Origin of the sequence: Flavobacterium sp. LHD-80 (genome assembly GCF_030929605.1) — a bacterium.
Lineage (GTDB): Bacteria > Bacteroidota > Bacteroidia > Flavobacteriales > Flavobacteriaceae > Flavobacterium.
On record NZ_JAVFVS010000001.1, the window covers coordinates 461,371 to 686,638 of the forward strand.

Genomic DNA, 225,268 nt, shown 5'->3' on the forward strand with positions numbered 1-225,268 from the left:
GTCTGAAACCGTCAGTATTTGGTGTTCCATGCAAAAAGTCTCCTTTTGCATTGGTATTAAAAACACCATAAGTAACAGAACCTGAAAGTTCTTTTACATTATCATTCGTTATAATATTAATAACTCCGGCAATCGCATCAGAACCATATTGAGCTGCCGCGCCATCACGTAAAATTTCAATTCTTTTGATCGAAGCAGCTGGAATTGCATTTAAATCTGTTCCTGTATTTCCGCGTCCTCTAGTTCCAAATAAATTGATAAGAGACGATTGGTGTCTTCTTTTTCCATTAATCAAAACTAAAGTCTGGTCAGGTCCCATACCTCTTAAAGAAGCAGGATCAACGTGGTCAGCTCCATCTGAACCAGATTGTTTATTGGCATTAAATGAAGGAGCCACATATTGAAGCAACTGATTGATTTCGATTTTACCACTCTGCGTAGTAACATCTTTTACGTTGATTACATCAATAGGAACAGCTGAATTTACAACAGTTCTTTTAGTGCTTCGGGAACCTACAACAACGACGTCATTTAGCACCTGACCGCCGCTTTCGTCCAAACTAATTTCCATTTTATCTAATGCTGTTTTTTCGACAGTTGTAAATCCAACATAAGTAAAAAGTAATTTAGCACCTTCTTTTACTTTTATTTTAAAACCGCCATCAACATCGGTAGAAACACCATTTGTAGTTCCTTTTTCGACAATATTTACACCTGGTAGTGGTGTACCTGTTTTGTCTTTGACGACTCCCGAGATTTCTTTTTGAGCGAAAAGAAATACTGTATTTAAAAGAAATACGAGTAATGCAATTTTTTTCATGGTAGGTTGGTTTTTTGGTTTGTTTTTATTGGTTACGGTTATAAAATTAGTTTTTTTTAACAAAAACTTAATAAAAAGTTTAAAAATTTTTAAGAATAAGCGATAAATTATATTATTACACATTTTTACTTCGCTCTCGAGGTATTAAATCTTATATTTGCAAAATTTTAAAGCCAAAAAATAGCATTTTGGCAGAAAATCAAAAAAGTACACGTAAAACATAAACCATTACGACAGAAGTGTTAATGGTCTGGCCTGAAAAAATCAGTGTCATAAAATAAATAGAAACAACAGATGAAAGCAGGAATTGTAGGATTACCAAATGTTGGAAAATCAACATTATTTAATTGTTTATCTAATGCAAAAGCGCAAAGTGCAAACTTTCCGTTTTGTACAATCGAACCTAATATTGGCGTTGTAAACGTTCCGGATCCAAGAATCAACAAGTTGGAAGAATTGGTAAAACCAGAGCGCGTGCAAATGGCAACAGTTGATATTGTTGATATCGCAGGTTTGGTAAAAGGAGCAAGTAAAGGTGAAGGTCTTGGAAACCAGTTTTTAGGAAACATTAGAGAGTGTAATGCAATCATTCACGTTTTACGTTGTTTTGACAATGATAATATCGTTCACGTTGACGGAAATGTTAACCCAATTCGTGATAAAGAAACTATCGATATCGAATTGCAGTTAAAAGATTTAGAAACAATCGAAAAACGTTTAGAAAAAGTAAAACGTGCTGCGAAAACTGGAAATAAAGAAGCTCAAACTGAAGAAGCTTTATTAAACAGAATTAGAGAAGCTCTTTTACAAGCAAAATCAGCTAGAACAATTATTCCTCAAAGTAATGATGAAGAAGTTTTGATGGAAGGTTTTCAATTGATTACTGCAAAACCAGTTTTATACGTTTGTAATGTTGATGAAGGTTCTGCTGTAAACGGCAACAAATATGTTGATCAAGTTCGTGAATTAGTAAAAGATGAAGATGCTGAAGTAATTATTCTTTCAGTAGGAGCAGAGGCTGATATTACTGAATTAGAAAGCTACGAAGAGCGTCAGGTTTTCCTTGAAGATATGGGATTAACTGAGCCGGGAGCTTCTGTTTTAATTCGTGCAGCTTATAAATTATTAAAACAACAAACTTACTTTACCGCTGGTGTAAAAGAGGTTCGTGCTTGGACAATCAACATTGGAGCTACAGCACCACAAGCAGCTGGAGTTATCCACACTGATTTTGAAAAAGGTTTCATCCGTGCTGAAGTTATTTCATATGAAGATTACGTTCAATACGGTTCTGAGGCTAAAGCAAAAGAAGCAGGAAAATTCAAAGTAGAAGGAAAAGAATATATTGTTAAAGATGGTGATGTAATGCATTTCCGTTTTAACGTTTAATTTTTTTCTTTACGATAATAGAAGAAAGAACAAAGAATAAAGACTTGAACTGCTGGAGAAATTCAGCAGTTTTTTTATGCTCAAAACATTAGGTTTCGTATTGTCAGGCTGAGCGGAGTCGAAGCTCCACAAAGATTGGCGATTTAGATTGTATTGCTACCTGCGTGTCCTTCGACTCCGCTCAGGATGACAAAAAAATGAGAGTAAATCTGCTTGATCTGTAAAATCTGCGAGAGATAAATTTCAGCATTAAAATTTTTGGCTCAAAAATTGGTTACAGAAAAATTAACCAATTACTAATCTAAAAATCAACCAATCAAAATGCTTAAAAAATCTTTCAAATTTCTCGGCTGGACACTATTCGGATTTTTCACTTTCCTTGCGTTGTATATTTCATCAGTCCTTATTATTTCAAAAATCACAGTGAATTCAGATATTGCAAAAGTCGAAGAACAAAATGCAATTCCTATTTATATTCTTTCGAACGGAGTTCATACTGATATTGTAGTTCCTGTAAAAAACGAAATTAAAGACTGGCGAAATGAAATTCAGTTCAGTCAAACTCAATCAAAAGACTCTTTAATGAATTTTATCGCTTTCGGCTGGGGCGATAAAGGTTTTTATCTCGATACGCCAGAATGGTCAGACTTAAAAGCGAGTACAGCTTTTAAAGCGGCTTTTGGCGTAAGTTCTTCTGCAATGCACACGACATTTTTCAAACAATTAAGAGAAGGCGACGATTGCAAACGCATTTTGGTTTCAAAAGAAAACTATCAAAATTTAGTCGATTATATCACTAACAGTTTCAGCGATCCAGTTCACCCACAATGGATTGAAGGTCACAGCTACGGGAGAAAAGATGCTTTTTATGAAGCAAAAGGAAGTTACAGTCTTTTTAATACTTGCAACACTTGGGCAAATAGTGCTTTAAAAGCTGCCAACCAAAAAGCGAGTTTATGGACTGTTTACGATAAAGGGATTTTTTGTCATTATAAATAAACTTTTAGTGTAGTCCCTACGGGACAATTATTACGAGCAGATTTTTAGGGTTGCCAATATTTAATCTCTACGAGATTATTCCGTTAGGAATTCAATATTCGTAGCTTTAAAATTATAATCTCCCTCGACAGATTATTCCGTTAGGAATTTCATATTGGTAGACATGGAAAAAATATAAAATTCGCCTAAAAATCAAGAAGAAGGAACTTTTCATTATTGCGTAAATTTGAGAGAATATCAAAAAAGCAGCAAATGAAAATTAAAAATATATTCTCCAAAACCTGGTTTCTTTTAAAGAATACTTTTTTAGAATTTAATGATGATAATGCCATTAAACTGAGTGCTGCACTCGCATATTATACCATTTTTGCGTTGCCACCTTTATTGATTATCATCATCACAATTTGTGGTGTCTTTTTTGGAGAAGAAGCAGTGACAGGCGAATTATACGGACAAATAAACGGTTTGGTAGGTAACGGCGCGGCGAGTCAAATTCAGGAAGCTATTAAAAATGTACAATTATCTGGCGATAATGTATTTGCAACCGTGTTTGGAGTTGTAATGTTGTTAATTGGGGCGTCGGGAGTTTTTGCAGAGATACAAAGTTCTATAAATTTTATTTGGGGATTGCGTGCGAAACCGGATAAAGGAGTTAAAAAATTCATTCAAAACCGCTTAATGTCATTCTCAATGATCGTTTCTGTGGGTTTTTTAATGTTGGTCAGTCTTTTTATAAGTACCACTTTAGATTTGCTTAGCACACGTTTAAAAGTCTATTTTCCGGAGAGCACAGTTTATTTATTTTATGTAATTAATATCATTATTGTGCTGGCGAGTATTAGCACTCTTTTTGCGATTATTTTTAGAACATTGCCAGACGGAAAAATAAGATGGAAAGATGCTTTTATAGGATCAGGAGTTACTGCAGTCCTATTTATGATTGGTAAATTTGCAATTGGACTTTATTTAGGTAATTCTACTGTTGCTTCGGTTTATGGCGCGGCAGGTTCTGTAATAATAATTCTGGTTTGGGTTTATTATTCGGCAATAATTCTGTATTTTGGGGCTGAATTTACGAAAGTCTATGCTAAATCATATGGAGGAAAAATTTATCCAAATGAGTACTCTGTAGAAATAGCAAAAGAGATTTACGAAATCGACGGACCAAAAAAAGAACCAATAGAAGAAACATTACAAAAAGAGAAACCATGAAAATAGTAGCCTTTGGAGGAAGTAACAGCAAGCAATCCATTAATAAACATTTAGCAACTTATGCATCTAGTTTGTTTGAAAATGCTGATGTTGAAGTTTTAGATTTAAACGATTTTGCAATGCCTGTTTTTAGTGTTGATCTTGAAAAAGAAGTGGGTCAGCATTCATTGGCACAAGCCTTTCTAAACAAACTCAAAGAGGCTGATATTTTAGTAGTTTCAATGGCAGAAAATAACGGAAATTATTCTGTCGCTTTCAAAAATGTTTTTGATTGGAGTTCTAGAATCGAGAAAGATGTTTTTCAACATAAACCAATGTTGTTATTGGCAACTTCGCCAGGCGGAAGAGGAGGAGCATCAGTTTTAGGAATTGCTCAAAATCTTTTTCCTCGTTATGGCGCTGAAATTAAAGGAAGTTTCTCATTACCAGCCTTTGGCTCGAATTTTGATTTAAAAGAAAATAAAATTTCTAATCCTGAGTTAGATAAAGAACTCAAAGATATTATTAAATCAAATTTCTAAATGCCACAAAAAAAGATTGCTCTTATATTCCTTTTGCTGAATAGTATTTTTTTGAATTATACTTTTGCGCAAAAAATTAATGAAGTCGATAAAATCGTTGCAAAGTACCCAAAAAGCTTTGCAACAACAGAAAAATTAGCGGAAAGAATCGAAAAAGATTTCGATTCTGATTATGACAAAGCACGAGCTATTTACAGCTGGATGGCTTTTAATATAAAATATGATTTCAATGCATTTTTGAATCCGCCTAGATCGCAAGGTTTCAGTTATTCTACTGAAGCAGAAAAACAAAGAAAAATTAAACAGATTAATGATAATCTAATTCAGAAATCTTTTAAATCTCAAAAAGCCGTCTGTGAAGGTTTTACTGCGTTATATCAGCATTTGGCTTCTTTAATGGAAATCAAATGTGAAATCATTCGAGGAGATTCGAAAATTTCAGTACGAGATATTGGCCGGAAAACAACTTCATCAAACCATGCCTGGAATATGGTTCTGATTGATAAAAAATGGATTTTGGTTGATGTGACTTGGGGACAAGGTTATTATGACAGCAGTAAAGGCCGAATGGTTGCTGATTTTTCACCCATTTATTTTGATACAGATCCTGATTATTTCTTCGCTAAACATTTTCCGGATTCAGGTTCTTATTTAGGGAATAGATTAAGTAAAGAAGATTTCCTGAATGGACCTTTGATTTACAATAAAACGATCGAATTCGATTATAAAATCAAATCACCAGAATCGGGTTTAATTGAAGTTAAGAGGGGCGATAAAATTACTTTTGAAATCAAAAACGTTTCAAAATCAAATCAGGTTTTTTATCTAAATAAATACAACAAGCCTGTTAAAGTTCAAAATCCAAAGGAAAAACGCGGAGGTTTAGAATTTCAAATTCTTTATGATAATAATGTAGGAGAGTATATTACTATTTTTGTGGATACAAACAGCATTGTATCATTTAAAATTATATAAGATAAACGATTTACTGAATTTCATTTTTAAACTTTAAGACTATAATGCCATTAAAAAAGATCGTTTTTGTACTCCTCTTGAATATTGTTTTTACTGCATCTTCTTATTCACAAAAATATAACGCGATTGACAGCATCGTTTTAAAGTATCCAAATTTTGGAAGTACTGAGAAATTGGCCGAAAGAATTCAGACAGACTTTGCATCAGAACATGATCGTGCAAGAGCAATTTATAGCTGGATTGCATTAAATTTAGATTACGATTTAAAGACCTATTTAGATCCTCCACCACAAAAAGTATACAAATCTAAAAATGAATTTGATGCTAAAAAACAAAGACAATTAGATCAAGCAAGTACAACTCAAAAAGCTTTTCGATCTAGAAAAGCAGTATGCGAGGGATTTTCTTTATTGTATGCAAATTTGGCAATGAAGACTGGACTAAAATGTCAGGTAGTAACAGGTGATTCTAAAAGATTGTTGAGTGATATTGGGCGAAGACGATTAGGATCAAATCATGCTTGGAATACAGTTCAAATTGACGGAAAATGGATATTGGTCGATGCTACTTGGGGGCAAGGTTTTTATGATGAAAACCGAAAAGTTGTGGTAAAGGAATTTACAGCCATTTATTTTGACACGGATCCTAAATATTTTTATGCCACACATTTTCCAGATGCTTCGATGTATGCAGGAAACACTGGAAACAAACAGGGATTCTTGGAAGGTCCGCTTATTTATGATCAATTTATAAGAGAACAATGCGAAATCGTTTGGCCTTTTTCTGGTATTATTCAGGCAAATGATGGAGATAAAATTACTTTCAAAATAAAAAATGTCTCAAGGTTGGATGATTTGTATTATATAGATAAAAAGGAGGAACATGTTAAGATTGAAAACCCGCAAGTAAAAGACGGAATACTTGAATTTCAGCTCACTTATAATAGAAAATTAGGACGATTTATTTCCTTTTATGTCAATGGAAGATCTTTAGTGGATTTTAAAGTCATGCCCAAACAAAAAACTTGATAACTGTTACTGCTGAAATTTCCTTCTTTTATTGAATTGGCGTATCTTAGCAATTCAAGATTTGAACTAATATGCCATGGAAACAACTTTTTTGAAGTCGATCTTAGACAATGATTTCTATAAATTCACAATGCAACATGCTGTAATCCGACTTTTTCCAAAGGCAAAAGTTCGATACGGATTTATAAATCGTGGAAAACATATTTTTCCGGATGGTTTTGCAGAGTTGCTTCGAAAATCTGTTGATGCAATGGCTGATCTTCGTTTAACCAAAGAAGAAAAAAATTATCTGTCGCATTACTGCCCTTATCTTGATCCCACTTATTTAGATTTTCTGCAAGGATATAGTTATGATCCGTCTGAAGTTCAGATTTCTCAGGAAGGTTCAGAAATAAAAGTTACCGTTGAAGGATTTTGGTACAGAACCATTTTATGGGAAGTTCCGCTAATGGCTTTGATTTCGGAGCTTTTTTATAAATCCAATCATTTGATTCGACTAAATGATGAAGCTATTAAAAAGCTGACCAAAGATAAAATCGACAATTACAATAAATTAGGAGTTTCGATTTTAGAATTTGGAACAAGACGCCGTCATTCTTATGATGTGCATGTTTTGGTCAATGAAACTTTGCAAGAAAATGGCGGACAGAGCTTCATTGGAACTAGCAATGTACATTTTGCAATGGTTAACAATAGAAGACCTTTAGGTACACATGCGCACGAATGGTTTATGTTTCATGCGGCGCAATATGGTTTTCAGGTAGCGAATTTTATAAGTCTCGAAAATTGGACAAATGTCTATGGCGGAGATCTCGGGATCGCTTTAACGGATACTTATACTACAGAAATATTTTTCAATCAATTTGATAAAAAATATTCCAAACTTTTTGATGGCGTTCGACATGATAGCGGTGATCCAATTGAGTTTGCAAAAAAAGTGATTTCGCATTATACCAAAATGGGAATAGATCCAAAATCAAAAGTCATCGTTTTCTCAGATTCGCTCAATTATGACAAAGTAAAAACGATTGTAGATTTTTGTCATGACAAAATAAAAATGTCTTTCGGAATCGGAACAAATTTCACCAATGATGTTGGGCTTCCGGCAATGAATATGGTGATCAAATTAACCGATACAAAACCCGATAATACACATTGGCAAGGTGTTGTAAAACTTTCTGACGAAAAAAATAAAAATACGGGAACGCCCGAAATGATTGCTTTGGCTAAAGAAGTGCTCGGAATCAAATAATAAGTGAAATAATTTTAACACATAGAAACATAGATTTTGTAAACTTGTAAGAGGCGTTTCACTTGCATAAATAAACATAGCTATGTGTTAAGAAACTAGTTTCTTTTTTATATACTTTTTTAAAACATAAAAATCTATGTTTCTATGTGTTAAAATATTCTTTCCCAGAATACGCCAACAGGTTTAAAAAAGTATTTTTTGTTTCATAGCTGATTTTTTATATTTTTAACGGTCGTATTTTTTTAAAATCAATTTAAATAGATTGAAAAGCTGTTATTATTCGTAACAAAAGAAAAAATACGCTTTCATTTTTTGCCGATAAATGGTACATTAGCCAAAAATCCAATTCACCTTATGCTAGAGCAAAATCAATATACCGAAGATAATATCCGATCACTCGACTGGAAAGAGCATATCCGTATGCGTCCGGGAATGTACATCGGAAAATTAGGAGATGGATCTTCTCCAGATGATGGTATTTACATTCTTTTAAAGGAGGTTTTAGATAACTGTATTGACGAGTTCGTAATGGGCTCTGGAAAAACTATTGAAGTGACTATCAAAGACAAAACGGTTTCTGTTCGTGATTACGGGCGTGGAATTCCGTTAGGAAAAGTAGTCGATGTAGTTTCGAAAATGAATACAGGTGGAAAATACGATTCTAAAGCTTTCCAGAAATCAGTAGGTTTGAACGGTGTCGGAACAAAAGCGGTAAATGCACTTTCGAATTATTTCCGTGTAGAATCGGTTCGTGATGACAAACAAAAAGGAGCAGAGTTTTCTGCCGGAAATTTGGTTTTAGAAGAAGATATTGTTGATACAACAAAGCGTAAAGGAACAAAAGTAACTTTTACGCCAGATGAAACGATTTTCAAAAACTATAAATTCCGTTTAGAATATGTAATCAAAATGGTTAAAAACTATTGTTATTTGAACAATGGTTTGACGATTATTTTCAACGGAGAAAAATATTATTCTGAAAACGGACTTCGTGATTTATTAGAAGAAACAATCAGTGAAGAAGATTTAGAATATTCAATTATCCATTTAAAAGATCATGATATCGAGGTTGCGTTAACACACAGTAAAACGCAATATAGCGAAGAGTATCACTCTTTTGTGAATGGTCAGAATACAACACAAGGAGGAACGCACTTAGCTGCGTATCGTGAAGCGGTTGTAAAAACAATTCGTGAGTTTTATAATAAGAATTTCGAAGCCTCAGATGTTCGTAAATCGATTGTAAGTGCGATTAGTATTAAAGTAATGGAACCGGTTTTTGAGTCTCAGACGAAAACAAAATTAGGTTCTACAGATATGGGTTCTGATGATGGAACACCAGCAGTTTCTGTTCGTACTTTCGTAAACGATTTTATCAAAACCAAGTTAGATAATTACCTGCATAAAAATCCAACAACTGCGGAAGCGTTACTACGTAAAATTCTTCAGGCAGAACGTGAGCGTAAAGAATTATCAGGAATTAGAAAGCTGGCGACAGATCGTGCTAAAAAAGCGAATCTTCACAATAAAAAATTAAGAGATTGTAGAGCGCATCTTCCAGATACCAAAAACCCTAGAAACTTAGAAAGTACTCTTTTTATTACCGAGGGAGATTCGGCATCCGGATCGATTACAAAGTCGCGTGATGTAAATACACAAGCGGTTTTCAGTTTGCGTGGTAAGCCTTTGAATTCATACGGAATGACAAAGAAAATTGTGTATGAAAACGAAGAATTCAATTTATTGCAAGCAGCATTAGATATTGAAGACGGATTAGAAAAATTACGTTACAACAACATCGTAATCGCAACCGACGCCGATGTTGATGGAATGCACATTCGTTTGCTTCTAATTACGTTCTTTTTGCAGTTTTTCCCTGAATTAATTAAAGAAGGCCATTTGTATATTTTACAAACACCACTTTTCAGGGTTCGAAACAAAAAAGAAACGATTTATTGTTATTCTGAGGATGAAAGAAAAGACGCGATCGAAAAACTAAAACCAAAACCAGAAATCACCCGATTTAAAGGTTTAGGAGAGATTTCGCCAGATGAGTTCAAAAACTTTATTGGAGATACTATTAGACTTGATCCGGTTATGATGGATAAACATACTTCGATTGAGCAGTTGTTATCTTTCTATATGGGGAAAAATACTCCAGACAGACAGGAGTTTATTATCAAGAACCTGAAGGTGGAGATTGATGAGCTTGAGGAGGTTTAAGATTTCTCAAAATTTCAGTTTAATGAAGAAACTTCTAGTTTTGATGATTATTTCAGCCTTAATTTCATGTAATAGGAATAAAGGTTTTGAAGATGAAATTAAAGGCGAAAAAGAATTAGATTATTCAGATGCTTTTCAATTTAAATTGGAAGCGATTAAAAAGATTGAAATATTTTCTTATCCAGATCGGTTAGTTTGGGACACATTAAGACATGGGGAAGAAATTATTAGAAATAATAAGATTGATTTCAATACTTCAATGATCAATGAAAAAGTTACATTATTGAAAGAAACTCAAATAAAAGAATTATTTGATTTGATTGAAGTTCATTGTAAGGTTGAAGGCGATGTTGCTCCTTACTCAAGCTGCTATATGCCAAGAAATTTAATTCTCTTTTACAATGATAAAAATAGAATTATAGGACATATTGAACTTTGCTTTGAATGTGGAACTTCTGAATCTTCTAATAATCTTAAGGAAAATTGGGATTATTGTAAAGATGATTTAAAATATTTTTTCAAAAAAGCAGGAATCAAATATTTTGTTGATTCAGAAGAAAAAGAAGAAAAAGAAAGATTGTTTTTAGATAGTTTGAAAACAGCAAAAATAGTTAACAACAAAGTTTTAAAATACTGAAATAAATTCAGCATATAAAATGAAAGACGAAGAAGACGATAACATAATTCCAAACGACGACGAGAATAATCAAGATGAGAATCAATTTGATGAAAATCAAGAGGATTCAGATGAGATTATAAATGTAGATGCAAAGCATTTCGAAGGACAGCATTTTTACGAAAATCAAGAAGAAGAAGGCGAAGACGTTATTACGAAAGTAACCGGAATGTACAAAGACTGGTTTTTGGATTATGCTTCGTATGTAATTCTGGAACGTGCTGTTCCTGCTATCGAAGACGGATTTAAGCCTGTTCAGCGTCGTATTATGCACTCTTTGAAAGAGTTGGATGATGGTCGTTATAATAAAGTTGCCAATGTTGTTGGTCACACCATGCAGTATCACCCACACGGAGATGCGAGTATTGGTGACGCCATGGTGCAAATTGGTCAAAAAGATTTATTGATTGATTGCCAAGGAAACTGGGGGAATATTTTAACGGGCGATGGAGCAGCAGCTTCGCGTTATATTGAGGCACGTTTATCTAAATTTGCTTTGGAGGTTTTGTATTCTCCAAAAATTACAGATTGGGGTGTTTCGTATGATGGTCGTCGTGCAGAACCAAACAATCTTCCAGTAAAATTCCCATTGCTTTTGGCTCAGGGAGCAGAAGGTATTGCGGTTGGACTTTCAACAAAAGTTTTACCTCATAACTTTAATGAGTTAATTGATGCTTCGATCAAGATTTTAAAAGGAAAACCTTTTACATTATATCCTGATTTCATGACGCAAGGTATCGCCGATGTGTCAAATTATAATGATGGACTTCGTGGCGGACGCGTGCGTGTACGTGCTAAAATTTCGCAATTAGACAAGAATACATTGGTGATTACGCAAATTCCGTTTTCTACCAATACATCGACTCTAATTGACAGTATTTTGAAAGCCAATGATAAAGGTAAAATCAAAATCAAGAAAATTGAAGACAATACCGCTGCTGATGTTGAGATTTTAATTCATCTTTTCCCTGGCGTTTCACCAGATAAAACTATTGATGCTTTATTTGCTTTTACAGCTTGCGAAACTTCTGTAGCGCCTCTAGGTTGTGTTATTGAAGACAACAAACCATTATTTATCGGAGTTTCTGAAATGTTGAAAATTTCAACGCACAGAACGGTTGATTTGCTTCGTCAGGAATTAGAAATTCAGTTAGAAGAATTAAAAAACAAGTGGCATTTTTCTACTTTGGAAAAGATCTTCATTCGAGAAGAAATGTATATTGACTTCAAATTATACGGAGATAGAGAATCACTTTACAAATATTTATACGATCGTTTTGAGCCTTTCAAAAAATCATTCGTCAGAGAAATTACCGACGAAGATTTACAGCGTTTGACTCAAATCCCGATGATTCGTATTACGCGTTTCGATTCTGATAAAGCCGATGAATTGATTTCTAGGTTAGAAGAAGAAATGAAAGAAGTAGAGCATAATCTGGAACATTTAACAGATTTTGCGATTGCTTATTTTACCAAATTAAAAGAGAAATACGGAAAAGGTCGTGAACGTCAGACAGAACTTCGTGTTTTTGATAACGTTGAAGCTACGAAAGTAGTTTTAAGAAATACAAAACTATATGTAAATCGCGAAGAAGGTTTCGTTGGAACCAGTTTAAAGAAAGATGAATACGTGGGGGATTGTTCTGATATTGATGATGTTATCGTGTTTTTACGTGACGGAACATTGATGATTACAAAAGTCGATGCCAAGACTTTTATTGGGAAAGATATTATACACGTTGCTGTTTTTGATAAAAACGATAAACGTACCATTTATAACATGATGTATCGTGATGGTAAATCAGGACCATCCTATATAAAACGTTTTAATGTTACCGGAGTTACACGTGATAAAGCTTATGATTTAACGAATGGGACAAATGGTTCGCAAGTAGTTTATTTTTCACATAACCCAAATGGAGAAGCTGAGGTTGTGACTATTTTATTACGTCAAGTTGGAACGATTAAGAAATTGAAATTCGATATTGATTTTGCCAAATTAGCAATCAAAGGACGTGCTTCAAAAGGAAATTTGGTTACGAAATATCCAATCAAAAAAATCGAATTAAAAGAGAAAGGAATTTCGACTTTACTACCAAGAAAAGTTTGGTTTGATGATACCGTAAAACGTTTAAATGTTGATGCGAGAGGGGAATTGCTAGGGGAATTTAAACCAAGTGATAAAATCTTAGTAATCAGTCAAAGTGGTAAATTAAAAGTAATTATTCCGGAATTGTCGACTCACTTTGAGGAAGATATGATTGTTTTGGAAAAATGGAAACCTAAAAAACCTATTTCTGCAATTTACTATGATGGAGAAAAAGAGCGTTATTTCTTGAAACGTTTCCTTATAGAAAATGAAGGAAAAGAAGAAAGCTTTATTACAGATCACCCTAATTCGCAACTAGAAATTGTTTCAACTGATTATCGTCCGGTGGCGCAATTGGTTTTTGCAAAAGTAAAAGGTGTTCAAAAAGAAGATTTACATATTGACGTAGAAGACTTTATAGCCGTAAAAGGTTTTAAAGCTTTAGGGAATCAATTAACGACTGATAAATTAAAACAGGTAAACTTGCTAGATCCGCTTCCTTATGAAGAACCGGTTGAAGAAGTTCCTGAAAAACCTGAATTGCCAGAAGATGATGATTCTGTAGAAACCGAATTAGACGATGATGGTCAGATAGGTTTGGTTTTGGAATAAATAGAAACGCTAAGATTGAGTTCTTAGCGTTTTTTTTTTATGAAATTATGAATTTAATTTTCAATAGATGCGAGTGCTTCCTTTTTAACCCATTTGACTTCATTATTTTCAATATGGACCGAAATAGTGTCTCCGTCTTGTACTTCTCCAGAAATTATTTTTTTTGCTAGAGGTCTTCTTAAATGTGTTCTAATTATGCTTTTAATTGGTCTTGCGCCATATTTGGCATTGTAACCATTTTCGGCAAGATAAACTTTTGCTTCCATAGGAATTTCAACTTGAATGTTGATGTTTTTCAATAAATCTATGAACTCATTTTTAAGATGGATCTCGAAGATCTTCAACGCATTTTCTTTACTTATAGGCGCAAAGGGTACAATTTCAGTTAAACGTCCTAGAAATTCAGGTCGGAAATAATTTCCCATAATTTCCCATAATTTCCATTAAAGAATTTGAAGTCGGAATTTCGCCGTTATTGAAAGTATTCACAATATGATCTGCACCAATATTTGAAGTAAAAAGTATGATTGCATTAGAGAAATCGCCTTCTTTTCCTAAACGATCATGCAGTTTTCCTTCATCCATAATCTGCAAGAAAACATCAAAAACGGAAGGATGCGCTTTTTCAATTTCATCAAATAAAACAATAGAGTAGGGCTTTTGTCTAATTTTGTTTACTAGCAATCCACCTTCTTCATAACCGACATACCCCGCCGGAGCTCCAAGGAGAGATGCAACTGAATGTTCTTCTTTAAATTCAGACATATCAAAACGGATAATGGCATTTTCATCCTGAAATAGAAATTCGGCTAAAGATTTTGCTAATTCTGTTTTACCTGTTCCTGTTGGTCCTAGGAAAAAAAACGAAGCAATCGGTTGGCCTGCTTTGCTTAATCCTGATCTTGATTCTAAAATTGATTCCGCGACGGTTGCAATACAATGATCTTGACCAATAACTCTTTGGTTTAAAACTTCTTCAATATTGCTTAGTTTTTGCTTTTCTTCTTCATTTAGCTTTCCCGCAGGAATTCCGGTGGATTTAACCATTTTAAAAATTCAATTGAAGATATCAGAATTGATAAAGGAACACGAAAAGAAATTTCTGTAAAAGCTGGTTTCAGCCGAACGGTCGATATTTTTATTAAATCAAACGCAGAGGAAAAAACGCATTTATCGAACTCAGAGTGGGACTATCTATGTGATAGTTTCATGAAGAATTTAAAGAATAGATCTTCAAATGTCTTTCCGTATCGCTTATTTATTGATAATTAAAAATTAGGAAAGCTTGACTTTTAATAGTCAAGTTTTTTTATTTAAACAGATAATTCAAATTAATTTCTTTTTTCTCTTTCAGTTTTTTTACAATTTTCAAAAAGGCAATTGCTGTTATGTATGCATCGCCCAAAGCGGTGTGGCGGTCTTTTTTAGAAATATCAAATTTATCTGCAAGATCGTCTAAAGTATAATGATCTTTTCTTTCGAATAAATGAGACTTGATCAAAGTCTTTTTATATAAATAGGCTGTATCTAACCGTTTGTTGGTGAGTTCTGGCAAACCGTTTCTTTCGAGAGCTTTATTAATTATTGTAACATCAAAAATAGTATGATGTGCAATAATTATAGAATCGCCCAAAAAAGCCAAAAACTGTTGTAAAGCCTCTAATTCACTAGGTCGATGAACCACAAATGCTTTTAAAATGCCATGAATCTGTGCTGTTGATTTGTCATAATGATCTTGTTCAATGTACATTTCAAAACTATTTTGAACAGAAATAATTCCGTTTTGAAGAACCAATGCGCCTATGCATAATATTCGGTCATTTTCATAGTCAAATCCAGTGGTTTCTGTATCTAAAACTACAAATCGAGTGTTTTCGATAGTGACGCTTTCATCAAAAAGATTTTCTTCTTTCTTGAAAAAATTGAATAAACTCATGATTATACCAGATTTGAGATATTGAAACGTACTGAGATAAGTTCCTGCAATTCTTTTATGGTTTTAAAAGTGCGTTTCAACTTAATTTTTTCCATTTTTGATAGTGACTCCAAAGCAATAAACTGCCCAGAATCATGATGTAAAAGACCTTGCTTGGTTCTAAATTTCAATAAAGCTTTAAACGAATACGAACACGATAAATACAATTCACGATTTTTTGGTTCTAATTCGGCCAATTTCTCAAATCGTTCGGCTGTATTACTGATAGATTTGACCGAATGTGACAAAATTAAAACACGCGCTGCATCGGTTAAAGGCATTAATGCTCTTCTTTTAATATCAAAAGTATCTTTATTGGCACCGTCTTGTTCTACCAAAAATTGTCTAAAGAATCCAGTAGGAGATGGACTTTGCAATGCGCCACTTACCAAATGCATATAAAAAATAGGATTTGCTTTTACATTTTCAAAAATCGAATCTGATAATTGATTTACAATTTCAGCATCGCCATAAGTCATGCTATAATCAAAGAAAATAAACGAAAGTAAAACTTCATTTTTTCCAGGGTTGGTAATCCAATGATGAACCTGACTTTTCCACTCATCCAGACTCATACACCATTTTGGACTGGATGCCATCATATCGGCGGGGCAATAATCATAACCAATATCAAAAAGTCCTTTGTTAACAAGAGAAGCAAATTTCAAAAAGTAAATTCTTGTTTCGTCTCTAAAAACTTCCGAAACATTCTCATAAATAATCGCATTATCTTGATCGGTATGAAGCATTTGTTCACCTCTTCCTTGGCTTCCAAGCGCCAACCAAGCGAATTTTACCGGTGGCGGACTGCTCATTTTTTCTAAACAAATTTCAATAACACGAGTTGTACAAGCTTCATTAAGTTCTGTTATGATTTTCGTAATCAATGTCATCGGAATATTTTGATCCAGATAACCTTGAAGTAATTGCATTATTCTGGTACGAATTGGCTTTATTTCCTTGATTTTTTTGGTTCGTTTTAAAGCCTTTATCAAAACTGCGGGGTTGTTTCCCAGTGCTACCATAACATCATGTTTCGATAAAATCCCAACAGCTTTGGTATTCACAGTTCCATCTTTTGTTAAGCATAAATGACTGATATTACTTTTCATCATCGCCATTTGGGCCTCTGTAACCGTCATCTTTTTAGAGTATGTGATCACAGGTTTCGTCATTATTGTTTCTGCAGTTGTAGTTATTGGAAAATCTCCTGTAACAATTTTATTTCGAAGATCTTTATCTGTCAAAATACCAATCGGAAGCATTTCATCAACGATTAAAATGGCTCCAACTTTCTTTTTATTCATAATTTTAGCTACTTCCTTAACGGTTGTTGACGGACTGCAGGTAACTATTTTTTTAGAATATTTTATTGGAGCTAAATCAAATGAATGATTACTTGAATGAAGATTTTCATGAAGCACATCATCGCCATACAATTTATCTTTGTGAATATCGGAGTAAGGATTTCGAGTATTAGAGGCATAACTTTCAATCAGGAAATTACCAACATTTCTGTTTTCAAGCGCATACGGTTTAAAAACAGCAATAGGAATGGCATATAAAATCGTTTCTTCATGCGCTACAGCTTCCATAATATAATTTTCCTGTGCTAAAAGCGGACGCAGTCCAAAAATATCACCTTCATCGCACATGTCTAAAACCGTATTTTTTGTGCTTTTTTTCAAAGCAACTGCTCCCTTATGAACTACATAAAAAGAATCATGCGTTTTGTCATTTTCGGCAAAAATTACGGCATCTTTTTCTTTGTAAACAATAGAAATTTGCTCCGAAAGTTTTTCGAGATCCATTGCATGTAGGAAATTAAACGGCGGATAATTCTTTAAAAAGTCGGCAACTCTCTGCGAAATGGTATTTTTCATTTGATTCGATTAAAGTCCTAAAATACTATTTAAAAATATAAACGTAAAATAAACACGTTTCTTTTTTAGGGACAAAGGAACAAAGGTGCAAAGTGACAAAGTTTTTTGCGTAATGGTATAAAATCTTTGTGACTTTGTGTCTTAGTGGCATATCATAAAAAAAAGCCCCAAATTGGGACTTTGACTTTTACTCAACTTTAAAAACTTTACCGCGTTGTTTCTCTTCAGAACCAACTAAACCAAATTCAAAAGTATAGGAATCTTTCGAAGTCGTTAAAATTTTCATGCTGATTGCTTTTTCTTCAGCCATGTTTTTTGGATGTTTTTTCTGTAAAACATATTCACAGTCACTTACCCAACGTACCGTTGCTGTATCTGTTTTCCCTTCAAAAGTTTCAATTTCAATGCTGTCTTTTCGCTCAAAAAAAGTTGTTTTTTTTACGCCGTTTACTTCGGTTTCAAACTTGAATTTTCCGTTTTTAAAATCTTTGCAGTTATGTTCGGCATTATAACACGATGCTAATGCAATTAACGGAAGAAGGAATAGTATTTTTTTCATTTTTTTATGCTTTAAGCTTTAGGCATTATGCTTTAAGCTTTAATTAATAAGTAGTTTTGCTTATTGCGTATAGCTTAAGGCTTACAGCTTTTTATCATTTCAATCAGGGCTAGGGCTTTAGTTTCCAAAAGTTCTTTTTTAATTAAAGAACAAAAAGAAAATTACAAGAGTTATAAAAATTAAAAAGAGCAAATTCCGTTTTTTGTTTTTAGAACTCTGCTCTTCAGTTAAATTTGTTTTACAGAATTTAATTAAGATCCACCAACATGTCCCGCCAAAATTCGCATAATATTCTATCATTTCAATCTCTTTAATTCGTCGTCAGTAAAGTTCTTAATTTCTTTTTCTTTGGCAAACTTTTCGGCATTGTAATTTCCGGATTTATTCTTTGGAATCGATAAACTTTCCCAGGAGCTATTTTTTAATTGTTTGGCATAAAAAACAATCTGACCAACATGATAAGGATAATGTGCCAATTGTCTGTTTATAGCTTCAATAACTGTGTGGCCTTCATTTCTGATATAAATAATTTCCGAAAGCTGTTCTGGTTTTAAACTATTTAATGTGTCAAGAAAAACATTCCAGCCTTTGTTCCAAACTTCGAGAACTTCATCTTTAGATTTTAAATCATTTTCAAATTCGGCATCACGATTTCGCCATTCTTTTTCTCCGTCAGAAGTTAAAAAGTCTGTCCAGCGCGAAAGCATATTTCCTGAAATATGTTTTACAATTGTAGCAATACTGTTTGTATCGTCATTAAAAGAGATAAAAAGCTGATCCGGTTCTAGTTGGTCAATCGCTTTTTCGCCCAGCATTTTATAGTATAAAAATTGCTTTTTAATGCTTTCTAAATATGATTCAGTTGCTTCCATAATTAAACAATTTTAATGTCATACTTATCTAAAAGCCCAACAATTCCTTCGTTAGAAAATTGTGCTTTTCGCATCGGATTAAATTCGGGATCAATTTTATAATTGTAGGCTGTTTTAAAGTTGACTCCAGCCAATTGGGTTTCATTAAAAATAGCACCTTCAAGATTGCAATTATCAAAAACAGAGCTTGTTAAATTAGTTCCAACAAAAGTTACTTCGCGAACAGATGAATCAATAAACTTGGTTTTTGGCATTTTTTTGTTCGAAAAGATGGCGTAATCTAAAACGCTTTCTTCAAAATGAACCTGAAATAAAAAATCATCACATTCATTAAAAGCAATTCCGAGAAGCTTGCAGTTCCTAAAAGTGACATTTTTCAAACTTGTTCCCGCTAAACTTGTCATTGATAAGTTGCAGTCGATAAACTCACAATCTAAAAAGCTATTCGAACTAAAATTACTATTCGAAAAATCACAGTTTTTAAAAACACAATCTTCAAACTCCCGATTGTTTATTTTTTTATCGATGTAAACAACTTTCTCGAATGTTTTTTGAATGTGGATTATGTCTTCCATTTTATTTTTTGCTAAAAAAATTGAATTGTAGATTCTCATTAAACCCGATAGGTTTTTAAAACCTGTCAGGGTTTGCCTAATGAGTTATTTTAGTCATTAAACAAGCCTTTCATTATGATTTTCAATCCGTAAAAAATTAAAAACATTGAGCTTAAACAAGCTACAATCCCAATTCCTAAAACAAGGTAATGCCAGTTTGTATGTTGATTCATAAAAGCATTATAAATTAACGATGGCCCAATAAACATAAGAGGCAATGCACCTGTTAGATATTTAATTCCTTTTCCTAGTAATTCTTTATTTGTTGCCATGTTTTAAAATTTGTTTCAGGTTTCAAGTTTTTTTAGTTTCAAGTTTCTCGAAATGACAAACTGTATAAAAACCTTTTACTTATTATAGTTGTCAACAGCATTTCTTACGCTGCCGTATTTTTGTAACAATTCTGAAGCTTCATCATATGAAACTGGAATTTCGTCCATAATCATTTTTACGCCGCGATCAACCAGTTTTACATTGCTCAACTGCATATCGACCATTTTATTTCCTCTAACTTTTCCAAGCTGAATCATTGCTGCGGTTGAAATCATGTTTAGAACCAGTTTTTGAGCCGTTCCGGCTTTCATTCTAGAACTTCCTGTAATAAATTCTGGACCAACTACAACTTCAATAGGAAATTGAGCCGTTAATGCCAGCGGACTTCCAGCATTACAAGTAATACATCCGGTAACAATATTATTTTGATTGCAAGTTTCTAAACCGCTGATAACATATGGAGTCGTTCCAGATGCCGCAATACCAATTACAACATCATTAGCGTCAATATTATACTTTTGAAGATCAATCCAAGCATTTGTTGTACTGTCTTCAGCATTTTCTACAGCACGTCTTATGGCTGTATCCCCGCCCGCAATAATTCCGTTTACTAAATCAAAAGGAACACCGAATGTTGGCGGACACTCCGAAGCATCAACAACGCCAAGTCTTCCTGAAGTTCCTGCTCCAATATAAAACAGCCTGCCTCCTAATTTTAATTTAGCGACTATTTGCGGAATTAAAGCTTCTATTTGAGGTAAAGCTTTTTCTACCGCATAAGGAACGGTTTTATCTTCTTGATTAATATTGGTTAACAATTCATGAACAGACATTTTTTCTAAATGCTCATACTTTGATGCTAGCTCAGTCGTTTTGGTAAATGTCATTTTCATCAGTTATTTAGACTCGGCAAAAATAATCTTTTTTCTCTCAATCGCGAAATTTACTAAACAAACTCACAAAGTTTTAAGTTTTGTTTAGTATCATGCGAATCCTTTGTTACATCTTTGTTAAAAGAACTAAAATATTATATTTGTTTAAATATTAAAAAGATAAATGGATAAGTTAGTTTTTTTGGATGGCGTTGCTCGTATTGCTGTTTTTATTTCGTTACTGCTTGCACTTTTTTTACTTACCGTAAAAACAGAAAACAAATTAGCAAATCGATTATTTGCTTGTTTTATAACTTTTTCAGCAATTGATTTTAGCGGGCTTCTTGAGTTTTCATTTCCAGATGAATACGTGTATTTAACAATTTTGAGAAGCACATTTTGTTTGCTAGAAATGCCTTTAATTTATCTGTACGTTTTAGCAGTCTGTTATTCTGATTTTCGATTGAAATGGAAACATTTAGTATATACGCTTCCTTTTATAGTAATGAATTTAGTTTTAATGCCCCGATTTTATTTAAAATCAGGTTTTGAGAAACTACAATTTTTAGCGAATTTCAGTAATACGCCTGAAGTTTATTTTTTTCAGATTTTAATCGAATGCCAATATTGGTTTTATATTGTCAGTATATTTTTGATTTTAAGAAAATACAAGAAAATCTATCTCGAAAATTATACTAATCCTAGTACTTCGACCTACAAATGGCTTTTTCAAATGAATTGTGTTTTTATAGTAATGCATTCTATTACAGCTTCAAAGAATTTATTGCGTTATACTGCTTCAAGAGATACTTTCCTTTGGGGAAATGTTTTAATGGTAATTATGGCTTTAAGCGTAATATGCTGGTTTGTAATGAAAGCATTAAATCACCCAGAGCTTTTTCGAGGAATTAATTCCGGATTGACTTTAACTAAAGACTTTCTTCCAAAGGAAAATAAAGAAAATAATGATATAGTTGAAACAGTAAATGATCAAGATGAAGCTGTTCTTACTCAAATTTCAGAGCTAAAAAATTATATGATACAGAAGGAACCTTATCTCGATCCTTCGCTTACGATTCAGGAATTGGCCAATCAAATTGAAATTCCAGTTCGGGATTTATCTGTTTTGATTAATCATAAAATGGATCAGCATTTTTTTGATTTTGTGAATGAATATCGCATTCAAAAAGCTATGCATATTTTAAAAGATCAGTCAAAAAGTGATCTTACGGTTCTAGAAATTTTATACGAAGTTGGTTTTAATTCAAAATCTTCGTTTAATGCTTCTTTTAAAAAATATACTAATCTAACGCCTACAGCTTACCGAAATGCTTCGTAATAAATGCATTGTACTAAAGAACTAAAATATTATATTTAAATAACCAAAAAAATAATGGATATAGCCAGTCTTTTAAGTATTTTGAGCGGGATGTCAGTTTTTGTTTCCTTATTGCTGGCATTTTTTCTATTCACAGTAAAAACCGAGAATAAATTAGCAAATCGTCTGTTTGCGTGCTATTTGATATTTTTTGCAATTGATAATACTGGAATTTTTATTAACGAAGATTTTATCAGACGTCATTTTAATTTTGAATTTTTCAGATGGAGTACGTGCGCTTTGATCATTCCTACTTTCTATCTGTATATTTTATCCGTTTGTTTTACTGATTTTCGACTGAAGCCTCAACATTTGCTTCATGCTCTTCCATTTTTAATTACAAATGCAGTTTATCTGCTCAGATTATACTTTTTAAATGATGCAGAAAAAATACAATTCTATGATCACCGCAGTCAAATGCCCGAATTGTATTGTTTCCAGCTCATGTTGGGTTTTCAAATTGTGGTTTATAGCAATGCTGTGTTTTCAGTTTTAAAAAAATATAAAGCGCTTTATCAGGAAAATTACGCCAATCCTAAAACTTCTATTTTTAAATGGTTATTTCAAATAGCAACGGTACTTTTTGTGCTGTATTATTTATCAATAGCCAAGAATGCTTTACGATTTATTGACCTTGAAGTATTATGGATTTGGGCAAATATAATAATGCAGGTTTTCGTTTTAACAATAACCTGTTGGTTTGTTTTAAAAGCGCTGAATCATCCTGAACTTTTTAGAGGAATTGATTCAAAACTGCAATTAGCAAGAGATATTATTCATGAACATAATGAAAGTATTGTTGAAGTAGAAGAAAATCAAAACGAAGAAGTTATAACTAAAATCGCTGTTTTGAAACAATACATGATCGAAAAAGAACCTTTTCTAGATCCGTCACTTACCATTCAGGAACTTTCTAACCAAATAAATATTCCTGTTCGGGATTTGTCAATTTTGATTAACCATCATATCGATCAGCATTTTTTTGATTTTGTGAATGAATATCGCATTCAAAAAGCCATGAGTATTTTAAAAAATCCCTTAAAAAGTGATTTGACCGTTTTAGAAATACTATATGAAGTGGGTTTTAATTCAAAATCATCATTTAATACTTATTTTAAAAAGTATACTAATTTGACACCAACAGCGTACCGAAACGCTTCATAATAAAGGCTTTGTAAAAAGTCGTACTTGAAACCTGATAAAGTCGAACCAATTTCTTTTGTAGAAAATGGTTCGACTTTTTTTGTCGGTCGCACAGGAAGATTTTCTAAGGCAACTTTGCTTCAAATTAATCGAACAAGTTAAAATTAGAAATCATGAAAAAAGCAAACCTCCTTATCTTTTTAGTATTACCATTATTTTGTTTAGCACAATCATTTCAATTAAAAGGAAAAATTTCAAGTGAAAAATCACCATTAGAATGGGCAGATATTTCAATTTCAAATTCAGAAGGAAAAATAATTGATGGGACAACAAGCAAACAAGATGGTAGTTTTGAAATCAATCTTAAGAAAGGAAATTATAAAATTGGAATAACTCTTTTAGGATTTGCAGATTTCGAAAAAGAAATCTCAGTAGAAAAAGATACTGATTTAGGAATTATCATTTTGAAAGAAAGTGAAACACATTTGGTAGAAGTTGTTGTTCAATCAAAAAAGAAAACAATCGAACAGAAACCAGATCGTTTGGTTTACAATCTTGAAAATAATGTTACAAATGTTGGTAGCGATGCTTTGAGCGCCATAAATACGGCTCCTGGTGTTGTGGTTCAAAATAATGCGATCAATATTTTAGGAAAAGGAACGTCTCGTGTTATGATAGATGGCAGAATGATTGAATTAACGGGTGAAGAATTGAATAATTTCTTGAAATCTATTTCGGCAAGTGATATTAAAAACATCGAAATTATAAGCAATCCGCCAGCAAAATATGAAGCTGACGGAACTGGTGGACTAATAAATATTGTGATGAAAAAAGGTGCTCGTGACTCTTGGAAAAATACAACCACAGCGTCTTATGATCAAAATAAATATGGGATTTTTGCTTTACGAAATAACTTCTTTTATAATAAAAACAAGTTTAGGTTTTCGGCTAGTATTAATGGAAAAACGGGTTATAGAAATATTGAAGAAAATCTGGATATGTATTTCGTTGAAGGTCCTTCAAAAATGAAGGCAGTAACAAAATTAGATGAAGATAATGTATCGGGAAAAATAGCCTTAGATTATGATTTTTCAGATAAAATGACCATCGGGTTTCAATTTTTAAAAGATAAAAGTAATCCTGATTTTAACACCGATATTAGAATTGATAATTATAATGCGCAAAATGAATTAAATAATTATATCCTTAATGAAAGTTTCTTGGATAGAGAATCGGGCAATGAAACCTATAATTTGCATTTGATTACTAAACTTGATCCATTAAACCGTAAATTATCTTTTGATGTCGATTTCTTTAATTACAATTCAAAATTTGACAGGGAATTTGTTGCGAACAATTATGCACCTGATGGAAGTTTTATTGATGTCAATCAATCAGGACGCAATATTTCGAATCAGGATATTGATAATTTTAGTTTTAAGGCTGATATGGAGCATCCGCTTCAAGCGTTGAATTTATCTTACGGCGCAAAAGCGAGTTTTACAAACAGTAAAAGCGATGCCCTTTTTTATAATACTATTACTGGAACTCCAATATTAGACACAAATCAGTCAAATCAATTTACATACACTGAAAATAATCAGGCGATTTATATTAGCGGAGATAAAAAAATCAATGAAAAATGGAATCTTCAATTGGGATTACGATTGGAAAACACACAGACAAACGGTTTTTCTAAAACTTTAAATCAGGAAACCATAAATAACTATTTTAAATTGTTTCCAACTGTTTTTGCTTCTTATCAAAGAAATGAAAACAATAGTTTTAGTTTAAATTACGGAAAGAGAATTCGCAGGCCAAGTTTTTCTTTACTAAATCCGTTTCGAGTTTATATTAGTAGCAATAGTTATTCAGAAGGGAATCCGTTTTTAAAACCTTCTTTTAGTGACAATTTTGAATTTGCATATTCGTATAAAAAGATATTACGAACCAGTGTTTTTGCAAATTATATTACAGATGGTTATGGCGTAATATTTACTTCGAATCCGGAAACATTGACACAGATTGTAACGCGAGAAAATTATTTTAAAGGTCTAAATTATGGAATTGGAGAGATTTATTCTGCGAGTTTTGCAGATTGGTGGCAGAGTGAGAATTCAGTGTATGTTTCAGGCTCTGATATTAAATTCATAAAAGATATTAATGCAACGCCTGTAAATGGTCTTCAATTTGATTTTTCGACAAATAATACATTTTCGTTGGGCAAGTCAAGTAAATTGCAAGTTGATTTTAATTACACAGCTCCTTATAAAAGTGGTTTGTATGAAACAGGATATACGTCTAGTTTAAACCTTGGTTTTAAACAAGATTTTTTAAATAAAGCCATGCAGATTAGCTTTTTGATCAATGATATTTTTAATACATCGTATTTAAAAAATGATGTGTCGGTTGTAAATGGTGTAAAACAAGTCTACAGTCAAAACGAAAGCAACCGTTTTGCTCGATTGACAGTGGTTTATAATTTTGGAAACAACAAAATCAACGTGAAGGAACGTGCTTTTGGAAATCAGGACGAGAAGAAGAGAGCGGGGAATTGATAATTGTGAATTGTTAATTATTAATTGTAAAACCTGAAACGTTTTTTGCGTGAGGGATAGGAGTAAGCTACCGAAGTAGCGCGGATAGCCCGGCAGTATTTAAGAAAAGGCCCAATGAACGCAAAGTTGATTGGGCCTTTTCTTAAATACTGACACGCCCTAATTATAAAAAGAAAGCTAATAAAATTCCGAGAACGATCATCGAAACTTTGGCGATATTGAATTTATGTCCTTCACTGCTTTCAAAAATAATTGTTGAGGAAATATGGAATAGAATTCCAATTACGATTGCCGTTATTTCTGTGTAATATTCGTTTAAAATGGGTAAATATTCTGATGCGATTGTGCCTAACGGCGTCATGATTGCGAAAGTTAGCATGAAGGCAAAAATGGCTTTTTTATTTAAGTCGGCATTGATGAAGAATGTCGTTAAAATCACAGCAATTGGCAAATGATGAATGGCAATTCCAACCGCTAAATCATGATGATGACTTACCGGAAAACCTTCTAAAAAGGCATGAATACACAAACTGATAAATAAAAGCCACGGAATTTGAGACATTTTTGCGTGCCCATGAACGTGTCCATGTTCGGCTCCTTTTGAGAAAAATTCCAATACAATTTGGAACAAAATCCCGACCATTATAAACAAACCAATATTATGATTGTGCGATTCGTAAACTTCTGGCAAAAGATGCATTACGGTTAATGAAAGTAAAAATGAACCGCTAAAAGCAAGTAATAACTTTAAATTGGTTTTGTTTTTTGGTTTTAAAAACAAAGCCACGCCATATCCTAAAAGTACAGAAAATAAGGGTAGTAGATAATTCATCTTTTTGTTTAATCGTTTTTTGTTGTTTAATCGTTTAATCGTTGTATTTGTTTAATCGGTTTAACGGTTAAACAAATAAACGGTTTACCAATTAAACCTATTTAAAAATCATGATTAATCGTTCGCTTTCGGTTTTATGGAATTTTTTGAGTTTGTAATCTCCAAAAATATCTAAAAGATAAATTCCTGCTTCATCCATTAAATCCTGAAAATCTTTTAAAGTTAAGGCTTTTACTTTTTCAGTGAAATGATATTGATGTCCTTGATCTTCAAAATCAATTTCTTTGAAAATATGTCCATCTTCAACGTATCGTTTAATTTTAAAATCGATTCCGTCAACGGTTTTAACTTCTTCGGGAACTAAAGTTTCGATTACCTGAGTCACATTCATGAAATCAATTACGGCAAAACCATATTCAGATAAACTTTCTTTGATTGCTTTTAAAGTCGTAAGATTGTCATCGTCACTTTCGAAATAGCCAAAACTGGTAAACAAATTAAAAATAGCGTCGTACTTTTCTTCAAAAGGTTCGCGCATGTCGTGTACTTTAAAATGTAGCGAATCGTTGCTGTTTTTGCTGGCTTCAGCAATGCTGTTTTCAGACAAATCGGCGCCTAAAACATCAAAACCAAGTTGGTTTAGATAAATAGAATGACGGCCTTTTCCGCAGGCAAGATCAAGTACTTTTGCTTTTTCGGGAAGATTTAGATAATGAGTAAGATTATCCATAAAAATCTGAGCTTCTCTGTAATTTCGGTCTTTATAAAGAATGTGATAATACGGAGTATCAAACCATGAAGTGAACCAGTTTTCGGTGTTACGCTCCTGATTTGGTGTTGATGAGTTTGGTGCTTCAGACATTTATTCTATTTCAATTAATTCAAAGTACCGCAAATTTAGTGTATTTTTGCCGAAAAATAACTATTTCGCGACGATACGTAATGAAACGTTTGGATACATCTGTGATTGGGGTTGTTTTTTAATACAAAAATAAAGATGGAAGAAAATTTTAGAATGATAGCCAAATGTTTTTTTGGTTTCGAAGAAATATTAGAGAAAGAATTGCGTGCTCTTGGTGCTCAGGATGTTGAAAAAGGAGTGAGAATGGTGAGCTTCAAAGGTGATAAAGGTTTTATGTATAAGGCCAATTTATCGCTTAGAACTGCACTTAAGGTTCTAAAACCAATTTATTCATTTAGAGCTAACAATGAACAAGCATTGTACAAAGGAATTTCGGGCATAAACTGGTCGAAATTGCTAAATGCGAATCAAACTTTTGTGATTGATGCAACAGTACATTCGACGTATTTTAATCATTCTGAGTTTGTTTCTCAAAAATGTAAAGATGCTATCGTAGACCAATTTAGAGAAAGAACTGGCCAGCGTCCAAGCATTGATAAACAATATCCGGATTTAAGAATCAATGTTCATATCGATAAAGATCAGGTTTCGGTTGCTTTAGATACTTCTGGAAATTCACTGCATCAGCGTGGTTATAGAACAGCTACAAATATTGCTCCTATAAATGAAGTTTTAGCCGCTGGAATTTTATTATTATCAGGCTGGGACGGACAAAGCCATTTTCTAGATCCAATGTGCGGATCTGGAACTTTCTTGGCCGAAGCAGCAATGATTGCTTGCAATATTCCGGCGAATATCAACAGAAAAGAATTTGCTTTTGAAAAATGGAAAGACTGGGACAATGATTTGTTTGACACCATTATTGAAAGTTTGATGAAAAAAACTCGCGAGTTTCATTATACTATAAAAGGTTTTGATAAAGCGCCAAGTGCGGTAAGCAAAGCAAAAGACAATATTAGAAATGCTAATCTTGAAGATTATGTAACGGTTTCTGAAGATAACTTTTTTGATACTGAAAAAGCAGTTGAAGGAAAATTGCATATTGTTTTTAATCCGCCATACGATGAGCGTTTGGATATTCATATGGAGAAATTCTACGCGAATATTGGTGACACTTTAAAGAAAAATTATCCAGGAACAAACGCATGGTTCATAACCGCAAATCTGGAAGCTTTGAAATTTGTGGGCTTAAAACCGTCAAGAAAAATCAAACTTTTCAACGGAAGCCTTGAAGCACGTTTGGTTAAATACGAAATGTACGAAGGAAGCAAGAGAACGAAATTTCAGGTTTCTGAGTAAGTAACAAAGAGACAAAGGTTCAAAGGAACAGAGGTTTTACAGCTTTGTCCGTTTTGAATAAAAAAATATTAAACGATAAGTCAATTAAATAATATAAAGTTGCAAATCTTCAAAGTTGCAAAGAAAAAAACTTTGCCCCTTTGTCACTTTGCAACTTTGAACCTAAAAAAAAAAATGACAAAACTACAAGTAAGAGCTTTTTTATACCAATTAGGAACATTTGCGATTCTATTTATTGCAGGAAGGTTTATTATTGCGCAATACACAGGGTTAACAGGAATTTGGATTCCATTGACATCTTTTGTGATCGCAACTCTTATTGGACCTAAATTCCAGGCAGTAAAAACTAAAGATGGTGAAAAGCTTTTTATGAAATGGATTTTCGTAAAAGGAATTAAAGAAATCGGATAAATTCTTAATCGGTGTTATGAGGAAAATTGGACTTATTGGCGGTATCAGCTGGGTTTCAACTGCTGATTATTATAAGCTTATTAATGAGGGAATAAATGAAAAAATGGGAGGTTTGAACTTCTCTGAATGTTTGGTTTATTCGTTCAATTATTCCGACATCAAAAAAAATAACGATAACAATGATTGGGATTCGACGTTTAAAATGCTTTTTAAAGGCTGTGAATTTTTAAAATCGGGCGGGGCAGAAGCGATTGTTTTGTGCGCCAATACAATGCACCTTATTGCTGATAAACTTCAAGAAGCTATAGACTTGCCTCTAATTCATATTGCAACTGAAACAGCTATTGAAATTCAGAAACAAGAGATTAAAAAAGTGGGTTTGTTAGGAACCAAGTTTACAATGGAATTGGATTTCTTTAAAGATAAACTAAAAGCAAAAGGAATTGAAGCAATTATTCCGATTGATGAAAGTGATAAAGATTTTATTCATTATACCATTTTTGAAGAGTTAGGAAGAGGAATTGTAAGCGACGAAACTAAAAAGCGCTATCTTGAAATTTCAAACGAATTAATTAAAAATGGCGCCGAAGGAATTATTTTAGGATGTACCGAAATTCCTTTAGTAATAAAACCAGAAGACATTTCAGTTCCGGTTTTTGATACAACATTGATACATTCAAAAGCGGCAGTAAATTTTCAGCTGTCTTGATTTAGAAATAAAAAAAAACACGAATTCAAAATTATGAGTTCGTGTTTTTTTATTTTTTGGTATTTCCTTATTTTTTAGGTGCTTTCTTATCTGGAACAGGAATAACCGTTTTTTTCTTGTAAATAGGGATGAAGTACGAAACAGTGTAGTTAAAACCAATTCCGAAACTTCCGTCATACGTTCTGTTAAAACCTGGAATGTATAGATTATCAAAACCATCTGGTTTTGCATTTGCAACCAGCATTTTCAATTGTACACCAAACCCAACAAATACATTATTAAATACTTTTGCTTTTAATCCCATTGCAACTTCAATCCAACCAGCTGTAAGTCCGTTGTATTTTTGATGTTCTGTAATTGCGGGTTGTTCACCCCAATACGGATTTGGATTGTATATTTTATAGCTATTTAATTCTTGGCTGAAAGTACTAAAACCACCACGAAGACCAATAGTGATTAAGTTTCCCATATCAAGCCAGTTTTGGTACAAATTGTAATCAAAACCTCCTTTAATATATGTTCCTGTCGCTGTTGAGTTTAATCTGTCGTCGTCTGTTGTTTTGTCTTCAAAACCAAGTTCGGCTGCTAACCAGTATTTTTTTGTCAAACGCCAGTCACCAACAAATTCGATTCCTTTGTAATCTTTATCATAAAGACCACGAGTCAGTTTGTACAAATCAACTCCCACACGAAGTCCGTAACGGTCTGTTTTTATACTATCGGCTTTTACTTCCTGTAATGCAGGTTTCGTTACAGTTTCTGTTTTTGGTTTTTCAGGAACAATTTCTTTGGTTATTGTAGTTGTCGGCGTTTCTTGAGCATGAGCCAAAAACATTGAAAACAATAAGCAAAAACTAGAAAAATACTTGAATGTGTGTTTCATTTTCTGTTTCAATGTTATAATTTTTTACATAGATCTGACTCATCCAGAAACCTTTAGAATCTGGATCTGTTTTTATAAATGGCGCTGTTGGCGGAAGTCCGTCTGAAAGCGGATCAAGATCAAAAATGGTTTTAAAACCGCAAGCTCTTGAAACATATACATTTTGGTGCGAATAATTAAATAGCACTTCGTCTGTATTTATTGCAGCGGGATTATCATTGCCTGAGTCTAAAATAAAAGTATAAGATGTTGAATTTTCATTAGTTTTCAACGGAATCGCAATTTTACTGCCATTTGCAAGATATTTTGCTTCGCCAGTTGCATTTTCATTAAAAACAATTCCTTCGGTCATGCCTTTTCCAATTACTTTTAGATTAGTAACTTCTTTTACAACTGAAGGATTGTCAGCGTTAAAAAATTCAATAACTAATCGTGGTGTTGTTGGAGTATCTGGATCGCAGATATCATCTTTTTCACAACTTGACAAGCCAAAAGTAAAAAGCAGTAAAACTGAAATTATTTTTCTCATTTATATTTTATTAGCGAAGTTCTAAAAGTACAACATTTTCGACATGATGCGTCTGTGGAAACATATCAACCGGACGTACACGAGTAACTTTGTATTTTTCATCCATCAAAGCCAAATCACGTGCTTGTGTAGCCGAGTTACAGCTTACATAAACTACTTTTTTAGGCGCAATTTTTAAAATCTGATCGATTACTAATGCGTGCATTCCATCTCTTGGCGGATCTGTAATGATAACATCTGGTTTGCCATGCTGTGCAATGAAACTTTCGTTGAAAACCACTTTCATGTCTCCAACAAAAAACTCGCAATTGGTAATATTATTGCGTTCGGCATTTGCTTTAGCATCTAAAATGGCTTCAGGAACACTTTCTACACCAATTACTTTTTTTGCTTTTTTAGAAACAAACTGAGCAATAGTTCCAGTTCCTGTATATAAATCATAAACCGTTTCGTTTCCTGTCAGTCCAGCAAAATCACGTGTAATTTTGTACAATTCGTAAGCTTGATCTGAGTTTGTCTGGTAAAATGATTTAGCATTGATGCTGAATTTTAAACCTTCCATTTCTTCTAAGATATAATCTCTTCCTTTGTAAAGTTTGATATCCTGATCGTAAATAGTATCGTTTTGTTTTGCATTTACAACATATTGCAATGAAGTGATTTGCGGAAATTTCTCATATAAATGATCTAAAACCAATTCGCGATTTGCTTTGTCATCTTCAAAAAACTGAATCAAAACCATGATTTCGCCCGTTGAAGCAGTGCGAATCATTAAGGTTCTCAATAATCCAGAATGTTCTCTCGGATTAAAGAAAGCCAAGTTATGTTCATTAGCAAAATCTCTAATTTCGTTTCTGATTGCGTTTGAAGGGTCTTCCTGCAAATGACATTTTTGAATGTCTAAAATTTTATCCCACATTTTAGGAATATGAAATCCTAATGCGTTTCTGTTTCCTAAATCTTCTGTGCTTCCAATTTCTTTTTCAGTTAACCAACGGCTGTTTGAAAAAGAAAATTCCATTTTATTTCTGTAGAAAAACTGTTTTTCAGAACCTAAAATATCTTCAAATTCTGGAAGTTCAACTTTTCCAATTCGTTGTAAATGATTTTTTACTTCGTTTTGTTTGTAATACAGCTGTTGGCTGTATTTCATATTTTGCCATTTACATCCGCCACAAACACCAAAATGATCACATATTGGTTCAATACGATGTTTAGATAATTCGTGAAATTTCACGGCTTTTCCTTCGTAGTATGCTTTTCTTTTTTTGAATGTCTGTACATCCACAACATCGCCGGGCACAACATTTGGAATAAAGATTACTTTTCCATCAGGAGCTTTTGCTACTGATACTCCTTTTGCTCCTGCGTCTAAAACTTCAATTTGATGAAAGACAACTTTGTCTGTATTTTTTCTTCCCATAGCGCAAAAATAAGGGTTTGTAAACTTTTATAAATTTAATTTTCAAAATATTTTATCAAATTGTGTAATTTAACAGATTAATTGAGTTTAAAAGTTAACTTTGTTTTTTAACAATTGTCCCAAGTGCTACGTTTTTAATCTATAGTATTGTTATTTTTTTATGAAGTTATATCATAATCTGTCACAAATAAGTTTTCTAAAAAAAAGTTATGCTTTTAAATTTTTATTTGTTGCATTCATAGGAATCCATATCCCATTAATTGGTATTCTGCTTTTTGTACTCTTTTCATCGTACAATATTTCTGTTGCCTCTGTTATTATTTTTGCAATAATCATGACATTATTGGCTACCGCAGTGACATTGCTGGTTTTAAATCAATTGATTATGCCAATATCTATTGCTTCAAAATCGCTGGATGATTATAGAAATAATCGAAAACTTTCGGTTTTGCCTACAGAATATACTGATGAAGCAGGATTATTGATGTGCAATATTCAGGAATCAATATATGAGTCTGAAAGTTTTATAAATGAAAAACAGGATTTGATTTATATGCTTTCGCATGATTTAAAAAATTTCGCAGGAAATCCGCAGGGACTGGCAAAATTGATTTTAAGCGAAAATCCATCAGAATCGGTTAAACATTTGGCTGAATTAATTTGCGAATCGACTAATTTGCAATTTCGCTACATTGAAAACTTTATTAAATTGCTGAAAGAACAGGATCAGGTTGTGAAACTTAATCCAGAAGCTAAAACGATCGCTTTTACCAATATTGTGCCTTTTATCAACGAACAGGTTGAGCAGCGATTAATAGATAAAAATATTACCTTAAATATAAGTTTAGATGCATCTGAAGCAAAACTGCGAATCGACGAAGGTTTGCTGGTTCAGGTTTTGGTAAACTTAATAAGCAACGCAATAAAATTCTCTTATTTTGACAGCGAAGTCAAAGTCCAAATTTACAGTGAAGATTCGAAATTAAAGATTATCGTTGCTGATAAAGGTATTGGGTTTGATAAAAACCAAATTGAAGAATTATTTAAAAAATTCACCAAAATGAGCCGATTAGGCACTGCAAATGAATTGTCTACCGGAATTGGTCTTTATTTATGCAAAAAAATAATCGAACGTCATAAAGGTACTTTGAACGCTGAAAGTGAAGGCAAGAACAAAGGAGCCGAGTTCAAGATTGAATTTGATCTTTAGTTTTTTTTTTTAGGTTCTAAGATTCTAAGGTTCTGAGGTGCTAAGATTAAAAAAAAACTTAGAATCTTAGAACCTTAGCATCTTAGTATCTCAGAAACTGAGCGTCTCATAAAGCTACATTCCACAGTAATACTGGTTTTCCTTCAGCACAACCAACTCCAGCTGGAGGTATGGCAACATCACAGGGTGACATAATATTCCATTTTACATTAAATGCTGCTCTTGCCTCGGTATAGGTTTTTACTTTGGCCAGAAATTCGGCTGTGTTTATTTTTTTAGAATAAGCAATATATTTTTCTGGTCCGCCACAAGCTTTTGCACCAATTGCAGTGAAATCCCAATCTTTAGAATCAGTACAAGCCTCCGAATTTACCTTCGAAAGCGTTACAATTTCCTGATACATTCTTTCTAATTCTTGAGCGTTTTTTTCTTGAGCTTCATTTTCATCGCTACTACAAGAAGTTATTATTAGACAAAGAATAGCGAATATAAAACTTAATTTTTTCATGGTTAATGATTGAAGGTTAGTCTTATATATAGATGTGTGAATTCAAAAAAGGTTGCGTAAAAAAAAAGATTCTAAGATTCTAAGGTACTGAGATGCTAAGAAAAAAAACTTAGAACCTTAGAATCTCAGAAGCTTAGTATCTCAGAAAGCTACCATAAGTGATGAACAGATGGTTTTATGTATTTTTCATAAATCGCATTCATTGCAGCAATTTTTTCTGGACTTATTTTAGGAAGATCATAAACAGATAAATTAGATAAAACATGATCTGCTTTTGAAGCGCCTGGAATAATACAGCTAATTTCTTCAAAATTCAAAATCCACTGCAACGCAATAGGAGCAAGATTTGGATTTTCTGGAAATAAAGCTTTTAGTTCTTCAACAGCTTTTAGACCTAATTCATAATCAATTCCTGAGAAGGTTTCGCCTTTGTCAAAAGCATCTCCGTTACGATTAAAATTACGATGATCTTGAGGTTCAAAAGTAGTTTTTGAATCAAATTTACCTGTTAAAAGTCCGCTTGCTAAAGGAACACGTGCAATGATTCCGATATCTTTTTTCTTTGCTTCAGAGAAAAACAATTGCGAAGGACGCTGACGAAACAAATTAAAAATAATCTGAACTGTAGTAACATTTGAATATTCGATGGCTTTTAAAGCTTCTTCTACTTTTTCAACGCTTACGCCAAGATTTAAGATTTTCCCTTGATCTTTTAGACGATCAAATAATTCAAAAATTTCTGGACGATAATAAACTTCAGTAGGAGGGCAGTGCAACTGAATCAAATCAAGAGCTTCCAGTCCAGTTCTTTTTAAACTGTCTTCAACAAATTTCTGAAGCACTTTTGGCTGATAACCTTCATTCACATGCGGATTAATAAATCGCCCACATTTTGTAGCGACATAAATTCGTTCTGATCTTGAGCGTACTACACGTCCAACCGCAGTTTCGCTTAAACCGTTTTCATAGACATCGGCAGTATCAATAAAATTAACACCATTGTCGATTGCTGTGTTTATAAGAGCATCGGCTGTTTTGTCATCAAATCCTGATCCCCATTTTCCTCCAACTTGCCAAGTTCCAAGTGAGATTTCTGAGATATTAAAGTTTGTTTTTCCTAGTTTTCTGTAGAGCATTTTTTTTGAGGTTCTAAGGTTCTGAAATGCTAAGATTCTAAGTTTTTTTTAAATTGCTAAGGTTCTAAGAAACTATTTTTTTGAAATCTTAGCATATTAGTGGCTTAGAACCTTAGCATCTTTTTTATCAATCAAATAAATCTGAAGACAAATAACGATCGCCACGATCACAAATCACTGCAACCACAACTCCCGATTCTAATTGTTCGGCGATTTTTAGGGCAACGGCAACAGAACCGCCACTACTCATTCCGGCAAAAACACCTTCTTCAAGCGCTAAACGTTTTGTCATTGCTCGAGCTTCTTCTTCACTAACATCGATAACGGTGTCAACTTTTGAAGCGTCAAATATTTTTGGCAAATATTCCTGTGGCCATTTGCGAATTCCCGGAATCTGAGATCCATCACTTGGCTGTGCGCCGATGATTTGTATCGCTGGATTTTTTTCTTTTAAATAAGTCGAAGTTCCAATGATTGTTCCTGTAGTTCCCATTGCCGAAACAAAGTGCGTTACAGTTCCTTCGGTATCATTCCAGATTTCTGGGCCAGTTGTTTTATAATGTGCTTTCCAATTGTCATCATTGGCAAATTGATTTAGCATGATGTAACCACCTTCTGCTACTTTTTTATCGGCATAATCTCTAGAACCAATAATTCCCTCTTCGGCAGGCGTTAAAATCACTGTAGCGCCATATGCACGCATGGTTTGAGTTCGTTCTTTTGTTGAATCTTCAGGTAAAACCAATTCAATTTCAATTTGAAACAATTGCGCAATCATCGCCAGAGCAATTCCGGTATTGCCGCTGGTTGCTTCAATCAGTTTGTCACCTTTTTTAATTTCGCCTCTTTCTAAAGCGGATGCAATCATATTATATGCCGCTCTGTCTTTTACACTTCCGCCAGGATTATTTCCTTCAAGTTTCAGTAAAAGTTTTACGTTTTTATTTTTAACCAAATTGACAGTTTCCATCAATGGAGTATTTCCAATTAGGTTAAGCAATTTCTGTGGACTCATTTTATTTTTTTTCTTTTATTTTAACTTCTGTTGTAGTGGTATTCAGAACGATAGAATCTGCAGGAACCGATTTTGTAATCCAAGCATTTCCGCCCACAATACTATTTTTTCCAATAATAGTTTCTCCGCCCAAAATGGTTGCATTAGCATAAATACAGACATTTTTTTCTACAGTTGGATGACGTTTTGCGTTTTTCATTTCTTTGCTTACGCTCAAAGCGCCAAGTGTAACGCCCTGATATATTTTTACATGCTTTTCAATAACTGTAGTTTCGCCAATAACGATACCCGTTGCGTGATCAATAAAAAATGGCGATGCAATTTTAGCTCCAGCATGAATATCTGTTCCCGTAATTCGGTGCGCGTATTCACTCATCAATCTAGAAAACAGCAATAAATCAAGCAAATATAATTCGTGGCTTAATCGATAAATAGCAATAGCGTAAAAACCCGGATAAGCCAAATAAACTTCATCAATACTGTTTGATGCTGGGTCATTTTCTAAAATATAAGCGGCGTCTTCATTTAATTTTTCTAAAACGCCCGGAAGTTTTTCTAGAAATCTGTCCCAAATCGATTCGCATAAGTTTTCTGGTTTTTGACAAGCCAAAACTGCAATCTCTTTAAAACGAATTTCGAGATCGTCAATGCTTTTGTCTAAAGCGGCATTCGAATCAAAAAGAGTATAAAAAAGCTTCTCGGTAAAATCTTCTGTTTTAGTTTTGATTCCGTAATTTATGTTTGAATGGCTTTTTAAAGCTTTGATATTTTGTATGATAGTGTCTTTTGTCACAATGGTAAAATTGATTGGATATTTTGAAACGTTAAAAGTAAGGCGTTTTTTGTAAATAAGGGCAGGAATTAACTAAAGAAATTTTGCATTGCTAATCCTATTTGTGATAATTAAATGATTGATAAATACAGCTCAATCCATTGGGGTATTTGGTTTTGTTAAACACATAGAAACATAGATTTTATTTGTAGAAAAGAGTGTAAAAAGAAACCAGTTTCTAACACATAGCCAAACTATGTTTATTAAAAACAAGTGAAACGCCTTTTTTGCGCCTCCTAAACCTATGTTTCTATGTGTTTGAATTAATTGGACTCAACGGTTAAATACAGTTATTTTGTATGTCTCTTAAAAACTTAAATGCGTAAATTAGCCTGTAAAATTTTTAAAAATGAAAAATATTTCAACTTTCAAAAGTGCTATTTCTGGTCTTGAATTGCCAGACAGTGAGAAAATCTGCGGAAAATCAATTCATGATCCTATTCTTGGCCTAATTATCAAAGATTATCCTTCGTTTTGTGACGATGATTGTATTTCGGTTCAGGAATTAAATGATTATCGTCAAAAATATATTTCGAATTATTTATCTAGTGAAATCGGAATGCTTTCAGATCTTGAAAAAAGTGTTATTTCATCTTTAAAAGAAGACAAATCTATAGTAAGTATTGTTGAAGATGAAGACGAAACAAGAAACTTTGGCCAAAAAATAGCTGACAAAGTAGCTGATTTTGGCGGAAGCTGGACTTTTATTATTTCGTTTGTACTTTTTATTGTCATCTGGATTAGTGCAAATGTTTTGGTTTTGGTGAATAAAGGCTTCGATCCGTATCCATTTATTTTGCTTAATTTGATTTTATCGTGCATCGCTGCATTGCAGGCGCCAGTAATTATGATGAGCCAAAATCGTCAGGAAGAAAAAGACAGAAACCGTGCTAAAAAAGATTTTATGATCAACCTAAAATCAGAATTAGAGATCAGAATGATTCATGATAAAATCGATCATTTGATCATGCATCAGCAACAAGAATTGATCGAAATTCAAAAAGTTCAAATCGAAATGATGAACGATATTTTGAATCAGATCAAAAAATAATCCCGAGGCTTCGGGACAAAAATTAAAAGTAAAAGTGTTTGAGGTAATAACCAAAAACAACAAAAAATAGATTCAAAAAAGCTAAATTCCAAATGAGCTTTTTGTATTTTTTTGATTTGTCGAAAAAGTAAAAAACACAAAACCCGAAAAAAAATAGAGTAGAATAAAGCGCCGGATACATTTTAAAAGCGGCTAAAAATTCGCCTTGAAAAAGTAAGAATAAAGAGCGCTGAAAACCACAGCCAAGACAGTCAAATCCGAAGAGGTATTTGAACAGGCAAGGGATCATGTAATGGTCTAAATTCAAGGAGATGGTTTTTGCAATTTTACGAAAAAATATTCGATCGCAATTTAAAAGAAACGAACTACTATTTTAAAGTTTTATACTTTTGAAATCTTATACCGAAATAAAAATGAAAGCTTTTAAAATTTTAATAATGATTCTTGCCATTGGAGTAGCGCTTTATGAGCAAGTTTCTGAAGATAAAAATATCTATATCATGATTGCTGCAATTGTAGTTTTCATGTACGGAATGATGCAGCTAAGTGCAAAAACGCCAAGTAAAAATCAAGATAAAGACGAAGACGATGTTGAGTAAAGGAGATAAGGTTTCGGTTTTAGACGAAGCTATAAACGGAACGGTAGTTCAAGTGAAAAACAACGAAGTTTTGATCGAAACTGAGGATGGTTTTACGATGACATTTTTTGTCAATGAATTAATTAAAATTCAGGAAACCAGTAATTTAATGAATTCTATTAAAAGAATTGATTTAGATAAAATTTCGAAAGAGAAAACAGAGCCAAAACCGAGAAGTTTTGTAAAAGAAAAGAAAGATAAGCGCGAAATTTCGGCGCCTGAATTTGATTTGCATATCGAAAAATTAGTTCCAAATAAACGCGGAATGTCGAATTATGATATTTTGACTTTGCAAACTGAAACAGCAAAAAGACATATTGAATTTGCAATTAAAAACAGAATTCCAAAAATTGTTTTTATTCACGGTGTCGGCGAAGGAATTTTAAAAGCCGAACTTGATTTTCTTTTAGGCCGTTATGATGGATTAGATTTCCAAGATGCCAATTATCAAAAATATGGTCTTGGTGCAACCGAAGTTTATTTTAGGCAAAACAATAAATAAATTATTTTTCAGGCTTTAAAATTGTCGTTTTTAAAGCATAAAAAAACATCCGTTTTTCGCTCTGATTCTGTTAAGAATTCAGCTTGAAAAACGGATGTTTTTTTGTAAGAATTTAAAAGTGCTTTTTTAAGCAAATTATTATGTTGTATTTATGGAGCTATTGTTGTTACTTCTCCTAAATAAAAATCGGTAGCCAGTTTAAAAGTACTGTTTCCTTTTTTCATTGTTGCATTTTTGATATATACTTTATGTTTATAAACTTTAAGAGTATGGGTTGTAGTGATTTCTATAATTCCACTTACATTTGCAACACCTGCCACGCCTACCCAAGTATCTTTTACCGCTGGAGTGGTTGGAGTTGCATCTACACAGAAATATTTTTCTTTAGGTAATTCAGGTAAATTACCAGAATATATTCTGTAATATAAATTATTTGATGTAACAGCCGGATCTTTTGTAGGTAAACTAATTAAGCTTTTTCTTGGTTGTCCTGTTGGAGTATCTTCATCTACAATTAATGATTTGTCTAAATTTTCTATAACAAGTGCGTTTGATAAATTATTGTTATAAACTTTAAACTGAACGTTGCAGTATTTTGCAACTTCATCTGTAAAAGCTACAACAACAGGTTCAGCAGTTGTTTTGAAATCTCCAAAAACATATTCATCATTAACTAGTACTGGGCCTGGTTTTGAAAAAGTCGCATTTACTAAAGTAATATTGTGATTATATCCAACAATTTCTGTATGTCCATCAGCTGGAGCTGGAGTTTTGTTTATTTGTTCAGTTACAATTTGTAACTTACCAGAAAGTGCACGCCATTCCTGATTAACGTTTGGTGTCGCTGGAGGAATTGCATCACAAACATTTGATACTGAAACTGCGCCGTCATATGCTCTGTAAAAAAAGCGAAAGGTTTTGTCATCAATATCATAAACTAATGGTTTACCATCTACTGTAGCATCATTTATAAGTTTGCCTTCAGGCATCTGCAATAGCAACGTTTCCTGAGGTTTAAGTTTGTAGATCAGGGTATTAGTTGTAGGGTCACAGGTTGTAGCAGCCACATCTTTAAAATCAAGGGTTTCTACAGTTAAATCACCATCATCGCAGCCGTTTAATAAAAGCGCAAATAACAGAAGGCTTGCATATTTTTTCATCGTAATTTTATTTGGGTCAAAAATAGTGAAAAATTTGGCAAATGATATTGAAGATTGGACAATTGATATTTTATAACTTTGCAGTAATGAAAAAAGTATATCTCGATAACGCCTCTACGAGCGCCATGCGTCCTGAAGTGATTCAGGAAATGACAAAAGTAATGACAGAAGATTTTGGTAATCCGTCTTCTACGCATAGTTTTGGACGAAATGGCAAAACTATTTTAGAACTTTCCAGAAAAAGCATTGCCAAACATTTAAACTGTTCAGCACAGGAAATTATTTTTACTTCTGGCGGAACTGAAGCGGATAATTGGATTTTGCGCTCTGCGGTTGAAGATCTTGGCGTAAAACGAATTATTACTTCTAGAATTGAGCATCACGCTGTTTTATATACTGTTTTGGCTTTAGAATCTGATTATGCTATTCAAGTCGATTATGTCAATGTAAATTCAGATGGAAGTATCGATTTAACGCATTTGTCTAATTTATTATCAGAAGATAAAAAGACAATTGTAAGCTTAATGCATGTAAACAACGAAACAGGGACAATTTTAGATCTTGAGCGAGTTGGTGTGATTTGCAAACAATACAGTGCTTTATTTCATTCTGATACTGTGCAGTCGGTTGGGAAAACAGAAATCGATCTACAAAAAATACCAGTTGATTTTATCGTGGCAAGCGCACATAAATTCCATGGTCCAAAGGGAGTCGGATTTGCGTTTGTTCGAAAAAATTCAGGATTGCAACCTTTGATTTTTGGCGGTGAACAGGAAAAAGGCCTTCGCGCTGGTACCGAAGCTGTTCATCAAATTGCTGGAATGGCGAAAGCTTTGGCTGTTTCGTATGAAAATTTGAATGAAGAAAGAATTTATATTTCGGGCTTAAAAAACTATCTTATTGAACAGCTCGAAATTCATTTTCCAGGTTTTAGAATTAACGGAAAAAAAGACGATTTCTATAATATCATCAATATAATTTTGCCTTTTTCTTCAGATAAAACTTCAATGTTGTTGTTTAGTCTGGATATGAAAGGAATTGCAGTTTCCCGCGGAAGCGCATGTCAATCAGGAAGCATAAAACCGTCACATGTTTTAAAAGAAATGCTTTCAGAAACCGATTTAAAATTACCAAATCTCCGAATTTCATTCAGCCATTACAATACTAAAGAAGATATCGATTGGCTTATTGAGAGTTTGAAAACGGTTTAAAGTTTCAGGTTTCAAGTTTCAGGTTTCACGTTCTGCTTGTAACTTGAAACCTGAAACTTGAAACAAAAAAAACTATTTACGTATCACTTTTACCTGTGAATCGTTTGTCAATTTTATAATTGTCGATGGTTTTCCGCCAACTTTATCGCGATATAAGTTTACAACATAATCAACTCCATTAATAATTTCAGGGCTAATTTCTTTAAACGACATTGGCGTTGGCTGTCCTGAGATATTGGCAGAAGTCGAAACTAATGGTTTTTTCATTCTTTCCATCAACTTAAAGCAAAAAGGCTCTTTTACTAATCTAATTCCAAGTGATTTGTCAGCTGAAATAACATTGTGAGCCACATTTCTGGCATCGTCAAGAATTAAAGTAGTTGGTTTTTCAGATAAATCTAAAATTTGCCAAGCTACTTCTGGAATATTTTTAAATACATTGTACATCATTTTTTCCCCGTTCATCAACACAATCATGCTTTGTGTTTCGGCGCGTTGTTTCAATTTGTAGATTTTGGCAACAGCTTCAGGATTAGTAGCGTCGCAACCAATTCCCCAAACAGTATCAGTTGGATAAAGAATAATTCCTCCTTCTTTAATGACTTCGTAAGCTTTAATTATTTCTTCGTTCATTGTAAAATTTTAATGCTATTTGAAATGCAAAGATAATGATTCCGATTTGCAGAGTTTCTTAATTGATCTTTTATCTGTATTTTTATAATTACAACCTTATATTTGCATACCTAAAGAAATATTATAAAATATGAAAATACTGCACATTTCTGGAGCGAAAGCCTGGGGAGGAAACGAACAGCAATTGGTTTATTGTATTCCTGAATTGAATAAATTAGAAGTTGAAAATGTTGTTTTTGGAATAAAAGATACAGTGCTCGAAAAGCTTTCTTTAGAGAATAATATCTCTTTCATCCCAGCTCAAGACAGAAAATTGGTGAAGTTTTCAAATTATAAGCAATTTAAAGAAGTTGTAAAAGCAGTCCAGCCAGATTTGATTCATCTTCACACCAGCAATTCATTGACATTTTACGTTTTAAGCAATTTGTTTTTAAAATTGAATGCGAAAGTTGTTTTTTCAAAAAAAGCGATCAGTGCAAGCAGCAGTTTTGTCAGTAAGTTTAAATACAATTCAAAAGCGATTGATGCTGTTTTTTGTGTTTCAAATGCCGTTAAAAACAATTTTGCAGAAGTTCTTTCAGTTTTAAATAAACCTAAATTGACGGTTGTTCCAGATTGTGTTCCGTTGGAGATTTTAAAGAAAAATCCAAGTGTTAATTTGAGAGAGAAATATAATATTGCTGAGGACAAATTTATAATTGGAAACATTGCTAATCATACAGATGCAAAAGATATAGTAACATTAATAAATACAGCTGATTATCTAGTAAATGTGCTGAACAGAAAAGACCTTGTATTTTTTCAAATTGGCAACTTTTCAAAACGTACTGACGAATATCTAAAACTTGCGGCACAAAAAAATCTGACGGATAATGTTATTTTTACAAATACAATTGAGGACGCATCTGGGTTGAACAAACAGTTTGATGTTTTTTTAATGACTTCACAAAGAGAAGGCGGTCCGACTTCAGTTTTAGAAGCGATGTTGATTGGTGCTCCAGTGGTTTCAACTAAAGTTGGTATTGTTCCCGAAGTGATTACTGACGGCATAAACGGTTTTATTTCTCCAATTAAAGATTTTAAAAGTTTAGGTGATAATATAGATAAACTTTTGAATGATAATGAGTTGAGAGCAAGTTTTATCGAAAAAGGCAAAATAGCCATTAATGAAGGTTTTATAGCTCCAGTAATTGCTAAGAAAACAGCTGAAGCGTATAAAAAAGTAATAAATTCATAACTATTGTATGACTGCGAAATTTAAATTTTCTGGAGCCGTAAAAAGCTCAAAAGATATTCTTTCTCTTATTCAAAATTTTCATACTTCGGGCGAACTTTTTGGAAATGGAGACCGAAATAAAATTAAATTGTTTGAATTGAATGGAAAAACGATTAACATCAAATCATTCAAAATTCCGAATATCGTAAATAAGATTGCGTACAAATATTTCAGAAAATCAAAAGCCAGACGTTCATTTGAATATGCTACTATTTTATTAGAAAAGAATATTGGAACTCCTGAACCAATTGCATTTCTTGAAAATTTTAATTTTTTAGGTTTAAAAGACAGTTATTACGCAAGTGAACATTTAGTAACCGAATTGACTTATAGAGAATTAGTTGAAAATCCAGAATATCCAGATAATGACAATATTCTGAGACAGTTTACCAAATTTACTTTTGATCTTCACGAAAAAGGAGTTGAGTTTTTGGATCATTCGCCAGGAAATACTTTGATTAAAAAAACTTCAGAAGGTTTATACGATTTCTTTTTGGTCGATTTAAACCGAATGAATTTTCATGAAAATATGAGTTTTGAACAACGCATGAACAACTTTAGCCGCTTAACGCCAAAGAAGGAAATGATTGCGGTGATGAGCAATGAGTATGCAAAGTTTTATACTGAAAAAACAGAGGTCGAAATTTTTGAAAAAATGTGGCAAGCAACTTCTGATTTTCAAGAAGAATTTGCGAGAAAGAAAAGGCTGAAAAAGAAACTTAAATTCTGGAAAGCCTAGTTTTCAGATTGAAGTTTTTTTAGTTTCTGAAAGCGCACAGAGACACTCAGCGCGTTTAAATAGCAAATAATTATGCCTTTTTTACCGTCTAGAAATCCGAGTCTTAATAAATATTGGTTTGCGAACTGATAAACGGGACGGATATAAAAATGAAAAAAGTTGGGCTGCGTATTTTTTAAAAACTCCTCTTGCGCTTTTAGTTGTCCGTAAAAAATCATTTTTTGCTTGTAATCTTCAAAATTTGAATACGAATAATGAGTAAGCTTGTTTTTTAATTTTTGCGTTTTTCCAGATACAACAAGCTTTTCGTGAACAATTTTTTCATGATTGTAAAATGCATTTTCTTTTTTGAAAAGACGAATGATTTTGTCAGTTTGCCAACCGCTGAAACGCAATTTTTTGCCTTCAAACATAAAATTTCTCCTTACAAAATAAGCTGAGGCACTATTTTTTTGTTGGATTACAAAACTTATCTCGTTTTGAAGTTCTGGTGTCAATCTTTCGTCTGCATCCACAAAAAGGATCCAGGAATGCGATGCATGGCTCAATGCATAATTTCGTTGTGAGGCAAAATTGTCAAAAATACGCTGTACAATTTTAACGCGCGGTATGCTTGAAGCGATTTCAAAAGTTTTGTCTGTACTGAAAGAATCGACCACGATAATTTCATCGGCGAAAGCCAAATGATCAAGAACCGATTTTATATTCTGTTCTTCATTGTAGGTAATGACCAAAGCCGTTAAAAGTTGTTTTTCCGGCAAAATCATTTTGTAGAAACGCTTAGATTTTGATTCAAAAACAATTCAATTTTATCCTTAAAAAATTCAGGTTTGAATTCCTGATATAAAGACAACGCTTCTTTTTTGAGCATTTTTTCAGTTTTTTCCTCAAATAAATCAGGTCTGTAATCTTTTAAATGAACGGAAAGATGATGAACGCCATCTTCAAAAGTAGCCCAGATTTTCTTTTCGATCCAAGGAGAAAAAATAATAAAAGAAGGTTTTTCTAAAGCTTTTGCCATATTTATTGCACCGCCGTCGTTTCCAACAATCAAATCGCATTGATTAACTAGACCAATAAATGAACGAAGATCTCCACCTAATAAATCAAAATAAATTTTTTCTTGTGTAGAAGATTTGCAAGCATTAAAAACGATTTTTGCTTCTTCAATCTGCTTCGGAAAATAATTAAAAAGAATATTTACATCTGCATGATCAGCAACATAATCAACCACTTTAGACATAAATTCTAAAGGATAAGTTTTTAAAGTTTCACTACCCAATAAACTGATCATTACGGTTTTTCTATCTTTTTGAACTTGATGTTTTTCAAAAAGAGCAATTGCTTCCTGATTTTCTCTTTCAGAAACAAACAATTTCGGAATTGGATCAATTTTAATTTTTAAATCCAAAGGTTCTAATAAGGACAAACGTCTTTCGATTGCTAATCCCAAATTTGTTTTAGGGAAAGGTTCAAAAGGGACATTGTCGGTATACAAAAAGTTTCTGCCTGGTTTTTTATAGGAAATTTTTCTTTTCGCATTACTCAATAAAACCAGGATCCAGCTTTCTAATTTTGAATAAGCATCAATTAAAAGATCATATTTTTCGTTTCGAATTTGTAAACCAAGTTTCAAAAGTTCTTTTTTGTTTTTACGGTGTTTTTCTTCAAACAAAATAATGTTGTCGATACTTGAGTTTCCTTCTAAAACTGGAGTTGTAGAAGCATAAACGAGATAATCTATTTGAGCGTCGGGATAAGCAGTACGCAGATTGTTGCATATAATGCTGCTGACCAAAACGTCCCCAATCATTTTTTGCTGAATTACAAGTATCTTCATATAGAAAAAATAGAATCTTTTTTTTGTTGGTTACAAATTGAAGCAAAAAAAATCCAAATTCCAATTATAAGGTTGGAATTTGGATTTTTTAATTCGGATTTTCTAAAAATTATACTGCAACGTCGTATTCGCGAAGCGCATTATTTAATGAAGTCTTTAAATCTGTAGATGGTTTACGAGTACCAATAATCAATGCGCATGGAACTTGGAATTCTCCAGCAGCAAATTTCTTAGTGTAGCTTCCTGGAATTACAACAGAACGTGCAGGAACAAAACCTTTCATTTCAACCGGTTCATCACCAGTAACATCGATAATTTTTGTTGAAGCAGTTAAACATACGTTAGCACCAAGAACAGCTTCTTTTCCAACGTGAACACCTTCTACAATAATACAACGAGAACCAATAAAAGCACCATCTTCAATAATTACCGGAGCTGCTTGTAATGGCTCTAAAACGCCACCAATTCCAACACCACCGCTCAAGTGTACGTTTTTACCAATTTGTGCACAGCTACCAACAGTTGCCCAAGTGTCAACCATAGTTCCTTCGTCAACATAAGCACCAATATTTACATAACTAGGCATCAAAATAACACCGCTAGAAATATAAGCTCCGTAACGTGCAACTGCGTTTGGCACTACACGAATTCCTTTTTCAGCATAATTTCTTTTTAGTAACATTTTGTCGTGGTATTCAAAAATACCAGATTCCCATGTTTCCATTTTTTGAATTGGGAAATACATTACAACTGCTTTCTTAACCCATTCGTTTACTTGCCAGCCTTCACCTACAGGTTCAGCAACACGTAATTTTCCTGCGTCTACTAGTTCGATAACTTCTCTGATAGCATCAGTTGTAGCAGTTTCTTGTAATAAAGCTCTGTTTTCCCAAGCTTGTTCAATTATAGTCTGTAAAGAATTCATAAGTTTTAATTTTTGGCAAAGATAACGTATTTGTGGAAAAGCGGAAAAGTAAAACCTTTTTGAAAATGTTATATATGTAACATTTTGTTTTTAATTTGATAAATAAGAAATCTGAATGTATTTATTAATTAAATTAAAAGCCATCAAAAGTTTTTTTTATATCAAAATATGACAAAAATCAGATTTTGCCTTTTTTCTTCCAACTACTTTCGCAGCATTAATTCTGAAAAAGCGGAAATAGAATTAATTAAAACCATTCCAAAACAAATTTTATAAGCAGTATAGTATGAATCAAGAAAATCAACTCCAGAACAGAATTGCAGTAATTGATAAAGAAGTTACTTGGGATAAAACGCAAGTCATTATGAGTAAAACAAATGCCTTTGGTATTATAGAATATGCCAATGAAGTGTTTGTTGATGTTTCGGGATATGAAGATTATGAATTGATGGGACAGCCACATAATATTATAAGGCATCCAGATATGCCAAAGGTTATTTTTAAAGTGCTTTGGGAAAATTTGAAGCAAGGAAAAAATTTTCATGCCATTGTAAAAAATTTAGCAAAATCTGGCCGATATTATTGGGTGATTACTGATTTTGAAATAGCAAAAGATGAAAATGGAGTGATTGTAAATTATTTTGGACGAAGACAATCTGTCCCGCACGAAGTAGTTTCGCTACACATTGAACCTTTGTACAAAAAGCTTTTGCAGATTGAAGCGGCTAGCGGTGTAGAGTTTAGTGAAAAGTATTTAATTGGTTTTCTGGAAGAGAAAAAGAGATCGTATGTTGAATATATTAAGGAGTTGATTCTTGAACATGAAAAATCACAATCTAAGTTTTTGCAGTATGAACAACAGCTTGAAGAGGAAGAAGAGGAGGAAAGAGGTTTTTTTAGAAGACTATTTAATAGGTAATTGAATTTTTTAGGGTTTTGAATATTTTGGGTGAATCCGCTTTGAAGTTTTTTAAAGCGGATTTTTTTTGGTTTTTAGAATATTGGATTATTGAAATCAAAAAATTAAAATAGTTATCTTTGATAAAAATTTTAAAATGCCAAGAATACTTTCCATAGACTACGGACAAAAGCGCACCGGAATTGCTGTTACCGATGAAATGCAGATTATTGCATCAGGCTTAACTACAATCCCGACCAATACTTTAATCGATTTTTTAAAAGATTATTTTGCCAAAGAAAAAGTCGAAGCGGTTTTAATTGGCGAGCCAAAACAAATGAACGGACTTCCTTCAGAAAGTGCTTCAATAATAAAAGGTTTTGTGACTCATTTTTCAAATATTTTTCCCGACATGAAAGTGGTTCGTGTTGACGAGCGTTTTACCTCAAAAATGGCTTTTCAAACCATGATCGACAGCGGACTGAGCAAAAAACAGCGTCAAAACAAAGGATTGATCGATGAAATTTCTGCAACGATTATGCTTCAAGACTATCTTTCTTCTAACCGTTTTTAAGTTTCGGGCTTAAAAATTTCACTTTATTTAGAAAAAAATATGATTTCCTAACTTTTATCATGCAAATTTTAGTTTTTTTTTGCGATTGAAAAAAGTACCTTTGCATTTTTAAAAACAAATACTGTTATGCCTGACAATACAATACGTTCTAATAGTGAAGTAGTGCTTATTGGAGCTGGAATTATGAGTGCAACTCTTGGATTAATTTTGAAAGAGCTGCAACCGGATATTAAAATTGAAATTTACGAAAGACTGGATGTTGCCGCAGCAGAAAGTTCTGATGCATGGAATAATGCAGGAACAGGGCACTCTGCTTTTTGTGAATTAAATTATACACCAGAAAAGGCTGATGGAAGTATTGATCCTAAAAAGGCAATCAGCATAGCAGAATCTTTTGAAATTTCACGCCAATTTTGGTCTTATTTGGTACAAGAAAAGAAAGTGCCTTCTCCCGAAAATTTCATAAAAAGCGTTCCTCACATGAGTTTTGTATGGGGTGATAAAAACGTAAAATACCTAAAAACAAGATTTGAGGCATTGCAAAGCAATCCAATATTTTCTGAAATGGAATTCAGTACTGATTTCGAGCAATTGAAAAAATGGATGCCACTAGTAATGGAAGGCAGAGAGAATAACGAAGCATTAGCGGCGACGCATATGGAAATTGGTACCGATGTCAACTTTGGTGCTTTGACCAGAAGCATGTTTAATTATCTTGAAAAATTGGATGGTGTAAGTTTGTTTTTTAATCATGAGGTTAAGAAATTAAAACAACGTGAAGACAAATCATGGAGAATTAAAATCACTGATCTTTCAACTGGACAAAAACGAAAAGCCTATACTAGTTTTGTATTTATTGGAGCTGGTGGAGGTTCATTGCCTTTATTAGAAAAAGCAAATGTTCCTGAAGGGAAAGGCTACGGAGGATTTCCAGTAAGCGGTCAATGGCTAAAATGTACAAATCCAGAAGTTATTGCAAAACATCAGGCTAAAGTTTATGGTAAAGCAAGTGTTGGCGCACCTCCAATGTCTGTACCTCATATTGATACTCGTGTAATTGATGGTGAAAAAGCGTTGCTTTTTGGGCCATTTGCAGGTTTTTCAACTCGTTTCTTGAAAAATGGTTCCTATTTAGATTTACCATTATCTATAAAATCAAACAATTTAATTCCGATGTTAGCTGCCGGATATCACAATATTCCGTTGACAAAATATTTAATCGAGCAAGTACGTCAGTCTCCAAAAGACCGAATGAAAGCACTTCGCGAATATTTGCCTTCTGCACGTTCAAAAGATTGGAAATTAGAAAAAGCTGGACAACGTGTTCAGGTTATCAAGAAAGATGAAAAAGAAGGTGGAGTTTTAGAATTTGGAACTGAAGTAATCAATACGCATGACGGAACTTTAGCAGTGTTATTAGGGGCTTCTCCAGGTGCATCAACTGCTGTAGCGATTATGGTTGACCTTGTAAGCAGATGTTTTACAAATCAAATCAAAACACCAGAATGGGAAGCAAAATTGAAAAAAATGATTCCTTCTTACGGACAAACATTAAATGACAAACCTGAGCTTTTAGCTAAACTCAGAAAAGAGACTTCTGAAGTTTTGAAATTAAACTAAAATCCAAGTTTTTATATATAGAAAAGCAGCAAATCCAGATTGATTAATCTGGATTTGCTGCTTTTAATTCCTTTGTTATTTTTAAAATCTTTTCGGCAAGATTGCTCATCCAGATCAATTGTTCAATTACTAATTGAGCTTCTTGCATTTTGGCTTGACGTGTTTCTTTGTCAAGTTCGTCATCTTCGGCCAGACGCGTAAAGTTTTTTCGTTTCAGTTCTTCAAACTGCAGGGTTACATCTTCTTTATCAAAAAAAGTATCATTTATAATCGTTTCATTTTTCAAAATAGAAATGGAATGGTCTAAATTTGATAAAATCGTTTTGATTATATAATTAAATGAATCTGATGCCGATGTTGTCTGATGCGACTGAATATAAGTTGATAATGAAGCCAAAGCTGATAAAATAGAGTGATTTAGTACTACTAATTTATTTACCAAAGGCAATGTTTTTTGTTTTGATTTTGGTTCCTGCATCATACGCTGAAACGAAGTCATCAAATTTCCAATTTCAACAAAAGCATGTTTTCTGGCTAAGCGGTACGAAGTTGGAATTTCACCTTTTTTATTATAAAAATCAGCGATTTCTTTAAGATAATTTCGGTTGGACCGAATCGAATTTTCAATATGAATCGGTGTATTTATAAACTCCCAAGCCGGCCACAAAAACTGATTTGCTAAAAAGGCCAAAATAGCTCCAGCAAGCGAATCTAAAATCCTGAACTGAATTACTTCGACAACATTTGGCGTTAAAATTCCGTAGATAAAAACAACATACATCGTCACGAAAGTGGCGCTTATCTTGTAATTTATCTGAGTGAAAGAAATTCCCAAAAGCATACAGACAATTGAAAAGATGCTCAATGCAATATGATTTTGAACAACCGATACGATTCCGAAAGCAAATAATCCTCCTAAGATAGTTCCGAAAATTCTATTGTACGAGCGCTCTTTTGTCAGTCCATAACCCGGACGCATAATAACCACAATGGTCAATAAGATCCAATAGACATTTTGAAAAGGAAGGATTTTTCCAATCAAAAAACCAATCAGAATTGTAATCGTCAATCGCAAAGAATGTCTGAAAATAGAAGATGAAAAGCTTAAATTTTCAGTCAAAGTTCTTAAAGGATAATATTGTGGTGTTAGGAATTTTTCAAGTTCCTTATCTTTATCTTTTAGCTTGTAAGACTGCATTGCAAGCGAGAAAGCACGCTGAATAATTTTGATTTTTCCAACTTGATTTCTAGCATATTTCAGCATATTTGTCAGCATCAAAACGCCTTCTGAAGCTTCTTCTTTGCCTAAACTTTTTTCATAATCAAAAATGGCAAATTCAAGAGCGTCCAATTCGTTTTTTAAATCATTTTTATCGACATAGACGGCAATGTGATGTACATTTTTAGAAAGTTTTTTTAAGGTCGAAGCTAACTTATATGCTACATTTTGATACGTTCTAAGTACTTCTGGATGTTTGGCAAATTTTTCATGAAGTTTGCTGTGATCAAATGAAGTATATAAAGCAAGTTCCTGAATTTCGACCAAAGTAATAAAGACTAATAACATCTTTCGATTTTGAGCCGTTGCTGCCGAAGTATTTTGATTACCAATAAGCATTTTTCGTAAATCTTCATGAATCAAATTCAATTCAACTTGAACCGCTAATTGTTTTTCCGTAATAGCATCTCTATTTGCTTCTGGATTCCACAAATCACCTCTTAATTTGAGGTATTTAGCGGTAAGTTTTATTCCTTCTGCAATTTCCAGTTCAACATATTTGTAAGGTTGTATAAAGTGGAAGACAAGCGATACGATTAAGTACAAAATGCCTCCAATAAATATAAATCCAGCATATTCAAACGCTTCCCAACCTTGATGTAAATGACCAAATGATAATGAAATCGAAAGTAAAGCAGAAAAAGATACTAATGTTGCGCGTTGTCCATAAACCGAAATCATAGAACACAAAAACAATAAAAACCCTAAGAAAGGATAAAACAAAACCGGATAAGGGTAGGTAAAGTTTACCAACAAATTAACTCCCGAAACAATAAAAGAAGCTACAATAAGTCCTTTTATTTTATGGCTCAACGAACTTGGAATATCACTTGGATACGTATAAAATGCTCCAAGCGCAATGGTAAATCCAATTTCAAAATGTCCTAAGAAGTTTAAAATCAAGACAGGAACTACAGAAGCAATGGTTACTTTTGAGGCATTTAAAAAAGAAGTACTGTTCGTGAATTTCGAGATGCGATCAAACATATATAGAGGTTTACTAACAAAGGTAAGAATTGTACGAATTAATTTGGCATAATTATGGATGAGATTTTAACATTCGGGCAAAAAATGCGATATAATATATTGTTTAGAATTATTAGTAGACTATTTTTTACTATTTTTGCCAGCTGAATTATGGGAAACTAAAATTCAGTTTTACAGTAGATAATGCAATAAATTAATACAAATGATTTTACCAATTGTAGGATATGGAGATCCTGTTTTAAGAAAAGTAGGTGTGGCAATTACGCCAGAATATCCAAACCTAAAAGAAACGATAGCAAACATGTATGAAACCATGTACAATGCTTACGGTGTTGGGCTTGCTGCTCCTCAGGTAGGTATGGCAATTCGTTTGTTTGTTATTGATACAACTCCTTTTAGTGAAGATGATGATTTAGGATCTGATGAGGCTAAAGAATTAAAAGGATTCAAAAAAACTTTTATCAATGCTAAAATCGTTAAGGAAGAAGGAGAAGAGTGGAGCTTTAATGAAGGCTGTTTAAGTATTCCTGATGTACGTGAAGATGTTTACAGAAAACCAACCGTTACGATTGAATACTGTGAAGAAGATTTTGTCATGAAAACAGAGGTTTTTGACGGATTAATTGCAAGAGTTATTCAGCATGAATACGATCATATTGAAGGAGTTTTGTTTACAGACAAAATATCTTCATTGAAAAAACGTTTGATTCAAAAGAAATTAAAAAATATTACAGAAGGCAAGACTTTTCAAGAATACAGAATGAAATTTGCTGCCGCTAAAAAAGGAAGATAATTGTTCTTTACAAGAGCAAAAAAAATACAATAAAATTCTTAATACTAATATTAATACAACATGAATTTAGACAAAATTTTAGCCATTTCAGGGAAACCAGGTTTATATGTACTAAAAGTGCAAACTCGTACAGGTTTTGTGGCAGAATCATTAACAGACGGAAAAAAAATCACAGTAAACTTGAAAAGTAATGTAAGTTTATTGTCAGAAATCTCAATTTATACATACGAAGGCGAAAAACCATTAACTGAAGTAATGCAAAAAATTGCTGCTAAAGAAAATAAAGGTCAAGCGATTTCGCATAAAGAAGATAATGCTAAGTTAAGTGCATACTTTAAAGAAATTTTGCCAGAATATGATGAGGAAAGAGTTTATCCATCTGATATTAAAAAAGTATTAAACTGGTACAACACACTTCAGGCTAAAGGTTTAGTAACTGATTTAGCTCCATCACCAGCAGAAACAGCTGAAGAAGCTCCTGCAGCTGAAGAAAAAGCACCAGCTAAAAAAGCGCCGGCTAAAAAAGCAAAAGCAAAAAAAGAAGAATAGTAATTCCTTCTTTCAAATATATTAATCCTGTTGAGATGTTTTCTTGACAGGATTTTTTACTTTTACAGTACTTCATTACAATTCAAAAAAAATCAAAAATGAGCAAAGAACTTCAGCTAAAAGCCTTCGAAAGATTATTAATAATCATGGATGAACTTCGCGAGCAATGTCCGTGGGATAAAAAACAAACGCTTCAAACTTTGCGCCATTTGACAATCGAAGAAACCTATGAACTTGGAGATGCTATTTTAGACAATGATTTAAATGAAGTAAAAAAAGAACTTGGAGATTTGCTGTTGCATATAGTTTTTTATGCCAAAATTGGCTCAGAAACCGATGATTTTGACATGGCCGATGTCTGTAATGAAATCTGTGATAAATTGATCCATCGTCATCCACATATTTATAGCGATACTGTTGTAAAAGATGAAGAAGAAGTAAAACAGAATTGGGAAAAATTGAAATTAAAAGAAGGCAAAAAATCTGTTTTAGAAGGTGTACCAAGAAGTCTTCCTGCGTTAGTAAAAGCAAGCCGAATTCAGGATAAAGTAAAAGGTGTTGGTTTTGATTGGGAAGAACCGCATCAAGTTTGGGACAAAGTACAAGAAGAACTAAAAGAACTTCAAGTGGAAGTAAAAACAGGAGATCAGGATAAAATTGAAGCCGAATTTGGTGATGTTTTATTCTCGATGATCAATTACGCCCGATTCTTAAATGTAAATCCAGAAGATGCATTAGAACGCACTAATAAAAAATTCATTAAACGTTTTCAGTATTTAGAAAGCAAAGCTGGTGAATTAGGAAAACCTTTATCTGATATGACCTTGGCAGAAATGGATGTATTTTGGAACGAAGCTAAAAAGCTGTAGTTATTCAGCCATTTTTTTTAATGCTCGCACATCTTTCAGCATAATTTTTTTTCCAACAAGTTCAATAAGTTCTAATTTATTAAAATCAGATAAAAGACGAATACAGCTTTCAGTTGCGGTTCCAATAATTCCTGCAAGTTCTTCTCTTGTAAGTTGTACTTTTAAGGTTTTATCTGGATTTTCGCCAAACTCATCATGCAAGTGTAATAATGTTTCGGCTAAACGTTGTTTTACGGTTTTTTGAACTAATGCAATTTTATCGTTTTCAGATTCTTTCAAATCTTCACAAATTGACTGCATTAAATTAAGTGAAAATTGATTGTTGTTATTAAAGAAATGGATGATTTCAGATTTTGGAATAAAACAAACTTCCATATCGGCGATTGCTTTTGCAGATAAATTAGCAGGTTCATTACTGATCATAGAACGCTGTCCTAATAATTCGCCAGATTTGACCAATTTTACAATTTGATCTTTTCCATTAGCACTTAATTTTGATAATTTGCCAACTCCATCTTTTATACAAAATACACCGTTGGTAACTTCTCCTTCTTCAAAAATAGAATCTCCTTTTTTAATCGAGTAACTGGTTTTGCTATTGGCTAATTTTACAACCTCCTCTTTATTAAGGGCTTTTAAAGACGACAACTGGCGTACAATACATTGATCACATTTATTCATCGCAAAATAATTTAGTGCAAAATTAACCATTATTCGCGTTTTAAAGCCCTGTTTTTTCTTAAAATATGCAGAAAAATTTTACGAACGTAATTTGCCTATTTTATTTCATTAAATTAGAATTGGATTTCATTTTCATATGATAATTGTCATATTTATACTTAAATCTTATTCGAAATATTTGTTACATTAAAAAAGAAACAAATTTATGACTGAGCAGAGTTGTTTTCATTGCGGGATTGACATTCCTAAAAATGAAGAAATCGATTTTGATGAAAAAAAGTTTTGTTGTGCTGGCTGTAAGACGGTTTATGAAATTTTTAGCCTTCATGATTTGACCTGTTATTATGATTTTGAAAAATCGCCAGGCGCTACTCCTCAGGACATTCAAGGGAAATATGACTTTTTAGACAATGATGCGATCTCAACTAAAATAATCGATTTTCAAGAAGGCAATACTGCAATTGTTTCTTTAAATATTCCGCACATACATTGCAGCTCTTGTATTTGGATTCTGGAAAATTTAAACAGAATTCAATCCGGAATCAGCATTTCTCAAGTTAATTTCCCAGAAAAAAAAGTCCGAATTACTTTCAACTCAGATTCGGTTTCTCTCAAATCAATAGCTAATTTATTAAGTTCAATAGGATATGAGCCTTATATAAGTCTAGAAAACTACGAAACTGGTAAGAATAATATTGATAGAAGTCTGACTTATAAACTTGGTGTTGCTTTCTTTTGTTTTGGCAATATTATGTTGCTTTCATTTCCAGAATATTTCGAAATCAAAGAATTTTGGCTGGATAATTACAAGCCGTTTTTCAGGATTTTGATTTTTTTATTGGCTTTGCCAAGTTTTCTATATTCTGCAAGTGGCTATTATGTATCGGCTTATAAAAGCATCAAATCAAAAATGTTGAACATTGATATTCCTATTGCTTTAGGAATTATTGTAATGTTTATCAGAAGTACTTTTGATATTGTTATGAATTACGGAGGCGGTTTTTTTGACAGTCTTACGGGGCTGGTATTTTTTATGCTTTTGGGGAAAATGTTCCAAATTAAAACCTATAGTTTTTTGAGTTTTGAAAGAGATTTTAAATCCTATTTTCCAATAGCAGTTACCAGAATTAATCAAGATGTCTCTGAAGAAAGTGTGCCAATTTATGATGTTTTAAAAGGAAACAGATTATTAATCAGAAACCAAGAGTTGATTCCGGTTGATGGTATTTTAATCAGTGAAAAAGCCGAAATTGATTATAGTTTTGTTACTGGAGAAGCAGTTCCAATAACAAAAAAATCAGGTGATAAAGTTTTTGCCGGTGGAAAACAAATTGGAAAAGTAATTGAAATGGAAGTTTTACATTCAGTTTCACAAAGTTATTTGACGCAATTATGGAGCAATGAAATTTTCCAGAAAAAGGTAGTTCAAAAACATAAAACAATTACAGACAAAATCAGTCGTTATTTTACTCCTATATTATTATTGATTGCTTTTACAGGATTTGGATATTGGATATTTATTGATGCAAATACGGCATTCAACGTTTTTACTGCAGTATTAATTGTGGCTTGCCCTTGCGCATTGGCTCTTACAGCTCCGTTTACTTTTGGAAATATTCTCCGAATTATGGGCAAACAAAAAATGTATCTTAAAAATGCCTTGGTAATTGAACAATTAGCAAAAGTAGATACCATTGTTTTTGATAAAACTGGAACAATCACAACAAATAAAAAATCAAATATTGTCTACGAAGGAATCGCGATTTCTGATGAAAATACGATTTTATTAAAAAATGTACTTCGCGCTTCAAATCACCCTTTAAGCCGAATGTTGTATGATTTTTTACCTGAAACAAAACGGATTAAAATTGATGAGTTTGAAGAAATAACTGGAAAAGGAATTTTGGCTTTCGCCGAAAATAAAGCAGTTAAAATTGGCTCGGCTGCATTTGTTGAAAGTCCTGATTTGAATACTTCAGAAATTGAAAAAACAGCGCTTCATATTAAAATAGGAGATGTTTATTATGGACGATTTAATTTCCAAAATCAGTATAGAGATGGTCTTGAAACGTTATTTTTAAATTTAAGCAAAAACTACAAGTTAAAAGTGCTTTCAGGTGATAACGACGGAGAGAGAGAAAATCTTGAAAAGATCTTGCCTCATGGGACTGAACTAATATTTAATCAAAAGCCGGAACAAAAACTTGACTTCATCAAAAAGCTTCAGGATAAAGGCTTGAATGTTATGATGGTAGGTGATGGTTTAAATGACGCTGGAGCTCTGGCACAAAGCAATGTTGGGGTTTCAATTTCTGAAAATGTCAATGTGTTTTCACCTGCTTGTGATGCGATTCTAGATGCCAATGAATTTTCCCGATTGAATTACTTTTTAAAACTTTCTCAAAAATCGATTTTGATTATCAAAATGAGTTTTGTTTTATCGCTTCTTTATAATGTTGTAGGGCTTGGTTTTGCAATTACAGGCAACTTACTTCCACTAGTGGCGGCTATTATTATGCCGTTGAGTACAATTACGATTGTAAGTTTTGTGACTATTATGTCTAACTACTTCAGTTCTAGTAATTTAAAATGATTATAAATAATTCCGAAGTATATTTTTACTAAATTTAGCATAAGCCATTTGACTATGATAATTATCATATTTTTTGCAATACTAACCAGTTAATTTTGTTAACATAATTTTAATGGTATGAGTGTAATTTATCTATTAATCTCAGTAAGTATTTTCGTCGCAGTAGGCTTCTTCATTGCTTTTATTATCGCTGTCAAATCTGGACAGTATGATGATGACTATACGCCCTCAGTCAGAATGCTTTTTGATGATGAGACAAAAAATATTCCCCAGAAAAATAATTCACCAACCGAAGAAAAACAAGTTTAATTATGGAAATGGAACAGTTTTATTACGACAACAAAATTGTAAAAAAATTCATTTACGCCACTATTCTCTTTGGAGTAGTAGGTATGTTAGTGGGACTGACCTTAGCGGTTATGTACCTTTTTCCCAACATGACAGATGGGATTTCGTGGCTTAGCTACGGCCGATTAAGACCTTTGCATACAAATGCAGTTATTTTTGCCTTTGTCGGAAATGCTTTTTTTGCGGGGTTATACTACTCGTTGCAGCGTTTGCTGAAAGCAAGAATGTTCAGTGATTTTTTAAGTAATCTGCATTTTTGGGGCTGGCAGTTAATTATTGTTGCAGCTGCCATTACATTACCATTAGGTTATACCTCATCAAAAGAGTATGCCGAACTGGAGTGGCCTATTGATATTGCAATTGCATTAATTTGGGTTGTAATGGGAATCAATATGATTGGTACCATGCTTCGCAGAAGAGAAAGGCATTTATATGTTGCTATTTGGTTCTACTTAGCCACTTTTGTGACAGTTGCTGTTTTGCATATCTTTAATAATATTGAATTACCAGTTTCTGCGTTAAAAAGTTATTCTGTTTACGCAGGTGTTCAAGATGCGCTGGTACAGTGGTGGTATGGGCATAATGCAGTTGCATTTTTCTTGACAACACCATTTTTAGGATTGATGTATTATTTTATTCCTAAAGTAGCAAACCGACCTATTTATTCTTATAGATTATCTATTATTCACTTTTGGTCTTTAATCTTTATTTACATTTGGGCTGGACCTCACCACTTATTATATTCAGCTTTGCCTAACTGGGCGCAGAATTTAGGAGTTGTATTTTCAGTAATGCTTATTGCTCCATCTTGGGGAGGTATGATCAACGGACTTTTAACGTTGAGAGGTGCTTGGGATAAAGTTCGTGAAGAACCAGTTTTAAAATTCTTTGTTGTAGCTATTACAGGATACGGAATGGCAACTTTTGAAGGTCCAATGCTTTCTTTTAAAAATGTAAATGCTATTGCGCACTATACAGACTGGATTATTGCACACGTACACGTTGGAGCTTTAGCATGGAACGGTTTTATGTCATTTGGTATTATCTATTGGTTGATTCCTCGAATGACAAAAAGCACCTTATTTTCTAAAAAACTAGCTAATTTCCATTTCTGGATCGGAACTTTAGGAATTATATTATACGCATTGCCAATGTATGTGGCAGGTTTCCAGCAAGCTTCTATGTGGAAACAATTTAATCCAGACGGAACTTTAACGTACGGAAACTTCCTTGAAACCGTTACTGCAATTATGCCTTTATATTGGATGAGAGCAATTGGTGGTACGCTTTATCTAGTGGGGATGATAACATTGGTTTACAATATTATAATGACCGTAAAAGCTGGAGATACTATTGAAGATGAATTAGCTCAGGCTCCTGCATTGCAAACAATTAGTAGTAATAGGCTTAGAGGAGAAAAATTCCATACTTGGTTAGAAAGAAAACCAATTCAATTGACCATTTTAGCTACGATTGCGATTTTAATTGGAGGTATTATTCAAATTGTACCAACAATTATGGTTAAATCAAATATTCCAACAATTTCAAGCGTAAAACCTTACACACCTTTAGAATTAGAGGGACGTGATTTATATATCAGAGAAGGATGTGTAGGTTGTCACTCACAATCAGTTCGACCATTTAGAAGTGAAGTTGAAAGGTACGGTCCACAAGCAAAAGCAGGAGAATTTGTTTATGATCATCCATTTTTATGGGGATCAAAACGAACTGGGCCAGATTTATTAAGAGTAGGAGGTAAGTACAATGACAACTGGCATTTTAACCATATGTGGAATCCACAAAGTACATCTGCAGGTTCAATTATGCCGGGCTACAAATGGCTATTCGACAATAAACCTTTGGATATTTCTTTGACGCAAAAGAAAATGCAAGCAATGGTTTCACTTGGTGTTCCATATTCAGAAACTGAAATTGCAAACGCTCAGAAAACATTGAGAGATCAAGCTGTTAAAATTGAAAAAAGCTTAGAAAACGATCCTGATTTTGTGAAAAGTTATGAGGATAGCAAAAAGAAAGCTGCTGCCAAAGGAGAACAATTTGTTCCAATGAATGAAAGAGAAATTGTTGCTTTGATAGCTTATATACAAAGACTTGGTACTGATATTAAAGTAAAAGATACTGCTAAAAAATAAGGCTATGTTTGAACAGATAAAACACAATATGGAGACAATATCGGGTATAGAAATTTACCCGATTCTATCTCTCTTGATCTTCTTTTTATTTTTTGTTGGATTAGCCTTTTGGGTATTTTCATATAAAAAAGAAAAGATTAAAGAAATGAGTGAAATTCCTTTAAATGAGGACTTGGTATAATTTCAAAAGATAAATAAAATGAAAAAGTTTTTCCCAGTATATGTAAGAGTACCACTTATTTTCTTCATCGGTTTTGCTTTGATGGAGTATTTTATTGATTCAGGTGATAAACCGGCTTTTATAAAATTCCCAATGGTTTCTGTCTTTTTAGCTGTATTTCTATTTGTTTTAATAGCAATTGAAATTACACTCAGCGCAGTTAATCGAGTGATGTATCATTTAATGTCTCCTGAAGAAAAAGCTAAGGTAGATTATGAAAATAGTCTGAGTTTAAGCGAAAGCACATGGTTTAAAGAGTTGATGCATAAACTTACAAAGACACCTCCTATGGAAAAAGAAGGTGATTTGTTGATGGATCATGATTATGACGGAATCAAGGAGCTTGATAATAATTTACCGCCATGGTGGGTTTATTTATTCTACATCTGTATCATTTTTGGTGCTATCTATCTTGTGCATTATGAAATTCTTGGTGGAGATGATCAGGAAACAGAGCTTAAAAAAGAAATGGCGCAAGCAAAAATTGATGTGGACGAATACTTGAAAACGGCACCAGATTTAATGGATGAAAAAACAGTTGTTTTACTTACTGATGAACCAAGTTTAGCAGCAGGTAAAGAAATTTTCATGACAAATTGTGCTGCTTGCCACAGAGCAGATGGTGGAGGTCAAATTGGTCCAAATTTAACAGACGATCATTGGATTTTAGGAGGTGGCATTAAAAATGTTTTCCATACTATTACAAATGGTGGTCGTGATGGAAAAGGAATGGTTTCTTGGAAAACAAATGGTATGAAGCCAAAAGATATTCAAAAAGTGGCTAGTTATATATTGTCTTTACAAGGAAGCAATCCTAAAGAACCAAAAGAAGCTGAAGGTGAAGTTTGGGTCGATGAAAGTGCTCCAAAAAAAGACGCAGCGGCAAATAGTCCAAAAGATAGTACAGAAGTTAAAAAATAATAATCATGTCAAATTTACCAGACGAAGCTTTTAGAGATACCATTGGAACTATTGATGAAGGCGGTAATAGAAAATTTATCTTCCCTAAAAAACCGTCTGGTAAGTTCTATGATTATAGAAAGATTGTCAGCTATGTTTTATTAGCTATTTTAGTTGCAAATCCTTTTATAAAAATCAACGGTAACCAATTTATGATGTTCAATGTTATGGAACGTCGTTTTAATATTTTTGGATTTCCGTTTTGGCCTCAGGATTTTTACCTTTTTGTAATTTCAATGCTGGTTGGCGTCGTTTTTATAATTTTATTTACGGTCGTTTTTGGAAGGATTTTTTGCGGATGGATTTGTCCGCAGACTATTTTTTTAGAAATGGTTTTTCGCCGAATTGAATATTGGATTGATGGCGATCGCGGTTCTCAATCGCGTTTAGCCCGACAAGAATGGAATGCAGAAAAAATTAGAAAAAGGCTTTTAAAATGGACTGTTTTCTTTTTAATTTCTTTTGGTATTGCGAATGTGTTTTTAGCTTATTTGGTTGGCAGTGATCAGTTATTTTTAATGATTGAGCAAGGTCCGGTAAAGCAGGCGAACAATTTTATTGCCCTATTGATCTTTACTGGTGTTTTTTACTTTGTTTTTGTTTGGTTTCGCGAACAGGTTTGCATAATTGCTTGTCCTTACGGCAGACTTCAAGGAGTTCTTCTTGATAATAAATCCATCAACGTTGCATACGATTTTGTTCGTGGCGAAAAAGAGGAGGGTCGTGCAAAATTTAATAAAAAGGAAGATCGAGCATTAACTGGAAAAGGAGATTGTATTGATTGTCTTCAATGTGTGCATGTCTGCCCAATGGGAATCGATATTCGAAACGGAACTCAGTTAGAATGCACCAATTGCACTGCTTGTATTGACGAATGTGACCATATAATGGAAAGTGTAGGTTTGCCAAAAGGTCTTATCCGTTACGCTTCTGAAGATGAAATAACAAAAAAAGAGCCTTTTAAGTTTACTAATAGAATGAAAGGTTATACAGCTGTATTATTTATTTTGTTAAGTGTATTCGTTGGGATGTTGTTTTTAAGAACTAATGTTGAGGCTATTATTTTGCGTTTGCCAGGACAATTATTTCAGCATAAGGGGGATAAAATAAGCAATGTTTACACGTATAAAATTGTCAATAAAACGATGAATGATTATAATGACATTCATTTTGAATTGATTGACCAGAAAGGTGAAATTAAAAACGTTGGGAATACTCATTTCAAAATTAAAAGAGAAGAAACTGCTCAAGGGACACTTTTTATAGAAATCAATGAAGCAATTTTGGAAAGTGATAAAACCACAGTTAAAATTGGGGTTTATGATGGCGATAAATTGCTTGAGACAACCAAAACAAATTTTTTAAGCCCGCGAAGTTTTAATTAAAATACTACGATTATGAAAATAAATTGGGGAACCGGAATTGTAATAGCTTTTGCTCTTTTTATGACTTTTATTTTATATTTTGTTTTTGAAGTACAATCAAATGCCAAATATGATAATGATTTAGTTGTAGAGGAGTATTACAAGCATGACTCACATTTTCAGGAGGAAATGGCACGTGTTCAGAATGCACACGATTTACAGCAAAAACCTTCAATTACTTTTGGCGAGACAGGCGTTAAAGTTGCATTTCCTGCAACTTTTGAAAGCGATAAAGTAACAGGGAATATTTTATTGTATCGCCCTTCAAATAAGAAATTTGATTTTAATACTAAAATTGCTTTAACAAACTCAGCTTTGTTTATTCCAAAAGATAAATTGATTAAAGGACGTTGGGATGTTAATATGGAATGGCAGTACAACGGAACAAAATACTTGACTAAAGAAGTAATTTACGTAAACTAATTTACAAATGTTGTATTCGGCATTCATATTAGGTCTTATCAGCAGTCTGCATTGTGTTGGAATGTGTGGGCCCATTGCTGTTATGTTGCCAGTCGATCATCAAAACGAAGTAAAAAAGGTCACTCAGATTATCACTTATCATTTAGGTCGTCTGACAGCTTATGGAACAATAGGTTTGATTTTTGGTTTGTTGGGCCGTGGTTTCTTTATGGCGGGAATACAGCAGAAAATATCAATTTTCATTGGTATTGCAATGATATTGGTTGTTTTGATCCCTGAGAAAGCATTTGCTAAATACAATTTTTCAAAACGTGTTTATAAAGTAATTTCAAAGATTAAATCAAATTTAGGAAGTCAGTTTAAAAAGAAGAGTTACAAATCTCTTTTTGTAATAGGCTTATTAAATGGTTTTCTTCCATGCGGAATGGTTTACGTGGGATTGTTTGGTGCAATTGCTATGCAAAGTGCCAATTTAGGGGTTCTATACATGCTACTTTACGGCTTAGGAACTATTCCTTTAATGACGATCGTGGTTTATGTCAATTCATTGTTAAAATTGCCTTTCCGAAATAAAATTCAGAAGGCAATTCCTTATGTAGCCGTTTTTATAGGTGTTTTATTTATTTTAAGAGGCTTGGGTTTAGGAATTCCCTATGTGTCGCCATCAAATATGAGTTTATTTGTACAACAGACTCCTAATTGTTATTAAACAGTCATTGAAAACAGGTTTGTTTCCGGTGATTTTCTTTTTAAGTGTAAGTCAAAAGCCATACAAATATTGCGGACAAAAGGCCTTCCGGCTTCGGTAATTTTAATTTTATTTCCTTTGATAATAATTAGCTCATCATTTTCTATTTCTTTTAAAGCCAATAAAACTTCAGGAAGTTCTTTAAAGTATAAAGATTCATTGCTCCAAGAAGTTTCTAGCTCACAGGTGAGATTTAAGATGTGTTTTCTAATAATTAAATCTTCATCATTCAAAATATGCCCTTTTACAACTGGCAACTGATTTGATTGCAAGATTTGATAATATTCTTCAAGATTTTTAGTATTCTGCGCAAAACTATACCAGCTGTCACTAATTGATGAAACTCCTAAACCAATCATAAGTTGTGTTTTTGAAGCACTGTATCCCATGAAATTTCTATGAAGTTTTTTAGCGTGTGCTGCCTGAAATAAACTATCTGATGACTGTGCAAAATGATCCATACCAACTTCATGATATCCATTTGTTGACAGAAGTATTTTTCCTGTTTCATAAAGCATTCTTTTTTCAGCATCTTTCGGCAAGTTTTCTTCATTAAAACCGCGCTGTCCGTTACCTTTTATCCATGGAACATGGGCATAACTGTAGAATGCTAATCGATCTGGTTTTAATGAATTTGTTTTTTCAATTGTATCAACAATATTTTCGACAGTTTGAAATGGAAGGCCAAAAATGATATCATGGCCAATTGATTTATAGCCAATCTCTTTTGCCCAAAAAGTTACTTTTGCAACATTGTGAAAAGGCTGTATACGATGAATGGCTTTTTGAACTTTTTCGGCATAATCCTGAACTCCAAAACTTACTCGGCGAAAGCCCAAATCATATAATTTCTTAAGCTGTTCGTAAGTGGTGTTATTTGGATGTCCTTCAAAACTGAATTCGTAATTTTTGGCCTTGTCGGCTAACTTAAAAATTCCACTGATAAGATTTTCTAAGTTAGCAACAGAAAAAAAAGTGGGAGTTCCTCCGCCTAGATGAATTTCTTTAACAAGAGGTTTTTCGGGAAGAAGTTTACAATATAAACTCCATTCTTTTAAGAGAGCATCTATGTATATTTCTTCTACGGAATGATTTTTCGTGATTCGTTTGTTGCATCCGCAAAAAGTACACATGCTTTCGCAAAATGGCAAATGAATGTATAAACTGATTCCGTTTTGGGTATTGCTTTCTGAAAATGATTTTTGAAAAGATGCTGTCCATTTTTCCAAAGTAAAATCGGCTTCATTCCAGTAGGGAACTGTTGGATAACTTGTATATCTTGGACCTGGGACGTTATATTTTTGAGTCAGTGAAATTTTCATAAATAAAACATTTTGAGAGGGATCAAAATTACTTTACTTGTTTAAAAATTAAAATGATAAATATCATATTGTTATTGCAAAATAAAAAGAGACTCAATAGTTGAGCCTCTTTTCTGAATTAAATAACTAACGTGAAATAGAATCTTGGATGATTTTAAGCCATTTTTTTGCAAAAATATGATCTTGATAAGCACTTATTTGTTTGATGCGATCATCATCGAAATCATAGAATGGTATGGTGATTTTTTTAGAATTTTCTTTTTCTTGGAATTCAAAATCGATTTTCATAATCGTGTCTGAGTTTCCATCTGTAGTTAAAACCAATTTGCAGGAAGAAATGTTTTTTAAATCAACATAGGTTGCTTCTTGCTGGTTTGGGTTGAAATTCATTAAAACAAATCTCTTGTTTTTTTGATCTATAGTAAGTGTTTTATTACTCTGAGACTCTGTTAAATCAAAATCTTCAGGATGAGTTGCGTTGAACTTCTTTTTAATATTTAAAATTTTAGATTTATTAGCAGCGCTCGATCGTGCTGAAAAATAGACCGGAATAGCGACAATTATTGCAATCACTAAACCAATTATGGTTACACTAGTTTCCATTTTTGATGTTTTAATTTGATAAATAATATGAAATCATAAACTGTTTTCGGGCAGAAAACGGTTTAAAAGATTAAGAAAGAAGAGGTTTCTTTCTCATTAAAATTTCACGGATTTATTTACCAGAAAAAATGAAACGCATAGAGCATTAGAGAGATTTTCTTGCTCTGAGTTGAAAATTGACGTGTAAAATTAAATGAAGATTTAACAGTTTCGTGCTGTGGAATGGCTACGATTAAAGAATCGAACCATTTTATTACAACAGGATAATCTGTTTTGATGCTTGCAGCGAATTGATAGCTGGTCTGTGGTTGGATAAATGCAGATGAATCTGGAATATCTTTAGAAAAATTGGTGTCCGTTTTTTGACTTTCAACTATTTGCATAGGAACATCGTTTGCTTGAGCAGCAAAGAAGCCAATAATCAAAAGTGAAATAAATAGTATGGTCTTACGAATCCAATTCATGAGGCGAATTTAGTTCATAAAACAGAAAAAAAGAAATTTAAAAGTATTAATTACTTCTTAAAAGTGCTTTTTGCTTTATCCTCAGCTTTAATAATCGCTGAGGATAGAAGTATTTATTGTTGCATTTTAAAGTAGTAATCGGCAGAATGCTTTCCCCCGCCATAAAATAGAAAGAAAATGCAAAGCAGTAATACTGTTATTGCAAGAAATAAGCTTTCAGAATGCATTCTTCCCATGAAATTAACTAAAACTGCTCCAAAAAGTATTGGTAGCTGTGCAGCAATTGCCCAGCGTGTGAGCAGACCGAAAACGATCATTATTCCTCCAATCATATGCGCGGGCGCAATATAATGCAGCAGGAACATGCCACCTCCAAACTGATCAATTGGAGAAATTAAATCATGCAGATATTGAACATTCGTTACAAATGAAACTCCTTTCATAAATAAAAAAACACCCAATACAATACGTACTAAATCTACTGGTAAATAAGTGTGCGAATTTGCCCATTTATTCAAGCTTTTTACATTTTCCATGACATTGCGTGATTAAAAATTGTTTATTAAAATTACAAAATTTTAATAACATATTTAATAATAAGTCCTTGAAAATGAGTTTTTTGTTGTTTGTTTGCCTTGTTTTGAGAATTTCGGAATATTTTAAACCTGAATTACGCCCAAATTAAATGGTTTTTGAATTGGAGCGTGGTTTGCTGCTTCAATTCCCATAGAAATCCATGTGCGTGTATCTAAAGGATCAATAATGGCATCTGTCCATAGTCTTGAAGCTGCATAATAAGGTGAAGTCTGCTCGTCGTATCGTGCTTTTATTTTATTGAATAACTCCGTTTCTTTGGCTTCATCTACAACTTCGCCTTTTGCTTTAAGTGAAGAAGCTTCTATCTGCGCTAAAACTTTTGCTGCTTGTGTGCCTCCCATAACAGCAAGTTCTGCACTTGGCCAAGCAAATATTAATCTTGGGTCATAGGCTTTTCCGCACATAGCATAGTTTCCTGCACCGTACGAGTTGCCTACAATTACAGTAAATTTTGGAACAACTGAATTGCTGACAGCATTTACCATTTTGGCACCGTCTTTAATAATACCGCCATGTTCCGATTTAGAACCCACCATGAAACCAGTAACATCTTGTAAAAACACTAACGGAATTTTCTTTTGATTGCAATTTGCTATAAAACGGGTTGCTTTGTCAGCACTATCAGAATAAATAACACCGCCAAATTGCATTTCGCCTTTTTTGGTTTTTACGACTTTTCGTTGATTGGCAATAATTCCAACTGCCCAGCCGTCAATTCTGGCATAACCAGTAATCAGAGATTGACCATAACCTTCTTTATAAGCTTCAAATTCTGAATTATCAACCAAACGATTAATGATTTCCATCATATCATATTGCTCATTTCTGGCTTTTGGCAAAATTCCGTAAATATCTTTTGGTTCAAGCGCAGGTTTTTCGGCTTTGATTCGGTTGTAGCCCGCTTTGTCAAAATCACCAATTTTATCTACAATATTCTTTATTTTATCTAAAGCATCTTTATCATCTTTTGCTTTATAATCTGTAACTCCAGAGATTTCGCAATGTGTTGTTGCACCTCCTAAAGTTTCATTATCGATAGTTTCTCCAATCGCCGCTTTCACCAAATAGCTTCCGGCAAGAAAAATACTTCCAGTTTTATCAACAATTAAAGCTTCGTCGCTCATGATTGGCAAGTAGGCTCCTCCTGCAACACAGCTTCCCATAACGGCAGCAATTTGGGTAATTCCCATACTGCTCATTTGAGCATTGTTTCTAAAAATACGGCCAAAATGTTCTTTGTCAGGAAAAATTTCATCTTGCATTGGCAGATAAACTCCTGCGCTGTCAACTAAATAAATAATTGGAAGTCGGTTTTCCATTGCAATTTCTTGCGCGCGAAGATTTTTCTTTCCTGTAATAGGAAACCAGGCTCCGGCTTTCACAGTAGCATCATTAGCTACTACAATACATTGTTTTCCTCTAATATAGCCAATTTTCACCACAACACCACCAGAAGGACATCCTCCATGTTCAGCATACATACCATCGCCGGCAAAACCTCCAATTTCAATATATTTTGAATTTTCATCCAATAAATAAGCGATTCTTTCACGAGCAGTCATTTTTCCTTCAGCGTGCAGTTTTTCGATACGTTTTTCACCTCCGCCTAATTTCACTTTGGCAAATTTTTGTTTTAATTCTGAAAGGAGTAATTTATTGTGATCTTCGTTTTTATTGAAGTTTAAATCCATGATATAATATTGATTTTACAAAATAGTGTTGGCTAATTTACAAAATCAATTGAAATAAACCGAAAGTTTTAAAAATGCCTAAATTTTAAATTTTAGCGATATTAAGGCATAAAAAAAACAGAAGTTTTGTGCTTCTGTTTTTGTATAATTAATTAAATCGTGATTATTTTTTTGGACTGCAGACCATTTGCTTCAACATTGCCCATTGCTTAAGAGCATCGCGAGCTTCAACAGCTGGATAACCCAGCATTGTTTTTCCTGCAGGAACATCTCCAGTAACTCCAGATCCGGCGCCAACTACCGCTCCATCTCCAATAGTAGTATGATCTTTTATTGATGCGCTTCCGCCAATGATAACACCATTTCCTAAGGTTACAGAACCTGCCAAACCGCTGTTTCCAGCCATAATACAAAATTTGCCTAATTTACTGTTGTGTCCAATTTGAACTAAATTGTCGATCTTGCATCCATCGCCTAAAACAGTAGAACTAAATTTGCCACGGTCAACACAAGTGTTTGCTCCAATTTCGACACCATTTCCGATAATTACATTTCCAATTTGCGGAATTTTCACAAGCCCGTTTTCTTTGCAGGGACGAAACCCAAAACCATCAGCACCAATAGTTGCATTTGGGTGAATAATACAGTCGCTCCCAATATGACAGCGCTCGCGTACAACTGTTCCAGACCAAATTACAGTGTTTTTTCCAATGGTACATTCGTCTAAAATTGTCACATTTGGGTATATGGTCACATTTGCACCAATTTCAACTTTAGGCCCAATGTAACAGCCAGCACCAATTCTAGCGCCATCTGCTATTATTGCTGTTTCATCAATAGTGGCTGTTTTATGAATATTACTGCGAAATATAGGTGTAGGAGGGGCAAAAAGGGCAAGAATTTGAGACATGGCCAAATCGGCATTTTTTACTTTAATAAAAGCACGATTTTCACCAGGTTCTATTGAAATATCTTCATTGACAACTGCGATCGAAGCATTTGATGCCTGCCAATGTTTTTCATATTTTTTATTACCTATAAATGAAATTTGCGAAGTCGTTGCTTTTTCCAGTTGCTCGGTTGCAGTTATGCTTTGAGAAGTTGAGCCGTATATCACGCCATTAATTACTTCGTTAATCTCTTGAATTGAATAGGATTTCATTTATTGTATCTAATAGTATTTGGGGTTAATTTTTGCCAAATAAAATAAATTACATTTTAATTACCTAATATTTTTATCGTGTTTATTGAAAGATATTTAAAATAATAGTTTAAATATTACAAAATTAACATTTTAGCTATTAAAATTTTATCGGTTTTCTAATTTTTAAACCAAGTGAATGCATAGGTTTATGTTGCTTAAAAAGAAGTGTTTAGCTTTTTTTGAAGAAATGGAGAAAAGTTTTTTTATTGATAAGCAGTAACTTACATTTATTTTGTTAATTGCTTGAAGGCCAAAAAAAACGATTCGCTTTTTGAAAGGAATCGTTTTCTGTTTTAATCTTTAATTTTAGAGAGAGAAACTGCATTTATACAATAACGCAGACCGCTTGGCGGAGGACCATCTGGGAAAACGTGCCCTAAATGTCCATCGCAAACATTGCAGACAACTTCAACCCGAATCATTCCGTATGACTTATCAGCATGATATCCAATTGCATTTTCTTTAATTGGCTGTGTAAAAGAAGGCCATCCTGTTCCTGATTCAAATTTTTCGCTTGCATCAAATAAAACGGTTCCGCAGCATTTACATTCGTAAATTCCTGGATCAAACAAACTGCATAGTTCAGAGCTAAAAGATCTTTCAGTTCCTTTTAAACGTGTAACTTGAAATTCTTCAAGCGTTAGAAGCTGTTTCCATTCTTCGTCCGTTTTCTCCACTCTTTTATCCGGAGTGGGATTTCCTTTATTTGTAAAATGAATTACATCGGCCCATTTTATCATAATTTTTTTGTTTTAAAGTTTCAGGTTTCAGGTTTCAAGTTTACAGTGACTGCAAACTGAGACTGAACACTAAAAAAACTGAACACTGTTTTACTCTTCCTCTTTCTGTCCCATCATCATTAAATATGCTTTAAGGAATGGGTCAATATTTCCGTTCATTACGCCGTCAACATCGCTGGTTTCATAACCTGTACGAACGTCTTTTACTAATTTATAAGGTTGCATCACGTAATTACGTATTTGCGAACCCCATTCAATTTTCATTTTTCCAGCCTCAATATCAGCACGTTGTGCCTGTTGTTTCTTTAATTCAATTTCATACAACTGAGAACGAAGCATTTGCATAGCACGCTGTCTGTTGTCTTGTTGCGAACGAGTTTCAGAACATTGAATCTGGATTCCGGTTGGTTTGTGAACCAGCTGTACTTTAGTTTCAACTTTATTTACGTTCTGTCCTCCGGCACCACTTGATCTAGAAGTTGTAATTTCGATATCAGCAGGGTTAATGTCGATTTCGATACTGTCATCAACAAGCGGATAAACGTAAACGGATACGAAAGAAGTATGACGTTTTGCATTACTGTCAAAAGGTGAAATTCTAACCAAACGATGGACACCATTTTCTCCTTTTAAGTAACCAAAAGAATAATCGCCTTCAAACTCTAAAGTCACGGTTTTGATTCCGGCAACATCACCTTCCTGAAAGTTAAGTTCTTTTATTTTGTAGCCATAACTTTCACCCCACATCATGTACATACGCATCAACATTCCGGCCCAGTCACAACTTTCAGTTCCTCCGGCTCCGGCCGTAATTTGAACAACAGCGCATAGACTGTCTCCTTCGTCAGAAAGCATGTTTTTGAATTCGATGTTTTCAATATGCGCTTGTGCACCGCTGTATTGTTCGTCTAGTTCTTCTACAGTAAGTTCACCTTCTTTATAAAAATCATAAGCAAGCTGCAGCTCATCTGTAAGCTCGACGGCTTTGTCATAATCTTCAATCCATTTTTTCTTGTTTCGAAGATTTTTTACGATGTTTTCTGCTTCTTTGGCATTGTTCCAAAAATCAGGCGCAAAAGTTTTTTCTTCTTCGTTTGCAATTTCGATTAGCTTGGCATCAACGTCAAAGATACCTCCTCAACGCACCAAGGCGCTCCACAATACCTTTTACTTGTTCGGCTGTTGTCATAAATTAATAAGTAGTTTTAAGATGTTTTTTGTTGAAATTACAGTTGTTTGTTTATATAATTTCTTTATACAAAAATAAGATTTAGTTTTTAGAATACAGTAATAATTTTAGAATACAGCGATTAGTCTGTAAATGATTAAAGATTAGTAGTTTTAGGTTGTTTTTTTGTTTTTGAAAAGAAGCTGTTTCTTTTCAAATGAAATAGTTTCTAAACTTGGAACTCAATTTTTGAATTATTAATGTTAGTTTTATATGTTTTTTATAAATATTACGTTAATTTGGTTGTATAGTAATCGAAAGTTAAAATTTATGAAAACTTACGATTAATAAATAACAGTAATACGTAATTTTGCTGTCCAAAAAAGATATTAGTTTTATATGGAAATAAATTTAGTTAGCGATACCATTACTAAACCTACATACGAAATGCTGCAATATATGTTTAACGCACAAGTTGGCGACGACGTATATAAGCAGGATCCTACAGTTATCGAATTAGAAACAAGAGTAGCCGAATTTTTTGGTATGGAAGCTGGACTTTTTTTTCCGTCGGGAACTATGGCAAACCAAACTGCCATTAAATTACACACACAACCGGGTGAGCAATTAATTGCCGACAAATTTGCGCACGTTTATAATTTTGAAGGAGGAGGAGTTTCTTTTAACAGCGGTGTTTCATGCTGTTTGTTAGATGGCGACCGAGGGATGATCAACGCATCTCAAGTTGCGGCTGCAATCAACGATCCAGAGTTTTATCATAGTCCGTTAACGAGTTTGGTTTGTGTAGAAAATACAACTAATAAAGGAGGCGGTGCTTGTTATGAACTTGAAGATTTAAGAGATATAAAAAAGGTATGCGATGCCAATAATTTAAAATTCCATTTAGACGGAGCGAGAATTTGGAATGCATTAGTAGCTAAAAGACAAAATCCGAAGGAATTTGGAGCAATTTTCGATACTATTTCAGTTTGTTTGTCAAAAGGATTAGGTGCGCCAATTGGTTCTGTTTTGCTTGGAACTAAAGCTGATGTTCATAGAGCGTTGAGAATCAGAAAGATATTAGGTGGGGGAATGCGTCAAGTTGGATATTTGGCAGCTGCCGGATTATATGCTTTGGCAAATAATATTGAAAGATTAGCTGAAGATCACAGAAGAGCTAAAGAAATTGGAGCTGTTTTAAGCACAAAATCTTGGGTTTCAAGTGTTGAACCAGTAGAAACTAATATTTTAATTTTTTCTTTGGCAGAAGGTTATAGTGATCAGCTTTTAATCGAAAAATTAAAACAAAAAAACATTTTAATAAGCTCTTTAGGCCGCAATAAACTAAGAATCGTAACGCATTTAGATTACAAAGAAGTGATGCATACGTATGTTATGGAGACATTTTCGAAAATTTAAGATGCTAAGGTTCTAAGTTGCTAAGATTCTAAGGCTTTTCCTTTGTAAAAAAAAAAGACGCACAATTTGTGCGTCTTTTTTTAATCTTGAGTTCTTGTAAATCTTAGTACCTCAGAACCTTAGTGCCTCAGAACCTTATTTGAAAAGATTATCCATCCCTGGAATCATCGGCATATCCATTTTGGCAACAGCATCAAGTTCTCTTTCGTTTACGCTTGTTGCTCTTTCAATTGCTTTGTTTAATGTTACAATTAAGTAATCTTCTAGTTGTTCTTTGTCTTCTAAAAGAGAGTCATCAACAGAGATTGTTTTTATTTTTCTATTTGCAGTAATTGTTATCTTCAATAATCCGTCAGCGCTTTGTTCGTCAATCAAAACTGTATCTAAGCGTTTCTTAGTATCTTCAATTTTTTGTTGGGTTTCTTTAAGTTTGCCCATCATTCCCATTAAATCCATTTTTCTTGATTTTTTAAATTATTTAAGACAAAATTAGTATATTGCTATGGTAAATCAATAGAATATTTTATGAAAAAATTAATTTTCGTTCCTTTTGATTGTACTACTTTTGCTCCTTCGTATTTAAAATAAATGCTCAATCAATGCAAAATAATATAATGGCTCCCGAAGCCAAAGAAATTCCAAAGAAACTTAAAAAACATAAAGAGACCAGAATTGATAATTACTTTTGGCTGAATGACCGCGAAAATCCAGAAGTTATCGATTATCTGAACAAGGAAAATGATTACTATCAAAATATGACCGCTCATACTAAAGATTTGCAAGAATCTTTATATGAGGAAATGAAAAGCAGAATTAAAGAAGATGATTCTTCTGTTCCTTATTTTTACAATGGCTATTTTTATATTACACGTTTTGAAACAGGTCAGGATTATCCAATTTTTGCCAGAAAAAAAGGAAGTCTTTCTGCAGATGAAGAAATTTTGTTCAACTGTAATGAATTGGCAAAAGGTCATGCTTATTTCAAATTAGGCGGTTTAAGCATTAGTCCTGATAATAAATTTGCCAGTTTTGGAGTGGATATTGTAGGAAGAAGAATTTATACTGTTCAAGTTAAAAATTTAGAAACAGGAGAAATTCTTTCAGATAAAATCGAAAATGCAACAGGAAGTTCAGTTTGGGCAAATGACAACAATACTTTGTTTTACACTAGACAAGATGAGGTTACATTGCGTGCAGACAAAATTTTTCGACATAAATTAAATACAGATTCTGCAGCTGACGTTTTAGTTTATAATGAAACAGATGACACTTTTAATGTTTCTGTTCATAAAGAAAAATCTAAAAAATATATTGTAATCAGTTCAGGAAGTACTTTGACAACTGAATATAGGATTTTAAATTCTGATAATCCAGATGGAGACTTTGAAGTTTTTCAAACACGCGTTCGCGGATTAGAATATAGCATTTCACATTTTGAAGATTCGTTTTATGTTTTGACTAATAAAGACAAAGCGACGAATTTTAAATTGATGAAAACGCCTGAAAATAGAACAGGGAAGAGAAATTGGGTGGATGTTATTCCGCACAGAGAAGATGTTTTGTTGGAAGATATTGAAATCTTCAAAAATTACTTAGTCGTTGAAGAACGCTCAAATGGTTTGAATCACATCAGAATCATGCCTTGGAATGTCGATGAACCTGATTACTATCTGCCATTCGGAAGTGAAACATACAATGCTTATACAACAACTAATATTGATTTTGACACCGATATTTTGCGTTACAGCTATCAGTCACTTGCAACGCCATCGTCTGTAATTGATTTTAATATGAAAACTAAAACCAAGGAAATCTTAAAAGAACAACAGGTTTTAGGTGGAAAATTTGATAAAGAAAATTATATAGAAGAACGAGTTTGGGTAACGGCAAGAGATGGTGTAAAGGTGCCAATTTCTATGATTTATAGAAAAGGATTGGAGAAAAATGGCAAAAATCCGCTTTTATTGTATGCATATGGCTCATATGGAATTACAATGGATACTTATTTCTCGTCAACAAGACTTTCGCTCTTAGACCGCGGATTTGTTTACGCCATCGCTCATATACGTGGTGGAGAAGACTTAGGAAGACAATGGTATGAGGACGGAAAACTGTTAAAAAAGAAAAATACCTTTACAGATTTCATCGATTGCTCTAAATTTGTAATAAACGAGAAATACACTTCTTCTAAACATTTATACGCAGAAGGAGGATCAGCAGGGGGACTTTTGATGGGAGTTATTGCAAACGAAGCTCCTGAATTATATAACGGAGTAATTGCTCAGGTTCCTTTTGTTGATGTTATAACAACAATGTTAGACGATACAATTCCGTTAACAACTGGAGAATACGATGAATGGGGCAACCCAAACAATAAAAAATACTATGATTATATGTTGTCATACTCGCCGTATGATAATGTAAAAGAGCAAGATTATCCAAACATGTATGTATCTACAGGATTGCACGATTCGCAGGTACAATATTGGGAGCCTGCCAAATGGGTAGCTAAATTGAGAAATATGAAGACAAATGAGAAGCTTTTGTTTTTAGATACCAATATGGATGCCGGACATGGCGGTGCTTCAGGACGTTTTGAGGCTTTGAAGGACTTAGCAAAAGAATTTAGTTTTTTATTAGATTTAGAGAAAATTAAAAGCTAATTAGAAAAATTTTGTTAAATTTGCAACCTATCGGGGGTTTTAAAAAAGCCTTTGATTAACTATTTTTTTATGAAAGAAGAAATAAATGCTTATAATAATGTTTTAGAATTAATAGGTAACACCCCACTTATTAAGCTAAATAAAATCACCGAAGAGTTAGAAGGAAATTTCTACGCAAAGGTAGAAGCTTTTAATCCAGGTCATTCCTCAAAAGATAGAATCGCGTTATATATTATTGAAGAAGCTGAGAGAAAAGGAATTTTGTCGCCAGGTGATACTATTATTGAAACTACATCAGGAAACACAGGATTTAGTTTGGCAATGGTCAGCATTATTAAAGGATACAACTGTATTTTAGCAGTAAGTTCAAAATCATCAAAAGATAAGATTGACATGCTGAGAAGCCTAGGAGCAAAAGTTTATGTTTGTCCGGCTCACGTTTCAGCAGATGACGAAAGATCTTATTATAATGTAGCCAAGCGTTTACACGAAGAAACAAAAGGTTCTGTTTATATCAATCAATATTTCAATCAATTAAATATTGATGCCCATTACAATACTACAGGTCCTGAAATCTGGGAACAGACAAAAGGAAAAATCACACATTTGATTGCTTGCAGTGGAACAGGAGGAACAATCTCCGGTACTGCAAAATTCTTAAAAGAACAAAATCCTAATATTAGAATTCTTGGTGTTGATGCTTTTGGTTCAGTATTAAAGAAATATCACGAAACAAGAGAGTTTGACAACAAAGAAATTTATCCATACCGTATTGAAGGGTTAGGGAAAAATTTAATTCCGTCAGCGACAGATTTTGATATTATCGATAAATTCATGAAAGTAACCGATGAGGAAAGCGCTCACTCTGCGCGAGAAATTACTCGTAAAGAAGGTTTATTTGTTGGATATACTTCTGGAGCAGTAATGCAGGCGATTAAACAATATGCAGAAGAAGGTGAGTTTACAAAAGATAGTAATATTATTGCTATTTTCCCTGATCATGGTTCTCGTTATATGAGTAAAGTATTTAGTGATGACTGGATGAACGAGCAAGGATTCTTTGACAGTGTTAACGAAGAAGAAGCTCAAAAAATTGAATTTGTAAAGTAAATAAAACGACTTTTTAAGTATACAGAAACTCCATCCACGTGATGGAGTTTTTTTTTGCCCTTTGCTAAAAGAAGATTGCTGAAAATTTAAAAAGATGTAAAAAAGCACAAAAACAGCATTTGTGATAATTGTCAAATAATTATAAATACCGTATTTATACGTAAGAAAGTTTGAGTTTGATTGAAGTAATACTATTATTTTAATAATATTAATGAAAGTATAAAAAAATATAATTGATCGTTAAAAATCATCAATTTTGGTTATTTAAACGATTATTTAGGTTAGTTATCGAAAAAATTTTCGCTGAGAAGCATAAAAATATAGTTTAGCAGTGTTAAAATGACACAATGTTTTTTAATAACCCTAAATCTATCGCTATGAAAAAATTACTACTCTCTTTAATGTTTGTAAGTTATTTGAATGCTACTGCGCAGAATCCTATTCAGGAGTTTAACTTCAACGGAACTTTAAACAATACACAAAATACAATTACCTTCATGGGGACAAATAACTTTGTTCCGGATCGTATGGGAAATCCAAGCGGTGCGCAGCGTTTAAATAATAAAGCGCTTGAAGCTGTAATTGACGATCTTCCTCAAAACAATGCTGCGCGATCAATTAGTGTTTGGGTAAAACTGAACGATATTTCGAAAGCAAATTATATTTTGGGTTACGGAACAGCATATAATGCACAATATTATGGCTTGCTGCAACAAGGTACAGCTTCTTCAAATTCTGATTTGAGTTTGGCAGGCTGGGGAGCAAGCAACGATGTTATAGTTTCAGTTCCCTTGAGTAAAGACAAATGGTATAACTACACTATAACGTACGACGGAAAAATTTCTAAAATTTATCGTGACGGAGTATTTATCAAATCTTTAAGCGGTATCACACGTGCTACAAAAGGCAATATTTTTAGATTGGGTGAAATAAATACTACTGTTGGTATCAATGCTGATATTGATGATTTGAAGATTTTTAATGTTGCACTGACAGATGAACAGGTTACAGAATTTTATGAAGAATCAAAACCTGTAATTGCAGTTGTTGCCAATGTGGCGCCTGCTACTAAAGCTACAGCAGTTAAAACGGCAACCGGAAAAAGTAAAGTTGCGGTTAAGGCAACGCCATCAACAGCAATTATTTCGAACAAAGATATAAATGCAGGAGATAAAAATGTTGAGGTATACTCACAAGGGCAAAAAATAATTGGAGATAATTCAATGAATATAAGTGATTTGCCTGAAGGAACATATTTATTGAAAATAACAAGTGCTCCTTCAAAAAAAATAACGTCGAAGTAAGATTCAAAAATTTGGTTAATAGAAATAGTTAGTTAGTTTTTTATTTTTTTTATCATGTTGTTTAGTGAGCATTTATTTTGGATAGTGGAAAAAAACCTTTTGAAAATCAGAAGGTTTTTTTTGTAAAGATGTCTTTACAAATGTCATACTAAAATTTCAATGTTTTTTGATTATTCATTGTTTTAATAAGAATAACGTACTAATGAGCTGTTGGTGTTTGGTAACTTTGAATTAAATTTATAGTTTTAACAAAAAAAATGAAATTGTCTGTTTAGTTTTTTTACTGATCATTTTTAAATCATTTAATCACATATATTACTATTTATACATTTTTTAAATACCCTAAATCCTATTTATGAAGAAACTATTACTTACTTTAATGTTTGTAGCTTTTTTAAATTCTAATGCCCAAAATCCAGTTCAGGAATTCACTTTCAACGGAACTTTAAGCAGTACTGACGGTACTATAACCTTATTAGGAGCTTCTAATTTTGTAAATGACAGAATGGGGACAGCCAAAGCAGCACAGCGAATCACAAATAAAGTACTGCAAGGCGTAGTAGGGGAACTTCCGCAAGAAAACAAACCAAGATCCATTTCTTTTTGGGTAAAATTTAATAATGTCGCGGCGGCAAATTATATTCTTGGGTATGGAGCAGCTGTAAATTCTCAATTTTTTGGTTTATTGCAACAACCTGCAATCTCAGGAAATTCAGATTTGAGTTTGGTTGGCTGGGGTGATACAAATAATGTTATTGTTTCGACTCCGCTTCAAAAAGAAGTTTGGTACCAATATAACATTACTTATGATGGCAATACGTCTAAATTATATCGTAATGGAGAATTGTTGAAATCAGCAACAGGAATTACTCGTGCAACAAAAGGATATATTTTGAGATTAGGTCAAATCAATACAACAACTGTTATTAATGCTGATATAGACGATCTTAAAATATATAATGTAGCAATGACAGATGAACAGGTGATGGATTCTTATAATAGTTCTAAACCTGCTACTGTGGCGGTGGCTACAACTTCGGCAAAAAAGGTTGTTGCGTCTCCAACTACAAAAACTGTAGCTTCAGCAAAAACAGCTCCTGTAGCAGAAAATTCTGCAGAAAGCAATGGCGAGTCTAAAACTATTGAGGTTTTTTCCCAAGGAAGAAAAATAACGGGCAATGCTTCAAATATTGGAGATCTGCCAGAAGGAACTTATTTGTTGAAAATAACCAAAACACCAGCAAAAAAATAATTTGATTTTTCTGAATCAAAAAAGCCCTCTGATAATTTTCAGAGGGCTTTTTTTTAGTTTTTCTTTTGTTGTCCTGGTGCATATGCTTTTGCACTTTTGCTTCCTGACATTTTTTTACCCTGTCCCGGCGGCACTTTTTTAGTTGTTGGTGCTGGTTCGTTTGTATGAACGTGAGTACTGCAACTAATTACGCTTAATACTAAAAACAAAAGCACTAGTACTATTACAGCTATTCTTGTGTATTTTGATGTTTGCATATTCAATTTTAAGTTTTGTTTGAGGTTTTGCAAATATAATGGTAAATATGATTTTTCAAATATTTGGTACTAGTTTAAAATCATTACAAACAAAAAAGCCCTAGAAAAATCTAGAGCTTTTTGATATAATTTTGAAAAAAAAACTATTCTTCTTTCATTGTATGATAAACGTTCATAACGTCATCATCTTCTTCGATTTTCTCGATTAATTTTTCAACGTCAGCGATTTGAGCTTCAGTTAATTCTTTTGTTATTTGAGGAATACGCTCAAAACCAGAAGATAAAATTTCAAGACCTCTGTTTTCTAATTCTTTTTGTAAAGCACCAAAGCTTCCAAAAGGAGCATAAATTAAAATTCCGTCTTCGTCTTCAAAAACTTCTTCAGCACCAAAATCAATTAATTCTAATTCTAGTTCCTCAGCATCAAGACCATTATTAGCAATTCTGAAGTTGCAAGTATGATCAAACATGAATTCAACAGAACCTTGAGTTCCCATTGTTCCGTTACATTTATTAAAGTAACTTCTAATGTTTGCAACCGTTCTGTTATTATTGTCAGAAGCAGTTTCAATCAAGATTGCAATTCCGTGAGGTGCATATCCTTCAAATAAAATTTCTTTATAGTTGGCAGTATCTTTATTGCTTGCGTTTTTAATTGCGCGCTCCACATTGTCTTTTGGCATGTTGGCCGCTTTCGCATTTTGTATTACAGCTCTTAATCTAGAATTGGCATCTGGGTTTGGTCCGCCTTCTTTAACAGCCATAACGATATCTTTACCAATTCTGGTAAATGTTTTGGCCATCGCTGACCAACGTTTCATTTTTCTTCCTTTTCTAAATTCGAACGCTCTTCCCATTTCTAATTTTTAGTTTTGTGATGCAAAAATACGGTTATTCCTTATTTTTCCAAAAACAATGCAGTTCTTTTTTTGTATTGTTTTAAGCTTCAAGTTTCAAGTTGAATGGCTTGCGTTGATTTAACCTCAAAGCACGCTAAGTTTTTTATCTAAGTTATGTTTATAAACGCAAAGTTCGCAAAGCTTTGTGTGAAACCTTAGCGAACTTCGCGTAAACCTTAGCGCCCTTTGCGGTTAAACCTGAAACCTGAAACTTCAAACTTGAAACCAAAAATCCTACTTTGAGCCATTAAATTCATTGATCACATTCACAGCTTCATTCAAGTAGGGATTCGTTTTTAAATTATCAATTTGGTATTGATTTGCTGTTTTGTCGTTTGGATAAACGCCAAGCAAAAATTGATTTACAGTTGAGTTGTAAACATCCAGCGGATTATTTTCGTCATTGAAAGTATTGATTTCTTTCCAAAGCGAATTGACTAGTTTTTTTTGTTTGAAAACAGCATCTAAAGTCATCGGAAGTTCTGCTTTTGGTGTGTTTACAATATTGTCTATTTTTTGATTGATTTTTTTGATGTCATTAAAATAGTAATTATCGGCCAGCCTTGAAGAAGAGTTTTTAGCTAATTGATTAATTAGTGCTCTTTTTGTATAAGGTTTGTATTTTAAAAATGGTTCGATACTGTCATTTTTGATGGCAGTAGGGAAATCACTTTCTTTTTGATAAACATCTTCATAAAATTCTGGGAGTACCACATCTGGTGTAACGCCCACATATTGATGGCTTTTGCCGGTAACTCGGTAAAATTTATTAATCGTAATTTTCAAGAAATCAGTATTTTTTTCTTCGTCAAGCGAAAGAATGGTCTGCATAGTTGCTTTTCCAAGTGTGGTGCTTCCCATTAAAAGGGCGCGATTATAATCTTGCATTATCGAAGCAAAAAATTCACTTGCCGAGGCTGTATTGCTGTTTACAAGCACTACAATTGGTCCTTTATAAATTAATCCTTTGTACGGATCATTAATCACCGATTTCTCTTTTTTGTTGTCAATTACAATCGAAATTGGGCCATAATCAATAAACATTCCGGCTAATTTTATGGCTTCTTCCATAGAACCGCCACCGTTGTCAATCAAATCGATAACCAATCCTTTTATATTGTCTCTTTCTAGTTTCAATATTTCTCGAGCAACATCATCGGCGCAGCCTTTTCGGTTGTTTTCATCTAAATCAGCATAAAAACTCGGGATTTTGATGTAGCCAATTTTACTGTCTTTCCCAATAATAAAGCTGTAAACTGAATTATCTTCATCTTTCATGACTTGCTTTTCAATATAAACATCAAAGCTTTTTCCTGAATTTCGCTTCAGCGTAAGCGTTATGCTTTTATTGGATTCAGACAAAATCATAGTCGAAATCGATTCTAATGAAGAACAGGAAACTTTCAGGGTTTCTTTTTGATTGGATATCGAAATAATTTGGTCTCCTTTTTTAATAAGTCCGGTTTGATAAGCAGGGCCATTTGGGTCAATTTCGGCAATGATTATTTCGTTTTTCTCATTCAGATTAACGCTCATACCTAAGGAAAGATGTTCTTTAGATAATGAAGCCACAAAACTTGTTTTAGAATCATCACTGAAATAGGCAGTATGCGGATCAAAATACGTGCAGAAATAGTTATAAAGATTTTCTTCCTGTTTGATTTTAGTTTCTAGCAGTGTGCTGATTCGGCAAATTTCATTAGACAAAATCATACGTCTCGAAGCGGCTTCAATTGAAGCGAAATTTGCTTTGATTGAATCTAGATTGTCACTAGTTTCGGCTATTTCATCTAAAATCTGGTAACGCAGTTTTTTAAGCCAGACTTTCTCCAGATCTTCTTTTTTTAGATAAAAAGGAAATGCTTTTTTGTAAAATCGAATCGTGTCTTTAATTGTATAATCAATTTTTCCGGCTTGAATTTTTTCCAAAACAGCTTTTGTTCTCAAAAGTCCTGTTTTGTATTTTGAAGTAATATCATCTAAAAAACTGCAGTCATTGCTCAAAATCAAATTATCGAGATTTAGACGGTATTTTTTAGCCATTTCGTCATATTCACTTTTAAAAAAGAGATTTCGAGAAGGGTCTAATTCGTTGATTAAATTATCGAAAACAAAAATTGATAAACTATCATTTATTGGCTTTGGTCGAATATGTTCGGTTTGAACAAGCGCATTAATCTTATTTAAGATTTGACATGTTTGAGCGCTATTTTGACCAAATAGAACAGTTGAAGTAAGCAGAAGTACTAATAATAGGTTTTTCATAAATCTGTAAATCATCAGTTACACTAAAATTACGGTATTTTTTTTATAAAAGACAGTAATTTCTGCAGAAAATCGACAACTAAAAGATTTTATCTATGAATGACATCAAATAAAAAAAATGCATTACAACTTTTAAGATTGTAATGCATTTTTAGGGTTTTCTTTAAGTCGAAAGTTGAAAGTCATAAAGGTGTAAAACACAAAACTTTTAGACTTTTGACTTTCGACTTTAAAACTTATTATAAATTATTTCTTGTAAAAAGGCAATTTTACCACTTTTGCAGGAACATCATTTTTTCTGATTCTGATAAAAATATCACTTTCAACAGCGCTGTTTGCAACTGTAACATATCCTAAACCAATTCCTTTATTCATAGAAGGTGACATTGTACCAGAAGTTACAATCCCAATTACAGCTCCAGATCCGTCAACAATTTCGTAATCGTGTCTTGGCACTGCACGTTCTTGCATTTCAAAAGCAACTAATTTTCTTGTAATACCAGCTTCTTTTTGTTTTTTCAAACTTTCAGAATTAGTAAAATCTTTAGTGAATTTAGTAATCCATCCTAAACCAGCTTCAAGCGGAGAAGTTGTATCGTTAATATCGTTTCCGTATAAACAGAATCCCATTTCTAGACGTAAAGTATCACGTGCTGCAAGTCCGATTGGTTTGATTCCGAATGCCTCACCAGCTTCAAAAACTTTGTTCCAAATTGCTTCAGCATCAGCATTTTTGCAGTAAATTTCAAATCCACCAGAACCTGTATAACCAGTTGCAGAGATAATTACGTCATTAAAACCAGCAAAATCAGCTACTTCAAAATGGTAATAAGCAATCGCTGATAAATCGATAGAAGATAAAGGTTGCATTGCTTCAACTGCTTTTGGCCCTTGAATAGCCAATAATGAATAATCATCAGAAAGGTTTTTCATTTCAACTCCTAAATCATTGTGAGAAGAAATCCAGTTCCAGTCTTTTTCAATATTCGAAGCATTTACAACAAGTAAATATTCTTCGTCTTTCATTTTATAAATAATCAAATCATCTACGATCCCGCCTTCGTTATTTGGAAGACAAGAATATTGCGCTCTTCCAATCGTCAAAGTCGAAGCATCATTCGAAGTTACTTTTTGAATCAAAGCCAACGCATTTGGACCCGTTAACAAAAATTCGCCCATATGCGAAACGTCAAAAACGCCCACGCTGTTACGGACTGTTTCGTGTTCAGCATTAACTCCTTCATAAGTAATAGGCATGTTATAACCAGCAAAAGGAAGCATTTTTGCTCCTAAACCTTCATGTATGTGCGTAAGCGCAGTATTTTTCATTGTGTTGTTTTATAAAATTGAGTCGCAAATTTATTCAAAAAATATCGAATTTTGATAGTCTAAATTATAAATTTCGCAATATTTAGGTGTTAATTCTTATTATCCGCTAGCCTTATCAAAGTTTTAAACTTTGACAAAGCTCCAATAATTTCAAATCAAGTATTTCGTGAAAATTCGTGAAATTCGTGGCAAAAAACTAATGCTTAGCCTTAAATCGTAAAATACCACCGCTCGCATCTTTTATATATTGAATATACATAAAAGCATGTGGATCAAGCTGGCTGATTTCTTCTTTAATTCGCAGTAATTCCAAACGTGTTACTATGGTTACAATAATATCGCAATCCCATTTTTCATGAAAACTGTCTGGCAAGTAACCTCTTTCGCCTTTAATAATCGTGATGCCTTTTCTAAATTTTTGAACAATCAAATCTTTTATTTCATCGCTTTTGGCCGAAATAATATGTAATGAAATATACTGTTCAATTCCCTGTGAGATATAATCTAAAGATTTTACGGCCGAAAAATAAGTGACAATAGAATATAACGCAGTCGAAATGCCAAAATACCAAGCCGCCGCAAGAAACAATAAACTGTTTATCCCAAAGATGACTTCTGAAACATTTAAACCAATTTTTCTCGTGGTAAGCAAAGCTAAAATTTCAATTCCATCTGCAGTTGACCCGCTTCGGATGCAAAATCCCATTCCAATACCAATTAAACAGCCTCCAAATAAAGCAATTAGTAATTTGTCTGAAGTTACGGCATCAATATGTACAAAATTGATGCTCAAAGCAATAAGAACAAACGTAATCAGACTTTGAACAGCAAAAGTATTGCCGAGGATTTTTTTTCCGATATACAAAAACGGAATATTTAAAAAGAGAACTAAAGCACCAAACGGAAGATGTAAAATTTCATGAAGAAGCATCGAAATTCCGATAACGCCGCCGTCTAAAAACTTGTTTGGAAGCATGAAACCTTTTAAAGCTAGCGTGATAAACGCAACTCCAATGATATTGAGAGCAATGTTTTTAAAATTTAAAATTTCTTTCCAGTCTATGGCGTGTTTGTTTACGTTCATAAGCGTTATATGTTAGCTGAATTTTAGTTGAAGTAAACTTGTAAAGTGTTTAAAAACAGATTATTACATTTATAAATATAAAGAATTTACTTCTTTTATTAACTAAATATCCGACGAAACGATACTTTAATCCGATTAAACGGCAACTTGTTGATTTTATGAATGTTGGAATAAAAAAATCACTAAATTTGAGTTACAATTGAAAGTTTTACCCCTTAAAAATCAACCATTTAATCTTTGATGACAAACTAATTTTGTGGCCTCTAAAAACAAATTATTTTAATCATTTAAGAATTGAATTATGGGTAAAAATGTACAGATAGTTTTGACTGTTGATGCCAGCAGACTCTATCACATGACGAATCCTTCTCAGGATGATATTCACGACAATTGCACACTTTCTGATGATAACGACGGAATTAGCGATACCGGAAAAATAGTTGATTTTTTAAGCAATGTATATATTGCTCAAAATGTAGAATGGGTTGGTGAATCAAAAGATGCAGGCTACGATATTGCAATTGACAGCATCGTTTATGATTTTGATTTAAATGATCCAACTGATATTTATTTTCTTGATGACGATATCACGATCACTGGTTCTGGCGGAAAAAACAGCAAAGTAGTGGCGACAGTTAAAGATCAAGCTGATATTGCCGAAACAAACAATATTTACAAAATCAATTTCAGTATTTACTACCAAAATAGTGTAAAAAAATTTCTAATCGATCCTAAATTAAGAGCTAACAGTTAAGCATTTTGAGAAAAAGTATTTCAGTTACCAGAATTTGTTTTTTGATAATTGCAATTTGCTTTTTATCGGTTATTTGCCATGCTCAAAACCAAAAAATAGCCGATAGTTTACAGAAAATCTATAAAGAAAATACACTTTCCGGCGAAGCCAAACTTGAATTATTACGGAATTTATCTTTTAACGAAGTCAGTGACCTCAAGACTTCTTTAAAGTATGCCAATGAACTTATTAGCCTCTCAAAAAAAGAAAATAATTATCTCTATTTGCATCGCGGTTATCTGCAAAAAGGAAATTAGTACCGAGTTCTTGGCGATTTGAATACGGCACTCGAAGCCTATTTTAAAAGTAAAGATGCTGCAGTTCAAGCTGATTATCCCGCTGGCGAAGGTTCTGCTAATATGTCTATTGCCGATGTTTATTCGGTTATGGACAACACTTTAAGTGCCCAAATGTACTATAACAAAGCAATTTCTATTTTACGAAAAACAACCGATACAATTTCATTAGCGACTGCCTTATTGAACGCTGGAGAAGAATATTCGAAAAGTAAAAAGTATGAAAATGCATTAGCCTATTATAAAGAGTCCGGTATTCTCTTTAAGAAGGCTAATTATTTAATTGGGACAGCTTATAATTTAGGGAATACCGGAATGCTTTATGCCGAGCAGGGAAAGGATGATTTGGCAATGAAAAATATAAATGAAGCGATCGCAATTCTGGAAAAATTAGAAGATTATTACGCTATTTCCGATTATCTCACGTATATGTCCGACATTTATTTGAAACGAAATAATTGGAAAAAAGCTTTAGGTTATGCCGAAGAAAGTTTGAGTTTGGCGCAGAAATATGGATTAAAAGAACAGCTGAGCAATTCAAATTTAAAACTTTCAGAATTATATCAAAAATCAGGTGATTTTAGGGAATCACTACATTATTATAAAAACCATATTGTTTACAAAGACAGTGTAAATAATATTGAAATGGTTCAAAAAATGGCAGACATTCGAACGAATGCTGAAGTTGCCCAAAAACAAATCGAAGTCAACTTACTAAATCAGCAAAAAAAGACACAGAAAATTATTGCCATTTCGTCTATAATCTCTTTTATATTAGTGCTTTTACTGGCTTTTGGTTTGTACCGAAGATATAAATTTGTGCATAAAACCAATAAAATTATCGCGAACGAAAGAAATCGATCCAATTCTTTATTGCTTAATATTCTTCCCGAAGAAACTGCTGCCGAACTAAAAGAAACCGGAAAAGTTGAAGCTAAAAAATTCGAATCGGTTACGGTTTTATTTACCGATTTTGAGGGATTTACAAGTTATTCTGAAAATTTATCTCCAGAAATACTGGTACAAAGCGTGGATTATTATTTTTCAAAATTTGATCAGATTATCGAAAAATATGATTTAGAGAAAATAAAAACCGTTGGCGATTCTTATATGTGCGCTGGCGGATTGCCGTATAAGTCTGATAATCATGCAAATTTAATGGTTCGTGCTGCTTTAGAAATGCTTAAATTTGTTGAAGACTCAAAATCAAATGTTGATTTTAACGGAACTCGGTTTAATATCAGAATCGGAATTAATTCGGGGCCTGTTGTTGCGGGAGTTGTAGGAACTAAAAAGTTTGCCTACGATATTTGGGGAGATGCCGTAAATATTGCCTCAAGAATGGAATCGAATTCGGAATCCGGGAAAATTAATGTTTCTGAAAATACATTTGAATTGATAAAAGACAATTTTGATTGCAGTTATCGCGGTGAAATTCTAGTTAAAAATAAAGGCATGATGAAAATGTATTTTGTAAATCAGCGTTTGAATTAAAAATAGAAAATGAAAGCTCCATATTTAATCACAAAAGAAGAAGTTTTAAAAATCTACAAACCTGTAAATCCGCAGACGCATAAAGGAATTCAAGGTCATGCAGTGATTATTGGCGGAAGTTATGGTAAAATTGGAGCAGCCGTTTTAGCTTCAAAATCCTGTCTAAAATCTGGTTGCGGACTTGTAACTGCTTTTGTACCAAAATGCGGTTACCAAATACTCCAAATTTCAATTCCCGAAGTTATGGTTCTCACTGATGAAAATGCAAATTTCATTACCAATATTCATTTACCATTAGTGCCGCAGGCAATCGGATTTGGACCTGGAATAGGAAAGGAGCTCGGAACCCAAAAAGCTTTATTTGAGTTTTTGAGAGTGAATAAAGCGCCTTTAGTTCTCGATGCCGATGCTTTGAACATCATTTCTGAAAATTTATCTTGGTTAGAATTAGTGCCCGAAAACACAATTTTGACACCTCATCCTAAAGAATTGGAACGCTTAATAGGCAAATGGAATTCGGAAGCGGAGAAGTTTCAAAAAACAGTCTCTTTTTCAGAAAAGTATAAAGTTATCTTTGTGATGAAAGGCGCCCCGACACATATTATAAATAAAAATGAAATTTACGAAAATACAACCGGAAACGCAGCGCTTGCCACAGCAGGAAGCGGTGATGTTTTAACGGGAATTATAACAAGCTTATTAGCTCAAGGTTATGAACCAAAATACGCAGCAAAACTTGGCGTTTTTCTTCACGGTTTAACCGCTGATATTGCTTTGCCTAAAACAGGTTATGAATGTTTTATAGCCTCTGATATTATTGAGAATTTAGGAAAAGCTTTTCTTGAATTAGGAAATGTGCCAATTTTATAATTAGATAATTTTATTGAGTTGTCACCCTGAGCGAAGTCGAAGGGGCGAAAGTAGCTCGACAAAGTAACTAAACTTTGTGGAATATCTTTGCGGTCCTTCGACTTCGCTCAGGATGACATAAAATGAGAATTAATCTACGTGATCTGCAAAATCTGCGTGAACAAATCTTCGCGTTCTTTGCGTAAACCTTCGCGAACTTTGCGTTAAAATAAATCTTCCCAGTTAAAAAAATCTAAAATCTATCCTCTGAAATCTAAAATCAAAAATCGTAAGTTTGTAATATGAAAAATAACTTCGATCTCAGAACGGTAAACGTCATGCGATACATTACGCCACTGCGCGAAGGCGGTTCTTTACCCGCTTTGGCAGAAGCCGATGACGATTTTAAATACGTATTAAAATTTAGAGGTGCCGGACACGGCGTAAAAGCTCTTATAGCCGAATTAGTTGGCGGACATATAGCAAAAGCCTTAAAACTTCAACTTCCCGAATTAGTTTTCGCCAATCTCGACGAAGCTTTCGGAAGAACCGAAGCGGATGAAGAAATTCAGGATTTATTGCAAGGAAGTCAAGGATTAAATTTGGCGCTTCATTTTTTGTCAGGCGCGATTACTTTTGATCCTGTTGTTACGACTGTCGATGCCAAATTAGCGTCGCAAATTGTTTGGCTTGACGCTTACATCACAAACGTTGATAGAACTTTCAAAAACACCAATATGTTGATCTGGCATAAAGAATTATGGCTGATTGATCATGGCGCATGTTTGTATTTTCATCATTCTTGGAACAATTGGGAACAACATGCTAAAAGTCCGTTTGCATTGATAAAAGATCACGTTTTATTACCTCAAGCTTCACTTTTAAAAGAAGTCGATGCCGAATTTAAAGCAATTTTGACTCCAGAAGTTTTAGCAGAAATTGTAAATACGATTCCGTTAGACTGGTTGCAATGGGAAGATGCCGATGAAACGCCAGAAGCATTACGAAACGTGTATTTGCAGTTTTTAAAGACAAGATTAGAGAATTCAGAAATATTTGTAAATCAGGCTCAAAATGCAAGATAATCACTTATACGAATATGCTGTGATTCGTGTTGTGCCAAGGGTAGAGCGCGAAGAATTCCTGAATATCGGAATCATTTTGTTTTGCAAAAAAGCCAAGTTTATAAAAGTCCTTTTTCATTTAAATAAAGAAAAAATAGAAACACTTTCTAACGATTTTGATATCGAACAATTAGAGTGCAATTTAACTTCTTTAGAAAAAATCACAAACGGAGCCAAAGACGGCGGTCCAATCGCTGCATTTGAGATTCCAGAACGTTTTCGCTGGTTAACCGCAATTAGAAGTTCTGCGATACAAACGTCGAGACCTCATCCGGGTTTGTGTCAGGATTTAGAGAAAACGATTCAACGTTTGTTTATAGAACTTGTTTTGTAAACTGTTTTGAAACCATATAAGTTATATAAGATAATTTAAGGTTTGGCTTAAAATAATCTCGCAAAGACGCAGAGTCGCAAAGTTTTTAGACAAAGTTTTCATATAGTTTGTCATTTCGACGGAGGAGAAATCTCCACGAGAAGCTCTACAAAGATTGGATTCTCGTTGCGGAGTTACTTGCGGAGATTTCTCCTCCGTCGAAATGACAAGATTGAGGGTAATGCTTGAGATAAAAAACTCCACTTCTTTGTGAGATTGTAAAAAGAAACTTAGTGTCTTCGTGCCTTCGTGGCAAAAAAAAATTAAAAATCCAATATCCCAGCGAGACATTCATTAGAAAATTGAATCATTACATTTTCCTTTTCTTGATTTTCAACTACCAATAAATCATAAGGTTCCAAATGGTATGGCTTCTCATTAATTTTAATAACTGTTGTCTGTAAAGAAAATAAAATTAGTATTTCAGCATTATAATGTTGCTCACTATTCGTTATTATCAGTTTGTGGTGGCTTATTTTTTCAGAAACCATCCAATTAAAATCAATCCCTTTTGTATAAGAAGCTACGTCATCACCTGAATTAAATTCCATGATTTCATATTTCTCATACGTTCTTTTCTCTTTATTTATTTCGATATCTAAGCGATCATCAAGCATAACCAAATATCGATGATAGCCTTTAAATTTGGTAAACTCTGAAGGAGTTTGTTCTATTGTAGCACTGCTTATTCTGAATAAAAAATCTCTATCAGCATAGTTTGCTGTTTTCGGATAAATCATATATTCATATGTCAATCCACCACTCCAAACGGAAGCTTTGCTACTTTTTTTAGGTAAAAGCTGTATGTTCATTTGTTCTCTAAATTCTTAAAGCTTCTTTTCCAAAAATATAAACTCCAAAGGCTCTTCAGAAACCGTAACATGAATACCACTTTCCGGGAAAGCTTCTCTTTCGCCTGTATCTACATAACCGTGACGTTTGTACCACGCAATAAGTTCTTCACGAACCGAAATAACCGTCATAATAATACTCGACAAATTCAAAGATTTAGCATGATTTTCGGCTTCAGCCAAAAGCTTTTTTCCGATGCCACTGTTTTGAAGTTCAGGAGAAACCGTCAACATTCCTAAATACAATTGATTTCCTTTTTCAACCAATAAAACCGAACCGATAATTTTGTCATTTTCAGTAAATTTCAGAATCGTATTTTTTGAATCAAGAAAAATTTCTGTCATTTCCTCATCGTCAGTTCTTTTTCCTTCTAATAAATGCGCTTCGGTTGTCCAGCCTTTTTTTGAAGTTTCACCTCTATAAGCTGAATTTATTAAAGTTACTAATGCAGGAATATCTTCGAGTAATGCTTTTGTGATCATGTTATTTATAAGTGTTTTCAATTGCCTACAGCTTTAGCTGTAGGGACAAAGTTAGGCTAGAAAATGGCTTCAGCCTAATTTTTTATGCTTTTGGCTAAAGCCGATTTATCCTTAAAAACAAAACCTCCAGCTAAAGCTGGAGGCAATTGATTTATATGTGTTAAAAAAATCAGATTTAATATTTTGCAGGTTCACTCGGTTTAGGCAGTGATTGCTTTATAAATGTTCTTATGTCTTCATTTGCAGTTTCTAGGTCAGCTTTTCTCAAATACATCATATGACCGCTTCTGTAGCCTTTCCATGACATTCTATCCATTAGTTTTCCACTCGGATCAATTTGCCATAAATCATATTTAGCATTAAAATAGTCACAAGCACCATCATAATATCCTGATTGTACCATTACATGTAAATACGGATTTTGTGCCATGGCTTGTCTTAAGTTTTCACCTGTTTTATCATTAGATCTGTCCCACGGATGCACAGGGCCAAACATATTGTATTTAAAGTCGGTTTTGTAATTAAGATTATTACGTACATACATATTGATTGCAGGTGTAAACGAATGCAACCAAGACGTAAGTTCGGCATTAAAATCAACGCTTTCTCCAGCGTCTTTGCGGTCAATTCCTTTGTATCTTGAATCAAGTCTTCCTACTGTATAACCTTTGTCTCTTAATAGTTCCTTCCAAAAATAATCATAAGGAACATCTAAATTGTTTTGAAGGATAACTTTCTCTGAAATACCAGAATAACGTGCTATTTTAGATGCCATTTCTTTTCTTTTTTGTTCTTCCAAAAATCCTCCTTTTGATAATGCCGGAAGAAGTTCATTTATAGTAAAATCTTCAACTTCGGGCAACATATCAGTTAGATCTTTATTTTGAAGATCAGGACTAAGCGCTTTGTGATACCAGGCAGTTGCTGCAAAATATGGCAATTTCAGCGCAGCATCAGACACAACACCGCGAGTTATTCCTAAATCAGTAGGCGATACTAAAATCACTCCATTAAGATACATCCATTGATTGTTTTGCAATTGAAGCGCTAATCCAGAAACACGAGTTGTACCATAACTTTCACCTATCAAGTATTTAGGCGAAGCCCAACGATTAGTGCGGGTTACAAAACCATTGATCCAATCGGCTAGGTATTTAATGTCGGCATTTACACCAAAGAATTTTGTAGTTGGGATTTCTTTGCTTGTTGGTCTAGAATACGCTGTGTTAACAGGGTTTACAAAAACAATATCAGCAATATCCAAGATAGAATACGGGTTTTCTTTTATTCCGTAAGGTTGTAAAGGATAGCCTTCGTCATCAATATTCAACAATTTTGGTCCTGTATAAGCAATTTCCATCCAAACCGAAGCAGAACCAGGACCACCATTAAATGAAATCACTAAAGGACGAGAATCTCTATCTTTTACATCAGAACGTTCATAGTAGGTATAGAATAATCCGGCAATTGCTTTTCCGTCTTCATCCCAAACAGGCATAGTACCTGCTGTTGCTTTATATGCAACTTTTTGACCTTTTATTGTGGTTGTATGATTGGTGACAACTTGAGAATCTGGATTGAAAGTAAGATTAGCAGGTGAATTTTCTTCTTTTGCAGCAGGTGTTTTCGGTTTTGAATCTGGTTTTGATTCCTGAGCGTAGGCAGTAAAAAATCCAACTATAAGAAATGAAAGTAATGCTTTTTTCATAAAATTTTTGGGTATTATTATTTTGATGTTTTGAATTTGGGATTGTTGATTAAAGTTTTTAAAGATATAAAAAAATTATAAGTGATGATTCTTAGACTTAAAGAAGGATGACATCTTTTTATGAAAGTGTTTAATAAGGAGGCTCTTTTTTTAATTGCCTCCAGCTTTAGCGGGGGGAATAAAATTACAGTTGAAAAATGGCTTTAGCCGAATCTATAATGTTTTGGCTAAAGCCGAATCTTACTCAAAATACAAACCTCCAGCTCAAGCTGGAGGCAATTGATTTTTACTTGCTACAAGCAAATATTCAAATAAAATTTTTGAAATTTGTATAGAACACAAAATCAAGAAAGTATGAGCAGAATACATTTGTTTGAATTTGAAGATCAACAATGGCTTCCGGAATTTATTAGAAATTACATGACCGATTTTTTGCAGTTTCTTTCGAACAAAACTGCCATGTATAAAGGAATTGTTCCAATAATAGAAAAAGGATTAAAAGAAAGCCAAACCAATCAAATTATTGATCTCGCTTCTGGCGGAGGAGGCGGACTAATTTGGCTCAATACCGAATTAAGAAAAACCAATCCCGATTTAAAAATTCTGCTGACGGATTATTTTCCCAATATTCCTGCCTTCGAACATACTCAAAAACAAGCGGATAATTTTGAGTTCATAAAGACGTCTGTTGATGCCAGAAACGTTCCTGAAAACTTAAAAGGACTTCGAACGCAATTTTTATCGCTGCATCATTTTAAACCCAAAGACTCGCAACAGATTCTGCAAAATGCAATCGACACCAATAGTTCTATTGCTATTTTTGAAGGGCAGGAGCGAAGTGTTCCGAGTATTATAGCCATGATTTTTTCCCCAATTTCTGTTTTGTTGACGACGCCTTTTATCAGGCCATTTAAGATTGGTAGAATTGTTTTTACCTATCTAATCCCAATTGTACCGATTTTAGTTTTATGGGATGGCGTAGTTTCTTCTTTAAGAACTTATTCTGTGGAAGAAATGAATGAGTTGATTTCTAAATTAGATAACGCAGCAAGTTTTAATTGGGAAGTTGGAAAAGTAAAATCTGGACCTGCGAAGATTTTGTATTTGCTGGGAACTAAGAAATAATTTAAGTTGCTACCGCGAGCGTCTCGCTCGTGAACGTAAAGAAAATTAAAATCTAATTTGAGCAGGTCGAGCGCTTAATTATTTAGAACTCACTTGAAATATTTCTTTCTTCGTTAAATTTAACTATATCTAGTTTTTCATTTTCTGGGTATTCAACAATTTCGTGAAAACTTAGAGATAATATTTCTAAAAGTTTTTCTCCTTGCTTAGGATCAATTTTTTCTGGGAAATAGAAATAGTATTTGTTTTCTATTTCAATATTGAACTCTGTGTGATAATAATTTTGCAGTTCTGAATACAACTGATCGTAATTATTTCGATCTATGATAAAGTCAACAATATTTGCTCCAGCTAGATTTTGTAGCGACTTGATATCAGCCCTATGTTTGCTAATTAGGGCTTCATTCAATGTCTCAAATCGCCCAACTATTAGACCTAAATTATCTTCTTCTACTTCATATGATTCGCCCGAATGAAAATAAACCTTTTTATGGATGACATACTTCCCAATTTCATTTTCGTTTAAAATTTCAGCATATTTTTCAATTAAATTCCCATACGTTTCAAATTTTGTCAGGTTTTTTAATTTTGAGATATTTTCAATATACTTAATTTTGTTCGACTCTAAATTTAGTGTTGAAAGTGAAAGTAAATTATCTAGGCCTTCAATTTTTTCAATTTGATTATCATTTAAAACTAGTTTTGTTAGGCTTTCTAGATTATCCAAATCTTCTATTTTTTTGATTTGATTCTTATCCAGATATAGTTCTTTTAATCTTACTAAATTATTTAGGGCTTCGATTTTTGAGATGCTATTACTGCTAAGGTATAATTCTTTTAACTGAACTAAATGACCAAGATTTTCAATTTTTGAAATTTGATTACCAAATAAGTATAAAATTTGCAATTTTTTTAAATGCTGAAGATTTTCAATTTTGCTTATTTTATTAGAATATAAAACTAATTCGCTTAGATGATCATTTTGTTCCAGCCCTTCGATTTTTTCTATTTGATTATTATCCAAACTTAAAAAACGGAGTTTGATTAATTTTTCAAGTCCCTCGATTTTCTTTATTTTATTTTCGTATAAGACCAAGTTTATTAATTCAGGAAAATTTTCAAGACCTTTAATTTCTGTAATTGCATTTCTCCCTAAATTTAGTCCAATAACATTCTTATCATTGTCTAACAAGTATTTATTTACATTTGATGTTGAGAGAATGTGACCTTCAGCATGTTCTTCAATTTTTATATTATATATCTTTTCAAGTTTTAAAATACCTTTAGGCTTATTAGACTTATTGGGATTTAAAAAGAAACTGAAATATTTTACTAGATTTGATAAATTCATTTTGTTTTTTTATTTACAGACCTTCCAAATTGACGGAAATTTTATATTGGATTTGAATTACTTATTTGCTGGCGCGAGCATCTCGGTCGTGAACGTTTCAATTAGTTTTGAATTTCAGGACGAGACACAATTAGTTTTTAAATTTCTTTGTGTTCACGAGCGGGACGCTCGCGCTAGCGGGGGTTTCAGCTTCTGGAATGGCTTTTTCTATTTCTTCATTAACACAACTAAAAAAGGACATCGTTATGCAAATAAATAATACGCTAAAAGTAATTTTCTTCATTTTGGTTTTGGGGCTAGTTAATTTTACTTGAAAGATTAAAATATCTTTATGGGAGTAAAATTCAATTTTATTTTTGATATTTTAATACGGAAAGCCGTAATGCGTGAAATAAAAAAAAGCGACTAATTTGTTTACTCGCTTTTTTTATTTTGTGGATGAAGATTATTAACCTAAAAACACTTTCAACTCACTTGCTAGCGCGAGCGTCTCTCTCGTAAACGTTTCGATTGGGTTTAATTTCTTTATATTCACGAGCGGGACGCTCGCGCTAGCAGGGGATTCTATTTTATCCAAATATCTACATTAATGTCTATTCCTGTCTTTCTTTTTAGATTTGTAACGGCAAGCATAATTCCGACAGAAGTAACATTCATAGTACATATATATGACTCTTTCCAAAGATTAATTAGAGTTTCAAGTTTCGGTTCTAATTCAATCAAATATTTATTTGCTTGTTGCCAACTCATAGTGGAATCATTAAATAAGGACTTAAATGACTGTATATTGTTGTTATTCATTTTTATATCATTTGTTTTTTTTTCCAAAATACTTTCATTCATTGCATTAAATTGATACAAGGACGCATTGTTTATACAGTTAATAATTATGGAATTATAAGCTTCATCACACTTTGTTATTTCTTCAAATACAGACTTTTCAAACCCATTAGAAAAAATTCCTTTGTATTTATTTAGAAGTAAGTTTGAAAAATTATCGTCAGGTATTCCAAAACTTCCACAACAACCAGTATATTCTAAATGTTTGTAAACTGAGTTGTTTTTAGTGAGTTGATCTATAAAAGGGCAAAAATAATTTTCTAAATAATTTTTGAATGTTAATCGATCTACAATATCATAATTGTGGGTTTCGTTAATTAAAAAAACAATTGTAAGAATGTCTAATTGTTCATTAGTAAGTTTTGGAAGAATTTCTAGTGACTCATTTAAAACTATCTTTTTTAGTGATTGAGAATTTTCATCAACTCTTCTTAATAAAATATCTATAAGCATTTCTTCCAGATTTTTTTCACCACTTCTAGCGTATTCTTTTTGTGCAGTAAAAATTGCGTACTGAATATCAGGATCTTGTATTTTATTTATTTTTTCAGGATCTTTTTCCATAATTCTCTTCAAGAATTCGTCAACTAATTCTTCCGCTCTTTGCTTAGCAATTAATGAAGCTGATTGTGATAACTCTAAAAAATTGGATTTGAAAACATCTAAAGCAATTTCCCTTGCATCTGAATAATTAATTCCATTATTTATAACAACATTTTGACCTTGTAGATTTGTTGAATCCGTTCCTCCTTCTTGTTTTAAATTTTTTCTTCCAAACATAATTAAAGATTTATATTACCACCTGCCTGATAGTTTTTTGAATTTTTTCCGCCTTTTTGTTTCATTTTGATTTTAGTATCATTATTATCATCGGTATTAAAAAATAAAACTAAAAGTGTACCTGCTAAAGTTAATGTGCTAATCAGTGGTTCAAGAGACCGTTCAACATAAAGCCATATTATTGAAGCTAAAAATGCTAGAATGTTTAAAATTAGGAGGGTAATTTTTATTTTCATATAGTTATAATATTATGAATTAAAAAGAAATAAATTTAAAGTAATATTAATCAAAATTTTGTACTCTATATTTCTTTAAATAATTAAAAATAAAAAAAGCCAACAAATTGCTATAATTCGTGGCCTTTTAAATTTTATAAAAAAATATTTTTTTACTCTAAAAATTTCTTCAACTCCTCATAACTCCCAATCTTCACACTAACTTTCTCCTCATTAATAACACTCTCAATCTGAGCAGGAATAGGAAGTGTAATGCCTAAAGCAGGTTCAACAACATCTAAGAATTTAATAGGATGCGCTGTTTCTAAGAAAATACCAATCGCGTTGCTATGTTTCTCCAATTCTTTTTTCAAACCTAAATAACCAACAGCGCCGTGCGGTTCTGCGATATAACCGTCTGTGTTATAAATTTTCTTTAGCGCTTCAAGCGTTTCTTCATCAGTATAACTATAAGAAGAGAAGTCTTTTTCGAAAGCTTTTAAGTCATTGTTGTACAATTCCTGAATTCTGATAAAGTTACTTGGGTTTCCAACATCCATGGCGTTAGAGATAGTTGCTTTAGAAGGTTTCGGGTCGTATTTTCCGTTTTCTAAGAATCTTGGCACCGTGTCGTTTACATTTGTAGACGCTACGAAATGTTCAATTGGCAAACCTAATTTCTTTGCCATAATTCCGGCGCAGATATTTCCGAAGTTGCCGCTTGGGCAAGAGAAAACTAAAGGTTTGTTTTGGCTTTTCAAGGCTTTGTAAGCAAAGAAGAAATAAAACATTTGCGGTAACCAGCGCGCAATATTAATTGAGTTTGCAGAAGTCAGGTTTTTATGCGCCAGAGTTTCATCCAAAAAGGCTTTTTTCACCATATCCTGGCAATCATCAAAAACGCCATCCACTTCAAGTGCTTTAATGTTTTGCCCTAAAGTAGTCAATTGTTTTTCCTGAATATCACTCACTTTTCCTGACGGATATAAAATGACAACATCAACGCCGTCAACGCCTAGAAATCCGCTGGCAACAGCACCGCCTGTATCTCCGGAAGTAGCTACTAAAACAGTGTTTTTAGCGTCTTTTTTGTCTTTATTGAAATAACCCAGACAACGTGACATAAAACGCGCTCCAACGTCTTTAAATGCCATTGTCGGGCCATGGAATAATTCTAACGAATAGATTCCGTCTTCGACTTTCACCACCGGAAAATCAAAAACCAAAGTCTCGGCAATGATTTCTTTTAGTTTTTCTGCTGGTATTTCATCTCCAACGAATTGTTTGATTGCTTCAAAAGCAATTTCTTCGTGGCTTAAACTTTCGATTTTATCAAAAAATGACGGATCTAAAGCGGTAATGTTTTCTGGGAAATATAATCCTTTGTCACTCGCTAATCCTTGTATTACGGCTTCTTTGAAAGAAACTTTTGGGGCATTATGGTTTAAACTATAGTATTTCATTATTTTATTGCTTTAGGCTTTAAGCAATACGCTTTAGGCTTTTTCCTATGCTTGCTTGTAGCTTTCGTTTTTTATTTTTAATTATCTCTTCGTTGTGTCAGGCTGAGCGTAGTCGAAGGCCCACAAAGTTTGGCACGCCATGTTTGTCATTTCGACGGAGGAGAAATCTTCGCAAGTAACTCCGCACCGTTAATCCAGTCTTTGTTGAGCTTCTCGTGGAGATTCCTCGTTCCTCGGAATGACAAACTACACGGTTATCTATTGCGTATACACTTTGCGTGGGCTTCGACTCCGCTCAGCCTGACAAACTTTGTGTTCTCCTTCTGTTTAGATTATTTCGAAAACCAATTTGTGCTAATTCGTGAAATTGGTGTTATATAATTCTTACGCCATCAGGATTTATTTTCGAAACGTGAATTTCATACGGCAAATTCATTTTTTCGTAAACGTCGCTCATGGCTTTTGCGATTTTTTCGGCGGTTTCTTTTCCTCGGCTTAAAGCAAAAATAGATGGGCCAGAACCTGAAATTCCAGAACCTAAAGCGCCGTTTTCATAAGCCGTTTGTTTGATTTGATCGAAACCTGGAATCAAAACGCTTCTTAAAGGTTCCACAATTTCATCATGAAGCGATCTTCCAATTAATTCGTAATCTTTAGTGTAAAGACCTGCAACTAATCCGCCTACATTTCCCCATTGCATAATAGCGCTTTTCAGGGAAACATTTTGTTTTAAAACCGAACGTGCGTCAGAAGTTTTCAATTCAATTTGTGGATGGACTACTGTTGCGAATAATTCTTCCGGACTGTCAATTCTGATAATATCTAAAGGCGCATAACTTCTTACCAAAGTAAAGCCGCCTAAAAGGGCAGGAGCAACGTTGTCGGCATGTGCGTTTCCGCTGGCTAATTTTTCGCCTTGCATGGCAAACTGAACTAAATCTTTACGAGAATAAGGTTTTCCTAGTAACTCATTAATTCCGAAAACCGCTCCGGCAGAACTTGCAGCACTGCTTCCAATACCGCTTCCAGCTTTTATGTTTTTATAAATTTCGATTTCGAATCCAAAATCCAATTCGTCCAAAGTTTCCAGCATGGCCAAAGCAGCAACTCCAGAAACGTTTTTCTCGGTTTCCAAAGGCAAATCGGCACCGACAATTTTAGTGATTCGAACTCCTTTTTGATCGACTTTTCGAACAATCATTTCATCGCCCGCATTGTCTAAGCAAAGTCCAAGTACGTCAAATCCGCAGGAGAGGTTTGCGATTGTAGCGGGACAGAATAATTTTATTTCCATTTTTTTTTAAAGGTTCTGAGGTTCTAAGATGCTAAGATTCTAAGGTTTCTTTGCATCTTTTTATTTTATTTTCTAAGATTCTGAGGTTCTAAGGGCTAAGATCAGTTCTAAAAAAAACTCAGAACCTTAGCATCTTAGAACCTTAGCACCTTTAAATATTCCCTATGCGAATTACATCTGCAAAAATTCCTGAAGCGGTAACCGCTGCTCCAGCCCCGGCGCCTTTGATCAATAAAGGCTGGTCTACATAACGATCTGTGTAGAACAAAACGATATTGTCTTTTCCTTCTAAATTGTAGAAAGGGTGATCTTTTGGAATAAATTGAAGACCAACGCTTGCTTTTCCGTTTTCGAATTGTGCCACGTATTTCAATCTTGAATCTTTCGCTAAAGCTTCTTTATAAATGTCTTCAAAATGCGACGCGTGTTTGATTAACGAAGCAAAGAAATCCTCGTTGTTTGTTGTTGTTAGACATTCTGTTGGTAAAAATGATTCGTTTGCAATCGCGTCAATATCCATTTCATAACCGCTTTCGCGAATTAAAATCAGGATTTTACGAGCTACATCAACACCGCTTAAATCAATTTTCGGATCTGGTTCTGTGAAACCTTGAACTCCGGCTTCTTTAACCACATCGTGGAAAGAATTGTTTTGATCGAAATTGTTGAAAATGAAATTCAAACTTCCCGATAAAACCGCCTGAATTTTATGCACTTTATCGCCAGAAGCAATTAAGTTTTTTACAGTATCAATAATTGGCAATCCCGCACCAACATTCGTTTCAAACAAAAACGGAGCGTTGTATTGGCGAGATAAACTTTTTAGTTTTTTATAATTATCGTAAGCAGATGAACAGGCAATTTTGTTGCAAGTTACAACCGCAATACTTTCTTTTAAGAACTTCTCATACATTTCAGAAACGCTTGCATTTGCTGTAATATCTACGAAAATACTATTACGTAAATTCAGTTCTTTGGCGCGTGCGATGAATTCTGTCGGAATTGCTGCTTCACCTTTATCTAAAGTCGATTGCCAATCTTTTAATGAGATTCCGTCTTCGTCAAAAAGCATTTTTCTTGAGTTCGACAATGCAATTACGCGAACGTTGATCTTTAAATTATCTTTTAAGAATCTTCTTTGAGAATGAATTTGTTCGATGAATTTTTCGCCCACATTTCCAACTCCCATTACAAATAAATTCAGCTGTTTTGTGTTTTCTTCGAAGAAATTCTCGTGTAGAGTATTCAATGCTTTTTTAACGTCTCTTTCGTTGATTACAGTCGAGATATTTCTTTCAGAAGCACCTTGCGCAATCGCACGAATGTTAACGTTGTTTTTTCCTAAAGTACTGAACATTCTTCCGCTTAAACCTTGGTGATTTTTCATGTTTTCACCCACCAAAGCAATAATGCAAAGGTCTTTTTCTACGTAACAGGGATCGATTTTGTTTTGTGCAATTTCAATTTCAAAAGCTCTGTTAATTGCAGTTTCAGCATTATCAGCATCCGAATTTAAAATTCCGATACAAATTGAATGCTCAGAAGAAGCCTGAGTAATGAAAATAACGTTGATTTTTTCCTGAGACAATACTTCAAACAAACGTCTTGACGAACCTGCAACACCAATCATTCCAGGACCTTCAAGCGTCAACAATGAAATATTATCAATATGACTGATTCCTTTTACAACAGTGTCTTTTGACACCACAGTATCAGAAATTAAAGTTCCAACAGCTTCTGGCTCAAAAGTATTTTTGATTAAAATTGGAATGTTCTTTCTTAAAACTGGCTGAATAGTTGGCGGATACAAAACTTTGGCACCAAAATGAGACAATTCCATCGCTTCCTGATACGAAATATTTGCAATTGGCTGTGCTTGTTTTACAATTTTTGGGTTGGCTGTAAACATTCCGTTTACATCAGTCCAGATTTCCAATTGTTCTGCGTCGATTGCTCCGGCAATAATTGCTGCAGTGTAATCAGATCCGCCACGTCCTAAAGTCGAGGTGATTCCGTCTAAAGTCTGTGCGATAAATCCTGGCAGAATATTGATTTTTGATTCATTCGAAGAAAAATATTCCTGAATTAATTTATTCGAAACTTCAAAATTCACAACCGCTTTTCCAAAATCAGCATTTGTTTTAATCAACTCACGACTGTCTTTGTAAACCGCATCATTGTTAATTTGTTCGTATGCTTTTGCAATAATGAATGACGAAAGCAATTCTCCAAAACTTAAAATAGTATCGGCAGTTCTTGGAGATAATTCGCCAAGAAGGAAACAACCGTCTAATAAAGTTTCTAAGTGATTAATGATTCTTTTTACGTGGCTCAACAAACTGCTTTGCTCGCTTACCGGAATCAATTCTTTTAAAGTGTCAAGGTGTTTTTTCTCGATTTCGGCAACAACTTCTCTGAAGCTTTCATCATTTGCTGCTGCTTTTGCCGCTGCAGATTGAAGCAGATCTGTGACTTTGCTTAAGGCAGAAACTACTACAACTAATTTATCTTTTTCAGCTTTTTGTTTTACAATTTCGAGAACGAGTTTTATATTTTGAGCATTGGCAACCGAAGTTCCGCCAAATTTTAATACTTTCATTTTTGTGATATTTTTTAATAAGTTGCAAAGATTTTGAGTAACAAAGGTTCAAAGGTTATCAACTGTGAACTGAAACTGAAAACTGCGACTTTTCTTTCTTTGTAAATGTTTTTTATGTATCCAATAACTCTCTTCTTTCAAGAAAAAAGTATAGGTAACCTAGGATTATATGTAAAAATGTATACCCCTAAGGGGTAGTAGTTGTTGTAGTAGAAATAATCGTAGCAGCAATTGCAACTCCAGTTTGAGTTGTCATTGTAGATTGATATTTTGTGCTGTTACTTTTCATTATTTGATTTTTCAAAAGTACAGCTTTTAAGCAGCATTAAAAATTCTTATGGGCTTTTTACGAATATTTTAATAATTCAAATCTCAAAAAATCAATATTGAGTAATTGTTAAAATTCAGCAAGCTAAATTGAAGTTTTGATATATTTAAGATTGGTTTTTTTGAGAATAAAGCGCGTATAATGGATTGGCTTTTAACGAAAAACTTATCAAAAGAGAATCATTTTGGCGAAATTTAGGATTGTTAAATAAATAAAACGAGAGAAATGCTCTGATGTAAATTTTAATTATTGTGATAAAATGTTGCTTTTTAATATTGATTTGTTGAATTTTGACGTCTTAAATTTAAAATAATCATGAGAGAGATTCATTATATAAGTACTGAGACCATAACTTTAGAAACATTACAAGAGATTTTAGTTAATGACAAAACGCTTGAATTATCTGAAGAAGCAAAAGTAAACGTTCAGAAATGCCGTGATTATCTTGACAAAAAAATGTCGACGCATTCTGCACCTATTTACGGAATCAATACTGGCTTTGGATCACTTTACAGTGTAAAAATCTCAAATGAGAATCTTTCTAAACTTCAGGAAAACTTAGTAAAATCGCACGCCTGCGGAACAGGAGAGGAAGTTCCGGCAGAAATTGTGAAAATGATGCTTTTGTTGAAAATTCAATCTTTAAGCTACGGACATTCTGGAGTACAGTTGATTACATTGCAACGTTTAGTTGATTTTTATAATAATGATATTCTTCCTGTAATTTATACGCAAGGTTCGCTTGGTGCTTCTGGCGATTTAGCACCATTGGCACATTTATCGTTGCCTTTACTAGGAGAAGGTGAAGTTTACTTTGAAGGTAAAAAAGTGGCTTCTGCTGAAGTTTTAAAACAATTTAACTGGGAACCAATTGTGTTGCAGTCAAAAGAAGGTTTGGCTTTGTTAAACGGAACGCAGTTTATGAGTGCTTATGGAGCTCATATTTTAATTAAAGGATACAAACTATCTTATTTAGCCGATTTAATTGGAACTATTTCTTTGGAAGGTTTTGACGGAAGAATCGAACCTTTTAATGAATTGATACATTATATACGTCCGCATAAAGGGCAAATTGTAACGGCGCAACGCATTGCAGAATTCTTAGATGGAAGTGAAATTATTACTCAAGAAAAGAAACACGTTCAAGATCCTTATTCTTTCCGTTGCATGCCACAGGTTCACGGCGCGTCAAAAGATGCGATCGATTATGTTCGAAAAGTATTTAAAACCGAGATTAATTCGGTTACCGATAATCCAAACATATTTGTTGAAGCGGATCAAATTATTTCAGGAGGAAATTTCCACGGACAACCATTGGCTTTGGCTTTAGATTTTATGGCAATTGCTTTGGCAGAATTAGGAAGTATTTCTGAAAGAAGAACCTATCAATTAATTTCAGGATTGCGAAATCTGCCTGCATTTTTAGTTGATAATCCAGGATTAAATTCAGGATTTATGATTCCGCAATATACTGCAGCAAGTATTGCAAGCCAGAATAAGCAATTGGCAACTCCATCAAGTATTGACAGCATTGTTTCGAGCAATGGTCAAGAAGATCACGTGAGTATGGGAGCAAACGGAGCGACAAAAGCTTTGCGTGTTTTAGATAATTTAGAGCGCATTTTAGCAATTGAATTGATGAATGCTTCACAAGCAATTGCTTATAGAGAACCTTTGAAATCAAGCGATTTTATCGAAATGTTTTTAAGCAGTTATCGTGAAGTAGTGCCTTTGGTTAAAGAAGATAGAATCTTGCATTACGATATCGAGAAGACAATTTCGTTCCTAGACAGTTTTCAAATTGAAAACGATTTGTTAACAATGGCTTAACATTATAGAATATTATTGAAGTAATTTTGCACTATCAAAAATATAAAAATGTCAATAAACAGTATTTTCCAATTTTTAGTGCCGAAAGACAAGAAATTCTTTCCACTTTTTGAAGAGGCTTCAAGCAATTTAATTGAATTAGCATCTAACTTACACGAAGCTGTAAACTTACCATTAAAAGAAAGAGAAGTTCTTTTTCAGAAAATTGATGAATTAGAGCAAAAAGGAGAAGACATTACGCGTCAAACTAACTTGGAATTGAGCAGAAACTTTATTACTCCATTTGATAGAGAAGATATTCATACCTTAATTACTTCAATTGATAACGTTGCAGATTACCTTCACGGAGCTGCAAGCCGTATGAGATTATATCAAGTTGACAAGATTACAAAATCGATCAGAAAAATGACAGAAATCAACCTTGAAGCTTGTCAAAATATTGATAGTGCTGTAAAGGAATTGAGCAACTTGAAAAACATGAAAGTTATTAAAGATTCTTGTGCTAGAATTAACAAACTAGAGAACAAATCTGATAACGTATATAACAAAGCAGTTTTTGAAATCTTTGAAAACGAAACAGACGCTAAAAATATCATTAAGTATAAAGAAGTGTTATCTGTTTTAGAATCAGCAACAGATAAATGTAAGAGTGTTGCGAATATACTAGAATCTATTTCTGTAAAACATTCTTAATTCAATTTTTCATTCTGAAGTTATAATTTTATGACGCTACTTATATTAATTATAGTATTAGCCTTAATTTTTGATTACATCAATGGTTTTCATGATGCGGCAAATGCTATAGCGACAGTTGTTGCAACAAAGGTTTTAACGCCTTTTCAGGCGGTTCTTTGGGCAGCATTTTTTAACTTTTTAGCTTATTGGGTTTTCGGATTTGGTGTTGCAGATACTGTTGCAAAAACAGCGCACACAATGGAAATTAACCTAGTAGTAATTCTTGCCGGAGTCATTGCGGCAATCTGCTGGAACTTATTGACTTGGTGGCTTGGAATTCCTTCAAGTTCTTCACATACACTTATTGGAGGTTTTGCAGGAGCGGCTGTTGCGCATGCTATTGCAGTTCACGGTTTTTCTGGATATGTTGGTGAAGATGGAGCTACACATTACTGGTATCAAATTGTAAGTTGGTACAAAGCTGGAAAAGACGGTGGAATGCCTTCAGGAGTTCTTATCATTATTGCTTTTATTGTTTTAGCGCCACTTTTAGGAGCTTTAGCGTCGTATTTAATTTCGATATGGCTTTTAAATGCTTCTCGTAAAAGTATTTGGCCTAAAGTATTTACTGTTGCCTTAATGATTGCAACTGTTTGGCTGGTAAGCAGTTTAATGGTTCCTTATGCAGATATTGAAAAACCTAGATTTGAATCTCATTTTTGGAGTGTAGCTTTTGATCCTCATAATATTAAGTGGTTCTTAGTTGCTTTTATTATCTTGACTGTAAGTGGATTTTGTTTGATATTCAGTAGTTTAAATCTTCATCAAGCAGATGCGGCGCTGAAAAAAATGCAATTATTATCTTCTGCTGCGTTCAGTTTAGGGCATGGAGGAAATGATTCTCAAAAAGTAATGGGTATTATTGCTGCGGCTGTAGCGGTTTATATCAATACAAATCCGGGAGTTCACATGGATTCTTGGTTGGATGTTGTATTGCCAAATGATGATTTAGGAATTAAAGGAGTAATGCCAGGCTGGATTCCATTAGCTTGTTATTCTGCAATTGCTGCAGGAACTTTAAGTGGTGGATGGAAAATTGTGAAAACAATGGGTTCTAAAATTACAAAAGTAAGTTCGTTTGAAGGAGTTGCTGCTGAAACAGCTGGAGCTTTGACACTTTATTTTACTGAGCACTTAAAAATTCCAGTAAGTACAACGCATACCATTACAGGATCTATCATCGGGGTTGGATTAACAAAACGTGTATCTGCTGTTCGTTGGGGAGTTACTGTAAGTTTGATCTGGGCTTGGATTCTTACTATTCCAATTTCAGCGATATTAGCAGGTTTGGTTTATTTTGTGCTGAGCGTGTTTATTTCATAAAACGATTGTTGTGAAATGTGAGATGTAAATTGCATTTTTCTAAATATTTAAAAAGCCGATTTCAATTTGAAATCGGCTTTTTTTGTCATAAACTTTTAGAAGTTTTGTATGTTTTTACGATTGTGTTTTCGTTTAAAATGTGTTTGTTTTAGCTTTTTTTCATCTTCAGAAATAATGCTGATTGTTCCGTCAATCTCCAGCATTGCCAATTTTACATTTTTAAAGAATTCTATTCCGTGTTCTCTCATGGCTTCTTTTAATTCTTCATCCGAAATATCAAGTTTACTTAAAGCTTTAAAATCTAGTTTTCCGTCATGAATTAATACTTCAGGTTTGTCTAATATCAAATCTCCAATAACTTTGTATTTGCGCGTAAGTTTTTTGATTACAAAGTTGATTATGAACAAAACCAAAGCAGCAACTAAACCTCCTGTTAAACTTGTATCTGGTCCAACCATTGCGTTTTGAACCGAGTTGCTGATCAATAAGATCAGAATTATATCAGCAGTGTTTAATTGCGAAAGTTCTTTTTTGCCAAAGATTCTCAAGGCAATCGTCATAAAAAAATAGACAGCGACACTTCTTATTATGATATCTAGATAAGGGAATTGTATCATTTTTAATTCTTTTGTTTTATTAAAGTTAAATAAAAAAGCTTTGCCAAAGTTTTAAATTTTGACAAAGCTCTTAAGTAGTTCTTGTTTTTTTTAACCTGGGCATTTGACCCAGATGGTTCTAGTGTCTAAGATTTTCCAAATGCCATCATTTTTTTCTAAGTAGACACATGCTCCGTATGGGTATTCTTTTGTATAGCAATCAATTTCCATGTAAGCTTTTTTATTGTCTTTTGAAAATATTGGGATTGATAATATTATACACTCTTCGGCTTTATCAATTTCCGTGACTGAAATGGTTTTTAGCTTTTTTGATATCTTTACTGGTAATGTGTATTTTAAAAAACAATTGTTTTGTTCTGCAAAGTTTAAGGAATCTTTGTTGCTGAATATTTTTTCTCCATTTATATTAGCATTCAAGATCATTTCGATATAAATTTTCGTATTTTCAAGAATTCGTGGTAAGCGTGGAGGAAGTTTTACAATTGCTAAGTTTTTTGTTGGTTTTGCGTATACGCTTTCAGGATTAATTTTGATTTTTTTGAAAGTGTTGCAGATCGGATAAGAATTATTGGAACTCTGAATATAGTTTTGTTTGATAAAAGTTTCAACGATTTTATCAGTTTCAATCTTTCTAATTTTTTCATTGTCAGAACAATCACTTTTATTGCAGCTTGTTAGGATTAGAATTAGAAAGATTGTGATTTTTTTCATTAATAGAGTATTGGGAAAATCTACTGATTAAAGTTTAAAGTTCTTTTCAATAGCTTTTATCATTTCTCCGGCAACATCTTTGTTTGTTGCGCCTTCAATTCCTTCAAGACCTGGAGAAGAGTTTACTTCAAGTAATAAAGGCCCTTTAGAAGAACGAATAATATCAACTCCAGCCACTTTCAAGTCCATTGCTTTTGCGGCTTTAATAGCGATCTTTTTTTCTTCTGCAGTTACTTTGATAACAGATGCAGTTCCGCCCAAATGAATATTAGCTCTAAATTCGCCCGGCATCGCTTCACGCTGAATCGCTGCAACTACTTTTCCGTCAATTACAAAACAGCGAATGTCTTTTCCGTTTGCTTCTTTAATAAATTCTTGAACTAAGATATTGGCATTTAAACTTTTAAAAGCATTGATTACACTTTCTGCTGCTTTTTTAGTTTCGGCTAAAACAACCCCTTTTCCTTGTGTTCCTTCTAATAACTTTACAATTAGAGGAGAACCTCCAACCATCTTAATTAAATTGTCTGTATCAAGCGGAGAATTGGCAAATCCAGTTGTTGGAATATCAATTCCACTGTTTAAAAGCAATTGAAGGGAATATAATTTATCTCTCGATTGTGTTATGGCTGTAGCTGAATTTAAAACGAAAACCTTTAAAGCCTCAAATTGACGTGTCAAAGCACAACCATAAAAAGTAATGCTTGGTCGAATTCTTGGAATAATAGCGTCAAACTGATTTAAGATTTTTCCGCCTCTGTAATGAATTTCTGGAGTTTTTGCGTCCAGTTTCATATAACATTCTTTGATGTTCAAAAAATGCATTTCATGACCGCGCATTTCGCCGGCTTCCATGATTCTTTTGTTGCTGTATAATTCTGGGTTGCTGGCTAAAAGTCCAATTCGCAAACCAGAACTTGCTTTTTCGGAGTTTTGATATAATTCTTTAAGGGATTCTGGCGTAGGTTGTCCAAGCAAGTATTTTTCTTCTGGATCTACTAATACACGTCCGCTCATGGCTTCACGGCCTAAAAGCATTCTGAATCCCATCGAATCACGATTCGTCAAAGTCATTTCGATTGGCCATTTTGAATCGCCAATTTTAATGCTTGTCTGAATTACATAACGATGTTCTCTAAAACCACTTGAGCTTTTTACAATTCTTTTATCAACCAGTGGCGCTTCGCAATGAATGATAGTTTTAATATTATTCTGAATTGGATTAATGTCGAATTTTACCCAATTGGCATCATTTTTTATAAAAGGAGCTATGTTTATAGCGTGCATTGCCGAAGTTTTGGCACCAGAATCGACACGAGCTTTAATCGTTGGGATTCCTAGTTCTGGAAATGAGCACCATTCTTCGCTGCCTAAAATGACTTTGTGTTGAAGCATACGTTAATTTTTATTATAGAATTTATATTCAAAAGTAGCTATTTGCTTTTACTAAAGATAGTAAATTATCCAAAAAAAACACCCGTTATGTTATGAAAACGTAACGGGTGTATTATTTTTGTTATAAATTTTAAGTAATTTATTGATTTGTTGGCTCTTCAGCTTTATGAATTTCTACAGAGAGTTCTTGCGAATCATCTTTCAAATCCATCATGATTTCGTCACCAGAATGAATTTTCGAAGTAATGATTTCTTCAGCTAACAAATCTTCAACGTATTTCTGAATTGCTCTTTTCAATGGTCTTGCTCCAAATTGCTTGTCAAAGCCTTTGTCTGCAATAAATGCTTTTGCTTTATCAGTTAAGCTTAGTTTGTAACCTAACTCAGCAATACGAGAATAAAGTTTTTTCAATTCGATTTCGATAATCAAATCAATATCTGATTTTTCTAAACTGTTGAAAACAATTACGTCGTCAATTCTGTTTAAGAACTCAGGTGCAAAAGTTTTTTTCAATGCATTTTCGATAATGCTTTTTGAGTTTTCGTCAGCTTGAGCTGTTCTTGCCGCGGTACCGAATCCAACGCCTTGACCAAAGTCTTTCAATTGGCGTGCACCAACGTTCGATGTCATGATAATAATAGTATTTTTAAAGTCGATTTTACGACCTAAACTATCAGTCAAATATCCGTCATCTAAAACCTGAAGCATCATATTGAATACATCTGGGTGCGCTTTTTCGATCTCGTCTAAAAGAACAACGCAATATGGTTTTCTACGAACTTTCTCAGTTAATTGACCACCTTCTTCGTATCCAACGTATCCCGGAGGCGCTCCAACTAAACGAGAGATTGCAAATTTCTCCATGTATTCACTCATGTCGATACGAACTAAGGCATCTTCAGAATCGAATAATTCTTTTGCTAATACTTTTGCTAATTGTGTTTTACCAACTCCAGTCTGACCTAAGAAAATGAACGAACCAATTGGTTTATTCGGATCTTTAAGTCCGGCTCTGTTACGTTGAATAGAACGTGCAATTTTAAGAACCGCTTCATTTTGACCAATTACTTTATTCTGAATCAATTCAGGTAATTTAGCCAATTTGTTGCTTTCTGTTTGTGCAATTCTGTTCACAGGAATTCCAGTCATCATCGAAACAACATCGGCTACATTATCTTCTGTAACTTCAATTCGGTTGTTTTTAGAATCTTCTTCCCATTGTTCTTGAGCTAAAGCAAGATCTTTTTCAATGCGTTTTTCATCGTCACGAAGTTTGGCTGCCTCTTCATATTTTTGTTTTTTGACAACCATGTTTTTGTTCTCACGAACTTCTTCTAATTGACGCTCTAAATCCAAAATTTGTTTTGGAACATCAATATTAGTAATGTGAACACGAGATCCAGCTTCGTCCATTGCATCAATAGCTTTGTCTGGTAAGAAACGCTCAGACATATATCTGTTAGTTAATTTAACACAAGCTTCGATTGCTTCTTGAGTATATGTTACATTATGGTGATCTTCGTATTTGTCTTTTACGTTGTTCAAAATAGCAATAGTTTCTTCAACAGAAGTTGGTTCAACGATTACTTTTTGGAAACGTCTTTCTAGTGCACCATCTTTCTCTATATATTGTCTGTACTCGTCAAGAGTTGTAGCGCCAATACATTGAATTTCACCTCTTGCTAAAGCAGGTTTGAACATGTTTGAAGCATCAAGTGAACCAGTTGCTCCTCCAGCACCTACAATAGTATGAATTTCATCAATGAAAAGAATAATGTCATCATTTTTCTCAAGCTCGTTCATTACGGCTTTCATTCTTTCTTCAAATTGTCCTCTATATTTTGTTCCGGCAACTAAGCTGGCCAAATCTAGAGTTACAACACGTTTGTGGAAAAGAATACGAGAAACTTTCTTCTGGATAATACGCAAAGCCAGTCCTTCTGCAATAGCAGATTTACCAACTCCAGGCTCTCCAATAAGAAGCGGGTTGTTCTTTTTTCTTCGGCTTAAAATTTGAGAAACGCGTTCAATTTCTTTTTCGCGTCCTACGACAGGATCTAGTTTTCCTTCTTCCGCCATTTCTGTTAAATCTCTCCCAAAATTATCTAGTACCGGAGTCTTAGATTTTTTGTTTGACTTATTGGCGGGATTATTAAAACTACTTTCTTTAAGACTGTCATCTTGTCCTGAATCGTCATTGTATGACTCATTTCGTGGCAAGTTTTCTAAAAATTCTTCTTCGTTTGGCGTCATGTTTAGATATTGTTCTTTAGCTATGTCATAATCTATTTTTAGCTTATTCAATAGCTTGGTTGTTGGATCGTTTTCGTTTCGTAAGATGCATAAAAGCAGGTGAGCCGTGCTAATCGACGAGCTCTGAAATACTTTAGCTTCAAGAAAGGTTGTCTTAAGGGCTCTTTCGGCCTGGCGTGTAAGATGAAGGTTTTTCTTTTCAGTGTTTATCTCAATGCTGTGATTGGCTGGACTAAGTATTTCTACTTTCCTGCGTAAATGATCTAAATCAACTGCTAGGTTATTAAGTATATGAATAGCTTTTCCGTTACCATCTCTTAAAATGCCTAGCATCAGATGTTCAGTACCAATAAAGTCGTGCCCTAAACGTAGTGCTTCTTCCTTACTGTATGTAATAACATCTTTTACTCTTGGTGAAAAATTATCATCCATAATATATAATTCGATATGTAAATTTAATTATTTACTGGTTGAAAAACAAAAATCATACCTATTGAGATCTGCTGTCAGCTAATTGACAAAAAAAATAACAATAAAAGAGTTAAAAAACGCTTAATTTATTAACCAAAAGCAAAAATAAAGTTGTTAATAAATCATTGAAATAAGTGTAAGGAAATAGCTGAAAAAATTTCAAAAAAACGTATCTTGGCACGCTTTGAAACTAATATAATTATTTAAACATAACAACTTATGTCTGAAGGAGAAAAGTTAATTCCTATTAACATTGAGGATGAAATGAAATCAGCTTACATCGATTATTCGATGTCAGTAATTGTATCGAGAGCACTTCCGGATGTTAGAGATGGCTTAAAACCAGTGCACCGAAGAGTTCTTTACGGAATGTATGATTTAGGTGTAACTTCAAGATCTGCCCACAAAAAATCTGCAAGAATCGTAGGAGAGGTTCTGGGTAAGTATCACCCACACGGAGATACTTCAGTTTATGATGCAATGGTTCGTATGGCTCAAGAATGGAGTATGCGTTATTTATTAGTTGATGGCCAGGGTAACTTTGGTTCTGTCGATGGTGACAGTCCGGCAGCAATGCGTTATACTGAGGCCAGAATGCGCAAAATATCTGAGGATATTATGGCAGATATCGAAAAAGAAACTGTTGATTTTCAATTAAACTTTGACGATACATTATATGAGCCAAAAGTAATGCCAACAAGAGTTCCTACTTTATTAGTGAACGGAGCAACTGGTATTGCAGTAGGTATGGCGACAAATATGCCTCCACATAATTTAACTGAAGTTATCAATAGTACATTAGCATACCTTGATAATAACGATATTGAAATAGATGAATTAATTACACACGTTAAAGCTCCGGATTTTCCAACTGGTGGTGTAATTTATGGATACGAAGGTGTTCGTGAAGCTTTCAAAACAGGAAGAGGACGTATTGTAATGCGTGCGAAAGTTGGTTTTGAAGAAGTTGACGGAAGAGAGTGTATCATTGTTACTGAAATTCCATATCAGGTTAACAAAGCCGAAATGATCAAACGTACGGCAGATTTGGTTAACGATAAAAAAATCGAAGGTATTGCCAATATCCGTGATGAATCGGATAGAAATGGTATGCGTATCGTTTATATCTTAAAACGTGATGCTACGCCAAACGTTGTTTTAAATACCTTATATAAATATACTTCATTACAATCTTCTTTCAGTGTAAATAATATTGCATTGGTTAAAGGGCGTCCTCAATTATTGAATCTAAAAGATATGATTCATTATTTTATTGAGCACCGTCATGATGTTGTGGTTAGAAGAACGCAGTTTGAATTACGCAAAGCAGAAGAAAGAGCACATATTTTAGAAGGTTTAATTATTGCTTCTGATAATATTGATGAAGTAATTGCGTTAATCAGAGGGTCTAAAAACACAGATGAAGCAAGAGAGAAATTAATCGAGAGATTTAAATTATCTGATATTCAGGCTCGTGCAATTGTTGAAATGCGTCTTCGTCAATTAACTGGACTGGAGCAAGATAAATTAAGAGCTGAGTTTGAAGAATTAATGAAATTAATTGAGCATTTGAAAGCTTTATTAGCAGACGTTAATTTAAGAACAGATTTAATTAAAGAAGAATTAATTGAAATTCGTGATAAATACGGTGATGCTCGTCGTTCTCAGATTGAATACTCTGGTGGAGATGTAAGTATCGAAGATTTAATTGCTGATGAAAATGTGGTAATTACTATTTCTCACGCAGGTTATATCAAACGTACAAACCTTACTGAGTACAAAACTCAAAATAGAGGAGGAGTTGGTCAAAAAAGTGCAGGAACAAGAGATCAAGATTTCCTTGAGCATATGTTCGTTGCAACAAACCACCAGTACATGATGTTCTTTACGCAAAAAGGAAAATGTTTCTGGATGCGTGTTTACGAAATTCCAGAAGGAAGTAAGACAGCAAAAGGTAGAGCAATTCAGAACTTGGTGAACATTGAAAGCGATGATAAAGTTAAAGCTTTCATTTGTACGCAAGATTTAAAAGATAAAGATTATATCAATAGTCACAATCTTGTAATGGTAACTAAGCAAGGTCAGGTTAAGAAAACTTCTTTAGAGAAATATTCTAAGCCTCGTGTAAATGGTGTCGCTGCTATTACGATTAAAGAAGGTGATGAATTAATGGGAGCACAATTGACTAACGGCGAAAGTCAGATTATCCTGGCTGTTAAGTCTGGTAAATTAGTTCGTTTTGAAGAAACCAAAACACGTCCGATGGGAAGAACAGCTTCTGGAGTTCGTGGAATTACTTTAAAAGATGATACTGATGAAGTGATTGGTATGGTTACTGTTGATAAAAACGATATTAATGATTCTCAAATTCTGGTTGTAACTGAAAACGGATACGGAAAACGTACTAAATTAGTTGACGAAGATGGAGAAGACGTTTACAGAATTACAAACCGTGGAGGTAAAGGTGTTAAAACGCTTAATATTACGGAGAAAACAGGTAAATTAATCTCTATCAATGCTGTAACTGATTCTGATGATTTAATGATTATCAATAAATCAGGATTGACAATCAGAATGGCGATTGAAGATTTACGTGTAATGGGTCGTGCAACTCAAGGTGTTAGATTGATCAACTTGAAAGGAAAAGATTCTATTGCTGCTGTTACAACAGTAATGAAAGATGAGGCTGAAGAAGTTGTTGTTGATGAAGATGGAAATGTAGTTGAGTCTGGAATAGAAAGAGTGAAGCCAGATCTTGATGAAGTTCTTGAAGATGATGGAACAGCTGATGATGACGATGACGACGCTGATGATGTAGTTGAAGACGAAGAAGAATCTGATGAGGAGGAATCTGAAGAATAATAAAAAAAGGAAAAATTAAAATTAAATACACAAATTGAACATTATGAAAAGTAAATATGTAATACTTGCTTCAGCATTATTGATTTCAGCAGCAACATTTGCTCAGAAAGATCAAATCAAAAGTGCTGAAAAAGCGCTAAAAAGCGGAGATGCACAAGGAGCAATTGCAATATTAAAAGATGCTGAAAACTTAGTTACAAATGCTAAAGACGTAGAACAGGCACAATACTATTTTGTAAAAGGAAATGCTTACCTAGATTTAGCAAATAAAAAAGTAGAAGAAAGCAAAAACTTAACTGCTGCAGCTGAAAGCTACAAAACATTAATTGATGTTGAAAAAACATCTGGAAAACAAAAGTATTCAACTCAGGCAGCCGCTTCAATTACTGAGATTAAAGGAAAATTAATCAATTCAGCTATTGCTGATTCTCAAGCGAATAAGCATAAGGAAAGTGCTCAAAAATTGTATGACGCTTATCAATTAGATAAGAATGATACAATTAATTTGTACTACGCAGCTTCAACAGCTGTAAATGCACAGGATTATGATACTGCTTTGCCAATGTATGAAGAGTTGAAAAAATTAAACTATTCTGGAAAAGGAACTCAGTATACTGCAGTAAACAAAATTTCTGGAAGTGAAGATGGTTTTAGCAATGCAAAAGATAGAGATTTAGCTGTAAAATTAGGAACTCACGAAAAACCTAAAACAGAAGCTATTCCTTCTAAAAGAGGTGAGATCTACAAAAACTTAGCTTTAATTTTAGTTCAAAAAGGAAAAACTGAAGAGGCTAAAAAAGCAATCGCTGATGCAAGAAAAACAAATCCAGATGATACTTCTTTGATTCTTACAGAAGCTAATTTATACCTTGAAACTAAAGATTTCGAAACGTATAAAAAATTAGTAAACGAAGCTTTAGAAAAAGATCCAAACAATGCTGATTTGATTTTTAACTTAGGAGTTATCAGTGCTGGTGCAAAAAATACTGCAGATGCTGAAAAATACTATGCAAAAGCAATCGAAATTAAGCCTGATTATGTAAACGCTTACATTAATATTGCTGCTTTAAAATTAGAGGCTGAAAAACCAATCATTGACGAAATGAATAAGTTAGGTACTTCAGCTAAAGATATGAAACGTTATGATGTATTAAAAGCGCAAAGAGAAAGTGTTTTCAAAAGCGTTATTCCTTATCTTAAAAAAGCAAATGAATTAGATCCTCAAAACGATGATGTTAAAAAAACATTGTTAGGGGTATACAGTGCACTTGAGATGACAGCTGAAGCTAAAGCTTTAAAAGCTAAAGGATAATAAAATACTGAATTTATATAAAAAAAACCATCCGCTTTTGCGGATGGTTTTTTTATTCTTAAAAGTTTCGGTTAACTTTCTAAAGTTGCATTCAAAGTTATAGTAGTGTTTAAAAGCTTAGAGATTGGACAAATTTCTTTTGCTTTTGCTGCAGTTGCATTAAATTCTTCTGATGAAATAGAAGGAACTTTTCCTTTTAATTCTAAATGAATTAATGTAATAGTTCCATCTTCAAAAGTTACAGTAGCTTCTGTAGTTAAATCATCAGCTGTAAAACCTGCTTCATTCAATAAAAAGCTTAATTGCATTGTAAAACAGCCCGAATGTGCTGCTGCAACTAGTTCTTCAGGATTTGTTCCTACGCCATCAGCAAATCTTGTTTTAAATGACAATTGTGCATTATCTAAAGTTGTGCTTTGTGTACTTATTGTTCCTTTTCCTTCCATTCCGGTTCCCTGCCAGTTGGCGTGTGCTTTTCTAGTAAATTTCATTTTTGTTCTATTTAAAATTAATATTAAATGTTATTTGGTTAATGCTTTTTAGAGGTAACTCAAATATAATCAATATTTTGCAGAATAGTTTTGTGAAATTTAATGCCAATGTTAAGTTTTGGGTTCGTTATGTTGATTTTACCGCAAAGCACATAAAAAAAGGTGCAATGAATTTCATTACACCTTTTATATTTAAATGGTTTCGACTTCGTTCAGCCTGAGAATTATTCCGGCTGATTTAAGTTTCTTAATTGTTTCAATTTATCTTTCCAAACATCAAGAGTTTCCTTGTGAATTGCGATGTTTTTGCGAACTTCGAGAACAATTGAATTTTCTTTTTTAGCGTTTTTAGTATTCGTGAAAAACTGAATATTGTTTTCTAATTGGAAAATTTCATTCTGAACTTCTTCAATTTTGCGCATAATGAAAATCTTTTCATTATCTAATTTTCTAGTATCATTACTATCTGATAAAGAATCGATTCTATTGGAGAAACGCATCATTTCGCTTTCTTTCTTGCTCAAACTTAATTTTTCAAAAAGAGCATCCAGAATTTTATTGAATTTTCCTTCGATATGACGTCTTGAAAAAGGAACTTTTCCATACCCTTTCCAAATTTCAATATGTTGTTTTATAGCATCTAAGTCGGTTTTGTGATCGCCTGTCAGCTGATATGCTCTCAAGATATCTAAATAGGCTTTTTTGTTGTCAAAAGCAGTTACTTCGTCTTGATTTTCTTCCGATTTATGCTCTTTTAATTTATCAAAATAGTGGTTGCAGGCATCTTTGAATTCTTTCCAGATTTTATCTGAATATTTTTTAGGAACATGGCCTATTTGTTTCCACTCTTCCTGAATTTGCTTCATGATTGGCGTAGTACTACTGAAATCAGTACTTTCCTGAAGTTCTTTAGCTTTTGCAACTAAAGCCATTTTTTTATTTAAATTGTCGTTTTGATCTTTTTTGATGTCTTTGTAAAACGAGTTTTTAAATGCATTGAAATTCCTTACTGCTGTTTTAAACGATGACCAAGTCTCTTCATTTACATCTGAAGGTACTTTTCCAGCTGCAAAAAACTCATTTCTAAGCGCTTCTACTTTTTGAATCTGTACAAGCCATTGTGAATGAGAATTTACTTTTTCAGTTCCTAAAACTTCAATTTTTCCAATGATTTCTTTTTTGATTTCAAGATTTTGCTGTTCATTAGCTCTTTGGCTTTCAAACAATACTTCTCTTTTATCATGAATTTTTTTAGTCAGTTCGCTGAATCTATTCCAGATTACATCACGGTGTTCCTTAGAAACCGGTCCGATATCTTCTTTCCAGATTCGGTGTAAATCTTGTAATTCACGGAATGCCTTGCTGATATCAGTTTCGTTCACTAATTCTTCAACGCGTGTGATGATTTTTTGTTTTTGTTCCAAATTATATTTGAAATCTAAATCTCTGGCTTCACGGTCTAAATGCAGATAATCATAAAAATTTTCTACATGAAAATGATAATTATTCCAAACGTGATTGTATTTGTCTTTTGGAATTGCTCCAGCGTTTTTCCATCTTTCTCTTAAATCATTAAAATGCTTAAGAGTATCTTTGATGTTTTCCTGAGGATTGATAAGTTCTTTTAATTCCTCAACAATAGCAAGTCTGGTATCTAAATTTGTTTTTAAATTACTTTGTAAATGTTTAAAGTGAACATTTCTTTTCTCTCTAAAAACATTATAATATTCATCAAATTTAGATTTTAAAGGAGAGTGGTATTCAAATTCTTCGTTAGGATCTTGTTTTGAAGCATTAAATTCTTCTCTTTTTTCTTCAATCAAATGATTGTATTGCAGTAAAAATGACTTTTTGATTTCTTCAATATGATCCTTTACAGACATTACTTTGTCTGTCTGAATCAGTTTTCTTAATTCATCTACTAGTGCGTCTAATGAAAAAGTATCGTAATCCTGCATGGGGATATCATGACGCTCTTTCAGCGTTTCATCTTCACTTTCTTCTGCATTAGAATTTGTAATAGCATCTAACGCATCTTGATGATCATCTTCTTCAGTGCTGGCTTCAGTTTCAGAAACTAGATTTTCAGCAGCTGTTTCCGTACCCAATGTTTCATCAATTGCGTTTTCTTGAATAGAATCGGTAGTGTCGATTCCTAATTTTCCGTCTGCTTCTTGCAGGTTATCATTCTTTTCTTCTAACATTTTAAATGTATAAGGTTTTTATTTAAACAGTGCGAAAGATAGTAAAGGTGTTTCTAACTACAAAATAAATCACTTGTTTATACGCTATTTTACGACGAAATTCTTATTTATTCAGCTAATTTACAATTATGATAGGAGATTTTTTATTGAATCTTTGAAGTAAGTTTAAATTTGATTTTACTAAGTTTTTAAGAAAATTTAATTGAATCCAATATTTCAATTTGCATTGCTTTTTAATTGTGGAATCCATAAATGGAAAACTAAAACAAAATCAGCACACCGCCCTCGAGACCCCAATTGTAGGTTTTGTCGCCTCCAAATGCAACACTTGGATGAATGTATATTAAATTAGTTGGAGTTATTTTTCTTCCATATTCTATGTAAGCATTGTTTTGGTAGCCTTTTATAGTGCTATTGTATCGTAATGCTACGTCACCAGCGACCCAATTTTTTCCAAAGAAATGAAATAATACACTTTCTAGAACACCAATACTAACATCCTTGCGTTGACTTGATCCTGCAAAACTCTGTTGGTATTCAAAAGATGAGATCCATAAAAATTTTTTGTCATTAAAATAGCGACCATAAAAAAAGGCGGGCATAAATACCCATTTTCCAGATCCAAAGGCCGGATCTGTAGCAGAATTGGAGTAAACCCTCGCTCGTACAGCAATGCCTTGATGATTTTGCAAATAAGGTATATAACTTATACCTGCACCAACATCACCTAATCCTGTTTTGTTTTGTTCGTTTGTATTTGCTGATACAACTGGAAGGTCAAATCGTAAATTCCACGCCTTACTGCCAATAGGGACTAAGGCACGAACTTGAGTGGTATTGAAAGAACCATTGTCGGTGTCCAAATATTCATTATAAAAAAGCAAAGTTTGGAGGTAATAACGAAAACGTGGTTCTGTGAATGGAATTTTCTCTTCAACTTCTGTCCCTTGTGCATTTGAAGTTGCGATTCCTAGAAAAACAAAAATAAAAAGTAAGTATATTTTTTCCATAACTATCTATTAATGAGTAGTCTAAGTTACGAAAAAAATATTAACATTTAATTTGGCATCATTTTTTTATTTATTCCAAATTTTCCAAGCTTTTTCAGCTTGAAAAATTAGCATATCGTAGCCATTTTTTATGATTGCACCTTTTTCTTTAGCATTTTTTAAAAATTGCGTTTCTGCCGGATTATAAATTAAATCGTAAGCAATGTGCTTGTCAGTAAAAAATTCGTAAGGCAAGTCGGGGCAAGCTTCAATATTTGGGCTTGTTCCTACTGGTGTACAGTTGATTATAATTTGAAAGTTATCAAATGTAGTAGCATTGATTAGATTATAATCGATAATGTTTTCTTTTGCTTCGCGCGAAACAAAAGTGTATGGAATGTCTAGTTCTTCAAGAGCAAAAGCGACTCCTTTTGAAGCGCCTCCAGTTCCTAAAATCAAGGCTTTTTTATGATGCGGTTCTAATAACGGTTTTAATGATTTTTTAAATCCGTAATAATCAGTATTGTAGCCTTTTAATTTTCCGTTTTTGGTAAATTTAATTGTATTTACTGCACCAATTAAAGCTGCTTTTCTTGAAAGTTTATCTAAAAAAGGAATGACTTGCTCTTTGTACGGAATCGTAACATTTAAACCTTTCAAATCTGGATTGTTTTTCAATAATCCGGTAAGGTGATTGATTTCAGCAATGTCAAAATTTTCGTAGCTGTTGCCGGCAAAAATCTCGTTATTGAATTTTTCTGTAAAATAACCTTTTGAAAATGAGTAACTAATATTACGGCCTAACAAGCCAAAACGCCTCTTTAAAATTCCTATCATTCTTATTTTCTGTGTTTTTCGATGTAATTTTTAACTGTCTTTTTTGTCCATACAACAGGAAACAAATCTTCGATTAAAATGTAATTGTCGAAGTTTAAACGCAAACCATTGCTTAAGTGAAATTTTGCTTTTGTAGTATCCTGAATCATGAAATACAATCCTGCTAAACGGTATTCAATTTCATTTTCTTCTGGAAAATATTCTGATGCCTGCAATAAAGTTTGAATGGCACTTTCGAATTCACCCAAAAACTGAAGTATATCTACCCAATATAACCAAGTATCTAAGGCATAATCACCAAATTCTACTGCTTTACGGTATCCAAACTCAGCCTCTTCAAAAAAGTTCATTTGTTTGTTTATCGTCGCATAACGCTTCCAGTATAAACGATTTTGATTGTCAATTGCCAACGCTTTGTTTACAAAAAACAGCGCTTTTTGGTAATTTTTCTGGCGCATATAAAAATCAGTGATCGCAATCCATCCCTTGTCTAAAAGCGGATCTTCATGAACGGTCTGATTGTAATATTGAAGTGCTTTTACCGCATTTCCAAGTTTTTCATAACACTTTCCAATACGCAATAATGCATATGAAGTTGCGTCATCCAATTCGATCGTACGATTGTAGCTTTCAATTGCTTCGTTATATTTTTTAAGGCGTTCATAAGCTTTCGCTTTTTCCATAAACGCTCCTAAAAATTCATCATCAATCAACGTTGCATAGTCAAAAGCACGAATTGCCGCTTCATACTCTTTTACGCCATAGTGCAGGCGTCCCAGCTGATGCCAGGCAATTTCACTATACGGATTTCTGTCGATGTATTGGTTAAGATAAACAATCGCTTCTTGGTTTTGATCTAAAAATTCAAAACAATAAACCACGTTATATAAAGCAGATTGATCTTCTAAATCTTCTTCAAGACATTTGATGAAGTTGTCTTTTGCCATCTCAAGATTATCCATAAACAGATATTCCATTCCGATCAAGTTGTACACATCAGCGTAGTCATCAGTATATTGCAGGGCAATTTTTAGTAATTCTACAGCCTTTTCGTGTTGATCTCTTTTAGAACAGATATTGGCTTTCTGGATATAAATCTCTTCGTTGTTGGGTTCAATTGCATATAACTCATTTAAAAGCTTTTCAGCGATGTCGAGTTTGTCGTCGTAAACCAGCATTTCTACTTGTACTAATTTTAAGCCTGTAGATTTTGGATGCTGATCTAATGCAAGTTTTAAGGCCTTTTTTGCTAAATTAGCCTTGCCTATATCTAAATAATGAAGAATGATTTCCTCGAATTCTTCAGAATCAAAAAAGAGTACTTTGTTAGTTTTTAACATCGACTCAAATTTAGATAGGGATAGGTTATAATCTTCTTCTTCGTTGCTTAATTGCATACTTTCTCTATTTGAAATTAGCCTGTTATAAATTTAGGCAACCATATAATTGTTGTAAGGAAAGAGAATTAATTGTTTTGAACAATTTAATTAACAATATATGATGTTTTTTATTCTGTTTTGGGAAGAAATCTCCTTTATAATCAAGGGATCAGCTTCATTTTTTATTCTTTTTTAATTGTAACCGAAAATTTTAGCTGGTTATCAATTTGCTGATTAATATTCTGTCTGCTCGTTTAAGAAGAAAAAATAGCTGAAATATTATTTTAAAATCTATCTTTTGTTTCGATGCATAATTTCATCCATAACGGCTAAAATTATGTTACAACCTTCTTTGATTTCGTCTTCTGAAATAGTTAATGGAGGAGTGATTCTAATCGCGCATCCTTCAAATAAAAGCCAAAATAATATCAAGCCTTTGTCTTGACAGTTTAGAATGACTTCGTTGGTAATTTCAGCTGATTCTGTCATGGCAGCCAGCATTAATCCTTTTCCTCTAACTTCTGTTATCAAAGGATGTACCAAAAGTGATCTGAAGAGTTTTTCCTTCTCCAGCGTTTCTGCCATTAAATTTGTTTCAGTTAATTCTTGCAAAGTAGCTAAACAGGCTGACGCAATGACAGGGTGTCCTCCAAAAGTGGTGATATGTCCTAATTTTGGATTTTCGGTCAAAAGATCCATTTTTTCTGCCGATGCTGTAAAAGCTCCAACTGGCATTCCGCCTCCCATACCTTTTCCCATAACGACAATATCTGGAATTACATCATAGTTTTGAAAGCCAAAAAGTTTTCCAGTTCTTCCGAAACCAGGCTGAATTTCATCAACAATCATCATAGCGCCAACTTCATCACAGCGCTTACGTACTTTTTGAAGATAATTATCCTGAGGCTGAATAAATCCAGCGCCTCCTTGAATGGTTTCTAAAAGAATTGCTGCTGTCCTAGTGGTGATTTTTTGAAGATCTTTTTCGTTATTGAAAGTGATAAAATCAACATCAGGAAGCAAAGGTCTAAAAGCTTGTTTACGTTCTTCAAATCCCATAACGCTCATAGAACCCATTGTGTTTCCGTGATAAGCGTTGTGACATGAAATAAGCTGACTGCGACCTGTGGTTCTTTTTGCCAATTTTAAAGCACCTTCAATTGCTTCAGTACCTGAATTTACTAAATAGGTTTTATTTAAAGATTCAGGAAGGAGTGAGGCTAATAATTTGCAATACTGTACAGCAGGACTTTGCGAATACTCTCCGTAAACCATTACATGGGAATATTTGTCAAGCTGATCTTTTATGGCTTGATTTACACGCGTATGCTGATGCCCAAGTGTACAGGCTGAAACGCCTGCTACAAAATCTAAATATTTTTTATCGTTTGTGTCGTAAATATAAGAGCCTATGGCGTGAGAAACTTCCATTCCTAAAGGATAAGGAGAAGTTTGTGCCTGATATTTTATAAAATCTGGATTCATTTTTTTTTAAGATGCTAAGTTGCTGAGATGCTAAGATTCTAAGGTTAGTCGCAGTCTCAGTTTTCAGTTTCCAATATTACTGAAAACTGAGACTGAGACTGAAAACTTATTTCTTGCTTTTAGTCTGCGGTTTCTTCTTATCGTAATTTAAAGTCTCTTTCCTGACTTTCATCGGGACATTTTTATCTTTCTCTTCTTGATCTTTTCCTTCTTTTATCAATTTTTCATTCAATTCATTGTCTTCTGCAGTGAAAATATCGTCTTTTGATTTTATTCGTTCATCACCGCGCCAGCGCATTCCTCTAAGTTTACGGGCGTTTTCTGGTAGATCAGCTTCTGGATAAAGATCGCCGTCAACATTGTTGAAAAGTGTGATCGTTTCGATTAAATTATTCTCCAAAACCAAATTGATTTTACTGCTTACGCTTTTATTAATACCAACAAGTTCATTTTGATCATTTCGGCTGTAGTAAATGACTTCCGTATTTTTGATAATGTCAACGTCATGGAGTTTTCCGTCTATGAATTTTCCAAATAAATTAAGTCCTTTTACTTGATTGAAACCAGTTCCCAATGTATCCCGCGAAAGCAAAAAGGTATTGTTGAGAACTTTTAGAGAATCTATTTTTCTAGTTTTGTTGTCTCCAATTAAATGCATAATATCACCGGTAATCTGGCTTTCACCATTCCATAAAATCGGATTGCCAATCAATTTTGTCAAAGCGGTTTTAGAATTAGAGTGAATCGAATCACATTTACCACTCATATCCGTTTTGTAAAAACGAACATTTTTAAACGCTCTCAAAATTCTTTCGCCTTCTTTGCCTGTAACCATTAATTTTTGTCCGTGAATGTACACAGAATCATTTTCGACCAAATTAATAGCAACAGCTCGTTTGGTGACAAACATAGAATCTTTCAGTTTATATAATTCGGCATAATGACCTTTCACGAGTCCTTTATTAATAGAATCCGTAATTTTTACATTTCGCGTAGCCGATGCAAATTCAGTATTTCTATTGTAAAACAAACTATCGCCTTCAATACGCCTGTCGTCATATTTAATATATGATTTCCGTAAAAAGTGTGCGACGTTCTTTTTAGTGTCATAAAAGCCTTTTTCGGTATAAATGTAATTGGCTTTGCTTGTAATTGTTGAAGGACCAAGTAAATACGTGTGTCCCGAGTTGCTGTAATAATCCAAGTGATTTGATTTAATTACATATTTTGGGTTCGTAATTGTTACTTCAGTTAAAAATTGGAACTTTTTTTCGGCCACAAAATACCTTCCAGATTTACTTACTAAGGTATTGTCTTTATTGACAATAGTTCCTTTTGTATTATAAAAAACCTGCTGTACATTTCGGTCAAAATTAATTGTATCTGTCTGCAGTGTAGCATCTGGCGAAGTCATCACCGCGTCTCCGGTTGCAAAAGCTTTTTTTAGATTTCCGTTGTATTCAGCGTATTTGCTGTTTAGGTATAAAGTATCACCTTGAACTAATTGTACATTTCCAAAAGCTTTTAAATAATTTTCCTTCTGAAAAAAATAAGCTTTGTTACAAGTTAAAACTACTCCGTCGTGATTTATTTTTACATTTCCAGTCAATAAAAGCGCATCTGGCGCTATTTCCTGGTTGACATCAGAAAAGTCAGCGTTCTCGATAATGATTTTTTTAGTTCCCGGTTTATTTTTTGATGCCTGTGCAAAACCGAATTGCACAGTTAAGAACATCAGACAAAAAGATATGAAAAAGAGTGATTTCTTCAATTGATTAAATTTTTGTCAAATTTATGAAAAAGGATACAACCTTATAATGTTATTAGGATTAATTTATATTTTTAGGTTGAGAGTGACAAAGGGACAAAGCGACAAAGTTTAAAAGTGTTTTTTTTTACCTTTTTAATGATATTATAAGAGCCTTTGTCTCATTGTCACTTTGTATCTTCCAATTTTTAATTTATCAACAAAACAACTTACTCTCTCGTTGTAGTTCATGATTTTGGGACAATTTTCGGAATAATTTGAAGTGAGTTTTATTCTCGTTTTAAAAATTAAACTAAATTTAGAAAATGGTTTTGGAAGCTGAATTTCATTCTAAAATCTCAAAAAAGAAAGATTATATAGCGAATATGATAAATAAACGATTTTTTGCTGCAGGAATGGCAGCAAGTATGCTTTTTTCGGCATGTAAAACAAAAGATTTAAAAATGAGTACGGTTAAAGAAGAAAATCCTGCAACGAAGAAGGTTGTAGTTTATCAAGTTTTTACACGTTTGTTTGGAAACAAAAACACCACGAACAAACCATGGGGAACAATTGAGGAAAATGGAGTTGGAAAATTTAATGATTTTACGGATAAAGCGCTTCATGAAATTAAAGATTTAGGCGTTACTTATATTTGGTATACTGGAGTTCCTCATCATGCATTGGTTCGAGATTATACAGCAATTGGAGTTTCAAATGATGATCCAGAAGTTGTCAAAGGACGTGCAGGCTCGCCTTATGCAGTAAAAGATTATTATAGTGTAAATCCAGATTTGGCTGAAAATCCTGCGCATAGATTACAGGAATTTGAAGCATTAATCAATCGTACGCACAAAGCAGGATTGAAATTGATTATTGATATTGTTCCAAATCATATTGCCAGAAAATATGAAGGGAAAAACAATCCTGAAGGCGTAAGTGATTTTGGCGCTAATGATGATGTAAGTGTTGAATATAAACGAGATAACAATTTTTATTATATACCCAATACTTCTTTTGAAATTCCAGATGGAGACATTCCTTTAAATGGAGAAAAGAATCCGCTTATTGATGGAAAATTTACCGAGAATCCTGCAAAATGGACAGGTAACGGCTCGCGAAAAGCCAAACCAGACCAGAATGATTGGTATGAAACGGTAAAAGTGAATTACGGAATTCGTCCAGATGGTTCAAAAGATTTTCCTGAACTTCCTGCAGGATTTGATCAAAAATCTTATAAAGAACATTTTGCTTTTTGGCAAGACAAAGATGTTCCAAGTTCATGGAAAAAGTTCAGAGATATTGCTTTGTATTGGACTGCAAAAGGTGTCGATGGTTTCCGTTATGATATGGCCGAAATGGTTCCGTATGAATTTTGGAGTTATATGAATTCGGCAATCAAAATGAAAAATGCAGATGCTTTTTTATTAGCCGAGGTTTATAATCCAAATGAATACCGAAATTATATTCACTTAGGAAAAATGGACTATTTGTATGATAAAGTAGAAACGTACGATAAACTGAAAGATGTTATTAGAGGAAAATCTTCACCAGATGGTTTGTCTGATATTCAAAAAGGAATGGCTGATATTGAACATCATATGCTTCATTTTTTAGATAATCACGACGAACAACGTTTGGCAAGTTCTGAATTTGCAGGAACTCCAGAACGCGGAAAACCGTTAATGGTGGTTTCAACTACAATAAGCACTTCACCCACAATGATTTATTTTGGGCAAGAAGTAGGAGAGGCAGGAAATGAAGATGCAGGTTTTGGAAAACGTTCCAGAACATCAATTTTTGATTATATCGGAGTTCCAAATCATCAAAGATGGATGAATGACGGGAAATTTGACTGTGGTAAATTATCTGATTCAGAGAAAAATTTGCGTGATTTCTACAAACGATTGTTGAATTTTTCGATTAACAGTTCTGCTTTAATGGGAAGTTTTCAGGAAATTCAATCTTTAAATCGTCAGAATAATGCAGGGTATGACGAATTGATATATTCGTATGTTCGCTGGTCTGAAAAACAAAAATTGATTATTGTAGCTAATTTTTCTTCTGATAAAACAAGTGAATTCGAATTAAGAGTTCCTGCTGCTATTATTTCAAAATGGAACTTGAAAGATGGTTCATATGTGCTTGTAGATAAATTATACGCAGAAAGCAAAACTTATTTTACGGTTAAGAATGGAGAAGGCATAGCGAGAGTTAAAATAAAGCCTTCTGAATCATTTATTTATGAAGTAAATTAAATAAGAATAAAAAGACTCAAATATGAAAAACTTGCTTTGAATTACTGATTCTAAGCAAGTTTTTTGTTTTTTAGATGTCTATTAAAAGTGATAGAATTTCTTTAATTGAAAATTGAGCACCGCAAACGAATTCATCTGAAGCGCCATAATAAATAGTAAGCGTATCTCCATCAGGATCAATTATATGTCCATTTGTAAAAACAACATTTCCGAAAAAACCGCTTAATTCGTAATCTGTTGTTGGAAACATGATTGGATCATCAGTTCTTGAAATCACTTTTGAAGGATCATTTAAATCCATTAAGAAAGCACCCAAACAATATTGGTGCTTTTCATTGGCACCATGATAAATTTCTAACCAACCATTTTCTGTTTTTATTGGTGCAGCGCCGGCACCAACTCTTTTGCTGTCCCAGAGATTTTTTCTGGTCTTAATGATACATTTATGATTTCCCCAATGAATGCCGTCAGGAGAGGATGCAATCCAAATGTAATTTCCACCAATATCAACACTGCTTGGACGGTGTAAAGCATAAAATAATCCGTTTATTTTTTCTTCAAAAATGGCACAATCTTTATTATGAGGCGGTAAAATCATTCCGTGTTTCTGGAAAACTTTCCAATCTGTTGTGGTACGTAATCCTACGCCAACACCATTTTTTGATACAGAAGTAAAAGTCAGATAGTATTTCTCTTCAATTAAAGAAACACGGCAATCTTCAATTCCGAAAGTCTCTAAAATTCCTTCGCCAACAAGATGCGGATAATTTTCAGGTTCATAAAAATGACGCCCGTCTTCACTGCACAAAAGGCGAATATGTGATAATGTGGTTAAATAGTCATTTCCTTGGTAATTGATAACTCGTGCATCGGTTGCGATTAGCTCAGGATGATCTTGTAGAATTTCGATAATCTCAATAGTGCCTATTTCAGTTAAAATGGGAAAAGAAATAACGCTTTCGATTTGTTTTGGCCTTTCAGCAACCCTAACAGCCAGCCATATTTTATTTTGAAATTGAAAAACACCCGGATTTAGTAAACAAGTAATTTCTAGTCCTTCACGGCTTGCTGGTATATCTGACGGTGATAACAGCGGATTTTCTATAAAACGATTAGCAATATCTTTCATGTCTTTTTAAATCAGAACATTAAGATACAAAAAAAGCTGATACTTATTTTGTATCAGCTTTTATATAATTATACTTTTTTGACTTTCTTTAAAGCCTCTTTATAATATTCGTTTGCTTTTTCCCAATTTATATGTTTGTAAAAAGCATCAATATAACTTCCTTTTCGGTTTTGATAATCAAGATAATAAGCGTGCTCCCATAAATCAATTCCTAAAATTGGAGTTCCAGGAATCAAAGCATTTTTCATTAAAGGATTATCTTGATTGTCTGTTGTTGTAATCTGTAGTTTTCCGTATCGATCCACAACAAGCCAAACCCATCCAGAACCAAATTGTTTTTCGGCCTGTGCTTTAAACTGATTTGTCAAATTATTAAAAGACCCAAATTCTTTATTTATTGAGCCAGCAAGTGTATCTTTTGGTGTCTGTTCTTTTGGCGTCAGAAGATTAAAATACATGGTATGATTATAATATCCTCCCGCGTTTTGACGAAGTTTTGCATTACTCAGATCCATTTTCTTTAAAATGTCCTCCAGAGGCATATTTTCATACTCCGTAGAAACAATTTCTTTATTTAGATTATTCGTATAACTAACATAATGCTTAGAATAATGTGTTTCAAGAGTAAGAGAACGAATATCTGGTGCTAAACCATCATAACCAAAAGACAGTTTTGTAAGTCCAAATGAGCCAGGTTCAATCGTAACTTCTTCAGGAGTTCCAATGGTGATTTTTTCTTCTTTCGTTGGCAAAGGCACTTCAACAACTTCAGTAAGTTTGTTACTGTCATTACATGAAAATAATACGAAAAATGAAGCTATAATGCCAAAACGAGTAATGCTTTTCTTCATAATTAATTTATTTTGATGTTAGTGAATTGATGATTTCAATATAACTTTCTTTTGCTTCATCGCTCGAAATATGACTGATCTGCATCCATGCATTTGTCTTGAATGCATCTCTTAAATCAAAATTCTGCGATTGATTGTAAACTGCTGTGCCAAAAGTGGCTTGTTTGTAATACGCATAAAGTCGCAGCTGCACATCTTGAGGCAGTGAGGCCTGTGTCATTTGCAAAGCATTTTCAACAGCCTCTGCGAAACGAGTATCTAAATCTTTTTCAGACATTTAAGCTTTCGTAGCAATAATTGTTTTTCCGCCAATTGCTTTTTGGCCTAAAACCACATCAATTGGAGTACCTAAAGGTAAAAATAAATCTACTCTCGAACCAAATTTAATGAAGCCAGCATCAGTTCCCTGAACAACCTGCATTCCTTCTTTTGCGTAATTCACAATTCGACGTGCCAAAGCTCCAGCGATTTGTCTGTAAAGAACCGCTCCAAAAGTATCATTTTCGATTACAACTGTGGTTCTTTCATTTTCTTCACTAGCTTTTGGGTGCCACGCTACCAAAAATTTTCCAGGATGATATTTACTGAATTTTATAATTCCATCCATTGCGTAACGTGTTACGTGAACGTTTATTGGTGACATGAAGATCGAAACCTGTAGACGTTTATCTTTAAAAAATTCACCTTCATAAACTTCCTCAATAACCACAACTTTTCCGTCAACCGGAGCAAGGATGTGATCGCTGTTGCGAATTGCAATTCTTTTTGGGTTTCTGAAAAACTGCAAAATAATAATCAAAACTACTACGCCAGCAATTTGAACAAGCATTCTCAGCCAGGCAATATCAATAAATTTGTCAGCAATAAGCAGTACAGCAACGGCAAAAATAGTACCTAGTAAAATGGATGGTCCTCCTTCTTTATGAAACATAATATAAAATTTGATAAAATAAAAATATAATTGGTGCTACAAATATAACACTATCTAAGCGATCTAGAATACCTCCGTGTCCTGGCATAATTGAGCCACTGTCTTTTACGCCAGCAATTCGTTTAAATTTGGACTCGATTAAATCTCCAATTGTACCAAAAATACTCACAATTAAAGCAATTATGGTCCAAATTAAAATTGATTTATTACTAAACTCAGGAGTTGGCTGAATGTATAATTTTGAAATTAAAAAACCTGCAAAAGCGGCAAATACAGCACCGCCTAAAAAACCTTCGATTGTTTTTTTAGGAGAAACACGCTCAAATAATTTATGTTTTCCCATTGATTTTCCAACCAAATAAGCAAAAGTATCGTTGGTCCATATTAAAATGAATAATCCAAGAATAATTTTCGGATTATAATCATTAGTTCCAAAAGAAATCTTGACAATAAAAACAAAAGGTAGTGTGATATAACCTAATAAATATAAATATTTAGAAGAAGTACTTATTTTTTGTACCGAGTCATAAAATAAGAATAGTATACATTTTATAGATACTACCAGTGTAACGGCAAGTAGTATTAAGTCTAGTTGCTTAATATTAAGGGTCAAATCAAGATTTGAACTTAATAAACCATTTAAATACTCAGTTGTTTGTTTGTTATAATGACTGATCAGAATGATTGCAGAAAACAAAAGCGTTCCAAATAAAATGGAGAATATTTTATTCAGGCTTACTAAATTGGAAAATTCATAAATTGTAATAATTAGGAAAATGCCAAAAAGAATAATAAAGCTTTCAGTCGAAAACAGAATAGAGGTAAGCAGTAAAGCGATATAAACAGCACCAGAAATGGTTCTCTTCAGTGTTTCGTTCATCTTAAAGATCTTCTAAAAGCAATAAATAAAGATTTTTTGCAACACTTCCGTATTGGGTAAAATCTTCTTCTTTAGCCTTTTCGAAATATTTTATAGTGGTAATGTTGGTAGGATAGTCTCTTTCGTATTTGCGTTTAATTGCGCTTAATCCGTCACTTTTCATTGGCAAAATTTGGCTTGTAGTGGCAATTATGACAATGTTTGCAGGAAGTTCGTTAGGTTTGTCTTGTCTGATTTGTTTAGATGAAAACAAAATTGAGCCTTCGTCAGCAATTAAATTTTCACATGAAGCCAATAAAAATTTAGGGTTTCTAGGTGAAATATGAGGCAGTTTATTTTCTTCTAATAAATGAAAAAGACCTGGTTCGTAACATAAAACTTCATTTTCAAACCAATCATTTTCCTCTAAAATATTTTCAAATTGTTCAGCAACTTCTTGTGTGTTTTCACAATACAAAAATTTACCGCCATTTTTCTTGAAATTGAAAATGAATTGTTCGTCTATAGATAAATGACTGTTCTGAATAGGATTTCCTCCATATTCGCTTTCATTTTCCTCGTCCGAAGCGGCATCACTGGAACCAAATATTTTTTTGAAAAAATTCATTTTTATATGAAATACTTTACATGTTAATTGAAAACGTTCAAAGATAAAAAAATCTTAATTCAAAAGGCTATTTTGAATTAAGATTTTAAAAAATATTACATATTTCTGAATTATTTACGAAACCACTTCTTCTAGATTTTTGTCAAAAGTGCGTTTTCCGAAAATAGTTTCTAAGTCATCTTTAAAAATAACTTCTTTTTCGATTAAGATATCGGCAAGTTGATTTAACTTGTCTTTATTTTCTTCAAGAATTTGAATTGCTCTTTGGTACTGTCCTTCAATTAATTCTGAAATTTCAGCATCGATAATTTTTGCTGTTTCGTCAGAATATGGTTTAGAGAAGTTGTATTCGCTTTGTCCGCTTGAATCATAATACGTAACATTCCCGATTTTATCATTCAAACCGTAAATCGTTACCATTGCACGAGCCTGACGTGTTACTTTTTCTAAATCGCTTAATGCACCAGTCGAAATTCTGTCAAAAGTTACTTTTTCAGCAGCTCTTCCGCCCATTGTAGCACACATTTCGTCAAGCATTTGATCTGTTCTTACGATTTGTCTTTCTTCTGGCAAGTACCAAGCCGCTCCTAAACTTTGTCCACGAGGAACAATAGTTACTTTAATAAGTGGTGCTGCATGTTCTAACATCCAGCTTACAGTCGCGTGACCAGCTTCGTGAATTGCAATTGCTCTTTTTTCTTCTGGAGTAATGATTTTATTTTTCTTTTCAAGACCACCAATAATTCTGTCAACTGCGTCTAGGAAATCTTGTCTGTCAACTGCTGGTTTGTTATTTCTTGCAGCAATTAATGCAGCTTCGTTACAAACGTTTGCAATATCAGCACCAGAGAAACCTGGAGTTTGTTTTGCTAAGAAATCAAGATCAAGACCTTCAACTTTTTTGATAGGAGCCAAGTGAACTTTGAAGATTTCAGCTCTTTCGCGAATGTCTGGTAAGTCAACAAAAATTTGTCTGTCAAAACGTCCAGCACGCATTAAAGCTTTATCAAGAACATCAGCTCTGTTTGTTGCGGCTAAAACAATTACGTTAGAGTTTGTACCAAAACCATCCATTTCTGTCAATAATTGGTTCAAAGTATTTTCTCTTTCGTCGTTTCCGCCAGACATATTGCTTTTTCCTCTTGCTCTACCTACAGCATCAATCTCATCAATGAAAATGATTGCAGGAGATTTTTCTTTTGCCTGTTTGAATAAATCACGTACACGTGATGCTCCAACTCCTACGAACATTTCGACGAAATCAGAACCTGACAATGAAAAGAAAGGTACTTGAGCTTCGCCGGCAACAGCTTTGGCTAATAATGTTTTACCAGTTCCTGGAGGTCCTACAAGTAAAGCTCCTTTTGGAATTTTACCTCCTAAGTTTGTATATTTTTCAGGATTTTTAAGGAATTCTACAATTTCCTGAATTTCTTCTTTTGCACCTTCTAGACCTGCAACATCTTTGAATGTTGTTTTAATATCTGTTTTTTCATCAAAAAGTTTCGCTTTTGATTTACCGATATTGAAAATTTGCCCGCCTCCGCCAGCGCCTCCGCCAGACATTTTACGCATAATGAAAATCCATACACCAATAATGATGATGATAGGAAGCAAGCTGATTAAAATATCGCTCCAGTTGTTTTTTTGAAGAAAATTGAAATCTTTTAATTTCCCCTCACCAACTGCTTTTTCAAGTTTAGTTTGGAAAATTTGATCGTTACCAATTTCTAAAGTATAATGTGGCCCTTTGTTTGGGTTTTTGAAAATATCTTTAGAAACTTTCTCATTCGCTTTATCTTTAAGAGCGGCAGAAGTAAGATAAACTTCAGCTTCAGCTTTATTATAAACGATTACTTTTTCAATTTGACCTTTTTCTAATAACGTATTGAATTTAGAAGAAGTCAATTGAGCAGGCTCGCTTAAGTTAGATCCTCCGGTTGCAAAACTTATAAATAAAAAAACTAAAAGTATTGCGGTATATATTAACCAAGGACTTATTTTAAATTTATTCGGATTTGGATTATTATCTTTAGCCATTAGAAAAATTTTTCTTTAGTATTTGTTTTCGATTGTAGTTATTTTGGCGTCACCCCAAAGGCTCTCGATATTATAGTATTCACGAATGTGTTTCTGGAAAACATGTACCACGATATGCACATAATCCATCAGAACCCATTCTGCATTATCGGTTCCTTCTACGTGCCAAGGTTTATCTTTTAAGTCTTTAGATACTGTTTTTTGAATAGAGTTTACGATGGCGTTAACTTGGGTATTTGAAGATCCATTGCAAATGACAAAATAGTCACATACAGCCGTATCTATTTCTCTTAAGTCAAGAATATCGATATCATTTCCTTTTACTTCTTCAATCCCTTTGATTATGTTCGCCAGTAGAACATCATTATTAATAGTCTTTTTCGCCATGAATTATTTTTATGAATTTGTAAAGTTACCAAATTTTGTGATTATTTTTGAACCTTAACAAAATATTAAATTAAGTTAATTTAAATTACTTAGATGAAACTAATCAAACTCGATGCCATAGATTCTACAAATGACTTTCTAAAAGCGATGTCAAGCCGTGACGAACTCGATAATTTTACCGTGGTAACGGCTGAAAATCAGACAAAAGGAAAGGGGCAAATGGGGGCAAAGTGGCAGTCAGAATCTGGTAAAAACTTAATTATGAGTACCTTGGTAAAGGATTTTATTTATAATAACGAACAAGTTTTTAATTTAAGCCTAATTGTCTCATTGAGCGTGATTGAAGTTTTAAAATCGTTAAATATTCCTGATTTAAGTATAAAGTGGCCTAACGACATTATGTCATACAATAAAAAAATTGGTGGCATACTAATCGAAAATACCATCAAAAGTGATGGCAGAATCGTGTCAGTTGTCGGTTTAGGACTAAATGTCAATCAGACAAATTTTGATGAATTGCCAAATGCTTCTTCATTGGCAGTTATTTTAGGGAATTCATTCAATAAAGATCTTTTACCCGAATTGATTATCGAAAAAATCAAAGAAAAAATTGATTCTTGGACTGTTTCAGCGTCTGTTTTTTGGGACGATTATTTCAATTCGCTTTTCCGTAAAGGTGTACCAATGCCTTTTAAAAACCTTGATTCAAATGCTGACGGACAAAATTTTATGGGAATTATCCAAGGTGTTTCTTCAACTGGAAAATTACAGGTTTTGCTTGAAGATGATTCGGTTTCAGAATTTGATATTAAGGAAGTTCAAATGCTTTACTGAAGTTGCTAAGGTTCTGAGATACTAAGATTCTAAGTTTTTCTTTGATTACTGAATTAAATCTGTTGAAGCATTTTTTTGGGTTTTGGTTGTGTTTTTTTGTTCCAATAAATGATATAGAAAGTGCCTAAAATTGATGGAGTAATCCAAGCAATTAAACTGCCAATTCCTAATCCAGCAACTATGTAGGCTGTGATTGAAGCAATTAGAGCGCCAACCATTTTTCCGATGTGTTTCGACAGCCAATTTCTATTCGTTTCTGAAAAATTTCGGTAAAAGATAAAATCCTTAGCTGTCATAAAAAGCCCGAATCCGCCGAAAAAAGTAAATAAAATTCCGTTTGCAATATTGTTTAGCTGACAGTATAAACCTATCGAAATCATAATGACAGAAAAGAAAAGCATTGTTCCAGAGATTATTTTGTCTAATAAATCGGCTTTTGATTTAGTTTTAAAACTCAAAGCTCTGTTTCCAGAAATGACAAGGTAAATAGTAAATAAGCCAATTAAGAAAAGAAAAATATTTTGATGCTTTGGCATCCAGCAAATTGGCAATGAAATTAAAGAACTTGTTATCATTCCGATGGAAAAAAGTTTTCCCATTCTTTTATGCAGTTTTCCGCCTTTTTTGACAACAATACTTCCAATTCCTGTAATTAGTCCAATTCCGCCAAAGAAAGCGTGAATATAAATTAAAATCTTAATAGCTGGTTCCATTTTGATATGTTTTAGTTTGATGATTCAAACTTCGATCAATATTTCAGCGGAGAATAATTTTTGTTTCTGAAGTGTCGTTTTTTGCAGATGAAGTGTTTTTTTTACCACAAAGGCACGAAGACACAAAGTTTTTTATGCTGTAAAGATGAGTCTTTGCGTCTTAGTGTCTTAGTGTCGTTTCAAAAAAAAAGCCCGATAACAAGGATCGAGCTTTCATTTATAATTTACAATTAATAATTAACCATTAATTATAGTTTTGTCATATTATTTGCTAGAGTTTCAATAAACTTACTGATTGGCCCTTTGATCATCATAGCCATCATAGCGTTGAATTCACCTTCAAAAAATAACTGAACAGCAGATTCTGAATCAGAAACACTGTCAATATTTGAAGTCAAAGTAAACGGAAGTTTATCACTTGCAGCGCCCAAAACGATTTTGTTTGGAGCCACTTTATCTTTCATTTTTAATTTGATTTCAGGCATACCTTTCAATCCAAAAATAAAAGCATCTTCGCCAATTACTTCAAATTTAGCGATGTTATCCGGCATTAATTTTTCAAAATTCTTAACATCAGTCAATTGATCAAATAAATCTTGAGCTGATTTCTGAACAGTAACTTTTGGACTTTCTAAGTTCATATTGTTTTTTTTGTTTTTGTTTTTTACTGCAATTTTTTTACCGCAATCCCGATAGCTATCGGGAGCAAAGGTTTTTTATTTTACTTTGACTCTATTTAAGTTCGCAAAACTGAAATAAAAAAAAGAGCAAAGCGATTTTTAGAAAATCTAAAATCTAAAATCTAAAATCTAAAATCTAAAATCTAAAATCTAAAATCTAAAATCTAAAATCTAAAATCTAAAATCTAAAATCTAAAATCTAAAATCTAAAATCTAAAATTACTCTTGTCCCCACGTTGATGGACTTTCGTTCCATTCCAATAAAGTCGCTTGCTGATCTTCAGTGATATATTGTTTTTGAACTGCTAAATCCAATAGATTTTCGTAGTTGCTCAAAGTATATAAATCAATATTAGCATTTTTAAAATTTTCTTCGGCAACGCCAAAGCCATATGTGAAAATTGCCGCCATACCTTTAATATTTGCACCTTCATTACGCAAAGCTTCAACAGCTAATAAACTGCTGTTTCCAGTACTAATTAAATCTTCGACAACCACAACATTTTGGCCTTTTTGTAAAAAACCTTCCACTTGGTTTTGTCTTCCATGTTTTTTTGCTTCCGGACGCACATATACAAACGGCAATCCAAGGCTTTCAGCAACCAGAATACCAATTCCAATCGCTCCAGTAGCGACACCGGCAATTACGTCAGGTTTTCCAAATTGTTTTTCAATATTTTTCGCAAATTCATCACGAACATAGTTTCGGATGATCGGAAATGAAAGAATTAACCTATTATCACAGTAAATAGGAGATTTCCAACCAGAAGCCCATGTAAAAGGATTTTCGGGATTCAATTTAATTGCATTTATTTGCAAAAGCAATTCGGCTGTTTTTTCGGCAGTATCTTTATTAAAAATCATAGTACAAATGTATAAAGTTTTTGTGAACGACAAACCACTTTTTTTGACAAATGAAATCTCACGCGAAACAGATTTCCAATTGTTCTTGTTAGAAAGTATTGATATCGAACAGCTTATTATAAAAATTTTTCAAAATAAAATTCAAAAAGCGATTCTCTATCATCCTGACGAAAGTGAAATTATGAAAACCTTGAAGGCCAAAATTCCGGTAAATAAAGCCGGTGGAGGTTTTGTGTACAATAAAAAAGGCGAGGTTTTATTTATCTTCAGAAACGGAAAATGGGATCTTCCAAAGGGCGGGATCGAGAAAGGCGAAGATATTGAAGTTACCGCGATGCGTGAAGTTGAAGAAGAAACGGGTGTAAACCAATTGCGTATTATAAATAAACTTCAAAAAACGTATCATATTTTTAAACGCAACGGTAAATACAAGCTTAAAATAACGCATTGGTTCGAAATGCAGTCTGATTTTGAAGGAACGCCACACGGGCAAATCGAAGAAGGAATCGAAAAAGTAGCTTGGCTTAATCCTGAACAAATTAAAGAAGCGCTTAAAAACTCGTATGAGAATATTAAATTGTTATTTGCCGAAGAAAATCAATACAAATAAAAAATCGCAATATTGAATTGCGATTTAAATCAATTCCTGTTGGTGTTTTTTAATCTTTATAAGTAAAAACAAACTCCGTTTTAATACTAGGTCTTATAGTTATACTTGTTGTACCACTTTCAATACTACTGTTTTCTGTCATTTTTGACATTCTGTTTGAACTGTCAAAAATATAATCTGTCTTTGTTCTAAAATTTACAGTATAATTAGAACTCGCATCAAAAAAAGTGACAACATCTTCAGAAACTAGGTTTTCAGAAAGATCAAGAAACACAGTGCTATTAGAAGCGTAAAAACTACATAAAAAGTTATTAAGTTTCCATTCGTTGCCAAAAAGGAGTTTTTTATAATTGTAAATATTTGGCAAATTTGTGTATTTATAGGTTCTAACATTTCCGGTCAAATTTCCGTTATTTTCAAACTGAGCACACTTTTCTAAGTTGCCATTCACAAAATCATACTTGTAATAGAAAGCTCCAGAAAACGAAGTTTGTTTTTCAAATTGATTGTTTGAATTAAGTGAAATCTCCGAATGTTCCGCTGTATTATTTCCAGAAGATTTTGCCAAAAGTATTTTACCTGCCAAATGAGTAAAAACAAATTTGTTATTCAAAATTTCTTCATTTGCTGGACCTGAGATTCGGGTAATTTCAGTTATTTTTCCTGTATTAGTATACAAGAAAGTGGTTGTAATTAAAATTTCTCCATCAGGATTATAATCAATTATTTTCGAAACCAAATTCTGATTGTTATAAGTGTAGTCACTAACTCTGTTGTCAGAAGATTTAATTGTTTTAAGTTTTTCATTTTCAAAAAACATCTCTTGCGAACCTAGAATTTCATTATTTTTCGAATAATCAGTGATCTTGATAGAATTTAAATTAGTTTTAGTTCCCAAGCCACCAATTTCTTCATTTGAGCAAGAAACAATTGCAAGTGCAGTAAATAATACGATTAGCTTTTTCATCTTAATTTAAGTTTGAGTTATATTCTTGAGTAGAATATTTTCAAAAAAGTTGCGTGCCAAGATGTTAAAAATTAAAAAGATAAAAAGTTGGGCGTGCCACCATCCCGATAAGAGGGCTAATTCACTTTATGTTTATTCGCCCTCTTATCGTGATGCTGTCGGGCTTTCGCCGCTACTTCGGTAGCTTGGCTCTATCCCTCACGCAACGCTACACTTTGTGGATATTTACAGAGAATATTTATTCATTCCAATATTCCGTAGAGACGCACAGCAGTGCGTCTACGCATAGAATGTCTATACAGACTATTTTGCGTCTTTACAGATATGCTTTATCTTAATTCTATTTTGCTTTAAACTGAAGCAAAGTATCATCAATTAAATAGTCAATCTCTAAAAAGTTATGGCAGATTTTTAAAATTTCTTTCGAAAAATTTCGAGAACCCAATTCAATCCAGCCTTCAAATAAAGTAAGCGGACCAAAGTTTGTGTTCACATTTGGCCATTTTTGCCTGTAATTTTCAAAAGAATTTCTGAATTTTTCGGCAAATTTTCTGCTTTCGATAACAAAACCTTTTAGCTTTCTCAACTTTAAGGCATGAATATTATACATGATTTTTTGTTTTTTGATCGCAGAATCATTAATCCAAACAGAAAAGAAAATCCTCGACTCAGCTGTTAAAGCTTCGTGAGGATTATTTGTCCATGATTTTTTATATAATTTTATAAAAACAGAATCTAAATAAACACCAACAGAAACTTCAATTGATTTTTCATTTGGAAGCTTTTGATCAAGCTGATTGGCTATTTTTTGAAAGTTTTCCAGATAAAAAGAAGTGTCCATTTTGTGTTTTTTAGGTTTCTGAAATATAGTATTTATTCCAATTATCGTAACATCATTTAAGTATAAGCAAATCTATTCCCGCAAAGTATACCAGTTTTTGAATTGAAATTGATTCTCTTTGCGGGCACGGATTACAAATCCGCGCTAACGTTCGATGGGTTGTGAACTTTGACAAAGTTCTCTACACAAAGCTTTGCGTTCTTATCGCAAGCTAAACACTATAAAAAGAAAAAAAACTTAGCGCACTTTGCGTTAAAAAACAGCAACAAAAAATCTACAAAACACGATAAACAGGATACTGCATATGTGCCTTTTCATAGTGAACAGAATGTTTGTAAATCCAATTCAATTGTGCTTCAGAATTTTTAGCAAATTCGCGGTCATTTTGTTTTTTAGTTTCAAACTCCCCTTTTAGAGATGGATTTTCTTTTAAAAGATTAGCTGCAGTATCTTCAAAAATATATTCAGAATAATGTTCTTTTTGCTGTAAAATTGGATCGAAGAAATTCCAGTTGAAAAACGAATCAACGCCTTCTGGTTCAAAAGCTTCAACTAAATATTTTACGCCTTTTTGGCTTGTCGGAACAATGTAATCTCCTTTGGCGAAAGCCATTTTAACGATTTTAGAAGTTATTGTCGTATTTCTATGCGCATAATGCCCTTCATAAGCAGAAGGAACAGTTTTAAAATCAGCAATTTTATAGCTCTCTACTTCAATAATAGTATCATTTTTAAGCTGTGAAAAAGTGATATTATTGTTTTTCAAAAGATCAATAATATTCCAATAACCACGCGGAATGATATAAGCAGAAGGTATAACAACATCTTTTAGTGATTTGAATTCTTTAATATAGGGAACATCTTTTTTATAAGGTTTGCTTCGGTCGTAATACAAACGATTTCCCGTTGTCGCCTCACTTTTTTTGTAGCTCGCTTCATATCCTAAAAACGAAAAAGTAGTCGCTTTTGTGCTGTCTAATTCCCATTGCAAAGTATATTTTTTCTTTGGCTGATATTGTTCCAGATTTTTCACTCGAAGCTCTTTGATTTTTAGGTAATTGGCATCAGTGAAATCCAAAGTCGATTTCATGTATTCGTACGTCATTTTCACACGTTCGGCATATTTTTTCAGCATATGCGTTTCAACCACAAAACCAATTGTGTTAAATAAAGAAGTGTAACCCGTTGTATATCGCGGACTGTCAACAAATTGCCCAAAACCTTTGTCTGGTGTATCTTTAAAAGAATCAACATATGGTGTTGTTTCGATTTTCTTTTTCTGTAAATCTTTTACCAAAGCCGGCATCATTTCGTCATTCATAAAATCGCCCAGAACTTTTCCTAATTTATTGTGTTCTGTCATAATGTAAGTCAGTTTGTATTGATAATCAGAACCGTTGCTTACGTGATTGTCAATAAAAACATCGGCATTTATTTTTTGGAAAATCTCCACAAAACTTTTGGTATTTCTCGTGTCCGATTTCATTAAATCACGATTCAAATCATAGTTTCTGGCATTTCCTCTAAAGCCGTAAATTTCAGGTCCGTCTTGATTAGCTCTTGTTGTTGAATTTCGGTTTAAAGCACCACCAATATTATAAACTGGAATAGTAACCAAAACAGTATTTTTCGGTGCTTTCAGTTTTCCAATAGCTAAATCTCTGTAAAACTGCATTGTTGCATCGATTCCGTCCGGCTCTCCGGCATGAATTCCGTTATTTACAAAAAGCACTGCTTTTGTTTTCTGAATTTTATCAAAATCAAATACCGCGTCTGGATTAAAAGTAATCATATGAAGCGGTTCACCAGAATCTGTCAATCCCATTTCTTTGATTTGAATAGTTTGAAAATCATTCGCTAACATCTTATAATAAGCAATAGTTTCTTGATAAGAAGCCGATTGATTTCCGTTTCCTTTCTCGAAAAACGTATCGTATTTTTTATTGTTTTGACCAAAAGCGGTAATCGTGAAAAGTGAAATGAGAAGGGTAAAAAGTTTCATGAGTTTGATTTTAATAGGAATCAAATATAAAATTTTTTGTTTCAGGTTTCAAGTTTAAAGTTGCTATGCGTTGTGTTTTTAACCGCAAAGCACGCAAAGATTTTTTACGTATAAGGTTTTGTAAAAGCGCAAAGTTCGCAAAGCTTTGGGATAAAAACCTTTGCGAACTTTGCGTATATCTTAGCGTGCTTTGCGGTTAAAAAAAAAACTTGAAACAAAAGAAAACCTGAAACTTGAAACCTTTTAATTACTTTTGCAAAATGAATAAAAAACACCATTCCAACAATATACTTTCGAATTTAGGAATTGACAGCCTGAACGAAATGCAAGAAATGGCACAAGATGCTATTTTGAACGATAACAATGTTTTACTGCTTTCGCCAACGGGATCTGGAAAAACATTAGCTTTTTTGCTTCCGGTTTTAGAATTGTTACAGCCAGAAATTTTATCAGTTCAATGTCTGATTTTAGTTCCGTCACGCGAACTTGGATTGCAGATTGAGCAGGTTTGGAAAAAAATGGGAACGCAGTACAAAGTAAATATTTGTTACGGCGGACACTCGATTGATACTGAAATCAAGAATTTAAGTAATCCTCCAGCTGTTTTAATTGGAACGCCTGGAAGAATTGCAGATCATATTGACAGAGATACTTTTAGAACAGATAAAATTCAGACTTTAATTCTAGATGAGTTTGATAAATCGCTTCAATTAGGATTTCACGAACAGATGTCTTTCATCATTGGAAGGTTGCCTAAAGTAAATAAAAGAGTTTTGGTTTCTGCAACTTCAGATATTGAAATCCCGAAATATACAAGAGTTATAAATCCGACGGTTTTAGATTTTATTCCGGAAGAAGAGGAAAAAGCAAATCTTTCGATGAAGATGGTTTTGTCGCCATCAAAAGATAAATTAGAAAGCTTATTCAATTTAATTTGTTCGTTAAAATCGCAATCGGCAATTATTTTTTGTAATCATCGTGATGCGGCAGAGCGTATCAGTGATACTTTAAACGAAAAAGGAATTTACGCGACTTATTATCATGGCGGAATGGATCAGGATGAAAGGGAACGCGCTTTGATTCAGTTTAGAAATAGAAGTATTTCCTATTTAATCACGACTGATCTTGCTGCACGTGGATTGGATATTCCTGAAATGAAACACGTAATTCATTATCATTTGCCTTTAAAAGAAGATGAATTCACACACCGAAATGGGCGTACTGCTCGTATGCAAGCAACTGGAACGGCATATATAATCATTCATGAAAGCGAAAAAAAGCTTGACTATATTGACTATGATATGGCAATTTTGGATGTAAAAGATGTGAAAAGTCTTCCAAAACCACCAGAATTTCAAACCATTTATATTAGCGGAGGAAAAAAGACAAAATTGAATAAGTTTGACATAGTAGGATTCTTTTCTCAGAAAGGAAAACTTGAAAAAGATGATTTAGGCTTAATTGAAGTAAAAGATTTCGTTTCGTTTGCGGCGGTAAAATTCGGAAAAGTAAAAGAGCTTTTGAAGAATGTCAAAGACGAAAAAATGAAAGGAAAGAAGTTTAAAATTGAAGTGGCACGTAATGTTGTCAAAAAAGAGGAGGAGAAGGGCAAAAAGTTTTAATTTGAGTAAAATTTCATAAATCGGACAGTTAAAATTCTATTTTGTTGTTTATCAGGTTTTTAGAAAATGAAAACTAAGTTTTACAATTTTGTGTTAAAAAAATAACGATTTGATAGGGGTTTTTTCATAAATTCTATGTTTTTTTGTTACAGTAAAAATGTAAACCCCAAATCCATTATGAAAAGAATTATTACCGTTGCAATTTTGTTCTTTAGTTTTGCTTCTTTCGCACAAATTAAAGTTCTTGAAACCGTTCCTGTTGAGAAATTAGGGAAAGTAAACAACAACTACATTCAAAAAATTGGAGACGAATACACTGTATATTACACTAGTATTCAAAACGATGACGAAGGATCAGCTTTAAGAAAATTTACATTCAAAAATGTAAATAATGATTACGCGAGCCTTTATAGCATTATTATGAATGGTTTCACTGCAAATCCTTTGTATGACATTAAATTAGAATTACCTAACAACTACATTTGGTTGCATTACACAGGAAGCGTTATTCCAGAAAAAGCTACAGTTCAATTTATGGTGTCAAGCAAAGAGGCTACTTCAGCAACAAGCAGTGTTTCTGAGCCATTTGTAAAAGATCAAATCAATAAATTATTTCAAAAGTAATTTTTAGTTTCAGATTTCAGGTTTAATTTGTTTCAAGTTATTTCCAGAATCTTAAAATAATAAAAAAGGCTATTCAGATTTTGAATAGCCTTTTTTTATGTTTCGACTTTCTTAGCGCTGTGCTCATTTTAACGCAAAAGCACGCTAAGTATTTTTCTAATGTTTTGTAAAAAAAAAAAGCAAAGTTCGCAAAGCTTTGTGAATAAAAAACTTTGCGAACTTTGCTTAAATCTTTGCGTGCTTTGCGGTTAAAATAGTTGAAGCTTCAAGAAGGCTTAGCAACTTAGAACCTTAGTGTCTTAGAATCTCAGCACCTATATTTTCTTCACGTACTGTGTAATAATCACAATTTGTTGTCCATCAACTTTTCCTTCAATATATTCAGCATTTTCGTGATCTAAGCGAATGTTTCTAACAGCAGTTCCTTGTTTGGCAACCATGCTAGAACCTTTTACTTTTAAATCTTTAATTAAAACTACCGAATCTCCATGTTGTAAAACAACGCCATTGCTGTCGCGGTGAACGAGTTTGTTTTCGTCATCTTCGCCTTCTCCAGTAGCGCTGGCCCATGTTAATGTATCTTCGTCTAAATACATCATGTCTAATAATTCTTGTGGCCAACCTGCAGCGCGCAAACGGCTCAGCATTCTCCATGCAACAACCTGAACCGGAATATTTTCATTCCACATGCTGTCATTCAAGCATCTCCAGTGATTTAAATCGACATTATCTGGATTTTCAATTTGGTCAATACAAGTAGTACAAGCTAAAATAGCTTCATCAATACCGCCTTTTTGAGTTGGCAGTACTTGATATACTTTTAGGTTTTCTTCGGCGCCGCAAAGTTCACATTTAGATCCGCTTCGTTTGCTTAATTCTCTTTCGATGCTCATTATATTGTTTTTTTGCAAAAGTACAGTTAAATACTACATTTTGCAAGTTGTGTTTTGAATATTAAATATTAATTGCGTTTGACTTCGAAAATTTTATTTTCACTATAAAGTTTCAACATCTCTTTTTTAGCAACTACAGATTTGTTTTTGTAGTTTTTTTCAACGTCAATCTTGTCGATATTTGTTTTGTTGTCAATTTCCATATCATTTAAGAAAATTGTCAAACTGTCTTTTGAAACCTCACTTACTTTTACCGATGTGTAAAAACCTTTATTTGAATCTAAAAAATATACATCTCCGGCTTTTGGGTCTTTAATAAAATCAGAAGTGTCTTTTCCTTTTTGTACCGTACTATACATACCAAAGAGAAAAAGGGCAGCTATAATAAATACTCCAGAATACATCCAAAGAGGACTACTGATTCTTCCCATTGAGTAATGTATTTTTTGCTTAATAGGAGATGAGAAATCTTTCTGTTCAAATGTTTTTTTACACGAGTTGCATTCGGCAAAAGTTAATTTTTTAATTGGAAAAAATGGTATCCAATAAATGTGTGCATACTTTTCGTATACACTGTAATTCATGGAAACAGCAGTGTTGCATTGTGGGCAATCTACATTACTAATGCGGTCGTTTTTGATGTGAGTCGATTTGGTTCCGTAAAAAATCATTATTAAGGTTTTATTGGTTAATAAAACAAAAATAACGAATTAATCGAGCTATGCAAATAGGTTTACTTGTACTTTGTACATTTATTTCTTAACCCTTACAGCATCTGGAACCAGCATTTCGTACTCACCGCCGTTACGCAATACATCGCGAACAATGCTTGAGCTAATGTATGATGTTCTGGCAGCAGTCAATAAAAACACAGTTTCAATTTTAGAAAGACGTCTGTTCGTGTGTGCAATTGCTTTTTCGAATTCAAAGTCGGCTGGGTTGCGTAGGCCTCTTAATATAAAATTGGCTTTTTGCTTGTGTGCCAAATCAATTGTTAGTCCTTCATAAGTGATCACCGAAATTTTTGGTTCGTCTTTGAAAGTTTCTTCAATAAAGCGTTTTCTTTCTTCAAGTGAAAACATGTATTTTTTTTCGGCATTCACACCAATTGCAATTACGATTTCATCAAATAAAGAAATTCCTCTTTTGATAATATCTTCATGTCCTAGTGTAATTGGGTCAAATGATCCGGGAAATATGGCTTTTCGCATTTTTTTTAAGGTTCTGAGGTTCTGAGAGGCTAAGGTACTAAGTTTTTTTAGGATTTGAGGTTCTTTGAAGGACTTCGACTTCGCTCAGTCTGACAGCTTATTTGGTTTAAAAAATAAGGTGCTAATCCCGATAGCTATCGGGATAGAATCTTAGCACCTCAGTATCTTAGTAACTAGGCCAAAGCCAACTCAATTGCATTTGTAAACAAATCTTCTAGAGAAATTCCGGCTGCTTTTGCTTGTTGCGGAATCAAACTTTCGGTTGTTAAACCTGGAATTGTGTTCATTTCAAGCATGTAAGGCTCATCGTTTACAATAATGAATTCGCTTCTTGAGAAACCTTTCATTTTTAAAACTTCGTAAGCACGTTTTGCAGTATCTCCCACTTTTTTAGTTAATTCATCAGAGATTCTCGCTGGTGTGATTTCTTGCGATTTTCCTTCGTATTTCGCTTCGTAATCGAAGAAATCATTGTCAGAAACAATTTCTGTGATTGGTAAAACTTTGATTTCGCCTTTGTAATTGATTACGCCAACAGAAACTTCAGTTCCATCAAGGAAACTTTCGATGATGATTTCGTTATCTTCTTTATAGGCAACTTCAATTGCGATTGGCAATTCGGCTTCAGTTTTTACTTTTGAGATTCCGAAACTTGAACCCGCTTTGTTTGGTTTTACGAAACATGGCAAGCCTACTTTTTTAACGATTTCGGCTGTATTGATTTCGTCACCTTTGTTTAAATAATACGAAATTGCTGTTTTGATTCCGTACGGTTTTAAAACCGATAATAAATCTCTTTTATTGAATGTAAGAGCCGATTGGTAATAATCGCAAGATGATTGCGGTAAACCGATTAATTCAAAATAAGCCTGCATTAATCCATCTTCACCTGGAGTTCCGTGAATGGCATTGAAAACACAATCAAAAGTAATTTTTTCGCCGTTTACAGTTACAGAAAAATCATTTCTGTCAATTGGGAATTCAGCGTCGTTTGCGTCTACATAAACCCATTTTTCTTTGAAAATATGAATTCGGAATCCGTTGTATTTTGTTTTGTCAAGATATTGGTACACAACGTTTCCGCTGATAAGCGAAATTTTGTATTCGCTTGAATATCCGCCCATGATGATGGCAATGTTTTTCATTTATATGTTTTGTTTCAAGTTTTAATTTGTTTTAAGTTTCAAGTTTTGGACTTTTTTATGAAATTGTTCTTATTTTTTGTCATTCCGAGGAACGAGGAATCTCCGCAAGAAACTAACACAAAGTATATCAAGCATGTAGAGCTACTTGTGGAGATTCCTCGTTCCTCGGAATGACAAACAGTATAAATAATCTTCTTTTGAAACCCAGTGCCCTAGCCCTGATGGAAGCGGCATCCTTTTGTGCCGGGGTTCGGCGCAAAAGATACAGCGGACAGCAGGAAACAGCTCCTGAAAATTATCCTTCTCCCGATACTTCGGGACGCTCAGGATGGCAATCGGGCGAGTTTCTTGTTTTAAACAAAATTATCATTTTTTTTGAAATGAAATACTTTATCTTTGCCTCAACTAAAAATTAATTTATGAGTTTACGTAAGTATTTAACTAGCCGCGTATTTTTTTTACAATTATTGGCTGCGGCAGCTATCATTGCAGTTTTGGGTTATTTGTTTATGCATTGGCTGACTTTTACAACTGATCACGGACACGAAATTGCAGTTCCGAATTTAGCAAAATTGACTGAAGAACAGGTTGAAGAGAAATTAGACGAACTGGACTTAGATTATGTGCTTTTGGATAGTGTTGATTACCGTAGTGAATATCCGAAATTTAGTGTTGTTGAGCAAGATCCGTTGCCGGGAACTAAAGTGAAAGTAGGAAGAAAAATATATATTAAAATTAACTCGTCTGGATTCTCATCTGTGAAAATTCCTGATTTAATTGAAAAAACGTATCGTGAAGCGGTTCCAACTTTGAAAGCTTTAGGACTTGAGCCTGGAACAATTACTTATATTCCGAATCTTGGAAAAGATATGGTTCTTGAAATGCGTTACAAAGGCAGAAATTTAAAAGTAGGAGACCGTGTTTTGAAAGCGTCTAAAATTGATTTGGTTTTAGGTGACGGAAAAGCGAGTTATGTAGATGATAGTCAGGCAACAGATAGTACAGCTGTGCCTGCAGAAACCCCACAAGATGAACAATAATATTGATGAAAATTTAGATCTGGAAGACGAATTATTCGAACATTACAGATTTGAAGTCCCAAAAGGTCAAGCGTTTTTGCGTATTGACAAATATTTAATGAATTTGATTCAGAATGCTACGCGTAATAAAATTCAGAACGCTGCAAACGACGGAAACATTTTTGTAAATGATATTCCGGTAAAATCAAATTATAAAGTAAAGCCTTTTGATGTGATAACAGTTATGTTGTCGCATCCGCCATACGAAAATCATATTCTGCCAGAAGATCTTCCGATCAATATTGTGTATGAAGATGATGCGTTTTTATTGATCAATAAAGAGCCGGGAATGGTAGTTCATCCTGGGCACGGAAATTATACAGGAACTCTTGTAAATGCATTGGCACATCATTTTGATAATTTGCCAATGAACAGCAGTGAACGTCCTGGTTTGGTGCACCGAATAGATAAGGATACTTCTGGACTTTTGGTTGTTGCCAAAACTGAAGCAGCAATGACGCATTTAGCGAAACAATTTGAAGCTAAAACCACTGAACGCGAATATATTGCGCTTGTTTGGGGGAATGTTGCAGCAGAAAGCGGTACAATTGAAGGAAATCTTGCTAGACATTTAAAAGACCGTATGCAAATGGCGGTTTTTGCTGATCCAGAAATTGGAAAACCAGCTATTACGCATTATAAGGTTTTGGAACGTTTTGGTTATGTAACTTTGATTTCGTGTAAACTGGAAACGGGAAGAACGCACCAAATTCGCGCGCATATGAAACATATTGGTCATCCTTTATTTAATGACGAACGTTACGGCGGTCATTTGATTTTGAAAGGAACGACGTTTACAAAATACAAACAGTTTATCGAGAATTGTTTTAAAGCGTTGCCACGTCAAGCTTTACATGCGAAAACGCTTGGATTTGTTCACCCGAATACGGGAGAAATGATGCGTTTTGATACGGAATTGCCACAGGATTTTCAGGATTGTATTGAAAAATGGCGTACGTATGTGAAGTCACATAATACGGAAGATGAAGAGAATTAATTAGATAATTTGTCAATTCGAAAATTAGATAATTTTTTATAAAACACAAATTCCACTAATTTACACGAAAATTAATCTGTGTAAATTAGTGGAATTCGTGTTTTAATTCAATTCTGAGTGATATTTTATTTTACCAATTGATCCTGTTGGATTTGGTAAAAGCTCGAAAACTGAAGTAGGAGCGAGGCCTTGTTCTATTCGATGTGAAACGTATAAAATTGTGACGTTTGTTTCTTGCTTAATTGTATTGATTAGCTGAATGACCAAATCTACATTTTCGTCGTCCAAACCTTCTACAGGTTCGTCTAGAATTAGTAATGGCGGATGTTTTAAAACGGCGCGAACAATTAGCGCGACTCTTTGCTGGCCAATGGAAAGATCGATGAAACGTTTTTTTCTTAAATGTGTCATTTCGATAACTTCCAGCCATTGTGATACAATTTGCTGTTGATGTGTTGTTGGCTCATTATAAAGTCCGATGGAGTCAAAAAATCCGGAAAGAATCATTTGTTCTAGAGTGTGTCCTTTTTGAAATAAATCGGTCATCGAAGTAGTGAAAATTCCGATTTGTTTTTTGATATCCCAAACGCTTTCTCCCGTTCCTTTTTTTCTTCCGAATAAATATAAATCCTGCCCAAAACCTTTTGGATTATCGCCTGTAATTAAGGATAAAATAGTACTTTTTCCAGAGCCATTCGGACCAATTAATTGCCAGAATTCACCTTGTTTTATGGTCCACGAAATGTTGTCAAGAATTTTTCTTTCATCATAACTTACTGAAACGTTTTCCAGTTTTATCAATACACTTTCGTGGAAGGAATGCGGTTCAATCGCTTTTGGAATTGCCGATGTATTCAGCGTTTTAAAATGGTTTTCGGTTTTTGAAAGAGGATGTAATTCAAAAGTATTGTCTCTAATCTGTGCTTTGTTGGGAACAAATTCCAAAACATCAACAACGCGATTCAGCAATTGAATAATAGCAATATCATTCGTTAAATCTTTTAAAGAATCGGCCAAAATTACTCTTGAAGCCTGATCTAAATGATCAAACGGATTATCAAAAATGATAAAATCTGGTTTTTGATTAATGCAGTATTTTAAAAATTCTTTTTTACGCTCGCCTGATGAAAAAGTTCTCAATTGGCGATGAGATTCCGGAGAAGCTTCTACGCTGTCATATTGGTATTCTTTTTCGATGAATTTTTCAATTGCGATATCTGAAAACAGAATTCCTTTTTGATCGTTAAAAATGGCTAATTCACCTTTTGCTTCGCCATTTAAAATATTGTCTATAAAAGCTTTTTTGTTTACCTGGTTAGATAAAAGTATGTCCCAGTGTTGCATTATAAAATCTTAAAATAATTATTCTAGTTTTTTGTTGCCATTTCGCGGTCATTTCTCGACCATTCGCTCCAAGAGCCAACGTATAATTTTGGAATTGAAATTCCGGCATAATCCAAAGCTAATAAAGTATGGCAAGCCGTAACGCCAGAACCACAATGTACAATTACATTTTCTGAAGATTTGTTTTGTAAAACAGCGGTATATTTTTCTGCTAAAATTTCAGCCGATTTAAAAAGACCGTTTTCGTCCAGATTTTCGCCAAACGGAACATTTACAGCTCCGGGAATATGTCCAGCAATTAAATCTAGCGGTTCTGTTAAACCATCGAAACGGTTTTTATCTCTTACGTCGATTACGATATTTTCACTGTTATTTCGAGCTTTTTCAACTTCTTCAATATCGGCTGTTTTTAATTTCCATTCTGAAACTTTATAATTTGTCAATTCGAAATTTTCAATTTCGGAACTTAAAGGAAAGCTGGCTTTTACAGCTTCTTGTAAACCGCCATTTAAAACCTGAATTTTTTCATGTCCAACAGATCTCAGCATCCACCAAAATCGTGACGCTGCATTTGATCCGTTTTTGTCATCATAAACAATGACATGACTTTCTGGCGAAATTCCGAGTTTTGACAATACTTCAGAAAATTTAGAAAAAGAAGGCAAAGGATGTCTTCCGCCATTTTTCGGATTACAGTCCACTGTTGCTAAATCTTTGTTTAAATCAACATATCGAGCATTTTTTAAATGCTCTTTTTGATAATTTTCATGCGCATTAATTCCAGCTCTGGCATCAATTAATATGATTTCTGAAGAATTAAGTTTTAATAATTCTTCAGAATTTATGATGGGAGAAAGTTTGTTTGACATTGTAGAATTATTTACCTTTTTTAGTTCCAAATAAAAGCAGCGCATTCAGAATTACTTTGTTTTGGTTTTCATTTTCAAATGTATACGAAAGAGTTTTGTTGGTTTTGCCTTCATAATCAATATCATTATGTCCCATATTTACGTATAGCATTTTGTACTTTTTATTGGTCCAAACTACCGGATAATAACCGCTGTGCCAAATTTCATGTGCTTTTGGTCCCGTTCCTAAAGGAAAACTGCTCTCGTCAATTGCCAACAGAATTTTGATGTCTGGATTTTTTGTCAAATCATTGCTCCATCGGTACCATTCATTTGGCTGTGATTTAAAAGTTTTAGGAACGTTTTTAGTTATTGGGTCTTGATTTTCAACTCTTAAAATTGCAGATGTCGGGCGCCAAGTATTGCTTCCATACTCACCAGAGCCTAAAAATGTGTTGTGATACCAATCCCAATTTTGCGGATAACTTGAATCATTTAAAGCAAAGGCTGAGAAATGAAAACCAATAAAACCGCCACCGTTTTCCATATATTTTTGAAAAGCTTCGCGTTGTGCTGGCGTTTCTGGTCTTGTATCTAAAAACAATACAACTTGATAATTCGCTAAAAACTTTGCATTAAGGTTGTCCCAATTGCTAGTTGAATCATATTCAAAATGATTTTCCTCGGCTATTTTTGGGAACCATTTATTGGCTTCGTGCACAAAACTTATGTGTGCCTGATCATTTTTGCCTGTATAAAAAGCAATTACTTTAAATTTTGATTTTGCTTTTTTATTTTGTGCAATTCCTGTAAAACAAACAAGAAAAAGAGTTAACAGAATGCATTTTGCAACAAATTTCATTTTTTGATTAAATACACGCATCGCTCTTAACTAGGAATTTTTTCGATTAAAATTTCGTTCCCTGCAGTATCAAAATAGGTGCATGTCATTTCGATAATATCAACTCTCCATTTTGCAATACCACATTGACCGCAATGATTACAAAAAGTAAGATAATCAGTTTCGCCGTGTTGATGTTTAACTAATAATTCGATGAAAAGTTCTTTATTCACATTTCCTGAAATATTGATCAGGCTATATTTTTCTTCTGATGAAACAGAATAATTATTCACGCCGAAATATTCTGCATGTCCGTCATTTACAAAAGTGTCATAACCTTTTACGCCAAGAATGATTAAATCTTGGATATAGTTTGGGAAATCAGCACCGCTTTTTACTTTAGAATGTGCTTCTTTGATTTGGTCGATAGTAAACATAATATTTAGTTTTTTAGTTTTTCCGCCACAAATTCACGAATTTTTCTTTTAGTATAATTCGTGAATTCTTGGCTAATAAAATTTTATTGTTTCAAAAATACGATTAATGGTTTTATAAATTGATCAAAAGATTCAATATGTGGCAAATGTCCTGTATTTGGAATTTCAACCAATTTTGAATTCGGAATTGCTTTTTGTGTTCGTTTGCCTAATTCGGCGTAATTTCCCATTTCGGCTTGGATTTCTTCCGAAACTAAAGGTTTTCCTAAAGCAGTTTTATCCCTTGTTCCAATGATTAAAAGTGTTGGAGCCTGAATATTTTTAAACTCGTACAATACAGGCTGTGTAAAAATCATTTCATATAAAAGCGCCGAATTCCAGGCTACTTTATCATACTCAGGATCAGTTGTCCAGCCGGCGCTAAGTTCGGCCCATTTTTGAAAATTGGCATTCCATTTTCCGTTATAATAATTTGCCATCTGATAATTTTTGATGGACTGATAGTTTTGTTTTAATTCCGATTCGTACCACCAGTCAACGGGTTTATATGGAACAACTAATTTCCAGTCTTCCAACCCAATTGGGTTTTCCAAAACTAATTTATCAGTCATTTCAGGATACATCAAAGCAAATCTTGTGGCTAACATTCCGCCCATAGAATGTCCTAAAATAGTTGCTTTCCCGATTCCGAGATGATCTAATAATTTTTTCGTGTTTTCTGCCAATTGCTGAAAAGTATATTGAAAATTATCTGGTTTTGATGATTTTCCAAAACCAATCTGATCTGGAACAATTACGCGAAAACCTGCTGTAGTCAAGGCTTTTATAGTAGTTTCCCAATACGCTCCGTTGAAGTTTTTTCCGTGAAGCAGTACCACATTTTTATGATTGTAGTTATCTGGAGTTATATCCATATAGAACATTTGCATGTATTGGCGCTGGTTGCTTAGTTCTAAAAACTGAACGGGAAAAGGATATTCGTAATTAGAAAGATTAATGTCTAGAGGTTTTATATTGACCTCTTGCGAAAAGACAAAAAGAGGGAAGAAGAACAATAAAAGCTTTACAATTTTCATTTTTGAGCAGATTATATGTTGAGAAGTATAAAATTACCGTTACCATTTTGAAATGCAAAGATTAATGTCTTAAAGTTATCAGAAAAAAAGCATTCGAAATATATTCATTGTTTTTAATGCCAATAATCGATGATTTATTGAAATTTTATCGATTAAATGATGCTGATTATGAAAATAATGTATTTTAACGAGTAATGTAGCAGTTTAGAGAACTTCTTTTATTAACAGGAAAATTGTCTGTAATTTTATAGTAGAATGTTGTCAGCTAAAAAATAGTATTATGAAAAAAACAATACTTTTACTCTTGCTCACAGTCCCGACATTTGCCCAAGAAATCAACACATTTGATTTCGCCGTTATAAACTCAACCTTAATTTCTGCAAATATCGATCTTGATAAAGGCCGAAGCGTTGTCGCGGCCAATAAGGATCAATACTCGGCTTATTTTCAATACGCATTTAGTATGTGCGACGACGATGTTATTTTTGGCGCAGGAATCGATAAATCCGAAATTGACCGAACTTATATTGGTTACATCGGAAAAATATGCGGTAAATTCAGAGCCACAATTGGAGTTGGCTATCTCGAATCACGGAGCGGTTACGACGGAACTTTTACAGGTTTTAGTGTTTCATGGCATTTTTCTGAAAACACTTATATAGGCGGAAATCTTGAAAATTTGCATTCAACAAGTGTTGATTATGAAACCGATGAAAGTTTTGATTACTATAAAAAGTTGGTTCCGAAAGTTTTTGGAAGCTACGAAATTATCCCAAATGTTATTGCTTTTGGTCAATTAAGCAGTAGAGTTAATGATATTGCACTTAAATATCAAGTTCGCCGATTTTCAGCGGGAGGATTTTATTCTGGACATTCAGTAGGAGGAATCTTTGGAACAGTTAATATCGGGCGATTTGCACTTTCCTGCAGTACCACTTTTGAGAAAGTAAACTTTGGGTTAAAGTTTGAATAACTGCTTTTTTTGCCACAGATTTAAACGAATTGAACTGGTTTACACAGGTTTTTGTTTAATTTTTTTTGGAATTTGAAATTTGTATTTTAAAAATTTACTGATTACTGCTTTTTAAGTGTCACCACTCTTTGTGGATACGGAATATCAATATTAGCTTCGTCAAAACGTTTTTTGATGCTTTGCAGTAAATCGCAATACATAACAAAACCTTCTGTCGAATTTTTTGCCCAGGCCCAAGCTTTTAAGTTTACGCTAGAATCAGCTAGTGCGACAACTCGTGCAATAACTAATGGTTCATTTTGTTTTTTAGATTCGGCGCTACGAGTATCAATAAAAAAGGGGTGTTTGCTAATTTCATCTTTAATGATTTTCAATGCTTTTTCGACATCAGAATCATAACCAATTCCGATTTCGATTATTTTACAGCATTTCGTATCGAGCATATTGGTATTGACAATAATTTGATTGCTGATCACCGAATTTGGAATTATAATTCGGTTGTTTTCGGCGTCTTTTAAAACAACTTGCCTTAAATTAATGTCTTCTACAGTGCCGGAAAAGTTGTTAATGGTGATTTTGTCGTTAATTTTAAAAGGTTTAAAAATGACCAAAAATATTCCACTCACAATATTGCTTAAAGCTTGTTGCGAAGCCAAACCAGCAACTAGAGAAATTACACCTGCGCCAGCTAAAAAGGAGTGACCAATGATTTTAAATTCGGGAATCTGAATTAAGGCAAAAGCAAAACCGAGAATGTAAATTACAGTAATAATTAAGTGTTTTAAGAACTTAAAACCGGTTGCATCATATTCTTTATCGCTTAGTTTTCGATATAAAAAATAACGCAACGTTTTTTCGGTTGCGGCGCCCAAAACAATAGTTGTAATGGCAATTATTGCAATTACAAATGCGATTCTGAAATCATTAATGTAATCAATCATAGGTTTTGATTTTGAGAAAAAAAATCCAAAAAACAATAGTGAAAATTGCTTTTTGGATTTTATAAAGTTAAAATAAATATTACCAGTTAGGTGTAATGCGTGAAATTTTCATTTAACACATAGAAACATAGATTTTATTTGCAGAAAAGAGCTTTAAAAAGAAACTAGTTTCTAACACATAGCCTGCTATGTTTGTTTAAAACAAGTGAAACGCCTTTTTTAAGCGTCCTAAATCTATGTTTCTATGTGTTTGAATTAATTCACCCAACGAGTTAAATATTGCTAGTTTTTATAGTCCAACAAAATCATCGCTTTTTGGGAAAATGCTCAACGCTTCGATCGCAATTTCCGGTGTTGGAGAAGCTAGTTTACGCAATTTTGTATCCATCCAAGCGCCGTCAACTGTAATAGTCGCGCAAAGTGTGTCATCTTCTCTTCTAAATTCGTGAATGATCGACCAGCGCGAAGCATCGGCTTTCATTTTTGAAGTTTTGGTATGAATGAATATTTTATCAGAAAGCTTTAATTCTTTTCTGAAAACACATTCTTCTCTAAACAAAACAGGTCCAAAACCCTGCGTTTGCATCACTCTTAAAGTCAAACCTAATTCTTCTAGGATTTCGATACGATGCTGTGCACCAAAATCGTAATAAGCACTGTGACGAACGTGAAAATTAGGGTCAAGATCTGACCAGCGAAAAGAAATTTCTTTAATAAATGAAGCCATTTTGTAATTGTAATTTAAATTTTATTGTGATTGCCTGCCGAAATTGTTTCGTCTAAAAGAACAATCATTTTTTGAAATTCGAAATTACAAATAAAAACAAATGGAATTTTCAGTTTAACTTATTTTGAAAGCAATTTTTTGATTTCAGCCGCAAGATTGTCTAGATTTCCTTCTACATTTCCTGTAGTTACAAATTTTATAAGTCCATTTTGGTCAATCAGGAAATTTTTCGGAATTGAATTGGTGGCATAATTATTCCAAATTTTGCTTTCTGGATCAAAACCGTAATTAAAATACAAACCATCTTTTTTTAATTTTTCTGCTTTTTTCACCACCAAATTTTCAGCTTCTCCGCTTGAAATGGCTAAAAATATAAAATTGTCGTTTTTAAATGGTTCTGTGATTTTGGACGGAACATCATAAAATTCCTGAAGGCAAGGCGCGCACCATGTAGCCCAAAAATTGACAAGAACCACTTTTCCTTTTAAATCAGAAAGTTTTATTGTTTTGCCATCTATAAGTTTTAAAGTGAAATCTTTTGCATTGTCATTAACGTTTAAAAGATATTCTGTAGTTTTTTTTGGAATTTCATTTTTTGGTGCTTCAGCAACACTGTTTTTGCTGTTTTCAAATTTTTCATTTTCAGAAAAAATCTCAACAACCGTTATAAATTCTCTGTCACCAATTTTATCACCATATTTTTTAGCCAATGCATTTCTTTCTTCTTCTGATACGCCTTTATTCATAGATTTGATTCTGCCTTCCTGTCCATATTTTTCAACTTGTTCCATCGTTACAATTTCATTGTTGATTATAATTATAGATTCAGGTTTTTTTGCCACTTTATTTTGTGCGCAAAACGAATAGGAAATGATAAGAAGGACGAAACAAATTACTTTTTTCATAGTGGTATTTTTAGTTTTTTTATAAATATAGGATTTTATAGAATAAAAAAACTAATTGCTTCAAAAATAGAAGTGAAGGTGCAATCTATTTAACATTTTAATTTGGAGAATGTTTTTTTCTGTTCCGAATGTTTAAGAAGAAATTCTGCTATAATTTCCATTTCATCAGATGTAAAACTTCCTTTAAAGTATTTGATGTAAGGTATTAATTCGGTTAAAGTCAAAATTTTTGCAAACTGAAATTCCTCAACTGGTTTGTTATTAGTAAAGACAATAATATTTTTGATTGGAATTTTTCGATCGCCCCAGTGCTGCCGGGCAAAATTCCAATTCCGTTTTGTTTTCTTTTCAGATAACAATTTATAGAGTGCAAAATTGGATCTAAGAATCTGTTCTACAGGCGAACGTAAATCTAAATTATTGATTGATTTGTCGCTCCAATTTTTGGTTTCGATTAAAAAAATGCCGGCTGTCGAAATCAATAAATGATCAATCTGAATGGAATGAATACTGTCGTTATTGGCTTTATTGCGGATTGGCGGACTAAAGCTACAACAAAAGTCGTTTATCAAAATAAAATCGTCAGAGAGTATTCGAAGCGTTTTCTCGACTTTTTGTTCGCCAAGAGCGCCGTAAATAGTTTTATTCAGATTTTCAATTATTTCCTTTTTTTTTCTCGAATGCCGCTAAATCGGTATGACAGCTTTCGGTTATGGCGTCTTGAAAATTTGCAGAAAGGTATTCGAAACGTTTATTTTTTTCAGAAAGTAGTTTTTTTGCCTGATAATCGAAAAGTTTAATTTTATATTGAAATTCGAGCTGTGCATACCAAAATTTTGAACAAATTATAAGGTTTAGCCAATAGTCTTTTATTGTTGGGATGATTCTAGATTTGGTTTCGGGCAAATTTTCAATTTCCTGATTATAATCATCAAGTTGTTGTCTTAGCCGTTCTTCAAGCTCATTTTTATTTTGGGGAATCGCTGTGGTTAGTTCTGAAATTTCTGTTTCGAGCGCTGTTTTTTCATCCTGCATAAACAGCGTATGATCGGCGATAATTTCTTGTTGGTGAAATTGATAATTTTTACGAAAATTAATCAATTCATTTAACGTGTGAAATTCGTCAACATTATATCTGACTAAGTTTAATTGTATAGCATTCAGACATCCAATTGTGTTATAAACTCTACACATATTCTTTTTCGATTAGCGGTCATAAGATATATTAGATAGATGTTTAGGGCTTCATTTTCGATAATTCAACTTCAAGCCGGTCAAAGTTTTCTTCGTTTTTATCGACAACGTAAGGTTTTAGTTTCTGGCATTCTTCAACAGTTTCAAAAAGCATTTTAAAAACGACTTTTGTCTGATTTTCGGCAACAGTTTCAAATGTTGCCAAGATTTGAAAAAGTGGTTTCGAATGACGTTTCCATGCGATAAGATTTGGTCTGTCAATTTTTATAAATTCACATTCATTGGCATAATTTCCCACTTCTGGGCCATGCATAATGAACTCCCATTTTCCGCCTTCGCAAAAGTCGAATTCATTAAAAGTATTGGTGAAGCCTTTTGGTCCCCACCATTTTTTTAAATGATCAGGATCGCTCCAGGCTTTAAAAACCAGTTCCTGTGGAAAATTCAGAATTCGTGTCGTAACAATTTCTGATTCTGGCGTTGTTATGATGATTTCTGATTTCATTTTTTTATTTAGTCATTAAATGTTTTTAGATAATTATATTTTTTCCAAATTATCCCATTCGTATTCAATTTTATTGATTTTAATGTAGTACGGAATTAATAATAAAAGCTCTAATCGAATAGGAATATGCCCGTCTCCAGTAGTAAATGGAAGTATAAACATTGATGCGATGCAAATAACAACTCCAATGATTGCATCGATTTTGGCAATTGATATTGCATTTGCTTTTTCGAACCAAAGTGAATATGCGGCATAACCTTTTAAAGTCATCACTGCAATGATAAAAAGCCCAATTCCAGAATATGCAGTGTTAGTTTCAAAGCCGTATAACGATAGGTTAACATTTGTGGAAAAAGCACTTGCAATTATTGTACCCAGCCCGCAAACAGACATAAACATAAAAATCCAGCAGAATGTTTTAATCCACCACGGAAGTAGTTTTCTTCTGATGATTCCTGTTTTTTCAAATTCGTCAAATTGGCTTTGTAGTTCTTCACTCATGTTTTTTTGTTTTTGGTTTTTAGTAAATGGTTTTGGGATATAAGGGCGAGTATTTTATTGGAAGTAAAATAGTAAAACGCGAAAGATTTATTTATGTAAAGATAAAAAGAAACTCCTTTATTACGACGAAATGTCGTTTTTGGCATTTATTTTTTTTACAACCCATGGCAAAGTAAGTCCCTGGCCAATAATAGTGATAAGTACAACTGCCACCGAAATAAAAATAATAGCATTTCGTTGCGGAAAAGGAGTTCCATCTTCTAGAGATTTTGGTAAACCCAATGCAATTGCTAGCGAAACAATACCACGCATTCCGGACCATGCAATAATAAAACTGTTTTTTGAATCGAGTAAAGCATGTTCGCTTACTTTTCGTTTTTTCTTGCTGTTTTTTAGATAGGCTTTTTGCAAATTTATTTTTTGCAGAAATATCCTCACCATTCTGGTTAATAAAGCGACGATTGTGATTATTAAAGCATAGCCAATGTATGGCAGAATCATTCCGTCGTCGATATCTTTTAAAACGTATCTAAAATTAAGTCCGATTAAGATAAAAATTAATCCGTTAAGCAAAAAGATGATCACGTCCCAAAGACTTTTAGAATTGGTTCTTAATTTTTCTGGCAAAATTTTGTTGCTTAAACGAGCCATCGCCAAACCTAAAAATACAACAGCAATTACGCCCGAAACATGTAAATGCTCTGCAATAAGATACGTTACAAATGGCATTAAAAGCATAAAACTGACCGTGACGTTAATGTTGTTTCGGACTTTCGTTAAAATAAAAGCTAAGATCTTGCCCATAACAAAACCGACTAAAAAGCCACCCCCAAGCAAAAACATGAATTGAAACGTAGCTTTCCAAAGAATAAAAACAGATCCCATGACCGCGGCTACGGCAAAACGATACGCAACTAACGCAGATGCATCATTAATAAGACTTTCGCCTTCGAGTATTGTTAATGTTTTTTCTGGAATATCAAGGCCTCTTGTTATGTTTATTGCCGCAACTGCATCGGTGGCGGAAAGAATTGCGCCAAGAACAAATGACAAAGGCCAGCTCATGCCGGGAATCATATAATGCGAAACCACAGCAATCCAAAATGTGGTTAGAAAAACTAGCGGAATAGCTAATGTGCTTATCGTGCTGAGATTTGTTTTAAAATGTTTTGGAGAAATATTAAACGATGCGTCATACAACAACGGAGGCAAAAATATCAGGAAAATAATTTCAGGATTAATCTCAATTTCATTCATAGTTGGGATAAATCCGATTGCAACTCCAACAATTACCAAAAGAATAGGGAAGGGCAGTTTTGATTTTTCAGCAAAAGCCGAAATACCAATTACAATGGCTAATATGAAAATGATTATGGTGTAGTTTTCCATTGTGCAGATATACTAGATTTATTTTATTTGGTTGTCATTTTATTTGAATCCCTTTCTCCACAATAAAAATTCTTCATTGTCCGTACAAGACATCGAAGAAATAAAATTATCAAAATTGAAATTATCATATTTTGATATTATATCATAAACTGTTTCAAATTCTTTGGCGCCATGTGGAATTAGACACCCTGAATTTTTGCCTAGTAACGCTAGCCAAACATCAGGTGCGAAAGGTCCGTCATCTGTATTTATTAATTTTATTTCTTCAATATCCTTCCATAAAATTTCTTCGGTTTTTCTCTCTGGATGCTCAACTCTAATAAATCCTTTATTAATTGTAATTGAAAAAAAATCTTCAGGATTTTTTGGTTTTGGCTTTCCAAATATTTTTTCAAGTATTCCCATTTTCAATAGATTATTTTATTTTGAAAATTCGTTTATGTTTAATTAATTTTTATCTCAAATATAATTTTTATTCAGTAAAAAAGAAGTTTGTATAACTTATAACTTGCTTATTATGATGTACAAACAGAAAATAAATCTAAAATAATGACAGCTAAAATATAGTTATGCCACGTTTGTCAGGTATGTAGAATGTCATGTTGTCAGATGATTTTTAGTGTGTCGACATGAAAACTGACAATTTTATTTAGTTTTTTATATTGGCACAAAGATTGACTTATGCCACCTGAGTTAATAAAATTAAATCAAAAATTAAATATATAAAAAATGGGTAAAATAATCGGAATTGACTTAGGTACGACGAACTCTTGTGTTTCTGTAATGGAAGGTAACGAAGCAGTTGTTATCCCTAACGCAGAAGGAAAAAGAACTACACCATCTATCATCGCTTTTGTTGAAGGTGGCGAAATTAAAGTAGGTGATCCTGCAAAAAGACAAGCAGTAACGAATCCTACAAAAACGATTGCTTCTATTAAACGTTTTATGGGACACACTTTTGCTGAAACTCAAGATGAGGCAAAAAGAGTTCCTTACAGTGTTGTAAAAGGTGACAACAATACGCCACGTGTGGATATTGACGGTCGTTTATACACTGCTCAAGAATTGTCTGCAATGACACTTCAAAAAATGAAAAAAACTGCTGAAGACTATTTAGGTCAAACTGTAACTGAAGCGGTTATTACTGTTCCTGCTTACTTTAACGATGCGCAACGTCAAGCTACAAAAGAAGCTGGTGAAATCGCTGGTCTTAAAGTTATGCGTATCATCAACGAGCCAACTGCTGCTGCACTTGCTTACGGATTAGATAAAAAAGGAACTGATCAAAAAATTGCTGTTTACGATTTAGGTGGAGGTACTTTTGATATCTCTGTTCTTGAATTAGGAGACGGTGTATTTGAAGTATTATCTACAAATGGTGATACTCACTTAGGTGGTGATGATTTTGACCAAGTTATTATTGACTGGTTAGCTGACGAATTCAAAGCTGAAGAAGGTATTGATTTACGTTTAGATCCAATGTCATTACAGCGTTTGAAAGAAGCTGCTGAGAAAGCTAAGATTGAATTATCATCTTCTGCTGAAACAGAAATCAACTTACCGTACGTAACTGCTACTGCTTCTGGACCAAAACACTTAGTGAAAAAATTATCTAGAGCTAAATTTGAGCAATTATCTGATTCTTTAGTAAAACGTTCTATGGAGCCAGTTGCTAAAGCATTAAAAGATGCAGGTTTATCTACATCTGATATCGACGAAGTAATCCTTGTAGGAGGTTCTACTCGTATGCCAAGAATCGCTGACGAAGTTGAAAAATTCTTCGGTAAAAAAGCATCTAAAGGTGTTAACCCTGATGAGGTTGTTGCTATTGGAGCTGCTATTCAAGGTGGAGTTTTATCTGGAGATGTAAAAGATGTATTGTTACTTGACGTAACGCCTCTTTCTTTAGGTATCGAAACTATGGGTGGTGTTATGACTGTTCTTATCGAAGCTAACACAACTATCCCAACTAAAAAATCTCAAGTATTCTCTACTGCATCTGATTCTCAGCCATCTGTTGAGCTTCACGTATTGCAAGGAGCTAGAGCAATGGCTGCAGATAACAAAACTATCGGTCGTTTCCACTTAGATGGTATTCCACCAGCACCAAGAGGAGTGCCTCAAATCGAGGTTTCTTTTGATATTGATGCAAATGGTATCATCAAAGTAACTGCTACTGATAAAGGAACTGGAAAATCTCACGATATCCGTATCGAAGCTTCTTCTGGATTAACAGCTGATGAAATCGAAAAAATGAAGCAAGATGCTGAGGCTAATGCTGAATCTGATAAAATTGCAAAAGAAAGAGCTGAGAAATTGAACGAAGCTGACAGTACTATCTTCCAAACTGAATCTCAATTGAAAGAGTTAGGAGATAAATTGACAGACGATCAAAAAACAGCTATCGAATATGCTTTAACTGAATTGAGAATGGCTCACCAATCTCAAGATCTTGATGCAATCCAAAAAGGATTAGACAATGTAAATGCAGCTTGGAAAACAGCTACAGAAGCAATGTACGCTCAAGGTGGTGAACAAGGTCAACAAGCTGCTCCACAACAAGAGCAATCTGGAGACAATGTTGAAGACGTTGAATTCGAAGAAGTAAAATAATTCTTTAGTATTAAGAAATTAGTACAAAGTATTAAGATAGAAAGCCGAGTCAGAAATGACTCGGTTTTTTTATGATTAAAATTGAAGTTTTGAGATTAAAAAATACTCCTTTAGGTGTATAGGAGCGAATTTATGTGTTACATACTTTTGGCAATTAAAAAACAAAACCTATGAAAATCAAAATCTCAAAAAAAACAATTTGCATTATTTCATTAATCTCTTTTTTTTCTTTTTCTTCCTGCGACGCATTGGATGAGTTAGATGATTCAGTAGATGAGGCTGTTGATGAAATGCTTGGAATTTCGGCTCTTTCTGAAGATTTAAGCAAGACAAGCAGTAATTATAATGTTATCTCTGATATCGTAATAAATAATAAGCTTATTGGAAGTTCAGAAACTAAAATGACATTGCCTTCAAATGTTCCGGCTTCTTACACTAAAAAAAGATATACATTGTCAGGAAGTGTATGGAGCAGTACAACAGCAACATATTCTGGAACTATTCCAAGATCTATGTTTAATAAAGCTTCAAATACAGTTAAAATTTCAGTACTGAATAATACGTCAACTGTTTATGTAAATAATGCTAGCGTTTCTCTAAGTTCGACAGGAGGAACTGGCGGTACAGGAGGAACTGGTGGTACAGGCACCACTGAAAGCACATTGGTTGAAAAAGATGTTGAGGGTAAAGGGTATGAACTAAAAACGTTTTCTTTTACTGTTCCATCTGGAGTTAAAAGTATGGTTGTTAAAACTACAGAGCCAACAGGCGCTCATAGAAATATGGCTGATTTATTTGTGCGAAAAGGTAGTGCTCCAATTGTAGCAGGCCCTAAACCGCCTACGTATTTGCCTAAATATTCTTGGACTGCAGATTATTATAGTATAGAACCAAATCGAACAAGTGAAGTCTGTACCATTCCTAATCCACAAGCGGGGACATGGTATGTAGGACTTTATGGTTATAATGATTCTTTTAATTCCCGTGTAACGATAACCATCAAAAAATAATCAAAATCTATATTGAATTAAGTAGTAAATACATTAATTTTTTAAGTTGTAAACGGAACAGAACCGAGTCAGTAATGATTCGGTTTTGATGTTTTTAAGAATTCAACAAACTGACAATTGTCATTTCCCATTCAAAATCTTTTTCGTAATATTACTATTGTAAATTTTCATGAATGAGAAAGATAAAATACAAGAAAGGACGTAAACTGCAGCACACCACTTTAGAGTACACAGGATCTCATAAAGATTTTCAGACAGAGATGCAGCTTTTTGTATATGACGATGCAGATGTTGTGGAGTATGAGAAGTTTACAGTAGCGGCATTAAATTCATGTTTTGATTACACTAAAAATAACTGGCTCAATATTCACGGTTTAAATGATATCAATCTAATTAAAATCATTGGGCAACATTTTAAGCTCGATGATTTTTTACTTGCCGATATTTTAAACACAACAAAAAGAACTAAACTCGAAGAACAAAAAGATGTTTTGTTTTTTAATATTAAATCACTTTTGCCATCAGAATCTTCAGATGATCTAAAAGTAGAACAGTTAAGTTTTATTTTGAAAGACGGAATTCTTATTTCTTTTCAGGAAAAGCGAAGTGATTTCTTTACGCATGTTAGAGAACGTTTACGCACCCATGCAGGAATAGTAAGAACAAAAAAAGTAGATTATTTGCTTTATTTATTGCTAGATGCCGTAATGGAAAACTTTTATATTACGATTGAAGATGAAGAAGATAATATTGAAGAACTGATTAATTTGACTAAGAAAGGTGCAGATCCTGTAATTTTGGAGAAAATTGAAAACCACCGTGATAATTTTAATTTCTTAAAACGTTCTATTGTATCACTTAGAGATTCATTGTATTATTTGAAAACGATTAAAGATGATGATGAAAATAACGGTCTTATTCGAAAAGATACATTTAATTTCTTTATCAGATTACATCAAAAGAGTTTAGAGCTTTTAGAACAGATTGAGTCCGATATGAGTTCATTGGAAAGTGCTTCAAATTTTTATTTTTCAGAGCAAAGCCGAAAAATGAATGAAATCATGAAAACCTTGACTATTATTTCTGCCATTTTTATTCCGTTGACATTTATAGTTGGAGTTTACGGAATGAATTTCGATTACATGCCAGAGCTTCGTGCTAAAAATGGCTATTTTATAGTCATGGGCATTATGTTTTTATTAGTTGTAGGGTTGATAGTATATTTTAAGAAAAGACGTTGGTTCTAACGTTCTTTTATTTTTATAAAACAGTAAGGAATAGTTTCAAAATATAAATTATGAGTAAAGCGATATACATTGCCACAAGTGATCATAATAGCGGTAAATCTATAATTACCCTTGGTTTAATGAGTATTTTGTTAGGCAAAACGGCAAAAGTAGGTTATTTTAGACCCATTGTAGAAGATTTTGTAGACGGCGAACAAGACAATCATATTGAAACGGTTTTGTCACATTTTAACCTTGATATTAAGTTTGAAGATGCTTATGCAATCACAAAAAGCAAACTGATCAAGAAAAAGAATAAAGGCAAAATAGGAGAGGTTTTAGATTTAATTATCGAAAAATATAAAAAGCTTGAAGAACGTTTTGATTTTGTTTTAGTTGAAGGAACAAGCTTTACTGGTGAAGGAACTTCAATCGAACTAGATTTGAATGTTTTAATCGCAAAAAACCTTGGAATCCCAACTATAATTATCGGTTCCGGCGTTGGAAAAACCTTAGAAGAATTAGTTGATAGTTTGTATTTAGTGTACGATTCTTTCAAAGTAAAAGAAGTTGAGGTTTTATCGGTTTTTGCCAATAAAGTACAGCCAGAAAACATCAGCCTAGTAACTAAAAGTCTTCAAAAAAGTCTTCCACCAAATGTTTTGGTAAATACCATTCCACTGATATCAAGTTTAAACAATCCTACAATGCAGGAAATTGTAAATGAGCTAGATGCTAAAGTTTTGTTTGGTGAAAACTACTTAAATAACGAAATTGGACATTACAGCGTGGGGGCGATGCAACTGCATAATTATTTGGTGCACCTTCATAATAATGCGCTTGTAATTACGCCTGGAGATCGTTCAGATATTATTTTAGGCGCTTTGCAGGCAAATGAATCGGTTAATTATCCAACTATTTCAGGAATCATTTTAACTGGAAATATTGTTCCTGAAGAAAGTATTTTAAAACTTATTGAAGGACTTTCGGCTATTGTTCCAATTATTGCTGTTGATGGCGGAACGTATAACATCACAAACAAAATAGGTTCTATAAAATCGGAAATTTACGCTACTAATACGCATAAAATTGAAACCTCGATTAGTACTTTCGAAAAATATGTTGATATAGAATCCTTGTCACAAAGAGCAATCACATTTGTAGCCGAAGGTATGACGCCAAAAATGTTCCAGTACAATATGGTGAAAAGAGCCAAACAGCATCGTAAACATATTGTACTTCCAGAAGGAAATGATGACCGAATTATCACAGCAGCATCAAGATTGATGGATATGGATGTGGTTGATATTTCAATCATTGGAGATAAAAAACAAATTGAGAGTAAAGTTGCTGAACTCGGAATTAGCCTAGATTTTTCGAAAGTACAGATTATCAATCCAAAAGAATCAGAGCTTTTTGAGGATTATGCTAATACTTATTATGAGCTTAGAAAAGCTAAGAATATAAGTATAACCATGGCAAGAGATCTAATGGAAGATGTTTCGTATTTTGGAACTATGATGGTTTATAAAGGTCATGCAGACGGAATGGTTTCTGGAGCGGCACATACTACACAGCATACAATTTTACCAGCACTTCAATTCATCAAAACAAAACCGAATTCATCAGTCGTTTCATCTGTATTTTTCATGTGTTTGGAAGATAGAGTTTCTGTTTTTGGAGATTGTGCCATCAATCCAAATCCAACAGCTGAACAATTGGCAGAAATTGCAATTTCATCGGCAGAGTCAAGTTCTGCTTTTGGTATAGAACCAAAAATTGCCATGCTTTCTTATTCTTCTGGAGCTTCAGGAAAAGGTGATGAAGTTGATAAAGTAAGAACAGCGACCGAAATTGTAAAACAAAAACGTCCCGATTTAAAAATCGAAGGCCCAATTCAATATGATGCTGCTGTCGATCGTGCAGTTGGAAAAAGCAAAATGCCAGATTCTGAAGTAGCAGGACAAGCAAGTGTGCTTATTTTCCCAGATTTAAATACAGGAAATAATACCTATAAGGCCGTACAAAGAGAAACCGGAGCTTTGGCAATTGGGCCAATGCTTCAAGGTTTAAACAAGCCAGTAAACGATTTAAGCCGAGGCTGTACAGTTGACGATATTATCAATACTGTTGTTATTACGGCAATTCAAGCGCAAGGATTATAATTAATTGTAAATTATGAATGTTAATTGTGAATTTATACTTTGTCTTGAAAATTGCTTTAATTTCAATCTAAATAAATTATAAAAATAAGTCTCAAAAAAAAACTTAGAATCTTAGCGACTTAGGACCTTAGCAACTTTAAAAAAAATGAAAATACTAATTATAAACTCAGGAAGTTCATCTATTAAATATCAATTAATGATTATGCCGGAGAACGAAGTAATTTGTTCGGGTATGATTGACAGAATTGGTTTAGAAACTTCAAATGTTACATTTAAAACAGCATCAAATTCGATTGAAGAATTACTTCCAATTCCTAATCACAAAGTTGGTTTGCAAAAAGTGGCTACTATGCTTTTAGATGCCGAAAAAGGCGTAATCAAATCTACTTCTGAAATTGCTGCAGTTGGGCATCGCGTGGTACATGGGGGAAGCGACTTTAGTGATACAGTAAAAATCGATGAGAAAGTAAAATCAAAAATAAAACAGCTTTTTGAGTTGGCGCCGCTTCATAATCCTGCAAATTTAGAAGGAATTAATGTTGCTGAAGAGATATTCAGTTCGGCTGAACAAATTGCCGTTTTTGATACGGCTTTTCATCAGACCATGCCAGAAGTGGCTTATAAATATGCGATTCCAAATTATCTTTTAACAGAAAACAAAGTTCGTGTTTATGGTTTTCACGGAACAAGTCACAAATACGTTTCTGAAAAAGCGATTAGATTTCTAGAAAAGCATTCAAAAATAATAACCATTCACTTAGGAAATGGATGTAGTATGGCTGCTATTAAAGATGGGAAATGTATTGATACATCAATGGGATTTTCACCTTCAAATGGTTTAATTATGGGAACGCGTGCGGGTGACATTGATCAGTCAGTGGTTTTTTATATGATAAAAAATCTTGGATATACGCCAGACGAAGTAAATGCAGTTTTACTAAAACAAAGTGGAATGCTTGGTCTTACAGGTTACAGCGATCTTCGTGATATTGAATCAGAAGCTGAAAAAGGAAATAAAGACTGCCAATTGGCTTTATTGATGAATGCTTACCGAATCAAAAAAACAATTGGTGCTTACACTGCAGCGCTGAATGGCTTGGATGCAATTGTCTTTACAGCTGGAATTGGTGAAAATTCTTCTTATATGCGTCAATTAGTTTGTACTGATATGGATTATTTTGGAATTGAAATTGATTCAGAAAAAAATCAAATTCGTTCAAAAGAAGTTAGAGAAATCAATAAAGCTAATTCAAGAGCTAAAGTTTTGGTTGTTCCAACAGATGAAGAATATGAAATTGCTAATCAAGTTTATCAATTACTTAACAATTAAGATTTAAACCAAATTTACTTAACAAAGCTTCTCGGCAGAGAGGCTTTTTTTACGCCTAAAAATTAAATATTTGTCAGTACCTTTGAAGATAAAACCGAATATCTTGAAATCGATACTTTTAAAACTAGTTTTCTTCTTTTTCATTGCTTCGCATCTACAAGCACAAGAATTACTTCCTTTTGTTGAAAATTATAATAAATCAGATTATCAGGGCGATAATCAAATCTGGAACATTGCTCAAGGCCAGGATAGAGCCATGTATTTTGCTAATAATCATTATTTATTGCGATATGATGGCGTTGTTTGGGAAAAATATTCTTTGCCCAATAAAACAATTATTCGATCCATATTAATTGAAGGTGACCGAATTTATTCTGGTTCTTACAAAGAATTTGGGTATTGGTATAGAAAAGATGGTAAAATGAATTACGTTTCTATCACCAAAAATCTGCGTTTGTTCGATGAAAAAGACAATGAAGAAATCTGGAAAATTTTCAGATTTAATGGTTCTCTCTATTTTCAGTCTTTCAATGATGTTTTTATTTATGATGGAAAACATATTAAAAAAATCAAATTCCCTTTTCTAATATCATACTGTTTTGTTGTTGACCAAAATCTCTATGTAGCTTCTGTTGACAAAGGTATTTTTAGAATGAACGGCTCAAAAATTGCAAACCCGAAAGGTTGGAATATTCTAAAAAATACCGTTGTTCACGCGATCGAAAAGTACAATGGTAAAACCTATATTTTCACTCATAAACGCGGGATTTTTATTGTTGAAAAAAATGGATTGACGGCTTGGAACAATCCGTTAAACGAAACTTTGAAAGGAACGGGAATTAATGTTGCAAAGTTTATCAAGAATAATAAATTGGTTATTGGAACAGGAAATAAAGGTGTTTTTGTTTATGATTTTAGTACTCAAACTTTTAAAAACATAGACCGAAATAATGTTTTAATGAACAATTCGGTTTTATGCATTGGTTTTGATAAAGAAGAAGATTTATGGCTCGGACTTGATAACGGACTTGCTCATGTTGAGGTAAATTCTCCAATTTCATTTTTTTATGACAATTCAGGGATTTTAGGTTCCGTTTACTCGGTCGCAACTATTGATAAAGGATATCTAATTGCATCAAATCATGGTATTTTTGAATTTGATTCGGGTAATTTTAAAATGTTGCCAAATACGCAAGGGCAGGGCTGGAATATTACTAAAATTGGCAATAAATATGTTATAGGTCATAACGACGGAACTTTCTGTTATGAAAATGGTGCTCTGACAAAAATTAATGATGTCAGTGGAGGATGGAATTTATCAAAAAGTATTATTAATGATACGTACTTTCAATCCACTTATAGTGGTATTTTAGTTTATAACAACGCTTCAAATTTGGGTGAAAGTACAAAGTTTAATGATCTTTCAAAACCAATAAAATATGTTGCTCAAAACAAACGAAATGAAATTTGGGCAGCAGATAATTACCGCGGATTATATAGAGTCCTTTTTGATGGCAATTTTAAAACGACAAAAGTTGAAAATATCACGCAGCAAAGTAAAATAGAAAATGACTTTGGCGTTAAGATTTTTGAGTTTAGAGAAGAGATTCTTTTTTTAATAAACAATGTTTGGTACACATTCAATTCAATTACAAATAAATTAGAAGAGAATGAATTGTTCAATACCAACTTTAAAAATATATCTGATGTTGTTGCAATCGATGAAAACCATTTTATAGTCCTTCAAGAAGGAATCTTGTACCATATTTACGCAAACGGAAATAAGTTTGTATGGAATATGATTCAGGAGAAATATTATAAAGGGAAATTAATTAATGAAAACCTGCGCATCTTTAAAAGCAAAAATCATTATTTAATGAATCTTGATGATGGTTTTATTTCGTTGCAACTTTCTTATGAAAACAAACAAAATAAAGGAGTAAAAGTTGAAGCGTATAGCAATAATATATTGTTGCCAAATGAAGGCAAAATAAAACACAATACTGAATTACGTATTAACGTGATTTCCGGCATTTATGGAGCAAGCAAGCCAAATTTATTTTACAAGATAAATGGAAGTAAAAATTACATTCCAATTTCTAATGGAACAATTGTCTTGAACAACCTAAACAGTGGTTTTCATTCTGTCGAAATTTTTAAGCACGACGGAGCCAATTATGATAATGTTGCAACATTTGAATTCAAGGTTGCACAGCCTTGGTATTTTTCATTTTGGATGATTTTGCTTTACTTGTTAGTAGTTGGAGCCGTTTTATTCTTTTATTACAAATGGAATAAGCTTCGATACACACAAAAATTAAAACTGCAGGCGGAAGAATTGAAACATCAGCGTGAAATTCTCGAAATGGAATTGAAGAAGGAGAATGAACTAAACGTTCAGGAATACGAGAAGCATATTTTAGAATTGGAACTTCAGACAAAATCATCAGAAGTTGCAGGAAAATCATTGTCTATTGCCAAGCAAAGTGAAATGATTGAGAATATTCAAAATATTCTGGATTCTGAAAAAGATTTTAATAAGCTCAAAAGCGAAATCAAAAAAGCAATTAAGATTAATGAAGTTAACAAACACGAATGGGAGATTTTTGAAACAAATCTGAATCAAATCCACAATGAGTTTATTATTAATCTTTCGAAAAAATATCCAAACCTAACTCCAAAGGATATAAAGCTGTGTGTTTATCTAAAAATGAATCTTTCGTCAAAAGAAATTGCTCCTATGATGAATATCTCTTTTAGAGGTGTAGAATTACACAGATATCGCTTGAGAAAGAAGCTAAACCTGACACAAGATGAAAACCTATCAAAATTTTTATTAACTGTGTAAGATTTGACATTGAATTTTAAAGATCTTATATTTTTTCAATCCTTTTTTTATATAATTCCAATACATCATTACTACATCATAAGGTTATGTTAAAGAAAATAAATTAACATTTACAGTGTTGATTATTAGCGGTATACAAAAGGTTTTTAACATAATGATGTAGCTATGTAGTAGTGTGAATTGATGTACTACAACGTTGTAATTGTTTAATTTGGCTCTACTAACTTAAACGATTACATACTGTATGAAAAATTTTATTTTTAGCTTTTTAGCGCTATTGCTGCTTCCGGCTTATATGTCTGGACAAGCAATTAAAGGAAAAGTAGTAGACGGCAGCGGGATGGGAGTACCAGGAGCGGTTATCAGTGCTTCGAATTCCAGAACAACTGCTGATGCTGACTTCGACGGTAATTTTACAATCAATGCCAAAGAAGGTGAGATTTTAAAAATCTCAATGTTGGGTTTCGACGCTATTTCTGTACCAGCAACGTTAACTCCAATGCGAATCACCTTAAAAGAATCTGATGACACCGCTTTAAAAGAAGTTGTTGTAATTGGATACGGAACCAGAAAAAAGGTCGATAATACTACAGCAATTTCTTCAATCAAAGCAGAGGAAATTACAAAAACTAAAGTGATAAATGCTTCTCAGGCTATTCAAGGTAAAGCTGCTGGGGTACAAGTTACTTCTTCAGATTTGCCAGGAAGTACACCATCTGTTGTTATTAGAGGTCTAGGAACAGCTTTAGGAGGAAGAACACCTCTTTATATCGTTGACGGAATGGCAACGGAGAACATTAATAATATCAACACTAATGATATTACTTCGTATGACATTTTAAAAGATGCATCTGCATTAGCGATCTATGGTACAAGAGCTGCAAATGGAGTTATCATTATTACTACTAAAAAAGGTAAAGGCGATAAAGTTTCTGTTGAATTTGAAAGCTTTGGAGGTATTAGAACACCGCTTAAAAAAGTAAAAATGGCTGGAAGTAATAAATTTGCATATTACACAAATTCAGCTTTACAGTCAACTACTTTTTCTCAAGATCAGCCTGTTAATACAGATTGGTTTGATGAGATTACTAGAACAGGAAGTTATACTCAAAATAACGTATCTGTTTCAGGAGCTACTGAAAGCATAAAATATTTCTTCAGTTTAGGAAACTATCAAGAAGATGCAATTTTAAATGGTCTTAATTACGGACGTACAACATTTAGAAATAATAATGAGTTCAAAATTTCAAAGAAATTAACTTTAACTCAAAATTTTAGTTTAACATCAACTAAATCTGCACCAAAACCGTTGTCAGCATTTACTAATGCGTACAAACAATCACCTATTGTTCCTGTATTTTTTCCTGATGGAAAATATGGAGTTTCTCGTGTTGGAGATAATGGATTTGCAAGCGAAACAGGAAGTTCAATCAACAATGTTGGAAACCCGGTTGCACAGTTAGATTTTTATGATGAGCAACAAAGAAGTGTTTTTTTACAAGGAGGTCTAAAATTAGATTATGAAATTTTGCCATCTTTAAAATTTACTTCACAATATAACGGAGAATATTATACTTGGAAACAATATAACTTCGACGATACAAAAAATATCTGGTTAGCTGCAAACCCAAATAAGGTTGCTAGTGATTATGAAAAAGAATTTCCTAATGCAAATATCAATTTATTGACAAAAGGAAGAGAAGATTATTACAATTGGAGTTTGTCAAACTACTTGACTTACAATAAAGTATTTAACGAAATTCACGATATCGAAGTTACTGCTGGTATTGAGACATATGTTAAAGGTGCAAGAGAAAAATTGACTATAAAAAGAAAGAATGTAAATTCTGATTCTAATTATTGGTCTTTAAAAGATGTTGAATATGCTACAAATGTAACTAGTTATAAAGACGAGCTTTTCAATGAAACTAAATTAGCATCATATTTAGGTCGTTTTCAATATAAATTGATGGACAGATACTTATTGACTGGAACAGTTAGACGTGATGGTTCTTCAAATTTTGGAAAAGATTATCGTTGGGGAACTTTCCCGGCTTTTGGAGCAGGATGGATTATTACTAAAGAAAAATTCATGGCTGATGTAAAAGGAATCAATTTATTGAAATTAAGAGGAAGCTGGGGTAAATTAGGAAATCAGAATGTTCCACTTAACAGTCAAGGATATACTTCAGGTTTAAATGCTTATTTGGGAGGTTCTATTTTGAATGAAGGTACAACTATTAGTTCTCAAATTGATCCAAGTTTATCTTGGGAGATTACAGAAGAAGTATCTGCAGGTTTAGATTTTGAACTTTTAGACAGTAGATTAAAAGGAACTTTTGATGTGTATGATAAAAACACAAACAACGTAATTTTAAATACAAAACCTTATTTTACATCTGGAATTACAGCTGCATCGCCAGCACACGTAGGAGAAGTATCTAACAAAGGATATGAAATCTCATTACGTTGGGATGATAAAATTGGTGAAAATTTCAGCTACTATATTGGCGGTAACTTTTCAAACAACAAAAACGAGCTAACTGGTTTAAAAGATGTTGTTTTATCTCCAGTAATTGGCGGTGGTTTAGGAAATGGTCAGGATACAAAATTACTTGATAACACTACTGTGGGGCAACCATTAGGAAGTTTTTACATCTACGAATATGCTGGTTTTGATCCAGCAAATGGAAAAATGTTGTACTACAATGCAGCAGGAGATAAAGTAACTCAAGATGCTTTAAGTGCGACAGCTGATAAAAAATATGTAGGTTCTAGTTTGCCAAAATCTAACTACGGAGTTTCTTTAGGATTCGTTTACAAAAACTTTGATTTTTCTGTTGATGGATATGGTACTGCGGGAGCAAAAGTTTACAATGGTAAAAAAGCACAACGATTTTTTGGTGAAAATATTGAAAACTCAATTGCTACAGATTTCTGGACACCAAATAATTTGACAGCTTCAAATCCGGCACCATTTAATCAAGTACCAGTTGCTTCTACTTATTACTTAGAGTCTGGTGATTTCTTTAGAGTAAACAACATTACTGTAGGATACAAATTGCCATTGCAAGGAGACAGTTTTGTAAGCGCATGTAGAATCTATGTAAATGCTATTAATCCATTTATTACACAAAAATTCTCAGGATTCTCTCCAGAGCTAAATGGTGATGGAAATCCTTACGGAACTCAGGGAGTAGAGCTGGATGCTTATCCAACTTTAAGATCATTTGTAATTGGTGCTAATTTAAAATTTTAATAAGATGAAAAAGATATATATAGCATCGTTTGTATTATCAGCGTTCTTTTTTACAGGATGTGCAGACGATTATTTAGACGTAGATCAAACAGAATCTATTTCGACCGGCGATGTGGAGCTGTTTAATAATGATGCTGGTGCAGCTCAGTTTGTAACAGCAATTTATAACAAGTTTTTAAATTGGGATATGACCTCTTTTGGGTGGATCGGTTTATCAAGTATTACATCTGATGATGCTGATAAAGGTTCTTCTGCAGGTGATACAGGAACGGATAAAGATGTATTAGACGCTTTGACTTACAATGCTTCTAATCCTTCTGCAGAAAGCACATTTATTGCTAATTATGATGGAATCAATAGATGTAATCAGGCTTTAAATATGCTTCCTAAATTAGATAAAGTTGATGCTAATTTAAGAAACAGATTAGCAGGTGAAGCTAAGTTTATGAGAGCCTTTATGTATTTTACTTTAGTAAAATGTTACGGAGGTGTACCAATTGTTGATCATTTACCAGTTCCGGGTTCAGATGCAGATAGAATCATGCAGTTAACACGTAAATCGACAGCAGAAGTTTATGCTTTTATTGAAGCTGACTTAGATGATGCTATTGCAGCATTGCCTGAAAAAACGGCTTATTCAGCAAATGAAAAATCAAGAGTTTCGAAAGGTGCTGCTTATGCTTTATTAGCAAAAGTTAGTTTATACCAAAAGAAATGGCAGCAAGTAATTGACAATTGTAATAAAGTTACGGGTTATGCTATTGTAAGTGATTATGCATCACAGTATAAAGCGACAGGAAAGTTTGACTCTGAGTCTATTTTCGAAATCTATGCACAAGGGGCTGTACCTGCAAAAGGAATTGAAGGTTATTCTAATACGCAAGGTGCTCGTGGTACAGGAGGCTGGGGCTGGGGCTTTAATACGCCATCTCAAAGTTTAGTAAATGCTTACGAGGCTGGTGATGTTAGAAAAGCAGCAACAATCATCTTCAGAGGACAAACTTTATATGATGGTAGAGTAGTGCCAAATACAGTTGAAAACGAAAGATACAACTACAAAGCATATTCATCTGCCTATACAGATGCGTGGGAAACAGATGTTGATATTAAATATTTAAGATATGCTGAAGTTTTATTAATGAAAGCGGAAGCATCAAATGAATTAGGACAAACTTCTGCTGCGATTCTATTATTGAATCAAATCAGAAACAGAGCTGGATTAGGAAATACAGCGGCAAGTTCTCAAGCTGATGTTAGAACTGCAATCTGGAAAGAAAGAAGAGTAGAAATGGCTTTTGAGCATGACAGATTCTTTGATTTAGTTCGTACAGGTCAAGCTAAAGCTGCTTTTGCAGTTGATGGCAAAACTTTTACAGAAGGTAAAAATGAGTTATTCCCAATTCCGGCATCTTTCATTAAACAGGCTGGTGGTTTATCAGCTCAAAATCCTGGTTACTAATCCTTAAAAACTAATTAAAATGAAAAAAAATAAATCTATTTTATTACTTTCTTTTGCTTTGGCTTCGCAAATTTTTGTAAGCTGTGAGGATAGTATAGATAAAGTTAACAGTCCAATTCCATACGAGTCAATTGGCGGTTACGAGAATTCTGATGATATCGCACCAACACATTTAGTCTCTAAATTCAGTTTTGATGGTAATTTAAATGACAGTAAAAGCAATATTACTGGTCTTGAAGGTACAAATGTTGCTTATGCTAATGGTGTAAAAGGAAATGCTTATCAAGGTTCAAGCTCCGTTGCTCGATATGCTATAGGAAATGCTACTTCAAAAATTACATCTTTAAATGATTACTCGATTTCATTTTGGATGAATACTGCTAACACAGTTCCTGATGGTGGAAGTCCAGGGCAAGGAAAAGGAGCACAAGGTATTTTTTCAATTGTCAGACCAATGGAATTTTGGGGAGGAATTAATTTGTTTTTAGAAAACCCAGATAGTGCCAATCCAAATAGATTAAGATTAAAACTTGGAGTTGAAAACGGAAGAGCCGGAGTAGCATGGAGAGGGCAAAGTGTGATTGTAAACCTTGACAATAGCTTAAATACTTGGTTGCATATTGTTCTTGCATATGATTCAAAAACTAGTACTATGAATTGTTATACTAATGGTGTAAAAAGTGCTAATGTTGGCGGTTTTCCATTTGCTCCTGCGAACGGTGTTGTTGGTACAGCTATATGGTATGCTGACGATCCAGGAACTTATGACAATGTTAAAAATGCTCCTAAGTATGGCACTTTTCAAATGGTAGGAACCAATGGTAAAGTTGTTTTTGGAAACCATCAGTTTGAAACAACACCTCCATTAAATAATGGTTCTCAACAAGATTGGGCAACTAGTTATGCAGGATTGATGGATGAATTCAGGATTTATGACGCAGCGCTTTCAAGTAATGAAGTTTCTGCTCTTTATAAATTAGAAAAAGATAAGAGATAAAATTTTTATGAATACACCTAGAGTAATTATCTAGGTGTATTTTTTAGTAATTCTTAATAAGAAATTGATATAATGAAGATAGGTTTATATATTATAATGTTTTTGGGAGCTGTGACTTCTTGTTCTTCTTCTACACCAAATGAAGGTAATAGTGGAGGAACTCCGTTGCCAACAAATCCAACAACTCCAACAAAAACTTTGACTGATACCGAAGCAATGGATCAGGTTCAAAAAGATGCAATAAAATATTTTTGGGATTATGCTGATCCTAATTCAAAATTGGCAAGAGAAAGATATCTTACAGAAGATCCTAGTTTTGAGTCTAATATTATAACTACGGGAGGTTCTGGGTTTGGATTAATGAGTATCGTTGTAGGCGTAGAAAGAGGTTTTTTGCCAAGAGCTGAAGCTGTTTCTAGACTTACTACGGCATTAACTTTCCTAGAAAATGCTGATCGTTTTCACGGTGCATGGCCACATTGGATGGACAATAAAGCGGGAAAAGTTATACCATTTGGAACAAAAGACAATGGTGGAGATTTAGTTGAAACTTCTTTCGTTTGTCAAGCTTTAATCACGATTAGAGAATATTTTAAAAACGGAAGCACTTCTGAAAAAGCATTAGCTACTAAAGCTGATGAACTTTGGAAAGGTGTTGAATGGGATTGGTATACAAAAGGAGAAAATGCTCTGTATTGGCACTGGTCACCAAATTATGGCTGGGAAATGAACTTCAAATTGGAAGGCTACAATGAATGTTTAATTACGTATGTAATGGCAGCTTCATCTCCAACACATCCAATTTCTGCAGAAGCTTATCATCAAGCTTGGGCTAGAAATGGCGCTATTGTAAACGGAGGATCTCAATATGGAATTCCGGTTGTTTTAAGTTATAACGGAGCAGTAGGAAATGTTGGTCCAATGTTCTGGTCACATTATTCTTATTTAGGTTTAGATCCAACTACATTAAAAGATAAATACGCAGATTATTGGCAGTTAACGCAGAATCATGCTAAAATCATGGTTCAATATAGTATTGCTAACCCAAAAGGATTTAAGGATTATTCAGATAAATGCTGGGGATTAACAGCAAGTTATACACGAAATCCTGATGGAACAACTGGTTATACAGCACATCAGCCAAATAATGACAACGGAGTTATTTCTCCAACAGCCGCTTTATCATCGTTTCCTTATGCGCCAACTGAAGCAATGAAGTTTTTGCATTATTTATATGATGATAATAGAGCAAAACTTGTTGGAATTGCAGGACCTTATGACGCATTTTCGCCTCAATACAATTGGGTAACGGCTCGTTATTTAGCAATCGATCAAGGGACTATTGCACCAATGATTGAAAACTACCGTAGCGGTTTGTTATGGAGTTTGTTTATGAATGCATCAGATACAAAACAAGGTTTGAAAAAACTTGGTTTTACATCAGGTAAATACGGAATTTAATTACATCTAAATGAAATTTAAAGTAACGCTTCTAATTGTATTATTTTCGGTATTTGGTTTTTCCCAAACCGAAACAACAGGTAAAATCAATACAATTGTAATGTCAAAGTATGAACTTGGTTATGCTTTGTACAAGCCACTAAATACTAAGGGAAAGAAGCCTTTAATAGTTTTTATTTCAGGAGATGGAGAAAAAGGAACTGATATTTCAAAAGTAAAAATTCACGGTCCTTTTAATTATTTAAAAACACATCAATTAGATGCCTATGTTTTGGCTCCGCAATGCAAAGAAGATGAAAATTGGGATATAGAATCAATTTATCAGCTGATCTTAAAAATTCAGAAAGAAAACAAAATTGATTCAGACAGAATATATGTAACAGGTTTAAGTTCTGGCGGATGGGCCACTTGGAATTTAGCGCTTTCCTATCCAGATATGTTTGCAGCGGTCGTGCCTATTGCCGGCTTTGTAGATTTGATTCCGTTAGAAGGTGCTTGTAAAATTGCTAATATTCCCACCAGAATTTTTCACGGTTTATTAGACGATGTAGTAAATGTTGATTATGCGATTACCATTTACAAAGAATTAAAAAAATGCAATGCAAAAGATGTAAAGCTTACCATTTTTGATGACGCTGGACATAATAGCTGGACGCGAGTTTATGATAATCACGAAATCTACGACTGGATGTTGCAGCAGAAAAAAATGAATACAAACAAATAAATAAATTATAATGAAAAACAAATTAGTCTTACTTTTTTTAGGATGTGCTGTTTTGGGTTATGCTCAAAAAAAGAGCACAAAAAGTACAGTGAAAATTAAACCTAAGTCAGAGTTTGTGGCAGAGTTAATGTCAAAAATGACATTAGAAGAAAAATTAGGACAGTTGAATTTACCAACATCTGGTGATATTACAACTGGTCAGGCAAATAGTTCAAATGTTGCAAAAAATATTGCTGAAGGTAAAGTAGGCGGTTTGTTCAATATTAAATCAGTACAAAAAATTAAAGAAGTACAGAAAATTGCTGTTGAAAAAAGCCGTTTAAGAATTCCTTTGCTTTTTGGTATGGACGTTATTCACGGTTACGAAACAACATTCCCAATTCCGTTAGGATTATCTTGTACTTGGGATATGGCTTTAATTGAAAGAAGCGCCCAAATTGCTGCTAAAGAAGCAAGTGCTGACGGAATCAACTGGACGTTTTCTCCAATGGTTGATATTTCTCGTGATCCACGTTGGGGAAGAGTTTCTGAAGGTTCTGGAGAAGACCCTTATTTAGGAAGCCAAATTGCAAAAGCAATGGTTAACGGATATCAGCAACATGATCTTTCAAAAAACAGTTCAATTTTAGCTTGTGTGAAACACTTCGCATTGTATGGTGCGCCAGAAGCTGGACGTGATTACAACACAGTTGACATGAGTCATATCAGAATGTTCAATGACTATTTCCCTCCTTACAAAGCAGCGGTTGATGCTGGAGTAGGTTCAGTTATGGCATCTTTTAATGAAATTGATGGAATTCCAGCAACTGGAAACAAATGGTTAATGACAGATGTTTTAAGAAAGCAATGGGGTTTTAAAGGTTTCGTAGTAACCGATTTTACAGGAATTCCTGAAATGATCGAGCACGGAATGGGAAATCTTCAAGATGTTTCGGCTTTGGCTTTGAATGCTGGTGTTGAAATGGATATGGTTGGTGAAGGTTTCTTAGGAACTTTGAAAAAATCATTAGACGAAAAAAGAGTTTCTATCGAAACGATTGACAATGCTGTTAAACTTATTTTGGAAGCAAAATATGATTTAGGATTGTTCCAAGATCCATACAAATATTGTGATGAAAAAAGAGCGAAAACTGAAATCTTCACAATGGATAGCAGAAAGGAAGCACGTCAAATTGCAGCTCAATCATTGGTTTTACTAAAAAATAAAAACCAATTATTGCCTCTTAAAAAATCAGGAACAATTGGTTTAATTGGACCATTGGCAGATGCTAAAGAAAATATGCCGGGAACTTGGAGTGTGGCTACTAAAATGGAAAATGCTGTTTCATTATTAGCAGGAATTAAAGAAGTTGCTGGAGCAGGAACAAAAGTTTTATATGCAAAAGGAAGTAATTTAGATTACGATGAAACTTTTGAAACGAACGCAACAATGTTTGGAAAAACATTACACCGTGACGGTCGTTCAAAAGAAGAATTATTGGCAGAAGCTTTAAAAGTGGCTGAACAATCTGATGTTATTGTTGCGGCTTTAGGAGAATCAGCAGAAATGAGTGGAGAATCTAGCAGCCGTACAAATTTGCAGATTCCACAAGCGCAAAAAGACCTATTAAATGCTTTATTAAAAACAGGAAAACCAGTTGTTGTTGTTTTATTTGACGGACGTCCATTAGTTATTACTGATGAAGAAAAAACAGTTCCTGCGATCTTAAATGCTTGGTTTGCTGGTACAGAAGCAGGTTATGCAATCGCTGATGTTTTATTTGGAGATGTAAATCCTTCTGGAAAATTAACTTCTACTTTTCCAAGAAGTGTAGGTCAATTACCAATTTATTATGCGCACAAAAATACAGGAAGACCGCTTTCTAATACAGAAGGTAAATTCGAAAAATTCAGATCAAATTATATTGACGAAAGAAACGAGCCATTATTCCCATTCGGATTTGGTTTAAGCTACACGACTTTTGATTATTCAAACCTTAAAATTTCTTCTGATAAAATGAATTTCAGCGGAAAATTAAAAGTAACAGTTGATGTAACAAATACAGGAAACTTTGACGGAAAAGAAACAGTTCAATTATACATCAGAGATTTAGTTGGTTCAGTAACTAGACCAGTTAGAGAATTGAAAGGTTTCCAAAAAATAGCACTTAAAAAAGGTGAAAAACAAACAGTTAGTTTTGACATTACTGTTGAAGATTTAAAATTTTATAACTCTGATTTGCAATTCGCAGCAGAGCCTGGACAGTTTGATATTTTCGTTGGAGGAAATTCAGCTGCCGACAAGAAAGTTAGTTTCGAGTTAACTAAATAGTTGGTTTATTGGTTAGTTAAGAGCCCTTCATATGGAGGGCTTTTTTTCTAAAATAAAGATTCTCTTTTTAAAATTTCATCTATGAATATTCTCAAAATATCTCGCGTTCTTTCTTTAATGTTAGTAGCGGTTTTCGCTTCCTGCAATGTGCAGAAAAATGCAATTGTAGCGCACAGAGGAGCGTGGAAGAAAAATAGTTTTCCTGAAAATTCGATTGCTTCTTTAAGACATGCCATTGATTTAAAATTGCCGGGATCAGAATTTGACGTTTGGCGTACAGCCGATGATTCACTGGTAATTAATCACGATGCACATTTTAATAAATTGTTGATCGAGCAAACCAATTATTCCGATTTGATAAAGTTTAAATTATCTAACGGAGAAAAGCTCCCAACGCTTTATGAATATATTGCAGAAGGAATAAAAAACAATAAACACACGCTGTTGGTTTGCGAAATTAAACCTTCAGAAATAAGCAAAGAACGAGGAAAAGAAACGGCTATAAAAACGGTTGAAACAATCAAAAAACTAAAAGCAGATAAAAAGATTTGTTATATAAGTTTTGACTACGATATTCTAAAGCAAATTAGAGCAATAGATTCAAAAACAAATCTTCAATACCTGGAAGGAAATAAATCTCCAATTGAAGTTAAAGCCGATAAAATTAATGGTGTTGATTATCATTACTCGGTTTTCAAAAAACATCCTGACTGGATAAAAGAAGCAAAGGACATCAAAATTATTTTGAATGCTTGGACCGTAAATGAAGCTACTGATATGGATTGGCTTATTGATCAAAAATTCGATTATATCACTACAAATGAACCTGAACTTTTAAAGGAAAGATTAAACATAAAAAAGTAATCGTTTTTCCTTTACAAATACAAACCAAATCATGAAAAAAATATATAAACAACTGAGATTGCCAGTCGTATTGTTTTTGATCGTTTTCAATAACAGTATTTTGGCTCAAAATGCAAGTGGAAAAACAGAATGGTTTGACCCTGCTAAACCTGCAACGACTTATTGTAATCCTATTAATATTGGCTACAATTTCACGACTTACAATCATAACGGAATTCCGTATTCACGCCGTTCAAGTGCCGATCCGGTAATTATTACTTATAAAGGCGAATATTATTTGTTTGCTACAAATCAAGCAGGTTTCTTTTGGAGTAAAGACATGTCAAATTGGAATTTCGTTTACGGAAGCTTTCAAAGACAACCGGGCGATGACGACCAGTGTGCACCAGCTGCGTGGGTGGTAAATGATACTTTATTTTACGTTGGTTCTACTTGGAAAAGAGATCATCCAATCTGGAAAACGGCTGATCCAAAATCAGGGAGATGGACACGCCACGTTGATAAAGCAATGCTGCCAACTTGGGATCCAGCAATCTTTCAAGATGATGACAAAAAAGTATATATGTATTATGGATCAAGCGGAAAATTACCTCTTGTCGGTGTAGAAGTAGATTATAATACGTGGCTTCCAAAAGGAAATCAAGCCGATTATGCGACGTTGTATAAAGCAACAGAAGTAGAAGACATCCAGAAACCTTACGGGCAAATTAAAGACGTTGCAATTCTAGATCCATCAGCTCATGGATGGGAGCGTTTTGGTCCAAATAATGATATGGAGCCAGCGCCTTGGGGAAATTTCATTGAAGGAGCTTGGATGACCAAACATAACGGAAAATATTATATGCAATATGGCGCGCCAGCAACCGAATTTAAAGGTTATGCAAATGGCGTTCATGTTGCTGATAATCCGTTAGGGCCTTTTAAGTATCAAAAACACAATCCGATGTCGTACAAACCTGGCGGATTTGTAATTGGAGCGGGACACGGAAATACTTTTGCAGATAATTATGGAAATTATTGGAATACTGGAACATGCAAAATCTCAATTAAAGACCGTTTTGAACGTCGTATTGATATGTTTCCTGCTGGATTTGATAAAGATGACGTAATGTATTCTATTACAGCTTACGGAGACTTTCCAATCGTCCTTCCAACTGGCGAGCGCGATCAGACAAAAGGTGCTTCATCTGGATGGATGTTGCTTTCGTACAAAAAGCCTGTAACAGTTTCTTCATTTGAAGAATGCATGGAAGTAGAAACACACAGAATGGACAACGGAGGCAAAAAAGTCTATGAGAAATTTTGTTACGGAGCAGAAAACCTTACCGATGAAAATATCCAAACGTATTGGTCTGCTAAAACAAGTAATCCTGGTGAATGGCTTCAACTCGATTTGGGCAGAAAAATGGAAATAAAGGCGCTACAGATCAATTATGCTGATCATAAAGCCACACAGTACAATAAAGCAATGGATATTTATTATCAATACAAAATATTCATGTCTGATGATGCTGTAAACTGGACTTTGGTTGTCGATAAATCTAAAAATGATAAAGATGTGCCTCATGATTATGTAGAGCTTACAAAATCAATTAAAGCGCGTTACATCAAAATGGAAAACATTCATAATGCATCTGGATTGTTTGCGATTTCTGATTTCAGAGTTTTTGGAAATGGATTGGCAGAAAAACCGAAAGCTGTTGCTTCATTTAAAGTAGACAGAAATAAAACAGATTCAAGAAATGCAATGATTTCGTGGAAAAAACAAAATGATGCCGTTGGATACAATATTTATTACGGAATTGCTCCTGATAAATTGTACAACAGTATTATGGTTTATGGCGAGAATTCATATGATTTTAGAGGACTGGATAAAGGAACAAAATATTATTTCACAATTGAACCTTTTAATGAAAACGGCATTGGAGCAAGAAATAAGCTTATTGAAGTAAAATAAGTTTATTGGTCTGAAAAATAGTTCAAAACTATATACTTTAGTGCATTTCGTTTTCAGCTTCTAAAAGTTTTTAACCGCAAATTGCACAAATTCACACAAATTAATTTGCGAAAATTTGTGTGATTTGTGGTTAAATTAAGCTTTAAAATCTTGCAGATTTTAAGTCTGTTGACCAAACCTATGAACTTCAAGTTTGCAATGGTTTAGTTTATTAAAAATCATAAAGACTCTGATTATAAATTTAAGGATTTGTAATTGGAGTTTTTTTTTGCGAAAAGGTTGCGAAAAAACTCTGACAGATGTAAAGAATTTTGTTCCTTTGTGATAACCCAAAAAAATGCTATAAAAACTATGAAAAAAACGATTCTTTTAACTGCTTTAGTTTTAAATGGATTGACCGCGTCCTTTGCTCAGTCAAATGATGAAAAAAACATTAAATTATTCTATAAAAAAGCTTTAACCGAAGCTAAATGTTATTCTTGGTTAGAATATCTTTCAAATGATATTGGAAGCCGTTTATCTGGATCAAAAGGTGCAGCAGAAGGCGTAGAATACACTAAAAGACAATTAGAAAGTTTAGGCCTTGATAAAGTCTATTTGCAAGAAGTTATGGTTCCTCACTGGGTTCGCGGTGAAAAGGAAACAGCTTTTATTTTAGATGGAAAAGTAAAAACGGCTGTGCCAATTTGTGCATTAGGAGCTTCTGTTGCAACCCCAAAAGCAGGAATTACTGCAGAAGTAATCGAAGTACAAAGTCTTGACGAATTAAAAACACTTGGCGATAAAGTAAAAGGTAAAATTGTGTTTTTTAACAGACCAATGAATCCTGAAAACGTTGGGACTTTTAATTCTTATTCTGAAGCAGGAGATCAAAGAAGAAGTGGTGCAAAAGAAGCAGCGAAACTTGGAGCAGTTGGTGCAATTGTGCGTTCGTTAAACTTACGTTTAGATGATTTTCCGCATGCTGGAAATCAAAGCTATGGCGATTTGCCAAAAGAACAATATATTCCAGCAGCTGCAATTAGTACAAATGGTGCTGAGTTATTGAGTAAAACATTAAAAGCAAATCCAACTATAAAATTGTATTTCAAACAATCATGCGAAACATTGCCAGATGTATTGTCATACAATGTTATCGGAGAATTAAAAGGAACAGTTACGCCGGAGAACATTATTGTTGTTGGCGGACACTTGGATTCTTGGGATTTAGCTGATGGTTCTCATGATGATGGAGCAGGAGTAGTGCAAAGTATGGAGGTAGTTCGTATTTTGAAAAACCTAAACTACAAACCAAAAAATACAATTCGCGTTGTTTTGTTTATGAATGAAGAAAACGGAGGAAAAGGCGGTGCGAAATATGAAGAAGTTTCAAAACAAAAGAACGAGAATCATATTTTTGCTTTAGAAAGTGATTCTGGCGGATTTACACCACGAGGATTTTCAATCGAAGCTGATGATGCAAACTTCAAAAAACTGCAAGAATACAAGTCTCTTTTTGAGCCTTATTTAATTCACAATTTTACAAAAGGACACGCAGGATCAGATATTGAGCATTTAACTTCAAAAACGATTGTTAAAGCTGGTTTACAGCCAGATTCACAACGTTACTTTGATTATCACCACGCGGCAAATGATAAATTTGATGCAATCAATAAAAGAGAATTAGAGCTTGGTGCAGCAACAATGACATCATTAATCTATTTAGTTGATCAAAACGGAATTACGCTTCCAACAGCAAACTAAATATCAATATAATTGAAATAAAAAAGCTATGAGTTTTTGCTCATAGCTTTTTTGCTTTTATAGTGTGTATGTTTAATAAGTATCAATCACAGTTTTTAATAAATTAGAATTGGCAAGATCTACAGGTGCTACAACTTTTTCATCTAACGGAATTTCATTTCCATACCTTTCTTTTACAATTTTCTGAACTCTTTCATCAGTTAAATTAAAATCTTTTAGTTGTTTGAGTTTTGACAATTCGATGCCGGCAGCGTTTTTATATATTTTCCAAACCAATTCAGAACAATAAATTCTAGTATCCGTCCATTCAAAGTAAGCATCATATTCTTTGCCGTTAAATTGCTGACTGTAATCTTTCATTTTTTGCAAAGATACAGGAGTTAAAACTTCAGTTGCATTTTTCAATCTTTTTACAAGATATTTATTGTCTTTCCCATGCTGAATCCAATCTTCTAAACGAGTTAATTTTACAGGCTGAACGGCTTCAAAAACAAATAAATCTCCGTTCATTTTATAAATAATGCCACAATGTGAAAATTTAGAATTTGTGGCAATTCGAACCGCTTCGCATTGAGGAGATTGTGAGGTCTGAAAAATAATATCGCCATCCTGAATTTTCTCAAAAGCTACATTTTCAATCTTTTTACCCGAAAATGGATTATTTGGAAAAACTTTCATTGTAACAAAAAGCGCGCACCCAAAACTGAGTAAAAAAGTAATAATAAGAAAAAGGTATTTTGGTCTTTTCATGTTTAAATTTTAAAAATTAAAAGTATAATTTATTCTTTAGTTTTCATCCGGAATTAACATAAACAAAAAAGCAGAATCTCAAATGAATGAAATTCTGCTTTTAATATTGTAATAAAACCTTTTAGATTCTGAAAATTCCTCCAACCGCAATAATTCGTTGAAAATACGTAAAGTGTTGAGAAGCTTTATCTTCATTGCTTACCGTAGTTTTGATATCCTGCATGTCAATATAGCCACCTTTCAATTCTCCTTGAACATAGAAGTGTTTGAAAAAAGTAATGTTTAGACCTGCTTTTGCAGAAATGCCATAACCAGAAACATGAAAATCATCGTGACGTTCTTTGCCTAAAAGAGTTGTATTGGTTTTTGGATATAAAACTCCCGCACCAAGACCTTCAGTTAAGTTGATTTGGACTTTATCAATATTTGGCAATCCAAACCATTTAGAAATATCATCAAATCGCGCAACTTCAGTATTAATGTAATTCAAACCATCTGTATGTTCGTACATTAAAAAAGCTGGACCATTTGGTGGCATAATACCATTCTCATAACCACCTTCCTGAGCACCACCTTGAGACATATCTACAGGTGTATTATTGTAAGTTCCATTGTAAATTGAGCCAGGATCATTTGCAGGCAAATTGATGTTTCCAGTCACATTTGCAATTTGATTCTGTGTCATTACATATTTCATGTGGTCAACACCAATTGTAACACTGTAATGATCACTAAAAAAATAACCTAATCTTAAATTTGTCTGAGGAATTGTCATATTTGCAGGATTAATATAATCTACATGCCATCCTTTTGGTTTGTCATGAGCTTCCATATTATCAACCGTAAAGTTGTAATCCTTACCTCTAAAGTTTACATCAGATTTTGAGTAACTTTCTCTATTTCCACCCCACATAACAAAGAATTTTCCTTTATTGTGTGCAGCGTATTTTTGTACTGGTATTTCTTCCTGAGCAAATGTGTTTAAAGAAACACAAGCCAGAAGGAAAAATAAAATTTTTGTTTTCAAAGAACTTGAGTATTATAAATTTAGAATGAGTTAACTGTTTTTCTGATAGCAACTAATTTGGTCATCAAGCCTTCAAAATAGTCTAAATGAAGCATATTAGCACCGTCGCTTTTTGCATTTGCAGGATCAAAATGTGTTTCGATAAAAATACCATCAACGCCAACAGCAATACCGGCTTTAGCAACTGTTTCGATCATATCTGGTCTTCCTCCAGTTACACCTGCTGTTTGATTTGGCTGTTGTAAAGAATGTGTTACATCTAAAACCGTAGATGCATATTGTTGCATAGTAGGAATTCCTCTAAAATCAACAATCATGTCTTGGTACCCAAACATCGTCCCGCGATCTGTAACCATAACATTTTCATTATTACAGTCTAAAACTTTTTGAACCGCATGTTTCATGCTTTCCGGACTCATAAACTGCCCTTTTTTCAAGTTTACCACTTTTCCAGTATTTGCAGCTGCCACAACAAGATCTGTCTGGCGAACTAAAAATGCAGGAATTTGTAAAACATCAACATATTGAGCTGCCATGTCAGCATCTTCATTTGTGTGAATATCAGTAACCGTTGGAACGTGAAAAGTCTCCGAAACTTTTCTTAAAATTTTTAAAGCTTTTTCATCGCCAATTCCAGAAAAACTGTCAATTCTAGAACGGTTAGCTTTTTTAAAAGATCCTTTAAATACATAAGGAATCTGAAGTTTGTCGGTAATACCAACTAATTTTTCAGCAATTCTTAGTGCCATTTCTTCTCCTTCGATCGCGCAAGGCCCCGCCAATAAAAAGAAATTTCCGCTGTCAGTATGCTTAATTTGTGGAATATGTTGTATGTTCATAATATGATTTTTTGACAGTGCAAAGGTAGTTATGATTTATGAATAGCTGATGAAGATTTAAGTTTTTTTTAAGAACCCCGATAGCTATCGGGGCTACTATCCGCTGTAATCTTTTTCTCTAAAACCTTTTTTTATTGGTCTTTGCAGGAGCTTCCGTTGGTCGCTCTGCAAAAACCATAAAAAATAGGTTTTCTCAAAAAAGGATTTCCGCTACTATCAGGGCTAGGAGTTTAGTGGAATTATGAGAAATTAAGTTAATTAAAAGTTTGAATAATTTCTTTTCGTGAGTTTATTTTTGCTTCAATTTCTTCTAGCGCTTCTTCTGCAGGAATTCTGTTTGCAATTGTTTTTATGATTAAAAAATCATCAGAAGAAATTGCTCTAATCTCGCAGTATTTTTTTTTATTTTGCTGAATGATCAATTCCTTAATATCATCCAGTTTTATCCTTTTTTTTATTTTTATAAAGCCAAAAGGCGAAATATAAATTCCTGAAATTATTTCATTTCCTTTTAATTTAACGGAATTAGAAATATTTAGGAAAATTAAAATGAAATAAACCCATATTACTTTTTCGAAAAAATCAGAATGAAAATCAAAGAACAGCCCAATTATTGGAGCTGAAATAAATAGCAAATAAAATATCGGATGTATTAATTCTTCTTTATTTAATGTCATACTATTTCATTTTTCAAATTTCTTAGATTTACAAATCTTTCAAATTAAACTCAGTTTCAAGAATACTTTTCAAATCATCATTTTCAAACGGAGCAACTTCGGTTTTGCCATTTATTATAGACTTCACTGAATTTTTAAACAATATTTTTTTACCTAATGGATTCTGTAAAACCACAATTAAGTTTTGAGTAAAAAAAGAATCCGGATGTGAGTAATTATAATAATTGGCAGGTTTAAAATCAATCCATCTTTGAGGAGAAAGATTAAATGAATACAAATTAGACCATTCTTTTCCAACTAAAATTTGAAGCAAATATTCGTCATCCTCAGTTTTGATTAAAATAAAAGTATCAGAATCATGCTGAATTTCCTTTCCAGTTTCACTGAGTTTTAAAGGTTCCCGAATACTATTACCGCCAAAACCCAAATCAATCAAATAATCTTCATTTTCGATTGTTGCAATAATACCAAAATGAGTTTTAGCATTTTCTCCTGGATTCACCATTGGCCTTGCCGCAATATAATAATGCGGAATCCCGATTTCCTGTAGCGCTAATGAAAATATTCCATTAATCTGATAACAATATCCACCACGATTTTTATTAACGATTTGATCTACAATATCGTCACCAGCGAGCGAAATAATTTTGCCAGCTTGAACATCTATATTTTCAAAAGGAACAGAAAATAATTGAGATTGCATTAGTTTTTTGATTCCTGCAAAATTTAATTCGATTTCTCCCGAAAAATTGATTCGGTTTAAATATTGCTGTAAATTGAAACTTGAAGCTTCAATTTTATATTGATCTTTTGATTGTGTCATTGTAACTTAATTTTGATCGTTTCTGCGTGAAACTTTGAATTAATAGCATAATAAAAATATGCTTATGGTAAAGTTACAACTTCGCGAGGTTTGAATTTGATTTTTTTTCGTCTTTATGAAAGAAGAATAAGTTCAAGTTAGCGATAAAGATTATTTCTCGTAAGATCGTTTAATAAAATATTGAACTATAATAACAATGATAAGAATTAATGTAAACAAAAACGAAAAGAAAATTATTCCCATCATTCCCATTCCGCATCTAAAAGTTTCTTCTTGGAGATTTTCGTTGAAATTATATGAAGCCACAGAACAAGCCAATATTGTTAATACAAATTGTAATATCAAACTGAATAGTGAAATAGTTCCCAATTTAAATGAAATACTCTCTGCAATAGCTTTTCTTCCAAAAATAAGCTGAAAAAATAAAGGTGAAAGAATTAAAATAAATGGAGATATACCGTACATATTAGATGGTTGGTTTTTTATTTATGAATTTTACTCTTTCTTCAATCCCAATCCCATCGGAACCATTAAAATTCCTTTTTCATAAACATTTAAATAAAGCGTAATAGGTTTCTTTTGACCTTCCCAAGTCAGTTCGTAAACGTTTAAAAATCCAGCTCCCATATCGCTTCTTTTTGTTGGAAAAGGACAACAAGTTTCTAAGCGTTTGTAGGTGATTTTTTCTCCGTTTGGACCAGTAAGAGCGTTAAGGAAACGCGTTTCGTTCAAGGTTTCGTCTTTGGTATTTCTGTAAAAAATATTTACCGGATAATCAGGATCGTAGCCGTATTTTTTGTCTTTGGCAAAAAGTGTAATGGCAAACGTATTGTCTTTCTTCAGTATTAGATCAGGTGCATTATCATCTACATTTTTCAATGTCGATTTGGTGCTAATGCAGGAAGTCGCACTGATTAATAAAATTAAAAAGAAGAATATTTTTTTCATGGTTTTTATAGTTTGGTCATGCAAATTTAAAAGGTTTTTTAGTCACTTCTAAGAGCTATCAGATAAATGATTCTAAAGATTTAAAATGTAGAAATCTATTAAAGTTATTCAGCCTTTTTTGGATTCAGTTTTAATATTCCAATTACAATCAGATATTGTGCCACAAGATACGTCAGCATAATAAAAAAAGAACTTTTTTCAATTGGCGCATAAAATTTGTTTACGGCCAAAATACTGTCGGAAAGCACAAACACAATTGCTCCAGAAAAAACATATAAATTCCCAGGTTTCTTCCAAATCAAATAACCGTTATAAGCAAACAAAAGCATTATTGAAATGACACTTGCATATACAATTACTGGAATTTTTAAATCGCCTAGTGATGGCAATAAAACAGATAACATTCCGATTAAATACAGGCCAATAAAAACACTTCCAATTCCGAACAAAACTAAATTTCTTTTGATTTCGCCTTTGTTTTGCTTGTTGAATAACACACAATATGTGACGTGTGAAATTAGAAAAGCGACTAATCCTAAAATAAAATAGATTTCGCCCAAATCTGTAAAAAGCAAAATGACATCACCAATCCATGAAAACAGCAAAGCAAGAAGCAAGATGTTTTTTGTTGGAAAATTTCGGTAAAAATAGACTCCAAAAGTCAATAACGGAATCAGAATTGGCTTTAAAAATAAGTCTAAGTTTTCGTAGCCTAAAAATATGATAAGAAGATAAACGAAGCTAAATGCGCTAAAGATTTTAAAGTAAGTTGCGTTTCTCATAAATGGTTCAATAAATTAGCAGTTTGGGTAATTGGTTTTTTAAAATCTATAGTAACAAAGTAAATTGTGGTAAGGAAGGATAAAGCCAAATAGGCTATAATGATATAATTGCCTGCTGGAAAAATAGTGTTTAAACCAAACCAGTCACCATAATACGATATGATTCCGATCACAACGCCAAAACGAAGTCCTTCCCAAAAAATGGCATATCTGTTTTTATCCATCAATTCCGTATAACTGTAAATTGTTATCAGGATAAAAAAGCCATAGACAAAGATATTTGGCAGTCCAATTTCAGCAATATTGTCAAATAAATAGCTCACAAACAAAAGAGTGATTAACATTTGGGTTAAAGACCAATAAATGAGTTTTTGAGAGTTTTGCGTACCATATTTGTCAAAAGCAAAAACATTTTCAATTTTGTTTACGGGATATTTCTCTTCGAAATTTTCAGGGCGCCAGCCTGTTGGTTTAAACCAGATGGTAAGTTTGTCTTTCCAATTTTCAGCGCGCCATGCATCTTTAATAAGTAAAGTCAAATGTTGAAAATTAATCTTTACAGGATTCCAAGTATTTGCTGGTCTTGTAATTCCAAAAACAGGCGGAACATCATCTAATTCGGCTTGGAAAGTTCCGAAAAGCTTGTCCCAAAAAATAAAAATCTGTGAGTGGTTTTTATCTAGATATTCTGGATTTATAGCATGATGCACACGATGGTGTGAAGGTGTAACGATAATATGCTCCAGAAATCCCATTTTTTTGATGTGTTTGGTATGATACCAAAACTGTAAAAACAAATGAAGTGGCAACGTAATAGCGATTACAGAAGCTGGAACCCCAAGAAGCGCTGCAGGAATCAACAAAAATGTAAAAAGATTAACTAAACTCGCAATGGGCTGACGAAGCGCACAGGCCAGATTAAATTCTTCACTGCTGTGATGAATCGCATGTTTATTCCAAAGAAAATTGATTTGATGTGCCAGTCGATGGCTCCAATAACCATAAAAATCAATGACAAAAAAGGCGATGAAATAGGAGAGAACACTCGGCTCTAAATGCTGTAAAGCAATTTTTGAAACCAGCCATTCATACGAAAGAAAAGTGATGCTTAAACCCAAAACGTCTTTAACGGAATTGGTAATTCCGGAACTGATACTCGATACGCTGTCGATTAAAGGCGCGGTATCGTTTTTTTTATAAATGCCATATAACTTCTCGATTATGATTAAAGTTAAAAAAACCGGCATGGCAATAATTAGTATTTTTCCGTATTCTTCCATAAAAAAAGCATTCTATTTTATTCAAATATAAAATAAAATAGAATGCTTTTTGAATTATTTGCGATTAAACAATTTCTGCGCTTAATCCGGCATCTAAAAGTTGTAAGCATTGCGGTTTTAACTTGTCCAGCGGACCCGTTTTTACGGTGCATTTTCCGTTGTAATGTACAATCAAGGAGCATTGTTCTGCCTGTTCTGCAGTGTGGTTGCAAACGCGCATCAAAGTATCAATTACGTGATCAAAAGTGTTTACATCATCATTATAAACAATAATTTCGTTATTGAAAACTGTTGCTTCCTTTTCGCGAACTCTTTCTCTTACTTTTTCTTTAGTACTCATCTTGTCTAGTTTTTGTACTTGTAATTAACTTATAACTAATTTACGTATTTTAATGAAACCCAATTGTTGCGCTGAAGCTTTTTAACATACGTCAGCCCTTTTTCAACGCAAGAAGCATCAATAAACGGAATATCTTCTTCATAAAAACCACTGAATAATATAATTCCTTTTGGGTTTAAAGAATCAACATAAGCCTGCATATCATTTAAAAGAATATTTCTGTTGATGTTGGCAATAATTAAATCGTATTTTTTTCCTGCCAATAAAGCTGCATCGCCTTCGTAAACGCTAATGTGTTTGCAATTATTGCGTTCAGCATTTTCAATTGAATTCAAGTAGCACCAGTTGTCAATGTCAATTGCATCGATTGGTTCTGCGCCTTTCATTTCAGCCAAAATAGCTAAAATTGCAGTTCCGCAACCTATATCAAGCGTTTTTAAACCTTTTACATCCATTTCAAGTAAATGTTGAATCATCATGTGAGTTGTCTCATGATGTCCGGTACCAAAACTCATTTTAGGTTCAATTAAAATATCAAATTCAGCATCCGTTTTTGGATGGAAAGGAGCGCGAACGTGGCATTTTCCATCAACGTCAATTGGTTCAAAATTCTTTTCCCATTCTTCGTTCCAGTTAACCTGATCAATTTCTTCAATGGTGTATTCAATTTTAAATTCTTCCGACTGTAAAATATAAATATCATCCAGGATATTCTCATCCCATAAATCTTTCTTCACAAAAGCCGAAATCCCATTTTCAGTTTCTGTAAAACTTTCAAATGCTTTTTCGCCCAATTCAGCCACTAAAATTTCTGACCCTAATTCTTTTGGTTCAATTGTAAAATGATATCCTAAATAGATGTTTGACATAAATAATTTTTTTGCAAAGGTAAGAATAGAAAGCAGAAGTAGCTTATAAATCTAAAAGAACATTAATAATTTAAGAATAATTTAAAACATAAAAAAAAGCGTTTGCATCAGCAAACGCTTTTTTTATAATGAGATTTCAAAATCTAAAATCTAAAATTAGATAGCTGTTACGATAGCTAAGAAATCATCTGCTTTTAAAGCAGCACCTCCAATTAAACCACCATCTACGTCTGGTTTAGAGAAAATTTCTTTAGCGTTGTCTGGTTTTACAGAACCACCGTATAAAATAGAAACTTCATCAGCGATGTCAGCTCCAAAAGCTTTACGGATAGTTTCTCTGATAAATTCATGCATTTCTTGCGCTTGCTCTGGTGAAGCAGTTTCTCCAGTTCCAATAGCCCAAACTGGCTCATAAGCCAAAACAATTTTAGACCAAGATTCTTTTGCAATATGGAAAACACCATCACGCAATTGGTTTTCAACAATGTTGAAGTGATTTCCAGACTGACGGTCTTTTAATTCTTCTCCAAAACAGAAAATAACAGTCATGTCATGTTTCAAAGCTGTATCAACTTTGTTAGCGATTAATGCATCAGTTTCGTGGAAAATAGCTCTACGCTCTGAGTGGCCTAGAATTACAGTATTAACACCAATACTTGTCAACATATCTGCAGAAATTTCTCCTGTAAAAGCACCGCCTTCAGCTTGGTGAACATTTTGGGCAGAAACTCCAATAGTTGTATTTTTTACTTTTGCAGCTGCTGCTTGTAAGTTTACAAATGTAGGCGCTACAATAACTTGTGCAGTTGTTTGTGCTGGTATTTTAGTGATTAACTCGCTTAATAATTCTTCAGTCTGTGCTGCGTTTTTATGCATTTTCCAGTTTCCTGCAACAATCTTTTTTCTCATTTTGGTAGTTTTTATTATTCTTTTAATTTTTTGTTTTTGCGGTAATTTATTAAGCTTGTTTTAAACTTTTTAAAGCTTCGTTGATTTTATCAAAATCAGTTTCGATGGCACGGTAAAGAACGATTTTTCCTGTTTTGTCAATGATAATGTATCTCGGAATCCAGTCTAAATCAATTGCTTTTCCAAAAAGACCTTTCATACCGTCATTCATCATATAGTGATCGCCTTTTAATTCGTGTTTTTCAATTCCAGCTTTCCATTTGTCAGCTGTTTTATCAGCCGAAATGAATAAATAAGAAACATCTGGATTATTAGCTTGAAGTTCTTTTACTTTTGGCATTGCTTTTACGCAGTCCCCACACCAAGAAGCCCAAACTTCGATAACCAAAGTTTTTCCTTTGTATTTTTTTAAAATGCTTTTGAATGCAACTTGACTATCATCTGTTGCTAATAATTTTTCAGACAAAGCTTCTTTTGAAAATTCTTTTTTCTGTGCCTGAGAACATGAAAATGTAATAAATGCAATAACAACTAGGGCTAACTGTTTCATATTATATTTTAAATTAATTTTATTAAGTACTGAATTCACAAAGTTAAACAAACAAATTGAATGCCAAATGGAGATTAACAAAATTTGAAGACTCGTTTGTTTTGTAACAATTCGTTAAATTTTGGTTAGAAAAAAGAGAGTGAAATCGTAATAGTAGCTGAGCAAATCTGACAACTTTTCAATATTTCTTTTTTAAAGAAGAAAAAAAGCTTAAAAATTTAATTTTAAAAGCGGTTTATGACAATAAAAAACGTCGTGATTTTGTTTTTTTAGGAAACAAAAAAGGAACTTAATTTAAGTTCCTTTTTTATATTTAAATTTTTGTATCGACTAAAATTTTAAAAACTCCTCGGGTTTTATCTAATTGGTAGGTTGCACTTTTAACTTGAAAGTCTTTATATTCTGTATGTGAGCACTTATCGTTGATTCTGGTTGCTTGGACATGGAATTCAAAGATGTTTTTTCCGGCAATATTTACAGAATAATTTACAGTTTCGGTTTTCCAGCCTATAGTTCCTATCGTTATTACATTGTAATTATTCTCAGAGATAAAATTGTATTCAATGTTTTTACTAGAATCATCTAAGTTTTTTACTGTAATGTCATTGCTTTTGTAAGTGCCGTTAGTAAATAAATTTTCTCCAGTTGTTTTGTCTACAAGCTCAAAAGAAAAACCTTCTGGAGGAGTAAAACAAAGTTCTGCATCATTACTGCATCCAAAATTAAGAAAAGCAAACAGGATAAAAATAAACTTGAAAAGTGTTTTCATAAATAGATAATTAGTTTTGTTGCTTTCAAATGTAAGAATATTATTTACATTTTTAATATGATTGTTACTTCAAATCATAATTTCCATTTGCCCATTTTTTACTCGGAGCAATCCATAAATCTAAAGCTTTGTATAAAAAACCGTGTTTTAGACCTGTATTAAGCTCAATTTCTTCGAAATGATTGATTTTAAGTTTTGAAGTTTCTTTTCTTTTAATTGCCGAAACGCCATAAACATCTGATTTTTCGTAAATGGTCAGAATGTTTCCGCAGAAATTAATATCTGGAAATTCTTGAATATCTACATCTCTAAAACAGCCAATAAAAACAAAATTCATATCGGGATTGGCAACAAAAGTCGAAACAAATTGTGCGATATAACCACCTTTTGAAGTTCCAATTACTGTAATATGGTTGGGAGGAATGCCTTGTTTAAGAAGTTTTTTAACCTGTTTTGCTATTTTTTCAGCATAATCATAAACATCCGTATTGTTCTTTCTGATTTCACTGTAAACAATAAAGTTATCTTTTCTAAAAGAAGTCAAAATCTCGTTGTATTCAGCTTTTCCATATTCGGGATGAGGAACATTTAGCGGATTTTGCTCTATGTATGCATTGTGGAGAAAGAAAATATAACGTTGGTCTTTGTTGATTTGAGCAGAAATTTGAATGCTAAAGAAAGTAATAAATAATAGAATAGCAACTCTTGAAAATTGGGTCATAATTTAAATTGGTTTTGGAATAGTTTATAAACCAAATATAAACTAACAATTATTGAATTTATTATTTTTCTTACGAAATAAAAACGCCAATATTTCTAGAAAAGAATATTGGCGCTTAGTAAAATTATTTGTTTATGTTTTTAAATACCATAAGCAACATCAGATAATTTCAAATCATCAACATCATTATAATGTACTTTTTGAACAATAGTTCCTTTGTGTATAACTACAATGCTTGGGTTTGCTCTTTCAACTGTTTTTAAAGCTGTTGCATCACAGAAATAGAAATCAACATTCAAACCATATTGTTTTTTTGCTTTCGCAATTTCTTCAGGTCCAGAAGCTGTCATTCCAATTACTTTATAGCCTTTTGCTTTTGCATCAGCTTCCACTTTTGCTAATTTTTTCATTCCCTCAGGATTTGACAAAGCCAAATCGTAAGTTACAAAAACTAATAATTTTGGTTCTTGTAATAATTCTGCTTTGTAATCAGAATCATCTTTAGTCATAGTGAAATCGTGAATTGGCGGAACATATCCTTCTGTAATCACTTTGTCTTTTCTATCAACAAAAGTGGCGCCTTCCGGAATATTCATTAAATCTTTTTCGGTAAATTCTTTATCAACTCCGTTTACTTTGTAGATAAAAATCATTTCTACAACCGATTTTGGAGCACCTTCAGGAATTTCCATTCCTTTTTCAATATTCGTTCCCACTTTATACGGACGGAAATCTTTTATCGGATTATGATTTAAAACCCAAACAGCCATAAAAACACATAAAACAATGCTGATTAAAGTCAATATATTAGTAACCATTTTTGAAAATAATGGCTTAACTAATTTTTTATTGATGAATAAAATTATAATAAAGAAAAGTAAAACAACATCTTTTGTGAATGATTGCCAAGGTGTTAAGTGTAAAGCATCTCCAAAACAACCGCAATCTTTTACGACATCAAAATAAGCCGAGTAGAAGGTAAGAAACGTAAAGAAAACGATTAAAAGCAATAAAGCCCAAATTGTCAATTTAGATTTATAGCCAACCAATAACATTACGCCCAAAACAACTTCTAAAATCACTAAAAAGATAGCTAATCCTAAAGCTAATGGTTCTAAAAACGGCATATTAAAAACCGGTTCGCTGAAATATTCTGCTAATTTATAAGAGAAACCAACAGGATCGTTCAATTTGATTAATCCTGAAATGATAAATAAAACACCGACAAATAATCGGGAGAATTGAGTAATGATGTTTTTCATGGGGAATATTTAAAATTTAAACTCCAATTTTATAGTTGGAATTTGGGATTTTATTTTTTGGAATTTGATTTATTTGATAGGATTAAGAATCAGAGCAAAAACAGCATAATTAATCATATCCTGATAATTAGCATCGATTCCTTCAGAAACTAAAGTTGCGCCTTTGTTATCTTCAATTTGCTTTACGCGAAGTAATTTCTGCAAAATCAAATCAGTTAAAGAACTCACGCGCATATCACGCCACGCTTCTCCGTAATCGTGATTTTTGGCTTCCATTAAATCTTTTGTAAGTTTAACTTTCGCATCATACAATTCAGTTGCTTTTTCTACGTCAAGATCGGGCTGATCAACAACGCCCAATTCAAGCTGAATTAAAGCCATAATAGAATAATTGATAATTCCGATAAATTCTCCTTTTTCATCTTCATCAACTTTACGGACATCGTTTTCCTGTAAACTTCTGATTCGTTGTGCTTTTATGAAAATTTGATCGGTCAATGACGGAAGTCTTAAAATTCTCCACGCACTGCCGTAATCTTTCATTTTATTGATAAATAAAGTTCGGCAAACCTTAATTACATTATCAAATTCAAGGGAAGTATTCTTCATTTATTGCTGTATATTTGCTTAAATTTTTTCAAAAATAAGGATTAAATTAAAGAGTTTCAAGTTTAAGGTTTTCTTTGTTTCAAGTTTTTTCTAAACAAAGTGTTAACGGTGATAACTTGAAACTAAAAAAAATGTTTCAAGTTTCAGGTTTGCTTTGCCAGTTCGGCTTTTAGCCTCGGGTCAAGTTCTTGAACTTACGCAATCTGCGTGAACTTGAAACTTGAAACAAATAAAACTTGAAACAAAATGCTGATTAACTGCAAAGGCGAACTTATAGATTTATCGATTCCTAAAGTAATGGGAATTTTGAATGTTACGCCAAATTCTTTCTTTGATGGAGGAAAATATAAAAACGAAGACGAGATTATTTCTCAGGTTGATAAAATGATTTCTGAAGGCGCAACATTTATTGATATTGGTGCTTACTCAAGCAAACCAAGCGCCGAATTTGTTTCGGAGCAAGAAGAAATTGAGCGAATTGTTCCAGCCATCAAATTAATTTTAAAGCATTTTCCAGAAGCGTTATTATCGATTGATACTTTCAGGGCAGAAGTTGCAAAAGCAAGCATAGAAAGTGGTGCAACGATTATAAATGATATTTCGGCTGGAGAACTTGACGATAAAATGTTTGATGTTATTGCAAAATATAACGTTCCGTACATTATGATGCACATGCGAGGTAATCCGCAGACGATGCAGAGTTTGACACAGTATGATGATATTGTAAAAGAAATGCTCTTCTATTTTTCTGAAAAAGTAAAAAAAGCAAGAAGTTTAGGAATCAACGATTTGATTTTAGATCCAGGTTTCGGTTTCGCTAAAACTACCGATCAGAATTATGAAGTGATGCAGAAAATGGAACTTTTTAATCTTTTGGAATTACCTGTTTTAGCGGGTATTTCCAGAAAATCGATGATTTATAAAACCCTTGACATTACGCCACAAGAAGCTTTAAACGGAACAACTTTTTTAAATACTATTGCTTTGACGAAAGGCGCTAAAATTCTTCGTGTGCATGATGTTAAAGAAGCAGTGGAATGTGTGGCTTTGTATAATAAATTGAGTTTATAATAGAAATATTCGCTTGGTTTTGTCATTTCGACGAAGGAGAAATCACACTCGAAGCTCGACAAAGATTGGCGATTCTCTTTGGAGAATTACTAGTGTGATTTCTCCTTCGTCGAAATGACATACTTTGTGTTTTTAAAAACAAATAAAAATGAAATACGTTACCATAATCATCACTTTCCTTTTTTTCTCTTGCGGAGAAAAAAAGGACGTTTTACTTCCAAAATCAAACGTAACAATTGTAAAAGACGTTCAGGATCATTCGCCAATTTATATCTTCTTCAAAACGGAAGGAAAAGATACAATTGCAGATGTAAATAGAAAAAATAGCATCATCTCAACGAATTGGATTTTCAATATTGACAAACGTTTGCCTTTAAAATTGGTAATTCCGGAAGTAATGAAATTGCAGGATAAAAAGCGAGCCGATAGCGCACATAAAAATGAAAATGCCGAAAACTATTATTCCTACGCTGATTCAATCGGGAAGAATTTAGCTTTTTTGCCTTTCACGAAAGTGTATTATAAAATGGAGAAACCTAAATTTGGAGTAATAGTTTATTTCAAAAAAGATAATTCAGTTTTAGTAAAAGGTATACCAGTTAAAAGGGAAGAATTACAGAATTATTTAGATGGCTTAGATAGTGATAAACCGAACAAGTATATGTTTTGTTTTAATAAAGATTTAGATTACGGAAGTTATATTGATAATGAAATTTTCATTGGAACATTAAAATTTCCAATCCCTTCACTGAATTTAGCAAATGAAGAATTCGTCTTTTAAACTGAACACTAAAAACTGAATACTAATTTTATTGATGATGATAAGGTTCATTGCGTAAAATAGTAAACCCGCGATACAATTGTTCGATAAAAAATAAACGAACCATTTGGTGTGAAAATGTCATCAGCGAAAGCGAAACTTTTCCTTGTGCTTTTTTATAAACCGTTTCAGAAAATCCATAAGGACCACCAATTACGAAAACTAAAGTCTTTACACCTGAATTCATTTTCTTTTGCAATTCTTCTGAAAAACCAACGCTGGAAAAGTTTTTTCCGTTTTCATCCAATAAAATCAATTGATCAGTTGCTGAAAGTTTGGACAGAATCAATTCGCCTTCTTTTTCTTTCTGCTGACTTTCAGACAAATTCTTTACATTTTTGATATCTGGAATAATCTCCAAATCAAATTTGATGTAAAACGACAAACGTTTGGTATAATCGTCAATCAAAGTCTGAAGCGATTTATTATCTGTTTTGCCTATTGCGATTAGTTTGATGTTCATATGATTTTTTTTTCGGCACAAATTCCACAAATTTCCACAAATTTATCAGTGTTAATCAGTTTAATCCGCATAATCTGTGGGCTAATTTTAATTCTATTTTTTATTCTCAAAAACCGTTTCAAAATGTTCTACAACAGGAAAAGGTTCGTAATAATGATGTAAAATCTTTTTCCATTCTAAATAGGCTTCAGAAGTTCTAAAACCTATTGTATGATCTTCAAGTGTATTCCAATCCACCAATAAAAGATATTTATTCTCGACTTCGATACATTTTTCCAAACGATGTCCTAAATAACCATTTATTGATGAAATGTATTGACTTGCTTTTGCAAAATCAGCTTCAAATGTTGATGCTAATTCTGGTTTTATAAAAAGATATACTGCTTCAAGAATCATAATTAAATGAATTTTATCTGCTTGATCTGCTAAATCTGCGGGAAAAAATATACTCTCGCAGATTTAGCGAATTCAACAGATTTTATTTTTAATATTTTGGTATAAAAAATCTGCGTTTATCAGCTTAAATCTGTTTAAATCTGCGTGCAATCTCGTACAGATTAGTTTTTAGAAAACTTCGCTTCAAAAATTTTAAAACGACTATCTAAATCTTTAATCAATTGTTTTTTAACCGATTCATCCTGAATAAAACTGTAATTAATGCTGTTATAAACATATTGTTTTATAGTCGCATATGAAACATCCTGATATCTTTTAGCCAATAAAACATATTGCTGCGTCATATTGCTTCTTAAAATTCCTGCGTCGTCTGTGCTGATTACAATTGGCACATTGAATTCTTTGTAAAGCGTAAACGGATGTCTGTTTTCTTTTACTTTCAAAATGAATTCGTTGCTCGTTAAATTAATCTCAATCGGAATATTATTTGTTGACATATGTTTCAATAAATCATACGAATTTGCCTCGTAAGCAATATCAACTCCATGGCCAATTCTATTGGCTCCGGCAATATAAATAGCGTCGTTAATATGCCACGTTAAATCTTCTGGCTGAACCAATCCTAAAGTCAGTTCACCCGCGTGAAGTGTATATTTTACATTCGGAAATTTATCATGACAGTATTTAAACATTACCATATGAAGCCAATAATCTTTCATGGAAGTTTGTCCGTGTTCAGGAGAAACAATGTTCACACCCGCAGTCAATTTACTTTCGCTTGACGAAATAAAAGCAATTACCAGATTTTTGAATAAATCTACCGGTTCCATAAAACGCAAAACAAAGTTTTGATAACGCATTGTAAATTTGTCGTCATCAATTTTTAAGTCTTTGTGAAGTTTTGCTAAGAAATTGGTATTGAAATCTTCGGCGTATTTTTTAGCCTCTTTTTTCTGAAGCGATTTATACAATTCATCTAAAAGTTTCAAAACTGCTTTTTCATCTTTCTGCGTTGATGCTTGACGAAGTTTTACATTAAAATCAGTTAAATCTGAAACATTCATATCACACGGAATGGTAGATAATTGTGTTTCGATGTAAGAAACATTTTCGGCAATGGCGCGCTTTTTCAATTCGAGCATTCCTTCTGCAAAATGCCCTGGAATAGTTGGTTCGAATTTCATAAACGAATCAAAAAACTGATCGTCAGACGGTACAGATCCATTGTAATCTTTGATCGACCAAGTCTGCATAATTTGCTGTTCATAATACTCTAATTTTCCTTTTTCTTTAAGAGAGGAGAAGCTTTCCCAGTTTCCTTTTGCAGGTTTTGTTTTTGAAACTGCTAAGTTTTCTAAATTCAAATAAAAATTCTCAGAAATGGCTCTTTCTAAAAGTGGTTCTGCGTAAATTGATCCTGAAAAATGGTGGTGTAAATCGCCTCCTTTTGGCATTTGTTGAAAAAAAGCTGTTAAGAGAGCTTCATTATTTCTGATTTTTTCTAAATAACTTTCAGCAGTTTGAGAAAAGCCGATTTGTGCTATAAAAATACAGAAAAGCGTAATTATCCTTGTCATACTCTAAGTTTAAATTACATGCAAATATACGAGTTTTCGGAGAGATTTGAAAATTGAATTTCGTTACGTTGATTTAACCGCAAGGTACGCAAGGTTTTTTTCATATGCTAAATTCAATATAAACGCAAAGTTCGCAAAGCTTTGTATAAAAAAACTTTGCGAACTTTGCGTAATTCTTTGTGCACTTTGCGGTTAAAAAAACTTAGAATCTTAGCACCTCAGTATCTTAGAAGCTCAAGAAAAAAGTACATCACGAATTTCTTCAACCTTATCAAAAACGCTTTTTGCAAAAGGACAAAGCGGAATAATTTTTAAGTTGTTTGCTCTTGCATATTCTACCGAAGCCATAACTAATTTTTTACCAACACCTTTTCCATTAAATTCTGGACTAACTTCTGTATGGTCGATAATAAATTTTGAATCTCCTGCCCAAGTATAGGTCATTTTTCCAGCTTCTTTTCCGTCTTCAATTGCTTCAAAATAGCCTCTTCTTGTATCGTTTATTTGTTGAATTTCCATTGTAATTATATTAATGTGGTTTTAATCTCGATTGAATGTGTTAGTGTTTTATGAATCGGACAGCTGTTTGCAATCGTTTCTAATCTTTGTCTTTGCGTTTCGTCAACTTCGCCGATTACTTCAATTCTTCTGGTAAATGAGGTGCAATTTCGCTCTGAATCTCTTTCAAAATCAATTTTGATATTGATTTCTTCGACATTCCATTGCTTGCGATTAATGTACATTCTTAAAGTAATTAATGTGCAAGATGCTAATGATGAAGCCAAAAGTTCAGTAGGATTTAATCCTAAATTTTTTCCACCCAATTCCTGTGGTTCGTCTAAAATTAAAATATTTCCGCTTGCAGAAGTAATTTCCGTGCGATACAAACGCGTATCTATTTTTGCTGAAATTGTATCCATAATTATTTAATTCTTGGTTCAGGTAATGGAACGAATTCGGTTTCACCTGGAACTTTCGGGAAGGTTTGTTCTGTCCAGTCTTTTTTTGCTTTTTCGATTAATTCTTTATCCGAAGAAACAAAGTTCCAAAAGATAAAATGTTCTTCAGGAAAAGGCTGTCCGCCAAAGATGTAAACGGTAGAGTTTTCTGAGATTTCAAACTCACAAAGAGAAGCTTCAGTTGTAATTAAAATTTGTCTCGGATCATAAACATGTTCGCCATTTTTAATACTTCCTTCTAAAATATACAAACCACTTTCGCCGAATAAATGGCTTCCAATATTGATTTTCTTAGCTTCTTTGCTTTTAATTTCAATAAAATAAAGCGGACTATAAACAGGAACTGGTGATTTTTTTCCGAAAGCTTCTCCAGCTATTAATTTGTATGAAACGCCATCTTCTTCCCAAGCCGGAATATCATCAGCTTCAACGTGCGTAAAATTAGGATCCATTTGCTCTAATTCTTTTGGAAGCGCAACCCAAATCTGTAATCCGTGAAGCATTTTGTCTGAATGTCTTAAATATTCTGGTGTTCTTTCAGAATGTACAATTCCTTTTCCGGCTGTCATCCAGTTTACGGCGCCGGGTTTTATTTCTAATTCGGTTCCTAAACTATCACGGTGCATAATGCTTCCTTCAAACAAAAATGTCAATGTTGAAAGTCCGATATGCGGATGTGGCGGAACGTCCATATTTTCGTGATCACTTAAATGTGCAGGTCCCATATGATCGATAAATACAAATGGTCCTACGGCTCTTTTTTCACGGAAAGGCAATAAACGTCCAACCATAAAATTGCCAATATTGGCTGAGCGTTCTTCGATAATTAAACTGATATTTGACATGTGGTATTTTGATTTGATTTGAAAACAAAATTACAGTTGTGATAGAAATCTGTAACTTAATTTAGATTAAGAAAAGTTGTTTTTGAAATTGTAACTATAAAAATAAGAAATAAAATAGAACACGAATTGCACAAATTTCACAAATTCATTCGTGCCAATCTGTGAAATTTGTGTTTATTTTTAATTTATCAACTCAAATTCCAAAACTTCACTTTCTGTTCCATTAATAATAATCGATAATTGATGAATTCCAGTATGAAAAACTCTCGTCGTAATCAATTTAAAAGATTGATTTCTTTCAACTTTAGTCAATTGATTCGGATGATAAATTTTCTCACTGATTTTAAAGACTTTTTTCGCCAAATGTCCTTTTGCTTTTTTATAATGAACCGCATATTCTAAACGAATTGTTTTTGCTTCTTCATTTTTATTATTTAAGTGAAATTGAAACTGTAAATAATCACCAATTTTTACAATTGGTGTTTTAATTTCAAAAGAAGAAAGTTCAATATTGGTGCTTTCTAAACCATAATGACTTAAAATTTCAGGATGGCCTTGTTTTAATAAAGTTCGGCATCCGTGTTTTATAATTGCATCAGTTTCTTTTGTGTGCCCTTTCCATCTATTAGCAATTTCTAATACAATTTCTGGATTGTCTTTAACAATATCATTTAAATTATTTGCCACACTTCTGCGAACATATTCTGAAGAATCATTTTTTAAATTTTCTAAAATTGGAAGAATAGAAGTTGGGTCTTTTTTAAGAAACGGAATCGCTATTGCCCACGGTAATCTCGGGCGAGAACCTTCGCTGGCTAATCTTCGAACATGATGATTTTCATGTAAAGACCACTTTACCATTTCGTCAATCATTTTTTCTTTATACTTTAAAATAAAAGGACGAACAGCAAATTCACAGCTTATAAACTGTGTGATAGAAACAAAAGCTTTTGCCGAAGTTTTAAAATCGTCTAAACCGTATATTTCGATATAATCAGCAAAAAAGATGAAAGCCAGATTGCTGTCTGTAAAGTTATTTTTCTTCAGATTTTCGATGATTTTATCAATCAAAGAAACAGCTTCTGGAAAATTTTGAGGCATAAATTGGTGAAACACAACTGTTGTATGTTTCATTCTTTCTTTCCATTCTTTTTGTGCAAAATCGCCTTCGTAAATGGCTTCAATAAATTTTTGTTTATTGAATATTGGATGTACTTCGGCGACAGCCTGACCAAATTTTTCGTAAAAAGAAACCGAATAAATATCTTTAATTAATCCCATGATTTTGTTTAAATGAACCTCAAAGATATTTAATTGAATGCTTATTAACGGAGTAAGTTTTGTTAAGAATTGTAACTTTTTTTTCTGAATATCTTAATGGTTAAAAAAGAAAACTTTAATGTTTTGAAAATTTTTTCATGTTAAGTAAACTTTCAAATCCATAAAATATATCCTAATTTAGCATATTATTAAAAACAGAAAAATGATAAGCGAAGCGCAATTTCAGGCAGAATTACAACTTTTGATAAGCAATGCCATAAGAGAAGATGTTGGCCCGGGCGATTACAGTTCGTTGGCTTGTATTCCAGATACGGCTCACGGTCAGGCGAAATTATTGGTAAAAGATCAGGGAATTATTGCGGGTGTTGCCTTGGCGAAAATGATTTTCGAATTTGTTGACCCAAAATTAAAAATAAAGACTTTTATCGAAGACGGAACGCATGTAGAATACGGAGATGTCGTTTTTGAAGTTTCGGGAAGTTCTCAGTCGATTTTAAAATCGGAAAGAGTGGTTTTGAATACCATGCAACGTATGTCGGCTATTGCAACAAAAACAAATCATTTGATGCAACTTTTAGACGGAACTGGCGCTAAAATATTAGATACACGAAAAACAACCCCAAATTTTAGAGTGGCCGAAAAATGGGCAGTAAAAATTGGTGGAGGCGAAAATCACCGTTATGCGTTGTATGATATGATTATGTTGAAAGATAATCATATTGATTTTGCTGGCGGAATTACACTTGCAATAAAGAAAACAAAAGAGTTTTTAAAAGCCAATAATTTAGATTTAAAGATTATTGTTGAAGCTAGAAATCTTGACGAAATTCGTGAGATTTTGTTAAGCGACGGTGTGCACAGAATTTTGATCGATAACTTTAATTATGAAGATACTAAAAAAGCTGTGGATTTAATTGGTAAAAAATGCCAGACAGAATCTTCAGGAAATATCAACGAAAAAACCATTCGCGGGTACGGTCTTTGCGGAGTAAATTATATTTCTTCTGGAGCTTTGACGCATTCTGTTTATAATATGGATTTGAGCTTAAAAGCGTTTTAATAATTATAAATTGTTAATTATTAATTATTAATTATCAATTGTTGGTATTGAAAGTCTAAGAAGTCTAACGATCTAAAAGGTCTAAAATCTAAAAAAATATGTCGCAAGAGATAGAAGCTCGGATTGAGAAACTGCCTGTGGTGCGCTCTTTAGCCCGACTTTTAAAGAAAATAAAATTGCCTTGGCTGGAAGGTTTTTCGCTGTATGATTTGATCGAAATGTACGTCATCGGAATTATTGACGGTGCATTTTCTTATCATGCGAGTGCGGTTTCTTTTAGCTTTTTTATGGCTTTATTTCCGTTTGCTTTATTTATTTTAAACTTAATTCCGTTTATCCCGATTGATAATTTTCAGGATGATTTTCTGCAGTTTGTACAGCAAGGAGTTCCTCCAAATACGTACGATGCCATCAGTAAAATTATCAGTGATATTTTAAATAATAGTCATTCGGGATTATTATCGACCGGTTTTTTTCTGTCAATATTCTTAATGGCAAATGGAATTAACGGCATATTAAGTGGTTTTGAATCTTCCAAACATGTATTTGATAAACGTGGATTTTTGCATCAATATCTAGTGGCGCTGGCGATTTCGCTTGTAATGACTATAATATTGTTTGTAACGGTAGCTACAATTGTCGTTTTTGAGGTATTTATTCAAAAAACAATCATTCAGGATGTGCTTAGTGATAGAATTCCGTTGATTATTTTGGGCCGATATTTGTTTGTTGTTTTAATGATTTTGATAACATCTTCAATATTATTGCGTTATGGTACAAAACAGTACAATAAAGTGCCTTTTATAAGCATTGGATCTGTTTTTACAACGGTCTTAATTGTTATATCTTCGTTCTTTTTTGGGATTTGGGTTATAAAATTTTCAAAATATAACGAACTTTATGGTTCAATTGGGACATTATTAATTCTAATGTTTTACATTTGGATAAACTGTATGATTCTGCTTTTAGGGTTCGAATTGAACGCTACAATCAGAAAATTAAAACAAAAAAAAAATAAATAAGTATGAAAAATTTGATGCTAACTATCGGAGTGTTCTTCTTTGCCCTGACCATGCAAAGTCAAAGTGTAATTGGAAAATGGAAAACAATTGACGACGAAACCGGAGAAGCAAAATCAGTCGTAGAAGTTTACGAAAAATCAGGAAAAGTTTACGGGAAAGTCGTAGAAATACTTCGTGAGAACCACAAAAAAGACGTTTGTTCAAAATGTGATGGAGCAGAAAAAAACAAGCCAATTCTAGGAATGATCATTATCAACGGACTTAAAAAAGACGGTTCAGAATATAACGGAGGAACAATTTTAGACCCAACAAACGGAAAAAAATACAAATGTTATATCGAATTAGATTCTGCTGATAAATTAAAAGTTCGTGGTTACGTTGGGGTTTCTATCATGGGAAGAACACAATACTGGACACGAGTGAAATAATTAATTCAAAAAATACATGCGAAAATTAGCTTCGATAATTTTATTCTTAGTTTTAACTGCAAATAGCTTTGGACAATCTAAGAATTCGCCATTACAAATAAGTCATCTTAAGGGTGACTTTTATGTTTATAAAACGTTTCATGATTATAAAGGAACGCTGATTTCTGCCAATGCCATGTATCTTGTTACAGATAAAGGCGTTGTTTTGTTTGATGCTCCGTGGGATCAAACACAATTTCAACCTTTATTAGATTCAATAAAAGCTAAACATAATAAAGATGTGATAATGCTTTTTGCTACACACTCGCATGAAGACCGTGCGGGAGGTTTTGACTTTTACAGAAAAAAAGGAATTAAAACGTATTCAATTAAATTGACTGACGATATTCTAAAAAAGAAAAACGAACCTAGGGCTGAATTTATAACTCCAAATGACAAAACGTATACAGTTGGCCAGTATACTTTTGAAGTGTACTATCCGGGAAAAGGTCATGCACCAGACAATATTGTAGTTTGGTTTGATAAAGAAAAAATACTTTATGGAGGCTGTTTTGTAAAAAGTGCCGATGCTCAGGATCTTGGTTATTTAGGTGATGCTGATGTGAAAGAATGGAAGAAATCAATTGAAAAAGTGAAGTCAAAGTTTAAGAATCCAAAGTATATTATTCCGGGGCATGACGATTGGAAAAATATTGAATCTTTAAACCATACTTTGAAATTGGTTGATGAATATTTAGCCAAAACTTCGGAAAAAAAGTAATTTTACAAATCATATAATTTATCTCCATGTTTTTTGTCGAAGTTGTTTTACCGCTTTCTTTAGCTAAAACTTTTACGTATCGTGTTTCTGAGGCTGAATTCCATTTTATTAAAAAAGGAATGCGGGTTGCAGTGCCATTTGGTAAAAGCAAAATTTACACGGCATTGGTTATTGATTTGCATCAAAACGAGCCAAATTTGTACGAGGCTAAAGAAATCAATCAGATTTTAGATGAAAAACCAATTGCAACCGAGATACAAATTAAACATTGGCTTTGGGTTGCGAATTATTATATGTGCGGAATTGGCGATGTATATCGAGGTGCTTTTCCGACTGGATTATTATTAGAAAGTGAAACTATAATTTCGAATAAACCTGAAACTATTGTAAATGATTCTGAACTTTCAGATGATGAGTTTTTGATTTATGAAGCTTTACAACATCAAAGTTCCCTCAAAGTTCAAGACATAATTTCAATTTTAAATAAAAAAAATATTCTGCCGATTCTTCAGAAATTAATGGCAAAAGATATTATTGTTTTAGAAGAAGAAATAAAAGAAAGTTACAAGCCGAAATTGGTTCGTTACGTAAAATTACATTCTCAATACGAAACAGATCAAGGTTTGGGGGAATTGCTTGACGTTTTGAAAAATGCTAATAAACAGAAAGAAATTGTTTTAGCTTATTTTCAGCTTTCAGCTTCAGAAAAAAAGCCTATTACAGTAAAAAAACTTACGGAAGTTTCGAATGTGACATCGGCAGTTGTAAAAGCTTTGATAGAAAAAGAAATCTTCGAAGAGTATTATTTACAGCACGATCGCGTTTCTTTTGATGGAAAAGCTTCAGAAAAGCAATTGCAATTAAGCGATGCTCAAGAGACTGCTTTCAATGAAATTAAAAATAGTTTATTAGTAAATGAAGTTTGCCTGCTTCACGGTGTTACGTCAAGCGGAAAAACAGAAATCTACATTAAATTAATTGAAGAATATTTGCAGACCGGAAAACAGATTTTGTATTTGCTTCCTGAAATTGCACTGACTACTCAATTAGTTTCTCGTTTGAGGCTTCATTTTGGTGATAAAGTGGCGGTTTTTCATTCTAAATACAGCAATAATGAAAGAGTTGAAGTTTGGAAACAAACCTTGGAAAATTCACCAAAAGCACAAATTGTAATAGGAGCAAGGTCGGCTTTGTTTTTGCCTTTTAATGATTTAGGATTATTAATTGTTGATGAAGAACATGAACAGACTTTTAAACAAACAGATCCTGCGCCAAGATATCATGCGAGAGACAGTGCGGTAGTTTTGGCTAATTTTCATAATGCCAAAGTTTTGTTAGGATCGGCAACTCCTAGTATTGAAACGTATTTTAATACACAAAATGATAAATACGGTTTAGTAACGCTTACAGAACGTTATAAAAATGTTCGCATGCCTGAAGTTGTTTTGGTTGATTTGAAAGACAAGCATTTCAGAAAAAGAATGACGGGGCATTTTAGTGATCTTTTAATTGAAGAAATTGCTGAAGCGTTGTCTTTGGGTGAACAAGTAATTTTGTTTCAAAACAGAAGAGGATATTCTCCTGTAATAGAATGTTTGACTTGCGGACACGTGCCTCATTGTCAACAATGCGATGTGAGTTTGACATTCCATAAATTTAAAAACCAATTGCGTTGTCATTATTGTGGATATTCGATTGCAAAACCAACGCATTGTCATAGTTGTTCCAGTATCGATTTGACTACAAAAGGTTTTGGAACGGAGCAAATAGAGCAGGAGCTTGTTTCTCTTTTTCCAAAAGCCAAAACAGCAAGAATGGATCAGGATACAACACGAGGGAAATTTGGTTTCGAAAAAATCATCGATACTTTCAAAAATAGAGAAATTGATATTTTAGTCGGAACACAAATGCTGGCTAAAGGTTTGGATTTTGATAATGTGAGTCTTGTCGGAATTATGAATGCCGATAATATGCTTCATCATCCGGATTTTAGAGCTTTTGAGCGCAGTTTTCAGATGATGACGCAGGTTGCAGGAAGAGCCGGAAGGTCTGAAAAACAAGGTAAAGTTGTGATTCAGACATACAATCCAAATCATAATACCATTCAGCAGGTTACGAATCATAATTATATAGGTATGTATAAGGAGCAATTATACGATCGACAAATTTATAAATATCCGCCTTATTTCAGGATTATAAAACTTACTATCAAGCATAAAGATTTTGATAAGCTGAAAGAAGGTTCAATGTGGTTGTATCAGGTTTTGAGCCAAAATTTGAATATGCCGGTTTTAGGGCCGGAAGAACCAGCTATAAGCCGAATCAGAAATGAATATATCAGAACTATATTAATTAAGATTCCGCAAAATCTGCATTTAGGAAACACAAAAAAAACTATTCAGAAAATGCTGAATAGTTTTGAAGCTGTTGCTCAATACAGAGCTATAAAAGTTGTTGTGAATGTCGATTTTTATTAAGACGAAGTAGATAATGCTTTAACTAAATCTTCTTTTTTGTTTCGGCTTAACGGAATTTTAGTGATTCCAATTTCTGCAAATTTACTATTGAAGCGTTCTACCTTATCAATATTAATAATATAGGACTTGTGCACACGAATAAATTTATCTTTTGATAAATCATTTTCAAACGATTTCATTGTTGAAAGTACCAAATTGCTGTCATCTTCTGTAACCACTCTAACATAATCTCCAAATGCTTCAATCCATTTGATTTTGGCAGTAAAGATTTTTAGTTTTTTAAGGTTACTTTTAATGAAAATATGTTCGCCCTCTTCTTCTTTTACTTCTTTTTTAAGCAAATGCATGTCGATTGCCCTTTTAACAGAAGCATTGAATCGATCGACTGCAATTGGTTTTTGCAGATAATCGGTGGCATCATAATCAAAAGCTTTTAAAGCATACTCTGCTTTAGAAGTAATAAATATAATTTGCGGTTTTGATTTTAGTCCGTCAAGGAAGTCAAAACCGTTAATAACTGGCATTTCAATATCTAGAAATATTAAATCGATATTATTTAAAGAGATACAGCTTTTTGCTTCTATTGCATTAGAAAAATCCCCGATTAAGTGCAAACCAGGGTGATTATTAACTAATTTTGCAATAATGGTCCTCTGTATAGAACTATCATCTACAACAACACAGTTTAGTTTCATAACATTTAAATTTAGAATAAATTCAGGATAGCATTAGTAAAAGTATTATTTTTTTTGTAAAAAAACCTAAACTGAGCATATATTTTTTGCAGTATGACGAATAAAAGCAAAAAAGTATTGTTTGTTTAAAATTAATCATTACTTTTGCACCCAATTTTAACAAATAAATATTGTATTTATGAATCATTATGAAACTGTTTTCATTTTAAATCCCGTTTTATCTGAGGTTCAGGTGAAGGAAACAGTAACGAAATTTGAAGAATTTCTTACTAGTAGAGGAGCTGAAATGGTATCGAAAGAGGATTGGGGTCTTAAAAAAATGGCTTACGAAATCCAAAACAAAAAAAGTGGTTTTTACCATTTATTCGAATTCAAAGTAGCTGGAGAAGTTCTTTTAGCTTTTGAAACTGAATTTAGACGTGACGAAAGAGTTATGCGTTTCTTAACTGTAAGTTTAGACAAACATGCTATTTCATGGGCGGAGAGAAGAAGAGCTAAATTAAAATCTACTAAAGCGTAATTATTATGTCTACAATTGAGCAATCTGCAAAAGGAAAAAAAGACGGAGATATCAGATATTTAACGCCTTTAAACATTGAAACTAACAAAACTAAAAAGTATTGCCGTTTCAAAAAATCAGGAATCAAATACATCGATTATAAAGATGCTGATTTCTTATTGAAATTCGTAAATGAGCAAGGAAAAATTCTTCCTCGTCGTTTAACTGGAACTTCATTAAAATACCAAAGAAAAGTTTCTGTAGCTGTAAAAAGAGCTCGTCACTTAGCTTTAATGCCATACGTGGCCGATTTATTAAAATAGTATAAAAAAAAATCTAGTCGCTGGTTTCTGTTTATCAGAACCTAACTTCTAAAATATAAGGACAACAACATGGAAATTATTTTAAAACAAGACGTACAAAACTTAGGATTTAAAGATGATGTAGTATCTGTAAAACCTGGTTACGGTCGTAACTTTTTAATTCCTCAAGGTTTTGCTACTTTAGCAACTCCTTCTGCTAAAAAAGTTTTAGCTGAAAACCTAAAACAAAGAGCACATAAAGAAGCTAAAGTTGTTGCTGATGCTAAAGCATTAGCTGAAACTTTAAAAGCTCTTGAAATTAAACTTACAGCAAAAGCTGGTGGAGAGAAACTTTTTGGTTCTATCACGAATATTGATATCGCTGAGGCTTTAGAGAAATCTGGAAATGCTATCGATAGAAAATTCATCACTAGTGGTATCGTTAAACGTACTGGAAAATACAATGCTTCAGTTCGTTTACACAGAGATGTAATCGTTGAATTAGCTTACGAAATTGTTGCTGAAAAGTAATAGTTTTAAAAACTATACAAAAATCCCGATGAAAATCGGGATTTTTTTGTTTAATAATATATTGATTAATAACAATTAGACTTATGGTTGGTAGTTTATAGCGTATTGCTTAAAGCTTGCAACGTAAAGCATAAAGCCTAAAATAAAATGAAATACGCAAGATTAACAAAAGAACAATTTGATGAGTTACATGCTGAATTTGCCAGCTTTTTAGCTACTCAGGCAATTGATAAAGCAGAGTGGGATTCTCTTAAAGAAAATAAACCGGAAGTTGCTGAACAAGAATTAGATGTTTTTTCAGATTTGATATGGGAAGGTGTTTTGTCTAGAGCTGAATTCTTAGAGCATTTCTCAAAGAATCATATTTTCTTGTTTCAATGTTTTGAAACTCATGTACAGTCAATTGTATTGAAATCATTAGTTCCTGAAACGGATTTTTTAACCCAGGAAGGTTTGCAATGGCTAAGCGACAATATGTTTACTGAAACTATTGAAATGAAAGTAGGTAAGAAAGTGTTCACGGAAGATCGTAATGCTTCTATTTTTGAATTGATTCAGCAGGGAGCTTTTTTAAGTGATGGACAATTGTTTAAACAGATCAATAGTATTATCGAATCTTAAACAAACTTTTTTATTTTTAAATACTAGTAAAAGATTAAACAAACTTGGTTTAGATTGTTTAATCTTTTTGTATTTTTTTAACATTTGTTTAATCTTTATTATTTTTTAAACCAAGTAGTTTTACGTGTTTATTTCTTAATTCTCATAATTTTGTGATTTTCGTTATAAGATTACGGGTTTTGGGGCTTTGATTTGTTTTAATGTTAAAATTCAATCGATTGAAATTAAATTATTGTAAGATAATACTTTAAAAAATAAAATTTAACACAAAACAAACGTTATTTTTACACTCATTATATAGTTACGGTTTTGCATTTAAAATGCGGTTTTTTCCTATGTTTTGGCGTGATTTGACCCTTTTTTCTGTTGCTGCCTTAGAAAAAAAATAAAATTATTTGATTGTATTTTGTTTTTATTTTCTATATTTTTGAAATAGAAATGTTAAACAAAACAGGTTGGTTTTTTATATAACAGTTGTTTCTTTATATTTTTACTATTGTTTTGTTTAATGTTTAGGTAGAAGATAAATAATAGATTTATCAAGTTTTTTTAAGTAACTTAATTAGCCTGTATATGGAATTGACAATTACTCTCATTATCAAGTTTGCATTAAGTGTTCAAGTTATTTTTATTTTATTTTTTGGCTCCTTTAATGCGTTAAGATTTGTTCGTCAAATTTCTTTTAATCCAATTTTAAATTCATTCCAAAAATATAATTCTTGCATTAGTTTATTTTCAAACCCCAATCGGCGGCTTTGTTAATGAATAATGCTTTATCGTGTTTGTTATTTTGATAGATCCGATATTGATTATTTAATTATATAACTGTTTCAATTTTTAGTATTTTCTAAATAAAAATCTTAGATAGTCTAATCAGCTACTTTTGATATTGAACCAGTAAAAAATTTAAAATTACCCCCCCCTTACATAACGTTAAAATTTTCTTTTATGAAAATTATGTTTCAAACAAATCACTTCGTCAGGAAGATTGGTCCAGATCAATATTTCCTAAACGTTTCGAGGGGTTTTATTCTTGATGGGTAAAAGCACTCTTTAGTATACATGAATATGTATCGCAGAATTTATTTTTTTTAATGAAATGAAGATTTAAAGTTCGGCCCCAAATGTTTTAAATTTCATTTTAACTATTTGAGTATTAATGTTTTTTAAAATTGCCTAAGCATACGTGCTTATCGCAACAGGTATTTTATTGTCCATTTTCTAATCTTCCAAATTATGAAAAAAAATTTTACTTTTTGTGATCTCTACATTGAGAAGAGATTATTAGGGCTATTATTTTTATTTCTATTATGCAGTAATGCTTTTGCACAGACTGTTTGTCGACCAGTGTCACAAACTAATAGTCAGGCGGGCTTATTGTGTATAGGCTTAGATGTAAACAGTCCTACTTTGGCCTATGATAATGATCCGGGCCTAACGACTTATGCAACTCTGCAAAATGCAGTCGGACTCCTTTGTATGGTCGAAGAGACCATGACATTGAACCAGACCGTAAGAGCTGGAGATGAAATTGTACTTTATTTAGGTACAGGAAATGGTTTGCTTGATGTTGGACTGCTATCTAATGTCTCCATTCAGACTAAGCTTTCTGGTACAGACGTGGGTCCAAGAGTGGCGCTTAACAGTCCAGTTTTGAATTTAAGTTTATTATCAGGCAATGCTATTGGAGAAGTGAGATATACAGTTCCAGGTGATGCAAATCAAGTACAAATTCAAGTTGGCGGACTTTTAAGCCTTCTTGTAAACTTAAGAATTTACGACGTTCGTCTAGATTTTGCAAAACCTACCGTTACAGGAGGTTTGAATCAGACGATTTGTTCTGGAACTTCAACGACGTTAACCGCGACACCTGTTGCGGGAACAACATTAGCGTGGTATAATTCAGCATCTTCTACAACAGCATTAGCTACAGGAAATTCATATGTAACTCCTAGCTTAACTGCAAACACTACATATTATATTGGAGTAACTCGAGTAGGAGGTTGTGAAGGAAATAATCGTGTACCGGTTGTGGTTAATGTTTCTAATCCTGTGGCACCTGCAATTAGCACTTCTGGAACCGCAGTATGTTCGAGCGGTGCGACGCAGCAAACTACATTGTCTTTAATTAACCCAATTCCGGGTACAACTTACAATTGGTATTCAACGTCAAGTGGCGGTACAATATTAGCTTCTGGAAATTCCTATTCTCCAACAGTTCCTGTTGGAACAACTAGTTTTTACGTAGAAGCTGTTATAGGAAGCTGTATAAGTCCAACTAGAGCTCAAGTCGATGTAGTCTCTAATCCAGTTCCTGCGGCGGCTTCTGCATTGACGCAAAGTGTAACGATTCAATCAGGTCAAAATGCCACTTTGAGCGCAACAACATCTGAAGCAGGTGTAACACTAAATTGGTACGATGTTGCAACGGGCGGTACAGCTATTGCAACAAATACTTCAACTTTTACAACACCTATATTAACTTCATCAAAAACCTACTACGTAGAAACGCAAAGTGCAGCAGGAGGTTGTGTAAGCGCTTCAAGAGTTCCAATTACTGTAAATGTAATTACTACTCCACTAGGTGGGTGTTTACTGGCAAACAGCCAACAAACAAGTTTAAACGGAATTTGCTTATTGTGCAGCAGTACAAATCCAGACAATTCTGTTGATGGAGATATTTCAACAGCAGCACGTTTGACTGTGCCAGTTGGTTTAATAAACGGATGGATTCAGCAAACATTGCAATTTAATAATCCAGGAAAAGCTGGTGATATTATAGATGTTGAATTAGAATTGCCTGGTGGCGTCCTTGATTTAAGTGTATTGAATTATATCAGTTTAGCGACATATAATGGAGCAACTTTTAATAATGATAGAATTTCTATAAATAATTTAGTAAGTGTTCAATTATTAGGAGGAAATCGTTTTAGAGCAAGTATCACTGCAGGTGCAAATTTTGACCGAGTGGAGGTTCGCTTAGGCGGTTTAGCTTCAGTATTGACAAGTTTAGATATTTATCAAGCAAGTTATAGATATAGCGATCCAAATGTTACTGGAAATAAAATTATTTGCAGTGGACAAAATACAACACTAACTGCAGGCCTTGCTGTTGGAGAAACCGTTAATTGGTATTCTGCAGCCACAGGCGGTACTTCACTGGCAGGTACTGCAGCTTTTGTTACACCAAATTTAACAGCTGATACAACATATTGGGCTGAAATTACTAGAAATGGCTGTGTAAACAGTGTACGTTTTGCAGTACCAATAACAGTTAACAATCCGGTTGCTGCAACACTTACGGCAGGTTCTTTAACTATTTGTGAAGGAAAGTCGGCAACCATTACTATTCAGTCTCCAGTTGCGGGAACAACTTATAATTGGTACGATGCCGCAACGGGTGGAAATTTATTGTCTACAGGAACTTCTTTTTCAACACCAGTTTTAACAGGTTCAACAAATTATTATGTTGAATCAGTAATTGGAAGTTGTTCTAGTCCAACACGTACGCAAGCATCTGTTACTGTTAATCCGTCGCCTGCAGTACCAACTGTGGCTTCTTCAACAGTAATTATTCCTTCAGGACAAGTTGTTACTTTACAAGTTTCAAACCCGATTGCAGGTGTCGCTTATGACTGGTACGATGTTGCAACAGGAGGAACAGCCTTAGTGACAGACAATCCGAGTTATACGCCAAGCCCAGCTTTAACAGCAGATAAATCATTTTATATTGAAGCAAGAAGCACTTCAAATTGTGTTAGCGCATCAAGAGCAGTAATAAATGTTGTAGTAACGCCTGTGACACCAATTACTTCTTGTTTACGAGCAATTTCGCAGGTAACTTCAAGAGGAGGATTGACAGGTTGTCTTCTTTGTTCGTCTGCTAATGATGGCTTTTCTGTTGATGCCGATGACACAAATTTTGCGAGACTTTCAGTTCCGGTAGGATTAGTTGATGATTATATGCAACAAATGCTTACTTTTTCAACTTCAGGAAAAGCAGGAGATATTATAGATGTTGAATTAGGAATTCCAGGCGGCATTGCTGATGTTAGTGCTCTATCCTATATAACTTTAAGAAGTTATAATGGAGGAACACCAAATGGTGATCTAAATAATATTGGAGCATTAGTAAATGTTCAATTATTAGGAGGAGAACGTTTTAAAGCAAGCTTTGTGGCAGCTGGTGATTTTACGGCTGTAGAAATTCGATTAGGCGGAATCGCAACGTTGCTTACTAATTTAGATATCTATGGCGCTTCGTTCAGATATAAAGAAGCTACTATTACAGGTGCATCTTCGCCAATTTGTTCAGGTACATCTACACTTTTAACCGCATCAACTACAGCTGGTGATACAATCAATTGGTATGATGTTGCCAGCGGAGGTACAGCTTTGGCAACAAATACAGCTACTTATGACACAGGTAATTTAACTGCGTCAAAAACATATTATATTGAAGCTGTTCGTGGTGGAACTTGTATAAACAGTGTTCGCCAGCCAGTAACAGTAACCGTATTGCCTTTATCAGTTGAGGCAGATATTACTATCGCAAGTCCAATAGTATCGTCTTGTGCTGGAACGGCTGTTTTGGCTCCAACTTCTGGCTTAACTGGTGCACAGTTTAAATATTACACTGACCAGTCAAAAGCACAAGAAATCATCACAGGATCTACAGTTGCTGGACAAACAGGAGTAACTTTCTCAAAAGATGGATCAACTGGAGCGCTAACAATTAGCGGATTAGCTTCAGGCGCATCTTATACATATTATATCGCTGTCGGAAATGCAACAAGCTGTGACAATGCAGCAAATACGTTGAAGTCTGTTGTTGTTAATTTCCCAGCAACTTCTACAACTTTGGCTGTAACATCGCCATTAGTTGCCTGTGGAAGTGCGAACTTAAAAAATGCAATTACCACATTGGATACAACGGGTAATACAACTTATACATTTTTTGATCCTTCAGATGTGGTTATGACAGATGAAGCGGCAATGAACATAATAATTAGTGGTGCTTACTCAATTCAGGCTCAAATCAACGGAGATGATTGTCCATCGGCAAAACAGCCAGTAACAGTGACAGTTAATCCGTTGCCAAGCTTGACAGTTGACCCTGCTCAATCTGTAGCTCAAGGTACAAATGTTACGCTAAATGCGATTTCAAACGGTACATTGGCTTGGTATGATCCACAGGGAGTTGCATTGGCAGGACCTCCTTTTACAACAGGCGCACTGAATGTTCCAGGAATTTATACTTATACAGTTGTAGCAACTTTGGGAAGCTGTTCAGTAACAGGAACGCTTTCAATTAATGTTAAAGATCCGGACAATTGTCAATCATTAACTGACAGAGTATATGCGAATGCACAAAGTTGGAGTTCAATTGTAACTGGAGGTGTTTCTAATGGAGCAAACGCAGTTGATGGAAACCCTCAGACATTCTCAACTATCACTACAGGAGTTGGACTTTTAGGAATTGGTACAACTTGGCAAGATTTAACTTGGCCAACAAATATTGTAAAAGGAACTCCAGTAACCGTTAAGCTTGGTTCTGAATACAGCGGATTAGGCGTTGCGCAGGGAGTTTCAGTCATTGGAAGAAAAGCTGGAGTTGATATCGGAGTATTGCAATCTGTTTCAGGAGCATTATTGAATGTTCTTCCAGGCGATAATGCTTATGAGTTTACATTTGTTCCTTCAAATGCAGCGGGTCCGCAAGATTATGATGGAATCAGAATTGTTTCGGGAGCGGTTTTGAGTGTTGCTCAAAACACAAAAGTATATGAAGCTTATTATAAAAAATCGGTTACGACTGCAACTTGTACTCCAGGAGACATTCAGGATATATTTTACGGAACGACTGATTTAGGACTTCCTGTAGGAGCATTAACTTCTACTGTAGGAGTGAGCGATGCATGGAATGTAGCTGATAATGATATTACTACTTATGCAACAATGTACAGTGGAGTTGGCGCTCTTGCAGCGGCTGATTTAACAGTGCAGTTTAAAACGCCTTCTATAGTGAGCGATACTTTAAGAATTGTAATTTCAAAACCTGCAGTTCTTTTGAATGTTAATTTATTAACCGGGTTTACTATTCAGCGTTATTTAGGGAACGTTGCAGTAGGGGCTCCGATTCAAAATACAAGTACATTATTAAGTCTAAAATTATTATCTGCCAATACCATGGCGATGGTTTTAGTTTCTTCTCCAACAGAATCTTACGATAGAGTACGAATTCGTTTTGGCGGAGTAGCGGGAGTTTTAGAATTCTTAAGAGTTCATACTGTTGAACGTGTAGCAAATACATCGGTCATTGGAGGTGGAACGACTAATAAAGTAACGGTCTGTCCCGGAAGTGATGTAACATTGCAAATTCCAGAAGAAGCTTGTTCTACTAATGTTTGGTATGATGCACCTACTGGAGGTTCAATAGTTGCAACTGGGCCTACATACACAATTCCGTCTACTTTAGCGGCAGGAACATATAAATATTATATTCAGCCAGTTCGTTATGGTTGTGAAGCAATGACAAGAGGAGAAGTTACAGTTGAAGTTAAAGTATCTAGTCCAGAAAATCTTTTGACAGATATTACTTTAAACGGAGCAGCTTCGACTACAATTTGTGCGCCAACAGGAACAGTGACTTTAGCTACAACATTAACTGCTACAGGAACGATAACAAATCCTGTTTATCATTGGTATAAATTTGACGGAACAACCAGCCAGCCAGTTGCAGGAGCAACAGGTCCTTCATTAACGGTTATTGGTTTAACGCCAGGAACTTATACTTACTTTGTTGGATTCAGTTCAGATGAATATTGTGAAACTGCTGAAGGTGACAGAAAACAAATAACTTTTACAATATTGAGACCATCTGATCAAAATGATCTATCGGTAGATGATGTAACAGTTTGCCACGATTTATCGGCTTCTTTAACTCCAGTTGCAGCAGCTTTGACAAATCCTGTATTTACTTGGTATCTTGATGCCAATAAAACACAGCCTATAGCAGATGGAGATACTAATGGTGGCATTACTTATGCAATCAGTTCAGCAGGAGTATTAACTGTTTCAGGATTAACACTTGCAATGGGACCAGTTTCTTATTATGTTGCAGTTTCAAGCGATACGACTTGTGAAAATTTAGCAGGAACACTTCAAGAAGGAACTATAACACTTACAGATCCAGGAACTCCAACGACTACAGATGATACACAAGATTTTTGTTTAATCGATGTGCCAACTGTTGCCAATATACAAGTAAATGAAGCAAATGTGGTTTGGTACTCCGTTTCAACAGGTGGAACAGCAATTGATCCAACAACTGCTTTGGCCGATGGAATTTACTATGGATCAATTAAAGATCCTTTAACAAGCTGCGAAAGTTCGGTTCGATTAGCAGTTACAATAAAAGTAAATGATCCGGGAACACCTACAATTACAGATACGGATCAGGAATTCTGTTTAGTTGATGCACCAACATTTGCAAGTATTCAAGTAAGTACTGCAAATCCAGCAAATATAGTTTGGTACACTGCTGTAACTGGTGGAACAGTAATTCCATCAACAACGGCTTTAACAACAGGAACTTATTATGCAACAGTTCACGATCCCGTAACCAATTGTGAAAGTGCTCAAAGATTAGCTGTTAATATCAGTGTAACTGACCCATTGACACCTACAACTACAGATAATACACAAGATTTCTGTTTAATTACTGCGCCAACGGTTGCTAGTATCCAAGTAAATGAAGCAAATGTGGTTTGGTACACAGCTTCAACAGGCGGAACAGCAATTGCTTCAACAACAGCTTTAGCGAGCGGTGATTATTACGGAGCAATA

At 33.4% G+C, this 225,268-nt stretch carries 205 protein-coding genes and 2 pseudogenes (1 of these 207 cut by a window edge); 90 read left to right on the plus strand and 117 right to left on the minus strand.

All coding sequences use genetic code 11. The features are described from left to right. On the minus strand, window positions 1-820 hold the start of the coding sequence (locus RB619_RS01955; protein WP_308093472.1) for a TonB-dependent receptor. The gene continues 1,811 nt to the left of window position 1, outside the view; 820 of the gene's 2,631 nt are visible here — the first part of the coding sequence; the start codon lies at window positions 818-820; its stop codon lies beyond the left edge, outside the window. A 294-nt stretch (window positions 821-1,114) separates the two neighbouring features. On the opposite strand from RB619_RS01955, the gene ychF reads away from it, so the two are divergent. From ychF to RB619_RS02005, 10 genes are all read left to right on the plus strand, one after another. Then, complete coding sequence (gene ychF, locus RB619_RS01960; RefSeq protein ID WP_115886584.1) at window positions 1,115-2,209, plus strand: redox-regulated ATPase YchF; 1,095 nt, start codon at window positions 1,115-1,117, stop codon at window positions 2,207-2,209. Between the two features lie 321 nt (window positions 2,210-2,530). Then, a complete protein-coding gene (locus RB619_RS01965; protein WP_308093479.1) occupies window positions 2,531-3,208 on the plus strand; it encodes a TIGR02117 family protein in 678 nt (225 codons plus the stop codon). Window positions 3,209-3,460: 252 nt separating this feature from the next. After that, window positions 3,461-4,420 (plus strand): YihY/virulence factor BrkB family protein, encoded by a 960-nt coding sequence (locus RB619_RS01970; protein WP_308093482.1) that lies wholly within the window; start codon window positions 3,461-3,463, stop codon window positions 4,418-4,420. Then, on the plus strand, window positions 4,417-4,941 hold the full coding sequence (locus tag RB619_RS01975) for an NAD(P)H-dependent oxidoreductase (protein WP_308093488.1): 525 nt from the start codon (window positions 4,417-4,419) through the stop codon (window positions 4,939-4,941). The genes RB619_RS01970 and RB619_RS01975 overlap by 4 nt, the downstream gene beginning before the upstream one ends. Then, window positions 4,942-5,916, plus strand: a complete 975-nt coding sequence (locus RB619_RS01980) for a transglutaminase domain-containing protein (RefSeq protein WP_308093490.1) — start codon at window positions 4,942-4,944, stop codon at window positions 5,914-5,916. It begins immediately after the preceding gene. Between the two features lie 44 nt (window positions 5,917-5,960). Further along, a complete protein-coding gene (locus tag RB619_RS01985; RefSeq protein WP_308093492.1) occupies window positions 5,961-6,944 on the plus strand; it encodes a transglutaminase domain-containing protein in 984 nt (327 codons plus the stop codon). Between the two features lie 76 nt (window positions 6,945-7,020). Next, window positions 7,021-8,196 carry a nicotinate phosphoribosyltransferase gene (gene pncB / locus RB619_RS01990; RefSeq protein WP_308093495.1) on the plus strand — a complete coding sequence of 392 codons (1,176 nt, stop codon included), beginning with the start codon at window positions 7,021-7,023 and terminating at the stop codon, window positions 8,194-8,196. A 354-nt stretch (window positions 8,197-8,550) separates the two neighbouring features. Further along, window positions 8,551-10,419 (plus strand): DNA topoisomerase IV subunit B, encoded by a 1,869-nt coding sequence (locus RB619_RS01995; RefSeq protein WP_308093497.1) that lies wholly within the window; start codon window positions 8,551-8,553, stop codon window positions 10,417-10,419. A 43-nt stretch (window positions 10,420-10,462) separates the two neighbouring features. Beyond that, window positions 10,463-11,056, plus strand: coding sequence for a hypothetical protein (locus tag RB619_RS02000; protein ID WP_308093499.1), 594 nt, complete (start codon window positions 10,463-10,465; stop codon window positions 11,054-11,056). A 19-nt stretch (window positions 11,057-11,075) separates the two neighbouring features. Beyond that, the gene (locus RB619_RS02005; protein WP_308093502.1) at window positions 11,076-13,796 is read left to right on the plus strand and encodes a DNA gyrase/topoisomerase IV subunit A; all 2,721 of its coding nucleotides are present in this window, start codon (window positions 11,076-11,078) and stop codon (window positions 13,794-13,796) included. A 53-nt stretch (window positions 13,797-13,849) separates the two neighbouring features. Here the strand turns inward: RB619_RS02005 and RB619_RS02010 are convergent. From RB619_RS02010 to murQ, 8 genes and pseudogenes are all read right to left on the minus strand, one after another. Continuing rightward, window positions 13,850-14,843: pseudogene (locus RB619_RS02010) on the minus strand (AAA family ATPase); the annotation flags it as partial. A gap of 262 nt (window positions 14,844-15,105) precedes the next feature. Further along, entirely contained in the window at window positions 15,106-15,732 is a 627-nt protein-coding gene (locus tag RB619_RS02015; protein WP_308093504.1) for a 3'-5' exonuclease, read from the minus strand. 2 nt (window positions 15,733-15,734) lie between these two features. Then, the gene (locus RB619_RS02020) at window positions 15,735-17,654 is read right to left on the minus strand and encodes a DUF294 nucleotidyltransferase-like domain-containing protein (RefSeq protein WP_308093507.1); all 1,920 of its coding nucleotides are present in this window, start codon (window positions 17,652-17,654) and stop codon (window positions 15,735-15,737) included. A gap of 187 nt (window positions 17,655-17,841) precedes the next feature. After that, window positions 17,842-18,213, minus strand: a complete 372-nt coding sequence (locus tag RB619_RS02025) for a DNA topoisomerase IV (RefSeq protein WP_308093509.1) — start codon at window positions 18,211-18,213, stop codon at window positions 17,842-17,844. Window positions 18,214-18,509: 296 nt separating this feature from the next. Next, a complete protein-coding gene (locus tag RB619_RS02030; RefSeq protein WP_308093512.1) occupies window positions 18,510-19,085 on the minus strand; it encodes a DUF1572 family protein in 576 nt (191 codons plus the stop codon). 2 nt (window positions 19,086-19,087) lie between these two features. Further along, complete coding sequence (locus RB619_RS02035; protein ID WP_308093514.1) at window positions 19,088-19,660, minus strand: pentapeptide repeat-containing protein; 573 nt, start codon at window positions 19,658-19,660, stop codon at window positions 19,088-19,090. Window positions 19,661-19,749: 89 nt separating this feature from the next. After that, on the minus strand, window positions 19,750-19,971 hold the full coding sequence (locus RB619_RS02040) for a DUF6095 family protein (RefSeq protein WP_308093517.1): 222 nt from the start codon (window positions 19,969-19,971) through the stop codon (window positions 19,750-19,752). A gap of 75 nt (window positions 19,972-20,046) precedes the next feature. Further along, window positions 20,047-20,859, minus strand: a complete 813-nt coding sequence (murQ, locus tag RB619_RS02045; protein ID WP_308093519.1) for an N-acetylmuramic acid 6-phosphate etherase — start codon at window positions 20,857-20,859, stop codon at window positions 20,047-20,049. A gap of 169 nt (window positions 20,860-21,028) precedes the next feature. Here murQ and RB619_RS02050 point away from each other — a divergent pair, with 169 nt between their 5' ends. The 3 genes from RB619_RS02050 to RB619_RS02060 all read left to right on the plus strand — a co-directional run bounded on the left by RB619_RS02050 (window position 21,029) and on the right by RB619_RS02060 (window position 25,923). After that, window positions 21,029-22,183 (plus strand): helix-turn-helix domain-containing protein, encoded by a 1,155-nt coding sequence (locus tag RB619_RS02050; RefSeq protein WP_308093522.1) that lies wholly within the window; start codon window positions 21,029-21,031, stop codon window positions 22,181-22,183. Window positions 22,184-22,237: 54 nt separating this feature from the next. Beyond that, window positions 22,238-23,386: a helix-turn-helix transcriptional regulator gene (locus RB619_RS02055; protein ID WP_308093525.1), complete on the plus strand. Its 1,149-nt coding sequence runs from the start codon at window positions 22,238-22,240 to the stop codon at window positions 23,384-23,386. Between the two features lie 152 nt (window positions 23,387-23,538). Beyond that, on the plus strand, window positions 23,539-25,923 hold the full coding sequence (locus RB619_RS02060) for an outer membrane beta-barrel family protein (RefSeq protein ID WP_308093529.1): 2,385 nt from the start codon (window positions 23,539-23,541) through the stop codon (window positions 25,921-25,923). Window positions 25,924-26,086: 163 nt separating this feature from the next. Here RB619_RS02060 and RB619_RS02065 read toward each other — a convergent pair whose 3' ends face one another. Beyond that, on the minus strand, window positions 26,087-26,755 hold the full coding sequence (locus tag RB619_RS02065; protein WP_308093532.1) for a ZIP family metal transporter: 669 nt from the start codon (window positions 26,753-26,755) through the stop codon (window positions 26,087-26,089). 97 nt (window positions 26,756-26,852) lie between these two features. Continuing rightward, window positions 26,853-27,617, minus strand: coding sequence for a class I SAM-dependent methyltransferase (locus RB619_RS02070; protein ID WP_308093534.1), 765 nt, complete (start codon window positions 27,615-27,617; stop codon window positions 26,853-26,855). A 135-nt stretch (window positions 27,618-27,752) separates the two neighbouring features. Here RB619_RS02070 and RB619_RS02075 point away from each other — a divergent pair, with 135 nt between their 5' ends. From RB619_RS02075 to RB619_RS02085, 3 genes are all read left to right on the plus strand, one after another. Next, window positions 27,753-28,916 (plus strand): THUMP domain-containing protein, encoded by a 1,164-nt coding sequence (locus RB619_RS02075; protein WP_308093535.1) that lies wholly within the window; start codon window positions 27,753-27,755, stop codon window positions 28,914-28,916. 174 nt (window positions 28,917-29,090) lie between these two features. Next, window positions 29,091-29,327, plus strand: a complete 237-nt coding sequence (locus RB619_RS02080) for a hypothetical protein (RefSeq protein WP_308093537.1) — start codon at window positions 29,091-29,093, stop codon at window positions 29,325-29,327. Between the two features lie 16 nt (window positions 29,328-29,343). Then, the gene (locus RB619_RS02085; protein WP_308093539.1) at window positions 29,344-30,036 is read left to right on the plus strand and encodes an aspartate/glutamate racemase family protein; all 693 of its coding nucleotides are present in this window, start codon (window positions 29,344-29,346) and stop codon (window positions 30,034-30,036) included. A gap of 67 nt (window positions 30,037-30,103) precedes the next feature. On the opposite strand, the gene RB619_RS02090 is transcribed toward RB619_RS02085, so the two are convergent. Genes RB619_RS02090 through rlmD form a run of 3 tightly spaced genes read right to left on the minus strand, consistent with a single transcriptional unit; the run spans window position 30,104 to window position 32,871 of the window. Beyond that, on the minus strand, window positions 30,104-30,919 hold the full coding sequence (locus tag RB619_RS02090) for a DUF6048 family protein (protein WP_308093542.1): 816 nt from the start codon (window positions 30,917-30,919) through the stop codon (window positions 30,104-30,106). After that, window positions 30,891-31,448, minus strand: a complete 558-nt coding sequence (locus RB619_RS02095) for a DUF6452 family protein (RefSeq protein WP_308093544.1) — start codon at window positions 31,446-31,448, stop codon at window positions 30,891-30,893. Before RB619_RS02095 ends, RB619_RS02090 begins: the two co-directional genes overlap by 29 nt. Window positions 31,449-31,458: 10 nt before the next feature. After that, on the minus strand, window positions 31,459-32,871 hold the full coding sequence (rlmD, locus tag RB619_RS02100) for a 23S rRNA (uracil(1939)-C(5))-methyltransferase RlmD (RefSeq protein WP_308093551.1): 1,413 nt from the start codon (window positions 32,869-32,871) through the stop codon (window positions 31,459-31,461). A gap of 334 nt (window positions 32,872-33,205) precedes the next feature. On the opposite strand from rlmD, the gene RB619_RS02105 reads away from it, so the two are divergent. After that, window positions 33,206-34,081, plus strand: a complete 876-nt coding sequence (locus RB619_RS02105) for a HAMP domain-containing sensor histidine kinase (RefSeq protein WP_308093554.1) — start codon at window positions 33,206-33,208, stop codon at window positions 34,079-34,081. A gap of 106 nt (window positions 34,082-34,187) precedes the next feature. On the opposite strand, the gene RB619_RS02110 is transcribed toward RB619_RS02105, so the two are convergent. From RB619_RS02110 to epsC, 4 genes are all read right to left on the minus strand, one after another. After that, window positions 34,188-34,589 carry a hypothetical protein gene (locus tag RB619_RS02110; RefSeq protein WP_308093556.1) on the minus strand — a complete coding sequence of 134 codons (402 nt, stop codon included), beginning with the start codon at window positions 34,587-34,589 and terminating at the stop codon, window positions 34,188-34,190. 149 nt (window positions 34,590-34,738) lie between these two features. Continuing rightward, window positions 34,739-35,725, minus strand: coding sequence for an aldo/keto reductase (locus tag RB619_RS02115; RefSeq protein ID WP_308093559.1), 987 nt, complete (start codon window positions 35,723-35,725; stop codon window positions 34,739-34,741). 127 nt (window positions 35,726-35,852) lie between these two features. Then, a complete protein-coding gene (gene cysM, locus RB619_RS02120; protein WP_308093561.1) occupies window positions 35,853-36,740 on the minus strand; it encodes a cysteine synthase CysM in 888 nt (295 codons plus the stop codon). Window position 36,741: 1 nt separating this feature from the next. Next, on the minus strand, window positions 36,742-37,533 hold the full coding sequence (epsC, locus tag RB619_RS02125) for a serine O-acetyltransferase EpsC (RefSeq protein WP_308093563.1): 792 nt from the start codon (window positions 37,531-37,533) through the stop codon (window positions 36,742-36,744). A 388-nt stretch (window positions 37,534-37,921) separates the two neighbouring features. Between epsC and RB619_RS02130 the strand changes: the two genes are divergently transcribed. After that, window positions 37,922-38,623 (plus strand): DUF1003 domain-containing protein, encoded by a 702-nt coding sequence (locus RB619_RS02130; protein WP_308093565.1) that lies wholly within the window; start codon window positions 37,922-37,924, stop codon window positions 38,621-38,623. Window positions 38,624-38,645: 22 nt separating this feature from the next. Here RB619_RS02130 and RB619_RS02135 read toward each other — a convergent pair whose 3' ends face one another. Then, a complete protein-coding gene (locus tag RB619_RS02135; RefSeq protein WP_308093975.1) occupies window positions 38,646-38,912 on the minus strand; it encodes a DUF2752 domain-containing protein in 267 nt (88 codons plus the stop codon). A 124-nt stretch (window positions 38,913-39,036) separates the two neighbouring features. On the opposite strand from RB619_RS02135, the gene RB619_RS02140 reads away from it, so the two are divergent. Next, window positions 39,037-39,222, plus strand: coding sequence for a hypothetical protein (locus tag RB619_RS02140; protein ID WP_308093567.1), 186 nt, complete (start codon window positions 39,037-39,039; stop codon window positions 39,220-39,222). Next, complete coding sequence (locus tag RB619_RS02145; RefSeq protein ID WP_308093569.1) at window positions 39,212-39,763, plus strand: Smr/MutS family protein; 552 nt, start codon at window positions 39,212-39,214, stop codon at window positions 39,761-39,763. Before RB619_RS02140 ends, RB619_RS02145 begins: the two co-directional genes overlap by 11 nt. A gap of 149 nt (window positions 39,764-39,912) precedes the next feature. On the opposite strand, the gene RB619_RS02150 is transcribed toward RB619_RS02145, so the two are convergent. Next, on the minus strand, window positions 39,913-40,923 hold the full coding sequence (locus RB619_RS02150) for a hypothetical protein (protein WP_308093573.1): 1,011 nt from the start codon (window positions 40,921-40,923) through the stop codon (window positions 39,913-39,915). Window positions 40,924-41,009: 86 nt separating this feature from the next. Here RB619_RS02150 and RB619_RS02155 point away from each other — a divergent pair, with 86 nt between their 5' ends. Beyond that, complete coding sequence (locus RB619_RS02155) at window positions 41,010-42,134, plus strand: cysteine desulfurase family protein (protein WP_308093575.1); 1,125 nt, start codon at window positions 41,010-41,012, stop codon at window positions 42,132-42,134. 72 nt (window positions 42,135-42,206) lie between these two features. Here RB619_RS02155 and RB619_RS02160 read toward each other — a convergent pair whose 3' ends face one another. Beyond that, the gene (locus RB619_RS02160; RefSeq protein ID WP_308093577.1) at window positions 42,207-42,767 is read right to left on the minus strand and encodes an L-threonylcarbamoyladenylate synthase; all 561 of its coding nucleotides are present in this window, start codon (window positions 42,765-42,767) and stop codon (window positions 42,207-42,209) included. Between the two features lie 130 nt (window positions 42,768-42,897). Between RB619_RS02160 and RB619_RS02165 the strand changes: the two genes are divergently transcribed. Beyond that, window positions 42,898-44,004 (plus strand): glycosyltransferase family 4 protein, encoded by a 1,107-nt coding sequence (locus tag RB619_RS02165; protein ID WP_308093579.1) that lies wholly within the window; start codon window positions 42,898-42,900, stop codon window positions 44,002-44,004. 7 nt (window positions 44,005-44,011) lie between these two features. Continuing rightward, a complete protein-coding gene (locus RB619_RS02170) occupies window positions 44,012-44,782 on the plus strand; it encodes a Kdo domain containing protein (RefSeq protein WP_308093583.1) in 771 nt (256 codons plus the stop codon). Here RB619_RS02170 and RB619_RS02175 read toward each other — a convergent pair. From RB619_RS02175 to RB619_RS02185, 3 genes are all read right to left on the minus strand, one after another. After that, window positions 44,779-45,549: a glycosyltransferase family 2 protein gene (locus tag RB619_RS02175; RefSeq protein WP_308093586.1), complete on the minus strand. Its 771-nt coding sequence runs from the start codon at window positions 45,547-45,549 to the stop codon at window positions 44,779-44,781. The two genes, RB619_RS02170 and RB619_RS02175, sit on opposite strands and share 4 nt — an antisense overlap. Then, window positions 45,546-46,622, minus strand: coding sequence for a glycosyltransferase family 9 protein (locus RB619_RS02180; protein WP_308093588.1), 1,077 nt, complete (start codon window positions 46,620-46,622; stop codon window positions 45,546-45,548). The genes RB619_RS02175 and RB619_RS02180 overlap by 4 nt, the downstream gene beginning before the upstream one ends. A 109-nt stretch (window positions 46,623-46,731) precedes the next feature. Further along, window positions 46,732-47,547 (minus strand): 2,3,4,5-tetrahydropyridine-2,6-dicarboxylate N-succinyltransferase, encoded by an 816-nt coding sequence (locus tag RB619_RS02185; RefSeq protein ID WP_308093590.1) that lies wholly within the window; start codon window positions 47,545-47,547, stop codon window positions 46,732-46,734. 286 nt (window positions 47,548-47,833) lie between these two features. Between RB619_RS02185 and RB619_RS02190 the strand changes: the two genes are divergently transcribed. The 3 genes from RB619_RS02190 (at window position 47,834) to RB619_RS02200 (ending at window position 50,639) form a co-directional block, all read left to right on the plus strand. Continuing rightward, window positions 47,834-48,466, plus strand: a complete 633-nt coding sequence (locus tag RB619_RS02190) for a PAS domain-containing protein (protein WP_308093592.1) — start codon at window positions 47,834-47,836, stop codon at window positions 48,464-48,466. Window positions 48,467-48,602: 136 nt separating this feature from the next. Then, window positions 48,603-49,019 carry a Holliday junction resolvase RuvX gene (ruvX, locus tag RB619_RS02195; RefSeq protein ID WP_144337179.1) on the plus strand — a complete coding sequence of 139 codons (417 nt, stop codon included), beginning with the start codon at window positions 48,603-48,605 and terminating at the stop codon, window positions 49,017-49,019. A 126-nt stretch (window positions 49,020-49,145) separates the two neighbouring features. Further along, window positions 49,146-50,639: a malate:quinone oxidoreductase gene (locus RB619_RS02200; RefSeq protein ID WP_308093597.1), complete on the plus strand. Its 1,494-nt coding sequence runs from the start codon at window positions 49,146-49,148 to the stop codon at window positions 50,637-50,639. Between the two features lie 43 nt (window positions 50,640-50,682). On the opposite strand, the gene RB619_RS02205 is transcribed toward RB619_RS02200, so the two are convergent. After that, complete coding sequence (locus tag RB619_RS02205) at window positions 50,683-52,905, minus strand: FUSC family membrane protein (protein ID WP_308093599.1); 2,223 nt, start codon at window positions 52,903-52,905, stop codon at window positions 50,683-50,685. Window positions 52,906-53,107: 202 nt separating this feature from the next. On the opposite strand from RB619_RS02205, the gene def reads away from it, so the two are divergent. From def to mazG, 3 genes are all read left to right on the plus strand, one after another. Then, window positions 53,108-53,698 (plus strand): peptide deformylase, encoded by a 591-nt coding sequence (gene def, locus RB619_RS02210; RefSeq protein ID WP_133524870.1) that lies wholly within the window; start codon window positions 53,108-53,110, stop codon window positions 53,696-53,698. A gap of 60 nt (window positions 53,699-53,758) precedes the next feature. Further along, window positions 53,759-54,247: a DUF5606 domain-containing protein gene (locus RB619_RS02215; RefSeq protein ID WP_308093603.1), complete on the plus strand. Its 489-nt coding sequence runs from the start codon at window positions 53,759-53,761 to the stop codon at window positions 54,245-54,247. 98 nt (window positions 54,248-54,345) lie between these two features. Further along, window positions 54,346-55,116 (plus strand): nucleoside triphosphate pyrophosphohydrolase, encoded by a 771-nt coding sequence (mazG, locus tag RB619_RS02220; RefSeq protein ID WP_308093605.1) that lies wholly within the window; start codon window positions 54,346-54,348, stop codon window positions 55,114-55,116. Here mazG and RB619_RS02225 read toward each other — a convergent pair whose 3' ends face one another. Next, entirely contained in the window at window positions 55,117-55,797 is a 681-nt protein-coding gene (locus tag RB619_RS02225) for a Crp/Fnr family transcriptional regulator (RefSeq protein WP_308093980.1), read from the minus strand. A gap of 205 nt (window positions 55,798-56,002) precedes the next feature. On the opposite strand from RB619_RS02225, the gene RB619_RS02230 reads away from it, so the two are divergent. The 8 genes from RB619_RS02230 to RB619_RS02265 all read left to right on the plus strand — a co-directional run bounded on the left by RB619_RS02230 (window position 56,003) and on the right by RB619_RS02265 (window position 64,627). After that, window positions 56,003-58,390: a heavy metal translocating P-type ATPase metal-binding domain-containing protein gene (locus tag RB619_RS02230; RefSeq protein WP_308093607.1), complete on the plus strand. Its 2,388-nt coding sequence runs from the start codon at window positions 56,003-56,005 to the stop codon at window positions 58,388-58,390. 117 nt (window positions 58,391-58,507) lie between these two features. Next, a complete protein-coding gene (ccoS, locus tag RB619_RS02235) occupies window positions 58,508-58,699 on the plus strand; it encodes a cbb3-type cytochrome oxidase assembly protein CcoS (RefSeq protein ID WP_308093610.1) in 192 nt (63 codons plus the stop codon). 2 nt (window positions 58,700-58,701) lie between these two features. Next, window positions 58,702-60,891 carry a cytochrome-c oxidase, cbb3-type subunit I gene (gene ccoN / locus RB619_RS02240; protein WP_308093612.1) on the plus strand — a complete coding sequence of 730 codons (2,190 nt, stop codon included), beginning with the start codon at window positions 58,702-58,704 and terminating at the stop codon, window positions 60,889-60,891. Window positions 60,892-60,895: 4 nt separating this feature from the next. Beyond that, entirely contained in the window at window positions 60,896-61,072 is a 177-nt protein-coding gene (locus tag RB619_RS02245) for a CcoQ/FixQ family Cbb3-type cytochrome c oxidase assembly chaperone (protein ID WP_308093614.1), read from the plus strand. Window positions 61,073-61,090: 18 nt separating this feature from the next. Continuing rightward, a complete protein-coding gene (locus tag RB619_RS02250) occupies window positions 61,091-62,032 on the plus strand; it encodes a cbb3-type cytochrome c oxidase N-terminal domain-containing protein (protein ID WP_308093617.1) in 942 nt (313 codons plus the stop codon). Between the two features lie 5 nt (window positions 62,033-62,037). Further along, the gene (ccoG, locus tag RB619_RS02255; protein ID WP_308093620.1) at window positions 62,038-63,456 is read left to right on the plus strand and encodes a cytochrome c oxidase accessory protein CcoG; all 1,419 of its coding nucleotides are present in this window, start codon (window positions 62,038-62,040) and stop codon (window positions 63,454-63,456) included. A gap of 12 nt (window positions 63,457-63,468) precedes the next feature. Then, on the plus strand, window positions 63,469-63,918 hold the full coding sequence (locus RB619_RS02260; protein ID WP_308093622.1) for a FixH family protein: 450 nt from the start codon (window positions 63,469-63,471) through the stop codon (window positions 63,916-63,918). Between the two features lie 7 nt (window positions 63,919-63,925). Then, on the plus strand, window positions 63,926-64,627 hold the full coding sequence (locus RB619_RS02265; RefSeq protein WP_308093625.1) for a sulfite exporter TauE/SafE family protein: 702 nt from the start codon (window positions 63,926-63,928) through the stop codon (window positions 64,625-64,627). Here the strand turns inward: RB619_RS02265 and hemN are convergent. The 8 genes from hemN to prfB all read right to left on the minus strand — a co-directional run bounded on the left by hemN (window position 64,624) and on the right by prfB (window position 72,476). Continuing rightward, window positions 64,624-65,988, minus strand: a complete 1,365-nt coding sequence (gene hemN, locus RB619_RS02270) for an oxygen-independent coproporphyrinogen III oxidase (protein ID WP_308093628.1) — start codon at window positions 65,986-65,988, stop codon at window positions 64,624-64,626. The two genes, RB619_RS02265 and hemN, sit on opposite strands and share 4 nt — an antisense overlap. 126 nt (window positions 65,989-66,114) lie before the next feature. Further along, window positions 66,115-66,591: a hypothetical protein gene (locus tag RB619_RS02275; RefSeq protein ID WP_308093631.1), complete on the minus strand. Its 477-nt coding sequence runs from the start codon at window positions 66,589-66,591 to the stop codon at window positions 66,115-66,117. A gap of 116 nt (window positions 66,592-66,707) precedes the next feature. Continuing rightward, window positions 66,708-67,055, minus strand: coding sequence for a hypothetical protein (locus RB619_RS02280; protein ID WP_308093634.1), 348 nt, complete (start codon window positions 67,053-67,055; stop codon window positions 66,708-66,710). 113 nt (window positions 67,056-67,168) lie between these two features. Then, entirely contained in the window at window positions 67,169-67,591 is a 423-nt protein-coding gene (locus RB619_RS02285; protein ID WP_308093636.1) for a DoxX family protein, read from the minus strand. Between the two features lie 123 nt (window positions 67,592-67,714). Further along, the gene (locus RB619_RS02290) at window positions 67,715-69,343 is read right to left on the minus strand and encodes a carboxyl transferase domain-containing protein (RefSeq protein WP_308093639.1); all 1,629 of its coding nucleotides are present in this window, start codon (window positions 69,341-69,343) and stop codon (window positions 67,715-67,717) included. A gap of 163 nt (window positions 69,344-69,506) precedes the next feature. Then, entirely contained in the window at window positions 69,507-70,505 is a 999-nt protein-coding gene (gene lpxD, locus RB619_RS02295; protein WP_308093642.1) for a UDP-3-O-(3-hydroxymyristoyl)glucosamine N-acyltransferase, read from the minus strand. A 335-nt stretch (window positions 70,506-70,840) separates the two neighbouring features. Next, window positions 70,841-71,287, minus strand: a complete 447-nt coding sequence (gene msrB / locus RB619_RS02300) for a peptide-methionine (R)-S-oxide reductase MsrB (RefSeq protein WP_308093644.1) — start codon at window positions 71,285-71,287, stop codon at window positions 70,841-70,843. Window positions 71,288-71,377: 90 nt separating this feature from the next. Further along, window positions 71,378-72,476 (minus strand): peptide chain release factor 2 gene (gene prfB / locus RB619_RS02305; RefSeq protein WP_308093647.1). Its coding sequence is split into 2 segments (ribosomal slippage): window positions 71,378-72,412 and window positions 72,414-72,476, totalling 1,098 coding nucleotides; the frame shifts between segments, so codons are not numbered across the junction. Between the two features lie 378 nt (window positions 72,477-72,854). Here prfB and RB619_RS02310 point away from each other — a divergent pair. Continuing rightward, window positions 72,855-73,874: a GntG family PLP-dependent aldolase gene (locus RB619_RS02310; RefSeq protein ID WP_308093650.1), complete on the plus strand. Its 1,020-nt coding sequence runs from the start codon at window positions 72,855-72,857 to the stop codon at window positions 73,872-73,874. 135 nt (window positions 73,875-74,009) lie between these two features. Here RB619_RS02310 and RB619_RS02315 read toward each other — a convergent pair whose 3' ends face one another. After that, window positions 74,010-74,330, minus strand: coding sequence for a YbaB/EbfC family nucleoid-associated protein (locus RB619_RS02315; RefSeq protein ID WP_155100804.1), 321 nt, complete (start codon window positions 74,328-74,330; stop codon window positions 74,010-74,012). Window positions 74,331-74,473: 143 nt separating this feature from the next. On the opposite strand from RB619_RS02315, the gene RB619_RS02320 reads away from it, so the two are divergent. From RB619_RS02320 to RB619_RS02335, 4 genes are all read left to right on the plus strand, one after another. Beyond that, on the plus strand, window positions 74,474-76,537 hold the full coding sequence (locus tag RB619_RS02320) for a S9 family peptidase (protein WP_308093653.1): 2,064 nt from the start codon (window positions 74,474-74,476) through the stop codon (window positions 76,535-76,537). A 69-nt stretch (window positions 76,538-76,606) separates the two neighbouring features. Then, a complete protein-coding gene (locus RB619_RS02325) occupies window positions 76,607-77,647 on the plus strand; it encodes a cysteine synthase family protein (protein WP_308093656.1) in 1,041 nt (346 codons plus the stop codon). 377 nt (window positions 77,648-78,024) lie between these two features. Continuing rightward, entirely contained in the window at window positions 78,025-78,951 is a 927-nt protein-coding gene (locus tag RB619_RS02330; RefSeq protein ID WP_308093658.1) for a LamG domain-containing protein, read from the plus strand. A 355-nt stretch (window positions 78,952-79,306) separates the two neighbouring features. Beyond that, the gene (locus tag RB619_RS02335) at window positions 79,307-80,203 is read left to right on the plus strand and encodes a LamG domain-containing protein (RefSeq protein ID WP_308093659.1); all 897 of its coding nucleotides are present in this window, start codon (window positions 79,307-79,309) and stop codon (window positions 80,201-80,203) included. Between the two features lie 53 nt (window positions 80,204-80,256). On the opposite strand, the gene RB619_RS02340 is transcribed toward RB619_RS02335, so the two are convergent. The 5 genes from RB619_RS02340 to RB619_RS02360 all read right to left on the minus strand — a co-directional run bounded on the left by RB619_RS02340 (window position 80,257) and on the right by RB619_RS02360 (window position 86,037). Continuing rightward, on the minus strand, window positions 80,257-80,460 hold the full coding sequence (locus RB619_RS02340; protein ID WP_308093661.1) for a hypothetical protein: 204 nt from the start codon (window positions 80,458-80,460) through the stop codon (window positions 80,257-80,259). Between the two features lie 143 nt (window positions 80,461-80,603). After that, on the minus strand, window positions 80,604-81,317 hold the full coding sequence (locus tag RB619_RS02345) for a YebC/PmpR family DNA-binding transcriptional regulator (RefSeq protein ID WP_026729302.1): 714 nt from the start codon (window positions 81,315-81,317) through the stop codon (window positions 80,604-80,606). Window positions 81,318-81,593: 276 nt separating this feature from the next. Next, complete coding sequence (locus tag RB619_RS02350) at window positions 81,594-83,624, minus strand: S41 family peptidase (protein ID WP_308093669.1); 2,031 nt, start codon at window positions 83,622-83,624, stop codon at window positions 81,594-81,596. 246 nt (window positions 83,625-83,870) lie between these two features. Beyond that, entirely contained in the window at window positions 83,871-84,953 is a 1,083-nt protein-coding gene (gcvT, locus tag RB619_RS02355; protein ID WP_308093671.1) for a glycine cleavage system aminomethyltransferase GcvT, read from the minus strand. Window positions 84,954-85,149: 196 nt separating this feature from the next. Next, on the minus strand, window positions 85,150-86,037 hold the full coding sequence (locus RB619_RS02360; RefSeq protein WP_308093673.1) for a YitT family protein: 888 nt from the start codon (window positions 86,035-86,037) through the stop codon (window positions 85,150-85,152). Between the two features lie 301 nt (window positions 86,038-86,338). Here RB619_RS02360 and RB619_RS02365 point away from each other — a divergent pair, with 301 nt between their 5' ends. From RB619_RS02365 to RB619_RS02390, 6 genes are all read left to right on the plus strand, one after another. Then, the gene (locus RB619_RS02365) at window positions 86,339-86,791 is read left to right on the plus strand and encodes a hypothetical protein (RefSeq protein ID WP_308093675.1); all 453 of its coding nucleotides are present in this window, start codon (window positions 86,339-86,341) and stop codon (window positions 86,789-86,791) included. Between the two features lie 41 nt (window positions 86,792-86,832). Next, window positions 86,833-87,087: a hypothetical protein gene (locus tag RB619_RS02370; protein WP_308093677.1), complete on the plus strand. Its 255-nt coding sequence runs from the start codon at window positions 86,833-86,835 to the stop codon at window positions 87,085-87,087. 18 nt (window positions 87,088-87,105) lie between these two features. After that, window positions 87,106-88,620 (plus strand): adenylate/guanylate cyclase domain-containing protein, encoded by a 1,515-nt coding sequence (locus RB619_RS02375; RefSeq protein WP_308093679.1) that lies wholly within the window; start codon window positions 87,106-87,108, stop codon window positions 88,618-88,620. A gap of 9 nt (window positions 88,621-88,629) precedes the next feature. Beyond that, entirely contained in the window at window positions 88,630-89,490 is an 861-nt protein-coding gene (locus tag RB619_RS02380; protein ID WP_308093681.1) for an NAD(P)H-hydrate dehydratase, read from the plus strand. A 281-nt stretch (window positions 89,491-89,771) separates the two neighbouring features. Next, complete coding sequence (locus RB619_RS02385) at window positions 89,772-90,554, plus strand: HipA family kinase (RefSeq protein ID WP_308093683.1); 783 nt, start codon at window positions 89,772-89,774, stop codon at window positions 90,552-90,554. After that, window positions 90,544-90,927 carry a DUF3037 domain-containing protein gene (locus RB619_RS02390; protein WP_308093686.1) on the plus strand — a complete coding sequence of 128 codons (384 nt, stop codon included), beginning with the start codon at window positions 90,544-90,546 and terminating at the stop codon, window positions 90,925-90,927. The genes RB619_RS02385 and RB619_RS02390 overlap by 11 nt, the downstream gene beginning before the upstream one ends. A 302-nt stretch (window positions 90,928-91,229) precedes the next feature. On the opposite strand, the gene RB619_RS02395 is transcribed toward RB619_RS02390, so the two are convergent. From RB619_RS02395 to RB619_RS02405, 3 genes are all read right to left on the minus strand, one after another. Further along, window positions 91,230-91,778 carry a HutD family protein gene (locus RB619_RS02395; protein ID WP_308093688.1) on the minus strand — a complete coding sequence of 183 codons (549 nt, stop codon included), beginning with the start codon at window positions 91,776-91,778 and terminating at the stop codon, window positions 91,230-91,232. 15 nt (window positions 91,779-91,793) lie between these two features. Then, window positions 91,794-92,321, minus strand: coding sequence for a GNAT family N-acetyltransferase (locus tag RB619_RS02400; RefSeq protein WP_308093690.1), 528 nt, complete (start codon window positions 92,319-92,321; stop codon window positions 91,794-91,796). Window positions 92,322-92,475: 154 nt separating this feature from the next. Continuing rightward, the gene (locus RB619_RS02405; RefSeq protein WP_308093692.1) at window positions 92,476-94,008 is read right to left on the minus strand and encodes a carboxypeptidase; all 1,533 of its coding nucleotides are present in this window, start codon (window positions 94,006-94,008) and stop codon (window positions 92,476-92,478) included. 354 nt (window positions 94,009-94,362) lie between these two features. Here RB619_RS02405 and RB619_RS02410 point away from each other — a divergent pair, with 354 nt between their 5' ends. Then, window positions 94,363-95,133 (plus strand): hypothetical protein, encoded by a 771-nt coding sequence (locus RB619_RS02410; protein ID WP_308093694.1) that lies wholly within the window; start codon window positions 94,363-94,365, stop codon window positions 95,131-95,133. Between the two features lie 82 nt (window positions 95,134-95,215). Here RB619_RS02410 and RB619_RS02415 read toward each other — a convergent pair whose 3' ends face one another. The 6 genes from RB619_RS02415 to thrA all read right to left on the minus strand — a co-directional run bounded on the left by RB619_RS02415 (window position 95,216) and on the right by thrA (window position 103,675). Beyond that, a complete protein-coding gene (locus RB619_RS02415) occupies window positions 95,216-96,484 on the minus strand; it encodes a leucine-rich repeat protein (protein ID WP_308093696.1) in 1,269 nt (422 codons plus the stop codon). Between the two features lie 564 nt (window positions 96,485-97,048). Beyond that, window positions 97,049-98,104, minus strand: coding sequence for an LPO_1073/Vpar_1526 family protein (locus RB619_RS02420; RefSeq protein WP_308093698.1), 1,056 nt, complete (start codon window positions 98,102-98,104; stop codon window positions 97,049-97,051). 2 nt (window positions 98,105-98,106) lie between these two features. Beyond that, window positions 98,107-98,340 (minus strand): hypothetical protein, encoded by a 234-nt coding sequence (locus RB619_RS02425; protein ID WP_308093700.1) that lies wholly within the window; start codon window positions 98,338-98,340, stop codon window positions 98,107-98,109. Between the two features lie 152 nt (window positions 98,341-98,492). Beyond that, window positions 98,493-99,782 (minus strand): threonine synthase, encoded by a 1,290-nt coding sequence (gene thrC / locus RB619_RS02430; protein WP_308093701.1) that lies wholly within the window; start codon window positions 99,780-99,782, stop codon window positions 98,493-98,495. A gap of 373 nt (window positions 99,783-100,155) precedes the next feature. Then, complete coding sequence (locus RB619_RS02435) at window positions 100,156-101,076, minus strand: homoserine kinase (RefSeq protein ID WP_308093703.1); 921 nt, start codon at window positions 101,074-101,076, stop codon at window positions 100,156-100,158. A gap of 151 nt (window positions 101,077-101,227) precedes the next feature. Beyond that, on the minus strand, window positions 101,228-103,675 hold the full coding sequence (thrA, locus tag RB619_RS02440; RefSeq protein WP_308093706.1) for a bifunctional aspartate kinase/homoserine dehydrogenase I: 2,448 nt from the start codon (window positions 103,673-103,675) through the stop codon (window positions 101,228-101,230). A 643-nt stretch (window positions 103,676-104,318) separates the two neighbouring features. On the opposite strand from thrA, the gene hutH reads away from it, so the two are divergent. The 3 genes from hutH to RB619_RS02455 are packed head-to-tail and all read left to right on the plus strand — an operon-like array spanning window position 104,319 to window position 107,891. Then, the gene (gene hutH / locus RB619_RS02445; RefSeq protein ID WP_308093708.1) at window positions 104,319-105,833 is read left to right on the plus strand and encodes a histidine ammonia-lyase; all 1,515 of its coding nucleotides are present in this window, start codon (window positions 104,319-104,321) and stop codon (window positions 105,831-105,833) included. Between the two features lie 48 nt (window positions 105,834-105,881). Next, window positions 105,882-106,526 carry a DUF47 domain-containing protein gene (locus tag RB619_RS02450; protein WP_035648449.1) on the plus strand — a complete coding sequence of 215 codons (645 nt, stop codon included), beginning with the start codon at window positions 105,882-105,884 and terminating at the stop codon, window positions 106,524-106,526. 30 nt (window positions 106,527-106,556) lie between these two features. Further along, on the plus strand, window positions 106,557-107,891 hold the full coding sequence (locus RB619_RS02455) for an inorganic phosphate transporter (RefSeq protein WP_308093712.1): 1,335 nt from the start codon (window positions 106,557-106,559) through the stop codon (window positions 107,889-107,891). 95 nt (window positions 107,892-107,986) lie between these two features. On the opposite strand, the gene RB619_RS02460 is transcribed toward RB619_RS02455, so the two are convergent. From RB619_RS02460 to RB619_RS02475, 4 genes are all read right to left on the minus strand, one after another. Then, window positions 107,987-108,508, minus strand: a complete 522-nt coding sequence (locus tag RB619_RS02460; RefSeq protein ID WP_308093714.1) for a YetF domain-containing protein — start codon at window positions 108,506-108,508, stop codon at window positions 107,987-107,989. Between the two features lie 90 nt (window positions 108,509-108,598). Beyond that, window positions 108,599-109,219, minus strand: coding sequence for a hypothetical protein (locus RB619_RS02465; RefSeq protein ID WP_308093716.1), 621 nt, complete (start codon window positions 109,217-109,219; stop codon window positions 108,599-108,601). A gap of 27 nt (window positions 109,220-109,246) precedes the next feature. After that, entirely contained in the window at window positions 109,247-110,614 is a 1,368-nt protein-coding gene (gene rimK / locus RB619_RS02470; RefSeq protein ID WP_035648442.1) for a 30S ribosomal protein S6--L-glutamate ligase, read from the minus strand. A gap of 139 nt (window positions 110,615-110,753) precedes the next feature. Beyond that, the gene (locus RB619_RS02475) at window positions 110,754-113,300 is read right to left on the minus strand and encodes an ATP-dependent Clp protease ATP-binding subunit (protein WP_308093719.1); all 2,547 of its coding nucleotides are present in this window, start codon (window positions 113,298-113,300) and stop codon (window positions 110,754-110,756) included. 258 nt (window positions 113,301-113,558) lie between these two features. On the opposite strand from RB619_RS02475, the gene gyrA reads away from it, so the two are divergent. Further along, window positions 113,559-116,201, plus strand: coding sequence for a DNA gyrase subunit A (gene gyrA, locus RB619_RS02480; protein WP_308093721.1), 2,643 nt, complete (start codon window positions 113,559-113,561; stop codon window positions 116,199-116,201). Window positions 116,202-116,244: 43 nt separating this feature from the next. Beyond that, the gene (locus tag RB619_RS02485; RefSeq protein ID WP_308093724.1) at window positions 116,245-117,513 is read left to right on the plus strand and encodes a tetratricopeptide repeat protein; all 1,269 of its coding nucleotides are present in this window, start codon (window positions 116,245-116,247) and stop codon (window positions 117,511-117,513) included. 71 nt (window positions 117,514-117,584) lie between these two features. Here the strand turns inward: RB619_RS02485 and RB619_RS02490 are convergent, their stop codons facing one another. From RB619_RS02490 to RB619_RS02520, 7 genes are all read right to left on the minus strand, one after another. Continuing rightward, window positions 117,585-118,004 (minus strand): OsmC family protein, encoded by a 420-nt coding sequence (locus tag RB619_RS02490; RefSeq protein WP_308093726.1) that lies wholly within the window; start codon window positions 118,002-118,004, stop codon window positions 117,585-117,587. 224 nt (window positions 118,005-118,228) lie between these two features. Further along, entirely contained in the window at window positions 118,229-120,208 is a 1,980-nt protein-coding gene (locus tag RB619_RS02495; RefSeq protein WP_308093728.1) for a DUF349 domain-containing protein, read from the minus strand. Window positions 120,209-120,468: 260 nt separating this feature from the next. Beyond that, entirely contained in the window at window positions 120,469-121,218 is a 750-nt protein-coding gene (locus RB619_RS02500; protein ID WP_308093730.1) for a lipid A phosphoethanolamine transferase, read from the minus strand. A 66-nt stretch (window positions 121,219-121,284) separates the two neighbouring features. Further along, complete coding sequence (gene aroE / locus RB619_RS02505; protein ID WP_308093736.1) at window positions 121,285-122,034, minus strand: shikimate dehydrogenase; 750 nt, start codon at window positions 122,032-122,034, stop codon at window positions 121,285-121,287. 2 nt (window positions 122,035-122,036) lie between these two features. Next, window positions 122,037-123,431, minus strand: coding sequence for a tetratricopeptide repeat protein (locus tag RB619_RS02510; protein WP_308093738.1), 1,395 nt, complete (start codon window positions 123,429-123,431; stop codon window positions 122,037-122,039). A gap of 273 nt (window positions 123,432-123,704) precedes the next feature. Further along, entirely contained in the window at window positions 123,705-124,898 is a 1,194-nt protein-coding gene (locus RB619_RS02515; RefSeq protein WP_308093740.1) for an aspartate aminotransferase family protein, read from the minus strand. A gap of 106 nt (window positions 124,899-125,004) precedes the next feature. Continuing rightward, window positions 125,005-126,633, minus strand: a complete 1,629-nt coding sequence (locus RB619_RS02520) for an OstA-like protein (protein WP_308093982.1) — start codon at window positions 126,631-126,633, stop codon at window positions 125,005-125,007. A 398-nt stretch (window positions 126,634-127,031) separates the two neighbouring features. On the opposite strand from RB619_RS02520, the gene RB619_RS02525 reads away from it, so the two are divergent. Beyond that, window positions 127,032-128,903: an alpha-amylase family glycosyl hydrolase gene (locus RB619_RS02525; protein ID WP_308093985.1), complete on the plus strand. Its 1,872-nt coding sequence runs from the start codon at window positions 127,032-127,034 to the stop codon at window positions 128,901-128,903. A 70-nt stretch (window positions 128,904-128,973) separates the two neighbouring features. Here the strand turns inward: RB619_RS02525 and RB619_RS02530 are convergent, their stop codons facing one another. From RB619_RS02530 to rsfS, 8 genes are all read right to left on the minus strand, one after another. Continuing rightward, window positions 128,974-130,032, minus strand: coding sequence for a glycoside hydrolase family 130 protein (locus RB619_RS02530; protein ID WP_308093742.1), 1,059 nt, complete (start codon window positions 130,030-130,032; stop codon window positions 128,974-128,976). A gap of 68 nt (window positions 130,033-130,100) precedes the next feature. Continuing rightward, complete coding sequence (locus RB619_RS02535; protein WP_308093745.1) at window positions 130,101-130,883, minus strand: superoxide dismutase; 783 nt, start codon at window positions 130,881-130,883, stop codon at window positions 130,101-130,103. A 7-nt stretch (window positions 130,884-130,890) separates the two neighbouring features. Continuing rightward, window positions 130,891-131,160, minus strand: coding sequence for an acyl-CoA-binding protein (locus tag RB619_RS02540; protein ID WP_308093748.1), 270 nt, complete (start codon window positions 131,158-131,160; stop codon window positions 130,891-130,893). After that, the gene (locus tag RB619_RS02545; RefSeq protein WP_133525656.1) at window positions 131,161-131,814 is read right to left on the minus strand and encodes a phosphatidylserine decarboxylase family protein; all 654 of its coding nucleotides are present in this window, start codon (window positions 131,812-131,814) and stop codon (window positions 131,161-131,163) included. Next, a complete protein-coding gene (locus RB619_RS02550; protein WP_308093754.1) occupies window positions 131,804-132,694 on the minus strand; it encodes a phosphatidate cytidylyltransferase in 891 nt (296 codons plus the stop codon). Before RB619_RS02550 ends, RB619_RS02545 begins: the two co-directional genes overlap by 11 nt. A 1-nt stretch (window position 132,695) precedes the next feature. Next, complete coding sequence (locus RB619_RS02555; RefSeq protein WP_308093756.1) at window positions 132,696-133,301, minus strand: lactate utilization protein B/C; 606 nt, start codon at window positions 133,299-133,301, stop codon at window positions 132,696-132,698. Between the two features lie 114 nt (window positions 133,302-133,415). Beyond that, the gene (ftsH, locus tag RB619_RS02560; protein ID WP_308093759.1) at window positions 133,416-135,341 is read right to left on the minus strand and encodes an ATP-dependent zinc metalloprotease FtsH; all 1,926 of its coding nucleotides are present in this window, start codon (window positions 135,339-135,341) and stop codon (window positions 133,416-133,418) included. A 15-nt stretch (window positions 135,342-135,356) separates the two neighbouring features. After that, window positions 135,357-135,728: a ribosome silencing factor gene (rsfS, locus tag RB619_RS02565; protein WP_007809313.1), complete on the minus strand. Its 372-nt coding sequence runs from the start codon at window positions 135,726-135,728 to the stop codon at window positions 135,357-135,359. 93 nt (window positions 135,729-135,821) lie between these two features. On the opposite strand from rsfS, the gene RB619_RS02570 reads away from it, so the two are divergent. Then, the gene (locus tag RB619_RS02570) at window positions 135,822-136,562 is read left to right on the plus strand and encodes a biotin--[acetyl-CoA-carboxylase] ligase (protein ID WP_308093772.1); all 741 of its coding nucleotides are present in this window, start codon (window positions 135,822-135,824) and stop codon (window positions 136,560-136,562) included. Between the two features lie 53 nt (window positions 136,563-136,615). On the opposite strand, the gene RB619_RS02575 is transcribed toward RB619_RS02570, so the two are convergent. The 3 genes from RB619_RS02575 to pyrE form a co-directional block, all read right to left on the minus strand. Then, the gene (locus RB619_RS02575; protein WP_308093775.1) at window positions 136,616-137,275 is read right to left on the minus strand and encodes a hypothetical protein; all 660 of its coding nucleotides are present in this window, start codon (window positions 137,273-137,275) and stop codon (window positions 136,616-136,618) included. A gap of 248 nt (window positions 137,276-137,523) precedes the next feature. Further along, window positions 137,524-137,916, minus strand: a complete 393-nt coding sequence (locus RB619_RS02580; RefSeq protein WP_133525662.1) for an SRPBCC family protein — start codon at window positions 137,914-137,916, stop codon at window positions 137,524-137,526. A 258-nt stretch (window positions 137,917-138,174) separates the two neighbouring features. Beyond that, the gene (gene pyrE / locus RB619_RS02585) at window positions 138,175-138,819 is read right to left on the minus strand and encodes an orotate phosphoribosyltransferase (protein WP_308093778.1); all 645 of its coding nucleotides are present in this window, start codon (window positions 138,817-138,819) and stop codon (window positions 138,175-138,177) included. Window positions 138,820-138,826: 7 nt separating this feature from the next. Between pyrE and RB619_RS02590 the strand changes: the two genes are divergently transcribed. Beyond that, complete coding sequence (locus RB619_RS02590; RefSeq protein ID WP_308093781.1) at window positions 138,827-139,429, plus strand: NUDIX domain-containing protein; 603 nt, start codon at window positions 138,827-138,829, stop codon at window positions 139,427-139,429. A 49-nt stretch (window positions 139,430-139,478) separates the two neighbouring features. On the opposite strand, the gene RB619_RS02595 is transcribed toward RB619_RS02590, so the two are convergent. From RB619_RS02595 to RB619_RS02605, 3 genes are all read right to left on the minus strand, one after another. Further along, window positions 139,479-140,396 (minus strand): hypothetical protein, encoded by a 918-nt coding sequence (locus RB619_RS02595; protein ID WP_308093783.1) that lies wholly within the window; start codon window positions 140,394-140,396, stop codon window positions 139,479-139,481. Between the two features lie 340 nt (window positions 140,397-140,736). Next, window positions 140,737-141,237: a hypothetical protein gene (locus RB619_RS02600; RefSeq protein ID WP_308093784.1), complete on the minus strand. Its 501-nt coding sequence runs from the start codon at window positions 141,235-141,237 to the stop codon at window positions 140,737-140,739. 274 nt (window positions 141,238-141,511) lie between these two features. Further along, window positions 141,512-143,239, minus strand: a complete 1,728-nt coding sequence (locus RB619_RS02605; RefSeq protein WP_308093786.1) for a M14 family metallopeptidase — start codon at window positions 143,237-143,239, stop codon at window positions 141,512-141,514. Window positions 143,240-143,499: 260 nt separating this feature from the next. Here RB619_RS02605 and RB619_RS02610 point away from each other — a divergent pair, with 260 nt between their 5' ends. Continuing rightward, entirely contained in the window at window positions 143,500-144,861 is a 1,362-nt protein-coding gene (locus RB619_RS02610; protein ID WP_308093788.1) for a DEAD/DEAH box helicase, read from the plus strand. A 177-nt stretch (window positions 144,862-145,038) separates the two neighbouring features. Next, window positions 145,039-145,485: a hypothetical protein gene (locus tag RB619_RS02615; protein WP_308093790.1), complete on the plus strand. Its 447-nt coding sequence runs from the start codon at window positions 145,039-145,041 to the stop codon at window positions 145,483-145,485. A gap of 314 nt (window positions 145,486-145,799) precedes the next feature. Here the strand turns inward: RB619_RS02615 and RB619_RS02620 are convergent, their stop codons facing one another. From RB619_RS02620 to RB619_RS02635, 4 genes are all read right to left on the minus strand, one after another. Continuing rightward, the gene (locus tag RB619_RS02620) at window positions 145,800-146,378 is read right to left on the minus strand and encodes a PhnA domain-containing protein (RefSeq protein ID WP_308093792.1); all 579 of its coding nucleotides are present in this window, start codon (window positions 146,376-146,378) and stop codon (window positions 145,800-145,802) included. 68 nt (window positions 146,379-146,446) lie between these two features. Next, window positions 146,447-147,049, minus strand: a complete 603-nt coding sequence (locus RB619_RS02625) for a zinc-ribbon domain-containing protein (protein ID WP_308093794.1) — start codon at window positions 147,047-147,049, stop codon at window positions 146,447-146,449. Window positions 147,050-147,130: 81 nt separating this feature from the next. Continuing rightward, on the minus strand, window positions 147,131-147,589 hold the full coding sequence (coaD, locus tag RB619_RS02630; RefSeq protein ID WP_155100868.1) for a pantetheine-phosphate adenylyltransferase: 459 nt from the start codon (window positions 147,587-147,589) through the stop codon (window positions 147,131-147,133). Window positions 147,590-147,762: 173 nt separating this feature from the next. Then, a complete protein-coding gene (locus RB619_RS02635; RefSeq protein ID WP_308093798.1) occupies window positions 147,763-148,734 on the minus strand; it encodes a D-alanine--D-alanine ligase in 972 nt (323 codons plus the stop codon). Window positions 148,735-148,931: 197 nt separating this feature from the next. Here RB619_RS02635 and RB619_RS02640 point away from each other — a divergent pair, with 197 nt between their 5' ends. From RB619_RS02640 to RB619_RS02650, 3 genes are read left to right on the plus strand one after another with little or no spacing between them, the layout of a single operon-like run. Further along, the gene (locus RB619_RS02640) at window positions 148,932-149,150 is read left to right on the plus strand and encodes a hypothetical protein (RefSeq protein WP_308093800.1); all 219 of its coding nucleotides are present in this window, start codon (window positions 148,932-148,934) and stop codon (window positions 149,148-149,150) included. A gap of 3 nt (window positions 149,151-149,153) precedes the next feature. After that, complete coding sequence (locus tag RB619_RS02645; RefSeq protein ID WP_133525678.1) at window positions 149,154-149,774, plus strand: PASTA domain-containing protein; 621 nt, start codon at window positions 149,154-149,156, stop codon at window positions 149,772-149,774. Beyond that, window positions 149,764-150,810 (plus strand): RluA family pseudouridine synthase, encoded by a 1,047-nt coding sequence (locus RB619_RS02650; protein WP_308093804.1) that lies wholly within the window; start codon window positions 149,764-149,766, stop codon window positions 150,808-150,810. Before RB619_RS02645 ends, RB619_RS02650 begins: the two co-directional genes overlap by 11 nt. A gap of 102 nt (window positions 150,811-150,912) precedes the next feature. Here RB619_RS02650 and RB619_RS02655 read toward each other — a convergent pair whose 3' ends face one another. From RB619_RS02655 to RB619_RS02675, 5 genes are all read right to left on the minus strand, one after another. After that, window positions 150,913-152,154 (minus strand): ATP-binding cassette domain-containing protein, encoded by a 1,242-nt coding sequence (locus tag RB619_RS02655; RefSeq protein WP_308093806.1) that lies wholly within the window; start codon window positions 152,152-152,154, stop codon window positions 150,913-150,915. A gap of 23 nt (window positions 152,155-152,177) precedes the next feature. Further along, window positions 152,178-153,023 carry a sulfurtransferase gene (locus tag RB619_RS02660; RefSeq protein WP_308093808.1) on the minus strand — a complete coding sequence of 282 codons (846 nt, stop codon included), beginning with the start codon at window positions 153,021-153,023 and terminating at the stop codon, window positions 152,178-152,180. Window positions 153,024-153,030: 7 nt separating this feature from the next. Next, window positions 153,031-153,864 carry a ThuA domain-containing protein gene (locus RB619_RS02665; protein WP_308093810.1) on the minus strand — a complete coding sequence of 278 codons (834 nt, stop codon included), beginning with the start codon at window positions 153,862-153,864 and terminating at the stop codon, window positions 153,031-153,033. Window positions 153,865-153,890: 26 nt separating this feature from the next. Continuing rightward, window positions 153,891-154,280 carry a DUF1398 family protein gene (locus RB619_RS02670; protein ID WP_308093817.1) on the minus strand — a complete coding sequence of 130 codons (390 nt, stop codon included), beginning with the start codon at window positions 154,278-154,280 and terminating at the stop codon, window positions 153,891-153,893. A gap of 83 nt (window positions 154,281-154,363) precedes the next feature. Then, window positions 154,364-155,356, minus strand: a complete 993-nt coding sequence (locus RB619_RS02675) for an alpha/beta hydrolase (protein WP_308093819.1) — start codon at window positions 155,354-155,356, stop codon at window positions 154,364-154,366. 280 nt (window positions 155,357-155,636) lie between these two features. On the opposite strand from RB619_RS02675, the gene RB619_RS02680 reads away from it, so the two are divergent. After that, a complete protein-coding gene (locus RB619_RS02680) occupies window positions 155,637-156,329 on the plus strand; it encodes a hypothetical protein (protein ID WP_308093821.1) in 693 nt (230 codons plus the stop codon). A 101-nt stretch (window positions 156,330-156,430) separates the two neighbouring features. Here the strand turns inward: RB619_RS02680 and RB619_RS02685 are convergent, their stop codons facing one another. The 9 genes from RB619_RS02685 to RB619_RS02725 form a co-directional block, all read right to left on the minus strand. Then, entirely contained in the window at window positions 156,431-157,270 is an 840-nt protein-coding gene (locus RB619_RS02685) for a mechanosensitive ion channel family protein (RefSeq protein ID WP_308093823.1), read from the minus strand. A 289-nt stretch (window positions 157,271-157,559) separates the two neighbouring features. Then, complete coding sequence (locus tag RB619_RS02690; RefSeq protein WP_026982233.1) at window positions 157,560-157,997, minus strand: thioesterase family protein; 438 nt, start codon at window positions 157,995-157,997, stop codon at window positions 157,560-157,562. Window positions 157,998-158,116: 119 nt separating this feature from the next. Then, entirely contained in the window at window positions 158,117-158,902 is a 786-nt protein-coding gene (locus tag RB619_RS02695) for a TlpA disulfide reductase family protein (RefSeq protein WP_308093833.1), read from the minus strand. A gap of 89 nt (window positions 158,903-158,991) precedes the next feature. Continuing rightward, entirely contained in the window at window positions 158,992-159,564 is a 573-nt protein-coding gene (locus RB619_RS02700) for a nuclease-related domain-containing protein (RefSeq protein ID WP_308093988.1), read from the minus strand. Further along, window positions 159,557-160,096, minus strand: a complete 540-nt coding sequence (locus tag RB619_RS02705) for a hypothetical protein (protein ID WP_308093835.1) — start codon at window positions 160,094-160,096, stop codon at window positions 159,557-159,559. The genes RB619_RS02700 and RB619_RS02705 overlap by 8 nt, the downstream gene beginning before the upstream one ends. Window positions 160,097-160,139: 43 nt before the next feature. After that, window positions 160,140-160,601, minus strand: coding sequence for an SRPBCC family protein (locus tag RB619_RS02710; RefSeq protein ID WP_308093837.1), 462 nt, complete (start codon window positions 160,599-160,601; stop codon window positions 160,140-160,142). A gap of 33 nt (window positions 160,602-160,634) precedes the next feature. Beyond that, on the minus strand, window positions 160,635-161,102 hold the full coding sequence (locus tag RB619_RS02715) for a hypothetical protein (protein WP_308093839.1): 468 nt from the start codon (window positions 161,100-161,102) through the stop codon (window positions 160,635-160,637). A 120-nt stretch (window positions 161,103-161,222) separates the two neighbouring features. Further along, entirely contained in the window at window positions 161,223-162,491 is a 1,269-nt protein-coding gene (locus tag RB619_RS02720) for a Na+/H+ antiporter (protein ID WP_308093841.1), read from the minus strand. 39 nt (window positions 162,492-162,530) lie between these two features. Further along, on the minus strand, window positions 162,531-162,896 hold the full coding sequence (locus RB619_RS02725) for a hypothetical protein (protein ID WP_308093843.1): 366 nt from the start codon (window positions 162,894-162,896) through the stop codon (window positions 162,531-162,533). Window positions 162,897-163,220: 324 nt separating this feature from the next. Between RB619_RS02725 and dnaK the strand changes: the two genes are divergently transcribed. The 15 genes from dnaK to RB619_RS02800 all read left to right on the plus strand — a co-directional run bounded on the left by dnaK (window position 163,221) and on the right by RB619_RS02800 (window position 188,458). After that, window positions 163,221-165,104, plus strand: a complete 1,884-nt coding sequence (dnaK, locus tag RB619_RS02730; RefSeq protein WP_308093845.1) for a molecular chaperone DnaK — start codon at window positions 163,221-163,223, stop codon at window positions 165,102-165,104. Window positions 165,105-165,274: 170 nt separating this feature from the next. Next, a complete protein-coding gene (locus RB619_RS02735) occupies window positions 165,275-166,114 on the plus strand; it encodes a pre-peptidase C-terminal domain-containing protein (RefSeq protein WP_308093847.1) in 840 nt (279 codons plus the stop codon). Window positions 166,115-166,287: 173 nt separating this feature from the next. Continuing rightward, window positions 166,288-167,361, plus strand: a complete 1,074-nt coding sequence (corA, locus tag RB619_RS02740; protein ID WP_308093849.1) for a magnesium/cobalt transporter CorA — start codon at window positions 166,288-166,290, stop codon at window positions 167,359-167,361. Between the two features lie 50 nt (window positions 167,362-167,411). After that, on the plus strand, window positions 167,412-169,505 hold the full coding sequence (pta, locus tag RB619_RS02745; protein ID WP_308093851.1) for a phosphate acetyltransferase: 2,094 nt from the start codon (window positions 167,412-167,414) through the stop codon (window positions 169,503-169,505). Between the two features lie 145 nt (window positions 169,506-169,650). Continuing rightward, window positions 169,651-170,835 carry an acetate kinase gene (locus tag RB619_RS02750; protein WP_308093852.1) on the plus strand — a complete coding sequence of 395 codons (1,185 nt, stop codon included), beginning with the start codon at window positions 169,651-169,653 and terminating at the stop codon, window positions 170,833-170,835. A 103-nt stretch (window positions 170,836-170,938) separates the two neighbouring features. Next, the gene (locus RB619_RS02755) at window positions 170,939-173,683 is read left to right on the plus strand and encodes a LuxR C-terminal-related transcriptional regulator (RefSeq protein WP_308093854.1); all 2,745 of its coding nucleotides are present in this window, start codon (window positions 170,939-170,941) and stop codon (window positions 173,681-173,683) included. A 244-nt stretch (window positions 173,684-173,927) separates the two neighbouring features. After that, entirely contained in the window at window positions 173,928-176,942 is a 3,015-nt protein-coding gene (locus tag RB619_RS02760; protein ID WP_308093857.1) for a SusC/RagA family TonB-linked outer membrane protein, read from the plus strand. Window positions 176,943-176,946: 4 nt separating this feature from the next. Then, entirely contained in the window at window positions 176,947-178,401 is a 1,455-nt protein-coding gene (locus RB619_RS02765; protein WP_308093860.1) for a RagB/SusD family nutrient uptake outer membrane protein, read from the plus strand. A gap of 19 nt (window positions 178,402-178,420) precedes the next feature. Beyond that, window positions 178,421-179,398 carry a LamG-like jellyroll fold domain-containing protein gene (locus RB619_RS02770; RefSeq protein ID WP_308093863.1) on the plus strand — a complete coding sequence of 326 codons (978 nt, stop codon included), beginning with the start codon at window positions 178,421-178,423 and terminating at the stop codon, window positions 179,396-179,398. Window positions 179,399-179,470: 72 nt separating this feature from the next. Beyond that, on the plus strand, window positions 179,471-180,859 hold the full coding sequence (locus RB619_RS02775) for a glucoamylase family protein (RefSeq protein WP_308093866.1): 1,389 nt from the start codon (window positions 179,471-179,473) through the stop codon (window positions 180,857-180,859). A gap of 10 nt (window positions 180,860-180,869) precedes the next feature. Continuing rightward, complete coding sequence (locus RB619_RS02780; RefSeq protein ID WP_308093868.1) at window positions 180,870-181,583, plus strand: prolyl oligopeptidase family serine peptidase; 714 nt, start codon at window positions 180,870-180,872, stop codon at window positions 181,581-181,583. Between the two features lie 10 nt (window positions 181,584-181,593). After that, a complete protein-coding gene (bglX, locus tag RB619_RS02785) occupies window positions 181,594-183,894 on the plus strand; it encodes a beta-glucosidase BglX (protein WP_308093871.1) in 2,301 nt (766 codons plus the stop codon). 81 nt (window positions 183,895-183,975) lie between these two features. Then, on the plus strand, window positions 183,976-184,758 hold the full coding sequence (locus RB619_RS02790; RefSeq protein WP_308093873.1) for a glycerophosphodiester phosphodiesterase family protein: 783 nt from the start codon (window positions 183,976-183,978) through the stop codon (window positions 184,756-184,758). 31 nt (window positions 184,759-184,789) lie between these two features. Further along, window positions 184,790-186,715, plus strand: a complete 1,926-nt coding sequence (locus RB619_RS02795; RefSeq protein ID WP_308093876.1) for a family 43 glycosylhydrolase — start codon at window positions 184,790-184,792, stop codon at window positions 186,713-186,715. Window positions 186,716-187,066: 351 nt separating this feature from the next. Next, the gene (locus RB619_RS02800) at window positions 187,067-188,458 is read left to right on the plus strand and encodes a M20/M25/M40 family metallo-hydrolase (protein ID WP_308093878.1); all 1,392 of its coding nucleotides are present in this window, start codon (window positions 187,067-187,069) and stop codon (window positions 188,456-188,458) included. 72 nt (window positions 188,459-188,530) lie between these two features. Here the strand turns inward: RB619_RS02800 and RB619_RS02805 are convergent, their stop codons facing one another. From RB619_RS02805 to RB619_RS02885, 17 genes are all read right to left on the minus strand, one after another. Further along, window positions 188,531-189,208, minus strand: coding sequence for a YiiX family permuted papain-like enzyme (locus tag RB619_RS02805; RefSeq protein WP_308093882.1), 678 nt, complete (start codon window positions 189,206-189,208; stop codon window positions 188,531-188,533). Between the two features lie 121 nt (window positions 189,209-189,329). Then, the gene (locus tag RB619_RS02810; RefSeq protein ID WP_308093884.1) at window positions 189,330-190,235 is read right to left on the minus strand and encodes a hypothetical protein; all 906 of its coding nucleotides are present in this window, start codon (window positions 190,233-190,235) and stop codon (window positions 189,330-189,332) included. 20 nt (window positions 190,236-190,255) lie between these two features. After that, window positions 190,256-191,074 carry a 3-deoxy-8-phosphooctulonate synthase gene (kdsA, locus tag RB619_RS02815; RefSeq protein ID WP_155100910.1) on the minus strand — a complete coding sequence of 273 codons (819 nt, stop codon included), beginning with the start codon at window positions 191,072-191,074 and terminating at the stop codon, window positions 190,256-190,258. 254 nt (window positions 191,075-191,328) lie between these two features. Beyond that, the gene (locus RB619_RS02820; RefSeq protein WP_308093888.1) at window positions 191,329-191,751 is read right to left on the minus strand and encodes a hypothetical protein; all 423 of its coding nucleotides are present in this window, start codon (window positions 191,749-191,751) and stop codon (window positions 191,329-191,331) included. 28 nt (window positions 191,752-191,779) lie between these two features. Then, window positions 191,780-192,574 carry an arylamine N-acetyltransferase gene (locus RB619_RS02825; RefSeq protein ID WP_308093891.1) on the minus strand — a complete coding sequence of 265 codons (795 nt, stop codon included), beginning with the start codon at window positions 192,572-192,574 and terminating at the stop codon, window positions 191,780-191,782. Window positions 192,575-192,724: 150 nt separating this feature from the next. Beyond that, the gene (locus RB619_RS02830; protein ID WP_308093895.1) at window positions 192,725-193,039 is read right to left on the minus strand and encodes a hypothetical protein; all 315 of its coding nucleotides are present in this window, start codon (window positions 193,037-193,039) and stop codon (window positions 192,725-192,727) included. 30 nt (window positions 193,040-193,069) lie between these two features. Further along, the gene (locus RB619_RS02835) at window positions 193,070-193,522 is read right to left on the minus strand and encodes a 2-dehydro-3-deoxyphosphooctonate aldolase (RefSeq protein WP_308093897.1); all 453 of its coding nucleotides are present in this window, start codon (window positions 193,520-193,522) and stop codon (window positions 193,070-193,072) included. Between the two features lie 104 nt (window positions 193,523-193,626). Next, a complete protein-coding gene (locus tag RB619_RS02840) occupies window positions 193,627-194,304 on the minus strand; it encodes a lysoplasmalogenase (RefSeq protein WP_308093899.1) in 678 nt (225 codons plus the stop codon). Further along, window positions 194,301-195,584 (minus strand): sterol desaturase family protein, encoded by a 1,284-nt coding sequence (locus tag RB619_RS02845; protein ID WP_308093902.1) that lies wholly within the window; start codon window positions 195,582-195,584, stop codon window positions 194,301-194,303. Before RB619_RS02845 ends, RB619_RS02840 begins: the two co-directional genes overlap by 4 nt. Window positions 195,585-195,648: 64 nt before the next feature. After that, complete coding sequence (locus RB619_RS02850) at window positions 195,649-195,924, minus strand: ATP-dependent Clp protease adaptor ClpS (RefSeq protein ID WP_308093904.1); 276 nt, start codon at window positions 195,922-195,924, stop codon at window positions 195,649-195,651. A 35-nt stretch (window positions 195,925-195,959) separates the two neighbouring features. Continuing rightward, complete coding sequence (gene prmA / locus RB619_RS02855) at window positions 195,960-196,793, minus strand: 50S ribosomal protein L11 methyltransferase (RefSeq protein ID WP_308093908.1); 834 nt, start codon at window positions 196,791-196,793, stop codon at window positions 195,960-195,962. Between the two features lie 156 nt (window positions 196,794-196,949). After that, window positions 196,950-197,702: a triose-phosphate isomerase gene (gene tpiA / locus RB619_RS02860; RefSeq protein ID WP_308093911.1), complete on the minus strand. Its 753-nt coding sequence runs from the start codon at window positions 197,700-197,702 to the stop codon at window positions 196,950-196,952. A gap of 49 nt (window positions 197,703-197,751) precedes the next feature. Continuing rightward, window positions 197,752-198,252, minus strand: coding sequence for a TlpA disulfide reductase family protein (locus RB619_RS02865; protein ID WP_308093913.1), 501 nt, complete (start codon window positions 198,250-198,252; stop codon window positions 197,752-197,754). 313 nt (window positions 198,253-198,565) lie between these two features. After that, entirely contained in the window at window positions 198,566-199,021 is a 456-nt protein-coding gene (locus RB619_RS02870) for a hypothetical protein (RefSeq protein ID WP_308093915.1), read from the minus strand. Window positions 199,022-199,085: 64 nt separating this feature from the next. Beyond that, complete coding sequence (locus RB619_RS02875; RefSeq protein ID WP_308093917.1) at window positions 199,086-199,742, minus strand: alpha/beta hydrolase; 657 nt, start codon at window positions 199,740-199,742, stop codon at window positions 199,086-199,088. Between the two features lie 140 nt (window positions 199,743-199,882). Further along, window positions 199,883-201,004, minus strand: coding sequence for a BT_3928 family protein (locus RB619_RS02880; protein WP_308093919.1), 1,122 nt, complete (start codon window positions 201,002-201,004; stop codon window positions 199,883-199,885). A gap of 69 nt (window positions 201,005-201,073) precedes the next feature. Beyond that, window positions 201,074-201,613: a DUF1599 domain-containing protein gene (locus RB619_RS02885; protein WP_308093921.1), complete on the minus strand. Its 540-nt coding sequence runs from the start codon at window positions 201,611-201,613 to the stop codon at window positions 201,074-201,076. A 246-nt stretch (window positions 201,614-201,859) separates the two neighbouring features. On the opposite strand from RB619_RS02885, the gene folP reads away from it, so the two are divergent. Together folP and RB619_RS02895 are read left to right on the plus strand one after the other, a co-directional pair. Further along, on the plus strand, window positions 201,860-202,684 hold the full coding sequence (gene folP / locus RB619_RS02890) for a dihydropteroate synthase (protein WP_308093923.1): 825 nt from the start codon (window positions 201,860-201,862) through the stop codon (window positions 202,682-202,684). Between the two features lie 148 nt (window positions 202,685-202,832). Beyond that, the gene (locus tag RB619_RS02895; protein ID WP_308093925.1) at window positions 202,833-203,465 is read left to right on the plus strand and encodes a hypothetical protein; all 633 of its coding nucleotides are present in this window, start codon (window positions 202,833-202,835) and stop codon (window positions 203,463-203,465) included. Between the two features lie 28 nt (window positions 203,466-203,493). On the opposite strand, the gene rlmH is transcribed toward RB619_RS02895, so the two are convergent. The 7 genes from rlmH to RB619_RS02930 form a co-directional block, all read right to left on the minus strand. Next, window positions 203,494-203,967 (minus strand): 23S rRNA (pseudouridine(1915)-N(3))-methyltransferase RlmH, encoded by a 474-nt coding sequence (gene rlmH / locus RB619_RS02900; RefSeq protein ID WP_026729408.1) that lies wholly within the window; start codon window positions 203,965-203,967, stop codon window positions 203,494-203,496. Between the two features lie 93 nt (window positions 203,968-204,060). Beyond that, window positions 204,061-204,363, minus strand: coding sequence for an antibiotic biosynthesis monooxygenase (locus RB619_RS02905; protein ID WP_308093931.1), 303 nt, complete (start codon window positions 204,361-204,363; stop codon window positions 204,061-204,063). Window positions 204,364-204,524: 161 nt separating this feature from the next. Continuing rightward, the gene (locus RB619_RS02910) at window positions 204,525-205,940 is read right to left on the minus strand and encodes an adenosine deaminase (RefSeq protein ID WP_308093933.1); all 1,416 of its coding nucleotides are present in this window, start codon (window positions 205,938-205,940) and stop codon (window positions 204,525-204,527) included. A 234-nt stretch (window positions 205,941-206,174) separates the two neighbouring features. Next, window positions 206,175-206,459: a GNAT family N-acetyltransferase gene (locus RB619_RS02915; protein WP_308093935.1), complete on the minus strand. Its 285-nt coding sequence runs from the start codon at window positions 206,457-206,459 to the stop codon at window positions 206,175-206,177. A 5-nt stretch (window positions 206,460-206,464) separates the two neighbouring features. Beyond that, entirely contained in the window at window positions 206,465-206,860 is a 396-nt protein-coding gene (locus tag RB619_RS02920; RefSeq protein WP_308093937.1) for an OsmC family protein, read from the minus strand. 2 nt (window positions 206,861-206,862) lie between these two features. Next, window positions 206,863-207,744 (minus strand): pirin family protein, encoded by an 882-nt coding sequence (locus RB619_RS02925; protein WP_142449299.1) that lies wholly within the window; start codon window positions 207,742-207,744, stop codon window positions 206,863-206,865. Window positions 207,745-207,924: 180 nt separating this feature from the next. After that, window positions 207,925-209,025 (minus strand): DNA alkylation repair protein, encoded by a 1,101-nt coding sequence (locus tag RB619_RS02930; RefSeq protein WP_308093940.1) that lies wholly within the window; start codon window positions 209,023-209,025, stop codon window positions 207,925-207,927. A 202-nt stretch (window positions 209,026-209,227) separates the two neighbouring features. Here RB619_RS02930 and nadC point away from each other — a divergent pair, with 202 nt between their 5' ends. From nadC to priA, 5 genes are all read left to right on the plus strand, one after another. After that, window positions 209,228-210,085, plus strand: coding sequence for a carboxylating nicotinate-nucleotide diphosphorylase (gene nadC / locus RB619_RS02935; protein WP_308093943.1), 858 nt, complete (start codon window positions 209,228-209,230; stop codon window positions 210,083-210,085). Window positions 210,086-210,183: 98 nt separating this feature from the next. After that, complete coding sequence (locus RB619_RS02940) at window positions 210,184-211,107, plus strand: YihY/virulence factor BrkB family protein (RefSeq protein ID WP_133525853.1); 924 nt, start codon at window positions 210,184-210,186, stop codon at window positions 211,105-211,107. A gap of 2 nt (window positions 211,108-211,109) precedes the next feature. Beyond that, window positions 211,110-211,535: a DUF2147 domain-containing protein gene (locus RB619_RS02945; protein ID WP_308093945.1), complete on the plus strand. Its 426-nt coding sequence runs from the start codon at window positions 211,110-211,112 to the stop codon at window positions 211,533-211,535. Between the two features lie 16 nt (window positions 211,536-211,551). After that, entirely contained in the window at window positions 211,552-212,295 is a 744-nt protein-coding gene (gene bla-B1-FLAV / locus RB619_RS02950) for a subclass B1 metallo-beta-lactamase (protein ID WP_308093947.1), read from the plus strand. Window positions 212,296-212,321: 26 nt separating this feature from the next. Beyond that, window positions 212,322-214,772 carry a primosomal protein N' gene (gene priA, locus RB619_RS02955; protein WP_308093949.1) on the plus strand — a complete coding sequence of 817 codons (2,451 nt, stop codon included), beginning with the start codon at window positions 212,322-212,324 and terminating at the stop codon, window positions 214,770-214,772. On the opposite strand, the gene RB619_RS02960 is transcribed toward priA, so the two are convergent. After that, window positions 214,769-215,467 (minus strand): LytTR family DNA-binding domain-containing protein, encoded by a 699-nt coding sequence (locus RB619_RS02960; RefSeq protein ID WP_026729423.1) that lies wholly within the window; start codon window positions 215,465-215,467, stop codon window positions 214,769-214,771. The genes priA and RB619_RS02960 overlap by 4 nt on opposite strands. Window positions 215,468-215,645: 178 nt before the next feature. On the opposite strand from RB619_RS02960, the gene rpsF reads away from it, so the two are divergent. From rpsF to RB619_RS02985, 5 genes and pseudogenes are all read left to right on the plus strand, one after another. Beyond that, on the plus strand, window positions 215,646-215,987 hold the full coding sequence (rpsF, locus tag RB619_RS02965; RefSeq protein WP_068842999.1) for a 30S ribosomal protein S6: 342 nt from the start codon (window positions 215,646-215,648) through the stop codon (window positions 215,985-215,987). 5 nt (window positions 215,988-215,992) lie between these two features. Beyond that, window positions 215,993-216,289, plus strand: a complete 297-nt coding sequence (rpsR, locus tag RB619_RS02970; RefSeq protein ID WP_002987043.1) for a 30S ribosomal protein S18 — start codon at window positions 215,993-215,995, stop codon at window positions 216,287-216,289. Between the two features lie 69 nt (window positions 216,290-216,358). Then, on the plus strand, window positions 216,359-216,799 hold the full coding sequence (gene rplI / locus RB619_RS02975) for a 50S ribosomal protein L9 (RefSeq protein ID WP_089052249.1): 441 nt from the start codon (window positions 216,359-216,361) through the stop codon (window positions 216,797-216,799). Between the two features lie 147 nt (window positions 216,800-216,946). Continuing rightward, window positions 216,947-217,420, plus strand: a complete 474-nt coding sequence (locus RB619_RS02980; protein WP_308093956.1) for a DUF6495 family protein — start codon at window positions 216,947-216,949, stop codon at window positions 217,418-217,420. A 1,236-nt stretch (window positions 217,421-218,656) separates the two neighbouring features. Then, window positions 218,657-225,268: pseudogene (locus RB619_RS02985) on the plus strand (hypothetical protein); the annotation flags it as partial.

Bases quoted from the DNA above. Each gene is read 5' to 3' on its own strand.
- tpiA (WP_308093911.1), bottom strand. From the start codon at position 197,702: ATGAGAAAAAAGATTGTTGCAGGAAACTGGAAAATGCATAAAAACGCA.
- bla-B1-FLAV (WP_308093947.1), top strand. From the start codon at position 211,552: ATGCGAAAATTAGCTTCGATAATTTTATTCTTAGTTTTAACTGCAAAT.
- ychF (WP_115886584.1), top strand. From the start codon at position 1,115: ATGAAAGCAGGAATTGTAGGATTACCAAATGTTGGAAAATCAACATTA.
- RB619_RS02190 (WP_308093592.1), top strand. From the start codon at position 47,834: ATGAATCAAGAAAATCAACTCCAGAACAGAATTGCAGTAATTGATAAA.
- msrB (WP_308093644.1), bottom strand. From the start codon at position 71,287: ATGATAAAATGGGCCGATGTAATTCATTTTACAAATAAAGGAAATCCC.
- RB619_RS02510 (WP_308093738.1), bottom strand. From the start codon at position 123,431: ATGCAATTAAGCAACGAAGAAGAAGATTATAACCTATCCCTATCTAAA.
- RB619_RS02380 (WP_308093681.1), top strand. From the start codon at position 88,630: ATGAAAGCTCCATATTTAATCACAAAAGAAGAAGTTTTAAAAATCTAC.
- RB619_RS02940 (WP_133525853.1), top strand. From the start codon at position 210,184: ATGTCGCAAGAGATAGAAGCTCGGATTGAGAAACTGCCTGTGGTGCGC.
- corA (WP_308093849.1), top strand. From the start codon at position 166,288: ATGAGAAAGATAAAATACAAGAAAGGACGTAAACTGCAGCACACCACT.
- RB619_RS02485 (WP_308093724.1), top strand. From the start codon at position 116,245: ATGAAAAGTAAATATGTAATACTTGCTTCAGCATTATTGATTTCAGCA.
- RB619_RS02620 (WP_308093792.1), bottom strand. From the start codon at position 146,378: ATGAGCATCGAAAGAGAATTAAGCAAACGAAGCGGATCTAAATGTGAA.
- RB619_RS02425 (WP_308093700.1), bottom strand. From the start codon at position 98,340: ATGAAAATAAAAATTACCCTCCTAATTTTAAACATTCTAGCATTTTTA.
- RB619_RS02845 (WP_308093902.1), bottom strand. From the start codon at position 195,584: ATGGAAGAATACGGAAAAATACTAATTATTGCCATGCCGGTTTTTTTA.
- RB619_RS02185 (WP_308093590.1), bottom strand. From the start codon at position 47,547: ATGAATTCTTTACAGACTATAATTGAACAAGCTTGGGAAAACAGAGCT.
- RB619_RS02450 (WP_035648449.1), top strand. From the start codon at position 105,882: ATGTCAATAAACAGTATTTTCCAATTTTTAGTGCCGAAAGACAAGAAA.
- RB619_RS02725 (WP_308093843.1), bottom strand. From the start codon at position 162,896: ATGGGAATACTTGAAAAAATATTTGGAAAGCCAAAACCAAAAAATCCT.
- RB619_RS02695 (WP_308093833.1), bottom strand. From the start codon at position 158,902: ATGAAAAAAGTAATTTGTTTCGTCCTTCTTATCATTTCCTATTCGTTT.
- ccoN (WP_308093612.1), top strand. From the start codon at position 58,702: ATGGAAATGGAACAGTTTTATTACGACAACAAAATTGTAAAAAAATTC.
- RB619_RS02875 (WP_308093917.1), bottom strand. From the start codon at position 199,742: ATGACCCAATTTTCAAGAGTTGCTATTCTATTATTTATTACTTTCTTT.
- RB619_RS02180 (WP_308093588.1), bottom strand. From the start codon at position 46,622: ATGAAGATACTTGTAATTCAGCAAAAAATGATTGGGGACGTTTTGGTC.
- rpsR (WP_002987043.1), top strand. From the start codon at position 215,993: ATGTCTACAATTGAGCAATCTGCAAAAGGAAAAAAAGACGGAGATATC.
- RB619_RS02030 (WP_308093512.1), bottom strand. From the start codon at position 19,085: ATGGAAGCAACTGAATCATATTTAGAAAGCATTAAAAAGCAATTTTTA.
- gyrA (WP_308093721.1), top strand. From the start codon at position 113,559: ATGTCTGAAGGAGAAAAGTTAATTCCTATTAACATTGAGGATGAAATG.
- RB619_RS02800 (WP_308093878.1), top strand. From the start codon at position 187,067: ATGAAAAAAACGATTCTTTTAACTGCTTTAGTTTTAAATGGATTGACC.
- RB619_RS02340 (WP_308093661.1), bottom strand. From the start codon at position 80,460: ATGCAAACATCAAAATACACAAGAATAGCTGTAATAGTACTAGTGCTT.
- RB619_RS02980 (WP_308093956.1), top strand. From the start codon at position 216,947: ATGAAATACGCAAGATTAACAAAAGAACAATTTGATGAGTTACATGCT.
- RB619_RS02880 (WP_308093919.1), bottom strand. From the start codon at position 201,004: ATGAAAAACATCATTACTCAATTCTCCCGATTATTTGTCGGTGTTTTA.
- RB619_RS02650 (WP_308093804.1), top strand. From the start codon at position 149,764: ATGAACAATAATATTGATGAAAATTTAGATCTGGAAGACGAATTATTC.
- RB619_RS02930 (WP_308093940.1), bottom strand. From the start codon at position 209,025: ATGGGATTAATTAAAGATATTTATTCGGTTTCTTTTTACGAAAAATTT.
- RB619_RS02790 (WP_308093873.1), top strand. From the start codon at position 183,976: ATGAATATTCTCAAAATATCTCGCGTTCTTTCTTTAATGTTAGTAGCG.
- RB619_RS01985 (WP_308093492.1), top strand. From the start codon at position 5,961: ATGCCATTAAAAAAGATCGTTTTTGTACTCCTCTTGAATATTGTTTTT.
- RB619_RS02720 (WP_308093841.1), bottom strand. From the start codon at position 162,491: ATGGAAAACTACACCATAATCATTTTCATATTAGCCATTGTAATTGGT.
- RB619_RS02635 (WP_308093798.1), bottom strand. From the start codon at position 148,734: ATGAAAAACATTGCCATCATCATGGGCGGATATTCAAGCGAATACAAA.
- RB619_RS02155 (WP_308093575.1), top strand. From the start codon at position 41,010: ATGAAAAAAGTATATCTCGATAACGCCTCTACGAGCGCCATGCGTCCT.
- RB619_RS02095 (WP_308093544.1), bottom strand. From the start codon at position 31,448: ATGAGAAAAATAATTTCAGTTTTACTGCTTTTTACTTTTGGCTTGTCA.
- RB619_RS02885 (WP_308093921.1), bottom strand. From the start codon at position 201,613: ATGAAGAATACTTCCCTTGAATTTGATAATGTAATTAAGGTTTGCCGA.
- RB619_RS02085 (WP_308093539.1), top strand. From the start codon at position 29,344: ATGAGGAAAATTGGACTTATTGGCGGTATCAGCTGGGTTTCAACTGCT.
- RB619_RS02345 (WP_026729302.1), bottom strand. From the start codon at position 81,317: ATGGGAAGAGCGTTCGAATTTAGAAAAGGAAGAAAAATGAAACGTTGG.
- RB619_RS02215 (WP_308093603.1), top strand. From the start codon at position 53,759: ATGAATTTAGACAAAATTTTAGCCATTTCAGGGAAACCAGGTTTATAT.
- RB619_RS02250 (WP_308093617.1), top strand. From the start codon at position 61,091: ATGAAAAAGTTTTTCCCAGTATATGTAAGAGTACCACTTATTTTCTTC.
- RB619_RS02025 (WP_308093509.1), bottom strand. From the start codon at position 18,213: ATGAAAAAAATACTATTCCTTCTTCCGTTAATTGCATTAGCATCGTGT.
- RB619_RS02550 (WP_308093754.1), bottom strand. From the start codon at position 132,694: ATGAACGAAACACTGAAGAGAACCATTTCTGGTGCTGTTTATATCGCT.
- RB619_RS02455 (WP_308093712.1), top strand. From the start codon at position 106,557: ATGACGCTACTTATATTAATTATAGTATTAGCCTTAATTTTTGATTAC.
- RB619_RS02005 (WP_308093502.1), top strand. From the start codon at position 11,076: ATGAAAGACGAAGAAGACGATAACATAATTCCAAACGACGACGAGAAT.
- RB619_RS02325 (WP_308093656.1), top strand. From the start codon at position 76,607: ATGAAAGAAGAAATAAATGCTTATAATAATGTTTTAGAATTAATAGGT.
- RB619_RS02665 (WP_308093810.1), bottom strand. From the start codon at position 153,864: ATGAAATTTGTTGCAAAATGCATTCTGTTAACTCTTTTTCTTGTTTGT.
- RB619_RS02140 (WP_308093567.1), top strand. From the start codon at position 39,037: ATGAAAGCTTTTAAAATTTTAATAATGATTCTTGCCATTGGAGTAGCG.
- RB619_RS02130 (WP_308093565.1), top strand. From the start codon at position 37,922: ATGAAAAATATTTCAACTTTCAAAAGTGCTATTTCTGGTCTTGAATTG.
- priA (WP_308093949.1), top strand. From the start codon at position 212,322: ATGTTTTTTGTCGAAGTTGTTTTACCGCTTTCTTTAGCTAAAACTTTT.
- coaD (WP_155100868.1), bottom strand. From the start codon at position 147,589: ATGCGAAAAGCCATATTTCCCGGATCATTTGACCCAATTACACTAGGA.
- RB619_RS02110 (WP_308093556.1), bottom strand. From the start codon at position 34,589: ATGAAAAAATTAAGTTTTATATTCGCTATTCTTTGTCTAATAATAACT.
- RB619_RS02285 (WP_308093636.1), bottom strand. From the start codon at position 67,591: ATGGAAAATGTAAAAAGCTTGAATAAATGGGCAAATTCGCACACTTAT.
- RB619_RS02795 (WP_308093876.1), top strand. From the start codon at position 184,790: ATGAAAAAAATATATAAACAACTGAGATTGCCAGTCGTATTGTTTTTG.
- RB619_RS02530 (WP_308093742.1), bottom strand. From the start codon at position 130,032: ATGAAAGATATTGCTAATCGTTTTATAGAAAATCCGCTGTTATCACCG.
- prmA (WP_308093908.1), bottom strand. From the start codon at position 196,793: ATGTCAAACATCTATTTAGGATATCATTTTACAATTGAACCAAAAGAA.
- RB619_RS02265 (WP_308093625.1), top strand. From the start codon at position 63,926: ATGTTGTATTCGGCATTCATATTAGGTCTTATCAGCAGTCTGCATTGT.
- RB619_RS02515 (WP_308093740.1), bottom strand. From the start codon at position 124,898: ATGAATCCAGATTTTATAAAATATCAGGCACAAACTTCTCCTTATCCT.
- RB619_RS02595 (WP_308093783.1), bottom strand. From the start codon at position 140,396: ATGAAAAAGCTAATCGTATTATTTACTGCACTTGCAATTGTTTCTTGC.
- RB619_RS02500 (WP_308093730.1), bottom strand. From the start codon at position 121,218: ATGGAAAAAATATACTTACTTTTTATTTTTGTTTTTCTAGGAATCGCA.
- RB619_RS02490 (WP_308093726.1), bottom strand. From the start codon at position 118,004: ATGAAATTTACTAGAAAAGCACACGCCAACTGGCAGGGAACCGGAATG.
- RB619_RS02115 (WP_308093559.1), bottom strand. From the start codon at position 35,725: ATGCTCTACAGAAAACTAGGAAAAACAAACTTTAATATCTCAGAAATC.
- RB619_RS02280 (WP_308093634.1), bottom strand. From the start codon at position 67,055: ATGAATTGGATTCGTAAGACCATACTATTTATTTCACTTTTGATTATT.
- RB619_RS02525 (WP_308093985.1), top strand. From the start codon at position 127,032: ATGATAAATAAACGATTTTTTGCTGCAGGAATGGCAGCAAGTATGCTT.
- RB619_RS02705 (WP_308093835.1), bottom strand. From the start codon at position 160,096: ATGTGTAGAGTTTATAACACAATTGGATGTCTGAATGCTATACAATTA.
- RB619_RS02315 (WP_155100804.1), bottom strand. From the start codon at position 74,330: ATGGATTTAATGGGAATGATGGGCAAACTTAAAGAAACCCAACAAAAA.
- RB619_RS02435 (WP_308093703.1), bottom strand. From the start codon at position 101,076: ATGGAAATAAAATTATTCTGTCCCGCTACAATCGCAAACCTCTCCTGC.
- RB619_RS01975 (WP_308093488.1), top strand. From the start codon at position 4,417: ATGAAAATAGTAGCCTTTGGAGGAAGTAACAGCAAGCAATCCATTAAT.
- RB619_RS02600 (WP_308093784.1), bottom strand. From the start codon at position 141,237: ATGGACACTTCTTTTTATCTGGAAAACTTTCAAAAAATAGCCAATCAG.
- RB619_RS02670 (WP_308093817.1), bottom strand. From the start codon at position 154,280: ATGTTTACTATCGACCAAATCAAAGAAGCACATTCTAAAGTAAAAAGC.
- RB619_RS02330 (WP_308093658.1), top strand. From the start codon at position 78,025: ATGAAAAAATTACTACTCTCTTTAATGTTTGTAAGTTATTTGAATGCT.
- RB619_RS02545 (WP_133525656.1), bottom strand. From the start codon at position 131,814: ATGTTTCATAAAGAAGGAGGACCATCCATTTTACTAGGTACTATTTTT.
- RB619_RS02075 (WP_308093535.1), top strand. From the start codon at position 27,753: ATGGAAGAAAATTTTAGAATGATAGCCAAATGTTTTTTTGGTTTCGAA.
- RB619_RS02200 (WP_308093597.1), top strand. From the start codon at position 49,146: ATGCCTGACAATACAATACGTTCTAATAGTGAAGTAGTGCTTATTGGA.
- RB619_RS02915 (WP_308093935.1), bottom strand. From the start codon at position 206,459: ATGGAAATTCAACAAATAAACGATACAAGAAGAGGCTATTTTGAAGCA.
- lpxD (WP_308093642.1), bottom strand. From the start codon at position 70,505: ATGAAATCCTATTCAATTCAAGAGATTAACGAAGTAATTAATGGCGTG.
- RB619_RS02230 (WP_308093607.1), top strand. From the start codon at position 56,003: ATGACTGAGCAGAGTTGTTTTCATTGCGGGATTGACATTCCTAAAAAT.
- RB619_RS02870 (WP_308093915.1), bottom strand. From the start codon at position 199,021: ATGAAAACACTTTTCAAGTTTATTTTTATCCTGTTTGCTTTTCTTAAT.
- RB619_RS02775 (WP_308093866.1), top strand. From the start codon at position 179,471: ATGAAGATAGGTTTATATATTATAATGTTTTTGGGAGCTGTGACTTCT.
- RB619_RS02390 (WP_308093686.1), top strand. From the start codon at position 90,544: ATGCAAGATAATCACTTATACGAATATGCTGTGATTCGTGTTGTGCCA.
- RB619_RS02015 (WP_308093504.1), bottom strand. From the start codon at position 15,732: ATGAGTTTATTCAATTTTTTCAAGAAAGAAGAAAATCTTTTTGATGAA.
- RB619_RS01970 (WP_308093482.1), top strand. From the start codon at position 3,461: ATGAAAATTAAAAATATATTCTCCAAAACCTGGTTTCTTTTAAAGAAT.
- RB619_RS02000 (WP_308093499.1), top strand. From the start codon at position 10,463: ATGATTATTTCAGCCTTAATTTCATGTAATAGGAATAAAGGTTTTGAA.
- ruvX (WP_144337179.1), top strand. From the start codon at position 48,603: ATGCCAAGAATACTTTCCATAGACTACGGACAAAAGCGCACCGGAATT.
- RB619_RS02660 (WP_308093808.1), bottom strand. From the start codon at position 153,023: ATGTCAAACAAACTTTCTCCCATCATAAATTCTGAAGAATTATTAAAA.
- RB619_RS02910 (WP_308093933.1), bottom strand. From the start codon at position 205,940: ATGACAAGGATAATTACGCTTTTCTGTATTTTTATAGCACAAATCGGC.
- RB619_RS02895 (WP_308093925.1), top strand. From the start codon at position 202,833: ATGAAATACGTTACCATAATCATCACTTTCCTTTTTTTCTCTTGCGGA.
- RB619_RS02835 (WP_308093897.1), bottom strand. From the start codon at position 193,522: ATGAAAAAAATATTCTTCTTTTTAATTTTATTAATCAGTGCGACTTCC.
- folP (WP_308093923.1), top strand. From the start codon at position 201,860: ATGCTGATTAACTGCAAAGGCGAACTTATAGATTTATCGATTCCTAAA.
- RB619_RS02580 (WP_133525662.1), bottom strand. From the start codon at position 137,916: ATGAACTTAGAAAGTCCAAAAGTTACTGTTCAGAAATCAGCTCAAGAT.
- RB619_RS02825 (WP_308093891.1), bottom strand. From the start codon at position 192,574: ATGACACAATCAAAAGATCAATATAAAATTGAAGCTTCAAGTTTCAAT.
- RB619_RS02165 (WP_308093579.1), top strand. From the start codon at position 42,898: ATGAAAATACTGCACATTTCTGGAGCGAAAGCCTGGGGAGGAAACGAA.
- kdsA (WP_155100910.1), bottom strand. From the start codon at position 191,074: ATGAACATACAACATATTCCACAAATTAAGCATACTGACAGCGGAAAT.
- RB619_RS02780 (WP_308093868.1), top strand. From the start codon at position 180,870: ATGAAATTTAAAGTAACGCTTCTAATTGTATTATTTTCGGTATTTGGT.
- RB619_RS02925 (WP_142449299.1), bottom strand. From the start codon at position 207,744: ATGTCAAATATCAGTTTAATTATCGAAGAACGCTCAGCCAATATTGGC.
- RB619_RS02615 (WP_308093790.1), top strand. From the start codon at position 145,039: ATGAAAAGAATTATTACCGTTGCAATTTTGTTCTTTAGTTTTGCTTCT.
- rsfS (WP_007809313.1), bottom strand. From the start codon at position 135,728: ATGGCGAAAAAGACTATTAATAATGATGTTCTACTGGCGAACATAATC.
- RB619_RS02735 (WP_308093847.1), top strand. From the start codon at position 165,275: ATGAAAATCAAAATCTCAAAAAAAACAATTTGCATTATTTCATTAATC.
- cysM (WP_308093561.1), bottom strand. From the start codon at position 36,740: ATGAGTCCACAGAAATTGCTTAACCTAATTGGAAATACTCCATTGATG.
- RB619_RS02105 (WP_308093554.1), top strand. From the start codon at position 33,206: ATGACATTATTGGCTACCGCAGTGACATTGCTGGTTTTAAATCAATTG.
- RB619_RS02020 (WP_308093507.1), bottom strand. From the start codon at position 17,654: ATGAAAAATACCATTTCGCAGAGAGTTGCCGACTTTTTAAAGAATTAT.
- rimK (WP_035648442.1), bottom strand. From the start codon at position 110,614: ATGCTTCAACACAAAGTCATTTTAGGCAGCGAAGAATGGTGCTCATTT.
- ccoG (WP_308093620.1), top strand. From the start codon at position 62,038: ATGTCAAATTTACCAGACGAAGCTTTTAGAGATACCATTGGAACTATT.
- RB619_RS02160 (WP_308093577.1), bottom strand. From the start codon at position 42,767: ATGAACGAAGAAATAATTAAAGCTTACGAAGTCATTAAAGAAGGAGGA.
- RB619_RS02310 (WP_308093650.1), top strand. From the start codon at position 72,855: ATGGAAATAAATTTAGTTAGCGATACCATTACTAAACCTACATACGAA.
- RB619_RS02605 (WP_308093786.1), bottom strand. From the start codon at position 143,239: ATGAAACTTTTTACCCTTCTCATTTCACTTTTCACGATTACCGCTTTT.
- RB619_RS02055 (WP_308093525.1), top strand. From the start codon at position 22,238: ATGGATATAGCCAGTCTTTTAAGTATTTTGAGCGGGATGTCAGTTTTT.
- RB619_RS02290 (WP_308093639.1), bottom strand. From the start codon at position 69,343: ATGGATTTAAACTTCAATAAAAACGAAGATCACAATAAATTACTCCTT.
- aroE (WP_308093736.1), bottom strand. From the start codon at position 122,034: ATGATAGGAATTTTAAAGAGGCGTTTTGGCTTGTTAGGCCGTAATATT.
- RB619_RS02715 (WP_308093839.1), bottom strand. From the start codon at position 161,102: ATGAGTGAAGAACTACAAAGCCAATTTGACGAATTTGAAAAAACAGGA.
- RB619_RS02710 (WP_308093837.1), bottom strand. From the start codon at position 160,601: ATGAAATCAGAAATCATCATAACAACGCCAGAATCAGAAATTGTTACG.
- RB619_RS02575 (WP_308093775.1), bottom strand. From the start codon at position 137,275: ATGGAACCAGCTATTAAGATTTTAATTTATATTCACGCTTTCTTTGGC.
- RB619_RS02625 (WP_308093794.1), bottom strand. From the start codon at position 147,049: ATGATTTTTTACGGAACCAAATCGACTCACATCAAAAACGACCGCATT.
- RB619_RS02275 (WP_308093631.1), bottom strand. From the start codon at position 66,591: ATGGAAACTAGTGTAACCATAATTGGTTTAGTGATTGCAATAATTGTC.
- RB619_RS02090 (WP_308093542.1), bottom strand. From the start codon at position 30,919: ATGAAACACACATTCAAGTATTTTTCTAGTTTTTGCTTATTGTTTTCA.
- nadC (WP_308093943.1), top strand. From the start codon at position 209,228: ATGATAAGCGAAGCGCAATTTCAGGCAGAATTACAACTTTTGATAAGC.
- RB619_RS02395 (WP_308093688.1), bottom strand. From the start codon at position 91,778: ATGAACATACAGCTTTTACCTAAAAAAAGTAGCAAAGCTTCCGTTTGG.
- RB619_RS02540 (WP_308093748.1), bottom strand. From the start codon at position 131,160: ATGTCTGAAAAAGATTTAGATACTCGTTTCGCAGAGGCTGTTGAAAAT.
- RB619_RS02405 (WP_308093692.1), bottom strand. From the start codon at position 94,008: ATGAAAAAAGCATTACTTTCATTTCTTATAGTTGGATTTTTTACTGCC.
- RB619_RS02175 (WP_308093586.1), bottom strand. From the start codon at position 45,549: ATGATTTTGCCGGAAAAACAACTTTTAACGGCTTTGGTCATTACCTAC.
- RB619_RS02145 (WP_308093569.1), top strand. From the start codon at position 39,212: ATGTTGAGTAAAGGAGATAAGGTTTCGGTTTTAGACGAAGCTATAAAC.
- RB619_RS02920 (WP_308093937.1), bottom strand. From the start codon at position 206,860: ATGGATACAATTTCAGCAAAAATAGATACGCGTTTGTATCGCACGGAA.
- RB619_RS02960 (WP_026729423.1), bottom strand. From the start codon at position 215,467: ATGAAACTAAACTGTGTTGTTGTAGATGATAGTTCTATACAGAGGACC.
- RB619_RS02135 (WP_308093975.1), bottom strand. From the start codon at position 38,912: ATGATCCCTTGCCTGTTCAAATACCTCTTCGGATTTGACTGTCTTGGC.
- RB619_RS02865 (WP_308093913.1), bottom strand. From the start codon at position 198,252: ATGAAACAGTTAGCCCTAGTTGTTATTGCATTTATTACATTTTCATGT.
- RB619_RS02805 (WP_308093882.1), bottom strand. From the start codon at position 189,208: ATGAAAAGACCAAAATACCTTTTTCTTATTATTACTTTTTTACTCAGT.
- RB619_RS02570 (WP_308093772.1), top strand. From the start codon at position 135,822: ATGAAACTAATCAAACTCGATGCCATAGATTCTACAAATGACTTTCTA.
- pta (WP_308093851.1), top strand. From the start codon at position 167,412: ATGAGTAAAGCGATATACATTGCCACAAGTGATCATAATAGCGGTAAA.
- RB619_RS02385 (WP_308093683.1), top strand. From the start codon at position 89,772: ATGAAAAATAACTTCGATCTCAGAACGGTAAACGTCATGCGATACATT.
- RB619_RS02070 (WP_308093534.1), bottom strand. From the start codon at position 27,617: ATGTCTGAAGCACCAAACTCATCAACACCAAATCAGGAGCGTAACACC.
- RB619_RS02590 (WP_308093781.1), top strand. From the start codon at position 138,827: ATGTATAAAGTTTTTGTGAACGACAAACCACTTTTTTTGACAAATGAA.
- ccoS (WP_308093610.1), top strand. From the start codon at position 58,508: ATGAGTGTAATTTATCTATTAATCTCAGTAAGTATTTTCGTCGCAGTA.
- thrC (WP_308093701.1), bottom strand. From the start codon at position 99,782: ATGAAATACTATAGTTTAAACCATAATGCCCCAAAAGTTTCTTTCAAA.
- RB619_RS02460 (WP_308093714.1), bottom strand. From the start codon at position 108,508: ATGATACAATTCCCTTATCTAGATATCATAATAAGAAGTGTCGCTGTC.
- RB619_RS02840 (WP_308093899.1), bottom strand. From the start codon at position 194,304: ATGAGAAACGCAACTTACTTTAAAATCTTTAGCGCATTTAGCTTCGTT.
- murQ (WP_308093519.1), bottom strand. From the start codon at position 20,859: ATGACATTTACCAAAACGACTGAGCTAGCATCAAAGTATGAGCATTTA.
- RB619_RS02945 (WP_308093945.1), top strand. From the start codon at position 211,110: ATGAAAAATTTGATGCTAACTATCGGAGTGTTCTTCTTTGCCCTGACC.
- thrA (WP_308093706.1), bottom strand. From the start codon at position 103,675: ATGAAAGTATTAAAATTTGGCGGAACTTCGGTTGCCAATGCTCAAAAT.
- RB619_RS01965 (WP_308093479.1), top strand. From the start codon at position 2,531: ATGCTTAAAAAATCTTTCAAATTTCTCGGCTGGACACTATTCGGATTT.
- RB619_RS02225 (WP_308093980.1), bottom strand. From the start codon at position 55,797: ATGAATAAATGTGATCAATGTATTGTACGCCAGTTGTCGTCTTTAAAA.
- RB619_RS02750 (WP_308093852.1), top strand. From the start codon at position 169,651: ATGAAAATACTAATTATAAACTCAGGAAGTTCATCTATTAAATATCAA.
- mazG (WP_308093605.1), top strand. From the start codon at position 54,346: ATGAGCAAAGAACTTCAGCTAAAAGCCTTCGAAAGATTATTAATAATC.
- RB619_RS02420 (WP_308093698.1), bottom strand. From the start codon at position 98,104: ATGTTTGGAAGAAAAAATTTAAAACAAGAAGGAGGAACGGATTCAACA.
- RB619_RS02495 (WP_308093728.1), bottom strand. From the start codon at position 120,208: ATGTTAGAAGAAAAGAATGATAACCTGCAAGAAGCAGACGGAAAATTA.
- RB619_RS02770 (WP_308093863.1), top strand. From the start codon at position 178,421: ATGAAAAAAAATAAATCTATTTTATTACTTTCTTTTGCTTTGGCTTCG.
- RB619_RS02260 (WP_308093622.1), top strand. From the start codon at position 63,469: ATGAAAATAAATTGGGGAACCGGAATTGTAATAGCTTTTGCTCTTTTT.
- RB619_RS02535 (WP_308093745.1), bottom strand. From the start codon at position 130,883: ATGAAGAAAAGCATTACTCGTTTTGGCATTATAGCTTCATTTTTCGTA.
- rlmH (WP_026729408.1), bottom strand. From the start codon at position 203,967: ATGAACATCAAACTAATCGCAATAGGCAAAACAGATAATAAATCGCTT.
- rpsF (WP_068842999.1), top strand. From the start codon at position 215,646: ATGAATCATTATGAAACTGTTTTCATTTTAAATCCCGTTTTATCTGAG.
- dnaK (WP_308093845.1), top strand. From the start codon at position 163,221: ATGGGTAAAATAATCGGAATTGACTTAGGTACGACGAACTCTTGTGTT.
- RB619_RS02820 (WP_308093888.1), bottom strand. From the start codon at position 191,751: ATGACATTAAATAAAGAAGAATTAATACATCCGATATTTTATTTGCTA.
- RB619_RS02555 (WP_308093756.1), bottom strand. From the start codon at position 133,301: ATGAATTTTTTCAAAAAAATATTTGGTTCCAGTGATGCCGCTTCGGAC.
- bglX (WP_308093871.1), top strand. From the start codon at position 181,594: ATGAAAAACAAATTAGTCTTACTTTTTTTAGGATGTGCTGTTTTGGGT.
- RB619_RS02065 (WP_308093532.1), bottom strand. From the start codon at position 26,755: ATGAATTATCTACTACCCTTATTTTCTGTACTTTTAGGATATGGCGTG.
- RB619_RS02035 (WP_308093514.1), bottom strand. From the start codon at position 19,660: ATGGAAGACATAATCCACATTCAAAAAACATTCGAGAAAGTTGTTTAC.
- RB619_RS02170 (WP_308093583.1), top strand. From the start codon at position 44,012: ATGACTGCGAAATTTAAATTTTCTGGAGCCGTAAAAAGCTCAAAAGAT.
- RB619_RS02050 (WP_308093522.1), top strand. From the start codon at position 21,029: ATGGATAAGTTAGTTTTTTTGGATGGCGTTGCTCGTATTGCTGTTTTT.
- RB619_RS02830 (WP_308093895.1), bottom strand. From the start codon at position 193,039: ATGTACGGTATATCTCCATTTATTTTAATTCTTTCACCTTTATTTTTT.
- RB619_RS02320 (WP_308093653.1), top strand. From the start codon at position 74,474: ATGCAAAATAATATAATGGCTCCCGAAGCCAAAGAAATTCCAAAGAAA.
- RB619_RS02080 (WP_308093537.1), top strand. From the start codon at position 29,091: ATGACAAAACTACAAGTAAGAGCTTTTTTATACCAATTAGGAACATTT.
- RB619_RS02850 (WP_308093904.1), bottom strand. From the start codon at position 195,924: ATGAGTACTAAAGAAAAAGTAAGAGAAAGAGTTCGCGAAAAGGAAGCA.
- hutH (WP_308093708.1), top strand. From the start codon at position 104,319: ATGAGAGAGATTCATTATATAAGTACTGAGACCATAACTTTAGAAACA.
- RB619_RS02680 (WP_308093821.1), top strand. From the start codon at position 155,637: ATGAAAAAAACAATACTTTTACTCTTGCTCACAGTCCCGACATTTGCC.
- RB619_RS02765 (WP_308093860.1), top strand. From the start codon at position 176,947: ATGAAAAAGATATATATAGCATCGTTTGTATTATCAGCGTTCTTTTTT.
- pyrE (WP_308093778.1), bottom strand. From the start codon at position 138,819: ATGATTTTTAATAAAGATACTGCCGAAAAAACAGCCGAATTGCTTTTG.
- RB619_RS02690 (WP_026982233.1), bottom strand. From the start codon at position 157,997: ATGGCTTCATTTATTAAAGAAATTTCTTTTCGCTGGTCAGATCTTGAC.
- rlmD (WP_308093551.1), bottom strand. From the start codon at position 32,871: ATGGGAAGAAAAAATACAGACAAAGTTGTCTTTCATCAAATTGAAGTT.
- RB619_RS02150 (WP_308093573.1), bottom strand. From the start codon at position 40,923: ATGAAAAAATATGCAAGCCTTCTGTTATTTGCGCTTTTATTAAACGGC.
- RB619_RS02350 (WP_308093669.1), bottom strand. From the start codon at position 83,624: ATGAAAAACCTATTATTAGTACTTCTGCTTACTTCAACTGTTCTATTT.
- RB619_RS02410 (WP_308093694.1), top strand. From the start codon at position 94,363: ATGAGCAGAATACATTTGTTTGAATTTGAAGATCAACAATGGCTTCCG.
- RB619_RS02360 (WP_308093673.1), bottom strand. From the start codon at position 86,037: ATGAACGTAAACAAACACGCCATAGACTGGAAAGAAATTTTAAATTTT.
- gcvT (WP_308093671.1), bottom strand. From the start codon at position 84,953: ATGAAAAATACTGCGCTTACGCACATACATGAAGGTTTAGGAGCAAAA.
- RB619_RS01995 (WP_308093497.1), top strand. From the start codon at position 8,551: ATGCTAGAGCAAAATCAATATACCGAAGATAATATCCGATCACTCGAC.
- rplI (WP_089052249.1), top strand. From the start codon at position 216,359: ATGGAAATTATTTTAAAACAAGACGTACAAAACTTAGGATTTAAAGAT.
- RB619_RS02465 (WP_308093716.1), bottom strand. From the start codon at position 109,219: ATGAAAAAAATCACAATCTTTCTAATTCTAATCCTAACAAGCTGCAAT.
- RB619_RS02675 (WP_308093819.1), bottom strand. From the start codon at position 155,356: ATGAAAATTGTAAAGCTTTTATTGTTCTTCTTCCCTCTTTTTGTCTTT.
- ftsH (WP_308093759.1), bottom strand. From the start codon at position 135,341: ATGGCTAAAGATAATAATCCAAATCCGAATAAATTTAAAATAAGTCCT.
- RB619_RS02645 (WP_133525678.1), top strand. From the start codon at position 149,154: ATGAGTTTACGTAAGTATTTAACTAGCCGCGTATTTTTTTTACAATTA.
- RB619_RS01980 (WP_308093490.1), top strand. From the start codon at position 4,942: ATGCCACAAAAAAAGATTGCTCTTATATTCCTTTTGCTGAATAGTATT.
- RB619_RS02245 (WP_308093614.1), top strand. From the start codon at position 60,896: ATGTTTGAACAGATAAAACACAATATGGAGACAATATCGGGTATAGAA.
- RB619_RS02610 (WP_308093788.1), top strand. From the start codon at position 143,500: ATGAATAAAAAACACCATTCCAACAATATACTTTCGAATTTAGGAATT.
- RB619_RS02060 (WP_308093529.1), top strand. From the start codon at position 23,539: ATGAAAAAAGCAAACCTCCTTATCTTTTTAGTATTACCATTATTTTGT.
- RB619_RS02040 (WP_308093517.1), bottom strand. From the start codon at position 19,971: ATGGCAACAAATAAAGAATTACTAGGAAAAGGAATTAAATATCTAACA.
- RB619_RS02905 (WP_308093931.1), bottom strand. From the start codon at position 204,363: ATGATTCTTGAAGCAGTATATCTTTTTATAAAACCAGAATTAGCATCA.
- RB619_RS02365 (WP_308093675.1), top strand. From the start codon at position 86,339: ATGGGTAAAAATGTACAGATAGTTTTGACTGTTGATGCCAGCAGACTC.
- RB619_RS02335 (WP_308093659.1), top strand. From the start codon at position 79,307: ATGAAGAAACTATTACTTACTTTAATGTTTGTAGCTTTTTTAAATTCT.
- RB619_RS02685 (WP_308093823.1), bottom strand. From the start codon at position 157,270: ATGATTGATTACATTAATGATTTCAGAATCGCATTTGTAATTGCAATA.
- RB619_RS02520 (WP_308093982.1), bottom strand. From the start codon at position 126,633: ATGTTCTTAACTGTGCAATTCGGTTTTGCACAGGCATCAAAAAATAAA.
- pncB (WP_308093495.1), top strand. From the start codon at position 7,021: ATGGAAACAACTTTTTTGAAGTCGATCTTAGACAATGATTTCTATAAA.
- RB619_RS02655 (WP_308093806.1), bottom strand. From the start codon at position 152,154: ATGCAACACTGGGACATACTTTTATCTAACCAGGTAAACAAAAAAGCT.
- hemN (WP_308093628.1), bottom strand. From the start codon at position 65,988: ATGAAAATTTCACTGACTCAAAAATATAACGTCCCAGGTCCAAGATAT.
- RB619_RS02415 (WP_308093696.1), bottom strand. From the start codon at position 96,484: ATGAATTTATCAAATCTAGTAAAATATTTCAGTTTCTTTTTAAATCCC.
- RB619_RS02760 (WP_308093857.1), top strand. From the start codon at position 173,928: ATGAAAAATTTTATTTTTAGCTTTTTAGCGCTATTGCTGCTTCCGGCT.
- RB619_RS02205 (WP_308093599.1), bottom strand. From the start codon at position 52,905: ATGTTTGATCGCATCTCGAAATTCACGAACAGTACTTCTTTTTTAAAT.
- def (WP_133524870.1), top strand. From the start codon at position 53,108: ATGATTTTACCAATTGTAGGATATGGAGATCCTGTTTTAAGAAAAGTA.
- RB619_RS02475 (WP_308093719.1), bottom strand. From the start codon at position 113,300: ATGGATGATAATTTTTCACCAAGAGTAAAAGATGTTATTACATACAGT.